Origin of the sequence: Asticcacaulis aquihabitans, from assembly GCF_032490435.1 — a bacterium.
In the GTDB taxonomy this organism is placed as follows: domain Bacteria; phylum Pseudomonadota; class Alphaproteobacteria; order Caulobacterales; family Caulobacteraceae; genus Asticcacaulis.
Window position 1 is genome coordinate 624,592 of record NZ_JAVGWM010000001.1, and the last position, 229,730, is coordinate 854,321.

The 229,730-nt window shown below is 59.3% G+C and carries 208 protein-coding genes, 1 tRNA gene and 1 riboswitch (3 of these 210 cut by a window edge); of the genes, 102 read left to right on the forward strand and 107 right to left on the reverse strand.

Annotation, left to right across the window (positions count from 1 at the left end):
* Both ispH and rnhA read left to right on the forward strand, forming a co-directional pair.
* Nucleotides 1-523: the 3' portion of a 4-hydroxy-3-methylbut-2-enyl diphosphate reductase gene (gene ispH / locus RCJ00_RS03090; RefSeq protein ID WP_316221082.1), read on the forward strand. The gene continues 431 nt to the left of window position 1, outside the view; only the last 523 of its 954 coding nucleotides appear in the window; the start codon falls outside the window, past its left edge; it ends in the stop codon at nucleotides 521-523.
* A complete protein-coding gene (rnhA, locus tag RCJ00_RS03095) occupies nucleotides 523-981 on the forward strand; it encodes a ribonuclease HI (protein WP_316220211.1) in 459 nt (152 codons plus the stop codon). Before ispH ends, rnhA begins: the two co-directional genes overlap by 1 nt.
* A gap of 4 nt (nucleotides 982-985) precedes the next feature.
* On the opposite strand, the gene RCJ00_RS03100 is transcribed toward rnhA, so the two are convergent.
* Together RCJ00_RS03100 and RCJ00_RS03105 are read right to left on the reverse strand one after the other, a co-directional pair.
* On the reverse strand, nucleotides 986-1,312 hold the full coding sequence (locus RCJ00_RS03100; RefSeq protein WP_316220212.1) for a TFIIB-type zinc ribbon-containing protein: 327 nt from the start codon (nucleotides 1,310-1,312) through the stop codon (nucleotides 986-988).
* Nucleotides 1,313-1,396: 84 nt separating this feature from the next.
* A complete protein-coding gene (locus tag RCJ00_RS03105) occupies nucleotides 1,397-1,924 on the reverse strand; it encodes a gamma carbonic anhydrase family protein (protein WP_316220213.1) in 528 nt (175 codons plus the stop codon).
* Nucleotides 1,925-2,258: 334 nt separating this feature from the next.
* Here RCJ00_RS03105 and RCJ00_RS03110 point away from each other — a divergent pair, with 334 nt between their 5' ends.
* Complete coding sequence (locus tag RCJ00_RS03110; RefSeq protein ID WP_316220214.1) at nucleotides 2,259-3,041, forward strand: PhoH family protein; 783 nt, start codon at nucleotides 2,259-2,261, stop codon at nucleotides 3,039-3,041.
* 126 nt (nucleotides 3,042-3,167) lie between these two features.
* Here the strand turns inward: RCJ00_RS03110 and RCJ00_RS03115 are convergent, their stop codons facing one another.
* From RCJ00_RS03115 to RCJ00_RS03130, 4 genes are all read right to left on the reverse strand, one after another.
* Complete coding sequence (locus RCJ00_RS03115; RefSeq protein ID WP_316220215.1) at nucleotides 3,168-6,119, reverse strand: TonB-dependent receptor plug domain-containing protein; 2,952 nt, start codon at nucleotides 6,117-6,119, stop codon at nucleotides 3,168-3,170.
* A gap of 208 nt (nucleotides 6,120-6,327) precedes the next feature.
* Nucleotides 6,328-8,361 (reverse strand): alpha/beta hydrolase family protein, encoded by a 2,034-nt coding sequence (locus tag RCJ00_RS03120; RefSeq protein ID WP_316220216.1) that lies wholly within the window; start codon nucleotides 8,359-8,361, stop codon nucleotides 6,328-6,330.
* Nucleotides 8,362-8,522: 161 nt separating this feature from the next.
* A complete protein-coding gene (locus RCJ00_RS03125; protein WP_316220217.1) occupies nucleotides 8,523-10,154 on the reverse strand; it encodes an alpha-amylase family glycosyl hydrolase in 1,632 nt (543 codons plus the stop codon).
* A 71-nt stretch (nucleotides 10,155-10,225) separates the two neighbouring features.
* Nucleotides 10,226-10,600: a hypothetical protein gene (locus RCJ00_RS03130; RefSeq protein WP_316220218.1), complete on the reverse strand. Its 375-nt coding sequence runs from the start codon at nucleotides 10,598-10,600 to the stop codon at nucleotides 10,226-10,228.
* A gap of 211 nt (nucleotides 10,601-10,811) precedes the next feature.
* Between RCJ00_RS03130 and RCJ00_RS03135 the strand changes: the two genes are divergently transcribed.
* On the forward strand, nucleotides 10,812-11,276 hold the full coding sequence (locus RCJ00_RS03135) for a hemerythrin domain-containing protein (RefSeq protein WP_316220219.1): 465 nt from the start codon (nucleotides 10,812-10,814) through the stop codon (nucleotides 11,274-11,276).
* Here the strand turns inward: RCJ00_RS03135 and RCJ00_RS03140 are convergent, their stop codons facing one another.
* The 3 genes from RCJ00_RS03140 to RCJ00_RS03150 form a co-directional block, all read right to left on the reverse strand.
* Nucleotides 11,277-11,501 (reverse strand): tetracycline resistance protein, encoded by a 225-nt coding sequence (locus RCJ00_RS03140; RefSeq protein ID WP_316220220.1) that lies wholly within the window; start codon nucleotides 11,499-11,501, stop codon nucleotides 11,277-11,279. It lies immediately after the preceding gene.
* Nucleotides 11,502-11,559: 58 nt separating this feature from the next.
* On the reverse strand, nucleotides 11,560-12,885 hold the full coding sequence (gene cytX, locus RCJ00_RS03145; RefSeq protein WP_316220221.1) for a putative hydroxymethylpyrimidine transporter CytX: 1,326 nt from the start codon (nucleotides 12,883-12,885) through the stop codon (nucleotides 11,560-11,562).
* Between the two features lie 253 nt (nucleotides 12,886-13,138).
* Complete coding sequence (locus RCJ00_RS03150) at nucleotides 13,139-13,981, reverse strand: TIGR00266 family protein (RefSeq protein ID WP_316220222.1); 843 nt, start codon at nucleotides 13,979-13,981, stop codon at nucleotides 13,139-13,141.
* A 149-nt stretch (nucleotides 13,982-14,130) separates the two neighbouring features.
* Nucleotides 14,131-14,252: riboswitch (TPP riboswitch) on the forward strand.
* A gap of 87 nt (nucleotides 14,253-14,339) precedes the next feature.
* Here RCJ00_RS03150 and thiC point away from each other — a divergent pair.
* Nucleotides 14,340-16,190 (forward strand): phosphomethylpyrimidine synthase ThiC, encoded by a 1,851-nt coding sequence (gene thiC / locus RCJ00_RS03155; protein ID WP_316220223.1) that lies wholly within the window; start codon nucleotides 14,340-14,342, stop codon nucleotides 16,188-16,190.
* Between the two features lie 233 nt (nucleotides 16,191-16,423).
* On the forward strand, nucleotides 16,424-16,567 hold the full coding sequence (locus tag RCJ00_RS03160) for a hypothetical protein (protein WP_155913694.1): 144 nt from the start codon (nucleotides 16,424-16,426) through the stop codon (nucleotides 16,565-16,567).
* A 281-nt stretch (nucleotides 16,568-16,848) separates the two neighbouring features.
* Here RCJ00_RS03160 and RCJ00_RS03165 read toward each other — a convergent pair whose 3' ends face one another.
* The 4 genes from RCJ00_RS03165 to RCJ00_RS03180 all read right to left on the reverse strand — a co-directional run bounded on the left by RCJ00_RS03165 (nucleotide 16,849) and on the right by RCJ00_RS03180 (nucleotide 23,636).
* A complete protein-coding gene (locus RCJ00_RS03165; RefSeq protein WP_316220224.1) occupies nucleotides 16,849-19,908 on the reverse strand; it encodes a TonB-dependent receptor in 3,060 nt (1,019 codons plus the stop codon).
* Between the two features lie 434 nt (nucleotides 19,909-20,342).
* Nucleotides 20,343-22,433 (reverse strand): catalase, encoded by a 2,091-nt coding sequence (locus RCJ00_RS03170; RefSeq protein ID WP_316220225.1) that lies wholly within the window; start codon nucleotides 22,431-22,433, stop codon nucleotides 20,343-20,345.
* Between the two features lie 101 nt (nucleotides 22,434-22,534).
* Nucleotides 22,535-22,744 (reverse strand): hypothetical protein, encoded by a 210-nt coding sequence (locus tag RCJ00_RS03175; protein ID WP_316220226.1) that lies wholly within the window; start codon nucleotides 22,742-22,744, stop codon nucleotides 22,535-22,537.
* A 130-nt stretch (nucleotides 22,745-22,874) separates the two neighbouring features.
* The gene (locus RCJ00_RS03180) at nucleotides 22,875-23,636 is read right to left on the reverse strand and encodes a M12 family metallopeptidase (RefSeq protein WP_316220227.1); all 762 of its coding nucleotides are present in this window, start codon (nucleotides 23,634-23,636) and stop codon (nucleotides 22,875-22,877) included.
* Between the two features lie 76 nt (nucleotides 23,637-23,712).
* Between RCJ00_RS03180 and RCJ00_RS03185 the strand changes: the two genes are divergently transcribed.
* The gene (locus RCJ00_RS03185) at nucleotides 23,713-24,237 is read left to right on the forward strand and encodes a polyhydroxyalkanoate granule-associated phasin (RefSeq protein ID WP_316220228.1); all 525 of its coding nucleotides are present in this window, start codon (nucleotides 23,713-23,715) and stop codon (nucleotides 24,235-24,237) included.
* Here the strand turns inward: RCJ00_RS03185 and RCJ00_RS03190 are convergent.
* From RCJ00_RS03190 to RCJ00_RS03210, 5 genes are all read right to left on the reverse strand, one after another.
* On the reverse strand, nucleotides 24,234-25,505 hold the full coding sequence (locus RCJ00_RS03190) for a DUF3422 domain-containing protein (protein WP_316220229.1): 1,272 nt from the start codon (nucleotides 25,503-25,505) through the stop codon (nucleotides 24,234-24,236). The two genes, RCJ00_RS03185 and RCJ00_RS03190, sit on opposite strands and share 4 nt — an antisense overlap.
* Before the next feature lie 86 nt (nucleotides 25,506-25,591).
* Nucleotides 25,592-28,141: a glycosyl hydrolase 115 family protein gene (locus RCJ00_RS03195; protein ID WP_316220230.1), complete on the reverse strand. Its 2,550-nt coding sequence runs from the start codon at nucleotides 28,139-28,141 to the stop codon at nucleotides 25,592-25,594.
* Nucleotides 28,138-29,142, reverse strand: coding sequence for a cupin-like domain-containing protein (locus tag RCJ00_RS03200; protein WP_316220231.1), 1,005 nt, complete (start codon nucleotides 29,140-29,142; stop codon nucleotides 28,138-28,140). Before RCJ00_RS03200 ends, RCJ00_RS03195 begins: the two co-directional genes overlap by 4 nt.
* Nucleotides 29,142-29,945, reverse strand: coding sequence for a GDSL-type esterase/lipase family protein (locus RCJ00_RS03205; RefSeq protein ID WP_316220233.1), 804 nt, complete (start codon nucleotides 29,943-29,945; stop codon nucleotides 29,142-29,144). The genes RCJ00_RS03200 and RCJ00_RS03205 overlap by 1 nt, the downstream gene beginning before the upstream one ends.
* Before the next feature lie 127 nt (nucleotides 29,946-30,072).
* Nucleotides 30,073-32,478, reverse strand: coding sequence for a glycoside hydrolase family 3 N-terminal domain-containing protein (locus tag RCJ00_RS03210; RefSeq protein ID WP_316220235.1), 2,406 nt, complete (start codon nucleotides 32,476-32,478; stop codon nucleotides 30,073-30,075).
* Nucleotides 32,479-32,606: 128 nt separating this feature from the next.
* Between RCJ00_RS03210 and RCJ00_RS03215 the strand changes: the two genes are divergently transcribed.
* Both RCJ00_RS03215 and RCJ00_RS03220 read left to right on the forward strand, forming a co-directional pair.
* Nucleotides 32,607-33,716, forward strand: coding sequence for an endo-1,4-beta-xylanase (locus RCJ00_RS03215; protein ID WP_316220236.1), 1,110 nt, complete (start codon nucleotides 32,607-32,609; stop codon nucleotides 33,714-33,716).
* A gap of 10 nt (nucleotides 33,717-33,726) precedes the next feature.
* Nucleotides 33,727-35,454: a glycoside hydrolase family 43 protein gene (locus RCJ00_RS03220; RefSeq protein WP_316220237.1), complete on the forward strand. Its 1,728-nt coding sequence runs from the start codon at nucleotides 33,727-33,729 to the stop codon at nucleotides 35,452-35,454.
* A 20-nt stretch (nucleotides 35,455-35,474) separates the two neighbouring features.
* Here RCJ00_RS03220 and RCJ00_RS03225 read toward each other — a convergent pair whose 3' ends face one another.
* The 3 genes from RCJ00_RS03225 to RCJ00_RS03235 form a co-directional block, all read right to left on the reverse strand.
* Nucleotides 35,475-36,128 (reverse strand): glutathione S-transferase family protein, encoded by a 654-nt coding sequence (locus RCJ00_RS03225; protein WP_316220238.1) that lies wholly within the window; start codon nucleotides 36,126-36,128, stop codon nucleotides 35,475-35,477.
* Between the two features lie 33 nt (nucleotides 36,129-36,161).
* Entirely contained in the window at nucleotides 36,162-38,306 is a 2,145-nt protein-coding gene (locus tag RCJ00_RS03230) for a WD40/YVTN/BNR-like repeat-containing protein (protein ID WP_316220239.1), read from the reverse strand.
* A 66-nt stretch (nucleotides 38,307-38,372) separates the two neighbouring features.
* The gene (locus RCJ00_RS03235) at nucleotides 38,373-38,708 is read right to left on the reverse strand and encodes a metalloregulator ArsR/SmtB family transcription factor (protein WP_316220240.1); all 336 of its coding nucleotides are present in this window, start codon (nucleotides 38,706-38,708) and stop codon (nucleotides 38,373-38,375) included.
* 312 nt (nucleotides 38,709-39,020) lie between these two features.
* Between RCJ00_RS03235 and RCJ00_RS03240 the strand changes: the two genes are divergently transcribed.
* Entirely contained in the window at nucleotides 39,021-39,341 is a 321-nt protein-coding gene (locus RCJ00_RS03240) for a rhodanese-like domain-containing protein (protein WP_316220241.1), read from the forward strand.
* A gap of 6 nt (nucleotides 39,342-39,347) precedes the next feature.
* Here RCJ00_RS03240 and RCJ00_RS03245 read toward each other — a convergent pair whose 3' ends face one another.
* The 5 genes from RCJ00_RS03245 to RCJ00_RS03265 all read right to left on the reverse strand — a co-directional run bounded on the left by RCJ00_RS03245 (nucleotide 39,348) and on the right by RCJ00_RS03265 (nucleotide 43,342).
* Complete coding sequence (locus tag RCJ00_RS03245; protein ID WP_316220242.1) at nucleotides 39,348-39,611, reverse strand: hypothetical protein; 264 nt, start codon at nucleotides 39,609-39,611, stop codon at nucleotides 39,348-39,350.
* A 109-nt stretch (nucleotides 39,612-39,720) separates the two neighbouring features.
* On the reverse strand, nucleotides 39,721-40,848 hold the full coding sequence (locus RCJ00_RS03250; RefSeq protein WP_316220244.1) for an ABC transporter permease: 1,128 nt from the start codon (nucleotides 40,846-40,848) through the stop codon (nucleotides 39,721-39,723).
* Between the two features lies 1 nt (nucleotide 40,849).
* The gene (locus tag RCJ00_RS03255; protein ID WP_316220245.1) at nucleotides 40,850-41,785 is read right to left on the reverse strand and encodes an ABC transporter ATP-binding protein; all 936 of its coding nucleotides are present in this window, start codon (nucleotides 41,783-41,785) and stop codon (nucleotides 40,850-40,852) included.
* Nucleotides 41,782-42,717: an HlyD family secretion protein gene (locus RCJ00_RS03260; RefSeq protein WP_316220247.1), complete on the reverse strand. Its 936-nt coding sequence runs from the start codon at nucleotides 42,715-42,717 to the stop codon at nucleotides 41,782-41,784. The genes RCJ00_RS03255 and RCJ00_RS03260 overlap by 4 nt, the downstream gene beginning before the upstream one ends.
* Entirely contained in the window at nucleotides 42,707-43,342 is a 636-nt protein-coding gene (locus RCJ00_RS03265) for a TetR/AcrR family transcriptional regulator (protein WP_316220248.1), read from the reverse strand. The genes RCJ00_RS03260 and RCJ00_RS03265 overlap by 11 nt, the downstream gene beginning before the upstream one ends.
* Before the next feature lie 181 nt (nucleotides 43,343-43,523).
* Here RCJ00_RS03265 and RCJ00_RS03270 point away from each other — a divergent pair, with 181 nt between their 5' ends.
* The 3 genes from RCJ00_RS03270 (at nucleotide 43,524) to RCJ00_RS03280 (ending at nucleotide 46,296) form a co-directional block, all read left to right on the forward strand.
* Nucleotides 43,524-44,246 carry a hypothetical protein gene (locus RCJ00_RS03270; protein ID WP_316220249.1) on the forward strand — a complete coding sequence of 241 codons (723 nt, stop codon included), beginning with the start codon at nucleotides 43,524-43,526 and terminating at the stop codon, nucleotides 44,244-44,246.
* A 131-nt stretch (nucleotides 44,247-44,377) separates the two neighbouring features.
* The gene (locus tag RCJ00_RS03275) at nucleotides 44,378-45,688 is read left to right on the forward strand and encodes a M48 family metalloprotease (RefSeq protein WP_316220250.1); all 1,311 of its coding nucleotides are present in this window, start codon (nucleotides 44,378-44,380) and stop codon (nucleotides 45,686-45,688) included.
* Nucleotides 45,685-46,296 (forward strand): hypothetical protein, encoded by a 612-nt coding sequence (locus RCJ00_RS03280; protein ID WP_316220251.1) that lies wholly within the window; start codon nucleotides 45,685-45,687, stop codon nucleotides 46,294-46,296. Before RCJ00_RS03275 ends, RCJ00_RS03280 begins: the two co-directional genes overlap by 4 nt.
* Nucleotides 46,297-46,390: 94 nt before the next feature.
* On the opposite strand, the gene RCJ00_RS03285 is transcribed toward RCJ00_RS03280, so the two are convergent.
* Complete coding sequence (locus tag RCJ00_RS03285; RefSeq protein ID WP_316220252.1) at nucleotides 46,391-47,587, reverse strand: acyltransferase family protein; 1,197 nt, start codon at nucleotides 47,585-47,587, stop codon at nucleotides 46,391-46,393.
* A gap of 209 nt (nucleotides 47,588-47,796) precedes the next feature.
* Between RCJ00_RS03285 and RCJ00_RS03290 the strand changes: the two genes are divergently transcribed.
* From RCJ00_RS03290 to RCJ00_RS03300, 3 genes are all read left to right on the forward strand, one after another.
* Nucleotides 47,797-48,183, forward strand: coding sequence for a hypothetical protein (locus RCJ00_RS03290; protein WP_316220253.1), 387 nt, complete (start codon nucleotides 47,797-47,799; stop codon nucleotides 48,181-48,183).
* The gene (relB, locus tag RCJ00_RS03295) at nucleotides 48,183-48,392 is read left to right on the forward strand and encodes a type II toxin-antitoxin system RelB family anti-toxin (RefSeq protein WP_316220254.1); all 210 of its coding nucleotides are present in this window, start codon (nucleotides 48,183-48,185) and stop codon (nucleotides 48,390-48,392) included. The genes RCJ00_RS03290 and relB overlap by 1 nt, the downstream gene beginning before the upstream one ends.
* A 105-nt stretch (nucleotides 48,393-48,497) precedes the next feature.
* Nucleotides 48,498-49,415 (forward strand): alpha/beta fold hydrolase, encoded by a 918-nt coding sequence (locus RCJ00_RS03300; RefSeq protein WP_316220255.1) that lies wholly within the window; start codon nucleotides 48,498-48,500, stop codon nucleotides 49,413-49,415.
* Between the two features lie 55 nt (nucleotides 49,416-49,470).
* On the opposite strand, the gene RCJ00_RS03305 is transcribed toward RCJ00_RS03300, so the two are convergent.
* On the reverse strand, nucleotides 49,471-49,914 hold the full coding sequence (locus RCJ00_RS03305) for a GNAT family N-acetyltransferase (RefSeq protein ID WP_316220256.1): 444 nt from the start codon (nucleotides 49,912-49,914) through the stop codon (nucleotides 49,471-49,473).
* A 173-nt stretch (nucleotides 49,915-50,087) separates the two neighbouring features.
* Between RCJ00_RS03305 and RCJ00_RS03310 the strand changes: the two genes are divergently transcribed.
* Nucleotides 50,088-51,575: a catalase gene (locus RCJ00_RS03310; RefSeq protein ID WP_316220257.1), complete on the forward strand. Its 1,488-nt coding sequence runs from the start codon at nucleotides 50,088-50,090 to the stop codon at nucleotides 51,573-51,575.
* A gap of 49 nt (nucleotides 51,576-51,624) precedes the next feature.
* Here the strand turns inward: RCJ00_RS03310 and RCJ00_RS03315 are convergent, their stop codons facing one another.
* Nucleotides 51,625-51,861 carry an alkylphosphonate utilization protein gene (locus RCJ00_RS03315; protein ID WP_023458741.1) on the reverse strand — a complete coding sequence of 79 codons (237 nt, stop codon included), beginning with the start codon at nucleotides 51,859-51,861 and terminating at the stop codon, nucleotides 51,625-51,627.
* A 75-nt stretch (nucleotides 51,862-51,936) separates the two neighbouring features.
* A complete protein-coding gene (locus RCJ00_RS03320; RefSeq protein WP_316220258.1) occupies nucleotides 51,937-52,416 on the reverse strand; it encodes a hypothetical protein in 480 nt (159 codons plus the stop codon).
* 186 nt (nucleotides 52,417-52,602) lie between these two features.
* Between RCJ00_RS03320 and RCJ00_RS03325 the strand changes: the two genes are divergently transcribed.
* The 4 genes from RCJ00_RS03325 (at nucleotide 52,603) to RCJ00_RS03340 (ending at nucleotide 55,140) form a co-directional block, all read left to right on the forward strand.
* A complete protein-coding gene (locus tag RCJ00_RS03325) occupies nucleotides 52,603-53,037 on the forward strand; it encodes a GNAT family N-acetyltransferase (RefSeq protein WP_316220259.1) in 435 nt (144 codons plus the stop codon).
* 66 nt (nucleotides 53,038-53,103) lie between these two features.
* A tRNA-Leu gene (locus RCJ00_RS03330) sits at nucleotides 53,104-53,188 on the forward strand.
* 393 nt (nucleotides 53,189-53,581) lie between these two features.
* Nucleotides 53,582-54,169, forward strand: a complete 588-nt coding sequence (locus RCJ00_RS03335; RefSeq protein ID WP_316220260.1) for an exonuclease domain-containing protein — start codon at nucleotides 53,582-53,584, stop codon at nucleotides 54,167-54,169.
* Nucleotides 54,170-54,228: 59 nt separating this feature from the next.
* On the forward strand, nucleotides 54,229-55,140 hold the full coding sequence (locus RCJ00_RS03340) for a nucleotidyltransferase domain-containing protein (RefSeq protein ID WP_316220261.1): 912 nt from the start codon (nucleotides 54,229-54,231) through the stop codon (nucleotides 55,138-55,140).
* Nucleotides 55,141-55,249: 109 nt separating this feature from the next.
* Here RCJ00_RS03340 and RCJ00_RS03345 read toward each other — a convergent pair whose 3' ends face one another.
* From RCJ00_RS03345 to RCJ00_RS03360, 5 genes are all read right to left on the reverse strand, one after another.
* Nucleotides 55,250-55,633: a hypothetical protein gene (locus tag RCJ00_RS03345; RefSeq protein WP_316220262.1), complete on the reverse strand. Its 384-nt coding sequence runs from the start codon at nucleotides 55,631-55,633 to the stop codon at nucleotides 55,250-55,252.
* 66 nt (nucleotides 55,634-55,699) lie between these two features.
* Complete coding sequence (locus RCJ00_RS03350; RefSeq protein WP_316220264.1) at nucleotides 55,700-57,304, reverse strand: oleate hydratase; 1,605 nt, start codon at nucleotides 57,302-57,304, stop codon at nucleotides 55,700-55,702.
* Nucleotides 57,305-57,532: 228 nt separating this feature from the next.
* Nucleotides 57,533-57,904, reverse strand: a complete 372-nt coding sequence (locus RCJ00_RS03355) for a hypothetical protein (RefSeq protein ID WP_316220265.1) — start codon at nucleotides 57,902-57,904, stop codon at nucleotides 57,533-57,535.
* 174 nt (nucleotides 57,905-58,078) lie between these two features.
* Nucleotides 58,079-58,378, reverse strand: a complete 300-nt coding sequence (locus RCJ00_RS20685) for a DUF6289 family protein (protein WP_524524936.1) — start codon at nucleotides 58,376-58,378, stop codon at nucleotides 58,079-58,081.
* A 235-nt stretch (nucleotides 58,379-58,613) separates the two neighbouring features.
* Nucleotides 58,614-59,168: a hypothetical protein gene (locus RCJ00_RS03360; RefSeq protein WP_316220266.1), complete on the reverse strand. Its 555-nt coding sequence runs from the start codon at nucleotides 59,166-59,168 to the stop codon at nucleotides 58,614-58,616.
* A 492-nt stretch (nucleotides 59,169-59,660) separates the two neighbouring features.
* Here RCJ00_RS03360 and RCJ00_RS03365 point away from each other — a divergent pair, with 492 nt between their 5' ends.
* The gene (locus RCJ00_RS03365) at nucleotides 59,661-60,245 is read left to right on the forward strand and encodes an RHS repeat domain-containing protein (protein WP_316220267.1); all 585 of its coding nucleotides are present in this window, start codon (nucleotides 59,661-59,663) and stop codon (nucleotides 60,243-60,245) included.
* A 46-nt stretch (nucleotides 60,246-60,291) separates the two neighbouring features.
* Here the strand turns inward: RCJ00_RS03365 and RCJ00_RS03370 are convergent, their stop codons facing one another.
* The 8 genes from RCJ00_RS03370 to RCJ00_RS03405 form a co-directional block, all read right to left on the reverse strand.
* Nucleotides 60,292-60,438, reverse strand: coding sequence for a hypothetical protein (locus tag RCJ00_RS03370; RefSeq protein WP_316220269.1), 147 nt, complete (start codon nucleotides 60,436-60,438; stop codon nucleotides 60,292-60,294).
* Nucleotides 60,439-60,503: 65 nt separating this feature from the next.
* Entirely contained in the window at nucleotides 60,504-62,228 is a 1,725-nt protein-coding gene (locus tag RCJ00_RS03375) for a cation:proton antiporter domain-containing protein (protein ID WP_316220270.1), read from the reverse strand.
* Nucleotides 62,229-62,420: 192 nt separating this feature from the next.
* Entirely contained in the window at nucleotides 62,421-65,912 is a 3,492-nt protein-coding gene (locus RCJ00_RS03380) for a malectin domain-containing carbohydrate-binding protein (protein ID WP_316220271.1), read from the reverse strand.
* A 108-nt stretch (nucleotides 65,913-66,020) separates the two neighbouring features.
* On the reverse strand, nucleotides 66,021-67,292 hold the full coding sequence (gene manD, locus RCJ00_RS03385; protein WP_316220272.1) for a D-mannonate dehydratase ManD: 1,272 nt from the start codon (nucleotides 67,290-67,292) through the stop codon (nucleotides 66,021-66,023).
* A gap of 127 nt (nucleotides 67,293-67,419) precedes the next feature.
* Entirely contained in the window at nucleotides 67,420-68,196 is a 777-nt protein-coding gene (locus RCJ00_RS03390; RefSeq protein ID WP_316220273.1) for a FadR/GntR family transcriptional regulator, read from the reverse strand.
* A 90-nt stretch (nucleotides 68,197-68,286) separates the two neighbouring features.
* Complete coding sequence (locus tag RCJ00_RS03395) at nucleotides 68,287-69,600, reverse strand: glucuronyl esterase domain-containing protein (RefSeq protein WP_316220274.1); 1,314 nt, start codon at nucleotides 69,598-69,600, stop codon at nucleotides 68,287-68,289.
* 97 nt (nucleotides 69,601-69,697) lie between these two features.
* Nucleotides 69,698-72,406, reverse strand: coding sequence for a TonB-dependent receptor (locus tag RCJ00_RS03400; protein WP_316220275.1), 2,709 nt, complete (start codon nucleotides 72,404-72,406; stop codon nucleotides 69,698-69,700).
* A 152-nt stretch (nucleotides 72,407-72,558) separates the two neighbouring features.
* A complete protein-coding gene (locus RCJ00_RS03405; protein WP_316220276.1) occupies nucleotides 72,559-74,904 on the reverse strand; it encodes a glycoside hydrolase family 95 protein in 2,346 nt (781 codons plus the stop codon).
* 476 nt (nucleotides 74,905-75,380) lie between these two features.
* On the opposite strand from RCJ00_RS03405, the gene RCJ00_RS03410 reads away from it, so the two are divergent.
* Together RCJ00_RS03410 and mprF are read left to right on the forward strand one after the other, a co-directional pair.
* On the forward strand, nucleotides 75,381-75,938 hold the full coding sequence (locus tag RCJ00_RS03410) for an NADPH-dependent FMN reductase (RefSeq protein WP_316220277.1): 558 nt from the start codon (nucleotides 75,381-75,383) through the stop codon (nucleotides 75,936-75,938).
* Between the two features lie 222 nt (nucleotides 75,939-76,160).
* Nucleotides 76,161-78,746 carry a bifunctional lysylphosphatidylglycerol flippase/synthetase MprF gene (gene mprF / locus RCJ00_RS03415; RefSeq protein WP_316220278.1) on the forward strand — a complete coding sequence of 862 codons (2,586 nt, stop codon included), beginning with the start codon at nucleotides 76,161-76,163 and terminating at the stop codon, nucleotides 78,744-78,746.
* A 20-nt stretch (nucleotides 78,747-78,766) separates the two neighbouring features.
* Here the strand turns inward: mprF and RCJ00_RS03420 are convergent, their stop codons facing one another.
* Nucleotides 78,767-79,522, reverse strand: coding sequence for an AcvB/VirJ family lysyl-phosphatidylglycerol hydrolase (locus tag RCJ00_RS03420; protein ID WP_316220279.1), 756 nt, complete (start codon nucleotides 79,520-79,522; stop codon nucleotides 78,767-78,769).
* A gap of 219 nt (nucleotides 79,523-79,741) precedes the next feature.
* On the opposite strand from RCJ00_RS03420, the gene RCJ00_RS03425 reads away from it, so the two are divergent.
* A complete protein-coding gene (locus RCJ00_RS03425) occupies nucleotides 79,742-79,984 on the forward strand; it encodes a PilZ domain-containing protein (protein WP_316220280.1) in 243 nt (80 codons plus the stop codon).
* A 48-nt stretch (nucleotides 79,985-80,032) separates the two neighbouring features.
* On the opposite strand, the gene RCJ00_RS03430 is transcribed toward RCJ00_RS03425, so the two are convergent.
* The gene (locus tag RCJ00_RS03430; RefSeq protein WP_316220281.1) at nucleotides 80,033-80,425 is read right to left on the reverse strand and encodes a helix-turn-helix domain-containing protein; all 393 of its coding nucleotides are present in this window, start codon (nucleotides 80,423-80,425) and stop codon (nucleotides 80,033-80,035) included.
* 128 nt (nucleotides 80,426-80,553) lie between these two features.
* Between RCJ00_RS03430 and RCJ00_RS03435 the strand changes: the two genes are divergently transcribed.
* The 6 genes from RCJ00_RS03435 (at nucleotide 80,554) to RCJ00_RS03460 (ending at nucleotide 85,073) form a co-directional block, all read left to right on the forward strand.
* Nucleotides 80,554-81,186, forward strand: a complete 633-nt coding sequence (locus RCJ00_RS03435) for a hypothetical protein (protein WP_316220282.1) — start codon at nucleotides 80,554-80,556, stop codon at nucleotides 81,184-81,186.
* Nucleotides 81,183-81,515: a transcriptional regulator gene (locus RCJ00_RS03440; protein WP_023458717.1), complete on the forward strand. Its 333-nt coding sequence runs from the start codon at nucleotides 81,183-81,185 to the stop codon at nucleotides 81,513-81,515. The genes RCJ00_RS03435 and RCJ00_RS03440 overlap by 4 nt, the downstream gene beginning before the upstream one ends.
* A gap of 365 nt (nucleotides 81,516-81,880) precedes the next feature.
* A complete protein-coding gene (locus tag RCJ00_RS03445; RefSeq protein ID WP_316220284.1) occupies nucleotides 81,881-82,747 on the forward strand; it encodes a TOMM precursor leader peptide-binding protein in 867 nt (288 codons plus the stop codon).
* On the forward strand, nucleotides 82,744-84,042 hold the full coding sequence (locus RCJ00_RS03450; RefSeq protein ID WP_316220285.1) for a SagD/YcaO family ATP-dependent cyclodehydratase: 1,299 nt from the start codon (nucleotides 82,744-82,746) through the stop codon (nucleotides 84,040-84,042). The genes RCJ00_RS03445 and RCJ00_RS03450 overlap by 4 nt, the downstream gene beginning before the upstream one ends.
* Nucleotides 84,039-84,872 (forward strand): SagB/ThcOx family dehydrogenase, encoded by an 834-nt coding sequence (locus RCJ00_RS03455; RefSeq protein ID WP_316220286.1) that lies wholly within the window; start codon nucleotides 84,039-84,041, stop codon nucleotides 84,870-84,872. Before RCJ00_RS03450 ends, RCJ00_RS03455 begins: the two co-directional genes overlap by 4 nt.
* A 21-nt stretch (nucleotides 84,873-84,893) precedes the next feature.
* The gene (locus RCJ00_RS03460; protein ID WP_316220288.1) at nucleotides 84,894-85,073 is read left to right on the forward strand and encodes a hypothetical protein; all 180 of its coding nucleotides are present in this window, start codon (nucleotides 84,894-84,896) and stop codon (nucleotides 85,071-85,073) included.
* A 12-nt stretch (nucleotides 85,074-85,085) separates the two neighbouring features.
* On the opposite strand, the gene RCJ00_RS03465 is transcribed toward RCJ00_RS03460, so the two are convergent.
* Entirely contained in the window at nucleotides 85,086-85,265 is a 180-nt protein-coding gene (locus RCJ00_RS03465; RefSeq protein WP_316220289.1) for a hypothetical protein, read from the reverse strand.
* Between the two features lie 266 nt (nucleotides 85,266-85,531).
* On the opposite strand from RCJ00_RS03465, the gene RCJ00_RS03470 reads away from it, so the two are divergent.
* Complete coding sequence (locus RCJ00_RS03470; RefSeq protein WP_316220291.1) at nucleotides 85,532-85,765, forward strand: hypothetical protein; 234 nt, start codon at nucleotides 85,532-85,534, stop codon at nucleotides 85,763-85,765.
* 88 nt (nucleotides 85,766-85,853) lie between these two features.
* Complete coding sequence (locus RCJ00_RS03475) at nucleotides 85,854-87,821, forward strand: alpha/beta hydrolase family protein (protein WP_316220292.1); 1,968 nt, start codon at nucleotides 85,854-85,856, stop codon at nucleotides 87,819-87,821.
* Between the two features lie 46 nt (nucleotides 87,822-87,867).
* Here RCJ00_RS03475 and RCJ00_RS03480 read toward each other — a convergent pair whose 3' ends face one another.
* Nucleotides 87,868-88,254, reverse strand: coding sequence for a response regulator (locus RCJ00_RS03480; protein WP_316220293.1), 387 nt, complete (start codon nucleotides 88,252-88,254; stop codon nucleotides 87,868-87,870).
* A gap of 266 nt (nucleotides 88,255-88,520) precedes the next feature.
* On the reverse strand, nucleotides 88,521-91,589 hold the full coding sequence (locus tag RCJ00_RS03485; RefSeq protein ID WP_316220294.1) for a TonB-dependent receptor: 3,069 nt from the start codon (nucleotides 91,587-91,589) through the stop codon (nucleotides 88,521-88,523).
* Between the two features lie 627 nt (nucleotides 91,590-92,216).
* On the opposite strand from RCJ00_RS03485, the gene RCJ00_RS03490 reads away from it, so the two are divergent.
* Entirely contained in the window at nucleotides 92,217-92,534 is a 318-nt protein-coding gene (locus RCJ00_RS03490; protein ID WP_316220296.1) for a hypothetical protein, read from the forward strand.
* Nucleotides 92,535-92,548: 14 nt separating this feature from the next.
* Here the strand turns inward: RCJ00_RS03490 and RCJ00_RS03495 are convergent, their stop codons facing one another.
* From RCJ00_RS03495 to RCJ00_RS03525, 7 genes are all read right to left on the reverse strand, one after another.
* On the reverse strand, nucleotides 92,549-92,851 hold the full coding sequence (locus RCJ00_RS03495; protein WP_316220297.1) for a hypothetical protein: 303 nt from the start codon (nucleotides 92,849-92,851) through the stop codon (nucleotides 92,549-92,551).
* Between the two features lie 24 nt (nucleotides 92,852-92,875).
* Nucleotides 92,876-93,322, reverse strand: coding sequence for a D-Ala-D-Ala carboxypeptidase family metallohydrolase (locus tag RCJ00_RS03500; protein WP_316220298.1), 447 nt, complete (start codon nucleotides 93,320-93,322; stop codon nucleotides 92,876-92,878).
* Nucleotides 93,319-93,624, reverse strand: coding sequence for a hypothetical protein (locus RCJ00_RS03505; protein WP_316220299.1), 306 nt, complete (start codon nucleotides 93,622-93,624; stop codon nucleotides 93,319-93,321). The genes RCJ00_RS03500 and RCJ00_RS03505 overlap by 4 nt, the downstream gene beginning before the upstream one ends.
* Before the next feature lie 282 nt (nucleotides 93,625-93,906).
* Nucleotides 93,907-95,013 (reverse strand): acyltransferase family protein, encoded by a 1,107-nt coding sequence (locus RCJ00_RS03510; RefSeq protein ID WP_316220300.1) that lies wholly within the window; start codon nucleotides 95,011-95,013, stop codon nucleotides 93,907-93,909.
* Between the two features lie 43 nt (nucleotides 95,014-95,056).
* Complete coding sequence (locus tag RCJ00_RS03515; protein WP_316220301.1) at nucleotides 95,057-95,863, reverse strand: hypothetical protein; 807 nt, start codon at nucleotides 95,861-95,863, stop codon at nucleotides 95,057-95,059.
* Nucleotides 95,864-95,928: 65 nt separating this feature from the next.
* Nucleotides 95,929-98,070 carry a LamG domain-containing protein gene (locus RCJ00_RS03520; protein WP_316220302.1) on the reverse strand — a complete coding sequence of 714 codons (2,142 nt, stop codon included), beginning with the start codon at nucleotides 98,068-98,070 and terminating at the stop codon, nucleotides 95,929-95,931.
* A complete protein-coding gene (locus tag RCJ00_RS03525; RefSeq protein WP_316220303.1) occupies nucleotides 98,067-98,606 on the reverse strand; it encodes a hypothetical protein in 540 nt (179 codons plus the stop codon). The genes RCJ00_RS03520 and RCJ00_RS03525 overlap by 4 nt, the downstream gene beginning before the upstream one ends.
* A 626-nt stretch (nucleotides 98,607-99,232) precedes the next feature.
* Here RCJ00_RS03525 and RCJ00_RS03530 point away from each other — a divergent pair.
* Nucleotides 99,233-99,682 carry a hypothetical protein gene (locus tag RCJ00_RS03530; RefSeq protein ID WP_316220304.1) on the forward strand — a complete coding sequence of 150 codons (450 nt, stop codon included), beginning with the start codon at nucleotides 99,233-99,235 and terminating at the stop codon, nucleotides 99,680-99,682.
* Nucleotides 99,679-99,981, forward strand: a complete 303-nt coding sequence (locus tag RCJ00_RS03535; RefSeq protein WP_316220305.1) for a winged helix-turn-helix domain-containing protein — start codon at nucleotides 99,679-99,681, stop codon at nucleotides 99,979-99,981. Before RCJ00_RS03530 ends, RCJ00_RS03535 begins: the two co-directional genes overlap by 4 nt.
* A 15-nt stretch (nucleotides 99,982-99,996) precedes the next feature.
* Here RCJ00_RS03535 and RCJ00_RS03540 read toward each other — a convergent pair whose 3' ends face one another.
* On the reverse strand, nucleotides 99,997-100,557 hold the full coding sequence (locus RCJ00_RS03540) for a TetR family transcriptional regulator (RefSeq protein ID WP_316220306.1): 561 nt from the start codon (nucleotides 100,555-100,557) through the stop codon (nucleotides 99,997-99,999).
* A gap of 103 nt (nucleotides 100,558-100,660) precedes the next feature.
* Between RCJ00_RS03540 and RCJ00_RS03545 the strand changes: the two genes are divergently transcribed.
* The gene (locus RCJ00_RS03545; protein WP_316220307.1) at nucleotides 100,661-101,023 is read left to right on the forward strand and encodes a VOC family protein; all 363 of its coding nucleotides are present in this window, start codon (nucleotides 100,661-100,663) and stop codon (nucleotides 101,021-101,023) included.
* A gap of 70 nt (nucleotides 101,024-101,093) precedes the next feature.
* Here RCJ00_RS03545 and RCJ00_RS03550 read toward each other — a convergent pair whose 3' ends face one another.
* From RCJ00_RS03550 to RCJ00_RS03570, 5 genes are all read right to left on the reverse strand, one after another.
* Nucleotides 101,094-101,471, reverse strand: coding sequence for a hypothetical protein (locus RCJ00_RS03550; RefSeq protein ID WP_316220308.1), 378 nt, complete (start codon nucleotides 101,469-101,471; stop codon nucleotides 101,094-101,096).
* 24 nt (nucleotides 101,472-101,495) lie between these two features.
* On the reverse strand, nucleotides 101,496-103,229 hold the full coding sequence (locus RCJ00_RS03555; protein ID WP_316220309.1) for a Na+/H+ antiporter: 1,734 nt from the start codon (nucleotides 103,227-103,229) through the stop codon (nucleotides 101,496-101,498).
* A complete protein-coding gene (locus RCJ00_RS03560) occupies nucleotides 103,201-103,575 on the reverse strand; it encodes a hypothetical protein (protein ID WP_316220310.1) in 375 nt (124 codons plus the stop codon). Before RCJ00_RS03560 ends, RCJ00_RS03555 begins: the two co-directional genes overlap by 29 nt.
* A 9-nt stretch (nucleotides 103,576-103,584) precedes the next feature.
* Nucleotides 103,585-105,252 carry a S41 family peptidase gene (locus RCJ00_RS03565; protein WP_316220311.1) on the reverse strand — a complete coding sequence of 556 codons (1,668 nt, stop codon included), beginning with the start codon at nucleotides 105,250-105,252 and terminating at the stop codon, nucleotides 103,585-103,587.
* 153 nt (nucleotides 105,253-105,405) lie between these two features.
* Nucleotides 105,406-107,025 carry a DUF5597 domain-containing protein gene (locus RCJ00_RS03570; protein WP_316220313.1) on the reverse strand — a complete coding sequence of 540 codons (1,620 nt, stop codon included), beginning with the start codon at nucleotides 107,023-107,025 and terminating at the stop codon, nucleotides 105,406-105,408.
* 338 nt (nucleotides 107,026-107,363) lie between these two features.
* Here RCJ00_RS03570 and RCJ00_RS03575 point away from each other — a divergent pair, with 338 nt between their 5' ends.
* Nucleotides 107,364-108,593, forward strand: coding sequence for a hypothetical protein (locus RCJ00_RS03575; RefSeq protein ID WP_316220315.1), 1,230 nt, complete (start codon nucleotides 107,364-107,366; stop codon nucleotides 108,591-108,593).
* Nucleotides 108,594-108,600: 7 nt separating this feature from the next.
* On the opposite strand, the gene RCJ00_RS20640 is transcribed toward RCJ00_RS03575, so the two are convergent.
* Nucleotides 108,601-108,996 (reverse strand): ribonuclease E inhibitor RraB, encoded by a 396-nt coding sequence (locus tag RCJ00_RS20640; RefSeq protein ID WP_411267518.1) that lies wholly within the window; start codon nucleotides 108,994-108,996, stop codon nucleotides 108,601-108,603.
* An 87-nt stretch (nucleotides 108,997-109,083) separates the two neighbouring features.
* Between RCJ00_RS20640 and RCJ00_RS03580 the strand changes: the two genes are divergently transcribed.
* The 3 genes from RCJ00_RS03580 to RCJ00_RS03590 all read left to right on the forward strand — a co-directional run bounded on the left by RCJ00_RS03580 (nucleotide 109,084) and on the right by RCJ00_RS03590 (nucleotide 112,030).
* Nucleotides 109,084-110,649, forward strand: a complete 1,566-nt coding sequence (locus tag RCJ00_RS03580) for an alpha/beta hydrolase (protein WP_316220316.1) — start codon at nucleotides 109,084-109,086, stop codon at nucleotides 110,647-110,649.
* Between the two features lie 41 nt (nucleotides 110,650-110,690).
* A complete protein-coding gene (locus tag RCJ00_RS03585) occupies nucleotides 110,691-111,260 on the forward strand; it encodes a GNAT family N-acetyltransferase (RefSeq protein WP_316220317.1) in 570 nt (189 codons plus the stop codon).
* A gap of 212 nt (nucleotides 111,261-111,472) precedes the next feature.
* Nucleotides 111,473-112,030, forward strand: coding sequence for a hypothetical protein (locus RCJ00_RS03590; protein ID WP_316220318.1), 558 nt, complete (start codon nucleotides 111,473-111,475; stop codon nucleotides 112,028-112,030).
* Nucleotides 112,031-112,080: 50 nt separating this feature from the next.
* Here RCJ00_RS03590 and RCJ00_RS03595 read toward each other — a convergent pair whose 3' ends face one another.
* Both RCJ00_RS03595 and RCJ00_RS03600 read right to left on the reverse strand, forming a co-directional pair.
* The gene (locus tag RCJ00_RS03595) at nucleotides 112,081-112,824 is read right to left on the reverse strand and encodes a hypothetical protein (protein WP_316220319.1); all 744 of its coding nucleotides are present in this window, start codon (nucleotides 112,822-112,824) and stop codon (nucleotides 112,081-112,083) included.
* Between the two features lie 95 nt (nucleotides 112,825-112,919).
* On the reverse strand, nucleotides 112,920-114,275 hold the full coding sequence (locus RCJ00_RS03600; protein WP_316220321.1) for a protoglobin domain-containing protein: 1,356 nt from the start codon (nucleotides 114,273-114,275) through the stop codon (nucleotides 112,920-112,922).
* 167 nt (nucleotides 114,276-114,442) lie between these two features.
* Between RCJ00_RS03600 and RCJ00_RS03605 the strand changes: the two genes are divergently transcribed.
* The 6 genes from RCJ00_RS03605 (at nucleotide 114,443) to RCJ00_RS03630 (ending at nucleotide 120,733) form a co-directional block, all read left to right on the forward strand.
* Nucleotides 114,443-116,386, forward strand: a complete 1,944-nt coding sequence (locus tag RCJ00_RS03605; RefSeq protein WP_316220322.1) for a glycoside hydrolase — start codon at nucleotides 114,443-114,445, stop codon at nucleotides 116,384-116,386.
* Nucleotides 116,387-116,455: 69 nt separating this feature from the next.
* Nucleotides 116,456-117,226: a hypothetical protein gene (locus RCJ00_RS03610; protein ID WP_316220323.1), complete on the forward strand. Its 771-nt coding sequence runs from the start codon at nucleotides 116,456-116,458 to the stop codon at nucleotides 117,224-117,226.
* 24 nt (nucleotides 117,227-117,250) lie between these two features.
* Nucleotides 117,251-117,652: a hypothetical protein gene (locus tag RCJ00_RS03615; protein ID WP_316220324.1), complete on the forward strand. Its 402-nt coding sequence runs from the start codon at nucleotides 117,251-117,253 to the stop codon at nucleotides 117,650-117,652.
* A gap of 216 nt (nucleotides 117,653-117,868) precedes the next feature.
* The gene (locus RCJ00_RS03620; RefSeq protein ID WP_316220325.1) at nucleotides 117,869-118,297 is read left to right on the forward strand and encodes a hypothetical protein; all 429 of its coding nucleotides are present in this window, start codon (nucleotides 117,869-117,871) and stop codon (nucleotides 118,295-118,297) included.
* 274 nt (nucleotides 118,298-118,571) lie between these two features.
* Nucleotides 118,572-119,468: a LysR substrate-binding domain-containing protein gene (locus RCJ00_RS03625; protein WP_316220327.1), complete on the forward strand. Its 897-nt coding sequence runs from the start codon at nucleotides 118,572-118,574 to the stop codon at nucleotides 119,466-119,468.
* Between the two features lie 137 nt (nucleotides 119,469-119,605).
* On the forward strand, nucleotides 119,606-120,733 hold the full coding sequence (locus RCJ00_RS03630; RefSeq protein ID WP_316220328.1) for a lipoprotein N-acyltransferase Lnb domain-containing protein: 1,128 nt from the start codon (nucleotides 119,606-119,608) through the stop codon (nucleotides 120,731-120,733).
* Nucleotides 120,734-120,738: 5 nt separating this feature from the next.
* On the opposite strand, the gene RCJ00_RS03635 is transcribed toward RCJ00_RS03630, so the two are convergent.
* Entirely contained in the window at nucleotides 120,739-121,134 is a 396-nt protein-coding gene (locus RCJ00_RS03635) for a response regulator (RefSeq protein WP_316220329.1), read from the reverse strand.
* Nucleotides 121,135-121,268: 134 nt separating this feature from the next.
* The gene (locus tag RCJ00_RS03640; protein WP_316220330.1) at nucleotides 121,269-121,544 is read right to left on the reverse strand and encodes a hypothetical protein; all 276 of its coding nucleotides are present in this window, start codon (nucleotides 121,542-121,544) and stop codon (nucleotides 121,269-121,271) included.
* Nucleotides 121,545-122,568: 1,024 nt separating this feature from the next.
* Here RCJ00_RS03640 and RCJ00_RS03645 point away from each other — a divergent pair.
* Nucleotides 122,569-125,838, forward strand: coding sequence for a TonB-dependent receptor (locus RCJ00_RS03645; RefSeq protein ID WP_316220331.1), 3,270 nt, complete (start codon nucleotides 122,569-122,571; stop codon nucleotides 125,836-125,838).
* Nucleotides 125,839-126,082: 244 nt separating this feature from the next.
* Nucleotides 126,083-127,426 carry a chloride channel protein gene (locus tag RCJ00_RS03650; protein WP_316220332.1) on the forward strand — a complete coding sequence of 448 codons (1,344 nt, stop codon included), beginning with the start codon at nucleotides 126,083-126,085 and terminating at the stop codon, nucleotides 127,424-127,426.
* Nucleotides 127,427-127,445: 19 nt separating this feature from the next.
* Here RCJ00_RS03650 and RCJ00_RS03655 read toward each other — a convergent pair whose 3' ends face one another.
* From RCJ00_RS03655 to RCJ00_RS03670, 4 genes are all read right to left on the reverse strand, one after another.
* On the reverse strand, nucleotides 127,446-127,775 hold the full coding sequence (locus RCJ00_RS03655; RefSeq protein WP_316220333.1) for a hypothetical protein: 330 nt from the start codon (nucleotides 127,773-127,775) through the stop codon (nucleotides 127,446-127,448).
* 140 nt (nucleotides 127,776-127,915) lie between these two features.
* Nucleotides 127,916-128,407, reverse strand: coding sequence for a MarR family winged helix-turn-helix transcriptional regulator (locus RCJ00_RS03660; protein WP_316220334.1), 492 nt, complete (start codon nucleotides 128,405-128,407; stop codon nucleotides 127,916-127,918).
* A 102-nt stretch (nucleotides 128,408-128,509) separates the two neighbouring features.
* A complete protein-coding gene (locus tag RCJ00_RS03665) occupies nucleotides 128,510-129,274 on the reverse strand; it encodes a response regulator (RefSeq protein WP_316220335.1) in 765 nt (254 codons plus the stop codon).
* A 158-nt stretch (nucleotides 129,275-129,432) separates the two neighbouring features.
* Complete coding sequence (locus tag RCJ00_RS03670) at nucleotides 129,433-130,014, reverse strand: EF-hand domain-containing protein (RefSeq protein WP_316220336.1); 582 nt, start codon at nucleotides 130,012-130,014, stop codon at nucleotides 129,433-129,435.
* Between the two features lie 390 nt (nucleotides 130,015-130,404).
* On the opposite strand from RCJ00_RS03670, the gene RCJ00_RS03675 reads away from it, so the two are divergent.
* Nucleotides 130,405-130,836 (forward strand): GreA/GreB family elongation factor, encoded by a 432-nt coding sequence (locus RCJ00_RS03675; RefSeq protein ID WP_316220337.1) that lies wholly within the window; start codon nucleotides 130,405-130,407, stop codon nucleotides 130,834-130,836.
* A 1-nt stretch (nucleotide 130,837) separates the two neighbouring features.
* Nucleotides 130,838-131,275: a GreA/GreB family elongation factor gene (locus RCJ00_RS03680; protein WP_316220338.1), complete on the forward strand. Its 438-nt coding sequence runs from the start codon at nucleotides 130,838-130,840 to the stop codon at nucleotides 131,273-131,275.
* A 22-nt stretch (nucleotides 131,276-131,297) separates the two neighbouring features.
* Here RCJ00_RS03680 and RCJ00_RS03685 read toward each other — a convergent pair whose 3' ends face one another.
* Complete coding sequence (locus tag RCJ00_RS03685; RefSeq protein WP_316220339.1) at nucleotides 131,298-132,164, reverse strand: nickel/cobalt efflux transporter; 867 nt, start codon at nucleotides 132,162-132,164, stop codon at nucleotides 131,298-131,300.
* 3 nt (nucleotides 132,165-132,167) lie between these two features.
* A complete protein-coding gene (locus RCJ00_RS03690) occupies nucleotides 132,168-132,458 on the reverse strand; it encodes a metal/formaldehyde-sensitive transcriptional repressor (protein ID WP_316220340.1) in 291 nt (96 codons plus the stop codon).
* Nucleotides 132,459-132,528: 70 nt separating this feature from the next.
* On the opposite strand from RCJ00_RS03690, the gene RCJ00_RS03695 reads away from it, so the two are divergent.
* The 7 genes from RCJ00_RS03695 (at nucleotide 132,529) to RCJ00_RS03725 (ending at nucleotide 139,171) form a co-directional block, all read left to right on the forward strand.
* On the forward strand, nucleotides 132,529-132,864 hold the full coding sequence (locus tag RCJ00_RS03695) for an ArsR/SmtB family transcription factor (RefSeq protein WP_316220341.1): 336 nt from the start codon (nucleotides 132,529-132,531) through the stop codon (nucleotides 132,862-132,864).
* Complete coding sequence (locus tag RCJ00_RS03700) at nucleotides 132,864-133,568, forward strand: aquaporin (RefSeq protein ID WP_316220342.1); 705 nt, start codon at nucleotides 132,864-132,866, stop codon at nucleotides 133,566-133,568. The genes RCJ00_RS03695 and RCJ00_RS03700 overlap by 1 nt, the downstream gene beginning before the upstream one ends.
* Nucleotides 133,565-133,987, forward strand: coding sequence for an arsenate reductase (glutaredoxin) (arsC, locus tag RCJ00_RS03705; protein ID WP_316220343.1), 423 nt, complete (start codon nucleotides 133,565-133,567; stop codon nucleotides 133,985-133,987). Before RCJ00_RS03700 ends, arsC begins: the two co-directional genes overlap by 4 nt.
* 314 nt (nucleotides 133,988-134,301) lie before the next feature.
* Nucleotides 134,302-135,981, forward strand: a complete 1,680-nt coding sequence (locus tag RCJ00_RS03710; protein ID WP_316220345.1) for a methyl-accepting chemotaxis protein — start codon at nucleotides 134,302-134,304, stop codon at nucleotides 135,979-135,981.
* Nucleotides 135,982-136,191: 210 nt separating this feature from the next.
* Nucleotides 136,192-137,073: an MBL fold metallo-hydrolase gene (locus RCJ00_RS03715; protein WP_316220346.1), complete on the forward strand. Its 882-nt coding sequence runs from the start codon at nucleotides 136,192-136,194 to the stop codon at nucleotides 137,071-137,073.
* Between the two features lie 258 nt (nucleotides 137,074-137,331).
* Complete coding sequence (rpiB, locus tag RCJ00_RS03720) at nucleotides 137,332-137,781, forward strand: ribose 5-phosphate isomerase B (protein WP_316220348.1); 450 nt, start codon at nucleotides 137,332-137,334, stop codon at nucleotides 137,779-137,781.
* Nucleotides 137,782-137,995: 214 nt separating this feature from the next.
* Nucleotides 137,996-139,171, forward strand: a complete 1,176-nt coding sequence (locus RCJ00_RS03725; protein WP_316220349.1) for a winged helix-turn-helix domain-containing protein — start codon at nucleotides 137,996-137,998, stop codon at nucleotides 139,169-139,171.
* On the opposite strand, the gene bchE is transcribed toward RCJ00_RS03725, so the two are convergent.
* The 4 genes from bchE to RCJ00_RS03745 form a co-directional block, all read right to left on the reverse strand.
* The gene (bchE, locus tag RCJ00_RS03730; RefSeq protein ID WP_316220351.1) at nucleotides 139,168-140,790 is read right to left on the reverse strand and encodes a magnesium-protoporphyrin IX monomethyl ester anaerobic oxidative cyclase; all 1,623 of its coding nucleotides are present in this window, start codon (nucleotides 140,788-140,790) and stop codon (nucleotides 139,168-139,170) included. The two genes, RCJ00_RS03725 and bchE, sit on opposite strands and share 4 nt — an antisense overlap.
* Before the next feature lie 22 nt (nucleotides 140,791-140,812).
* Nucleotides 140,813-141,088, reverse strand: coding sequence for a hypothetical protein (locus RCJ00_RS03735; protein ID WP_316220352.1), 276 nt, complete (start codon nucleotides 141,086-141,088; stop codon nucleotides 140,813-140,815).
* A 234-nt stretch (nucleotides 141,089-141,322) separates the two neighbouring features.
* Nucleotides 141,323-141,751, reverse strand: coding sequence for a DUF1493 family protein (locus tag RCJ00_RS03740; RefSeq protein WP_316220354.1), 429 nt, complete (start codon nucleotides 141,749-141,751; stop codon nucleotides 141,323-141,325).
* 98 nt (nucleotides 141,752-141,849) lie between these two features.
* The gene (locus RCJ00_RS03745; RefSeq protein WP_316220356.1) at nucleotides 141,850-143,181 is read right to left on the reverse strand and encodes a winged helix-turn-helix domain-containing protein; all 1,332 of its coding nucleotides are present in this window, start codon (nucleotides 143,179-143,181) and stop codon (nucleotides 141,850-141,852) included.
* A 143-nt stretch (nucleotides 143,182-143,324) separates the two neighbouring features.
* On the opposite strand from RCJ00_RS03745, the gene RCJ00_RS03750 reads away from it, so the two are divergent.
* The gene (locus RCJ00_RS03750) at nucleotides 143,325-143,981 is read left to right on the forward strand and encodes a DUF998 domain-containing protein (RefSeq protein ID WP_316220358.1); all 657 of its coding nucleotides are present in this window, start codon (nucleotides 143,325-143,327) and stop codon (nucleotides 143,979-143,981) included.
* Between the two features lie 2 nt (nucleotides 143,982-143,983).
* Here RCJ00_RS03750 and RCJ00_RS03755 read toward each other — a convergent pair whose 3' ends face one another.
* Nucleotides 143,984-144,979: a magnesium transporter CorA family protein gene (locus RCJ00_RS03755; protein ID WP_316220359.1), complete on the reverse strand. Its 996-nt coding sequence runs from the start codon at nucleotides 144,977-144,979 to the stop codon at nucleotides 143,984-143,986.
* 248 nt (nucleotides 144,980-145,227) lie between these two features.
* On the opposite strand from RCJ00_RS03755, the gene RCJ00_RS03760 reads away from it, so the two are divergent.
* Nucleotides 145,228-147,561 (forward strand): hypothetical protein, encoded by a 2,334-nt coding sequence (locus RCJ00_RS03760; RefSeq protein WP_316220360.1) that lies wholly within the window; start codon nucleotides 145,228-145,230, stop codon nucleotides 147,559-147,561.
* 132 nt (nucleotides 147,562-147,693) lie between these two features.
* Here the strand turns inward: RCJ00_RS03760 and RCJ00_RS03765 are convergent, their stop codons facing one another.
* Complete coding sequence (locus tag RCJ00_RS03765; RefSeq protein WP_316220361.1) at nucleotides 147,694-149,658, reverse strand: winged helix-turn-helix domain-containing protein; 1,965 nt, start codon at nucleotides 149,656-149,658, stop codon at nucleotides 147,694-147,696.
* A 145-nt stretch (nucleotides 149,659-149,803) separates the two neighbouring features.
* On the opposite strand from RCJ00_RS03765, the gene RCJ00_RS03770 reads away from it, so the two are divergent.
* Nucleotides 149,804-150,538 carry a hypothetical protein gene (locus RCJ00_RS03770; protein WP_316220362.1) on the forward strand — a complete coding sequence of 245 codons (735 nt, stop codon included), beginning with the start codon at nucleotides 149,804-149,806 and terminating at the stop codon, nucleotides 150,536-150,538.
* 292 nt (nucleotides 150,539-150,830) lie between these two features.
* Entirely contained in the window at nucleotides 150,831-153,068 is a 2,238-nt protein-coding gene (locus RCJ00_RS03775) for a TonB-dependent receptor (RefSeq protein WP_316220363.1), read from the forward strand.
* 103 nt (nucleotides 153,069-153,171) lie between these two features.
* Here RCJ00_RS03775 and RCJ00_RS03780 read toward each other — a convergent pair whose 3' ends face one another.
* The 3 genes from RCJ00_RS03780 to RCJ00_RS03790 are packed head-to-tail and all read right to left on the reverse strand — an operon-like array spanning nucleotide 153,172 to nucleotide 155,251.
* Nucleotides 153,172-153,807 (reverse strand): hypothetical protein, encoded by a 636-nt coding sequence (locus RCJ00_RS03780; RefSeq protein WP_316220364.1) that lies wholly within the window; start codon nucleotides 153,805-153,807, stop codon nucleotides 153,172-153,174.
* Nucleotides 153,807-154,184 carry an STAS-like domain-containing protein gene (locus RCJ00_RS03785; RefSeq protein WP_316220365.1) on the reverse strand — a complete coding sequence of 126 codons (378 nt, stop codon included), beginning with the start codon at nucleotides 154,182-154,184 and terminating at the stop codon, nucleotides 153,807-153,809. Before RCJ00_RS03785 ends, RCJ00_RS03780 begins: the two co-directional genes overlap by 1 nt.
* Entirely contained in the window at nucleotides 154,184-155,251 is a 1,068-nt protein-coding gene (locus RCJ00_RS03790; RefSeq protein WP_316220366.1) for a hypothetical protein, read from the reverse strand. The genes RCJ00_RS03785 and RCJ00_RS03790 overlap by 1 nt, the downstream gene beginning before the upstream one ends.
* Before the next feature lie 520 nt (nucleotides 155,252-155,771).
* Between RCJ00_RS03790 and RCJ00_RS03795 the strand changes: the two genes are divergently transcribed.
* The 3 genes from RCJ00_RS03795 (at nucleotide 155,772) to RCJ00_RS03805 (ending at nucleotide 159,622) form a co-directional block, all read left to right on the forward strand.
* Nucleotides 155,772-157,352 (forward strand): carboxylesterase/lipase family protein, encoded by a 1,581-nt coding sequence (locus RCJ00_RS03795; protein WP_316220367.1) that lies wholly within the window; start codon nucleotides 155,772-155,774, stop codon nucleotides 157,350-157,352.
* Between the two features lie 122 nt (nucleotides 157,353-157,474).
* Nucleotides 157,475-158,752 carry a hypothetical protein gene (locus RCJ00_RS03800; protein ID WP_316220368.1) on the forward strand — a complete coding sequence of 426 codons (1,278 nt, stop codon included), beginning with the start codon at nucleotides 157,475-157,477 and terminating at the stop codon, nucleotides 158,750-158,752.
* 57 nt (nucleotides 158,753-158,809) lie between these two features.
* Nucleotides 158,810-159,622 carry a DUF3658 domain-containing protein gene (locus RCJ00_RS03805; protein WP_316220369.1) on the forward strand — a complete coding sequence of 271 codons (813 nt, stop codon included), beginning with the start codon at nucleotides 158,810-158,812 and terminating at the stop codon, nucleotides 159,620-159,622.
* Between the two features lie 34 nt (nucleotides 159,623-159,656).
* On the opposite strand, the gene RCJ00_RS03810 is transcribed toward RCJ00_RS03805, so the two are convergent.
* Nucleotides 159,657-160,859: an acyltransferase family protein gene (locus RCJ00_RS03810; RefSeq protein ID WP_411267519.1), complete on the reverse strand. Its 1,203-nt coding sequence runs from the start codon at nucleotides 160,857-160,859 to the stop codon at nucleotides 159,657-159,659.
* 104 nt (nucleotides 160,860-160,963) lie between these two features.
* Nucleotides 160,964-161,377, reverse strand: coding sequence for an RrF2 family transcriptional regulator (locus tag RCJ00_RS03815; protein WP_316220371.1), 414 nt, complete (start codon nucleotides 161,375-161,377; stop codon nucleotides 160,964-160,966).
* 127 nt (nucleotides 161,378-161,504) lie between these two features.
* Here RCJ00_RS03815 and RCJ00_RS03820 point away from each other — a divergent pair, with 127 nt between their 5' ends.
* The 6 genes from RCJ00_RS03820 (at nucleotide 161,505) to RCJ00_RS03845 (ending at nucleotide 172,718) form a co-directional block, all read left to right on the forward strand.
* Nucleotides 161,505-162,428, forward strand: coding sequence for an NAD(P)/FAD-dependent oxidoreductase (locus tag RCJ00_RS03820; RefSeq protein ID WP_316220372.1), 924 nt, complete (start codon nucleotides 161,505-161,507; stop codon nucleotides 162,426-162,428).
* A gap of 226 nt (nucleotides 162,429-162,654) precedes the next feature.
* Nucleotides 162,655-165,201, forward strand: coding sequence for a DEAD/DEAH box helicase family protein (locus RCJ00_RS03825; RefSeq protein WP_316220373.1), 2,547 nt, complete (start codon nucleotides 162,655-162,657; stop codon nucleotides 165,199-165,201).
* 32 nt (nucleotides 165,202-165,233) lie between these two features.
* Nucleotides 165,234-167,828 (forward strand): N-6 DNA methylase, encoded by a 2,595-nt coding sequence (locus RCJ00_RS03830; RefSeq protein ID WP_316220374.1) that lies wholly within the window; start codon nucleotides 165,234-165,236, stop codon nucleotides 167,826-167,828.
* A gap of 13 nt (nucleotides 167,829-167,841) precedes the next feature.
* Complete coding sequence (locus RCJ00_RS03835; protein ID WP_316220375.1) at nucleotides 167,842-168,885, forward strand: DUF8606 domain-containing protein; 1,044 nt, start codon at nucleotides 167,842-167,844, stop codon at nucleotides 168,883-168,885.
* A 151-nt stretch (nucleotides 168,886-169,036) separates the two neighbouring features.
* A complete protein-coding gene (locus tag RCJ00_RS03840; RefSeq protein WP_316220376.1) occupies nucleotides 169,037-171,883 on the forward strand; it encodes a YncE family protein in 2,847 nt (948 codons plus the stop codon).
* Nucleotides 171,884-171,962: 79 nt separating this feature from the next.
* A complete protein-coding gene (locus tag RCJ00_RS03845; protein WP_316220378.1) occupies nucleotides 171,963-172,718 on the forward strand; it encodes a tetratricopeptide repeat protein in 756 nt (251 codons plus the stop codon).
* Nucleotides 172,719-172,760: 42 nt separating this feature from the next.
* Here the strand turns inward: RCJ00_RS03845 and RCJ00_RS03850 are convergent, their stop codons facing one another.
* Complete coding sequence (locus RCJ00_RS03850) at nucleotides 172,761-174,593, reverse strand: phospholipase D-like domain-containing protein (RefSeq protein WP_316220379.1); 1,833 nt, start codon at nucleotides 174,591-174,593, stop codon at nucleotides 172,761-172,763.
* 328 nt (nucleotides 174,594-174,921) lie between these two features.
* Between RCJ00_RS03850 and RCJ00_RS03855 the strand changes: the two genes are divergently transcribed.
* From RCJ00_RS03855 to RCJ00_RS03865, 3 genes are all read left to right on the forward strand, one after another.
* A complete protein-coding gene (locus RCJ00_RS03855) occupies nucleotides 174,922-175,959 on the forward strand; it encodes a bifunctional nicotinamide-nucleotide adenylyltransferase/Nudix hydroxylase (protein ID WP_316220380.1) in 1,038 nt (345 codons plus the stop codon).
* A gap of 66 nt (nucleotides 175,960-176,025) precedes the next feature.
* Entirely contained in the window at nucleotides 176,026-177,507 is a 1,482-nt protein-coding gene (locus tag RCJ00_RS03860; protein WP_316220381.1) for a nicotinate phosphoribosyltransferase, read from the forward strand.
* Nucleotides 177,508-177,583: 76 nt separating this feature from the next.
* On the forward strand, nucleotides 177,584-177,970 hold the full coding sequence (locus RCJ00_RS03865) for a hypothetical protein (protein ID WP_316220382.1): 387 nt from the start codon (nucleotides 177,584-177,586) through the stop codon (nucleotides 177,968-177,970).
* Between the two features lie 30 nt (nucleotides 177,971-178,000).
* On the opposite strand, the gene RCJ00_RS03870 is transcribed toward RCJ00_RS03865, so the two are convergent.
* Entirely contained in the window at nucleotides 178,001-178,882 is an 882-nt protein-coding gene (locus tag RCJ00_RS03870; RefSeq protein WP_316220383.1) for a LysR family transcriptional regulator, read from the reverse strand.
* Nucleotides 178,883-179,029: 147 nt separating this feature from the next.
* Between RCJ00_RS03870 and RCJ00_RS03875 the strand changes: the two genes are divergently transcribed.
* The gene (locus RCJ00_RS03875) at nucleotides 179,030-179,962 is read left to right on the forward strand and encodes an alpha/beta hydrolase (protein ID WP_316220384.1); all 933 of its coding nucleotides are present in this window, start codon (nucleotides 179,030-179,032) and stop codon (nucleotides 179,960-179,962) included.
* A 46-nt stretch (nucleotides 179,963-180,008) separates the two neighbouring features.
* Nucleotides 180,009-180,392, forward strand: coding sequence for a hypothetical protein (locus RCJ00_RS03880; protein ID WP_316220385.1), 384 nt, complete (start codon nucleotides 180,009-180,011; stop codon nucleotides 180,390-180,392).
* A 49-nt stretch (nucleotides 180,393-180,441) separates the two neighbouring features.
* On the opposite strand, the gene RCJ00_RS03885 is transcribed toward RCJ00_RS03880, so the two are convergent.
* Nucleotides 180,442-182,949, reverse strand: coding sequence for a glycoside hydrolase family 95 protein (locus RCJ00_RS03885; RefSeq protein ID WP_316220386.1), 2,508 nt, complete (start codon nucleotides 182,947-182,949; stop codon nucleotides 180,442-180,444).
* Nucleotides 182,950-183,151: 202 nt separating this feature from the next.
* On the opposite strand from RCJ00_RS03885, the gene RCJ00_RS03890 reads away from it, so the two are divergent.
* Complete coding sequence (locus tag RCJ00_RS03890) at nucleotides 183,152-183,352, forward strand: hypothetical protein (protein ID WP_316220387.1); 201 nt, start codon at nucleotides 183,152-183,154, stop codon at nucleotides 183,350-183,352.
* Between the two features lie 8 nt (nucleotides 183,353-183,360).
* Here the strand turns inward: RCJ00_RS03890 and RCJ00_RS03895 are convergent, their stop codons facing one another.
* Together RCJ00_RS03895 and RCJ00_RS03900 are read right to left on the reverse strand one after the other, a co-directional pair.
* The gene (locus RCJ00_RS03895; RefSeq protein ID WP_316220389.1) at nucleotides 183,361-183,804 is read right to left on the reverse strand and encodes a hypothetical protein; all 444 of its coding nucleotides are present in this window, start codon (nucleotides 183,802-183,804) and stop codon (nucleotides 183,361-183,363) included.
* A gap of 17 nt (nucleotides 183,805-183,821) precedes the next feature.
* A complete protein-coding gene (locus RCJ00_RS03900) occupies nucleotides 183,822-184,892 on the reverse strand; it encodes a hypothetical protein (RefSeq protein WP_316220390.1) in 1,071 nt (356 codons plus the stop codon).
* A gap of 165 nt (nucleotides 184,893-185,057) precedes the next feature.
* Here RCJ00_RS03900 and RCJ00_RS03905 point away from each other — a divergent pair, with 165 nt between their 5' ends.
* The 8 genes from RCJ00_RS03905 (at nucleotide 185,058) to RCJ00_RS03940 (ending at nucleotide 194,179) form a co-directional block, all read left to right on the forward strand.
* A complete protein-coding gene (locus tag RCJ00_RS03905) occupies nucleotides 185,058-187,211 on the forward strand; it encodes a sensor histidine kinase (RefSeq protein ID WP_316220391.1) in 2,154 nt (717 codons plus the stop codon).
* Nucleotides 187,208-187,855 (forward strand): response regulator, encoded by a 648-nt coding sequence (locus tag RCJ00_RS03910; protein ID WP_316220393.1) that lies wholly within the window; start codon nucleotides 187,208-187,210, stop codon nucleotides 187,853-187,855. Before RCJ00_RS03905 ends, RCJ00_RS03910 begins: the two co-directional genes overlap by 4 nt.
* 203 nt (nucleotides 187,856-188,058) lie before the next feature.
* Nucleotides 188,059-189,612, forward strand: coding sequence for an ArnT family glycosyltransferase (locus RCJ00_RS03915; RefSeq protein WP_316220394.1), 1,554 nt, complete (start codon nucleotides 188,059-188,061; stop codon nucleotides 189,610-189,612).
* Nucleotides 189,613-189,693: 81 nt separating this feature from the next.
* Nucleotides 189,694-190,101 (forward strand): GntR family transcriptional regulator, encoded by a 408-nt coding sequence (locus tag RCJ00_RS03920; RefSeq protein WP_316220395.1) that lies wholly within the window; start codon nucleotides 189,694-189,696, stop codon nucleotides 190,099-190,101.
* On the forward strand, nucleotides 190,098-190,985 hold the full coding sequence (locus RCJ00_RS03925) for an ABC transporter ATP-binding protein (RefSeq protein WP_316220396.1): 888 nt from the start codon (nucleotides 190,098-190,100) through the stop codon (nucleotides 190,983-190,985). Before RCJ00_RS03920 ends, RCJ00_RS03925 begins: the two co-directional genes overlap by 4 nt.
* Nucleotides 190,982-192,346 (forward strand): hypothetical protein, encoded by a 1,365-nt coding sequence (locus RCJ00_RS03930; protein ID WP_316220397.1) that lies wholly within the window; start codon nucleotides 190,982-190,984, stop codon nucleotides 192,344-192,346. Before RCJ00_RS03925 ends, RCJ00_RS03930 begins: the two co-directional genes overlap by 4 nt.
* 112 nt (nucleotides 192,347-192,458) lie before the next feature.
* Nucleotides 192,459-193,499, forward strand: a complete 1,041-nt coding sequence (locus RCJ00_RS03935) for a hypothetical protein (protein WP_316220399.1) — start codon at nucleotides 192,459-192,461, stop codon at nucleotides 193,497-193,499.
* Nucleotides 193,500-193,603: 104 nt separating this feature from the next.
* Nucleotides 193,604-194,179, forward strand: a complete 576-nt coding sequence (locus RCJ00_RS03940) for a hypothetical protein (RefSeq protein WP_316220400.1) — start codon at nucleotides 193,604-193,606, stop codon at nucleotides 194,177-194,179.
* A gap of 61 nt (nucleotides 194,180-194,240) precedes the next feature.
* On the opposite strand, the gene RCJ00_RS03945 is transcribed toward RCJ00_RS03940, so the two are convergent.
* The 7 genes from RCJ00_RS03945 to RCJ00_RS03975 form a co-directional block, all read right to left on the reverse strand.
* Nucleotides 194,241-194,846 (reverse strand): anthrone oxygenase family protein, encoded by a 606-nt coding sequence (locus RCJ00_RS03945; protein ID WP_316220401.1) that lies wholly within the window; start codon nucleotides 194,844-194,846, stop codon nucleotides 194,241-194,243.
* A 109-nt stretch (nucleotides 194,847-194,955) separates the two neighbouring features.
* On the reverse strand, nucleotides 194,956-195,279 hold the full coding sequence (locus RCJ00_RS03950; RefSeq protein ID WP_316220402.1) for a low molecular weight protein tyrosine phosphatase family protein: 324 nt from the start codon (nucleotides 195,277-195,279) through the stop codon (nucleotides 194,956-194,958).
* A gap of 67 nt (nucleotides 195,280-195,346) precedes the next feature.
* Complete coding sequence (locus RCJ00_RS03955; protein WP_316220403.1) at nucleotides 195,347-196,039, reverse strand: hypothetical protein; 693 nt, start codon at nucleotides 196,037-196,039, stop codon at nucleotides 195,347-195,349.
* A 137-nt stretch (nucleotides 196,040-196,176) separates the two neighbouring features.
* Nucleotides 196,177-196,683 carry a DUF805 domain-containing protein gene (locus tag RCJ00_RS03960; protein WP_316220404.1) on the reverse strand — a complete coding sequence of 169 codons (507 nt, stop codon included), beginning with the start codon at nucleotides 196,681-196,683 and terminating at the stop codon, nucleotides 196,177-196,179.
* 32 nt (nucleotides 196,684-196,715) lie between these two features.
* On the reverse strand, nucleotides 196,716-197,177 hold the full coding sequence (locus RCJ00_RS03965; RefSeq protein ID WP_316220405.1) for a hypothetical protein: 462 nt from the start codon (nucleotides 197,175-197,177) through the stop codon (nucleotides 196,716-196,718).
* Nucleotides 197,178-197,202: 25 nt separating this feature from the next.
* Entirely contained in the window at nucleotides 197,203-197,541 is a 339-nt protein-coding gene (locus RCJ00_RS03970; protein ID WP_316220406.1) for a DUF6968 family protein, read from the reverse strand.
* A gap of 59 nt (nucleotides 197,542-197,600) precedes the next feature.
* The gene (locus RCJ00_RS03975; RefSeq protein WP_316220407.1) at nucleotides 197,601-198,014 is read right to left on the reverse strand and encodes a hypothetical protein; all 414 of its coding nucleotides are present in this window, start codon (nucleotides 198,012-198,014) and stop codon (nucleotides 197,601-197,603) included.
* A gap of 340 nt (nucleotides 198,015-198,354) precedes the next feature.
* On the opposite strand from RCJ00_RS03975, the gene RCJ00_RS03980 reads away from it, so the two are divergent.
* The 6 genes from RCJ00_RS03980 to RCJ00_RS04005 all read left to right on the forward strand — a co-directional run bounded on the left by RCJ00_RS03980 (nucleotide 198,355) and on the right by RCJ00_RS04005 (nucleotide 206,789).
* The gene (locus RCJ00_RS03980; protein ID WP_316220408.1) at nucleotides 198,355-200,085 is read left to right on the forward strand and encodes a CHASE2 domain-containing protein; all 1,731 of its coding nucleotides are present in this window, start codon (nucleotides 198,355-198,357) and stop codon (nucleotides 200,083-200,085) included.
* Nucleotides 200,082-200,483, forward strand: a complete 402-nt coding sequence (locus tag RCJ00_RS03985) for a hypothetical protein (protein WP_316220409.1) — start codon at nucleotides 200,082-200,084, stop codon at nucleotides 200,481-200,483. The genes RCJ00_RS03980 and RCJ00_RS03985 overlap by 4 nt, the downstream gene beginning before the upstream one ends.
* 4 nt (nucleotides 200,484-200,487) lie before the next feature.
* Nucleotides 200,488-202,416, forward strand: coding sequence for a M48 family metalloprotease (locus tag RCJ00_RS03990; protein ID WP_316220410.1), 1,929 nt, complete (start codon nucleotides 200,488-200,490; stop codon nucleotides 202,414-202,416).
* Nucleotides 202,417-202,836: 420 nt separating this feature from the next.
* Nucleotides 202,837-203,946, forward strand: a complete 1,110-nt coding sequence (locus tag RCJ00_RS03995; RefSeq protein ID WP_316220411.1) for an RNA ligase RtcB family protein — start codon at nucleotides 202,837-202,839, stop codon at nucleotides 203,944-203,946.
* Nucleotides 203,943-204,569 carry a peptide chain release factor H gene (gene prfH / locus RCJ00_RS04000; protein WP_316220412.1) on the forward strand — a complete coding sequence of 209 codons (627 nt, stop codon included), beginning with the start codon at nucleotides 203,943-203,945 and terminating at the stop codon, nucleotides 204,567-204,569. Before RCJ00_RS03995 ends, prfH begins: the two co-directional genes overlap by 4 nt.
* A 186-nt stretch (nucleotides 204,570-204,755) precedes the next feature.
* Nucleotides 204,756-206,789 carry an alpha/beta hydrolase domain-containing protein gene (locus tag RCJ00_RS04005; RefSeq protein ID WP_316220413.1) on the forward strand — a complete coding sequence of 678 codons (2,034 nt, stop codon included), beginning with the start codon at nucleotides 204,756-204,758 and terminating at the stop codon, nucleotides 206,787-206,789.
* Nucleotides 206,790-207,004: 215 nt separating this feature from the next.
* Here the strand turns inward: RCJ00_RS04005 and RCJ00_RS04010 are convergent, their stop codons facing one another.
* Both RCJ00_RS04010 and RCJ00_RS04015 read right to left on the reverse strand, forming a co-directional pair.
* Nucleotides 207,005-208,771 carry a serine hydrolase domain-containing protein gene (locus RCJ00_RS04010; protein ID WP_316220414.1) on the reverse strand — a complete coding sequence of 589 codons (1,767 nt, stop codon included), beginning with the start codon at nucleotides 208,769-208,771 and terminating at the stop codon, nucleotides 207,005-207,007.
* Nucleotides 208,772-209,001: 230 nt separating this feature from the next.
* On the reverse strand, nucleotides 209,002-209,829 hold the full coding sequence (locus RCJ00_RS04015) for an AraC family transcriptional regulator (protein WP_316220415.1): 828 nt from the start codon (nucleotides 209,827-209,829) through the stop codon (nucleotides 209,002-209,004).
* Between the two features lie 148 nt (nucleotides 209,830-209,977).
* On the opposite strand from RCJ00_RS04015, the gene RCJ00_RS04020 reads away from it, so the two are divergent.
* The 3 genes from RCJ00_RS04020 (at nucleotide 209,978) to RCJ00_RS04030 (ending at nucleotide 213,078) form a co-directional block, all read left to right on the forward strand.
* Entirely contained in the window at nucleotides 209,978-210,727 is a 750-nt protein-coding gene (locus RCJ00_RS04020; protein ID WP_316220417.1) for a siderophore-interacting protein, read from the forward strand.
* A gap of 141 nt (nucleotides 210,728-210,868) precedes the next feature.
* Nucleotides 210,869-211,780, forward strand: a complete 912-nt coding sequence (locus RCJ00_RS04025; protein WP_316220418.1) for a metallophosphoesterase — start codon at nucleotides 210,869-210,871, stop codon at nucleotides 211,778-211,780.
* 743 nt (nucleotides 211,781-212,523) lie between these two features.
* Complete coding sequence (locus RCJ00_RS04030; protein WP_316220419.1) at nucleotides 212,524-213,078, forward strand: DUF4760 domain-containing protein; 555 nt, start codon at nucleotides 212,524-212,526, stop codon at nucleotides 213,076-213,078.
* A gap of 99 nt (nucleotides 213,079-213,177) precedes the next feature.
* Here RCJ00_RS04030 and RCJ00_RS04035 read toward each other — a convergent pair whose 3' ends face one another.
* From RCJ00_RS04035 to RCJ00_RS04050, 4 genes are all read right to left on the reverse strand, one after another.
* A complete protein-coding gene (locus RCJ00_RS04035) occupies nucleotides 213,178-213,531 on the reverse strand; it encodes a hypothetical protein (RefSeq protein ID WP_316220420.1) in 354 nt (117 codons plus the stop codon).
* A gap of 21 nt (nucleotides 213,532-213,552) precedes the next feature.
* Nucleotides 213,553-214,629, reverse strand: a complete 1,077-nt coding sequence (locus RCJ00_RS04040; protein WP_316220421.1) for a hypothetical protein — start codon at nucleotides 214,627-214,629, stop codon at nucleotides 213,553-213,555.
* Nucleotides 214,630-214,768: 139 nt separating this feature from the next.
* Nucleotides 214,769-216,160 (reverse strand): erythromycin esterase family protein, encoded by a 1,392-nt coding sequence (locus RCJ00_RS04045; protein WP_316220422.1) that lies wholly within the window; start codon nucleotides 216,158-216,160, stop codon nucleotides 214,769-214,771.
* Between the two features lie 92 nt (nucleotides 216,161-216,252).
* On the reverse strand, nucleotides 216,253-216,435 hold the full coding sequence (locus RCJ00_RS04050) for a hypothetical protein (protein WP_316220423.1): 183 nt from the start codon (nucleotides 216,433-216,435) through the stop codon (nucleotides 216,253-216,255).
* Nucleotides 216,436-216,696: 261 nt separating this feature from the next.
* Between RCJ00_RS04050 and RCJ00_RS04055 the strand changes: the two genes are divergently transcribed.
* Nucleotides 216,697-218,169 (forward strand): DUF1593 domain-containing protein, encoded by a 1,473-nt coding sequence (locus RCJ00_RS04055; RefSeq protein WP_316220424.1) that lies wholly within the window; start codon nucleotides 216,697-216,699, stop codon nucleotides 218,167-218,169.
* Nucleotides 218,170-218,193: 24 nt separating this feature from the next.
* On the opposite strand, the gene RCJ00_RS04060 is transcribed toward RCJ00_RS04055, so the two are convergent.
* Nucleotides 218,194-219,240: an alpha/beta fold hydrolase gene (locus tag RCJ00_RS04060; RefSeq protein WP_316220425.1), complete on the reverse strand. Its 1,047-nt coding sequence runs from the start codon at nucleotides 219,238-219,240 to the stop codon at nucleotides 218,194-218,196.
* Between the two features lie 88 nt (nucleotides 219,241-219,328).
* A complete protein-coding gene (locus RCJ00_RS04065) occupies nucleotides 219,329-220,390 on the reverse strand; it encodes an AraC family transcriptional regulator (protein ID WP_316220426.1) in 1,062 nt (353 codons plus the stop codon).
* 249 nt (nucleotides 220,391-220,639) lie between these two features.
* On the opposite strand from RCJ00_RS04065, the gene RCJ00_RS04070 reads away from it, so the two are divergent.
* Nucleotides 220,640-222,295, forward strand: a complete 1,656-nt coding sequence (locus RCJ00_RS04070; protein ID WP_316220428.1) for a DUF6438 domain-containing protein — start codon at nucleotides 220,640-220,642, stop codon at nucleotides 222,293-222,295.
* A 17-nt stretch (nucleotides 222,296-222,312) separates the two neighbouring features.
* Here RCJ00_RS04070 and RCJ00_RS04075 read toward each other — a convergent pair whose 3' ends face one another.
* Nucleotides 222,313-222,855, reverse strand: coding sequence for a hypothetical protein (locus tag RCJ00_RS04075; RefSeq protein WP_316220430.1), 543 nt, complete (start codon nucleotides 222,853-222,855; stop codon nucleotides 222,313-222,315).
* 223 nt (nucleotides 222,856-223,078) lie between these two features.
* On the opposite strand from RCJ00_RS04075, the gene RCJ00_RS04080 reads away from it, so the two are divergent.
* The 6 genes from RCJ00_RS04080 (at nucleotide 223,079) to RCJ00_RS04105 (ending at nucleotide 228,114) form a co-directional block, all read left to right on the forward strand.
* A complete protein-coding gene (locus RCJ00_RS04080; RefSeq protein ID WP_316220431.1) occupies nucleotides 223,079-223,642 on the forward strand; it encodes a DUF3828 domain-containing protein in 564 nt (187 codons plus the stop codon).
* A gap of 199 nt (nucleotides 223,643-223,841) precedes the next feature.
* Complete coding sequence (locus RCJ00_RS04085) at nucleotides 223,842-225,659, forward strand: hypothetical protein (protein WP_316220433.1); 1,818 nt, start codon at nucleotides 223,842-223,844, stop codon at nucleotides 225,657-225,659.
* Between the two features lie 630 nt (nucleotides 225,660-226,289).
* Nucleotides 226,290-226,604 (forward strand): autorepressor SdpR family transcription factor, encoded by a 315-nt coding sequence (locus tag RCJ00_RS04090; protein ID WP_316220434.1) that lies wholly within the window; start codon nucleotides 226,290-226,292, stop codon nucleotides 226,602-226,604.
* Nucleotides 226,601-227,227 (forward strand): SdpI family protein, encoded by a 627-nt coding sequence (locus RCJ00_RS04095; protein ID WP_316220435.1) that lies wholly within the window; start codon nucleotides 226,601-226,603, stop codon nucleotides 227,225-227,227. Before RCJ00_RS04090 ends, RCJ00_RS04095 begins: the two co-directional genes overlap by 4 nt.
* Before the next feature lie 98 nt (nucleotides 227,228-227,325).
* Nucleotides 227,326-227,679 (forward strand): VOC family protein, encoded by a 354-nt coding sequence (locus RCJ00_RS04100; protein WP_316220437.1) that lies wholly within the window; start codon nucleotides 227,326-227,328, stop codon nucleotides 227,677-227,679.
* 108 nt (nucleotides 227,680-227,787) lie between these two features.
* A complete protein-coding gene (locus RCJ00_RS04105) occupies nucleotides 227,788-228,114 on the forward strand; it encodes a hypothetical protein (RefSeq protein ID WP_316220438.1) in 327 nt (108 codons plus the stop codon).
* Between the two features lie 544 nt (nucleotides 228,115-228,658).
* Here RCJ00_RS04105 and RCJ00_RS04110 read toward each other — a convergent pair.
* A complete protein-coding gene (locus RCJ00_RS04110; RefSeq protein ID WP_316220439.1) occupies nucleotides 228,659-229,330 on the reverse strand; it encodes a hypothetical protein in 672 nt (223 codons plus the stop codon).
* Nucleotides 229,327-229,730, reverse strand: the 3' portion of a protein-coding gene (locus RCJ00_RS04115) for a hypothetical protein (protein WP_316220440.1). It continues 13 nt past the right edge of the window; the window shows 404 of its 417 coding nt (coding positions 14-417); its start codon lies off the right edge, out of view; its stop codon occupies nucleotides 229,327-229,329. Before RCJ00_RS04115 ends, RCJ00_RS04110 begins: the two co-directional genes overlap by 4 nt.
* On the reverse strand, nucleotides 229,706-229,730 hold the 3' end of the coding sequence (locus RCJ00_RS04120) for a DUF1376 domain-containing protein (protein ID WP_316220442.1). 872 nt of this gene lie beyond the right edge of the window; the window shows 25 of its 897 coding nt (coding positions 873-897); its start codon lies off the right edge, out of view; it ends in the stop codon at nucleotides 229,706-229,708. The genes RCJ00_RS04115 and RCJ00_RS04120 overlap by 38 nt, the downstream gene beginning before the upstream one ends.

Consider the following 229,730-nt stretch of genomic DNA (forward strand, 5'->3'; position numbering starts at 1 on the left):
ACCGGGCACGGTCAAGCTGATCGAAACGGTCGAACAGGCGCGCCAGTTCGTTCCGGTCGACCCGGAAAACCTGGCCTTCGTCACCCAGACCACCCTGTCGGTCGATGACACGGCCGAAATCGTCAGCGCCTTGCAGGCTCGTTTTCCGGCTATCAAGGTGCCGCATAAGGAAGATATCTGCTACGCGACCACCAACCGTCAGGACGCGGTCAAGCAGGTCTCCGGCGATTGCGATCTGGTGCTGGTCATCGGCTCAGCCAAGTCATCCAATTCGCAGCGCCTGGTCGAGGTCGCCCTGCGCGCCGGGGCCAAGGCCGCCTACCTGGTCGATGATGCCTCGTTCGTCGATTGGACGTGGTTCGAAAATGTCAGGACGTTGGGCATATCGGCGGGCGCATCGGCGCCGGAAAACCTGATCGAGGGGTTGGTGGCGGCCGTGTCGGCGCGCTTCGACGCCGAGGTGATCGAAAGCAATGGCGTGCGTGAAACCGTGACGTTCAAGCTGCCGAAAGCCGTTGCCTGATGAGCGGGACGCCACGCGCGCACGTGACGCTTTATACTGACGGCGCGTGCAAGGGAAATCCCGGCCCGGGCGGCTGGGGTTGTATCCTGATGTCGGGTCTGCACGAAAAGGAATTGTACGGCTACGAGCCGTCAACGACCAATAACCGCATGGAATTGATGGCAGCCATTGCCGGGCTGGAAGCGCTCAAAAAGCCGTGCGATGTGAAGCTCTATATCGACAGCCAGTATGTGCTCAAAGGCATGACCGAATGGATTCGCGGCTGGAAGGCGCGCGGATGGAAAACCGCCGACAAGAAGCCGGTCAAGAATGACGACCTGTGGATACGTCTGGATGCCGCGTGCCAACCGCACAAAATCAAATGGATTTGGGTGAAGGGCCACGCGGGCAATGAAATGAATGAGCGCGCCGACCAGTTGGCCAACAAGGGCATAGCCGAAGCCCGCCAGCGCGCTTAGGGCCTCAATCGCCGAAGTCGAAAATATCCGACAGGTCGAAGCCTTTCTTTTTCTTCTTGCGACCGTATTTGTCATACTGATCACGCGATTCATAGCGGCGCTCGTCGTCATCGTCATGATCGCGGCGATAGGTTTGCTGCGACTGCGGGCGGGGCTGGAGTGGTGGCGGCAACGGAATTTCCTTGGAGTCCTGCGTCAGGGAGATCAGTTTTTCCAGTTCGCCGCGGTCCAGCCACACACCCTGGCATTGCGTGCAGACGTCGATCAATATGCCTTCGCGAATGACTTCACGAAAGGCACCCTTGCAGACGGGACAGATCAAGGCGGACATGGCAGCTCCTCAGATGGTGATACCTGTCCGAGATTGGGTTTTTGTCCCAATGATCAAGAGCGATAACAGAAATGTCAGATTCAGCTACAAAGGTTTCAAGTCGCGTTTGAACCGGCGCCAGTTGCGGACATAGTGTGCGGCCGATTGTTTCAGCTTGCCGATCTGTTCCGGTGTCAGTTCGCGAACCACCCGCGCCGGCGCGCCTAGTAGTAGAACGCCATCCGGATAGACCTTGCCTTCCGGTACCACGGCGCCCGCACCGACGATGCTGTCGCGCCCGATTGTGGCGCGGCCCAGGATGACGGCGCCAATGCCGATTAGCGAATTGTCGCCGATGGTGCAGCTATGGATCATCGCCTTGTGGCCGACCGTCACATCGTTGCCGATATGCAGGGGCAGACCGTCGTCGGAATGCAGAACCGCACCGTCCTGGATATTGGTTCGGGAGCCTATGGTTATGGGATCGTTGTCGCCGCGGATGACCGCATTAAACCAGACACTGGCGTCATCGCCCAGGGTCACGTCGCCCATGACGTCCGCGGATGGGGCAATCCAGAAACGGCCCTCTTCCGGCAGAACCGGTTGATTGTCTCCCAGCTTGTATATTGCCATGGCAGGATCTCCGTACGGCTTCTTTATGACGCTTCTGCGAAATTGTCACCAATGGCTCATTCATTAAGTTCTCGCTAACCATCTGAGCCGAATCTAGATAGCGTCAGAGACGGGGAATCACTTCCCCAAATCTGACTGAACATAAGGTTTCAGCCTTAGAGGTAGATGTGGCAATTCGAGTAGCGTTCTCGTCCCTTGCTTCCCCTCCACCGCCCATTTTCGGCGATGGCGCCTCTCTTGTCTGTCGCCGAATTTCCTCCCCAATCCTGTATCGTTTACCCGAAGGCGAGCCGTTCATGGCGTCGCCTTTTTTCATGCCTCAAAGGAGACACCCATGACCAAGCGATCCGCCAAGCGTTTCATGCGCGAGGGAACCCTGGATGCCGAACAATATCAGCCAGACGCCAAGGTGCGCCGGTTGAATGTTCATGTCGGCGGTGGCTGGTCTCCGATGAACGGGAATGGCAGTCATGCCAATGAGGACCGCGACCAGAGCTATGTGAAAACCATAAAGCCGAAGTCGGAAGGTCAAGCCGCCTTGATGTCGGCCATTGACGAGAAAAATCTGGTATTGGCGCTTGGGCCGGCGGGTACGGGCAAGACCTATCTCGCCATCGCCAAGGCTGTGGAAGCACTGGAGGCCGGCAAGGTCGGCCGGATCGTTTTGTCGCGACCCGCGGTCGAAGCCGGTGAGTCGATCGGCTTCTTGCCCGGCGACATGGAAGACAAGTTGGCGCCGTATCTGCGCCCGCTGTACGACGCCCTCACCGACCGCCTCAGCATGAAGCGCGTCAAGGCGTTGATGCAGGAAGGGCTGATCGAAATTGCACCGGTCGGCTATATGCGCGGCCGCACACTCAATAATGCCTTCGTGGTCATCGACGAAGCGCAGAACTGCACCTATACCCAGCTCAAGATGTTGCTGACGCGCCTGGGCTGGAATTCGACTATGATCGTCACCGGCGATCCGGCACAGTCCGACCTGCTACCCGGCATTTCCGGTCTGGCAGACGTGGCGAACCGGTTCGAAGCGGTCGAAACCATCAAGGTGGTGCGCCTCAAGGACACCGATATCGTTCGCCATCCGTTGGTGGCGCAGATGCTTGGCGTTCTGTAGCGCCTGACCTATATAAAAGGAAACGGCCGGATCACTCCGGCCGTTTTTTTGTGCCCGCGCATATCCAGCGCGAAATAAAAAGTGGCGAGGTTGCCCTCGCCGCTTTCCGTTTATATGTCCTCGGACTTAGAAGTCCTTGGACACGTTCAGGTAGAACTGACGGCCGATAATGCCGGTCAGATATTGGCTCGAGAACGGATAGTTGCCCAGACGGGCAGCCGAACCGGCATAGATACCGGAGCCGATAACTGGCGGCTTCTTATCAGCGATATTGTTGATGCCGCCAATGATTTCGAACTGCTTGCCACGGTAACGCAGCGACAGGTCATGGGTCACGAACGGCGGCACCGAGGCCTTGTAGGTGTAGGTGCCAGCAGCATTGCCGCCGGTTTCACCATAGAAGCCCAGATTCGAGGCCGCGCCGGTGTAGTTGACGGTCCAAGCCGCCGTCCAATCCTTGTGGCGGAACTTAGTTTGAACGTCGCCAACCCAATTAGGCTGACCGATAGTCCCTTGGTAGTCGATGATAGACGAACCGGGATAAGACTGCGATTTGTAGTACTTGTACCAGCTGAACTGCGCATCGGACGACAGACGACCGAAGTTAAATTCATGCTCGTAACCGACTGTGTAGTCTATGCCCGCAGTAACCTCAGTCGGTATGTTGCGGTAGCTGGCATCGATATCAGTGATGAAGTGAGTTGTCGGGTTACGTTTAAACAAATCGCAGAAACCTGGCTCCGAACGGAATTCAGGGCGAGCATAACAGGCGCCAACAACAGAGCTACCGCTTGAGGTGATCTGGTTGCTGATCTTCGTTTTCCAGAAATCAATAGCGAGCTTGAATCCTGTGTTCGGCGGCGTAACGACGAAACCGAGCGTCGTGGCGTAGGAGGTTTCCGGCTCGAGGTACTTGCCGCCACCCGTGGTAACTTTAGCGGACGGACCGTTTCCAGTGTAGTTAGAGGGAATACCGTCGGCGGCGCAGTTGGCACGGATAGTGGCGTTAGTCTTGAACTCCCCGTCAGGCCCTAACAAACCATAATTGATACATGGATCAACGTTCGTCTGGCCCAGATAGCCGGTCTGATTGTTCAGATATAGCTCGTATAGGGCCGGGGCGCGGAAGGACGTGCAGGCGGTGCCGCGAATACGGAAGATGTTATCTACAGCCCAATTGAAGCCCGCCTTATAGGTGGTGGCATCACCAACGGAGTCATAGCTGCTGTAACGACCCGACAGGCTGAGGGTGAGATCTTCGAAAAGGAACTTGCCACGGACGACCGGGACTTCCAGTTCGCCGTAGACTTCCGACAGGCGATCGGAGCCCTTGGTGATGCCCGAAGACGTGCGGTTATAAGAATTCCCCGCGCGGGATAGTTCACCCGGCACGTCATTGATCTTGTCTTCGCGGAAACTAATGCCGAAGGCGCCACCCAGGGCACCGGCCGGCAGTTGCATGATGTCACCCGTCAGGGTGGCTTCAGCGGTCAGCTGCGAATAGTCGGTTTTGCCGTGATCAACTGTGAAGTAATAGGCTTCTTCGGCCGGGCTCAGACGGCCCGTCGTTTGCGACGTTACCGAGAACAGATTGAGCGGCACGCAGCCGGCAGGCGCGCCAGCGCCACATTCGGGTATATCCACGAACGCGTTCTGATCGAAGCCTGTACCCCAGTTGACACGGTCCGCGTAGACGGCGGTGTTGTCATATTTGCCAACGCTCTTCGAATAGGACACGTATGCATCCCAGTTCCAGGTCTTCAGCGTACCGCGTATACCACCGAGGACACGGCCCAGATCGACCTTCTGCGATGAATCAACCTCATAGATGCTGACCGGCTGGGCGTACAGCCCATGTGGCCCGATGCCGTAGAGTGCCTGTTCCGCCGGCGTGAATTGCGACGGCAGGATGTTGACCGAAGAGAAGGATGAATAATAGGGGAACAATTGTGCGAAATCGCGTTGTGACGACTTGCGTTCACCGAACATCAGTTCGGTGTATAATTCGGCACCACCCAGCCAATCCGGACGATACTGGCCCTGAGCGAACAACGATGCGCGCTTTACGGGCGAAATCGCCGTTCCATTGAGCGCCGCGTCGGGATTGTAATCTGCACGTGCAACGTCATTTACTGAATAGTTGGCCAGCGGACCGCTGGTGTGCCCCGGAGAATAGTAATAGTAGTCGTTAGTGATATTGTCGATAATTGCGCCACCCCAAACCCCGGAAGAGGAGTAGCATTTGTAATCGCCGGTGCGCGGATCGATCCGATCATTGCGCGAACCATCTGAGGTCTTGTAACGGAGCAGTTGCGGACAGGCCAGGCCGTCGCGTTGCTTGTACGTCAGCGCCTGTTGATCGTAATACTCGCCGGAGATCAGGAAGCTGCCCTTGTCGAGCGTCTTGCCGTACATGGCCGAAACGGATGAGCTATCGCCGCCGTCCTTTTCGGACTTCAGGCCGGAAGCTTCGATATGGAAGCCGTCGAAGTTCTTGGTGGTGATGATGTTGACGACACCGGCAACGGCGTCGGACCCGTAGATCGACGACGCGCCATCCTTCAGGATTTCGTAGCGAGCGACCAGCGATTGCGGGATGAAGTTCAGGTCGACGGGACCGACCGTACCGGAAACACCAGCCGGCGGCATGCGACGGCCGTTGATCAGAACCAGAGTGCGCTGAGCGCCCAAGCCACGAAGCGACAGGGTGTTGATACCCGCGCCACCGTCAACGACATAGCCGGTGAAGGTGTTGTTGATCTGGCCGGAACCGGCGGCGATGGATGAGCTTTGCAGCACCTGAGCCGCATCGATCATGCCGGCCATGGTGGACTTTTCAGCGGTGATAACCTGAACCGGGGCCGCCGAGGTGAACTCAGTGCGGCGAATGCGTGAGCCGGTAACAACGATTTCCGTTGTTTTGTCGGTCGCTGTCGTATCCGTCGGCGTGGCAGTGGTCGGCGGCGTGGTGGTTGTGGCGGTTGTGTCTTGCGCGAAGGCGGGCAGACCAAAGGCCAAGCTTGTCAGGATAGTACCCGCCAGCAGAACCTTGCGAGTAGAAATTGTCGATTTCGACATCTAGTGTCTCCAAATGAATACGCGGCCATCCCCCCGGACAAAAGTGACACTATGCCGACACAAATTCGACGCAATAGCGAAACGGTTTCATTTGAAAGATCATCTGTATGTGTGATTACTTTGTCGCACTTGCGAATGACGAAGGCCCCGCAATTGCTTGCGGAGCCCTTGTTTCATTACAAAATATTCATGTAACACGGTTACCACATCACTTGATCAAGCCGCATTTCGGCGACTTCAGATAGTCCTCCATAAGGCCGAGCGATTCCTCCTGCCATTCGGTATGCCATGGCAGGGTGTGCCACATTCCCTTGATCTCGTGGTACTCGACATCCTTCCCCGCCGCCTTCATAGCAGCGTAGAACATACGCGAGTGCTCGGTGTCGGCCTGGCGGTCGTGATCGCCATGGTAAAGCATGATGGGGATATTGGCCTTATCGACATTCTTAAGCGGGTCCATGCCATCAACGGTCTTGCCCTGGATGTCGCGCTGGATATGACTGTCGCCCCATAGATTGCCGATGCGTTGCAGGCTGGAAACGCCCGCCCCAGCGATGGCGCATTTATAAGGGCTGTTCGGCCGCACACTGGCCGCGATGGCCGCGAAGCCGCCATAGGAATAGCCCATGATGGCCAGGCGCTTGGGATCGGCAACGCCTTTAGCAACCAGATAAGCGGCTGCGTCGTCATTGTCGTCCGACATCTTCTTGCCCCACTCCTTGTCGCCCGCCTTCCAAAGCTTATCGCCCCAGCCTTCTGAACCGCGATACTGCGGCTGGATGACGGCGATGCCGCGAGTGGCGAAGAATTGCGGCCAGCCGGCCCCATCCCAGCCAAATTCGTCACGGGCCCAGGGGCCGCCATGCGGCATCACGATCAAGGGCACCGGCCCCTGTTCGGCGGTCCAGCCGGGCGGATAGGTAATGAAGGCCGGAATTTCCAGACCGTCACGCGCCTTATAGGTCACGAATTCCCCCTTGCCGAGGGTCTTTGGGTCGATCCAGGGCTTAGCCGCACCCAGCGGCTGAAGCTTACCGTCCTTGTAGAGGTAATATTGCGGCGGCAGATCCGGGGCTTCGACTTCCACCACGGCTATGTCATAGGTATCGCGGTTTATTGTCAAATATACATTTTTGCCTGGAAAACTGGCCTGAATGGACTTTTGTGCTGCCGCCCACTTTTCATCAAGATAGCTGCTCGTCGGCGCCGGACCGCTCACGTGCACGGAGAAAATTTCCGTCTTCTTGGCGGCCCGATCGATGCGGAAACCGACATTGTTGATGTCGTAGCGGTCACTGGCAAACAAGGGCTCCTTCGAGAAGCTCTGCGCCTTGATGTCGTAATCATAAATGGCGGCATGGTCGCCATTGAGGTTGGAGGCCACAACCAATTGATTTGGATCTGTGTCAAAACCCAGGATGGAAACCAGCTTGCGATCCTTGACCATGTAGCTGAGCGGCGGCTGATATACCCATTGGCCCGTCGCCTTGTCCTTGATGTAGACCTTGTACCAGAACTCGCCGTTCACGGTGTCCAGTTGTTCCTTGATCAGCGGTTCGCCGGTCGCCAGATCGACACCGGCGGCGACGTAGTTGAACTCAGTCGACCCCAGTGCCACGGTGCGCGTCTTGCCCGTCTTGGTATCCAGTTCAAAGATTTTCTGGGCGCCGTCATCCGGATCGACGGTTTGCATCAGCACCTTGGTGTCGTCATAGAGATTGCGATTGAAGATGCTGGCGGAAACGCCGCGGTCCATGGCATCCCGCATATCCTTGTTCAGCGTGCCGGTAATACGGAACGGCTCTTCGATCTTCTTACCTTCAAGATCGGAATAGTAGACCTTGCGGATGAAGGTAGGCTTTCCATCATAGCCGGTGATCGGCTGTTCGGTCAGGAAGTAGATCTTGTCGTTTGAGAAGAACTCCACCGCGTCAATGCGCTGGGTCTTAGATGGAATCCAGATCGGCGTCTTCGACAGGTCGGACGTGTCCCAGATCGAAATGACCGGCCATTGCTGGCCCTTAACGGCGATCAGGGCGGCGATGTGCTTGCCGTCCGGAGAAATGGTCACGCCGGTCATGGCATCGTATTGAGCCAGGTCGGCAATCGACACGGGCTTTGCGGGCGGCGTGTAGGCGGCGCTGGCCTGACCGGCCATAGCGCCCAGACCGAGCGCGACGCCGAACGCCACGGCGGCTGCGGATTTCAAAAGTTTCGTGGAAAGGGTGGACGACCTGCGCATGCTACGGCACTCCAGTGAACAGATTTTGAGGGAGAATTGACCCTCCCCTGACAGGCCGTCAACCTGAATGTGGCAAATTCGTGTAAGAAATTGCAACTGTTACCAATTTTTAATTTTGGCTACCCCCCTGCGCCGCAAGGCGAACAGTGTTATGACGGCTCTTATTTGACCGGCGTGAGAACGTAAGTTGTGCGGGCCGGCACGATGACGGTCAGCTTGCCCGATTGGCTGGTCAGCGGTTCGGGAGCTGGGTCGCCGGTCACCCGGAGCGACTGCACGAACGTCCCCTGCCCCACCGACACCGTGAGCGATTGTGGTCGGTCCGACAGGTTGACAAGCACCGCTGCTTGATCGTCAGCATTGGTGCGGGTGAAAACCAGCGCCGGATCGCCGGCCTTGGACTGGACGTCCAGCCGGCCCGTTCCGAAAACCGGATGATTGCGGCGCAAGGTATAGAGCGCACGGTAATATTCCAGTATGGACGACGGGTCACCCGTCTCGATGGCGACATTCTGGCTGGCGACGTTAATCGCAACGTCGCGATATGGCGTGCCGGTCGTGAAGCCGGCCGTGCGGGGATATCCCGTCCAACTCATGGGGGAGCGGAGGCCCGGATCGTTATGCGCGCCGCCATTGCTCATCCCGATCTCTTCGCCATAGTAGGAAAACGGAGTGGTGGAGGCCAGGATGGAAATCGCCGCCGACAGTCGGTAGCCGGCGAAACCGTTGATGCCGAACTGGTTGGTCAGACGGTCTCCGACATAGGCATCATGGCTTTGCAGGGCCAGCGGCATTACAGCTTCATTGGGATTGCCAAGCTGGCGGATCAACGGCGCCTGCACGACGCCCGTCTTGGCGCTTTCGACAATTGACTGCTGTACGCCATAGGCAAACGCGCTACAGGCATGGACGTACATGTCCGCGCCTTCCGACGCCTCGCAAATCATGTAGCGGTTGTCGTATTCGTCCAGGGTCTGGCGAAGCTTGGCGACAATGCCGGGATTGGCGGGGTTATTGAAATAGCTTTTCTTGCCATCCTCGATCAGCATGGTGACGGCGTCGAGCCGGAAACCATCGACGCCCTTGTTCATCCAAAAGCGCATCGTGTCCTGAAGATAGGCGATGACCTTCGGATTTTTCAGGTTCCAGTCGGGCATGCTGTCGGAAAAGACGGCGTAATATTGGCCGACACCACCGGGAACGGTTTTCGCCACCGGCTTCCATGGATCGGTCCAGTAGGCGCCGCTTACGCCAGCCATCGTCTTGTCGTACCAGCCCGGATTCTTGTCGGCGAAGACGTACCAGTCGCGGTACGGACTTGTTCGCGACCGGGCGGCGTCCTGAAAGACGGCGCTTCCACTGCCCGAATGGTTAATAACAAAATCGATGATGACGCCTATGCCGCGTTTATGCGCTTCCGCAATGAAGCGTTCGAAGTCAGCCATGGTGCCGTAGGCGGGCTCGACGGCGCGATAATCGTTGACGGCGTAGCCGTGGTCACCGTCCTGGCTCGGCATCATCGGCATCAACCAGATGCCCGTGACGCCGAGAGATTGCAGATAGTCGAGCTGCGAGGTCAGGCCATTGAAGTCGCCGACGCCATCGCCGTCACTGTCCTTATAGGACCGGACGAAGATTTCCATAAAGGCGGCAGTCTTGTTCCAGTCCTTGGGCAAGGCGCTGGCCTTGTGTTCGGCGGCGACCGGCGACACGTCGATCTGGGCATGGGCGTTGCCCGCCAGAAGGGCGAGCACAGAGACGGCGACGCCGAGCGCCATTCGCGTAAAAGACATGATCAACTCCCTGTTTTTCAGCAGGGTGACAGGTCATATCCACCTTGGGAAGTTGAATACGTATGCGCGGCCTATCGTTCCATAATGCGGACATCGCGCCAGTTGGGCTGGAACGACCAGATCTTGGCGCCATGCGCCGCGATAACGATGCGGCGATCGCCGCGCCATCCGACCGAAATATCCGCGGGCCTGTCGGGGTGGCCATCATCGAAGGTGGCGACCGCCCTGCCGCCCTTCATCAGGCCTTCGGTTCGGCGCAACACGACTTCCTTGACGGCGGATGAGCCGACACAGGTCTTGGCGACAATATCGACGGTATACCGGCCCGTTGGCGAGGCAATGGTTTTCAGATGCTCTTCGTGACAGAGGCCCAAACGGTTGCAATCCGTGAGGCTGAGGGTAAGCCCTGCGGTCAATGTAATCAGGCAAGACGTGCGTACGCCCATGGCCCGGCAATGCTCCCTGCGCGATTCGATAATCGCCTTGCCATCACCATACACCTGAAGGATTAAAACTTTCCACAGGTCCAATTTTACACAGACTGGGGATAAGGTGGCATCCATCTGAATTTACAGACTCTTTATGCGGTGCGTTTGGTCCCTCATATTATCCCTATGTGGATAAGGCGTATTTTGGCTGGGAATAAGGAGCGCAGCCATGGACATCTACACCTATATCATCCGCGACCACCGTAAGGTCGCCGGTCTGATGGAAGAGCTTATGGCTATCCGTCTCCCCACCGTGCGTCAGACTCTCTTCGACCAGATAAAAGCCGAACTAATTCTGCATAATGACAGTGAGGAACGCACCTTCTACGCCGCCCTGGAGCACGCCACCCAGACCCAGGACATGAACAACAGGCTGGAGGCCGCCGAGCACGAGCATCATGAAATCAAGGCGATTTTACACGTCATGAGCCGCCTGTCGATTTCCAGCGAAGAGTGGATGGAAAAGTTCGGCGAATTGAAATTTGCCATCGAACACCATGTCGCCAAGGAAGAAGGCGAAGTTTTCGTCCGCGCGAAGGACATCATCTCACCGCTGGATGCCCACCGGCTGGCCTTGCAGATGGACGCGCTGAAGCAGCAGTTGCGCGCCAATCTCCACGCGACGGCGGACTGATCACCGGTAATTGGCCCTTTTCAGCACCACCGGAAGCGCCAGCAGATAGAGCCCTGCGCCCAGGATCCAGACAAGCCCGGGGAGACGATCTCTGGATAAGAAATAGATATTCAGGATCAGGATAGGACCGATAATTGCGGCAAGGCTTTGCAGGCTGGCAAGGACGCCTTGCAACTGTCCCTGACGATCTTCGGACACCTGTTTGCTGATAACGGCTGTCAGCACGCTTGGTCCCATGCCGCCAAAGCCATCGCGCTAGGAACACCGTAAGGCGAATAGCGCCTCAAGAGGCCTCCGGCAGACGTGGCTGGACGCGGAACAGAGACAACACCCAATAGACGACTGCCGCGGCGAAAAAGGCCGGCAGGGTCGCGCCAAGCGCGGGCATGCGCGCCAGCACCATGTAATAGGTGGCGATCCCAATTACCCATGCGGCAAAGGCGATCAGGTTCAGACCGAACGTAAAGCCATATATGCCTTTCGGGCTACGGATTTGAGCCACCTCTACCTGTCGCTTGCGGATCAGAAAATGGTCGACCAGCAGCACACCGTACAGCGGCGTAAACACCGATCCAATGGCGTAAAGGAACGTCATGAAGCCCGACATGGGCACGAAGAGGGCGATCGCCGTGCAGACGAGGCCGAACAGGATCGCCAGATGCTTGATCCGGAAATGCAGCAGCGATCCCAATGACGTGGCGGCCGAGAAGATATCGGCAAAGATGTTGTCCGTCTCGTCGATCAGGATGAACAACAGGGCAAGCCCGCCGCCAGTCATGGCCAGAGCAGACAAAAGCATGTTGTCTGGATTGTAGGCGGCGCTCACCGCATAGGCGGCGCCAAGCGCGAAAAACCAGATATTGGCGATGGCGTAACCGGCGGCGCTACCGCGAAACATGCCCTTGGCGCTTTTGCCGAAGCGGGCATAGTCGGCGATCAACGGCAACCACGACAAGGGCATGGCGATGACCAGGTCGATGCCTCCGCCGAATGACAGCGAGCCATCGCCCTTGCGCGCCAGGGCGGCGGTCAGGTCAGGGCCCGAAATCAGAGTGAAGCTAAGCCAGGCCGCACCGGCCAGCAGCAGCCATATGCCGTAGCTGCGCAGGAAGCGGCGAATGAAGCTCAATGGCCCCATTATGGCCAGTGCTGTGGCCGCCGCGCCGAACAGCAGCGTCCACACGACCGGCGCGCCAAAATGGAAGGTTTTCTGCGACAGGGTGTTGGCCGCATCACGCATGGCGATGATTTCGAACGCGCCCCAGCCGACGAGCTGCACAATATTGAGCACCGCCGCCACCGAGGCACCGCGTACGCCCAGGGTCGGGCGCAGCGCGGCCATGGTGGCCAGGCCGGTATCCGCACCGATCACCCCGGCCAGGCCCAGCAGCACAGCGCCAGCGCACGAGCCTATAGCGATAGCCGCCAGGGCTTCGACAAGCGACAGGCCGGGGATGAGCGCCGCCCCGGCCTGAAGCACCAGCAGGCCAATGCCGAGCGAAAACCACAGGGAAAAGGCATCCAGCGCCGACAGCTTGCGCTTGTTGGCCGGCACGGGGACCAGCGGATCATAGGCTTCCTGGTCGGAAATCGGCAGATTATCGGACATGCACCCACGCTTGTGGAATCGGGGAAACCGTCATCCTTAGCAGAGCGTCGTCTTTACGCAAGAAACCACACCGGGTGCGCGGATGGCCTTTATACAAACGTCATGACCGTCAACTCATGACGTTTTGGCCATGATGTTGGCCATGACGTTTTATAAGGGCGACCGCCCGCCGCCGCCGATGCGGCGAGCCATGCGGCATTTGAGCTAAAAAAGGCGAATACCAATGAAGCGGTTCTACACCGCGCATCAGGTATTAGCCGCGTCCGCCGATCAGATCACCCAGCCCGCCGAGGATGGAGCCTTCGCCGCGCGACGGCCCGCCGCCGCCGATCGCCGCACCAATGCGCCCAGCCAGACGCGCGAACGGCAGGGATTGTATCCACACCTTGCCCGGCCCGGTCAGCTGCGCGAAGAAGACCCCTTCCCCGCCAAAGATCATCGACTTGACGCCGCCCGCCTGGATCAGGTCGAAATCGACCGTATCGGTAAAGGCCGCCACGCAGCCCGTATCGACATGCAGCTGTTCGCCCGCCTTCAGTTCGCGTTCGATGACCATGCCGCCGAATTGAACGAAGACCCAACCGTCGCCTTCGAGCTTCTGCATGATGAACCCTTCGCCGCCGAACAGCCCGGTCATGATGCGCTTTTGAAAGGCGATACCGAGTGATACGCCCTTGGCCGCCGCCAGAAAGGCGTCCTTCTGACAGATCAGACGGCCGCCGACCTGATCGAGCTTGATCGGGATGATCGCACCCGGCACCGGCGCGGCAAAGGCGACCCGCGCCTTGCCCTGGCCATTGTGCGTGAACACCGTGGTGAACAGGCTTTCGCCGGTGACGAGACGTTTGCCTGCGCCGAGCAGTGCCCCCATGAAACCACCACCTTGTTGGCCGGAACCGTCACCGAAGACGGTGGTCATGCCGACCGATGCATCCTTCCACACCATGGCGCCGGCTTCCGCGATGGCACTCTCGCCCGGGTCGAGTTCGATCTCGAGGAACTGCAATTCCTGGCCCTTGATGTCGAAATCGATATCGTCCGCGATGCCCGACTTGGCATGATGATGGGTTACGGGAACGGATGGGGTGCCGAACATGGGAGTCCTCTCAATGGTTGGGACCTTAGACTTGGGGATTGCGAAGACGATGTTGAAGGGGATTACACAGATTTAAGGTAGATCGCGACCTCAGACCTCGGGCGCGCACTAAACATCTTGACGCCCCCGCCTGGTCCCCTATGCTCCGCCGCAGTTCACCGGAGTGTCCGCAAGCCTATGCGGGCTGAGACTGGAGGCTTGATGCCGCCTCCTAAAACCGCCGAACCTGATCCGGGTCATGCCGGCGAAGGGAGATGGATACGCGACGGCCCTTGCCAATCGGATAGCCGATAAGCCCGGAGCCACGAGCGCCCGCAATCTACGCGCATGATCCTTCTGAATTTGGAAGGATTTTACAATGAACAAACCCGTTGTCGCCAAGGCGATCAAGGTCGAGAATTCCCCCATTCCCGGCTCGCATAAGGTCTATCAGTCAGGCACGCTGTTTCCCGACATCAAGGTGCCGTTCCGCGAGGTCTGCGTCCACCACACCGCACGTGAAGCCCCGCTCACCATCTACGATTCGTCGGGCCCCTATACGGATGAGGCCTTCACACCGGACATTGCCCGGGGGCTGCCGCGTCTGCGCGAACAGTGGATCGTCGATCGCGGCGATGTCGAATATATCGAGGCGCGCGAGGTCAAGCCGGAAGACAATGGCAATGTCTCCGAAGGCAAGCTGGCGCCGCAATTCCCGAATCTCCCCAAGGTGCTGCGCGCCCGCGACGGCAAATCCGTCACCCAGTTCGAATATGCCCGCCGCGGCATCATCACACCGGAAATGGAATATATCGCCATCCGCGAAAACCTGCGCCGCGCCGCCGACGCAGACGTCATTCGCGACGGCGAGGATTTCGGCGCCTCAATCCCGGACTATATCACGCCGGAATTCGTTCGTGACGAAGTGGCGCGCGGCCGCGCCATCATCCCCGCCAACATCAACCACCCCGAAGTCGAACCGATGATCATCGGCCGTAACTTCCTGGTCAAGATCAACGCCAATATCGGCAATTCGGCCGTGACCTCCTCGATGGAAGAAGAGGTCGAAAAGATGGTGTGGGCCATCCGCTGGGGCGCCGACAATGTCATGGATCTGTCGACAGGCCGCAACATTCACAACATCCGCGAATGGATCATCCGCAATTCGCCCGCCCCCATCGGCACGGTGCCGATCTATCAGGCGCTGGAAAAGGTAAATGGCGTGGCCGAGGACCTGACCTGGGAGGTGTATCGCGACACCCTTATCGAACAGGCTCAGCAGGGTGTGGACTATTTCACGATCCATGCCGGCGTGCGCCTGGCCTACATCCATCTGACCGCCAAACGCGTCACCGGCATCGTGTCGCGTGGCGGATCGATCATGGCAAAGTGGTGCCTGGCCCACCATAAGGAAAACTTCCTCTACACCCATTTCGAAGAGATCTGCGACATCATGCGCGCCTATGATGTGTCGTTCTCGCTGGGCGACGGCTTGCGTCCAGGCTCAATCGCCGACGCGAACGACGCGGCCCAGTTCGCTGAACTCGACACCCTGGGCGAATTGACCCGGATCGCCTGGGCCAAGGGCTGCCAGGTCATGATCGAAGGCCCCGGCCACGTGCCGATGCACAAGATCAAGGCCAATATGGATAAGCAACTCAAGACCTGCGGCGAAGCGCCCTTCTATACGCTTGGGCCACTGACGACCGATATCGCGCCGGGTTACGATCACATCACTTCGGCCATCGGTGCGGCCATGATCGGCTGGTACGGCACGGCCATGCTGTGCTATGTCACCCCAAAGGAGCACCTTGGCCTGCCCGACCGTAAGGACGTCAAGGACGGCGTCATCGCCTACAAGATCGCCGCCCATGCCGCCGACCTGGCCAAGGGACATCCTGGCGCACGCATGTGGGACGACGCCATGAGCCGCGCCCGCTTCGAATTCCGCTGGGAGGACCAGTTCAATCTGGGGCTCGATCCGGAAACGGCCCGCGCCTTCCACGACGAGACCTTGCCCAAGGAAGCGCATAAGACGGCGCATTTCTGTTCCATGTGCGGGCCGAAGTTCTGCTCGATGAAGATCAGCCAGGAGGTACGCGAATTCGCCGCCGGCCTGACCGACAATGAGCGGGCCGATATTGAAAACAGCCATATCCAGTCGGGCATGAGCGAGATGTCGCAGAAGTTCAAGGCCTTGGGGTCCGAGATCGACGTCCCGGCCGAATAGAGCGCCTGGCGTAACAATGGTCGCAGTTGAAGCGCAGGCACAAAACGCCTGCGCTTTTTTCATGTGCGCTACGGCGGGTACAAAATGTTTCCATTGCAACTTGTAAAGCGAAAGAATTTCGCCTATATAGGGAAGGTCAGTCGTGACAGGGCGCGTGTTTTCAACCGCTGCCGGACTGATTCTATCCCTACATAAAAAAGGACTGCGCGGGTCAAACCGCCAGCAGACATACAATGCAAAACCAAAACAAAATCCTGAACTATCCCGTGCGTCCTGACCTGCGCGTCATTTCGGCCAGGGCCGCGCGCACGGTTAAGACCACGCTCGGCTTCAGCCCGCGTGAATTGCGCCGCCTTGTCGCCGACATGATCGACTGACCCCTTCTGCGGCAGGTCATCAGGACGACACGGCGGACGCCGACATCTACGAGACACGCGCAGAATGGACATCCGGATGACGGGCCCTAGGGCTTGTCTGTCCGTCATGAGATAAAAAAACACCCCGCCCTTTTCAAGGGCGGGGTGTTCCTGGTTTTGGGAAGGGCGCGCCAACACCCTCCCCCGTTTTCATCCGGCCTGCGGCAACCCGGAGAGGAAAGCCAAACCGGACAAAAGGGGTGGTGGCCGGGCGAATGCAGGCCTCGCCCGGCGGTCGGCGCTTAGTAGGTCAGGTCAAAGCCCAGACGCATATAGCGCGGTGTGTTGTAATACGACGGCAATCCGTAGTTCGGGTCGAGATTATCCGGGTTCCCGTAATCACGATCCAATTCGTATTCGGCATAGCGTCCGACGACGGCATGCTGGTCGAACAGGTTGAAGATATCCGCACGCAGGACCAGATTCCCGCCCATGGCGTACTTCTCAGGCACGGTATAGCGCATGGATACGTCGAGGGTCTTGAGCCAATCGCCCTTCAACCCCTTGCCTTGCGGCGCCGGCTTGCCACCACAATAGTGCGTCAGAGCTTCGCCGTAGCCGTAGGCATAGTCGTCGGTCGGGTGAACGCCCAAGCAGCCGATATGAACCGGCGACTGGACGAGCACATTGGCGCCGACCATGAAGTTGCTGTTGATCGCGTAAGAGCCCCAAAGCTTTAAGGTATGAGTACGGTCGTTCGGCAGCAGGCCCGTGGCGTAGTCTTCGAAGCCGGGCGAGTCGAAGGCGATCGTCGAGCCGGCATCGGTCTGCGCTTGCAGGCCGGAATCGGATTTCACCGTGCCTTCATAATTCCCGTAGGATTTCGACCAGGTATAGGACCCTTGCAGGCCCCACTTGCCGTCGAAGGCGCGCTTGAAGTCGAACACCAGCGCCTGATATTCACGCTTGGGATTGTGGAAATGTCCCAGTTGGTCGGCCGTCAACGTGATCGTCCGTTGCTCGGTTTCGCCGGCCAGAGGCTGCTTCAGCTTGATCGTCACGTCGTGATCGCCAACATTCCACACATAGTAAGAATTGGAGATGGTCCCGTCGGTGTAGGTCGAGCTGTTGAGGCCATTGGCGTCCAGATAGGTAATGATCGCATTCTGGAAGTCGGAATCTTCGGACACGCGCTTCAGCTCACGGTTGGTGTAGCTGAGGCCAAGGCTCCACAGATCGTTGACACGATAGGTGGTGCCGAGAACGATTTCGTCTTCCTTGGTTGCCTTAAGTCCTTTCGCGGTCTTGGAGTCCGCGCCTTCCTGGGTACCATTCCCCAGGACGTAACAGCCTGCGAAGCCGGCCTGCGCCGTCGAAAGGCCTGGTGCGCTGGTGATGTTTGAGGTCGGGCACGGCGCATCCCCGAGTTCGGCAAACTGTTCGCCAACCGCTTGCGGCAAGCCGGTCGTCGGATCGAGTACGAAACCACCCGCCGGCGCCTTGAAGGCCGCATAGTAGTACAGGTCCTTGCCGCGATAGCCGAGGTTCATGGCCGGAGGGATAAAGTTTGTACCGTACGATCCATAGACCTTCCACTGCCCCTCACCCGTCGGGTCCCAGGAGAAACCAAGACGCGGCGCAATGTTGTTCTTGAGGTCAAGATAGGTCTGACCCGACAAATTATTCTGCTTGAAGTCGTCGTTACGGACACCGATCTGCAGGTTCAGGTTCGGGGTAACGTCCCACGAGTCCTGTAGGTAGTAGGACTGGTTTTCGGCCGAAACATTGCCGCCGAGGTTTTCGTAGATGACGCGCAGATAGTCACCAACGCTACTTGATTTACGGAAGTTATACTGAACCGGCACAGCACCGGTCAGGTAGTCCTGCTTCAGCATGCTGTTTTCTTCGTGGTCGATACCGAAGCGCACGTGGTGACGGCCAATCAGGTCGAAGCGTACGTCGCCGTCAGCGCGCCAGAACTTGCGCTCGACATTGTCGATCGAGACGGCGGTGTTCTTTTGCGCTGAAATCGTTGGGTTTGTGCCGTCGGTGCGACGATCCTTGACGCCATAGCTTGTCGTGTCGGTCGGGATAATATTGTCCCGCGTCTTCATGTCGCCGACGGCAACAGACACGGTGAACCAGTCGGTGACGTTGCCGGTATATTTGGCAACCCAGTTTTCGCCGCCCAGGGCTTCGGTCGAATAGCCGTTCGGAGCGCCTATAACTTCGCTGCTATCATCGAAGTCCCACTTGTTGATCTTGTCGGTACGGCGCGTGTTCCAATAGGTGAGTTCGAGGTGCTGGGTCGGCGTGATGTAACCGTCCAGCTTCAGGCCATAAAAGGGATCGGTATTCTTGGTCTTCTGATAGTAGCCAGCTTCGGTATTGGCCAGTGTCGTGTAGGTGTCGCTGGCTTGATACATACCGTAGGCGAACAGGTGATCCTTGATGATCGCGCCGCCGGCCTCGACGGACAAGGAATTGTCCTGGGCCGTGGCGAACTTGCCGTTACGGTTATAGGCGCTGGCCTGCTCGGAGCGCAGATCGGACGGCTGGTAGTTGCCATGGACGGCAAACATGAACTCGTTCGAGCCCGACTTGGTCGTGGCGTTGACGACACCACCCGTGGCGCGGCCGAATTCAGCGGCATAACCGCCGGTCTTGACTTCGATGGTCTTGTAAAAATCGAACGGAACATCGGCGCCGCCGACATAGGTGTCGGGGTTGGTGACATTAAGGCCGTTGATATAGTAGGCGTTTTCAGCGACCGAGCCACCGCCGAACGAGGCAACGTCGCCGAAGCCGGGATTGCCCTTTGTAACGGTCGGCGCCAGCATGGTCACGGCCGTCAGGTTGCGTGCGATCGGTTGTTGCGACATCAAGGTATCGAGATCGACCGTCAAACCAGTCGTCGTCTTGGTGAAGTCCTGGCGTACGCGCTTGGCCTTGACCACGACGGTCTGGACAGCGCCGGTCGCCTGAAGCGAGGCTTCGAGGCGGACTTCCTGCGAAATCACGACGCTGACACTCGTCTGGTAATTGTCGTAGCCGCTGGCCGAAACGACGATGTCGTAATTGCCGGGTGCCAGACCGCTGGCCGAAAAGCCGCCGGACGCGTTGGAGGTCAGGTTACGGGCCTGGCCTTGCGCGGTATTGGTCAGGGTGACGGTGGCGCCCGATACGGGCTTACCGTCCGCATCGGTGACGGTGCCGGTCAGGGCGCCTGAGGTGTAGTCCTGGGCAACGGCCGTGGCCGGCGCAAGGGTCGCAATTGTGGCGAGGAAGGCTGGCGCGGCCATAAGGGCCGAGCAGATGGTCGTCGTCGCCATCAGCGTGCGACGGGCAGTTCCTTTTTTCAATTTCGTCTCCGGGTTTGCAATTTATAGGCGTATGCCAGCCTGTACCCCGCAAGCGGCAAGTCTCAAATGTCACAACTGTGTGACAAAGTATAGCTAAATAACGACATTTTAGTCGCAAATTTGACCAATTTGGCGATACATTACGAAAATTTAATCCGGAACAACGCTATTTGGCCGAATTTTATTTCTACGTTTGGACTCTATCGGAAAAAAATTACCAATTTGTAATGCGCCAACCTATACGTCCGGTTGATTGCGCGTACAGAAATCGACTCAAATACTGAGTCGAACACTGTTATCGACCCAGAGTCAGTTTCTTTTAAGACAAACCCGGCCACAGTTACTTTAGTAACTTAAATATCTACATAAAAAATGAGGGTATAGCCGCGATTACTGAGTGATCGGGAGTGCTGGGCACTCCCGCCACAGGGGATTTACGCCAAGGTCCGCACCGTCGGTTCACGGTCGAAATAGCGACGGACCGCAGCCTTCGCTAGCGCGTCGACCGCCACGACGCCGGCATCGGGCACGACGCCGGCCTTGTAGAGCAAGGGCTGTGCTTCGGGCGTGTGACCGATGGCCTTTAAGTGGCCGAAGGCATTCATGACAAACTCGACCGCCGCTCCGTCTTTTAACAACATCAGCGTGCCGCTGTCCGACAGCAGTATGGCGACCGCGTCGAAAATCTGCGACGGCGCGCCAGCCAATTGTGCGTCAGCCTTGACGGTAGAACCGTCGCTCAAGGTGACACCGCCGACCTTAGGCGCAACGATAACAGCCTTGCCCCCCTCGCCTTCTATATCGGCGATCAGCGTCTTGAGCGCCGCTGCGTCCGAACCGTCGGCGATCAGTATGCCCACCTGACGGCCTTTCAGGGTTTCAAGCATCTTCTTCTGAATGCTGAGCGCTGGCGACGGCGACATGTCGATGGGCTTTTTAGCCGCCGGATTGGCGGCAGGCAGATCTATGCCCAAACCGTCAGCGACACGTTTGGCCAGATCCTCATCGACATTGCGCAGATTGGCCACCGTTCGGGTCTGGACCGCCGCCACGCCAACCTTGGACAGTTCGAACGTGAAGGCCGACGCAATGTGGGCGCGTTCGTTGTCGGTTTGCGACTGCCAGAACAGGCGTGCCTGGCTGTAGTGGTCGGCAAACAGTTCGGCGCGAATACGCAGCTTCGGCCCCTGCTCGTCGCGGTCGGCGCGGCCCTGAAATGACGTGAAACCGGTCATCGGGCATTCACGCGGCCCGCCCACTTCGCCATTGTCGGCCAGGGAGTTAGGCTCGTAATTGGCGCGCCCCTTCGGTACAGTCATCTGAAACTGACCGTCGCGCTGGAAGTTCATAACCGGACATTTGGGTGCATTGATCGGCAACTGGTGGAAGTTGGCTGTGCCCAGACGGGATTTTTGCGTGTCGAGGTAGCTGAACAAACGACCTTGCAGCAGCGGGTCATTGGAGAAATCGATACCGGGCACGATGTTGGCCGGGCAGAAGGCGACCTGTTCAGTTTCGGCAAAGAAGTTGTCGGGATTGCGGTCCAGCACCATCCGGCCGACGATACGCAGCGGCAAAACCTCTTCCGGAATGAGTTTGGTTGCGTCCAGCACATCATAGGGCTGCGCGTCCGCAAAGGCCTGATCGAATACCTGCACGCCCAATTCCCATTCGGGGAAATTGCCGGTATCGATGGCTTCATAGAGATCGCGGCGATGATAGTCGTTGTCGGCAGCCTGGAGCTTAAGCGCCTCGTCCCACACGGTCGACTGAAGACCGAGCTTCGGCCGCCAGTGGAACTTGACGAAGCTTTCACGGCCTTCGGCATTCACCATGACGAAAGTGTGGATGCCGAAGCCTTCCATCATGCGCAGGCTCCGCGGCAGGGTGCGATCGGACATGGCCCACAGCAGCATGTGCGTGGTTTCCGGCATCAATGACGCAAAGTCCCAGAAGGTGTCGTGCGCCGACCCGGCTTGCGGGTAGGCCTTGTCCGCCTCCATCTTCACCGAATGGATAAGGTCGGGAAACTTGATGGCATCCTGGATGAAGAAGACTGGAATATTGTTGCCGACCAGGTCCCAGTTGCCGACCTTTGTGTAGAATTTGACCGCAAAGCCGCGCACATCGCGCGGGGTATCGACACTGCCCGCTCCGCCCGCGACAGTCGAGAACCGCACGAAGACCGGCGTCTTTTCACCGGCGCGCTGAAACAGGTCAGCCGTTGTTATGTCGCTGAGCGGATCGGTGACTTCGAAATAGCCATGCGCGCCGGATCCCCGGGCATGAACAATGCGTTCGGGGATACGTTCGTGGTCGAAGTGGAATATCTTTTCGCGCAGCACGAAGTCTTCCAGCAAGGCCGGGCCGCGCGCACCGGATTTCAGGCTGTTTTGATTATCAGAGACACGAATGCCCTGATTTGTGGTCAGGTGCGCGTCGTCGCCACCCGTTTCCTTACCGCCGTGATGCACCTGCTGATGCGTTTCGCCGCCGTTGCCGGATGTCGTGTCGAACCTGTCCATATTGTGTCGCCTTCCTGAATGCAGGCGCTACTTGGCGGTTTCGTCAGTAAGTACGCAATCAGGATGCCCGGAGAGGTCGTAAGGAGACGGTAAGCGTCCGGTCAGCCCGCCCGGCTGCGGCCACGCATCTGCGGATGCATGATGACGAGCACGCGCGGCGCCTGCGGATTGGTCGGCAGAGGATTACAATTTTCGTCGTACAGGTGTTCGCCGATGATAAAGAGGCGCGGCTTCAGCTTCTTCTGGATCACCAGTTCCGGACGCGGACGGCCTTCCAGCTCAACCCAGCAGCAATCGTAAAGTTTACTCATGACGGTACTCACCCCGCGCGACGTTTCGTCGTCCGCACCGGTCTCTATTACCCGCCTTCTGGTGAGTGTCCGCAGCCCAACCTGCGTTCAGTATTTGTTCGCAGAGCCGCCGTCGTGTCAACGGGAAAAATCACCGCGACGGCGCTAAACCCTGGAACCGCCTGACGATGGCGGCATCATCGCGCGCGATGGCGCATTTTTGCCCGACCGTCCGGCAACGGGCCGGTCTGGCCGCAAACTGCGGCAGGCAGGCCTTGAGCGCTGCCTTTCCTTTGGCGGTCAGGGTGAAGATGCGCGACCAGCGGGCGTCCTCACGATGACGCGGCGCCTGATTGGCCAGGTAATGCATGTCGGAACAGGGATCGTAGGGCGACAACATCTGGACCTTAAGCGTCGGAAAGGCATTGCGAACGTCACGGCAGACAGCGCTGAGCGACAGACCGCACCGATCGAGATAGGTTTTCAAAAACGGTGACAGGGTGAGGTATTCATCGCGATCCGGCCGCTGATGTTCGTGTATCAGGCCGAGAACATGACCGAATTCGTGTAAAACCGAACCGTATGACGCCTTGGCTTCGATCTGGATTTGGTTGAACGCAGGCAAATGCCCCAGCGTCGCATTGGTAGCATCGACGCTGCCGACGATATACAGGCTGTCCAGGCGCTTTTTGTCGTGAACGAAACGCACGCCTGTTTCCGTGGACCATTCGTCCATGGCGCGGCAAGCCTTGGCGGCGGATGTCGCGACAGACCAGGTCCGCCATCCTGTGCAATTCGCGCCCTTGGCACCGGCGCGTTTTAGGAGAGCGGGATCGAAATGATAGGGCACGACCGCATCCGACCACGGTTTCGTACCGTCCTGCACGGCGGCGGCGCAGGAAATGCCGGGCAACAGAACCGCCGCCAAACACAGCCCAACCCAAGAGTGGCTATTCCGTCTTCCGATTGTAGGATTGCCGCCCCTTCGCATGGCTTTCTTATACGGCAAGGCGCTTAGTGCCACCATGGCAAAATCCTCCCTGTTCAATCCCTTCGCCCTCTGGGTCGATCTCGGCATGCAAACTGCCGGCATGATGCTGGCCTCGGCGGAGGTCATCACCCACCGAACCTCGCGCATGGCGCAATCCAGTTGGCCGCCCAACGCCAAAGATACGGCGGAGTTCACCCTGATGGGCGCCGAAAAGGTCGATGCGGCCATGGAGTCGCTGCAATCCGTGGCCCTGTCCATGATAACCCTGAACCCATTGATGAGCACGCGGGTATGGCGTCAAATATCGGCGGTTCAGTCAGACCTGTTCAGCCTGGCCACCAGTGTCTCACTGCCCCAGGCCATGGCGCGCAACGCCAAGCTGAGCCGGTCCCTGAGCCGAGCGGCGAACAGCGCGACGGGCTTGTCTGACCGTACCGCCACCGCGGCGTTGAAAGCCCTGCAACCGATCCGCTCGCGCGCCATGGCGAATGCCAAGCGATTGGGTACGGCACCCAAGCCTTAATCCTCGCCGTGGCCGATCGATTTTTTGCGGTGGGTGATGAACAGCCACGCCGCTGTCAGGATGACCAAAATGATCGGTCCGTAAAGCAGATGGGACAGATGCGGGTCGACGAGCGGATCGATGATGTATTTGACCAAGCTGAAGATGTAATAGCTGACGGCGAAGACGGACAGCCCCTCGACCAGGGCCGACAGCTTCATTTGCAGCTTGGAGCGCACATTCATGCTTTTGAGCAGCCCCTGGTTCTGAACCTCCAGCGATATGGAAATGCGCGCCCTCAAGAGGTCGCTGACGCGGCCGATGCGGGCCGAAATATCATCCAGCCGGCGTGACGCCGCCTCGCACGTCCGCATGGCCGGTTGCAGGCGGCGTTCGATGAATTCCTGCATGGTGGAAAAGCCCGCGACGCGGCTTTCGCGTAAGGACACCAGACGGTCCGCCGTCAGACGCGCATAGGCTTCGGTGGCGCCCTGCCGGAACCGCACGGCATTGACGCGTTGTTCGACCTCCGCCGACAACGCCATCAGGCGCTCCAGCAAGTCTTCCTGCGATGCGCTCTGGCTGGCCATGTCCGAGGTCAACGCCGCCAGACGGTCTTCCGCGCCCTTCAGCCACGTCATCAATTCGCGCGCCACCGGAAAGCCCAGCAGGGCCAGCTTGCGGTAATGGCCGATCTCGATCAGGGTTTGTAACAGGCGCGAGGCCTCGTCGTTTTCCAGCCCCTTGTCCTGGACGTAGATGCGCCCTGCCCCCAGCTTGTCTTCCTTGGCGTGCATGCGGAAGTCGCTCCAGATGCGCGCCGCGCCGTCGAACACGTCGCAACAGACCGCCTGGGTCAGATCGATCACCGTCTGTAACTGCGCTTCCTTGGGCTCGTAAGGCAGGACGGAAATCTCGACGCTGCGAAAAACCCAGCCGGGTGCCGCGTCAAGCCAGTCGAACTCGGCCATGCGGATCTTGCCAAAGCCGAGCGTTTTCTTGACATCGGCCGACAGGGAAATATCCGTGTCGTATTTCAGCCAGGTCGAAAATTCGCCGTGGCGCTCCCAGATTGCACCGCCGGTGTCGCCGATGCGCGCCAGCCGCGACCGATCGCCTGCCCCCGGATCGAGGTGGTCGATCCAGGCGCTTTCCGCCGCGCGCTCGGCCTCGGTCACCAGATATACCCAACTGCGCACCGCGACGGGCGTGCGGTATATCGGCAAGGTGCGTTCATGCATGAGGTCACTGAGGGAGCGCCTCAGATCATGGTCGTTGGGAGAGGTCATTTAAAGCCGTGGCATTATGATTATAGGGCTGAGCATAGCAAGGTTCTCTGACCTTGCGTCATCACGTCTGACGTCAAATTACTTCGTTATCGGGTTTCCGGCGGCCCCAGATACGACGTTTTCTGGTCGCCGGTATCAAGCACCAGCCGTTCCAGCACCACATTGCCGTCCATGCGGAAGACCTTGATCGTATGGTCGCCCGACTTGAGGCCTGTGAACGGCGCGGACAGGATGACGATATTGTCCTTTACCGCCTGGCTCCACTGCGGTGTATCGGGCTTGAGGTTGAAACTTAGAGTCTGCGCCGGCCCGTCATCTATGGCCACCGCGACGCGCAAACCGCCGGCATTACGCGTGTCGAAGGTCGGGGCGAGATAGAGATGAAGCGTCGCATCGGCCGTCTTCTGCAGGGTGATATCGTATTCCAGCCGAACCGACCGGTCCGTCGTCGCAGCCGCTGTCTGTGGCAGGGATATGACGGACGACTGGGTGCGGCCCAGATTGGGAATGACCTGCCAACGCACGCCGTCCGCTTCGGTTTTGCGCGCGAAATGTTCCGCCTCAATGGCAATCTGCCCGTCAATTTCGGCAAAGCGCCCGTCAGATGAGGACCTCAGGCGGGAGGTAAATCGGTCACGCCCTTCGGGGCGGACGACCCGAACGCCGGGTTTGACCGTCAGGCGGCTGACAGGCGGTATGACCCGGGCGTCCGGCTGCTGCCAGTTGTCGTAACCCGTATGCACCTGGCTCATCATCCGATCCCACTTGCCACCCGCCAAGGCGTGATAGGCATCGACCAGGGCGCCGTCCTTTCGGAAAGCCGCTTCGGCGGCATCGGCTTCAACATTGGCCCAGGGTTCGCCCTTTGCCGCATAGCGGTGATTTTCAGCGACATGGAGATACAGAGAATAAAGGTTGGCACTGGCAACGACCGGATATTCAACCAACTGATAATAGGCATTTTTCGCATCGGCCGGTAGGGTGCCTGAAAGGGCTTCGGTTCGGTCGGCCAGCCTCCCGTAGTCTAATTCCATATCCGATAGTGACGGCAGGTCGAACACGGAGGCATCGATCAGTTCCGGCTTCTTGCGCGCATTATACTGGCTGTAACGCGTCAGGATGTCGCCGATGTCCGCCGCATGGTCCGGCCCGAACTGTTGCGCGGCCCACCGAGCGGGATAGGCCTTTAGCGCTTCCGGCGTCATGGCTTCGGGGTTCCAGGCCATGTCCATGAAGAAGCTCAAGGGAAATTCCATCGGCTTGATATCGCCGACATTGACGATCCACAGGCGGTTGGCCCCGGAGGCGTAGGCCAGGTCCATCTGCTGCCAGGTCTTTTCGATCTGGTTGGTGTTGACCCACTTATAGTTACGCGGCACGCCGACATAGTCGAAATGGTAATAGACGCCATATCCCCCTGCCCGCGTCTCACCCGTTTTTTCTCCGGTCAGGCGCGGCAGGCGGCGGATTTGGCCCCAGTTGTCGTCGGAGAACAGCAGGGTCACATCATCCGGCACCTGCATGCCGTGATCGTAATAGTCCTGCACCTCCTTGTAGAGCGCCCAGACCTGCGGTGTTTGCGCGGCCGGCTTTCCCGTCACATCGGCAATGATACGGCGCTGATCGGCAACAATGGTTTCCAGAAGCTGCGTCGCGGTGCCTTCGGTCATGGGCTCGTCGCCATCACCGCGCATCCCCAGGGTCACGACATTTTCAAAGCCGCCCGTGTGCATGCGTTCGATGCCGCCGCGCCAGAAGGCGCGCAGATTGTCGCCATTTTGCGTGTAATCCCATTTGCCGCCGGTAATGCCGGTTTCGGGATGACGATGCCATTCTTCCTGGGCGCGGGTCATGGGTTCATGGTGCGACGTCCCCATGATGATGCCATAGGCTTGCGCTGTCTTCAGGTTTTCAGGATCGTCATCGGCGAAGGCCTTGCCCCACATGGCCGGCCAGAGATAATTGCCTTTCAGCCGCAGGTTCAGTTCGAAGACGTGGCCGTAAAGCTCGTGATTGATGCCGCCGAATTTTTGGCGCGCCCAGCCACCGAAGGCCGGTTCTTCGTCATTGATGAAAAAGCCGCGATACCGGACCTTGGGCGCGTCGCTGCGCGTGCCCGTCGTCACGTAAAGATTGTCTTTGTGCACCACCGGCACATCGGCCCACCAATACCAGGGCGAGACGCCCATTCGGGCGGAAATGTCATAGGTCCCGTAAATGGTCCCGCGCGGGTCGGCGCCGGCGATGACCAGAAGCCGCCCGCCCGCCTTACTCGCAATCACCGTCTGGGAATAGGCTTCCCACTTGCCCGCGATCGCTGCCGTATCGATGCCCAGTTGCGCCACGGCTTTTGAATGGCCCAACTCCCCGATGATCACGATATCGCCGCCGCCCGTCAGGTCATGAACGATGTCGGCCTTGCGCCCGGACACGCGTTCCAGATCGGCGGCAAAGTCGGCGGCCACCCGGCGCACAGGCGCGGCGGCATCGGCATCGACATAGACCTTGGCCGGCTGTCCATCCCGGATCAGGGCGAACCCGTCACCGGTCCCTTCACATACCGCCACGGCCCCTTCGCAGGCCAGGGCGCGCACCGGCATAATCATCAGGAGGGCCGAAATAAGCCAAGGCTTCATAGTCGTAAACTCCCCTTGATCAAGGCGCGTAACTTGTCGCGAACGGCCTGAGTCATCCGGCCGAAGCCATGCTTGCCGCTATCCGGCAGGTGCGCCACCGCTTCATCCGGCGCATCGAAGACATAGCGGTCGAGAATATGCCGCCACACCTGTTTCTGGGCCGGTGGCAGGTCGCGCAAGGTCAGGATGGCGGCATAGAGGGCGGTATTCGGCGACAACCAGTCGCTGCCTGCGTCGTTCCACCAGTAATTGACCAGAATATTGAAGCCTTCGCGCGATTGGACATGGTGCCACCAGGCATAGGGCACAAATACAGCGTCACCCGGTTCCAGGTCGCCCTGCAAACCGGCTTCCAGGGCGTCTTTCAGACGCGGGAACCGTTCAAAATCTGGGTCTTCGAGGGACGCCATGCTGACCGGCACACCGCCAGGCGCGAAGTCGAAGGGACCAGGATAGAGGTTATCGATCTGATCGGGCGGAAACAGCGTGAAACGCCGGCGCCCCGCCACCAGGCAGGCGATATTGTGCGACGGGTCGAAATGGGTCTGGGTCCGGACACGATTACCGATCCACATGCGCGGCCCGAAGGAGGTATCCAGCAGGGACAGGCGGTTTTCGTCTTCAAAGCCCGGCATATACTCGCTGAGGATCACCGACTGGGCGTAGATGGTGACGAAATCCTCACGCTCGCGATTTTCGACCAGCCAGTCGAACAAGGCCGCCAGCGGCCGGGTGTCGGTCGTGAAATTATAGCCGTTGACCTCGTCGTTATAGAAGAAGCGCCCCTTGAAAAGCGGCGGCAGGACCGAGACGGGCACGGCCTTGCCGGGGGTCGCGAAGGCTTTCAGATAGTCGCGAACGGCCGCATCGGATTGGCGCGCCCGCGCGACGGCGGGCCAGTCATTGACCAGCCCCTTCATGATGACCGGTTGCCCCGCCGGCAGGATATCGGCGTCGAACCGCGCGCGGTCGATGCCGGTCACGACCGGGATTGGGCGCATCAGGACGCAAGCGCGGCGGCGATGGCCGCCTGGGTATAGGGCGCCATCGCGGCATAGGCGATGCTGTTGGGGTGCACGCCGTCATTGCCGAAATCGGGCCGCAGGGCGCCGGCTTCTGTCGCCAGGGCCGGCCAGTAATCGACATAGGTATAGCCCTGGGCCGAACAGACCGATTTGATCCAGTTGTTGAGCGCCACAAATTTCTCATGTGGATTGCCGACTTCCGGGCGCCACGGGAAATGATCGGCGGGCGGCACCGATGCCATGATGACCTTGATGCCATAGATGGTCGCCAGATTGGCCATGGCCTGAAGGTTATTGGTCGTGGCCACCGGATCGTAGGGGTCCTGGTTCTGGGCCACATCGTTGGTGCCGGCCATGATGTGGACGGCCTTGGGGCGCAGGGCGACGACATCGGCCATGAAACGCACTAGCATCTGTCCGGTCACCTGACCGCCGATGCCGCGGCCGATCAGGCCGTTATCGGCGTAGAAGGTGCCCGACTGCCCCGGCCAGCCGTCGGTGATGGAATCGCCCATCATCACCACCTTGCGTGCACTGTCCGGCAATTTCATCGCATCGGCGTTGGCAAGACGGTAACGGCGCATCTGGGCCCAATCCTGTCCGACCGGCTGCACCGTCAGGGTCGCCGGGTCCTTGTAATCCTGCAAGGCGGCCTGGACCGCCTGGGCTTCATATGTGTCCTGCCCCTTGTTCTGGGCCGCCGCCGCGCTGGCCAGGGTCATGGCCGCCCCGCCCGCCAAAGCGCCGGTCAACAGGTGGCGCCGCTTGATATCCGTCATAAATGCCTCTGTCCAAAAATGGTCCCCTCTCCCTTCCCGAGCGGGAGAGGGGTGAGATGAGGGACGCTCCGCCTGCGCGGCGCCCCTCACCTGGTCCGGCAAAGGTCCGGAATGTCCGGACAGCGCCTTAGGCTACGGTGAGAGTCGCCGTCTTCAGATCGACACTATTCGGTCCTGCGGAAATCGTAAAGGTGCCCGGTTCGACGACGCGCTGCATGTCCATATTGTAGAATTGCAGGTCCGCCGGCGTCAGGTCGAACGTCACCGTACGGCTTTCACCCGGATTGAGGGTGATGCGGCTGAAGCGTTTCAGTTCCTTGACCGGGCGGGTGACCGAAGAGAAGTCGTCGCGAATATAGAGCTGAACCACCTCGTCGCCCTTGACCGCGCCGGTATTGCGCACGTCGATGGAGACAGTGACACCATCCGACACACCGATCGTCGCCTTGGACAGACGGGGCGCCGAAATATCGAAGGTGGTGTAGCTCAGGCCGTAGCCGAAGGGGAACAAGGGCGAGGTTTCGCCATCGATATAGCCACGACGCGCGGTCGGCTTGTGATTATAAAAGATGGGCAGCTGGCCGACAGTGCGGGCAATCGACACCGGCAGCTTGCCGCCCGGATTGGCGCGTCCGAACAGGATATCGGCGGCAGCCCAGCCGGTTTCCTGGCCCATGTACCAGCCTTCGACCAAGGCATCGGCCTTTTCGTTGAGCAGGTTGACCGACAGCGGGCGGCCATTGAGCAGGAAGACGACCGTCGGCTTTTTCAAGGCGAAGATGGCGGCAGCCAGATCGTTCTGACGCCCCATCAGGTCGAGCGAGTCACGGTCACCCATGTGATTGTCCGCCCAGGCTTCACGTGAGGTCTGTTCGTTATCGCCCAGAACCATGACGATGGTGTCGGCGGCCTTGGCGGCTTCGACGGCGTCAGCAATCAGCTTGTCATTGACGGCATCGGGCGTGAAGTTGATGACATCCTGGCCCCAGATGCGCTGTTCGGTAATACGGACGCCTTCGCTATAAGCGACGTCGAAGCCCTGCGCCTTGCCTTCGGCCTGAAGACCGTCGAGGATGGACACGACATGACGCGGCTTGTCGGAATAGCCGCCGATGGGCGTATCCTTGGCGTGGGTGCCGAGCACCAGCAGCTTGCCGACCTTCTTGGCGTTGAGTGGCAGCAGGCCAGTATTCTTCAACAGCACCACCGAACGTGTGGCCGCTTCGCGCGCCAGGGCGACGGCGTCTGGGGTGGCGGTCAGGCTGTCGGCTTTCTTGGCGTCGACATAGGGGTTTTCAAACAGGCCGGACTGCACCTTGATTTCCAGGATGCGGCGCACGACGACTGTAATTTCGTCTTCTGAAATGCGCCCCGCCTTCACCAGGTCGATCAAGGTGCCATAGGTCTGATTGTCCGGGGTTTCGATATCGACCCCGGCCTTGAAGGCACGATAGGCGGCTTCGGTCACATTGGGCACCAGTTTGTGCCGGGTGATCATTTCGTTGATGGCGAAATAGTCGGAGACGGTGACGCCCTTGAAGCCCCACTCCCCACGCAGGATAGTGGTGAGGAGCCATTTGTTGGCATGGGACGGCACGCCATCGATTTCGTTATAGGACGGCATGACCGCGCGGATATTGGTTTCCTTGACGATCTTTTCGAATGGCGGGAAAAAGTCTTCGCGCAGGGTGCGTTCCGACACCTCGGCCGGACCGACATTGGTGCCGTTTTCGGGCTGGCCGTGGCCAGTCATGTGCTTCAGGGTGGCGAACACCTTGTCCTTGGCCAGCGGCAGGGTCTTGCCCTGGAAACCGATGACGGCCGCCTTGCCCATCTCGCCGCACAGGTACGGGTCTTCGCCATAGGTTTCCTCGATGCGGCCCCAACGCGGCTCACGCGCCACATCGACGACCGGCGCCAAGGCCAGATTAGCGCCGCGGGCGCGCATTTCACGGGCGGCGACCGAGAAAATCTTTTCCGCCAGGGCCGGATCGAAGGACGAGGCCAGGCCGATCGCCTGCGGGAAGGAGGTCGCATCCTTGGCGACATAGCCGTGCAGCGATTCTTCGTGCATGATCATGGGGATGCCGAGGCGGGTTTGTTCGACCGCCCACTTCTGCATGGCATTGACGTGGGTGGCGGTTTCAAAGGCGTTGCGGTTGCCCATGGCGCCCGAATCACCGGCGCCGGTTGTCGTCGCCAGCCCCTGCTGGTCGGATGGACGCGCCACCATGCCCAGGCCATTCGGATAGACGGCGGAGGCCTTTGACGGATTGAACTTGCCGTCCGGGTCCTGGATGTCGCCCTTCTTTTGCCAGACGCACAGCATCTGCGCGACTTTTTCTTCCAGGGTCATCCGCCCAAGCAGGTCTTCGACACGTGCGTCAACGGACAGCGTCGGGTCCTTGTACGGCAGCTTTTCGGCTTTTTTCTTGCTGGCGGCCAATGCGCCCGAAGCGGTGGCGGCGGATAGAGCGAGCGTGGAGGCGCCGAACAGACGGCGCGTCAGGACCGGAGCGGTGATCTTCGTCATGGGGTATCCCTGCTGTGTTTTTTGTTAGACGTCATGAGTGCCGGGATTGGTGCCCCCCTGCGCTTGACGCCGCAATTGAAGAATGACACTGTTAGCGGTAACAAAGAAAAATTCAACAGGGAAATGTCATGAATCAAAATCTCACCCGCCGCGCGGCCCTGGCCGCCGGTGCTACAACCGGCGCGGTTGCCGCCCTTCCCGCCTTTGCCAGCACAGACGCGGCACTCAAGGATCTGGCTGCGGCAAAGGGGATTCGTTACGGCACGGCGGTGGGCATGAATGCGTTCTCCGACCCGAAAGTGCGCGACCTGATCCTGCGTGAATGCAACATCATCGTACCGGAAAACGAGTTGAAGATGTATGTCACGCACAACAAAAACGCGACCGACTACAATTTCAAACCGGCCGATGAATTATTGGCGTGGGCGCAGGCCAACCACATCGCCATGCGCGGACACAACCTGTTCTGGGCGCGCGACGAATTTACGCCGAACTGGCTGAAGACCTACGATTTCGGTCCCAAGCCGAAGGTCGCCGCTGAAAAGCTGCTCCGCGACTATATCGCCACCGTCGCCGATCATTATGGCGACCGCCTGACCTCATGGGACGTGGTCAACGAAACCATCGACCCGAAGACGGGCGAGGTCCGCGAAAATGCCTTTTCGCGCGTGCTGGGCATGGACACGATGCGTATCGCCTTCGAAGCGACGCGCGAGCATCTGCCAAAGACGCAGCTTGTCTATAACGACTATATGAGCTGGGAAGCCGGCAATGAAAACCACCGCAAGGGTGTGCTGACGCTGCTGCGCTGGTTCCGTGACAACAAGGTGCCGATCGATGCCCTGGGTGTGCAATCGCACATCGGCAACGGCTACGATCTTCTGGGCGGTCAGGTCAACCAATGGAAAGACTTCCTCGACGCCACGGTGGCGCTCGACCTCGACCTGCTTATCACCGAATTCGATGTCGATGACCAGACCATCCCGACGGGCGACATCGAACAGCGCGACGCCATTGTCGCCACGGTCGGCCGCATCTATCTCGACCAGATGCTGAGCTACAAGCAGACAAAGGACGTGCTGTTCTGGGGCATGCCGGACCAGTACAACTGGTTGCAGGGGTTCACCCCGCGCGCCGATAAGCTGCCGTTGCGCCCCACGCCTTACGACGATCAGTTCCGCCCCAAGCCCCTGCGCGAAGCCATCGCCCAGGCCTTCCGTCACGCCCCAGCCCGGTAGGACATCAGACATGAAAATCGCCATCACCCTCGCTGCGCTTAGGCTATCTGCGCTCAGGCTATCTGCGTTCAGTCTGGCCGCCGCTCTGTCGGCCTGCGCCACCCTGCCCGCGTCCGGTCCCCTCCCCACACCCAAGGCGGGACAGGCCGTGTTTTCGGATATCCGTCTCGACAGCCAGCGCCCCGGCCTGGCCAAGCCGACGACACCGCAATACGAAAACCCGATCCTGCCCGGCTATTACCCCGACCCGTCGATCACGCGGGTTGGCGACGACTATTACCTGGTCAATTCCAGCTTTGCCTACTATCCCGGCATTCCGGTCTTCCACTCGCGCGACCTGGTCAACTGGACTCAGATCGGCAACGCCATCGACCGGCCCGGCATGCTGGATTTTTCCGGCCTGGCGACATCGCGCGGTGTGTTCGCCCCCGACATCACCCACCATGGCGACACCTTCTACATCCTCAACACCTGCGTCGACTGCAAGGGCAACTTCCTGATCACCGCCAAATCCGCCGCGGGTCCATGGAGTGATCCGATATGGCTGCCGTTCGGCGGTATCGACCCGAGCCTGTTCTGGGACGACGATGGCCGCGCCTGGATCGTCTATAATGACGCCCCGGAAGGCACGCCGCTTTATGACGGCCATCGCGCCATCTGGTTGCAGGAATTCGATCCTAAGACCAATACCCTCACGGGGCCGCGCCGTGTGGTGGTCAATGGCGGAGTCGATATTTCGAAAAAACCGGTGTGGATCGAAGGCCCGCACATCTACAAGACGGGCGGCCATTATTATCTGATGGCGGCCGAAGGCGGAACCAGCGTAAACCACAGCGAGGTCATCCTGCGCGCCGACAGCGTGACCGGGCCCTACCTGCCCTGGAGCGGCAATCCGATCCTGACGCAGCGCGACCTCGACCCGGCGCGCCCCGCACCTATCACCTCAGCGGGTCATGCCGATCTGGTCCAGACGCAAAACGGCGACTGGTACGCCGTCTTCCTGGCGACACAGCCCTATACGGGCGACCTCTACAATACCGGCCGCGAAACCTTTCTGTTGCCCGTCACATGGACCGATGGCTGGCCGGTGATCCTGCCGCATGGCCAGGCGATACCGCGGACGGTGGATTGGCCTAAACTGCCCGCCCAGACACCGGAAACTAAAACCGAGACGCACTACACGCGCTTCTCGCACCACTATGGCTACAGCTATTCCGTCCAGGCACCGCTGGACTGGCTTCAGATCCGCACGCCGAAGACGCCGTTCCTGGAGGTCTTCGACACCGCGACGGTCGGGTTGACCGCCTTGCCCGAAGCCATAGGCGACCTGTCGTCGCATCCAGCCTTTATTGGCCTGCGCCAGCGGCACAACGAGGCGACCTTCCGCACCATGCTTAGCTATACGCCCCAGGCCGAAGGCGACCGCGCGGGCATACTGGCCATGCAGAACGACAATTTTTTCCTGTTCTTCGGCATTACCTTGCGCGACGGTCAGAAACGGCTGGAAGTGACCCGCCGGGCTGGGCCGACCGATCCACGCGACGGCGTGGTGGTGGCATCGATCCCCGCTCCCGCCGGTAGGGTCGCCCTGACGGCGGACTTCAAGGATGGCAAGGCCGTCTTCCGTACGGGTGATACAGTCGTTGCGACCGATGTAGATGCGACCAATCTTTCGACCGCCAAGGCCGGCGGCTTTGTCGGCACGGTGATCGGACTATATGCGTTCGGGGCGAAATAAGCACGCTTCGCCTTGCCGGATCAGGTCCCCGGCATGACGCGGGTGTTGACGGCCAGTTGCGCGGCGAAGGCCCTCATATAGGCCGGTCGCGCTTCACCCCGGCGAACATAGGCGGCCAGGTTCGGAAATTCGTCCAATATGCCCGAGGTTTTCAGCCTGAGCAGTACCGACACCATCAAGAGATCGCCGGCGCTGAACCCGCCATCGAGCCATTCGGCATCGCCCAAATGGGCAACCAGGGGCCTCAACCGGTCGCGTACGCGATCAGCAACCAGGGGCAATCGTTCGGCGGACCAGGACCGGTCTTTTTCGAACAGCTTGGCCGTGGAATATTCGAGAATGGGCGGCTCCACGGTATTGAGGGCGGCAAACATCCACGCAATGGCGCGTGCCCGCGCATGGGTGTCCTCAGGCAGCAGACCCAGATGATGCTGCGCGATGTGCAACACAATCGCGCCGGTTTCGAACAGGACCAGATCACCCTCCTCATAGGTCGGTATCTGGCCGAAGGGATGAAGCACCAGATGCGCCGGCGCCTTCATATCCTGGAACGAAACCAGGCGCACATCGTAAGGCTGCTCCACCTCTTCGAGCGCCCAACGGACACGCGTGTCGCGCGCCAATCCCCGGCCTCCGTCGGGTGAACGTTCAAACGCCGTAATAACGATAGTCATGGGGAAGCTCCTCTTCTGGCCGCTCTCGCTGGTCTAATCCCGTTTCCCGACAATGATGCCCCGGCCGTCCGGCGCAATATAGAGGGTGCCATATTCACGCGGATCGCCGGCGATGGCGCGCATCTGACCGAAGCGGTGCGCGTCGTCATTGATGCGTTCCCAAGTCGCACCGGTGTCGTCTGAGCGCCACAGACCTTCGACACCGCCGACCACGCCCCACAGGAAGACCGCCGGATAAGCATGGCCGGGCGCCGCCTTGCCGAACGTGACCTGCCAAGCCGTGTCGACACCCGCCACCTTGGCCGGTTGCCCATCGACGCTGTGGTACAGCCCCGACGACACGGCCAGCCACAGGTCACCGGTACGTTCAGGCACGGCGCGCAATTGTAAGACCCAACCCGGCTTTTCCAAAGTGAACAAAGCGGTGAAGGTCCGGCCGCCATTGTGCGATACGCGCGCAACGCCGGATGCCCGGTCGTAGACGTAAAAGACGGCATCGTTCACCGTGTCGGCGATGGCTTCCTGGCCGCGTTCGGGTTTGGGCCAGCCTTGCGACAGGGTCCAGGTCTGGCCCATGTCGTGGGAAAAATAGGCGCCCTCACCTTCCGGCACCCAAACCAGGGCCGTACCTTCGGCCGAAATCGCGATCTTGCCCGCGCGGTGCTTTTCCCAATCGCGCGTCGCAATGGGCGGCGGCGCGGACGGCAGGGGCGTCCAGGTGTGCGCACCATCATGCGAAATGAAGCCGCGCGCCGCCTCGAAATCGACGCTGCGCACAATCAGGTTGGGCTTTTTCGCCGCGAAAGCCACCGACTGGTTGGTCTTGTTGGTCGGGGTGAACAGGCCGTCCTGGGGCGTGCGCGTCAGGTCGGTGAAGGCGGAGCCGCCGACATCGCCCGCCGCCATGAGAACACGCGGCCCTTGCGGCGGGCTTTCCAGCCCGAGGATGACGGTCTCTTCCAAATTGTCGTTGCGGAAGGCGAAATCCGTGGTCTTGGCGCCGAAATTATCGGCCACCCACACGCCGTAGCCGGTGCCGTAGATCAACTCCTTCGGATTGAAGGGATTGATCTTCACCGCGTCGAGCCAATGGCCCATATGGTTGCGCGCCCCCGCGTCCTTGTCCGATCCGCCCATATAGGCCTTCAGCCACGCATGGTCCCCCAGGTCGTGCCGGGCCGTATCGCCGACCGCGCGCCAGGTCGCCCCGCCGTCGTGGCTGACATAGATGTCGTCATGGGTGGCGTAGCGGCATGAGGTCGAGACAACCAAGGTGCCATCGGGCGACAGGTCGAGCCCGGAATAGCCGAACGACGTGGCTGCGTCCGGCTTTTGCGGAGTGATGTCGGTCCAGGCATCGCCGTTCAGCTTGAAGACCGCACCGTCCGTAACGCCCCATGGCCCCAGCCCATCGGCGAAGGTAATAAAGGCCGTGCCGTCGGCGGCGACCGCCATCTGATGCGGGATCAGCTTTGGCGAACCGGGAACGCGCACAAACGTCTTGCCGCCATCGAGGGAGCGGTAAAGCCCGTCGCCGGTTTCACCCGAACCCACATAGATCGCGCCACCGGCCATCCGCACCACGCTAACCGATTTCGGCGTATAGCTGGCCACGCGGGCAAAGGTCACGCCCCGGTCATGGCTGACCCACAGGCCATCGCGGTTGGTGCCCAGCCACAGCGTATTGCTGTCGGCCGGATCGACCTGTAACCGTTCGCCCGTGCCACGGCCCATGGCATTGCCGCCGAGCTTGACGCCCGCCAGCCGGGTGATGGCCCAGGTCGCGCCGCGATCGTCAGAGCGGATGACGGCGCCGTCTGGAACCCGGTCGTTGAGGTAAAGCCCGCAGGTGGCATAGAGGCGGTCTGGATATTGTGGGTCGACCGCCATGGTCATGGTGCCAAAGCAGTCCCAGTCGGCCTTGCCGAAACCGTCCATCAACGGCATCCAGCGTTTTCCCGCATAGTCGTAGCGATACATGCCGCCGACATCGGTGCGGGCGTACAGGATGCCGGGTTGTTTCGGATGATAGAGGAAGCCGTCGACAAAGCCGCCGCCGTGAAAGGGAATGGTTTTCCAGCTGTACGATTCGGCCTGCGCGCTTACGCCCCCCGCCAAGAGACACACTCCGCCCAGCAGCCCCGCCCAAATAGCTTTGCCAATTGACTTGCCTGGCATGTATCTCTCCCGCGATTATTAATTGGCGCCATGTTAGCGCTATCTACGGGCAGGCAAAGCAAAAAATCAGGCTTCGGAGGCGTCCGGGGCTGTCGCGCGGGCTTCACTTTCGCGCCGCAGCGGCTTGCGCGTCGGGCAAACCTCCTGAAGGTAACCATCAAGCGCATTGACGATATGGGTTTCGACTATGCTGTAGTGAATATATTTGCCCACCTTTACGCCGGTGATCAGTCCGGCATTTTCCAGTATGCCGAGGTGTTTGGACAGGGAGGGCTTGGTCATATCGAAGCGGTCGGCGATTTCACCGGCGGTCATCGTCGCCTTCGACAGATAGGCCAGTATCTTCAGTCGGGGTTCGGACGCCATGGCGGCGAAAATCTTGGCGGCCTGGACGGTACGCATACTGTGACGCCTTTCGGGGCAAAACGATTAGCTTGTCAGCTAAACGTAGGCAGTTGGGCGCGAAAGTCAATCCGCGATCACAGCCTATACAAGCGTCATGACTTTTCACTCGTGACGCTTGGCAAGGCCGCCAGGCCGTCCAAACTTTGGCCGCCCGAGCTTATGCGAGGAGCCATGCGGCGCTTGAGCTGAACCAAAACTTATAACAACGCAGCGGTGCTAAACCGCGCACGTTGGGATAAGTCCGCTTGTGCTTCCCTCCGGCGCCTTGAGATGGCATAGAGGCGAACTCGCTTCGTGAAAGGTCCAGACATGTCCACTCCCATCGAAAATCTGACGCCCGAACAGGTCAATGCCGCGCTGGACGCCGGTGAAATCCTGCTGGTTGACGTGCGCGAACCGCATGAATTCGCCGCTGAACGTATTGCAGGGGCGGTGAACTATCCGCTCTCGACCCTCGACCCGGCGAACCTGCCGTCCGAGGCGGGCAAAACGGTCGTGTTGTCGTGCGCCGGCGGCGTGCGTTCGGTGACAGCGGCCAATGCCTGCCAGGCGGCGGGCATCGATATCCATCACCACCTGGCCGGTGGCCTGCGCGCCTGGGTTATGGCAGGCCTGCCGACCGAACGGTAAGGCTGGTCAGGCCCACCGGCGTATTAGTGGCCTGTCCTGCAAGACGACCGGCGTGAACACGCCGAACGAGACGCTGCCGCCGCAATGGAAATCGGCGCAACTGAAGGCCCATTCGATGAGGTCGAGATACATGGCGCCGACCCGCGCTTCGTTGACCAGTTGCCGCACGCCCTCCTCGCGCTGGCGGCCGCACTTATCGCAGGTGATCAGGATGCGCGTCTCCTGCGGCAGGTCGCGCAACTGCGTTTCACAAAACCAGGACGTGGACATGGGCGGCCTTCCTCAGAACTACATGTTCTTATTTTGTTCTCATTACTAGTGAGAGTCAAGGCGGGCCGCGACACACCTGTGGACGAGTAAAAAGTCGTGACGCTTGGTATTAATCCAAGGTGGAGCGATAGCGCAGCATGGCCACCGTCATGGCCGCGACGATAAAGACCAGCATTGGCCAGATATTCGGCCACAGGGCATGGAAGTCCGCGCCTTTCAGCATCACTCCGCGCACGACCCGCAGAAAATGAGTCAGCGGGAATATCTGCCCGATGTCCTGCGCCCAGGCGGGCATGCCGCGAAACGGGAACATGAAACCCGATAGCAGTATGGACGGCAGGAAGAAGAAGAAGGTCATCTGCATGGCCTGCATCTGAGACCGCGCGATGGTAGAAAAGGTGAAGCCGACCGCCAGATTGGCGATAATGAACAGCCCCACACCCAAGGCCATGATCCACGGCGAGCCAACAAACGGGACATGGAAGATGTAATAGGCCGCCAGAAGCACGATCCCGGTCTGGATCAGGCCGACCCCGACATAGGGAATGATCTTCCCCGCCATCACCTCCCAGGGGCGGGCGGGCATGGCCAGCAGGTTTTCCATGTTGCCGCGTTCGGTTTCGCGCGTCATGGCGATGGAGGTGATCATGATCATGGTCATGGTCAGAATGACCCCCAGCAGCCCGGGGACGATATTGTACTGGGAAATGCCTTCCGGGTTGTACATGCGGTGGATGACGATATCGACGGGCGGCGGTCCCTGGCCCAGGCCGGCCCATTCGCCCTTCAGGTCCTGCTTCAGGGCGGAGGTGGCGATCTGGTCCAGCATGGCGACGGCATTGCTGGCCGCCGACGGATCTGAGGCGTCCGCTTCAATGAGCAATTGCGGCCGGTCGCCGCGCAACATGGCGCGGGTAAAGCCGGCGGGCACGGTGACGACAAAGGCGGCGTCCCCCGATTGCAAGGCGCGGGTTGCCGCTTCGGCCGTACTGACCTGACCCGTAATGTCGAAATAGGTGGAATTTTGCAGCCCGGCCGTCAGCGACCGGACGATGGCCGAATTGTCTTCGAGGTATAACAGGGTCGGCAGGTGGCGCGGATCGGAATTGATGGCGAAACCGAACAGGGCCAGTTGCACCACCGGCACGACGATCATCATGCCGAAGGTCAGGCGGTCCCGCCGCATCTGAATGAATTCCTTGGTCAGGATGGCGAGGATACGACGCAGCCAGTTCATGTCAGGCCCTCACACTGTTGTCTTTAGACTGTCCCATCAGGTGGATGAAGACATCCTCGAGATTTGGCCGTTCCTGGCGCCAGGTAATGCCTGCCACCGCATGACGGGCAACTATGTCGCGCAAGCCCGCCAGGTCGCCGCCGCTCACGTGCAGCGCATTGCCGAAATAGGCGACGTGGTCCGCGCCCGCCTCACCGCGCAAGTTCTCCATCAGGTCGCGTACACCTGCCCCTTCGGCGATGAAGGTATAGAGGCCCGACTGCGTAATTATATCTTCGACCCGCCCTTGGGCCATCAGCTTGCCGTAGGCGATATAGACGATCTGGTCGCAGCGCTCGGCTTCGTCCATGTAGTGGGTGGAGACCAGCACGGTCAGCCCCTGGGACGACAGGCGGTGAATCTGATCCCAGAAATCGCGCCGCGCCTGGGGATCGACACCGGCGGTCGGCTCATCCAGCATCAGCATCTTCGGGCTATGCAGGGTGCAAGCGGCCAGGGCCAGACGCTGCTTCCAGCCGCCGGACAGGGTGCCCGCCAATTGTTTGGCGCGTGACGCCAGACCCAGGGTCTCGAGCGCCTGGTCTACCACCTGATTGCGGTTTTTCAGGCCGTACAGGTTGGCGACGAATTCGAGGTTTTCGCGGATGGACAGGTCTTCCCAATAGGAAAACTTCTGCGTCATGTAGCCGACATTGTTCTTGATCTGACGGCTCTGCTTGAGGATGTCGTAACCGAGGCAGGTCCCCTCGCCCGCATCGGGCCGCAACAGGCCGCACAACATGCGGATCGTCGTCGTCTTGCCTGAGCCGTTGGGGCCGAGAAAGCCCCAGACCTGGCCGCGCGGCATGGCGATATCGACGGCATCCACGACCTTGAGCTTGCCGAAGCTCTTGGTCAGTCCACGCACATCGATGGCAAGCGCCGCATCCGCCGTCACAGCCGTACATCCACGGGTTGGCCGGCATGGAGCGCGTTAGGGCTTTCGGGCGTGGCCTCGATCAGGAACATCAGCTTCTGGCGTTCGCGCACGCTATATATGACCGGCGGGGTGAATTCAGCGGACGGCGAGATGAAGCGCACCTTGCCCGTTTGCCCCTTGCATCCATCGCAGGAAATCCGCACCGAACCGCCGACGCGGAATTTCGCCAGATCGGATTGCGGTACGTAGAAGCGCACGAATTCACGACCTTGCGGACGTACGGTCAAGACCGCCGATCCCGCCGCGACAAATTCACCGGGTTCGCGCAGGCGTTCATCGACCAGTCCGGTCAGGCGCGCCTTCACGTCGCGGTCATCGACCGTATATTTCGCCCCCGCGACGTCGGCGCTGGCCGCTGCCGCCTGAGCCTGGGCGGCGCGTTGCTGATCCACGCGCGACGCCAGGCGTTTTTCTTCGATCTGGCGGTCGATATTGGCCAGTTGTGCCCGCGCCGATTTGGTGGCCGCGCGCAGACTGTCCATCTGGGTCGCCGAGACGTAGCCCTTGGGCTCCAGCTGGGCGTAGCGCGCTTCGTTGGCAAGGGCCAGGTCAAGCTGCGACTGGGCCTGAAAGCGCTGGGCCGTCAGGGGCGCGATATCGGCGTCACGCGCGCCCTTGGCCAGATCCGCCGCCTGGGCCTGGGCCGAGGTGGCGCGGTTTTCGGCCCCGGCCAGAGCGTATTGCGCCGCCGTCGCATCCAGCCGGAATAGGGGCTGACCGTCGCGCACCGTATCGCCGCGATCGACATCGACCGCCGACAGCCACCCCGATTGCGGGGCGGCAATGCTGACCGTCTGGCTTTCGACATAGCCGCCATAGCTATTGTCCGGTGTTTGCTGGCATCCCAGCAGGACGAGGAAAGTCCCCAAAAGCAGAGATTTACGCACCATGATTAAGTCCCCTCAGAAAGACCTGGACGTGGGTTTGCAGGTAGGGCAGCGGCGGAAACGGTGCGGCGTCCGTCCGCGAAAAAACGAGCGACCACATAAGCGACTTCAACAGGGGCGCAATGAACAGATGCGCCGCCATTTCGCCGGTGATGCCGCTGATTTCGCCGCGGTCGAGCGCGCGCTGAAACAAAGTGGTCAAGGCATCGATCATCTTGCCCACCACTTCGCGGCGGTAAAAGGCGGCCAGATCGGGGAAGCGCCCGGCTTCGGCGATCAGCAATTTGGGATAGACGGGGAGCTTACCAGCCTCGATCGCCGCTGCCGCCATTTCAACAATACGCATCAGCGCCGGTTCGATAGGACCGTCATAGCCCTTGAGAAAAAGCGAGGCTGCGGCGACGCGCGGGGCAATATCGCGCATGACCAAGGCTTCGAACAAGGCCTGCTTGGTCGGGTAATAGAGGTAGACCGTCCCCTTCGATACCCGCGCATTGCGCGCCACGTCCTCCATGCGCGCACCTTCGAAACCGTGCCGTGAAAACTCGTCCAGGGCCGCATTGAGAATATCGGCCTGGCGGACTTCCGGCGATTCACGGCGGCGGGACGGGGTAACGGGTTCGGACATTAGGCAACCTTATAGTACTGACCAGTCAGTACTATAAGCGGTAATCGCCTTGTCCACAAGGGGCAGTCAAGGTTGTGAAACAATCTTCTTGTCGAAATACGCGCACCGCGATATGAAAAAGCAGAATCGCTCTTGCGCACCGTCGAGATCCGCGGGCCGCACCGATTTGATGGGGGAATTTATGAAACGTACCTTGACCACCGGCGCGCTTGCGCTTGCTTTTTTGTGCGTCGGCATGACCGTTGCCGTTCCGGCCGCTCACGCCGGTCCGATTGACCGCATCCAATCCGTGAAGATGGAAAAGCCGGCCGAAGGCACACCGATATTGCTGATCCAGCCTGAGGTATCGCTGTCTCTTCTGACAGCGGCCGGCGGTCAGGAGCCGAAGGAAGAGTGGTCGCGTGACGCGCGCAAACATCTGGCATCCGCGCTGACCGGCCTATTGACGACGCGCAAATATAAGGTCTCCACGGTCGATATCCAGAGCTACGAAGACCCCGAAGCGGTGCAATTGCTCAAGCTCAACGAAGCTGTCAGCAACTCGATCACCTATAACATCACACCCGGCCTTATCATGCCGACCAAGCCGACCTTTGACTGGACGCTGGGTGATGGCATCAAAGCCTTGATGCCTGCCGACGGCACGTCACCGTCCTACGTCATGTTCGTAGACGCCAAAGGCACCTATTCCAGTGGTGGCCGGGCCGCCATGATGGTCGGCATGGCCGCCTTGGGTGTCGCAATGCCTATGGGCGGTCAGGTGATCCAAATGACACTGGTCGACATGAATACCGGCAAGGTCGTCTGGTACAGTAATGTCGCAGTGCCTCCCGGGATAGATATCCGTGAAGCCGCCGGCGCGCAGGTCTGGATGAATGAACTCGCCAAGAAGATGCCGCTGTGACACGCGCCATGCCGCTCGCACGGACACGCCGAAAAGGCCGAATTGCGTGGCGCTCGTCGATAGCCCTACCCATGACTTTGGCGATCGCTCTTACGCCTTGCCTGTATTCACAGGCTCGGGCGGGCGAAAGCGTGGCCGCCGCCACGCCCGGGGATGCAGAGCTGGATGCGCTGGACCGCAAGCCAAACCAGACTCCGGCCTCGGATACCTTGGAAGGCGGCATCTGGGCCGAAGTCGCAAAGGCTGAACATGCCGCCAAAACCTCCGGCGAACGCAATGCTGACCCCGCGCTCAACAGCTATGTGCGCGGCGTCCTTAGCCGCGTCGCCGGTCCCTATGATGGCGACGTCCGCCTTTACGTTATGGACCGCCCCTTTTTCAACGCCAGCATGACACCGACGGGCTATACCGAAGTCTGGACCGGCCTGATGCTGCGGTGCGAGACAGAGGATGAACTGGCCGGTGTCCTCGGCCACGAAACAGCGCATTTTCGTCACTCGCACGGCCTCAAGCAATTCGAGGCGACCCGGACCGGCCAGAATGTCGCGCTCGCCGCCACCCTGGTCATCGCCACCGTTTCGGTCGGGGCAACCGCCAATGCCAATTCCTATTCGGCAATGCGCAGCATCAACGATATCACGCGCGGACTGATCGATCTGACCTATCTGGGCACGGTTTCCGCCCTGATGAGCTATTCGCGCGAGCGCGAAAGCGAAGCCGACGCCTACGGACTAAGCTATGCCCGCAAGGCGGGCTATTTCACGGGAAGCGCCGCCGATCTGTGGTACGAAATCCAGGACGAAACAGCCGCCTCCGATTATGAACGGGTTCGCCGCATGGGCGGGCGGGCGACGATTTTCGATAGCCATCCCGTTGAAGCCGACCGCATTGCGGCCGCTAAGGCGCGCGACGCAGAACTCAATGGCGGCAAACCGTCAGTTAGAACAGCGGAGGAGCAAAAGGCCGCCCGCCTGGCCTATCGCGACCACATCCGCACCTATCTCGGTGCGTGGCTCAAGGACGATCTGCGTCGCCAGGACTATGGCCAGACGCTGTATCTGGTCAACCGCCTGAGCGTCGATGGCCAGGACATGGGCCTGCTCAATTTCTACAAGGGCGAGGCCTTCCGATTACGCAACGGCCGCCGCGCCGGCGGGTTGCCGACGGACATGGACAATGCCGTCCTGGCCTACAAGGCCGCCCTGACCTTTCCCGACGCACCCGTGGAAACCTGGCGCCAATTGGGGGATGTCCATCGTCACCAATTCGACTTTCTAGGGGCAATTGACGCATTCAAACACTATCTGGCGCTGGCGCCCAATGCCGAAGATGCCTGGATGGTGCAGGATCAGGTCGATACCCTGTCCAAGGATCTGATGCTGCCTGCCGCTACCGCCGAGCCGAAATCCGGCGCTGAACTGAAATCTGGGGGAACCAAATGACCATGAAAACCGTGCTCAAACTCGGCGCCGCGACGGCCGCCGCTGCTGTCCTTTTGACGGGCTGCGCCTCCGGACCGCCCCTGGTGCCGGCCGGCAAGATGTCGGTCGCCAGCAAATATAGCGTGACGCTGGACCGCAATTGGGCAGATGTCAGCAAGCTGTTCTTCCGGCGCGCGCCCAAGGTGCGCATCCTGTCCATCGATGGGGTGTTGCTGAACCGGCTCTATGTCTCGGACGGACTGACCTTCGTCGATCCGTTGATGGTGAACGCCATGCGCGGCGACACCAAGAACAGCCCCGCGCCGCGCGGCAAGCTCAACATGTCCTTATCCGAACAGATGGAATTCGTCTCATCGTCCCTGGCCACCATGGACTACCTCAAGGTCGAGACCAGCAATCCGAAGCCGGTGACGATCAGCGGCGCCAAGGGCGTGCGTTTTGAATTCACTGCGCGTACGGCCGAAGGGCTCAATCTGCACGGACTGGCCCAGGCGGTGTCTGACAAGGGATTGAACTACTATATCGTCTACATCGCGCCGGAAGAGCACTATTACGCTGCCAACCTGAAAAACGTCGTGGCGACCATGGATTCGGCCAATCTGCCGTAACGGCGAACTGACGCTCCTCTTTTACAATCTGCCCTTTAGTCCGAAACGTGTAGTGCACGTTTCGGACCTCAGCAGAGTGCGCCCACCGCCGAAGCTATACCTTGAGGAATATCTTCTTGAGATAGAAGGGCAGCACGAACAGCCAGCAGACAATCAGGATGAACAGGGCGTAGGCAAACGACATGGCGTAGGGATCGGGTATGAGGCGCGTCAGGAAGACGATCATGTGATGCGTCCATCCGGTCACGCCCATAAATACAGAGAACAGCCAGCCGAAGACATAGGCCAGGATGGCATTGGTGCCGAACACGCGAATAGGCATGGCCCATTTGGTGTGTCCCATCTTGTCCATGATCAGCATCAGTACGGACAAAATGATCATAGCCAGGCCGCTGGTCAGCAGGGCAAAGGACGGGGTCCACAGCTTCTTGATTATAGGCACCTGGCCATCCATGGCCAGGGCGCAGATGACCAGCGCCAATCCGGCAACCAGGGTGCCGCCGACGGCGCGGGCCGGCGTCTGCTTCTGGATGAACAGGCCGATCAGGATACCGGCCAGGATGTTGAAGATGGCAGGGAAGGTCGACAGCAGGCCTTCGGGGTCATAGACCACCTGCCCTTTCTCATTGGTGCCGCCCTGATAGATGTGGTGGATACCCGGAATGATGCGGTCGATATAGGATGACCAAGCGCCTTCCGGATCGAAGCGGTTGACGCCATAGCCGGGCACCGGGACAAACTTCACCAGCAGCACGTAACCGACAAGCAGTCCGAACGCCCATATGGCCAAAGGCCGGGGATGCAACACCAGCTTGCCGCCCGCTGCGTGACTGTGGATCAGGACCAGCCCGGCCGCCAAGGCATAACACAGGCCGATGCGTTGCAAGACGCCTGGAAAACGCCACATGGCGAAGTTGAAGTCCGGAAGCAGGTTCAGGAATAGGCCAAGCGCAATCAGTATGGCGGCCCGCCGGACGATATGCACCGCCATCTGAGCCTTGCCGCCGTCTTCCATACGCCGCCCCATCGACAAGGTCATGGAAATGCCGACGCAGACCATGAAGCCCGGAAAGACCAGATCGGTCATGGTGAAGCCGTGCCATTCGGCGTGGTCGAACGGCGCCCAGATATGCGACCAATCCCCGGCATTGTTGGCCAGCAACATGCCGATAATGAATAGCCCACGCAGGATATCGAGCGCTTCGAAACGCGTCTTGCCCGGCGCCTGAGACGCGGTTCGCTTTACGGCCGGTTTTTCCTTTTTTTCGAATTTCAGAATATCGGCAGCCATGCGCATCCCCTGTTGGTTTTCTATACGGCAACACTGTCATAGACGAAGAGGCTTGCCAAGATGAAAGTGGCGTTGTCCAGGTAATACCCAATGAAGTACCAATTAAAATGTCACGTTAACTTGACAGTTTTTCAGAATGTAAGGTTGACATTACACGTCGCCGATGTAAGGTAAGCCTTACATTACCCCTCCACCCCATGGATGCCCGCATGTCGTCTCGTTCTCCCGCCGCCCAATATACCATAGGCATGAGTGTCTGGATGGTCCTGTATATGGCCGCCATTATCTTCAATGGCATCTTCTTCCGCCGCTATACCGCCGAAGGCCCCCTGCTCTACGGGCTGGCCGTCATGCCCGCCCTGCCGATCGGCGGCACCATCCTGACCATGTTGCGCTATATCGAAAAGAGCGATGAATTCATTCGTGCCCAGATCACGCGCCGGTTCATCCTGGCCACCGGCATCACGCTGTTTATCTGCACGGCTTATGGCTTTATGGAAAACTATGCCGGGCTCCAGCATTTCGACCTCTACTATGTCTACATGCTTTTCTGGGCGGCGTTCGGCGTCATCAGCCTTATCCTTAGGGGGCGCTGATGAAACAAATCCTGCGTGAATTGCGTACCGAGATGGGCCTGACCCAGGCCGATCTTGCCACCCGACTGGGCGTCTCCCGCCAGGCCGTCATCGCCCTGGAAACCGACAAGCATTCGCCGTCGCTCGATCTCGCCTACAAGATTTCGGGCGTGTTCGACCGGCCGGTCGAAGAGATTTTCGAAAACCCGTACCGCCCGCCCCAAAGCTAAGCCTGCCCGTCAATACGATTCTCAACCCCGGCGTCTGCTTGCAGACCGCCTTAGCGCCCCCTTGCCTGCCGATCCCCCCTCATTTTCGTTCAAAGGAAACTTCCTATGTTCAATCGCTTTTGCGGCTCTTTTCATCGCCGTGGCATTTTCAACCGGCCTATGGCCTTGATCGCTATCATCGTCGGGATTGTCGCCGCCATATCGGCGGGCCATTCCCGCGCCGCCACGCCCTATCCCGACGCCGCCCACGCCCGTTTCACGGTCGAGGTCAGTGGGACAGGCCCCGATGTCATTCTCATTCCCGGGCTGGGCTCTTCAGGCGCCACGTGGGATGGCACGGTGGCGCATTTCAAAGGGCATTACCGCCTGCATGTGCTCACTCTGGCCGGGTTCGCCGGTGTGCCCGCCGGGGCCAATGGCGATGGCGAGGTCCTGACGCCGTCCGTTGCGGCGATTGACGCCTATATCAAGGCCAACCACCTCAATAAGCCCGTTGTGGTCGGCCATTCGCTGGGCGGGCTGATGTCGTTGATGCTGGCCAAGGCGCACCCGGAAGACGCCGGCCGGATCGTCATCGTCGATGCCCTGCCCTATGTCGGCGTCATCTTCAATCCCATGGCCACGGTCGATATGGTCAAGCCCCAGGCCACCGTCATGCGCGACACCTTGATCGCCGCATCGGCCGACGGCTTCAAAGCGCAACAGACCGCCGGCGCCGCCCGCCTGGTCACCGCGCCGGACAATCAGGCGCGCGTGCTGGATTGGTCCGTGACCTCTGACCGCCGCGTCTTCGCCCAGGCGCTGTACGAAGACCTGATCATCGACCTGCGGCCCGACCTGAAGGCTATCGCCACCCCCGCCACGGTGATCTTCGCCAGCGATGACGGCGCCGAAGCGATCTATAAGGCCAACTATGCCGGCAAGACCGACGTCACCTTTACCGGCATCGCCAAGGCGCGCCACTTCGTCATGCTGGACCAGCCGGACGCCTTTTACGTGGCTCTGGACGGGGCATTGAAGTAAATAAAAAGCCTGGGAAGTAAGTAAAAGGCCTCGGACGGCGGTCCGGGGCTTTTGGCTAATCCAATATCCGGCGGTAAACGAGGAAGTCTGTCTTTTCCGCCAGCGTGTTGTATAGAGCCTGCGCCGTCGTATTGGCAAAGTCCGTATTCCAGTACAGCCGTTCCGCACCCTGTGTGCGGGCGATATCGGACACCGCTTCGATGAGCGCGCGCCCCACGCCCTTGCCGCGCGCCCGTTCATCGACGTAGAGGTCTTCGAGGTAACAATAGGTCGTGCGCGCCCAGGTCGACCGATGAAAGACCAGGGTGACGAAGCCCAGGGTCACGCCGTCTTCGCGCGCCAGCAATAGCTGCATGGGTTCTTCCGGGTCGAGGCAGCGCGCGAAGGTAAGGTCGCTGATCTCATCCGGCAGGGGATGGTTATAGAAGGTCAGATAGGCTTGCCATAAGGGCCACCACGCCGCCTTATCCGCCTGAGTGGCCTGTTCGATCTGCATCATGGTCATCCTTCCCGCCATTGGTTCTCGCGCCTGGCGGGTTTTAGACCGCGCGCCATAAGCCGCGCAACACCATAGATTTTCGTTATACCAAAAACAAATAGTATCGATTTCATTTATGCGGAGAAACCCGGCACAACTGTCCTCATCAACTGAGCCTATCTGAGGAGATCGCCATGTCTGACGCAAAATGCCCGTTTCACCAAACCACCACCGCTGGCGCGCCGATCGCCGATAATCAGAATTCGTTGACCGCCGGAGCGCGCGGTCCGATTCTGATGCAGGACTACCAGTTGCTCGAAAAGTTGGCGCACCAGAACCGCGAACGCATCCCCGAACGCGTGGTGCACGCCAAGGGTTGGGGCGCGCACGGCACATTCACCGTCACCCACGACATCACGCAATATACCCGCGCCAAGATATTTGGCGAAGTCGGCAAGGTGACGCCGCTCATCACGCGTTTTTCGACCGTCGCCGGTGAATTGGGCGCAGCAGACGCCGAACGCGACGTGCGCGGTTTTTCGGTGAAGTTCTATACCGAGGAAGGCAATTGGGATCTGGTCGGCAACAATACGCCGGTCTTCTTCATCCGCGACCCGTACAAATTTCCGGACTTCATCCATACCCAGAAGCGCCATCCGAAAACCCATCTGCGCTCGGCGACAGCCATGTGGGACTATTGGTCGCTGAGCCCCGAAGCGCTGCATCAGGTGACGATCCTGATGTCGGACCGTGGTCTGCCGATTTCGCCCATGCACATGAACGGATACGGATCGCACACCTATAGCTTCATCAATGCCGACAGCGAACGTTTCTGGGTCAAGTTCCATTTCAAGACGCGTCAGGGCAAGGTCAATTACACCAACGCCCAGGCAGCGGACATCATCGGCCAGAGCCGAGAAAGCTATCAGGAGGCTTTGTTCGGCGCGATAGAGGCTGGCCGCTATCCGAAATGGGACCTGTTCGTCCAGATCATGCCCGAACTGGAAGCGGAAACGACGCCGTATAATCCGTTCGACCTCACCAAGGTCTGGCCGCACGGCGATTATCCGCTCATCCCGGTTGGCGTGATGGAGTTGAACCGCAACCCCGACAACTATTTCAACGAGGTGGAGCAAGCGGCGTATTCGCCCTCCAACATCGTGCCGGGAATCGGCTTTTCGCCGGATCGCGTGCTTCAGGCCCGTATCTTTTCCTATGCCGACGCGCACCGCTACCGTCTGGGCACCCACTACGAAGCCCTGCCGGTCAATGCGCCGAAATGCCCGGTCAACCACTATCATGCCGATGGGCAGATGCGGTTCTTCGATAATTTCAAGAACCCCGACGCCTATTACGAACCCAACAGCATGGGCGGTCCGACCCAGGCGCCGGAATACCGCGAACCGCCGCTGCGGATTTCGGGCGATGCCGACCGGTATAACCACCGCGAGGGCAATGACGACTACACCCAGGCCGGCAATCTGTTCCGGCTGTTCGACGCCGGCCAGCAACGCCGGACCTGCGAAAACATCGCGGGATCTATGAAGGGCGTGCCGGAACATATCATCGAGCGGGCCCTCGCCCACTTCGACCGGATCGACCCGGCCTACGGCGCCGGCATCCGCGCGGCGCTCAGCCACGGCGGCGATGCCGAGGTCCAGGCCACCCGCGACCTGTCGTAAACAAAAACCCCGCCTCGTGACAACGGGGCGGGGTTTAAGCTACTGGCGATTAAGCCTTCTTGACGAATTCGGTTCGCAGCACCAGGCCCTTGACCTTATCGGCATTGCATTCGATTTCGGCTTCGTCATAGGTCAGGCGGATATTCTTGATCAGGGTGCCGCGTTTCAGGGTCACGCCGCCGCTGCCCTTGACCTTAAGATCCTTGATCAAGGTGACGCTGTCGCCATCATGCAACTGCGTACCGTTGGAATCTTTTACAATCAGCTCATCTTCGTCGTTCGCCATCGGGCCCTCACTGGATCAGGGCCGCGAAATGCCGCCCCGGATGGCAAAGCCCCTACGACATGTGGGGCTTCTTGACTAGCCCTTGCAATAGCCTTCGTTGGCCGCAACGACCAGGCAATCGGTTTTTTCCGCCAGCCACTTCATGCCGGTGGCCGCGCCATTGCCCTTATGGATGACCAGGGGCGCGCCGTCGCGGGTGATATGGATGCCGTCGCCTTCCAGGGTGCCTTTGAAGGTGCGCGGCCCGTCGAGGTTTTGGATGACGACCTCATATTCGCTGCCCGCCGGAGTACCAGATGGGGTAATGGTGAGCGATGTGCCTTCCGGCCCGGTCCATTTGCCGACATAGCCAGTGGCATCGAAGCTCGACATCGCGCTGGACACAGCGTGTTGCGCAGCTTCGGCGGCGGTGATCGACATGGCGGCCGATTCGGACGACTGAGACGACGCCACTTCGTCCGAACTTGGCTTCGGCGTACAGGCGGCCAGCAGGGTGGATGCGGCCAACGCCATGCCGACGCTGCCTAAGGCAACGGTCTTGCCGAACGATCTCATTCAGTCTCTCCTAAGACGATATTCGATTTCGAGATTTAGGAAGGACGATCTCATGAAACCATGTCCGGCCTAAGGCTTTTTTATAAACATCTAATCAGAAATTCTGACAGGCGTGTGTCTGTCGGGTCTCGGCTTGTCTAGTGGCCAGGCCGTCGCTAAAAGGGCGCGACAGTCAGGAAAAAGCCCATGCCCCTCCGCGTTCGCCCCATTGCCCACGGCTCAGCCGATTACGCCGCCGCCGTCAATTTGCGGCGCGCCATCCTGCGCACGCCGCTCGGCCTGGACTTCACCTCGGCGCAATTGGCCGCCGAAGCAGGCGATACCCATCTGGGCGCCTTTGACGACGACGATCTGGTGGGCACGGTTCTGATCGCGCCCTATGATGACACGACGGTCAAGCTGCGCCAGATGGCGGTGGATGACGATCAGCAGGGCAAGGGCATAGGCGCGCAGCTTTTGAGCGCGGCCGAAGACGCCGCCCGCGCCGCTGGCAAAACCCGCATCACGCTGGCCGCCCGCCTAACGGCGCAAGCCTTCTATGAACGGCACGGCTACGCCGCAGAGGGCGATGTCTTCGACGAAGTCACCCTTCCCCACATAAGCATGCACAAGTCTCTCTGATTTTAGGCGTTTTTTCGGCTTGCACGGTGCGGCAAAAGCCATTATCAACCCGGCTCTTCCTCAGTTGCCCCTGTGGTGGAATTGGTAGACGCGCCGGATTCAAAATCCGGTTCCGAGAGGAGTGTCGGTTCGAGTCCGACCGGGGGCACCAGAATTTTTTCCAATATTAGAATATGCTATAAAGGCGAATAAAATAAGGGACTTAATGCTTCTTGAAAGTCTTCAGTTCGCACGTAGTTAAACTCCGTATTGGAATTATGTCCCTCAAGAAACTATTCGCATTGACCTTCGACAATATCATAATAAATCGATTTGCTGTTTTCCCCCTGCATTTTGCCCAACGATCAGATATTTACCAAGTTAAATGCGGATTTCCCAGCGTGGCTTGTGCTCAAAAAAAAATCTACGCTACCATTGAATGAAATGCTCCGTGACCGGGTTGCTTGACCGTACTGGACATGTCAAAACCCTCCGGAAACCGTTGAGTGTGAGGCCGTGACGAAGCAGCATTGCCCGACAGATGAAAGCGAAACAGGCGACCAGTATGGGTGATAATGTTGATGTCTATTTCTCTGCGGACATCGAGACAGATGGCCCCATTCCGGGGCCGTTTTCCATGCTATCATTTGGCTTAGTTTACGCAGGTCGCTTCGATGGAAAACGTTTCGAACGTCCCGATAATTACAGTTCATCTATCTATCGAGAGCTTGCGCCAATTTCAGATCAGTTTGAAGACGACGCTCTGAAAATAAATGGTTTGAACCGAGATGAGCTTGTGGTCACCGGAATCTCGCCGGAACGGGCAATGCTTGATGCGTATCAATGGGTCCACCAAATTGCAGACGGCGGGAATCCAGTCTTTGTGGCCTATCCGCTGAGTTTCGATTGGTCGTGGATGTACTGGTATTTCGTGAGGTTCTGTTCGCTGGGAACTCCGTTTGGGCATTCGAGCTGTTTCGATATTAAAACTGCAATCGCGTTGAAACTTGGGAGGCCCGTGTCAGTTTCGGGAAAATCAAATCTTCCTAAAAGGTTGCGAGCTGTTCACGCTCATACTCACAACGCACTTGATGATGCTATTGAACAGGCTGAAATATTTGCAAATATTTTCGAATGGGGGCGGCAAAGTTGAATTATCTGGACGAACGGCGTCAAAGAACACTTGGTATAATCAATCAATTGGAACAACGCTTGTCGTCCGTCGAAAAGATGGTGCGCGGAAAGGCATGTGTCTACGCGACCGGTTCTTTTGGAAGGCTCGAAGCAGGATCACAAAGTGATCTTGATCTGTTTATTGTCTCAAAAGTAAAAAAGCAGAAGCCCGCAGCAGTTAATGCGCTATCAAATCTCGACACTATACTGGTGAAGGCCGAACTGATAAACGCAGTTCGCGATCTGAATTTGCCGGACTTCGATGGCGATGGAAAATTCCTTGAATGTCATTCTACATTTGATTTTTTAAATCATTTAGGCGGGCAGGAAGACGACTATCGGAATATTCTGACTGGTCGGCTTCTTATGTTTATGGAGGGCAGGCCGTTAATCGGCGCAAAGGTCTTTGATTTTGTGATCGACCAGGTTCTTGAAGAATATTTTCGGGATTTTTCTGACCACTCTGACGGGTTCATTCCCGCTTTCCTATGCAACGATATACTAAGGCTTTGGCGTACTTTCTGCGTAAATTACGAGTTCGCACGCAGACGGAAGCAAAAGAAGGCCAAGGTAAAAAATTTCAAACTTAAACATAGCCGAATGCTGACTTGCTATTCGGCTATTTGCTTTCTCCTGTCTCGATATCAGAAAAATGGAACCGTTACGATTTCTGACGCCAAAGAAATGGTATATTTGACTCCATTAGATAGGATCGAAAGTGTCTCGCAATCTCAAAATTCCACCCACATCACATCAATAAAGCAGGAATTGTTTGCGGGATATGCCGATTTCCTCAAGTTGACTGATAAGCCTGAAGATGAGCTCGTTCTATATTTTGAGGACAATTATGATGAGCTTTCAAAAAATTCGTACCTCTTCGGCGACCAAATGCGTAATTTAATCTATAGCGTGGGAACAAACTCGAAGTTTATGCGCCTCTTGGTTGTATAATGACGGTGCTCTGGGCTGTTTTTTCGTCCGGGTTGTAGAAAGATGACCTCGCCGCACTATTGAGGCGACGTCGGTATTAACGCCGCCCCCCCCCCGCCCCGATAAGCGCTTAGGACGCGGCGGGCGGGGATTGCGCCTCCCGCTCATGCTCGGCAAAATAACGGCGGGCGAAGGCGACCAATTGGGCATCGGTCGGATGATCGACCGTTTCCCAGCCGACAACCCGCTTGGCGACCGCAGCGTGGTGCTTTTCGATATTTCGCCGGAAGTCGGCCTGGGCCATGTGCGACCCGACAACCAGTATTTCGGCTATACCGTTGAGCGCATTGCAGACTTCCGTGAAAAATTCATGCTCGGTCCGCACCTCGCTATTATGCTGGCGGGTATGGAGGGTCTTTTCGAATACGGTCTCGATTTCGACCTGCTTGGCATCGAATTGCAGGATTTTTGCGGTGTGATGATCGATGAGCAGTACGGCATGGAAAAATGACATCGTGATAGCTCCTTGAGAGGATAGCTCCTGGGGGGGGGTAGCTCGTGAAAATGAGAGCGGACGCGATCAGGCCAAAGCCTTGAACACCGCCTGTATGTCGACCGTGAGTGAATTGTCGTGACGATTTATAGGGACGACCGGACGCTGGATATCGAGCAGTTGGTAGACGGCGATCATAGCCGCCCGCACGGAATATTCGACCGTGAAGACCACGTCGTCGGCCACCTCTACGAACTGACTGACGAAGGCCAGGTTGTGCGAGGCTTCAGGCACCGGCAAAGGCCGATCCGTGCGCGACCGCGGCATGAACATACTGGTGATATAGGGCATCCGGCACGGAATACAATTGGCTGACTGCACGATATGCGGGTCAAAATTGAGATGGCCGCACAGCTCTTGCAGAATATCAAAGCCCGTACAGTCCGACATCGGCTTGGCGACGAAATTACCGATACGGTCCGGATGCAGGCCATAGCCCCAGAAGACCTGCACACCTGCGGGCTGATCGACGAAATGCGGTTGGTGCGCCAGAACGATCGACATCAGCCAATTGGAGTCCTTGAACGTCACCAGGCCACCGGTACCGGCTTCATTGCCCGAAAATTTCTGCATGGCGTCAAAGAAGGCCGTGTCGGGCAAGGTCACCGTAAAGGACAACCAATAGCTTTCGGGGATGCTTGAGTTAAAGACCGATGGCACGCCGAATTCCGGCCGTCCCTCGGCGAGGGTTTCCCATAGCGCCCAGCTGTGGCTTGCGGCCTTGCCCAGCTTTTCCGGCGCCTGGGTCATGGAGCCAAAGCTTGAGGCGTCGGTCATGGAGCCGTTTTGCAAGATGACCAGATCGATAGTGCGGACGGATATGGCTTCCGGCTTGCCGTCACGCGTAGCTTTGATGGCGGTGACGATGTGCTTGCCGTTTTCTTGCGTGAGTTCCAGATCGTTGACCTGGCAATGGCTTTGAAACTGGACGCCCTGCGCCTTCAGCCAGCGCACCAGAGGGCGGACCAGGGAGTCATTCTGATTGTAGACCGTGCGTTTGACGCCGGCCAGGGTTTCGATGCGGGTGAATTCCAGCATGAAACGATGCAGATAGCGCTTGAATTCGACGGCGCTGTGCCAGGGCTGGAAGGCAAAGGTCGTCTGCCACATGTACCAGAATGGCGTCTCCAGAAAGCCTGGGGACAGCCAGTCGGTAATACAGCTGGTGCCCAATTCTTCTTCGGAGGCTTCGAAGATTTTCACCAGTTCGAGGCGATCCTGCATCGAAAACCCCATGGATTTGACATCCAGGATGTGGCGGCTCTTATCGACCAGACGCGCCATGGCATGGGATCTGTGCTTTTCGTTGAAGGCCACGGTCTCCTGATACACCGTCGTGGCCGGGTCATTGAGCGACGGTATTCCCTTGAACAGGTCCCAGGTGCATTCGTAGTTGTCGGTCGTCAGCATGCGCCCGCCCCGCAGGCGGTAGCCATCTGCCGGAATGCCGGCGCCGTCCAGGCTGCCGCCTACGACCGGCAGGGCCTCATAGATGGTGATATGGCTGCCTTGCAGATTACCGTCGCGGATCATGAAGGCGGCCGCCGCCAATGACCCAATGCCGCCACCAATCAGGTGGGCGCGACGATCGGACCGGGATGAAGAGAATGCGTTTGCTACCGAGGTGTCCATGTGCGGACCCTTTCTGTAAGACCATCCAATGACGAAAGGACGCCACGGATCAAAAGACGAGCGAGCAAAATGGCCGCCTCAGACACGGAGGTGCGGCGCAATTTTACCGTCCGGATAATGGACCCGTCGGTTGTCTATCGGTTTGACTTTGGTCAAATCGCGGCAATCTGCCGCTGGCAGGCGGGGGAACTATCTGTCGTTTGAGCTAAGACGGTCTGGCGCCTCCGCCTACCCCTCCAACATAGCCGTCAACTCGGCCATCAGCCTCTCGATCGCCACGGCGAATGTGTCCGCGCCGGCAAGGGCGCCGGTTTGCAGGTTGAGATCAACGCCGGCGAAGTCCTTGGTGACGTAGTTGTCCCCCGCCAGCCATTTGAGCGTGCTCAGGGTCTGCGTAAATTCGTAGGTGTCCTTGGCGTTTGGCTCGCGCTCTGCCAAGGCGGCGGTGATGACGTTGATATTGTTCAGACGCGCCGTGATCGTGCCTTTGGCGCAGGCAATGCCCGAGCGGCCTTCGGGCACGTCATAGCCGGCCATCGCATCGCGCATGGCCTGCATGAGGCCTGCGAACGCCTCGACATTTTCCTTGTTAAGTGACATGACGCGCTCCCGTCAGAGCGGTCTAAGCTGAATCGCCGCAGCGAAACAGTCACGGCGTGACGATACCCACAGCGAAAAGGCCGTGTGCTCTAAGCGAGGTTATTGCTCATTCACGCGCCGGATGCCAGGCAAGCTTCGTAGACTTGGCTATACAATGGGTTCAGCTTGGCAATTCTACCAAAGCCTTGTCCCACCTTCCCCTAAAGGGTCATCCGGGCAGATTACCGGATCATTGCAAGCTGGATCACAATTGCCCCACTGATATTTATAATATTCAGTTACAGATCCGCCAGATGAATGGCTTCCGCTACAATTAAGATTAAAGTACCCGACTTGTGTTGAATAGGTTGAATCGGAATAATACTGTATATAATGCGCCTGACTAGGCGCAGCCAGAACATCGCCCGCGATTGTCAATCCCAAGGAAAAGACGACACCCGCTGCTATCACGATTTTAGACAACTTCGTTTTCATAACACTGCCCTCAGCCAGATAAATATAACGAACGCAATGAAATTAAAATATACGCAGATACCTTTAAACACCTATGGTTGTTTTGCCATTCACGATTTCGTTAGAGGCGCCAACTTTAGGTTGGAGAAATGGCCTCTAAATTCGCTTAGGCTTGCTAAACCACTGCTCGACACTCTGCTGGTGTAGTTGTGGTGCCCAGCACAAAGCCGGAAATATATTCCGCAGATGGCAGCACTCAATACAGCCGGGCGGTATGGGGACCGAACCGGGCTATGTCACCGGACCGGTCTGGGAGCAGCCCGGCATCGTCGAGATAGTCTTCGATCCATTCGTCCGTTGATTTGTGTTCGACATCGTAGGTGGTGATGACGCTCACCGCGCCGCCCGCCGTGCCGGTATCGAGACCCGATCGGGTATAGCCGGAGGTGACGACCAGATGCGTCAGCGTGGCCGAACGGCGTACAATGTCCTGAAGAATATGCGCTAGCGACACCGCTTCGGCGTCGAGGTCGAGCCGGATGCTGTCGGCGTCGGCGGGCGCCGCCGCGATCAGGCGGGCGACAACGCCGTTCAGGACGCTGTCGCGACCCCGGCTGGCGTCGAGGGCACCGACCGCATCCTTGAGAAACAGGTCGAACCGCGTCGTCAGGTCGTCATAGGCACACAGGTGCAGGCGCTTTCGGCGGGTACGGCTGTCCATCACCTCCCCCAGCACCAGCCGTTCCAGCGGCGTCACCGCCTCCAACGGTATGGCGGGCTGAACGATGGTGTAGCTATATGCGCCGATCATGACCTTTACTCCTAAGTGTATCGCGCCCTGTTCCCGTTTGCCTTAAGCTTAGGTGGCAAGTGTAACCCATGCACTAGGTTTCAGGCAAAGCACGTTACCTGAAAAATACTCACGAAGGTGTCATAGCGGTCGTTACCAATACACGCATCAGTGGGCAGGCACGACCGAAGTATAGAAGCGTTTCAGGACGTGGCCCAATATGTTCTTGGCCAGTTCTTCTTGTGCAGAAAAGACCGGGCTGCTGGGGCACGGCATGGAGTTTGTCGGTGAAGCGTGCCCCAAAGCTAAGGATTAATCGAAGTACGAAACTGAACACAGTGGCGAATTCTCAATCGATATCAGTTCATTAGATCGCTCAAAAACTGCCTCTAACAGGTTCATCCATATGTGCTTAAAATCAATCATAAGTCGATTTTCGCACAATCCTGAGCATGCTCCTCTGTTGACTCCTCCTATCAAATATTACCATTAATGGGATAAGGGAGGAATCTTATGGGCTCAAATGTTTTGCTGAATCGGCGGTTCGTGGTCGCCAGTGCTTTAGCAGCGTCGATTTTGCCTCGGGTGGCGATGGCTGATGTATACCATAAATACGTCTACGATGCCCTGGGCCGTGTCGGTGGCGTATTGTACCCAAATGGCACGTCTATATTTTACACATATGATTCTGCCGGAAACAGAACATCCAAACGTAGTGGAACGGGCATAACCGATAGTGGGTTTGATCCGGATTTTTACAGGATATACTATACGGATATTTATAGCGCCAACATAGATCCCTATGTGCACTTTCAAAACGGCGGATGGAGCGAGCGCCGGCGAGCGAGCGCCTACTTTGACACCAATTGGTATTTGAACACCTATCCTGACATTGCGGCCGCCAACATCAATCCACTGGACCACTATAGTAGTTCGGGATGGCGGGAGGGCCGTAACCCGTCTCCATATTTCAATACCACTCTGTATCTCCAGAACTATCCTGACATTGCCGCTGCGAACATTAACCCGTATCTTCACTTTATCAGATATGGCATTTATGAGGGACGCTCATCGTTCGGATCACCGCTTGCCTTCTGATAAAGTCATCCACGTCCGGAACTCATAAGGCACTACGCTCCGATTATCAGTACAGTCGCGCCGAGTTCGGGTCGAAATCCGCCTCGTGAAATCGCACCGGGCGGTCCTGCAACAAGCCTGCCTCATCGAGATAGTCGTCAGTCAGGTCCGCCGTGAATTTGTGCTGAACGTTATAGGACGTGATGACGCTCACCAAGCCGCCCGCCGTGCCGGCGTCGAACCCCGATCGGGTATAACCGGAGATGACGGCCAGATGCTTCAGTGGACAGGCACGACCGAAGTATCGAAGCGTTTCAGGATATGGCCCAATATGTTCTTGGCCAGTTCTTCTTCGCCAAAAAACACTTCGCCCATGTTTTCGCGGCGCAGGAAGTCCATCTCGTCCTGGCTGTGGGTGCGCAGAACGATCTCGATGCCGGGATTGAGGCGGCGCGCGGTATCGACCATCTGGCTAATGTCGATCAGGTCGGGCGTGGCGACGACCAGCATGGCGGCGGTGGCGATGTGCGCCTGGACTAGCACGTCCGGCTGAACGGCATTGCCGAAGACGGCCGCCTTACCGTCCTTGCGCAGTTCCTCCACCCGTTCGCGGTTTTCTTCGACCACGACATAGGCGATGCCCTGCGCGTCAAGCGAGGCGGTCAGGCGTTTGCCGACACGGCCGAAACCGATCACCACCACCTGGCCGCTTAGGTATTTGTCCGCTGTCGTTTCCGGCAGGGCGGACAGCACGTCATCCCGGCGCTCATGCTTGCGCGCCAGGACTGAATGTTTGAGCACCCACGCCGTGGCGGGCGTAATGGCTTTGAACACGAACGGATTGAGCGCGATGGAAATCAACGCCCCGGCCAGGATCAGGTTCATGCCTTCCTGCGGCAGGATGCCCAGGCTGACGCCCAGCCCGCCCAGGATGAAGGAAAATTCGCCGATTTGGGCCAGGCCCGCCGCCACGGTTAAGGCGGTGTTGAGCGGATAGCGCAGGATAAGGGTAAGGGCAGCGGCGGCTATGCCCTTGCCCAATATGATGATCGCGACGACAGCCAGCACTTCCAGCGGCTTTTCGACCAGCACCATCGGGTTGAACAACATGCCGACCGACACGAAGAAGAGCACCGAAAAGGCGTCGCGCAGCGGCAGTGATTCTTCGGCGGCACGATGACTGAACTTCGATTCTCGCATGACCATGCCAGCGAAGAAGGCCCCGAGCGCAAACGACACGCTGAACAGTTCGGAGGCGCACCACGCAATGGTGATCGCCGCGGCAATAACGGCCAGGGTGAACAGTTCGCGCGTGCCGGTACGGGCGACCTGAAGCAATATCCACGGCAGGACGCGCCGCCCGACCAGCAGCATGAGCGCGATAAAGGCACCGACGCTGAGCAAGGTCTTGCCGATTTCCACCCAGATATTGCCAGTAAAGGCAGCGTGCGCCCCGGCGGCGGCGTTGGTGCCCAGAAGCTGGCCCAGGGGCGGCAGCAGAACCAGGACCAGCACGGTCACCAGATCTTCGACCACCAACCAGCCGACGGCGATGCGGCCGTTCATGCTGTCGATTGCCTTACGCGCCTCCAGCGCCTTGAGCAGCACGACGGTCGAGGCGCAGGACAGCGAAATGCCGAAAACCAGCCCGGCCCCCAGATTCCAGCCCCACCCCCATATGGCCAGCGCCATGCCCAGCACAGTGGCCAGCGACATCTGCACCACCGCCCCGGGCAAGGCGATGCGGCGCACCGACATCAGATCGGCGATAGAGAAATGCAGGCCCACGCCGAACATCAGCAGCATGACGCCGATTTCCGAAAGCTGTGAGGCGATGTTTGTATCGGCAACAAAACCAGGCGTCGCCGGTCCGATGAGAATACCGGCGAATAGATAACCGATCAGTGCCGGCAATTTGATTTTTTCGGCGATAAAGCCGAACACCAGCGCCAATCCAAAACCGGTCGCTAACGTAGTTATGAGGGATATATTATGATGGTCCATTGGCCGCCTTTAGAGTTTGACACAGAAAAGGCCCACGATATGGCGACTATACAGCGCACCTGTCGCGGATTAGCTTTACCTTCCGGGCGTAAGACTAAGCTGTCAACCCAATGCGGACGATTTTCTCTTCACAAATCTGTTTGGCGGCATGGGAAAGCGGCGTGGGTTCATCGCCAACGCCGCCCTGCCCGCTTACTGCATCCGCAAGGAATCCACGACCACGCCCGCCTCGGTTGTCAGGGTCAGGGCATAGGTTCCGGCATTGACCAGGGTCGGTGTCTCGATGGTGGCTTCCAGCCAGACACCTGTTTCCCCCGCCTTGAACGTCACCGGCATATCGGCGGCGACAATGCCGCTTTCGTCGGTCAGGGTCAGGTGGCCGGTCGTCGCCCCTTGATAGCGAAACTTGAAGCTGTGGCGCGCAGCCGCGCCGTAGCTGACGGTCCAGGTGACGGTCCCGCCCGGTTGGATATCGACATAGCCGGGGCCGCCATAGCCTTTCAGGCTCGACCCGATCACCGCTTTGTCGAGCTTGGCAGTTTCGGCTTCGAACAGGCCGACCGTCTTGACGAAGGTAAAGACGCCCGGCGCGTAGGGTGACGGCAGATGGCGGCGGACCAGTAATGGTCCGGATGCCGGTGCGGCGACGGTTTCGCCGGCGCCAAAGCGGCGCGTGGCGAAGCGGACGGCGCCACCGCCCTCGCCGACCCACAAGGCGGTCAGGTCGGTATCGGCCCATCCGGCGGGCGCGGTCTGGCCATCGCGCAAGGGCATATAGACGTCGGAATCGACGCGGGTTCGGAAACCTGTCAGCGTCCAGTCACTGTCGAGCAAATCTACCGGCAAGCTGCTCCAGGTCAGGTTGGCAACGCCGACAGCCTCCCCGTTGTCGAGGAAGCCGCGCGCACCGGAGGCGGCGATCAGATCGGTGCCGTCGCTGTCAGCCCCGGCATAGGTCCCCCCGGCGCGCGGTGAGGCCTGGCGGATGGCGATGGCGGAAATGACGGCTTGACCGGCAGCGACGCGCGGAAAGCTGATGACGATGCGGCCATCGGACGAGGCCTTGACCACCTTTTTCAGCGCGCGCTCGAACCCGGCCTCGCGGTAAATATCGACATCCTTAAGCACCGTCTTGCCATTAACGGCGACGTCGAACAACCGCCAACCGGTGGCGTCGATACCCGTGCGGCCATACCACGGCTCCACGAAATAGAGCTCGATCTCATAGTTGCCTTTCGGGGCGGCGAAACTGTAGCTCAGGCGGTCGCGGCCAAAACGGTAGGTACCAAACAACGCCTGCTCAGACGTGCCTTCGACCGCATCGTAATGGACGCGGCGGCTGCCAAGCGCCGGATCGAGATCGGGGTAGTCGTCGGCCCAACTGGTCCAGCCCCATTTGGCGCCAGCGCTCAGGTGACGGTCGCCCAGCCAGAGCTGGCCGTCACGATCACGCAGGTCGGGCCCGCCGGCATTGACGCGATAGAGGTAGGCCGCACCGGGCTTGCCCTTGGTGATGTCGCTGAGGTCCTTGACGCGCGACGCCAGATCGGGCGCCGGCGGCAGGTGGTTAAGCGTAACGACATCGCGCGCCATGGCCTTGCCGCCGATCCGGCAGGTCGCCGACAGGGCGTTGTAGCGAATATCGACCTTGTCCCAGGTAAAGGGCACGCCGTCGGCCGGTTTCGGCCGGACACCGAGCGATACCCGGCCCGTCACGTCGTTGAACAGTTCAACGCTGTCGCAGTTGGAAAACACGTTTATCCCAGATTTGACGCCCGGTTCGGTCCAGCGGTCCGGCCAGGTATGCGAAACGATGTAGACGACCGGGGTTTGCGATGCCGGTACGGTCTTGGCCCGCAGCATGTAATAGGCGTCAAGCGGTTCACCCCACAGCGTCATCAGCCCTTTGTTATTGGCCGGTCCGATATGTTCGAGCGGACGGATGCCGTCGAAAATCTGGGTGCCGTCGACGCGCATGGGGCGGCCAGGGTTTTCGTGCGTGGTCAAGAGCCAGACGAAATCACCGACAACGCGGTCCTTAACCGACAGCGCCAGCCGCGCCTTGGTTTCCAGGATATGCGTCATGGTGCTTTCGTCATAGACCGCCGTGGCAGGATAAGGCCGTTCCGAATGCAGGCCGAGCGAGCGCCAGGCGCCGTATTCGCCGACCAGCCCCTGTTTTTTCAGTTCATCGCCATATTTTTCCGGATCGCCACCATAGGTGCCCGACCAGTTTTGCGGCACGTTCCAATCCGCGCCCTTGCCGCCGTTGCAGGTGACGATCAGCCGTTCGACCGAGGCCGTCGGATCGAGATCGCGGATGACGGCCATGGCTTCGGCCACGAAGGCTTCCGGCAGGGTGCTTTCGTTTTGCAGCCCCCACAGGAAGTTGGCCGGATTGTTGCGCCGTTCGCGCACCCAGTCACCCAGCAGGGCCAGGAAGTTGGCGCGGAATTCCGGCGTGTCGTTCCAGTTGTGCGCGCTGAATTGCGGCCACCACATCAGGCCGTCCTGCGCCAGTTGCTCGCCATAGCGCAGATTATGAGGATAGTGGGCATCGCGGAAGGCGTTGAAGCCGCCGGCCTTGACCTGGGCGATGCGGGCGCGGATCTGTTCGGGCGAAAAGGCTTGAGAGTCGCCGAGCAGATGTTCGTATTCCGCCGTACCGTGAATAAAGAATGGCGCGCCGTTGATCATCAGTTGTCGCGTGCCGTCGGCATTCGTGGCGATTTCGAGATGACGGATGCCATATGCGGTTTCGGACCGGTCGATGACCTGGCCGTTTTCGATCAGGCGGGCGCGCAGGGTGTAGAGATACGGATCGGCGGGCGACCACAGGTGCGGACGCAGGATGGCGGGAAACACTTGGTCGACGCGCGCCTTCGCCCCGGCGGCCAATTCGGTGTCGCGCGTCACAGTGGCGACGACCTTGCCATCGCTGTCTACCAGTTCATCGACCAGTTGAAAGCGGCGCGTGGTGGCGGTGAGATTTTCAAGTTCGCTGCGGACATTGAGTGTGGCGCTATCGGCCGTGACGGTCGCCTTGGTGCCCCAGGCATAGAGGCCGAACGGCTGAATGCGCAGGCCGGATTTGACGATGACGTGGACAGGCCGGAAAATACCGAAGGGCTGCGAGCCTTCGGCAAAGCCGTTCATCGGGCTGTCGTCGCCCGCTGCCCACGGCAGGTCGCGGATACCGGCGGGATTGTCAACGCGCACGGCCAGCAGGTTGCGGCCCGGACGCGCCGCCGCCGTGACATCGAGGGTGAAGCTGGTCATGCCGCCGCCGTGCCGGCCCACCGGTTTGCCGTTCAGCCAGATGGTGGCGTAGCTGTTGACGCCTTCGAACATCAGGAAGACGTGTTCACCGGCGGCGCGGACGGGAATGTCTATGGTTTTGCGATACCAGGCCGTACCATGGCGGCTGCCGTTGACCACTTGGCGGGCATAGGTATAGCCCTGCCAGTTGTGCGGCACCGCGACGGCGGTCCATGCCGCGTCGCTGAATTCCGGCGCTTGATAGGCAGCGTCCGCGCCGTTCGTTTTGCCGGATGCGTCGGCTTCGAACAGCGCCGAGCGCCAGGGACCGGTGATTTCCTGCTCAGACGGTTTGGCCGCCACGGGCGCGGCGACGATGAGCAGAAGGGTGATGCACAGACGTGACAACAAGCGAGCAAGCGACATGACGTCCCTGACCTTTCAAAAGCGTTTGCCTTGCCCGTTTTGTGGCGCGGCGCGGATACATGCCCGCGCCGTCACCTGTCTTATCGTTTAACAGCCTTGTCGTTTACCCTACCAGTTCCACATCGATCCGTCCTGAAGACGGGCGATGGGCAGTTGCTTGGGTTCATACGGATATTTCGCCGCCAGGGCTTCGTCGATATCGACGCCGTGCCCCGGCGTGTCGCCGACATGCAGATAGCCGTCCTTGAAGCTGTAGTCGTGCGGGAACACCTCGTCCGTTTCCGGCGTGTGGCGCATATATTCCTGAATGCCGAAATTGGGCACCCAGGTATCGAAATGCAGGGCCGCCCCCATGCAGACGGGCGACAGGTCGGTGGCGCCGTGGCTGCCGGTGCGCACCTGATACATCGACGCCAGGTCGGCGATGCGCCGCAGGTGGGTAATGCCGCCGGCATGCACCACCGTGGTGCGGATATAATCTATCAGCTGGTTCTGGATCAGGTCTTTGCAGTCCCAGATGGTGTTGAAAATTTCACCGACGGCCAGCGGCGTCGTGGTGTGTTGGCGGATCAGGCGGAAGGCCTCCTGATTTTCAGCCGGGGTCGAATCTTCCATCCAGAACAGGCGATAGGGCTCCAGGTCCTTACCCAGGCGACCCGCCTCGATCGGCGTCAGGCGATGGTGCACGTCGTGCAGCAGTTCGATGCCGAAGCCGTGGGTGTCGCGCAGCCTTTCGAACAACTTCGGTGCATAGCTGAGATAGGCGGTCGTGTTCCACAGGGTTTCGGTCGGCAAGGTGCCGTCGGCGGGTTCGTAATACATGTCGCCGCGCCCGACGCCGTAGGCGCCCTTGACGCCGGGAATGCCCGACTGGGCGCGGATGGCGCGATAGCCCATCTCCTTGTAGCGGCCGACTTCATCGACCGTGTGTTCGATATCCGCACCATTGGCATGGCCATAGACCAGAACGCCATCGCGCGACCTTCCGCCGAGCAGTTGATAGAGCGGCATGCCCGCCAGCTTGGCCTTGATGTCCCACAGCGCCGTATCGACCGCGGCAATGGCCGTCATGGTCACCGGCCCACGCCGCCAATAGGCGCCGCGATAGAGATATTGCCAGATGTCTTCGATGCGCTGGGCGTCCTTGCCGATCAGGGTCGGTATGACGTGCTCTTCGAGATAGGCGACGACGGACTTTTCCCGCCCGTTGAGGGTCGCATCACCAATGCCGTAGACACCCTGATCGGTCTCGATCTTGAGGGTGACGAAATTTCGCCCCGGACAGGTGACGATGACGCGGGCCGAACGGATGATGGCGGCGCCACGATGAGCGGGTGCCGTCGGTGCGGCGGAAGGGGACAGGAGGTCTTTAGTTTGCATGAATTGAACTTTTAGGGCGTTTAGGTTATTATTGGTCAGATGAATTTATCAGACCAATATACAGAACTGGTCGGGTGAAACAAGGCAGCATCGGCGGAAAGGCGGTTTTTCCCTTCGCAATGGACGCTCAGCCGACCGCGCGGGATATGGCCAAGCCCGCCCGCCCCCGCAGCCGGGCTGTTTCGTCGCGCACCCGATTGATAGCATCCATTTCGGTCACGACCAGCAGGTTTTCGATGACCCGGCCCAAATGGTCGCGCATGGCGTTGCGTGCCGCATCCGGGTCGCGGGCGGAAATGGCGTCGAGAATGGCACGGTGATCATCGATCAGCGGCTTGACGCCCGCCGAACGTGAGCGGCGCAGCATTTCCATGGCCAGAGGCGAGCGTTCGCGCACGTCCCAAAGGGTTTTCACCACCAGAACCAGGGCGTCGTTTTGCGTGGCGCGGGCAATGCCCAGATGGAATTCACGGTCGGCGGCCTCATCGTGCGTCAGGGTTTCGCCCTCGGCATTTTCGGCGATCATGCGGGTCAGAACGTCTTCCAGTTCGGCCAGATCGGCGTCCGAGGCGGCGCTGGCCGCCAGCGCCGCCGTCTCGCCCTCCACCACCCGGCGGGCCGCCGTCAATTCAAAGGCGCCGATATCCAGCTCACTGGTGGCGATGCCACCGGCCGGCGCGGCGGTGACGTAGACGCCCGAACCGCGCCGCGCGGCGACCAGGCCCAAAATTTCCATGCCGATCATGGCTTCGCGAATCGTCAGGCGGCTGACCTGGAAGCGTTCGACCAGAACCCGTTCCGGCGGCAGGCGATCGCCTTCGCGGAAGCGTCCTTCGGCGATATCCGCCTGAAGCGCCGCGATGATGTTCTGATAAAGCTTCTGATTGTCCGCTGGGATTGACATGACTGCTTCGCCCTACCCTTACTATCGGCGTCTACCGATCCAAAATATATCACCAAATATATCAGATGACTGTCTCTAATGCAGTCCGCTTCATTTTACAATTCGGGTTACAATTTTGGCGTGAAGGTGGGTGTCGGCAAAACGCAGATATTGGCTCCAGTCATAGTCGGTGATGGCATGTGGGCCGGTGCGGATGTGAAAACCGATGATCGAATGAACCGGCGTGTCGGCGGGCGGCATGACGGAAACGCCTAACCCTTGCGTGCCCAACAGGCGGTAGACCGGATCGGCCGCCTGCGCCGCCAGGAATTGCCCCGTCGTGTCACCCCATAGGTCGTCGCTTGCCGTGGCGATATAGACCGGACGCGGCGCGACCAGGGCGATCAGTTCATGGGCGTCTACCGGCAGGTCGTTTTCACGCGACGCGAAGGTTTTGAAGCGCGGCGCGAACCAATAGGTATTCATGACCCGGATGCTTTCGCCGAAATTACGTCGGTACAGCTTGGCCCCGCCCGCGCCGGAATCGTTGGCCACCACCATGGCGAACCGCGTGTCGCGCGCGCCGGCCCACAGGGCCGCCTTGCCGTAGCGCGAATGGCCGATGGCGATAATGCGATGGGCATCGACCTGACGATCGGTGGCCAGATAGTCGTAGACCCGGCTCATGCCCCACGCCCAGGTGGCGATAGCGCCCCAGTGGTTGGGGGCCGAGGACTGGGTGCCATAGAAGGGGTGGACGCTTTCAGCGATCATGTTGTCGCTGTCGGGGTAGAGATCGCCCGGCGCGAAGGTGGCCACGCCGTATCCCGCCGCCAGGATTTTCGCCAGCGGCCATTCAGCGGCGTCCTGCCCGCGTGAGGCGGCCGTGGCGTGGTGCTTGACGATCCCGGGAGATTGGTAATCGGTCAGCCAGGTCGTGGTGATGTCGATGGCCGGATCGTCGCTGATGGCCTGATTGCCGTGAAAATTGAGGCCGACAAACACGGGGGCGGCCTTCACGCCATTGGGCAGGTAGATGAGCACATGCATCTGCGGCCCCTGCGTGTCGCCGTTCAGATAAAGCGTGACCTGCTTGCGCGTGGCGGTGCCGCCTAATGCCTTCGCATCGGTGTCGGTCACGACGGAGCGCATCTGTTTCGGCGGTGGCGGTGCGACGCCGAAAATCGTGTCTTCGAACAGGGCCACCAATTCCGGGCGGCGCTCGGCCTGCCACATCCGGGCCGAGGTGACCGGGCGGCCATCGCGCATGACCCGCGGATCGGGCAGGACATGGCCCCCGGCCAGCGCTTCGTCGAAATTGCCGTCCAGTCCTTTTGGGGGCGCCGTTTGGGCAGCAACAGCAGCAGCACCGGCACAGGCCATAAGGACATATAGGGCAAGCGCGCCGTACCAGCGGATGGCCATAATCGTCCTTTCAATTCACGGGCAATGGCATACCCAATGCGGGCCCTCTCCCACTGGGTGGAAAGAGAGCCCGCACCGTACGCCACCGGATAAGCCTTTAGTAGGCGTAGTGGAAGCCGATTTCGAAGCTGTGGTCGAGTTGGTTGGCCAGGGTCGGCAACAGCGGCGCGCTATAGTCGCCCGAGGCATTGGTCACGGTCGCAAGCGGCGACGGACCGTAGTACTGATGCTGGAACGCCTTGGTCAGGTTGACGGCGTCGAACTTGATCGACATGCGCTCATTCAGCTTGTAGGTCGCCGAAAAATCGAGCGATTCCAACGGCGCCACCATTAGCGGACGATTGAAGCTGTCACCTGAGGTGGTCTGGATATACTTGTCACGCCAGTTGTACGACAGGTGCATCGACACCGGGCCTTTTTCATAGATGCCGGTCACGTTATAGCTGTTCTTGGACAACTGCTCGGCCGCGGCCGTGTAGCTTTGGCCCAGGACCGACAGGGCGCTGTCGACATAGGTGTAGTTGGCCTGGACGCCCAGCCCGGACCAATAGCCCGGCAGGAAGTCGAAGAATTGCTGGTAGCTGACTTCGTAGCCCTTGATATCGCCGGTGCCGGCATTGCGCGGACGGCTGATCTGGTACGACGTGCCGTTGATCTCCTCGGTCACCGCAAACTTCTGGATGAAGCCCGTCACATTCTTCTGGAACAGCGACAGGGCCAGCATGTTCGAGCCGCCGAAATAGTATTCCAGCGAAGCGTCGTACTGGTCGGCCTTGACCGGTTCGAGCGCCGGATTGCCGCCGCTGCCGGTGCCGTTGTTGTTGAGCACCAGGGCCGGCGACAGGTTGCCGAATTCCGGACGCGAGATCGCCTTGGAATAGGCCAGGCGCAGGAACAGGTCCTCGGTGAAGCGGGCGCGAACATTGAGGCTCGGCAACAAGTTGTCATACGGCTTGCCGCCCGAGACGGCGGTGTAGTACTTGCCGTCGCTGTCCTTGATCGCGTTCGGCGTCGTGGCCGTGGCGACCTGATAGACATGGTTGACGCCGTCGGTGTGAACTTGGCGCACGCCAATATTGCCGTCGATCGGCACCGGCAGGCTGTCGAAGGCGAACATGGCTTCGAGATAGGCGCCGGTTATCTTTTCATTGTAATTGTAGGCGTTGTTGAGCGGATAGGCCTGATCGTTGGGCGAAACGCCGACCAGAACGCGTGTGTCGCGCATCTGGGCCAGGATGTCGCGCTTTACCGTGATCCACTGGTTCAGCGAGCTGTTCTTGCCATCGAACAGGTCGTTCGGCGTCAACTCCGTCACGGCCGACAACGGCACACGAATGCTGGAATTGGACGGCGAGAAGGACACGCTGTAGACATTGTTGTTGGCGATGTGCTCGGAATAGTACAGACCGCCTAGAACCGCCGTCAGCGGTCCCTTGTCGAAGTCGTAACGGACATCGATCTTGGCGACGGTTTCCTTGCCATTGGTGCGCTGGCCCAGGTCGCTATAGCTGGCATAGGCGAAATTGGCCGGGTTGGTGGCGTCGAAGCCATTCAGGTTGATGTCCGGCTGATCGCCCGACAGACCGATCGTCGCCTTAGGGGCGCGCCCCTGCAGGACGATGGAGCGGCTGTAGAACGGACCGGCGCTGCGCTGGAACGACAGCTCGGCGCCGACGGTCAGATGATCGTGGTGATATTTGCCGCCGAACGCCGCATTGTAATTGTTGTACGGGTTGTCCGAAAAGCCTTGTTGAACCTGAACGATCGGGTTGGTGAACGTCGCGGTATCGACGATGTTGGTGCCGGGCTTGAGCGTAATGGGGCCCGCGATGGCGCCGTCGGCGGCGGCATATTTCACGGTCAGCACCTTGGTCGAGGAATGGCCGCCGGAATAGGTCCACAACAGGTCGGTATAGAGGGTCAGGTCGTCGTTCGGACGCCATTGCATCGACGAATAGAGCGCGCCGCGGCGGCGTTCGCCGCGCTCATACTGCGCCTTGGCATTGGTCGGAATCTGGATGATATCGGCGCCGTTGGCACTGTTGACATGGCCGTCGCCGTTCAGGTCGTACAAGTCGTTACGATTGACATAGGCATTGGTGCCGGTCTGGTAGCCGCCGGAATCGATCTGTTCATACTGGAACCCGAGCAGGGCGCCGAATTCGCCGTGCGAGGTCTGCCAGCGGTTGGACACGATGCCGGACAGGCGCGGCGTCACTTCGTCATGGATGTCGCTGTAATTGGCCGCCACCGTGGCGGAAGCGCGGAAGCCCTTGAAATCAAACGGGCGCGCGGCGTGGATATTGATCAGGCCGCCCAACCCGCCTTCGATCTGGTCGGCGGTCGCGGTCTTATAGACATCGACACCGGACAGGATGTCGGCCGAAAAATCGAGCAGCGTGGCGGAGCGGTTGGCATTGGTGAACAGCAGGCGACCATTGAGGGTCGTCATGACCTGCTTCAGGCCGTGGACGACATAGGCATTGCCTTCGCCGCGCGTATTGCGGGCAATCTGGACGCCCGGAATGCGTTGCAGGGTTTCGGCGATATTGGTGTCGGGCAGCTTGCCGATATCTTCGGCGACAATGGAATCGACAATCTGGGCCGACTTGCGCTTGATATCGGTCGCGCTCTGGAAGCTTTTGCGCAGGCCTGTGACGACGACGACGGTATCTTCCCCCGCCGCAGCCTGTTCAGGTGCGGCCTGTTCGGCTGGAGCAGCGTCCTGAGCAAAGGCCGGGCCGGTCGCCAGGAGGAGCACGGCCAGGCACGCGCCTGAGGTCATCAAACTGTTTTTGATCGTCATCTATTCATCCCTTTTTTCGTGACCGTAAGCCGGCCCTGTGTCTGTTCGCGGCGATTTCTTTGTCGAACCACCGTCAGTTCATCCCTGTACAGTTGTCAGACACCTTAGTCAAATAATTTGTATGATGGGTTATGTATGATCTTTATAGGCGATCAGACGAAGTCCGCAGGCCCGAGCGATAAAGCCCCGCCGGCCACAAGCTTAACCTGGGCGCGGCGTCGGCCCGCCGTCACGGTCCGTCGTCCGGAGAAACGGCTGCGCAGCCGCGCCGTTTTCAACTGTCCGCCGGACCAGGTAATGTCGATATCCGCACCACCGCGCAGGCGCAGCCCCCTCACCTCGCCGTCCGGCCACGCCGACGGCAGGGCCGGCAAGAGATGGATGGTGTCGCCCCGGCTCTGGACCAGCATTTCGATGATACCGCGCACGCCGCCGAAATTGCCGTCGATCTGGAATGGCGGATGGGCGTCGAACATATTCGGATAGGTCCGGTCGGGTCCGAGCAGGTCTTTCAGAATCGTGTGGGCGTGGTCGCCGTCGCGCAGATGCGCCCACAGGTTCAGCCGCCAGCCGAGCCCCCAGCCGGTGGCACCGTCACCACGCGTTTCTAGCGAGACCCGCGCCGCGCGGGCCAGATCCGGCGTGTCATCGAGATTGATCTGCTGGCTGGGGAACAGGCCGTAGAGATGGGACACGTGGCGATGGTGGATATCCTGGGCCCCGGCGTCCCAATCGGCCTGCCATTCCTGAAGCTGGCCCTGGGCGCCGATCCGGTCGGGCGGCAGGCGGCCGCGCATCGTCATGAGTTCACCGCGCAAGGCCTTGTCGCGCTTGAGGATTTCGGCGGCGCGTGCGGTTTGGGCGAACAGGTCACGCAAAAGCTGGTTGTCCAGCGCCGGGCCCGCACACAGGGTGCTGCCGCGGCCATGGTTGTTTTCAGGTGACAGGGACGGATTGGTCACCATGAAGCCAGTATTGGGATCGCGAACCAGCGTATCGAGGAAGAACAGAGACGCATCGCGCATCAGCGGATAGACCCGATCCAGAAAGGCGGTGTCGCGCGTATAGTCGTAATGGTCCCACAGATGGGTGCACAGCCACGCCCCGCCCGTTGGCCAAAGCCCCGTCTGCATATGATCGACCGGGCCCGAAGCCCGCCACAGGTCGGTGTTGTGATGCGCCACCCAGCCCCGCGCGCCGTACATCTCCCGCGCGGTTCGTGCCCCCGATTGCGCCAGTTCTCCGATCATGGCGACCAGCGGTTCGATGCATTCGCCCAGATTGGCGGCATCGACCGGCCAGTAGTTCATTTCGGTATTGATGTTGATGGTGAACTTACTGCCCCAGGGCGGGGTGTTGCTGTCGTTCCACAGGCCTTGCAAATTGGCCGGTTCGCTGTCGCGCGACGAGGCGATCAGCAGGTAGCGGCCGAATTGGAAATAGAGCGCGGCCAGGGAGGGATCGTCGCTGTCCGCGACGTGGTCGATCCGGTTGGCAGTGGTCTGGGCGGCGCGCTTGCCGGCGGGCAAGGTCAGGGAGACGCGGTCGAACAGGGCGCGGTGATCGGCCGTGTGGGCGGCCAGCAAGGCGTTGATATCCTTGCCTTGCGCAGCGGCCAGATGGCTTTTGGTTAGGGTTGCGGGATCGCCCGTGACATCGGTCGGGCTGCGGTAGCTGGTCGCCATGGCCACACGGATGCACACAGATGATGCGCCGCGCACTTCGAGCTGCGGCCCGTTGGCGCGCACGGTGCCCCCCTCGGCGACGATCTGGGCCCGCGCCTGGAAGGTCAGTTGCCCGGCTATGCCGCGATCGGCATTGTTGACGCCGGACAGGACGAGCGTGTCGCCTTCGGGCGCGATATCGCTGCGCAATCCCGACGAAAAGGCGACATCGACAGCAATCGGGCCGCCTTCGGCGCGCAGGGAAATGACCAGGACATTGTCCGGATGCGAGGCGATGATTTCGCGGACATAGCGCACACCACCGGAACTGAAACTGACGCGGCTGATGGCATCGCCGATGTCCAGCTCCCGCCGATAGTCGCTGGCCGAGGTTTCGTCGATGTCATGAAAGTCGAGCCACAGATCGCCCAGGCACTGGTACGCCATTTCGCGCATGGGAATCGACTGAACGTGCGCCTCGGCATAGGCTTCCGCCTCGGCAAAACGGCCGTCGAAGATCATCTGGCGGATGATGGGCAAGGCGTCACGGGCCGCCGGGTTGACATTACTGTATGGCCCGCCGGACCACAGCCGGTCTTCGTTGAGTTGCAGGTGTTCGCGCTTGATGCCGCCAAACACCATGGCCCCCAGGCGGCCGTTGCCGACGGGGTTGGCTTCGACCCAGCGCGTGGCGGGCTTGTCATACCATAGCAGGGTCGTTGAGCCAGGCGTCGCCGCATTGGGTGTGGCGGCAAGACTCAGCGCCGGCGTGACGGCGGCCGCCAGGAGGCTTCCAATGCCTGCTTCCAGCAGGGCGCGACGCGTCATAATCATGCGTGTTTCCTTGTTTCCACCGTGGCGGTTGGCGCCATCGCTTATAAAACATCTGATGTATTATGTTTTGTGGCACAGGATATCGCCATCAGCAAGCAGACAAATTCAAGCCTTTATGGGCCAAATGTCGCGCCCTTACCCGGAGCCGGACACCACCACCCACGCACGAGCGCCAGAAAAGGCCAGTTTTCGGATTGAAATTTAGACATTACGCTGATATTAGTCTGATAGCTTTTGCGTAATTGTCAGCTATCTCCCTGATGCTGACCGGTGCCCGAAGCGAACTTCCTTACCTGGCCCCCGCTTTTCGAAGCGGGGGCTTTTTTACGGATTGCCTTAGACAATTTTATATATATGGAACCGGTGCCTCCGTGATCGCTGCACCCGTCAGGCATTTTATATTAAGCGTTTATTGGATTTCACCACCATAGGCGAAGGTCGCTAGGCGAGAGAAAATCTGGGTGAGAGGAAAAGACGTGAAGATCCTTGCCATTTCCGGCAGTTTAAGAGCCGCCTCAATCAACTCAGCCTTGTTGCGTACGGTTCGCCAGTTGGCCCCTGCTGGAATCGAAATTGATCTGTTCCAAGGTCTGGGTGAATTGCCATTATTCAATCCTGACCTCGAAGCAAATATACCGGCAACTGTCGAAGACTTTCAGCGTAAAGTCGCAGCCGCAGATGCCCTACTCATAGCAAGTCCTGAGTACGCCCACGGCGTCACAGGGAGCATCAAGAACGCGCTGGATTGGCTTGTCAGCTATGAGCCATTTGTGTCTAAGACCGTTGTCGTCCTCAACGCGTCGGCGCGCGCTCAACATGCGGACGCGTCGCTCCGGGAGACGCTTAGGACAATGTCCGCAAATATCATCGAATCTGCTTCCGTATGCATTCCATTGTTAGGCAAGGACGTGGATGAGTACGGTATGATCCGTTCGCAATCATCTGCCGAAGCGATTGTGAAAATGCTCGCAAATTTGAACGAGGCTATGACGCTGCTGCAAACTTCGGAGCAAGCGGTCTTTCCATTGAGGTAGCCATGTCTATTAACCGCAGGATGAACCATCGATCATAGTACCGGCCCCGCCCAACCGTTGCGGTTAAGGTAAAGGACAGGGTGAAACGTACACGAAAATATCGTCACCTGGAGGTATCCAATTCACCGATATGCTCATACTGTCTTCTATCTATAGTTTTGAATCGATCAAATTATTCGCGCGAACGGACATGGCGTAAAACCACGCCCTATTGAGGATAAGATGGCGGAAATAGCTGACACTATGCAGACCGAAGTGCCGGAACATCACGGCCGTTGGCCGAAATGGATACCCGGCCTGATCGGGTGCGTGCTGTTTGCGCTCGCCGCCTATTTCATCGCACGTGAGGTCCGCAACATCCACTGGCGCGATGTCGAAGCGGCCGTATCCGGCACGTCGCCATGGAATTTCGCCCTCGCCATAGCCGCCCTGTCTGCGGGGCTGCTGGCGGCCTCCACCTTTGACAGCCTGTCCATGGCCGGCCTGGGCAAGCCCGCGCCGTGGCGGACGACATGGCTGACCTCCATCACGGCGTTCATCCTTGGCAATACCGGTGGACTGGGCATCGCATTGGCCGGCGGCGCCCGCTACCGTGCCTATAGTGGCCTGGGGTTCAGCGCATCCGATATCATGATGGTCAGCGCGGTTACGGCGGTCTGCGGCATATTCGGCGGCTTCGGCCTGCTGGGCCTCAATGTCGCCAATAGCCTGTCCGACGAGGTTATGGCCATTCACATGCCGCACATTGTCGGGGTGATCATATCCCTGGTCGGCGTGCAGGTGCTGGCGCTGTACCTCCTGACGCCGCGCGTCGGTCCCCTGTCCCGCTTCCTGCCCTCGCGTCCCGTCCGTGCCGGGCAGATCGTGGCCAGCACATGGGAATGGACCGCCGCCGCGACCGTTCTTTACGCCTTCCTGCCCGATGAGACGCGCGGCAGCCTGCTGCATCTGCTACCGGTCTTCGCACTGGCGGGGCTGCTCGGTGCGGTCAGCGGCCTGCCGGGCGGGGTCGGCCCATTCGATGCGGTGATATTGGCGACTTTAAGCCGCCGCATGGGCAGCGCCGAGGTCGTCAGCGCCCTGCTGCTCTACCGCCTGACCTATGTGCTTTTGCCCATAGCGGCCGTCGCCGCCGTGGAGTCGGTGAAGCTGCTGCGTCCGCACCGCAAGGCGATCAACGATACCGCCCGCGTCGGCACCGAGGCCTGGCTGGCCCTGGCGCCGATCGTATTCGGCGTGCTGACCTTCGCGTCGGGCCTCATCATGCTGGCGTCCGTCGTCACGCCCGACGCGGCGGAGCGGCTGAAGCTGCTGTCCGTCTTCGTACCGGCGGGCCTGGTCGAGATCTCGCACTTTATTGCCAGCCTGACCGGGGTCGCCCTGCTCTTCCTCGGTGTCGGCGTCCACAGCCGCATGAAACGCGCCTATGTCGCGACGCTTGTCGTCCTGATCGTCGCGGCATTCGCCACCCTGGCCAAGGGGCTGAACTACGAAGAGGCGGTCATACTGCTGGGCGTGGCGGGCCTGATGTATCTCAGCCGCGACGCCTTTTATCGCCAGACGAAGCTTCGCGCAGGCCCTCTGTCGCCCGCCACCATATTGGCCATATTCAGCGCGGTGGCGGCGGCCGCATGGCTTGGCTTCTTCGCGCACAAACATGTCGCCTATAGTCAGGAACTGTGGTGGACCTTCCTCACCGACCAGACCGCGCCACGCTTTCTGCGCGCCCTGGTTGGCATCAGCGCTCTGGCACTCATCGTGCTGGTCTGGCGGCTGACCAATCCGGAGCCGGAACCGGCGGCGCGACCAACGGAGGCCGACCTGGCCCACGCCGACAGGGTCTGGCAAAGGGCCGAAGGCGCATCGACGGACGGCAATCTGGCCTTTCTCGGCGACAAATCGCTGCTGTTCAGCGAAAGCGGTGACAGCTTCATTCAATATATGTCGCGTGGCGCCACCTGGGTCACCATGGGCGAGCCGGTCGGAAAGCGCAGCGAATTCAAGGCCATGATCTGGGCGTTCCGGGAACTGTGCGACCGCCATGGCGCCAAGCCCGTGTTTTACGCTGTCCGGCGTGAAACCATTCCCGATTTTGTCGATTGCGGGCTGGTGGCGTCCAAGATCGGGGAAAACGCCTTGGTCGATCTGCGCGATTTCAACCTGAACGGGGCCAGCCGCGCGTCGCTGCGCCACGCCTTCAACCGCGGCAACCGCGACGGGCTGGTGTTCGAGATCATTCCCGCAGACGCCTTCGCGACGGTGAGCGCGGAATTGCGCGCCGTATCTGATTCGTGGCTCAGCTTTCACCACGGCAGCGAAAAAGGCTTCAGTCTCGGCCGTTTCGATGAGGCCTATCTTGCCCGGTTTCCAACGGCGGTTCTCAAACGCGAGGGCCGCATCGTCGCCTTCTCCAACCTGTGGAGCACGCCTGACCATCGCATCCTGTCTATCGACCTGATGCGTTACGACGCCCATGCGCCGAAAAACGCCATGGACTTCCTGTTCATCAATCTCATGCTGTGGGGAAAGGAGAATGGCTACGCCGATTTCGACCTCGGCATGGCGCCCCTGGCTGGGCTGGAAAACCATCATCTGGCCCGCAGCATCAACCAACTCGGCACCTTTATCTTCAATCGCGGCGAGGACCTGTACGGCTTTCAGGGCTTACGTGCGTTCAAGGAAAAGTTTAGCCCGCGTTGGGAAGGCAGCTATATCGCCGCGCCGACAGGCTGGCTGCTGGTCCCTGCCCTGGCCGACGCCGCCCTGTTATCGAGCGGCGGCGTACGTGGCTTGTTGAAGATGGCCTGAACTAGGCCAGGGATTGCGTTTCAGGCCTTGGGCGGCGGGGCTTTTTGCGTCACCTGCTCGATAAAGGGCAGCAGACGCCGCGCCACCTCGGCGGCATCGTGATTGAAGGCGTGATTGCCCGGCAATTCCATCACCACCGACCCGGCGGCAGCGGGGGTCAGGCAGCTTGTGTCGCCTTTTTCCTCGCTGCTGTAGACGCAGACGAGCTTGTTGCGCGGAATACGTGCCAGTTCGGGTTCGACCGGGATATTGCCGGGATCGAGTCCCGCGCGCTCGGCCAAAGTCACCTGGAGCTGGATTTCCTTGGATACGGCCAGCAGGATCACCCCCGCCACCGTTTTCTGGTCGGCGATGCCCAGCCGGTCATAGGCGATCGGCAAGACATCCGCGCCGTAGGACCAGCCGAGCAGAACCACCTTATTCACGCCATTGGCCTGGGTGTGCTGGTCGATCATGGCCGACAACTGCCGCGCCACTTCGGCATCCGTGCGCTGGGTGCTGAACCAGACATTGGTATCGAAGCCGATGACGTCATAGCCGAGCGCGGCGAACTGCTTGCCCAACTGGACATCCAGATCGCTGTGCCACCCGCCGTCGCCGCTCCAGATCAGGATCAAGGTGTCCGACGTACGATTGGCGCTCACCGGAATAACCGCCTGGGACTCGGCAAGGGCGGCCTGAACGGGAACAATGGCCGCCAGTGGCGCGAGGGCCAGGCACGCGCCCATCACCAGCGGCTTCAAACCGATCCGCGCTGAAAACCGCTTGAGTGTCATGACAATCCTCCTCGACCGCCAACACGTGACGTGGTTGCTTGGCTTGGCGCGTCGCAACCCAGCATGTCATATTTCGCGCCTCGGGCAAGTGGCCATGCGGCAGGGCGAAATAATTTTGCAAATACGGCTCGTCGATAACTTGCGGGAAACCATAACGGCGTAAACTGACAACAGTAATCGCGTATTTGGAGGGCTTTCCGAAAGGAAGGTCTTTTTGTAATGGAAGACAGACGCTCGCAAATGCGTCAGCGCACCCTCAAAGGCGCGCGCATCGTTTTCAACAGCGGACATTCGACGATCAGCTGTCTGGTCCGCAATCTGTCGGCAACCGGCGCCCTGATAAAGCTCAGCAGCCCCATGGGTATGCCCGACGATGTCGAACTGCATTTCGACGATGGTCAGCACTATAGCTGCCACATCGTCAGGCGCGCCATAGATCAGATCGGCGTCACGTTTAAGTAAGCTCGCCTCTACGGCGCGACCGCCAACCGCCTACACCGCATTCACGGCTTAGTCGTCCGCCAGAGCGCGCACGAGATCCAGCAGGCGGCGACGCGTTTTACCGCCAACTATGCGCGGAAAGGTAGACGCCAGTTCGATGCCTTCCGACGTCGACAGAAAAACGGATGCCGACTGTTCCGACGCATCGGCACCCGCGTCCATGTCCGCCGCATCCCCAGCGTATCCATCAAAGAAATAGGCGACCGGCACGCGGAGCGTCTTGGCGACATCGTACAGTTTCGACGCGCTGATCCGGTTATTGCCTTTTTCGTATTTCTGCACCTGCTGGAAGGTCAGTCCTATGGCCTCCGCCAAGGCTGTTTGTGACAAGCCCAGGAATTTACGCCGGTTGCGCACCCGTCCACCGACGTGAGCATCAACAGGATCGACAGATTTGGGCATGTGTTTTCCTCCAGTCTCTCTTAAAGACGAAAATCGGTTCACAAGCAACCGTTTGCAGCGTTACGCCCGGGTGGTCAATTATTCCGTAATATGCATAACTGTCGGGCAACCAATGCCGGAGTTTCCCCATGCCGTCCAATGATCCGCTAAGCGGCCTCCTCCCCATGCCGACGGAAGACGAGCTGCTGTTCATGAGCGATGAGCTCGAAGAACTGCGCAGTATCATCCAGCGCAATGAAGCCGTGATCATTGCCGGTGCGCCGGTGATGGCGTGGTGGGGTGTCTGCAACAGCCTGGCCGGGCTGTGGAATTTCTTCGAGCAGATGGGTTACCTGCCGTCGGTACCGGTCGCGCCGTTCAATGCCATGGCTGGCTATGGTGGCACCTTGCTGATGGTCATGCTGATGGGCACCTCAAAGACGTTCAAGCTGGAGGGCCAGGCCATAGTGACCGCGTGGTTGGCCGTTGCTTTGGCGATTCCTTTGCTGGTCATCGGGTGCTACGCGCGCGGCGTCACCGACCTGCCGCTGATTTCGGGCCTGCAATGCACCCTGCTCATGATCGCGACCGCCGTCACCGCCATGGGCAGCCGCAGGCGGTGGCTGCTTTGGGTCGCCGCCGGATGGGCGATATGCGCCGGCGTCATGTTGTTCGCCATAACCGAGTTCTGGAGGCCGATGCTATTTTCAGTGGCGTGTCTGGTATTATTGACCGCACCGGGTATATACTTGTTTCTCTCGTCACGACGGACCCTGATATGAGCATTGAAGACCCGCACAGCCTGAACGAAGTGGTTCATGGACGGACGCGTCTGAAGGTCCTGGCCACCCTGTCGAACGTCGCAGCGATGGACTTCGTTACCCTGCGCGACCAGCTCAACATTTCCGATGGGGCCTTGTCGCTGGCGGTCAAGAAACTGCATGAGTTCGATTTGGTCAAGCTGTCGAAGAGCCATGAGATGGGCCGCAGCAAGACAACGATCAGTATTTCACCCAAGGGCCAGAAAGAACTGGACGTGTATATCACTCAGCTGCAATCCATAATTGGCATCATTCCACCAAAGCCTGGCGCCTCAAAGCGCAGCGCCTAATTTTTTTTACCCATATGAATCAAACCTATTTTTAAATTTAAGGTATAATAACACAGGTATACTTTTAACTTGTAAGTTATTACGCTTGAAAAGTGAATCAGAGTCTGTAGCATTCGTGTGCCGCACCTATGGCGGCTTTTCCACCGGAGACACGAAATGGCATTCTTCGAAATCCTTTCCGAACCCACCGACCTTCCGGACCTGCTGCTGTCCGGCCCCGAAATGTGCTGCTGCTGCTTAATTTAGAGCGCTTTCCGAAAATGCGACGCACGCGTCGGATAAAAAGGCTTTTGAAAGCAATAAATTAGAGTGCCGACCTGATGCCGTCAGATCGGAACACGTTCTAGCAATCGGAGGGAGACGTCATGTCAGAAGGCACGCTTCATATTGACCCCGCTGTCGATGTTGTTGTTCAGGAAAACGGCATTGTCCGCTTCCTGACGCCGCATGGCGATCTCCCCCTCTCCGATCCCTTCGGCCTGGTCCGGCGCGTCACCGACCAATGTCGCCAGGGCGTGACGGACGACGCCCTCGCCGACGCTAGCCACAGCGACGCGGAAAAAGCGGCCGTCACCGACCTGGTCCGCGTTTTGACCGACCGGCGGGTTCTGACCCGCGAGCCAGCGCCATCGCAGATGAATACCCCGCCGCATACGGATGTTCTGGCCGATTGGCTGCGTCATTACGGCGGCGCGGCCGAAACGATCCTGCCCGCCATCTATATCGACGGAGCGGGCGTGCTGGCGACGCGACTGCGGGAAAAGCTGGCGCTGAATGGCTTCCCGGCGGCGGACAGCGCGGACGGCGCCGGATGCCATGTCGCCGTTTCCGATACGGCCGACCTCGACCGTCTGCGCAGCGCCAACGCCACCGCCAGCACCGCAAAGCGTCCGTTTCTGCCCGTGTGGCTTGACCGATCCTGCGTCAACTGGGGACCTATGTCCCTGCCCGGCGCGACGGGATGCCTGGAATGTCGCTACCATCGCGAACAGGCGGCCGCTCGCTCCACCACCCCCACACTGACCACCGCAGGCCGCCGGCTGTCGGCCAGCCTAAGCCTGGCTGATCTGGCGGCGGTCATGGCCAGCGCCGAAATCCTGCGCTGGGCCCTGGGCGCACATATCGACACCGATGTCGGCATGGCCTGGCGGTTCGACATCCTGACCGCCGACCTGTCCGGTAGCCGGGTGTCCCGCCTTCCCCGTTGCCCCAGTTGCGGGATCGCAACATGAGCCTCAGGCACGCCATACGGGGGTTGTCGCGCGAACTGTTGGGCGTGATCGACCAATCGCTTAACCCCCGCCAGGGGCTGATCAACAGTCTGGTCGAGGAGCCGCTGGCGCCAGGCGAAGGCGGCGGGCTGGTCCTTATGCACGCACTGGTCTCGCCGCCCACCTATTATCGCGGCAATGCGCCGACGACACTGAAGACCACGGAACGCGGCACGGGAGCCGCCTTTTCGCGCGAAAGCGCCTGCTGGGCGGCGATAGGTGAAGCCTTGGAACGCTATGCTGCCTCGATCTACTGGGATGATCAGGTCCAGTTCGCCACCGCCAACGAATTGGGTGACACAGCGATCAACCTGCGCCGCCTGATCCATGTCGGCCGCGCGGAAGTCCGCCTCTTCAATCCGGGGGTCCGCCGCGGCTGGGTCAAGGGACGCGACATGGTATCATCCCGCCCCATCCTGGTGCCGGCGGCGCTCACCTATCTCGGCTATGCCCGCCGGGACGAAGATGAAAGCATCGGCCAGAATGACTCCACCGGCCTGGCCTGCGGCAGCAGCTTCGAAGGGGCATGCCTGAGCGCCCTGTGCGAAGTGATCGAACGCGACGTTTTCGCATCGAATTGGTTGTTGTGCCGCAAGGCGCCGCGCCTGCTCGTCACCGGGGCGATAGAGCGGCTGGACGTGCCGGTTCAGGTCGCGCTGCGCAACAGACGTCTGACTGTACGCCTCTACTATCTGGCGCAGGCCTTCGGTGTGCACGTTGTCGTCAGCGTGGTCCAGAACGCCGATGGCCGGGGCGTCGTGGCCGCCGCCGCCTCCCCCTTCATTCTGCGCGCCGTCGAAAAAGCCGTCACCGAAGGCCTGCACAGTTGGACGTCGGGCAACCGGAACGCCGGCAAACGCAAGCTCAACAGTGCCGCCGACATCAGATCAACGACCGATCACCTGCTCTATTACCTGGATCCCGACCGGTTTCAGGTGGTCAACCGACTCTTCTCCTCCGAGGAAACCGTGTCGCTGGTTAACCTCCTGAGCGCCGAAAAAGGTCATGTCACATCGGGCGACATCGCCGCCGCCATGGGACAGTCCGGCTTCAACCCCGCCGCCGTCGATCTGACCACGGTCGATATCGCCAACCTCAACATGCATGTGGTGCGGGTCCTCGCCCCCGGTCTGCAGCCGCTTGTGTTTGGTCCGGCCTGCACCCTGGCGCCCGATGCGCGCCGCCTCAACGAATGGCGCACGCAATGGGGCCTGACCGGCCACGACACCAACCCCGATCCGCATCCGTTTCCGTGACCGCCCCGCCCAACACCATGTCCAGCGCTATTTCCTTCCATCATCCGTCTTTCGATCCCGACGCCGAGGTCTGCGAAGCGCTGGAAACCGCGCATGAGCTGACGCGCTTTCATCGCGCCACCATGCCACGACGCGCGCGCAAGATCGCCCGCTTCCTTCAAGACCCGGCCTGCCTGAGGGCCGCTACCACGTTGCGCAGCCCGACTGCCGCGGATATCCTTATCGCCTTGCCTGAGACGGTCCTGCCCGACACAAGCCTGGCCGCCGCGTTACAGAACCGGTGCTCGGCGCGGCGCGAGGCCCTGACGGGCGGTCCGGATCTGGCGCAATTGTCAACGGTCCTGCACATGGCGGTCCGCGCCAACCGCATCGTCACGCCCGCCGTGGCCCCGGACGCGGCGTTTCACCACCGCCCCTATCCATCGGCCGGCGCGCTTTATCCGTGCGAACTGTATGTCATTCGGCCGGATGCGCCGCCCTACCGCTACGACGCGCGCCGTCATTGCCTGGTCGACTACGGCCAGCCCGTGCGCCCGTTTGCGTCGGTTGAGACCGGGCCTTCGGGCCTGCCGGAACCGTGCGTCCTGATCATCACGGCCGAACTGGCGCGGGCCACGGGCAAGTATGGCGGGCGCGGCTATCGCTTCGCTGCGCTGGAGGCGGGGCACCTCAGCCAGAACCTGCTCCTGGCCGCCGCCGCCGTAGGGCTGCCGGCACTCGGCTACGGCTCTTACTTCGACGCGGAGCTCGAGGATTTGCTGGGCGTTGACCCGTTAGGGGAACCGGTCATGGCCGTCATCCTTTTGGGTGGCAACACGAATATCAATTGAATAACTTTAGTGGAGGGTAGAGTGAAAACGGAAGAAAAGGCCGATCGCACGATCATCGAAATGCTGGATCACACCATCAAGCTGGCGGAGGACGACAAGCGTTTCGCGCTGGCGGAAATCGTGCTGAATGCGCGCGACGAATGCCTGCGGCTATATGTGGCCCGCCATATGGCGGAGACAGGGAATAAGGGCGCGGCCTAAGTGCGCCCTCCGTCAGGATCGCGAGGCGGCGTGTCCACCGGCGCGACTGCGGGCCAGAAACAGCGCCAGATCGATGGCCGGCTCCAGTCGATCGGACGTATCGGCGTGCAATAACATCTGCTCCACCAGGGTGGGCAGGCCATCGATGCGGGTATCGAAGCGATTCTGGGACGGGGATTTCGGGGACGCCATCGGGACTCTCGACTATTGTAGACCCATCGAGTTAGGCCGAGGTCGCGCAAGATCGGAATGTCGGAACGGCAAGTCTTCGGCAAAAATCCGATAAGTCTGGATCAGCGGGTTAAGGCCCGGGGATCTAAGTAAAATGATCACCACGGCAGGCGTGAATGGCAACGTCACCACTCTCTATAGACAAGGTGGTCGGCGGTTTTGCATATTGCCAGAGGTCACGGCGCATGAAGTCAACACTATGGCTTTCAATTTATAGGTGCAGTTGAATGGAAAAGGCCGTTTTGGCATATTTTCGCAGCGTCCCCTTGCCGGTTATTATTGTCCCATCGATCTTGATTTTGATGGGATTGGTTTTCGTTTTTATGCCCAACACGACCCAATTCCTGTTTCCATTGGGCCTTCAAGGAAGAGCCTGCCGGATATTCAGTTGGTTTTTCTTGATTTTCAGTTCGGCATTCTTGATTTTAGCACTCGTGTTTGCGCTCAAAAATGTCATGTGATGCGCGCTTTTAAGAATGCCTCCAACCACTCCCGCACAAAGCGGACTCGGTCATAGATCGTGGAGATTAGGTGCTGAGGGGGCATTTCATGACATCCGAACTCGACCGGCGCGGACTGCTGCGCCTTTCCGCCGCTGTGGCGACCACAGGCCTGCTGCCGGCTATATCTGCCCGCGCCGATGATCTGGCACCGCTACCGCCGGTCGAGGCCTATGCCGCCCCGCCCCTGGTCGATCAGATCGCCGTATCCCCGGATGGCAAGCGCATCGCCATGATCAGCCAGAGTGGCGACGATAAGGTGCTGATCCATTTCACCATCGCCGAAAATAAACCCAACTATATCGGTATCGGCCCGGCCAAGATCCGCGACCTGTTCTGGGGCGATAATGAGCATGTGGTTATTACGAACTCGCGCACCACGATCATCAAGGAATTTGTCGGCTACAAGCAGGAATTCTTTTTCGTTCGAAGCGTGAATCTCAAAACGCGCGATGTCTTAACGCTGTTTTCAAAGGAGGACGGCTTTTACGACATCGTCGTCGGAGGGGCGCAGCGCATAAAGGTTGATGGAGAATACCGGGTCGCGGCGTCAGGCTATCGCATGGGTCCACCGAACCTGTGCCTGTTCAGTTTCGCGCCGGACAAGCCGCGCGGGCACCTGGTCATGGAAGGCACCAACGACACCCAAAACTTCGTGCTGACGCCCGACGGCTTTCCGATTGCCTACGCGACATTCAATAACATCAGCAAGGCATGGCGCCTGTATTACAACACGGGCATTCCCGGAAAAACCAACCGCTTTACCTGCATATACGAAACGGTCGAGCCGTTGAATATGCCCGTTCTTGAAGGTCTCGGGCGGGATGGTCAGTCTGTCGTCGTCTATTTCAGCAAGGACGAACTAAAGGGAGAATATCACGAGATCGGCGCGGATGGCGTGCTTCAGCCGGCGCTTGAGGTCGGCGACGCGAAATCGACCAATCTGCTGTTCCATCCGACGACCGGACGGCTGATCGGATATTCCCATTCGGATGACTGGATCACCTATACCTATTTCGATCCGCTGATGAAAAAGCTGACCGCCCTGCTCCCGCAGGTCATGGGGCAAAAATCCCGCATTCGCTTTGCCGGCTTCGCCGAAGATCCGCGCCAGATGATCCTTTACGGCGAAAGCGCCACGGACGCCGGCACCTACTATTTCGTCGATGCCACGACCGGACACGTCTCCGTTCTGGCGCGCAACTACACGCACCTGCCACCGGAATGGCTAAGTGAGAAACAGCCTATCGCCTACAAGGCGGCCGATGGTTTGGACATTCATGGCTATCTGACCCTGCCGCCGCGCAAGGTCGCAAAAAGCCTTCCGCTCGTCGTCCTGCCGCATGGCGGACCGGAAGCGCGCGATTATGGTGGTTTTGATTGGCAATCCCAAGTATTGGCGTCACGCGGCTACGCCGTGTTGCAACCCAATTTCCGCGGCTCCAGCGGCTATGGCAGCGCATTTGCCGAGGCGGGCTACGGTGAATGGGGCAAAAAGATGCAGACAGACCTCAGCGACGGTGTGCGTCATCTGGTGAAGCTCGGTCTTGTCGATCCCAAACGTGTGGCGATCCTCGGCGCATCCTATGGCGGTTACGCGGCCCTGGCCGGCGCCACGCTCGACCCCGGCATATACAATTGCGCGGTTTCTATCGCGGGCGTTTCGGATGCCCGAAGCCTGATCGATTTCGAAGTCAGCAATAGCGCGGGCTTCGACAGCCCCAGGGTGTTGGCGCTGAAGCAATATCTGGGTGACGCGAAATTCTATAACGATATCTCCCCGGCCCGCCAGGCCGATAAGGCCTACTGCCCGATCCTTCTGGTCCACGGCACGGACGATACCGTGGTACCGATCAGCCAAAGCCGGAAGATGGAAAGTGCACTGAAGGCAGCGGGCAAGCCGGTGGAATTCGTCACATACAAGGGCCAAGACCATTGGGAAACCGTCGGCTCAGCCCGCATAGATATGATGAAGGCGGCCCTGGCATTTCTGGAAAAATACAACCCGGCAGGATAAGGCCGCAGGTTGCGGCGTCCACTCGCGCTCGACGCCTGTCACTCACTTACCCTTGCTCTATCTCCGCCAGCTTCTCTTCCAGGTTTGAAATCAAAAACGGTTTCAGCAGAACGCCGCTCATCCCGGCGCGTTCGCACAACACCCGCGTGCCCGTATCGGTATGCCCCGTCATCCCCAGAATGGGCGTACAAACCTCGCCGGCCGCCTGTTCAGCATCGCGGATGGTCCGAGCGGCCGCCAACCCATCCATTTCGGGCATTTCTATATCCATGAGGATGCAACGATAGCGCTGCGTCGTCGCCCGTTCACAGGCAATACGGCCATTTTCGACACATTCGGCGGCGTAGCCCAATACGTCAAGCATCGACTGCACCATGAGCAGCGCATCCGGATTATCATCCGCGACCAAAATCACTTCTGACGTTTGCCTCACCACAGACTCATGCAACCTCGGAGGGGTGAGCATGACGCCGAAATCCGAAAATGAACAGCCGGTTTTCGCGGCGTCCCTCCCCCACAAGGTCACGTTTTGGTGTACCCCCACGGATGTAAACGCTGCGCCAACGCCATTAAAAATGCCCCGCGACCGGAGCCACGGGGCACAGGGTGGACAGGGTGCGCCAACACCCTGCCCGTTTTTCGTCCGGCCTGCGGCAACCCGGAGAAGGAAGCCCAACCGGACGGAACGCCTGACCGGCCCTAGTAGGACAGGTCGAAGCCGAGGCGGAGATAACGGGGACTGTTATACGCCGTCGCCTTACCGTAGTTGGGATCGACCACTGTGTGGGTCACGTCATAGTCGTAGACGACGTAACGCGTCACGACCGTGTGCTGGTTGAAGAGGTTGAAGATATCGGCCCGCAGAATCAATTTTCCGCCCAGGCTGAATTGAGACGGCACGGTATAGCGTAGCGACACGTCGATATTGCGTGTCCAGTTCGTCGTCAGGCTGGTGCCCGCGGGCACCCCGACGCCGCCGCAATAGTGCGATACCTGGTTGTAACCGGCAGCGTAGGCATCGTCGACATTGTAGCCAAGGCAGGACAGATGTTCCGGCGACTGGATCAACAGATTGGCCCCCACCAACAACTCCGGCGTCACCGCATAGGAGCCGAAAACCTTCAGGGTATGTTCGCGACTGTTGCCCAGCAGGCCCGTGCCATAGTTTTCCATGCCGGGGGAATCCCAGGCATAGGTGGCGCCGGCGTCGGTCTGGACCGTATTGCCGTATTCGGTCACCGTGCCGTTGTAATTGCCGTACAGGCGCGACCAGGTATAGGATCCTTGCAGGCCCCATTTGCCATCGAAGGCGCGCTTGAAGTCAAAGGTCAGAGCCTTGTATTCACGCTTGGCGTTTTTGTAATGGCCCAATTGATCGGCCGTAAGGGTGATGACGCGCGCTTCGCTTTCACCGGGCAGAATGTTCTTCAAACGGATGGTCACGTCATGGTCGCCGACATTCCAGACATAGTAGCTGGAGCCGCCCACCCATTGCGAACTATCAAGGCCTGCCGCATTCAGGTAGGAGATGATGGCGTCGTTGAAATCCGAATCTTCCGAGACATTCTTGACATTGCGATAGACCGCCGTCACGCCGCCACTCCACAGGTCGTTGAAACGGTATTTGGCGCCAAGGGTGACTTCGTTGGATTGGGTCGCCTTGAGCCCGATGGAGGTCTTGGACGTGGCGCCTTCCTGCTGGCCATTGCCGTAGACGACGCAGGCCGCGGTGCCGGCGGCGGCATTCGTGCTGTTGAAACCGGGCGCGGACGACAGGGTCGAGGTCGGGCACGGCGAGGTATAGCTGGACGACAATACCACAGGATTACCAACCGAAGCCGGCAAACCGGTCGTCGAGTCGATTACCCACCCGCCGGTTGGGGCGGAGAAGTATTCGGCATAGTAGAGGTCCTTGCCGCGGAAGCCGAGATTCATGGCAGGCGGGATATAGTTGGTGCCGTAGGAACCGAAGACCTTCCACTTGCCGTCACCGGTCGGATCCCATGAGAAGCCCAGCCGCGGTGCGACATTGTTCTTCAGGTCCATATATTGTTCACCGGACAGGTTGAACTGCTTGAAGTTATCGTCGCGCACGCCGATCTGCAGATTGAAGGTGGGCGTGACATCCCACGAATCCTGCAGGTACATCGCCTGATTTTCCGAGCTGACATTACCGCCCAGGTTTTCATAGACAACGCGCAGATAGGTCACGCCGCCGACATTGCGGTACTGATACTGAACTGGATCGGTGCCGGTCAGCTTGGTGGTCTTCAGCTCTGAATTCTTTTCATTATCGATGCCGAAGCGGATGTGGTGATGGCCCCAGGCATCGAAACGCACGTCGCCATCCATGCGCCAGAATTTGCGCTCGCTTTCCTGCGTATTGTAGCTGGACGACGCCTGTTGCGAAATAACGGTGGCCGTGCCGGAGCGGTAGTCGACGACATAATAGCCAGACGTGTCAGCCGGTTTGACATTGGTGCGATCCTGGCTGTCGCCGACCGCGGCGGAAATACTGAACCAGTCGGTGACCTTGCCGTTATAGTTCAGAACCCAGTTCTTACCGCCGTATTCGGTTTCCGTATAGCCTGACTTAGACCCGATCGTCTGGGTCGAATCCGTATAAGTATACAGAGTCGATTTATCGACGTTGCTGGTATCGAAATAGGTCAGCGACAGATGCTGGGTCGGCGTGATGTAGGCATCAAGCTTGCCGCCGAAGAACGGATCAGTGTTCTTCGTGTCCGTATATTTCTTGGTGTAGATGCCGGCGGTCGTCTTTTCATAATCATTCGCCTGATATAGACCGTAGAAGAACAGGCGATCCTTCAGGATCGGGCCGCTGACCTCGACGCTGGCCGAGTTGTTGGTCAGAGTGCTGTACTTACCGCGATAGGCGTAGGTGTCGGCCTGTTCGCTGCTGAGGTCCGACGGCTGGTAGTTGCCGTGCAGGGCGAACTTGAACTCATTCGTGCCGGATTTGGTCGTGGCGTTGACGACGCCGCCCGTGGCGCGCCCGAATTCGGCCGCATAGCCCGAGGTCTGGATGTCGACGGTTTTATAGAAATCGAATGGCACCTTGGCCGAGCCGACATAGGTGTCGGGGTTGGTGATGTTCAGCCCGTCGATATAGTAGGCGTTTTCAGCCACCGAGCTGCCGCCGATCGACGGCACATCGCCGAAGTTCGGATTGCCTTGCGTCACGGTGGGCGCCAGCATGGCTACGGCGGTAATGCTGCGGGCGATGGGTTGTTGCGAGGTCAGGGTGTCGAGATCAACGGTCAGACCGCTGGTCGTCTTGGTGAAATCCTGGCGGACCCGTTTGCCCTTGACGACGACCGTTTGCGCCCCGCCGGTAACCTGAAGTGCCGCTTCGAAGCGGACTTCCTGAGCGATAACGACGGTGAAGCTGCTGGTATAATCGTCATATCCGTCGGCCGTGACCGCGATATTATAGTCGCCCGGCGCCAGGCCCGTAGCCGAAAACGTGCCGGCCGCGCTGGACGTCAAGGTGCGTGTCTGCCCCTGGGCTTTCGACGTCAAGGTGATGGTGGCGCCGGCGACGGGGCCATTCTTGCCTTTGACACTTCCGATCACCGCACCGGACGTATAGTCTTGAGCCTGCGCGGCATGTGGCGCCAGACTGACGGCCGTGACGAGGCCAAATGTGACCAACGCAGCGGGCGCCGCAAGCCCGCTCAGGACGGCGCCACACAGTGTGGTGGTCGCCATCAGCCCGGATTTCGGGCCAGTCTTCGATCGTTTCATATACTGTCTCTCCTAACGCGTCAGAGCCCTGAATGAGGCGATGGCCTGACCGTCCGGAGACAAGGTTAGCGGAACGACCCGCAACATCGTCAATGAGACATTACAGAAAATTTAATCTCAAACGAAACCTGTTATAATAAAGTGACATATGTTTCATATATAAAGCAAATTATACACATTTTCGTCAAATACATATTAATGTAACTCTGTTCCAATACGCGCTCGAAACATAGACAGTATTTCAAACAAATTATCAGATGTCAGAATTTACATAATTTCTATATTAATTGTCGAAAATGATACATTGCATCGATAATGAAACACCTCAGCCATAGCTACCCTTTGCCCGTGGGCGAGCGGAATCGGCGCTTCCCCCCCCCCGACCAATTCCATATCACGATGCCCAAATTCAGCAGGTCCTGTCCCTTAACTCGTTATTTGAAACAATATGACCGCATTCACGGTAATCACGCGCGCCTCCAAATCACCGTCTCATCTATCCCCAATAAACGGTAACGCTATCCTTGACTCCACCACCATAAAAGGAACAAAATAAGAACACGCCGGAAGGTCGCGCCAGAAATTCGCGCGAAAATTCGCGCGAAAATTCGCAGAGGAGATATCAGAATGACCACTGCCCCGATACACGCCGAAACACCCGCGGAACGCATATTCCCCCGACTTATGGCCGACCTGAATACCGCCACTGGACGGGGTATTCGCAGCTTGACGCTGTATCTGGCCGAAGCGGATTTCCGGCTCCTGTGCGAACGTGTCGGTCAGTCGCCGGACGCTTGGCGCCAGCAAAGGCTGGAACTGACAGACGGCGTACCGATCGTCATAAAGCCGCTCATGTTAAAAAGCGTTTTCATTGGCATCGACCGGAACGGCTATACCGCCCCCTTCCCCATCACCAGCGACGAAGCCTTTTCCCGCCAGGCTTAGAGCGTCAGGCCAAATCAGGCCTTGTCCATTTTCTGGTCCAGCTTGTCGAACACCCGCTCCAGCTTCTGACTAAGGCTGGCGCCCAACTGATCAATCTTGGCGTCGGTATGACGGCGGTATTCCTCGACCTGGGCCTGGGTGGCTTCATCAAAGCGCGCCAGAGCAGCCGTGGCGGTATTCAGCCGGTCGCTCAGATTGGCGATCTTTTCATTGGCCAGGTTGATCCGGCCTTCCTGACGCACCGCCCATATAACCGCGGCGGCAATGGTCAGAAGCCACGTCATGACCAGACCGAACGCATCGGCATCAAGCGCCATGACGCACTCTCCTTTGACACGGCATCAGGCGTGAAGCCCCGTGTCGTAGGTGGTAGGCTTGCCCGGCCGGAAACGGGCGGTCAGGGTCTGCATGCGCTGGCGCGGATCGAAACTGAGATGGACCCACGTCCCTTCGTGGATCAGTTGATCATAGCGGATACCGCTGTCGCGAATGGCTTCGGCGACGCGCAGCGGACTGCCAAAATCGGGGCTGGTGAAATCGACCGCATAACCTTGCGTATGGGCGGAACTGTCCGCCCCGCCGACGATGCGGTTAAGTTCCGGACCGCGATACCCGCTGGATACGAATATTGGCCGCCCCAGCAACCGCCGCACGGCATCCAGGCTGACCGCCGTGCTTTTCAACCGGTTGACGATTGCCGGCGGCGGCACATTGCTGATCGACCGACGCACCGCCGTGTCGGAATGAATCAATTCGTCCAGCGTGAAATAGTGAGCGCTCCACGTCATGGCTTGGTGTCCTCTTGGGTTGGTGTGGTGGATTCCAATGTCGCCGACAGGGTGGCGCGCCCGGCGCCGGCCTGGGCGGTCTGGAAATTGCCTTGCGAACTGCCCTGCCCCTGAGACGCGCCCCACCGGAAGCCGGCATAGCCGCCGACAATGGTGCCGAGCAACGTTCCAAGCAGACTGGCAATAATGGGCAAATTGTTTTGCGGCGGATCGAAGAACATCAGCGATCCGACCCCGCTGCCGATGATCAGCATGGCGCCGATGACGACAATGGCGTCTAGCGTGTCATAGGTACGGTTCATGGGAGACTTTCAGGCATAAAAAAGCCGCCCGGTGAAGGGCGGCGGTTGAAAATGGGATTTGGTCATGGCTGGAGATGCAATACTGTCAGATAGAGCTGGCAAGGAGCCAATAATCCAAAAGCACTTAAACGCCTCGATACGGAAACTAGTTAGGCAACATCTCAAGAACTTGGCTTGGCCGCTACCACGACATTTATCGTCAGAGGCTAAGACCAAGCAACCACCTAACGTCATGCAGTTGTAAACCTCGCACTGACTTGGGCCGCCTTACAGGCCGCTACGTCAACTTGTGGATTTGTTCAAGCCTAGCCACCTGCCCTTAATGAACGCTTTCACTTTTTCGGTATTCGCTTCGGTCGTCATCGAGAAAACGTACCCGTACAGACCTGCCAGAACAGGGACCCCGAAAACCAGTAGCCAACTGGACCAACTTGCCGCCATGCGGTGTTCGGGTACAATGAAGTTCAGCACAAACACAATCAATGGAAAGTGCACGGCATACAACGAATACGATGAAGACGCACCAAACCGAGCAACAGGTACCAACACCTTGGCAACGTTCAGTTTCGCGGCCAATGCGCAATAGAGAGCGAGAGCAAAAGAAATGCCAACCAACGAATTGGCAATGATTTTATGCTCGTCCAAAAGGTTGGCAACGCCCAGACTTATCACGAAAATGATCAGGCTTCCAAATACGTGAAGACTTGAGATTTTAAGGCTTAGCGCCTTCCTTTCAGCAAAGTAGTAAACCACGCCTCCGAGCAGCCAGATACCAAAAAGATGCAAGCCTGGAATGACGGCCAATAGTGCCAGTGTAGGAACTATCAGGTGGATTTTTTTTGACTTCCAAGCCAGCCAAAGCGCCGGGAAATACACATAATACCAGAACTCACAAGTTAGGCTCCAAAGTGCGCCATTCGATCCGAAGGTCTTCACCAGCCAACCCTGCAGAAAAATAACATTACCAAGGAAGGTTAATGGATCAAGAGACTGACTTACGGGTCGAGTTATAGAAACCGCACCCTGTATGCCATTGTAAAGCGCAGACGGAAAATACCTATCTCCGATGAAGTCAATTGCTCCCCCCAAAACCAGCGCAGGCAACAATACAACCCAAAGCCTGGACAACCTCGCCAGCATATAGTCGCCCCAAGAAAAGGCCTCTGCAGACCTGGTCACGCTACGAATGATCCAGAACCCCGAGATTACAAAAAACACGACAACTGCGTTTTCGCCCTGCGTAGTCGCCAAGCTAAGAACGCGATTGACAATCCCGGCAGATAGTGGTCGATCAATCACAATCTGCTGAATATGCGATATGACGACCGCAAAAGCCGCGATCGTTCGGACAATATCAATGAAGTCATATTTTGACTGGGTGTGCTGCATTCACCCAGTCTGATTTGAACATATGAAAATTCTACTTACGTTGTTACGCGACCTTAAGAATTGCCGCTGGGGTTGCAGCGCCGTAACGTGTGCTGACCCCGCCGAATGTTGCTGGCAAGCCTCCGCTATAGGTTTGGCTAGCGGTCTGAACATAGCCCGAGGGAGCAGAGCCAGAGACATACAGAACATTGTAAGCAGAGCCTGCGCCTATTAGATACGCCGTCTCCACGTATCCATTGCCAATCCCCCGTATTCCGGGCGCCCCATCAAATAGCGTGACCGCCCAATAGACACCGGCAACCAAAGTCTGGTTCGACGAAAGCGCGACTTCAACAGCGTCTGCCGTTATTCCCGTATTAAATGCCGTAGGCGCCTCGAACAATTTATTTCCTGGCTTTCCGGCGTTGTCCGAGTAGATACCGACTAGGCCATGCGTGGAAGCTACACCGCTTGAGACTGAAAGAACCAGAGCCGCGATGGTCATATCTTTTTCGATAAGAACCGGCGATGCATATAACGTGTTTGCGGCCACTGTGTATGCAGTGTCCTGACGAACCGTGCGAAGTGCCGGGTAATAGTAGCCGGAGACGTACCCGTGTCTCCTGTTGGGAAACGTCCCACCACTTGACCCAATGCAAGGATCATCAAAAGAGGCTACGCCACCAGTGACGCCGACATCTTTAGAGGCCGCGCTTCCTAGTGCTGGCTTGCCGGAAAGATCGGCATAAACCCCACTAAACAAGGTGGGTTTACCACTTAAGTCCGCGTAGTTCCCGCCGAAAAGTGTTGGTTTATTGTTAAGGTCGGCGTAGGAGCCAGACTTCGCTACCGGTTTAAGTGAGGCGTCCAATGCCCCCCCCTGCCGCCTGAATGTCTGCGCTGTTGAGTACGCGTGGTTCGACCATGATGTTCTCCTTAAGTATACTGTGGCGTGACGCTCATATTTCTGAGGTAAAGGCCCTGCCCCTTAATGCCGATACCGCGCGTATAGGAGTTAGAAGTGACACCTGACACAATGGCGGTTTGGCCGGCCGCAATGCTTTGCTGTTTTACGACTTCGTCGTATTGCTGGAACAGGATGCAATTAATAGCAGCACCGGTTGGGTTATAGACCTCGACTGACTGTATCCAGGCGTCATATGGAGTGGACACGACACCGGCATTCCAGTTGCAGCGGTAAGTCGCATTGTCATTGACTTTGCGGTAACCATCAGCCTGATCGGTAAATGTACCGCCCGTCCAAGGGGGCACGACGAAGTTGGCCTGATCAGCCTTCAACTGCTCCGGCCTTGGGCCTTCAGGTCGGTCCTGAATGGTCAACTTGAGCAGCTTTGCAACGGTAGAGCCAGAGGCCGTATCCGTCGCTCGGACTAGAATTTCATAGACGTTATCTGTGTTGGCGTCGATTGGCGCTTCGAAGTTAAGGGCATCACGCGTAAGCAGACCGCCGGAGGTCAATGAGAATAGTGCGTTATCCGCACCGCCGCTTTCCAATGCCCAGGTACAGGTTGAATTCGCGGCAAGTTGATACGACACAGCGCGGTCTTCGCCCATAGCCAGAGTCGCTGACGTCGTGATTTTGGGCGGAAACATAGATGCAGCCGGGTCAGGCGTCTTCTTGCCGTTGGCCCACGGCTTAGCGTCCGTTTGATCGAGCAATGTCACCTGAGAAAGCGGGTAGTAACGGTAGCCATACACAAGCATATCGCCGCTGCCTTGGTCATAGGCCTCGTCCACGGTCGGGGTGGCTACAGCCACATCCAAAACCGGATGAAATAGCTTGGTATCTGTTGTCTTCGGCGGCTTCAGAATATGTTGGAACTGGCAGATTTCGATGCCATCAATGAAGATCGTGATATAATCAGCACCCACATGACATTGGCTTTTGTGGATCTCGCGGTTCAGATTGATGCCCGCATCGAAGCCCATGTACTTGAGCAAGGTGCCCATGCCCTTGGCAAGTTTACGATCCCCGCCAAACGGTCCCGCATGAAGCGTCGTAGACGTTTGCTGAGCCGTATCCCATGCGCCATAAACGCCGTTGAAATGCTCAAAAACGTCAATTTCCGGTGGCCAAACGGTGGCATGGGTTGTTGGATTTACTCCCATCATCCAGTGCGCAGACCAGGCATACGTGCGGTCAGGAGAGACGAATTCCAATTCCCACACGCCCGTTTCATTGCACAGCGCGTCGATAGTCTGTCCCGAAAGCCAGGAGCCCTGATACTGCCAGAAATTTGTCGTCGAATTACCCGACATGTCGATTTGGTTTTTCGGCGCGCCCGAATACCTCTTGGTATGCATACGAACATAAGGGCGCCCAGCACTGTCGGTGCCTTTAATGTGTGCGTCCGTGCCCGGATAGGTCACTTCGTTGGCGTACAGGCCCTTTTCATTGGCGTTCGCGGGACCATCACCATATTGCAGACTCGTGCGCCAGCAGGCGCCAACACTCGGCTTAACGCCAAGACGCGACCAAGCGAAATTTGCCATATCTTCGTCATAGGACGGCGCACCCAATTGGAGTTTGAGCGGTCTACGGTGGAATGGCAACGTACCGGGAAGGACGTTAGGCACTGACGGGACATCCACAACGTTTACGAAGAAAGCATTGCCCGCTTCAGCCCCAACAAAGCCCGAAGAACCCAAAGTTCCAGCGACTGAAACTTGGAACTTCCAACCAGTGATGCTGTTAGCATTGGTACCTGCTAACGGGATAGAAACATAGCAATCAAGATCGTCACCAGGATTCCACATCGCCATGTACGGAAGCGTCGATTGCAGTAAATTGTAATTAAAACCAACCTGGGGTCCATTAGCGATTCTGAAGAACAGGCGCACAGTACGCCAAGGCTGCCGATCAAGAGTGAACTTGATATGCGCATACGTCGTACCAGGGGCGATTTCCGTTTGACTGATGATCACATTGGGATCGACCGCGATATCCCAAGGGTAGCTGGGTGGGGTGACAATCGGGTCAACGATCTGAAGAACTTCATTCAGCCGGGCTCGAATCGAGCCGAAGGTTTCACCATTGCCAAAACGTGCAATTGTCATGCGTCGTCACTCCATAGTTGAGTATCGTCCCAAATGGACAGGTCATTCCAGCCGCTGGTAACCGGCGGCAATTCGTAAATCAGCGGTGCATTATCAGTTGGCGCCCGCAATGGAGCAAAATCCAGTGGCCCGAGTAAGGCGTTGAGGACAGGTGCCTCGATGTAGAAAATCGGCAGTGGATCACGCAATTGACCCGCCACATCCATATATGCCCCCGGCACAATGCGCGCCCCAACTGGATCGCGCGGCAAACCGCCGGCATCAACATAGACACCGGAAACAATATTGACGCCTATAGCTCCGGTTTTGGCGTCCGAAAAAAACCATGATGCCAACGGCGTCGCGTTTATCCGTGCTGCCACCCCGTCCATCGCCAGCTGCGCCGTGGCGGTCTGACCGGCATCGCTCATAATGTCGTAAAGGGTGGCAATCGCCGCCTCGCCATGGCCCGCAGCAACAGCCCGCACGTCGCCCAGAGACGCATCGCCCGATCCAGTGCTGAGCCCAGCGTTGTTTCGCTTTACGCCCCTGGCCATGGTGTTTGCATTTCCGTTAAATCAGGTGGGCTGGTAGCCTGAAGAGCAATAAAAAGCCCGCGCCAATCACGGCTGCGGGCTGTTCTTTTCAATGTGTGGGCGTTCATCTCCGACCCTGCATATTTGTCTCATTTTTCGAACGTTCCGTCAATCGAAAAATAGAACATACCGTGAACTTTTTTCAATCCACCTATACCGCCCCACCTGTGGGGCGGGGGATCGACGCGCGCCAGCGCGTTGGTGGTGGGGGCCTTAAGGCCGCAACCACTCGCCCTGCTTCAGCATGAATACATCAATAGCATCGATCCGTTCGACGCGGATTTACCGTCCCGGATAACCAAGGACGTGCGTTAGCCCCGCCCCCGCACCATGCTTAATACGGCCAAGGAGATACCGCACCCAATGACAAGTCCCCGATGTGCCTCCCCCCCCAACCCTGCCGAATACCGCGCGGTGCATCCGCTTCCGGTCCGACCTGATCAACCTCGACCATACGACCGAAGCGTCGCGGCCTGACCGCTAACCGGGTCTCATGGCGAAGTCCATCCCCACTTTCCAAAACGGAAACTTACCACTTGACAATATGGAAAGTCACTATACTTTCCAAACTGGAAAGTGAGCCCGCCATGCCCGAACACCCCACCTCCCCCGAAGATGCCCTGCGTGCCATCCAAACCGCCCGTGTCGCCGCAGCCGACGCGTTTTCCCGCCATAGCTGGCGCTATGACCTGGTCTACGCGCTCCTAGCCGCCAGCATGGTGGCAAGTGAAGCCCTGCCTAATGGGATAAGCCTTCTGGGCATCGGTATCTGCGTGCTGTGCCTTGGCTGGCTGGCGCGCGCATGGGCCGGTCAGCACGGCATGTGGATCCGCCCCCTGACGCCGAAAAAGGCACGCTGGGTCGCCATCGGCATTGCCGCCTGTATCGCACTGCTGATGCTGGTATCCGTCGCCGCCACACGAAACGGACACGCCGATTTCGCCCTCATGCTGGCGCCCGCCGGCTTCGTCATCGCCCTGGCCGGATCACGCCTGTGGCGGCACGTCCATCGCCGCGAAATGACGCCCGTCCCATGATGCAAAGCCCCATATTCGACCCGGTCATCCACCCTCCCGGACGGTTACAGATCTGCGCCATCCTGTCATCGGTCGATACGGCCGAATTCGCCACCCTGCGCGATACCATCAGCGTTTCCGATTCCGTGATGTCGAAACATATCAGGCTGCTGGAAGACGCAGGCTACGTCGCCATTCGCAAAACCGCGCGCGACGGCCGCTCCCGAACATGGCTATCCCTGACCTCTGCTGGCCGCACCGCCTTCGCCGCCCACGTCGCCGAGCTGAATCGCCTGGCGGCCTCCGCACCCCTCACCTGACAGGTAGAAGGCCCCTCACGCCACATCCATCATCGCCCCGACCAGACCGCGACTCGTCCGATGCAAGGCCTCGGCCATAACCGTTTGCGACATGGCGACCTGCCCCAGAATCCACGGCGTCAGCAAAGCCAGTTGCGCGGCGGCAACCTGCGCCGCCAGCAACCCCAGCGGAAGCGCCACCGGACCGCTTGTTTCCGCCAGCCGCACCAATCGCCCTTCGATATGCCGAGTCAGCACTGCCAACATGACGTCTCGCGCCGGCAAGTGAAACAGCATCCGCGCCAGCGCCTGCCTATCGCGAAAATGCCGTAACCACATCCCCAGATGGCTCGGCACATCGCGCGCCCCGATCACGGACGCCAGAGCGGCCATCGGCTCAGCCAGACTATCGCTCAGCAGGTCGGACTTGGTGCGAAAATGCTCATACAGCGTCGAACGCCCCACATTGGCGCGCGCCGCCACGGCGGCAACGGTCACCGCCGGATAGTTGCGTTCGAACACCAATTCGATAAAGGCCTTACGGATCGCCTGACGCGTCTTGCCCTGGCGGCGATCTAACGGTTCCTCAGCAGACATATACGCCCTTTTGTCCAGTATTGGACAAATACCATACCGTGTTTGGAGGCACGGCGCATCCCCTTTGCTACTGTCCGCCAACCACCACGCCAAAGAGCCCCTCATGCCCGCCATACTTGACCAGCGCCCCTTCCTGGCGACACAGAATTTCCGCCGCTCAATCGACTTTTACACCCGCCTGGGCTGGACCTCCGTCTATCAGGACGCCGACCTGGCCCTGATGGAACTGGGCGCTTCCCATCTGTTCCTGCAAAACGCCTTCGTCGAAACCTGGGCCCACAACACCATGCTCCACCTGATCGTCGATGACGCTCAGGCCTGGTACGAAACCGCCCTTCGGGTAAAAACCGAAGGCGGCTTCGACGAAGTGAAGGTCAGCCCGCCGCGCCGCGAAGCCTATGGCGCCTTAGCCACCCACGTCATCGACCCGGCGGGTATCCTGCTCTTTTTCGCCCAAATGGACTAGGCGGACTAAAACCCAGTCGCCCCACTCAGCGCCAAGCGAAAAGAAACGAACGGGGCCTGCTCGCCACACATCACGTCCAGCCGACGGCCCGCTCGAACGTGTTATTCACCTTATGCCTGACTTGCTCCAGCCCTATCGGATCGTAAGCTATAGCTTTCAAATTGCGGTCTGTGATGGAGACATTTTCCGCCACAAGGCGATAGGAAACGCCTGCCCCCGTGCGGCCAGCTTTTTCCTCGATGAGCCTATCCGTCCGCTTCAGCACAAAGGTCACGGCATCCATTAAGGCGCCCCTTGCAACGGTTTGGTACCATTCCATGTTTTGCGGCGCTTCCATATTCCGGGAGGTCAAAACCAACCGGACCGCGCGCCGGTCGTCGGCCAGCCAAACAAGAACATGGCTGTCCGAGTAAACCTGCACCAAAGAGCAGCCGAATTCGGCTTCCAACTCCGCCTGTATCAACACGCCATCCTACCCGCTCGTCAACCGGGCTTCCAGCAGATCAGCCTCCCGCACCAGCTTGCGCATCGTCTCATCGGATAGGGCGCGCGACCGGCTGAGGCTATAAAACGTCTCCCGCTCAGCCCGAATCCCGGTCAGCCGCAGCCGCCGCTCCGCCTCCTCCAACCGCTTGAGCCGCGCCCCTTCTGCCCCGCTCAGATGCTGGCCGTCGATCCGCCGGCGATACAGATCGACCACCCGCACCCCGGCCTCGCCATAAAGCTCGCCTTCGCGTCCGCCAACCGCCATTGCCTTCTGGAAATGCTCTATGGCTGCAATGGCGGCCTCGGCGGCGGCGGCCCGCGCCGCATCCTCCTCGGCCTGGGCCTGCGGTTCCGGCGGCAATTCCAGCCCCTTCAGCAGGAACGGCAACCCCACACTGGCCAGCACCAGCGACACCACAATCACCGCCGCCGACAGGAATATGACCAAGTTGCGCACCGGAAACGCCGTCCCATCGGGCAGCAGGAACGGAATAGTCAAAACACCGGCCAAGGTAATAGCCCCGCGCACCCCGGCCAGGGACGTCGCCGCGACAAGCCTCAGGCTGGGTCGCCGCACAGCCACCCCCTTGCGCGCCGCCCGGAACAGCGTGAATCGCAACGCCACCCACACCCACACAAACCGCAACGCAATCAGCGCCAAATTGATGGCGACGACATAGCCAACCAACCATAACGGATCGCTATGCCCGGTCAGCCGCACCACATTGGCCGCCCGCGCCGCAATGCTCGGTAACTGCTCGCCCAGCAAGACGAAGATAATGCCATTGGCCGTATATTGGATTGTGTCCCACACCGCGTTTCGCCGCACACGCGTTTCAGCCATGACCTGCCCGGTCTGCTCGGCATAGCTCATGGTGATGCCCGCCGCCACCGCCGCCAGAATGCCCGAACAATGCGCCTCTTCGGCCAGCAGATAGGCCCCGAACGGGATAAGCAGGCTGATAACCACCTGCGCTCCGGTATCTTCACCGATGCGGCGCGAAATCATCCCCTTGACCCGCGTAATGACCCAGGTAACGGCCACCCCGATGCCGATCCCGCCCGCCGCCACCCACAGGAAGGTGCCGAACGCATCGACCAGCGAAAAACTGCCCGTCAGCACGGCTGCGACCGCGAACCGCATGCACACCAGGCCGGACGCGTCGTTAAGCAGCGCCTCCCCTTCTAGAATATGCATCAACCGCTTGGGGATAGGCACGCGCGTCGCAATCGCCGATACCGCAATCGGGTCGGTCGGCGACAAAATGGCGGCCAAGGCGAACGCCACGCCCAACGGCATTTCCGGAATCATCCACCGGATCAGCAGCCCCACGCCCAGCACAGTCATCACGACAAGCCCAAGCGCCAGCTGCAGGATCGTCCCCTTGTCGCGGAACAACCCCTCCTTGGGGATCTTCCACCCGTCGTAAAACAGCAGCGGTGGCAGGAACAAAAGGAAGAAAACGTCGGGCTTTAGATCGACCGCCGCTCCGGTCGTCACCGCGATAAGCGCCCCCAGACCGATCTGGACCAAAGGCGTCGGCACCGACACCGGCGACAGCCGCGACAACCATCCGCTGGCCACAACCGCGACCATCAGAAACAAGGACAGAGTTACGCTTTCCATGCCGAATCTATAGCCCGCGCCGCGCCGGGCAAGCAACCACGAAAAGCCAAGCACGAAGGCTGTTTTACCGTCCTGTTGGCGTACAGGCGACACCGCTAAGATCATAGGCCGCCTGCGTATCGCGCCGCACCGCGCGGCACGTACCGCCGGCTTTCACGATATCGAACAAGACCGGCATGGCCATCGAATGGGTTTCATAAGGTCCCGGCGGCGGCGGCAAAACGCTCACCGTCTGCGTCTGCGCCGACGCACCGGGCCCCAGCTCGACATGCGCCCGCCGCAAAGCCTTGGCCAGAACCGCCGTCACCGCCGCCCGCGTTTGCGCATCGTCCATATTGACCGTCGCCGGCTCAGACGACCCGGCGGCCGCCACGCTCTGGCACCCGCCCATAAGCGCACCCGCAATCGCCACAGCAATAACTGGCAATGACCGGTTCACTGGCGCCCCCTACCGTATGTGGGTCATGTCGCGATTGGTTTCCATGATAAAGCGTACCGGCGGAGACAAGGCGGGCGAAGACACCCGTGTCCCGCTCGTGCTGGCGCCCGATTTCGCCACTATGGTCGACACCGCCGGACAGGTGCCCGCCGTACCGTACCCTAAGGCCGCACTCAAAAGCCCTTCGGCGCTGTCGCCTAATTCGCGGCTGTAATCGTCCGCCACCGCGCAGCCCGGCACCTTGACGCCGTTGACTTCGGTGGAGTTGGCCGGCACGAACCCGTCAGCATAGTCGCCGAACCCGATATCGTTCACGCCCTGGAACTGAATGCTGTAATAGGTCGTTCCGCAATTGTCCTGCGGGTAGAAACCATACGGCTTGCCGCACGTCTTGCTGCCGATCTGGATCACCTGCACGCCCGCCCCGCGCAAACCGTTGATGACGGCCTCGCTGGCGCTGCACGTCGATCCGGTTGTCAGCACGAATACCCGCCCGAGGTTAAGTGTGGGCAGCGCCGTCCCCGCCGTCACGCTGAACCCCTGCCCGCTGTTATAGAAAGGCACCGGCGAATTGGTCTCGCCCGTCACCGGATTGCGCGTCCCCGCGGCAGCGTTGAAACTCAGCCGCTCGAACGTCCGCCCGGTGGTGCGCGTATTGCCCGCCACCATGTAGCCAAGCTCCGACGCGACGGCCAAAAGCCCCCCGCCATTATAGCGCAGATCAAGCACCAGATCGCTCACATTGGCGTCGCGCAAGGTCGAAATCGCGGACACCAGATCGCTTTCGCTCGAATACGGGCTGAACGTGTTGAACAGGATATAGCCCACCTTGTTCCCCGACCCGTCGGTCAGCACTTTCGTCCGGTTGACCGGCTTGGACACCAGGTTCTGCGACGTCAGCGTAATGGTCCGCGTAACCGAACTGCCCGGATCGCGCACAACAAAGGTATTGGTGGTCCCCGCCGTCGGCGGGAAAAGCCCCTGGTTCAACTGATCGACCTGCGCCTGCGTCGTCCCGCCATTGACCAGGTCTATCCCGTTGACGCTCAATATCTGCGTCCCGCGGATAAGGTTTTTCTGGCCGCCAACCACATTGTCCGCCGGCGTGCCGGGGTCGGTAAAGGCCACGCGCACATCGCGCGGCACCGTGCCGGAAATGACGGTGAAGGTCGCGCCATAACTGGCGGTCGCCGCCGAATTACGCTGTGCCAGGTAATCCGCCGTCGGCTGGCTGAAATGGAAATTGTCCTTGTCCTTGCCCGAAGCCGTCTTGGCCTGGGTCTTCAATATCCCGAAATAATCGAGGACCGCACCGGGCAGGCCGGGGTCCGTATCGTAGACTTCGGTGTTCCATAGATAGGTCTCGTGCGTCCACGACCGCAACCAGTTCTTTTCGTCGCTCAGCGTCCCCGCCTTGTCGGTGAAGGCATTGCCCTCGCTGTCAACGCCCGATCGCGGGCTCTGGCACTTGTCCTTGAACTGGCTGGCCGCCTGAAACACCCCGGAAATCCAGCCCGACGCGCTGCCGCCCGAACCGCCACCACCGCCGCCGGAACTCCCGCCCGAAGACGGAACGGACGTCCCCCCGCCACCGCCGCCACCGCATGACACCAGCATCGCCGTAGCGACCACGAGCGCGAGCGCCCCCGCGATATTTTTGAACCCTGTTTTCATCATAAACCGAAGATGATCACGATTATCCGTCGCCCGCAAGAGGGGCGTTATCACACCGCACCCGGATCGCGATTATTTTTGTTTGCTCGGCAAGACCGCCGGCAGCGCAAGACTTGCGTCACTCTTTATTTTCGCCTGTCCGCCCTAAGCGGCCTGTCATTGATAGTGATATAAAACAACGCGCTGAGTGGCAAAACGGTCGAAAGGTAGCCGCACGTGACGCCCCGCATAGCTGTCGTCGCCATTTAGTCGTCTTGTCGAAGCCCAGATTCCGTTGAGGTATTCCCCCTCGTCTATGGCTTCAATTCCGTCAGACCCGTGTCCATCGGCCGGCGCGAACGTAAAGGTCACGCCACGCCCCGCCACAAGATATGTGTCCGGCCCCAACATTAAGACCATCGCCCCGCGATTTTCCGGCTCATGCTCTTCCTGCGGCGTCCAGGGATCTACAAAATGGGCGGTAATCACGTGCTTTCCCATAGTCATTTTCTGGGACGATAAATCCGGCTTGCCGTCAAAAGATATAACGGGCCTAAAGCCGGCGATTTTGTCCGTGCCTTGCCGCTCCGTAATGAGGGGAGCAATGCCGTCGATCATGCCATAAAGCGCGCCTATCTCCTTGGCACCTGCATCGTCGACATTGTCGATGGCAAAGGGGCTGTAGCCGATCGCCTCGTAAGCGCCAAACGCCACCAGAGCGTTCGCTGGCCCGTCTTTTGCCCCTGCCCAATTGGCTTCAGGAACGAAAAGGGCGTTTATCCGCTTGTAGCGCGCTGCCCAATCCGTGAAATTCAAAGCGTAAATGTCCGGCGTCAGAAGATCGACTGACGGTGCGTTCTTGCGCCATATCTGAGCAACATCCGGCAGGGGCGCGCCGGACGGATAATCCTGCCCCGCTCTGGCATCCGGTCTCGGTAGCGATGCGTTGACATAAAGCGGCAGCGGATAGTTGCGTTTCCCGGCGCGGGCAACATCTTCAATGTATTTGGAAAAACCGTCCGCCATGAAAGCCGAAGCGGCAAGATCGCCGTAGACAGACGTCCAGTCTCCTCCGGCATCGGGTGACTTGCCGGGAACCGACTTGTTCCACGCGCTTTCTGCCTCCTTTGAGTAGTCACGCGCGTCCGGCACCATTCCAAGTTCATTTTCTACCTGCACCATAATACAGGTCCGCGCCGTGTCTGAGACGGCGAGATGTGCCATTAAGGCCGCGAATGCGCGGGCATCCGCATCGGCATTGGCTTGCGAGAAGGGAGTAAGCAGTTCCAAAGCGCGTCCATCCTGTGTGCGCGCCCGCGGAAAGCGGATATAGTCGCGCTTAACCCACGCCGGTACGTAAGACGATTGGCTGTTTTTCCAACTGCCAAACCACAATATGACGATGCGGAGGTCAGCGGCGCGGGCATCAGCCAGAAGCCCATCAACAAGCCTAAAATCAAACTGGCCCTCATTCGGCTCGATCAACTCCCAACTGACGGGCATGAGTACCGTATTCAGGTGCATGGCACGCAACCGCTCCCAGCGCGGCGCCATGAACGCCCGGCTGCCAGAGCTGGAATTGCTGATCTCACCGCCCAGAATCAAAAAGGGCTTGCCGTCTACGATCAGTTGACGTCCGTTAAACGACGGAATCGCCGGCTGCGCATGTGCTGCGCTTATGGAACCCCAAACCCCCTCAATGGCAACCATCGCCAGTAAAAGGCTGACCGCGAAGCCAATCCGTCGCAAGGCGCCTCGACGGTCGACTCTCACCGCGCTATTTTGATTTATTGTCAATCGTCGCTCCCTTTAACGCCAAATCGTTTGCGCCCCTTGCTTATGTCTGGGCTTATGTCTGGCGCAAGAAACGTTACGCGAGCAACATAGTCATCGCGCCAGGCTTTGATTGATTATTTGCATATATGAAAGATGTTCTCAAACAAGAAAGTGGCGCCCTGGCCGATTGCGTCGCGCCAGCGAACGCTGGCGGATCGTATCTTAGGCCGTCGCCGTCAACCGCCTCCCCTTCCCGTAAATTCCCGTCATAGCTACGACTAAAAATGGCCAAACATTACGGTTGCACTGGTGTGCATCTCTGACATCACTATAGCCGCCGACAACCTGGAGGGCGGGGAATGCGCGTCTACTTTTGGATTCTGTGCCTGATGCTGGCCGCCGCACCGCGACCGTCTGCGGCGCAATCGGCCGAACCAAGCCACCACGTCACTTGCGCAGGCCGCCACGCCGCCTGGCAGTCCGGATTCGACCCGCAGCCCGGCGCTGACCTGAGCGGTAAAATAATATCGCTGCCACCGGGCACACAAACCCATATCTTCACCTGCCGCGTCGGCGCTCACATGGTCGTCATGAAATATGCCAATATGGGCTCGCCCCAGTACCACTGCGGCGGCACCACCGATGGATGGATCAACGTCTGGGTTGACGGCACGCCGGTGGTGACCCGGCGTCAATGGGGCGACTATGACAATTGCATGGGGGGCGAAGATGAGGCGAACGCCCACATCGTCAACCGCATTCTGATCAACAATCGCCTCCGCATTACCCTTTGCGAACAGATCGCGGAATATTCCCGAGACAAGCCATTTGCCCCCTCCGAACGCGTGCCCGGCCAAACCGTACGCATGGTCACGTCCGGCGGCAAAACAACCTATATCCGCTCAACCGCGCAACACTGTGTGCTCACGCCTATCACAATTGACCCAAGGGCAGCGCCCGTGAGGATGAAACGCACGCCGCCCGGTCTTCGGCTTGCGCTCAGCCGTGCGCCTGTCTGTACCGCCATCGGTCGGCATCTCGTCTATTTCCCCGATGCGCGCGGCCGCGACCGAAGCCTGTGGGCGTACCGCTTCCGGCCGGTCGAAGACTATGTGCCATCGCCACGCGATTTAGGTCAGGATGGCGGACTCGGCGAAAAAGTCTTCTCTCTAGACATCGACAATGACGGCGTCCCCGATCACCTGATCCGCCACATCTTCGTCAGTGACACCGTCCCCAACCAATATAGTTGGATCAGCGGTAAAACCGGAAAACGCCACGACATCACCGGCAAAGGCCTCGACGACTCGCAATTCTACGCCATGCCCGGGAATTGGCCGAACCCGGTCCTGAGCACGTTGCATTTCATCCGTTGGCACGGCCAAACCTACCTGTATGTGACCATGGTCGACCAACAGGACGCCTTGCCAGGCACGCTTGCAGCCTATGAACGAGGGGTCGGCGCTGCCTCAGGAACCGCCTTTTCCGGCCGCGGCATATCCCGGCGAATTTTCGCGATAAAATCTGACGGAAGCGCCGTCAATCTCTGCAACTGGACCCCGCGCAAACGACCGGAAGAGTTCTTGTAGCAAAAGCCTACCGCCTGATTGATCCAGGTTGTGACGCATTCGGGTTCCATAATATCCCCCAGCTCTCGCATATTCCGCCAAATGCGGCACATATCTGAGTGAGGTCGGCCTGCGTTTTCATCACGAAGTCATAGGTAAGAAGCGACCGCACTTGAACCCGCACGTAACCTTCCTCCACCGACACGGTTGCCGAAGGGAACGCGTTGGCCAAAACCGCCATTATTGAGGCGTCGGGCGGCCACCTTTCGAAATCGATATTGAAGTCGATTGCAACCTCACGGTCGAAGGTGAATCCGCCCCGTTGAAGGCGTCTCATGACATCGCCATCGGCGTCGTTTGGCCAATCTATTGTGCTCCCCCAACCTCTTTGTGACCCTATACTACCTGATAGCAGGCAAACCACCTAAAATTCCAGGAGCACTTCAAACAAACATTGCATCGGGCGTCCGCTTTTGCTTTCCTTCACGGACCAAAAAGTGGAGGGGTTCTGATGCGCTCGATGATCGCTGCAACCGTGCTGGCCGGCACTCTGGCGCTTACGCCTCAGGCCTATGCCGAGGTCCAGTTCAAGGTCGAGGTGCCCGCCACGGCCGGTGCGCCGCAAAGCGGCCGTCTGCTGATCTTCGCCACCAAGGCCAAGCCGGGAGAGCCCGCACCGACCGAGGTCGACACCTCCCCCTTCGAACCCACCGGCACGGCCATCGCCGCGCGCGAGATCAACGCCGCCGCACCGGGTCAGACGGTCGTGGTCGATGCCGACACCGACGCCTTTCCCTCGGCCTTTTCCGACCTCCCGCCGGGTCAATACTATGTTCAGGCCGTGCTCGATCGCAATCACGACTATAATTACGGCGGGCGCGGCGCGGGTGACCGGGTCTCGCCCGTGGTCACGGCCAATCTGCCCGGCGATGCGCCGGTCCTCACCCTCAGCGACCTTGTGCCCGAACGCAGCGAGGAAGACAGGCTGAAACGACTACCGCCCGATCAGGCCCAGGCCCTGCGCGCCGGCCTGGCCAGCGTCCATGCGGTCGATTTCATCAGCCCCGCCCTGTCGGCTTTCCGCGGCACACCCACCCATATTCGCGGCTGGGTCGCCCTGCCGCCCGGCTACCCGAAGGCGGGCCAGACCTATCCGACGGTCTATACGACCAGCGGCTTCGGCGCGACCCTGGCCAGCCAGAAGTCCACCGCCGCCCGCATGACGACCATGATGGCGTCGGGCGACATGCCGCCAATGATCTGGGTCTTCCTCGACCAGAGCCTGCCGACCGGTGCACACGAATTCGCCGACTCGGTCAATAACGGCCCTTGGGGCACCGCCCTGACCACTGAATTGATCCCTTGGATCGAAACCCAGTACGCAATGGATGCCAAACCGTCCTCGCGCTTCCTGACCGGCCATTCGTCCGGCGGCTGGACCAGCCTGTGGTTACAGGTGCGCTATCCGACCGTATTCGGTGGCACATGGCCGACCTCACCCGACTCCAGCGACTTCTCCGACTTCACCAATGCCGATCTCTACCGTCCCGACGCCAATGTTTATACCGATGCGGATGGCAAGCCCGTGCCTCTGGTGCGCGACCACGGCAAAGTATTGGCGACGTTCAAGGATTTCGCACGGCTGGAACAGGCACTCGGTCCCTACGGCGGTCAGATGGCTTCGTTCGACTGGGTGTTCTCGCCCAAGGGCGCGGATGGCAAGCCGGTACCCATGTTCGACCGTGCCACGGGCAAGGTCGATCCGGCCGTCGCCGCCTACTGGCGTGCACATTGGGACATTGCCCAGATCCTCGCGCGCGACTGGCCACGCCTGAAACCCGATCTCGACGGCAAGATCCATCTCTATGTCGGCACGGCGGACACCTTCTATCTTGACGGCGCAGCGCACAAACTCAAGGCGGTGTTCGACGGTCTGGGCGCGCACGAAGACTTCACCTTCGTACCGGACAAGACCCATTTCGATCTCTATGCCAACGGCAATGACCGCACGGCCCTGCTGAAAACCATTGCCTGGCAGATGTATCTCACCGCCCGTCCAAACGCGAAGCGCCCCTGACGCGTCCTCGATGGAGCGCCTAACGCCTTAAGCCCCTTTCAATGCCATTTACTATTCCCCTTCCGCCGACGCCGGTGCTCGAAACGCAGCGCCTGATTTTGCGGCCGCTGCGTCTCGAAGACGCGCCCTGGGTGCAGACCCATTTCGCCCATTGGGACATTGTGCGGCATCTGCTGGCAAAGGTGCCCTGGCCCTATCCGGAGGATGGCGCGGAAACGAACATCCGCGACTGCCTCGACAGGCGTAATCGCGGCGAAGCCCTATACTGGGCCCTGACGTTCAAAGGCGGCAATGACGAACTCATTGGGCGGATCGATCTGCGTCCCGATAACGGCGACAAAGAGATGCGCGGCTTTTGGCTGGCAAGAGAGCATTGGGGCCAGGGACTGATGACCGAAGCCGCCGAGGCGGTCACCGCTTATGCCTTCACCACATTGAATTGGCCGCACATCTACGTCACCAATGCCAGCACAAACCTGGGTTCGCACCGCATAAAGGAAAAGCAGGGCTTCGAACTCGTAGATACGGTAGCCGGAGCGTTCGTCGAAGGCGCCGCGACAAAGGCGGTCTGGATTCTAACGGCGGACAGGTGGCGCAAAGCTCACCCATAGCCAGTCTCCACCCAGCCGGTTACGGCTTATCCACAACGGCAGCCTGACACTCTGTACAACTGTCGGCCAATTGGCCTGAAATGCAAATACACTATGGGATAAACGCGCTTAGGTTGATAGTTGGTAAAAAGAGTTTAGTATGCCGGTTATGGGATACCTGTCGGGCATCCTTTTAAAGCTGGATTTTGAGCCGTTCATTTTGGGGGAAAACGATGGTTGTAAATAGTCGCGCCTGGCCGATAGCCGTCTTAGCATTTACCATGGTGAGCAGCCATGCCTATGCATTTTCAGAGCAGTCTTATCTTTATGATGCGCTAGGGCGCGTAATCCTGAGCTCATCATCAAACGGTTCGCAAAACGGCTACGCTTACGACGCTGCCGGGAACCGCACCGTTGTCAACAAAACATCGTGGTCAACACCGACGGCACCGGATTCGCTGCAACCCGGTCAGGCCTTGATGGTCAATACGCAACTGACCTCAGGCAATGGTCGATACGTCTTAGCCCTACAAAGGGACGGTAATTTAGTCATCTACGGGCAAAGCGGCGCCCTCTGGACCGCCAATACATGGTCGCATCCATCGGCGGTCTTAGTTATGCAAGGGGACGGCAATCTCGTAATTTACGGGCCTGTAGGCGAAGTCATATGGAATTCGGGAACTTATGGTCATCCTGGCGCAGCCCTCTATATGCAAGGAGACGGCAATTTGGTCATTTACGACCAGGGTGGGCCCATTTGGACTTCCGGCACGGCCTGCGGAATATGCTAACCTAAGCGTGATTAGAAATCGCGACATTAAAGGTATCACGCGCCCGCCCGCTACGGCTTATCCGCAACGGCGGCCTGACACTCGTTATCGCTATCGCGGTCGCGCATCTGGGTGACCCAGACGGGTTCGATATAGCGCCCACCATCGCGGAAGCCCGGTGCGCACCCTTCAGGCGTGTCGGCATTGGCGCGGCCTCGGCCGGTCATGTCAAGCGACAGGCCAAACGATTGCGACGTGCCCCCGCGCCGGGCCATACGATAACCGTCACGCCCGTATCCGCCATAGCCATACCCGCCATAACCGTAACCGTCATAGCCGTATCCGTAATAGCCACCGTTCTTGCCGTAATCGGTTTGGCTGACAGCTATGCCCAAAAGCCCGGTTTCACCGACCGGAATGACCGAAGTGACATAGGCGCTGCGGTATCCGCCCGTGCCGATGCTGACGCCCGCCGATCCGTGAATCTGGCTGAGGCCCGTCTTGTCGCCGTTCGGCACGCGGGCGCCCGATGACGTGCCCGAAGAATTGACAGCGTCCGCACCGCTGCGGTCAATACGTGGCGCGGCCGCCAAGCGGGCGATAACCTGATCCTGCGTGCTGGCGGGTTTTGCGGTGGTGGCAGCCTTGGCATCGGCGTCCGCCTTGGCTTTCGCCACCTCGGCTTCGGTCGGCAACTTGGCCGGGCGGGAAGCGGCCACAACCACCTCATCGTCAGCCGCCATGGCTGCGTCAAACGACGCACCGCCGATAACGGCCGTTACGGCAAACGCGAGCGCGATACGGGATACAGACATGAACACACCTCCGACGCGACACCCTGAACCGCATCTGCAACCAAATTATGGCCGGAATGTATCTTAGGGGCCAAGTGGCCTATCGCGCAAGTCGCCTATCGGGCAGACCGGGCACTTTCGATAAGCCGCGTCACCTCGCTGCCCAACCGGTCCGCCTGTGTCCCCAGCGTTCCCGATGCATTGAGCACGAAGCGCGACGCGTTCGATGTTTCCTGCGCCGCCTGCGACACGCCGGTGATATTGCGCGTCACGTCGCCTGCGCCGGTCGCCACCTGCTGGATATTGACCGATATTTCCTGCGTCGCGCCGCTCTGTTCCTGCACCGCCCCGGCTATGGCCGCGCACACCTGGCTAAGCGAAGATATGATGGCGCTGATCTCATTGATCGCATCGACCGCTTCCGACGTCGATTTCTGGATCCCGGTGATCTGGGCGCTGATGGTCTGGGTCGCTCGGCTGGTTTCGTTGGCCAACGACTTGACCTCCGTGGCCACCACGGCAAAGCCCTTGCCCTGCTCGCCTGCCCGCGCCGCCTCAATGGTGGCATTAAGTGCCAACAGATTGGTCTGGCCGGCAATATTGTTGATGATATTGACCACTTCGCCGACATTCTGCGCCGCCCCGGTCAGCTCCTGCATCCGCGAAGACGTGCGCTCGGCATTCTGGGTCGCCGTGCCGGCAATCTGCATGGCGTCGTTCACCTGACGCGAAATTTCCGAAATCGATGCCACCAGCTCTTCCGCCGCCGCCGCGACTGTCTGGGCATTGACCGAAGCTTCTTCCGACGCCGCCGACACCGCCATGGACTGGCTGCTCACCTGGGTCGATATGCTCGACAACCCGGTCGCCGTTTCATTAAGCCCCTTGGCACTGCCCGACACTTCGGCCAGGATCGACGATACCGACCCTTCGAAACCAACGATCTGCTCGATGATCTGGTTGCGCTGACGCCGCCCGGCATCCAGATAGACGGCGATGGCATAGTCCATGTCCATCAATGTCGCCCGCGTTACCGCCTGCTGCAACCGAAGCGTCTCCTCGGTGGTCGATTTACCAAACATACCCTTGGGCGCGCGACGCGCGATGCTGGCCAGTAGGGAATTGAGCAGGAAGTTATAGCCGCCGATATACCATTTAGGCTCAAGCCCGATGCGGTTATGCACTTCACCGATGGTCGTAACCGAGGCCACGTAGGCGTCGTCGAAATGACCGGTTAACAGCACGCCCCAATGCTCGATCTGCTTCTGCTTGGCGTGCTCCATGTGACGGCGATCGCGGAAGAACCGGCGCGCATCCTCAAACCGTTCGACATGATCATAGAAGCTGTTGAGCGCATCCGGCAGCAGACTGAGGATATAGGTACGATGATCACGCAAGGTTTGGCGGACGTCATCGCCGATAGCGTGAAAAGCGCGGCGTTCGGACGCAGCGTCCATCTGTGTGTGTGTCATGCGTAGCTCCAACCATATCAGGCGCCCAAACGCCTGCCCCGTTTTGCGACAGAGTGCGTCTCTTTTGTAAATTTACTCTTAAACGCGAATTTCGGCGTGTTCGCCTTTGAATACCGACGACTATAAGTCGAATAGCGTTAACAGATTTCCCGTGGTATCGTGCGACCATGCGCCACATCGTCAAAAAACCGCTAAGCCTTGCCCTGTCACTGTGCGGCCTAACCTTGTGCGGTATGGTTGTGGCGCCCTCTGGCGCAATCGCTGCGTCCCCCATTACGCTGCAAAGCGGCACCGCCACCTATTCGGTCGATCCGGCCACTCTGCAAATCGACGCCCACCCAAAAGGGAAGGGGCCGAACAATGATTCGGTCGTCGCCGTCATGCCGCCCCTGCACGCCGCCGAATCGGCCACCCCCGAACGGGACGGCGCGGGCTGGCGCTGGACCGATGCCGAAGGCCGCCTGATCACCCTGTCCACCGAAGGCGACGCCCTGCGCCTGACCGTTACCGTCACGGGCAATACCCGCCTCGTCTGGCCTCTGCCCGCCGCCACCGACGGCACCTGGCTGATCCCCGATGGCGAAGGCATGGCCTATCGCGCCGACGATCCATTCTGGCGCGCCGCGTACAAAACCCAGCGCTGCCTGGGCGGCACCACCCTCCTCTCCTTTCCGGCCTGGAGCTATCTCACCCGCACGCGCACCGTCACCTACGCGCTGGGCGACGGTCTTGCCTCAAAACTGTGCCTGCTCGACGCGGACGGCTTGCAAACGCGCCTCAGCCACGACTTCTCCGACGGCGCCGGCACGCTGGAGCTCCTGTTCACCCTCGGCGCCCCCGACCCCCTGGCCCCGGCGCATTTCTACCGCCAGCTGATGATCGATCGCCATCAACACACGACCTTCGCCGACAAGGCCGTGCCCGATCTGCCCCGCCTGTTCGGCGCGCCCCAAGCCTATGTCTGGGGCGATGGCCGCGACCTGGCCTTTCTCGACGACCTGAAAACCCTCGGCATCGACCGCATTGTCCTGAGCTACGACCAGAACCCGCGCGAAAACAAGCAACTGGTCGGCCCTGCCTACCTGAAACGGGCAGCGGCCATGGGCTATCTGGCCGGCCCTTACGACGCCTTCGACAACGGCCAGCCGCCCGCCACCGCCGATGCGCCGTCTGCCATCTGGAGCGACGATCTCTATCCGTCCGGCTGCATCATTACCGCCGATGGCAAGCCAAAGGTCGGTTTCGCCAATCGCGGCTGCTACATGTCCAGCGAAGCCATCGCCCGCCACCCCGGCCCGTCGGTGCCCGGTGCGCGCTACGCCGGCCATATCGCCGACGGCGCAAATCAGGTCTTTATCGATGTCGATGCCTTCGGCGACTTCTTCGCCGATTTCAGCCCCGATCACCCCATGACCCAGGCCCAGGACCGCGCCCACCGCCTGACGCGCCTGAAGCAAGGTATCGACACCTATCACCTGGTGCTCGGCTCCGAAAACGTCACCGCCTGGAGCAGCGGCGTCGCCCACTATTCACACGGCACCGCCCAAACCCACGCCATCGCCATTTGGCCGCTACTCAGTGACAAACGCTTCGGCGGCTGGTGGCCCGGCGAACGCCCGCCCCTCTTCTTCACCCCCTTTACCCCAACCGCCGACGAAGCCCATTCCCTGTTCGGCCCCGCCAACCGCCTGCCCCTGTTCGAAGCCGTCTTTCACGACAGCGTGGTCGCCGCCGATCGCTGGGAATTCGGCCTGATGAAGGTCAAGGGCGAAGAACGCCACCGCTTCGCCCGCGCCCTGCTCTACGGCACGCCCACCATGTGGAATCTCGACCGGCGCGAACTGGCGCGCGTCGCCCCGTGGCTCAAGGCAGCCGAGGATGACTTCCGCACCGCCCATGGCGTCGGAACGCCCGTCGCCTTGACCGGTTTCGACTGGCTGACACCCGACCGGCTGGTGCAACAAACCACCTATGCCGACGGCCGCGTCCTCACCGCCAATTTCGGCGACACGCCCTGGCAAGGCCTGGCCCCGGACTGCGTGCGCGTGGCGCGACCGAAAACCCCGCCCATCGACCTGTGCCCGCCCGCCGATCCGCCCGCATTTAAATAGTTCCCTTTTTCACCGCCCCTATCTATGGTTTCTGCGGGAAACAGGGGAAACAGCCCCGGGGGAAACACCATGAAAACAGCCTTAGCCTGCGTCGCCCTGGCGCTACTCTCCGCTCCGGCCTGGGCTGACGACGCTTCCGGCGAGCCAGCGGTGGACCGCGCTGCCGCTCTGAACCTGGGGCCAAAACTTACCGGCGAAATCGAAGCCGCCCTAAGCCGCCCGCTCACCGACCTCTACCGGGCGGCCGAAGGCGGCGCGGTGCATGACAAATGGATCTATGCCCTGGCCTTGTCCGCCGACCGCCACACCCTCGATCCCCTGCCCGCCAATCAACGCGACCTGTACCTGAACTATAGCCAACGCGTCGACACGGCACGGACCGCCTATCAGAAAAAGCACAAGAAGGCCGACACATCGACCATGCCCATGGACGCCTTCGTCACTCCGACCGACCAGGAGGTCTTCGCCGTCCGTCTCGTCGATCATATCAACAATCCGGCGGTCTGGCTGACGCCGGTGCGCGCCGCGCCGGCGGACGTAGCGCCCGAGGTCCTGACCCAAAGCCTGCGCTGCATCGAGATAGTGAAATCACGCGTCGAAGGTGACGACATGATGGAACAACTCCTCGGCGCCGCGCTCACCACGGGCGACAAGGGTGATGCAACATCGGCCAAGGACTTCACCAGCCTTACTGCGGCCCTGAAAGGCACAGAAAAATCCGACATAGATCTTGATGACGAAGCCCTGTGCGGCGGCACGGAAGCCTATGAACGCGACCGTGCCCTGATGAAAGCCATCTACACGCCGAAATTTCACATCACCGTGTCGAAGAAGAAATAGCCCGCAAAGCCGAATTGAAATCTTATGTCCACACTGTGCCCTCTGCTGAAACAGCACGAGGTACGGATGTCGGCCATACGCCTTGAAACAGATATCGCAACGGCCAAGAGCAGCGGAAGATCCGTCGATGCCCTCGACATCCTGATCGCCCGCGTCGCCGCTGGCGAACGGCTGGCCCTGACCGGGATTTATCACCTCATGGCGGGCAAGATGATGGCACTTCTGCTGGACGTCACCCAAGACCGCGCCGCCGCCGAAGGCGTCATAGCGGCCATCTTCGTGGCGATCTGGCGACGGGCAGAAGACTTCCATACCTTTCCGGGCACAGCGTCTGACTGGCTGTTTTCGATCCTGCGCGACGAAGCCGTCACCGCATTGGGGTCGCTCGACGCCCTGTTGCCGCCGCACCCGCGGCTAAGGCACTGATGTTCGTTTTCGACCGGCTCCGAGCTTATTATTCGCGAAAACTGCGATTAACATCACAACAAAAACCGCCGCGCGCACCGCGTAACAATGCGACAACTGATTGATAAAAGGATATTTTTATTTAATCAGGAATCATCTGGTACGCGACTAAAAAAGGACGTATACTGACGATTATACGCCATTGTACATGGCTTGATTACCAAGAGGTTTTAAAAAATGAGCGACAAGAAAAAGAACGAGCCCAAAGGCCTCAAGAAGGGCGCGAAGAAGATCGCCGTCTATGATGCGCTCAAAGAGGGCGCGGCGAAGGGCCTGACCGGTGACGCCCTGTACGCCCATGTGCAAGCCGCCTGCCCTGAGGCTGGCAACAAGGTCATCGTCAAGGCGGCCTTCCTGACGCTAAGCGACCCGGCCATTACCGATAGGGCCGCTCTGGACACCCTCTATGATCTGGCGATCAAACATCGTCTGGTGGAAGAGCCCGCACCAGAAATACCCGACTCTGAAAAGCCAGAGCCGGAAGTTACCCCCTCTAAGGCTGCCAAGACTAAGGCTACCAAGGTTAAGCCTACCAAGATTGCCAAGGTTAAGCCTGCCAAGGCTGAGGTTGCAGTGAAGAAGCCGGGTAAAAAAGCCGCGAAGTAGGCCGCCCGTGTCAGGACGGCAAAAAGCCAGATTCAGGCCGTCGGGACCTAGGGTGCCGTCGGCCATGGTCGTGGGAGCGTAGGTCGTGACTATCCCCGTCTCGCCCCTTTTGCCTCTGACTATCTCCTCTGCGACGTCATGATGAGAATAACGTCCACTAAGGTCTCGATTATCTTTGCCCACATGCTGAACACTCCTTTGGCCCCATTATTCTCGCCTTGCCGGGTTTGCTCAAACGCGTTAATGGTTCCGTTCGCATGACTTGAGGTTATGGATGAAACGCGGGCGACTGCCTTTGACGGCCTTACGGAGCTTTGAAGCCGCAGGCCGCCTACACAGCTTTACGGCCGCGGCTGACGAACTCTGCGTGTCCCAGGCGGCCATCAGTCGCCAGATCCGCGACCTCGAATCTGAATTGGGCCACGCCCTGTTTGAGCGCCGCCACAGAGCGGTTATTTTAACGGACCAGGGCGTTAAGCTCCTGTCCGTTTTGACCCAGTCTTTCGACAATATCGATGCGACCCTCCGGACGTTGCGCAGCGACCGGGCGTCACCGCTTGTGCGCATATCCGTGGAACCCTCGTTTGCGGCATGCTGGCTTATCCCGCATTTGCCAGAATTTCAGCGCGATCACCCTGACATTGATCTGGTCGTCGATTCAGACCCGCGGCTGGTCCAGTTTCGCGCCCAGGACGCTGACATCGCCATTCGCTACAGTCGCGCGCGGCACGCCTGGCCCCGCACAGAAAGCCGGCGGCTCGCTAACGTCGATATGATCCCGGTGATGACGCCCGCCTTGCACGACCGCGATGGCCACACTTCCAATCCGGCCGACCTGCTCCGCTACGTTTTGCTCCATGAGGAAAACAGAGATGGCTGGGCGCAATGGTTCAGTTCGGCGGGCATGGAGTTGCCCGCAACCACCCGTGGCCCCGTATTGCCCGACGGCGGCCTTGTGCTTCAGGCGGCCCTGCGGGGCCAAGGCATCGCGCTTATCGACCGCATACTCGTCGCCGATGAAATCGCGGCAGGACGCCTGATTCAGGTGTCCGACCTATCCCTGCCCTACGGGGCTTACTTTATTGTGGCGCGCAATTTCAATCGCCTGAGCGAACCCGCAAAACAGCTAACCCAATGGCTAACTGATCGCGTCATTCGCACGAAAATATAAGCTCTGCCGCTCGCCGCACTGAATGTCTGGTGTGTGTATAACAACAAAGGGATGCGCTTTATTGATTTACGCGTCATGTGATAGACCTCAGACGCTAGATTTTAACACCACTGCGATTTGGGAAAGGGCCCGCGCCTGTGCCGCTACATGTCAGGTCACAACCGGCGGGGCTACGCATCGCCCGCCTGGTGGGCCGGTCCGTCCTTAACATCACCGCTATCCTCCTCGCCCTCTATTTCGGCCTGGCCATCTTCTACTGGCTCAGCTGGCCTGTGTGGCTGCGTCAGGTGGGTGCGGTGCTTTTTCCCGCCATCATAGGCCTGCTGTGGTTCGTCCCTATCCACAGGTTCTGGCCTACCCAAAGAGTCTGGCCTATCCAAAGGGTCTGGCCTATCCAAGGGGTCTGGCCCAAATTCGGCCCCCTTCGCCAGCCCGCTGACCGCCGTTTGGCGCAACGTTGCGTGGCGGCGCTTCTTCTGGCTGTCATCGCCACTGCCTACATGACAAAAACACCCGTCGAACAGGACTGGGTGCCGCTGATGGGCCGCCACGCCACGGCCAACATAGACGGTGATATCGTCACCCTATCCAACTACCGCGACGCCTTGCACCGCACAGGTCAGCCGTCGATACCGGCGTGGACGACGGCGCGCTTCGACCTATCGCAACTGGATGGGGCCGATCTCGTCATCCAGCCCTTCGGCACATCGAAGGCAACCGCGCATATCCTTCTATCGTTCCATTTCGCCGACGGCCGCCACATCGTCGTGTCGATGAAATCGCGCCAGGCGCAGGGCAAATCCTTTGATGCCGTCGCGGGCTTCTTCCGCCACGACCAGCTTTACCCCGAACTGGCGACGGAACGCGACCTGTTCTGGGAACGCCTGTCGCGTACGCCGCCGGACAATCTCCAGATCTACCCGATCCGCCAGAGCCCGGAGACATTACGCGCCTATTTCCGCCGCATCTTAGCCTTCACCAACGACATCAGCACCCAGCCGAAATTCTATTCCACCCTGGACGAAAGCTGCATGACCGCTTTCATCAATTTGGCGCCGGAAAGCTTCGCCTCGGTGCCGGTCTATGATGTGCGCCGCTGGATACCCGGCTATTCGCTCAGCCTGTTTCAACAACTGGGCCTGGTGGACAATAGCCGGTCTGCCGCCGAACTCGAACGCCTGCACACACTACGGACCGGCCTGCGCCCGCCGTCCGACTTTCCATCGGACGCGGCCTGGAGCGCCTACATCCGCTCCGAACAATAAGCACCCTATTGCGCCGTCTTTGAAATAAGCCCCAGCAGTTCATCCAAATCGATCGGTTTGACCAGATGATAATCGAAGCCCTGCTCGGTAGTTTTCTGCCGCAATTCGCGGTCGCCCCATCCCGTTTGGGCAATGACAAGCGTATGGCGGTGGGCCGGATTGGCACGCAGATGCCGACACGCCTCGATACCGTCCATGATCGGCATACCCAAATCCATAAGCACGATATCGGGATCGAAATCATCGGCCAGCTTAACCGCCGCCTTTCCGTCGTGACAGGTGCGCACGTCATAGCCGTACATCTCCATGGCCCAACTCAGGGTCAGCGCCGATGGCTCGTTGTCGTCGACGACAAGAACGCGAAGTGGACCGTCATGAGAAACTGGAGCGTGAGAGGTCATGTTCATTCTGCACCTGTATCGGCGGCATTTTCATTGCCGTCCAGATAGCCCTGCCTCCGCTTCCCCAGCGCGGAAAAGATCGTAGCCGAAGACAGTTAATAGGCCGCTAACCATAAGCGGGCCGGCATATAAAATCAGGTAGCGGACGAGCGTTCAAGGACGGTAGCTTCACCTTGGCGTCGGTCCAGCTTACGCGCCTTCATCCGCTTGACCAGGGACATAACGGCAACCGCCGCCAGACCAACGGTGGCGACCGCGCTAAGACCGGGTGCCACGCGACGAACGGCAGGATGTTTCAAGACCGCTGCGGCCGCAACGATACGGGGCGACGGCAGGGTACCTGTCAAAACATGCGCGGCCGGCAAGATGTTCAGCACCCGCGACGCGCGCGATACAATTGACTTGGCCATACGGAGATCCTTTATAGATGTGTGTCGTCTTACAATACGGCGTTCGCCATAAGGAACGGATGCGGGACCGGCCGAACCGCATCAAGATCAGGTAGCGTTCCGCTTGCTCTCGCTGTCTGGTAGCGATATCAGTTACCCAACGACACGCTCAGGCAGGACGACAGCCTGGGCCAACTCGCCACCCTGACGCCTGTGAAATAAGCGAGGCCATAGCCAACCAGGTCATAGACTCATAATGGCGCGCCACTCGAATTCGGATAGATCATATAGACCGATTTCGAGCTTTAACCGGAGTAGCAGCGATCCGAGACGGCTACTTTCCGGACAAAGCGCACTGACCGTCCTTAACCTGGAAATGGAAGCGCTGCGCCATTCCCGGTGTCATGTAGCCGATTGGGCAATGTACGGGCGATCGGTTTAGGAAGCTCACCGTAATAGCCCCTTCACCTTCGCATCGATTTGGAAAAGTGCCGGGAAACTTTTCCTCCACCCGCTTAAGCTGGCTCTTTTGGCCGCACAACACAAGCTCCGCCGATACGGCTCCGACGGCATCAACGTCAAAAAGTGTTTGTCGTTCGATCACACCCTGCGACCAGCAACGGAATTAAAAGGAAGCCTGCTCTCATCTGGCCTTAATAGCATAAATACGCGCACCAGTATCTGCCATAACCATGTGAAGGCCGCGGCCCTTGCGCCATGGTGATCCGCCTCTGGTCCAGTCGCGACCATTTTCGATAGAACCAACTTAAAACCAATTAACAACATTCTGTTTTTACAGAGAAAATATGTCTATCTTTTTACCTGTAAAGGTATTTTTATGGCTAAATTGCGACATAAATACAATAATTATGTAAAATTGCGACCAGGGGTGACGGAATTCATCCGCATTGAGATGGACATATGACAACTTTGCGCATGTATTGGTATGCACCAATTTATGCGTTGGTTACGTTGGGGGCCGTTTTCGGGCTGAACGTATTGCCATAACCGTCGCGTCTCATAGGCGCCAACAGGAAGGACCAAGATGATCATCCGTCAATTTGGACATACGCGAAAATCACTGATGACAGGCGCCTGCCTGACCGCGGTGGCCGCACTGGCCATCGGTTTCACACCGGCCCGGGCGCAAGACGCCGCCGCCAATGCTGCTCCGGCGGATTCCACCGAAGTCGTCGTCACCGGCGTGCGCAAATCGCTGAAATCCGCCCAGCAGATCAAGCGCAACGCCGACACGGTCGTCGATTCGATCACCTCCGAAGACATCGGCTCTTTCCCGGACAAGTCGGTCGCCGAAGCCCTGCAACGCGTCGCCGGTATCACCGTCGTGCGCTTCAACGGCACGGACGACACCTCGCACTTCTCCGCCGAACCCTCCGGCGTCCTGGTGCGCGGCCTGATGCAAGTCCGCTCCGAATTCAACGGCCGCGACACCTTCTCGGCCAATTCCTCGCGCGGTCTGTCGTGGGGCGACGTCTCACCGGAACTGATGGCTGGCGTCGATACGTACAAGAATCAGACTGCCGACCTGATCGAAGGCGGCATCGCCGGCTCGATCAACCTGCGCACCCGTCTGCCCTTCGACAGCAAGAGCCGCCTCCTCGTCGTCAACGCCAGCACCAACTATGGCGACCTGGCCAAGAAGGAAGGCTACGACGTCTCCGCCATCTGGTCCGACCGCTGGTCCACGGATCTGGGCGAATTCGGCGTCATGGCCAACTTCGCCGTGTCGCAGGTCTATACCGGCTCGCAAGGCATCCAATACGATCGCATGGGCATATTCGACGTGCCGTCGGTCTTCGGCCCCGGCCTGAAATACATTCCGTCCGTCGTCTACAACCGCGAAAACGTCTATGACCGCAACCGCAAGGGCGTCGCTCTGGCGGCGCAATGGCGCTCCAATGACGGCTCCCTGCTGCTGACCGCGCAATATAACCGTTCCCAATACCGCAATTCGTGGCAGGAATACGCCATTTCCGGCTCGGCCTTCAGCGTCTACGGCTTGCCGACCAGCTATGTCGAAACCAATCCCGACGTGGTTAAGCCCGCCAACGGCTCCGCCCCCTTCACCTTCGATGGCAATGGCAATTTCCTGACCGGCCAGATGTCGACCCTGATCGGCTACCTGGCCGATGACGACGCCGCATCGGCCACCAATGTCGCCTCGATCGCACCGGGCGTTCCCTTGCTGGCCACCTGTCACTCCTGGTCGGGCTGCGCCACCGGTGCCGATGCCCGCCGCGGCGCCCAGATCCAGTCCGCCTCCAACTACCTGAAAAACAACGAATATACCGAAGACGTGTCGGTGAACCTGAAATGGGACATTTCCGACACCATGCGCGCCAGCTTCGACGTTCAGCACGTGAAGTCCGAGGTGGCAAACTTCAACGCCAACGTCAACATGAACACCTACGGCAACATGTATCTGGACACGACCGGCAAATATCCGGTCATGACCCTGACCGATACCAACGTGCCCTATGTCAACCTGGCGACGGGCGGTTTCACTAACGCGCATAACTACAACTACTATTCCGCCTCCGATCACGCCGAAGAATCGTCGGGCACCGAAACCGCCGCCCGCGCCGATTTCGAATGGGCGCTGAACGGCACGTGGCTCGACACCCTGAAGGTTGGCGCACGCTATGCCGACCGCGACCAAACCGTCCGCTGGGGCGCCTATAACTGGGCCAACATCACCTCGACCTGGGGCGCTCAGTCTGCGGTCTACAATGCCGACCTGCCCATCTACGGCACGAACGCCTACCAGACCCACACCTTCAACAGCGATTTCTTCCGTGGCAATGTGATGGACAACCAGTCCTTCGTCTTTTTCAACATGGATCACCTGAAATCGTCGGCGGCCCTGGGCGACAATCTCGGCAACAACGGCACGACCCGCAGCTTCAGCGGTTTCTACCCGGTCTGTTCGAATGCCGGCTACCGTGCGGGCGAAATCTCGAGCGGTGACTTTGGCTGCTACACCGCGCCGGAAATCCACCCGACCTCGGAAAAGACCAAGGCCGCCTACGCCATGCTGAAATTCGGCGGGCATGACGCCACCCTGTTCGGCTTCGGCGTATCGGGTAATATCGGCGTACGCTACGTCGAAACCCGCAACGAATCCGTTGGGGGCATCCTGCTGCCGCAACCGTTCAGCGCCACCTATACCGCGGCGGAGTTGCAATGTACCCGAACCGTCAATACCTCCGACCCGCAGCATCCCTACAATAGCTGGACGCCCGGCTGCGTGATCTCGGCAAGCGATCTCGCCTTCAACAACAATGCCTATATCGAAAGCACCGCCAAGGCGACGCACCACAATGTCCTGCCCAGCTTCAACATCAAGTTCGACCTGAACGACGAATGGGTGCTGCGCTTCGCCGCCTCCAAGGCCATGTCGCGTCCGGACCTGGGCTACATGAAAAACTACGCCTCCATTGCCCGTCAGGGATCTCCCGTCGCCACCAACGCGACTGATCCGCGCATCGTCTATGACAGCAACGGCCTGGCCGTCGGTTATAACTTCAGCTACCAAAGCAATGCCGCCAATCCGTACCTGAAACCGATGACGGCCGATCAGTTCGACCTCTCCATCGAACACTATTTTGCCAGCGTCGGTTCCTTCACCTTCACCGGCTTCAGCAAAAAGTTCTACGACTATATCCAGTACGGCAGCTACGACTTGACCCTGACCAACAATGGCGTCACCAAGACGGTAAAGGTCAACGGCCCGGTCAATGGCGACGGCGCGGCCATCAAGGGCTTCGAAGTGGCCTATCAACGCTTCTTCGACTTCCTGCCGGGACCGTTCAACGGTCTGGGTATCCAGGCGAACTACACCCACGTCGTCAATAACGGGATCACCAATACCAACCTGATTTCGGAATCGGCGGACGGCGGCACCAATACGGGCGGCGGCGGCCTCAGCCAGGCGTCAGATTCGATCAATCCCCACGCCCTGGAAGGCATTTCCAAGGATTCGTACAACCTGATCTTCATGTACGAAAAGCCGAAGTTCTCGGCGCGCCTGGCCTATAACTGGCGCTCGCGCTTCCTGGTCACCTCGGTCGACTGCTGTATCGGCTTCCCGATCTGGCAGGACGCCGCCGGCTATCTCGACGGCTCGCTGAAATACCGCATCAATGACCGCGTCGAACTCAGCCTCGAAGGGTCAAACCTGCTCGATACGGACACCGTCCTGAAACAGCAGGTCGATCAGAACGGCACCCTGGCCCCCAACGCCTGGTTCAAGAACGACCGTCGCATCCAGGCGGGCGTACAGATGAAGTTCTAATGTGCTGAAGATCTAATGCGCATTTCCAAACGTGAAATCCACGGTTCGGATAAAAAGCGCATAAAGACAAAGGACGAATGCGCCGATCTGACCCCGTCAGATCGGCGTTTCTATTCGAACCCTACCCGCCCGTAACAGCAAAGGGAAAAATGTGAACCCGGCTCAGCCGATTTTTAACCACCTCCCGCACGATTAATTGTAAGGGTCCCCTTGCAAATTAATACTCAATGACCGTGGAAGTGATATGCCAAAAGATCTCCGTCGCCTCAGGCCTGTGTTTTCGCGCTGGATGAGCTTGCGACACTGGCGGTCGCAGGTCGTATTCTGGATTGGCGGCCTGCTTGTCGGTGTGGTCGCGGTTCTGGTCGCCAAGGCCGCAGACGGCGCGCAGGCCCTCTTTCACCTGGGCGTTGCGAAGGTGGGATGGTTGCCCCTGGTGATCACCCCGGCCGGCTTCGCGCTCAGCGCCTTTGCCGCCCGCCGCTGGTTCCCCGGCTCTCAGGGCAGCGGCATCCCGCAAGTCATCGCCGCCACAGAAATCGTCCGGCATAACCCCAAAGGCCTCGACCGCCTGGTGTCATTACGTGTCGTACTCGGAAAGACGGCGCTCCTGTTCCTGGGCTTACTGACGGGCGCCTCGATCGGCCGTGAAGGCCCGACGGTGCAGATCGGCGCGGCGCTCATGCGCATGACCGGCCGCATCGGCGGCATTGTCAGCAACGAATCGGCGCTCCTCTTGGCCGGTGGTGCCGCCGGCGTCGCCGCCGCCTTCAATACCCCTCTGGCGGGCATTGTCTTTGCCATAGAGGAACTGGGCAAGTCCTTCGAGCAGAAGACATCCGGCACCGTGATTTTTACCGTGATGCTGGCTGGCATTGCCTCGCTCGGCATGGTCGGAGACTACGTATATTTCGGCCATTCGGATGCCACGCTTCAACCGCTCCCCGACACCCTGGCCGTTCTCGTCTGCGGTCTGGGCGGCGGGGCGTTGGGGGGCCTGTTCGCCCGCATCCTGGTGTTTTGTAATAAAGGCCTGGGCCGGGTCATGAATGGCTTTTTCGAGCGCCGCCGGATATTGTTCGCCGCCTTGTGCGGCCTGTCGGTGGCCCTAATCGGCCTGGTGAGCGGCACCGATATATTCGGCACCGGCTATTCCGAGGCGCACGCCCTGCTCGTCGGGACCGGCACCGCTTCTCCCCTGTTTGGCGTTCTCAAATGGCTGTCCACTCTGCTGTCGAGCGCCAGCGGCATCCCCGGCGGCCTGTTCGCGCCGTCCCTGGCGACGGGGGCCGGACTCGGCGCCGACATGCACTGGCTGATCCCCGTCGCCCCGTTGGGTACAATGGTGCTGCTCGGGATGGTCGCCTATTTTTCAGGGGTCGTTCAATCGCCGCTGACCTCCTTCGTCATCGTCATGGAAATGACCAACAGCCACAACATGGTCATCCCGCTCATCGCGGCTAGTGTCCTGGCCTACAGCGTCTCCCGGCTGATCTGTCCCCGGCCGCTGTATCACAGCCTGTCGCAAACCTTTATCAACCAGGAACGCCGAACGCGCCGAAGCGAGGCCGTAGCTGCCCGTACCTGACCCGCCTGGACGCCGCCTTTCACAGCGATGTCTGCGACCATGTGGCCGCCACCCCCGCGCCGATACCGATCGCGCCCATGATGAACGCGAAGCTGATAAACGACCACGCTTTCAGCCAGACCAGATAGAGGGGGCTGTGGCCGGGCGCCTGACGAAAGGCCTGCACAAAGGCACGGATTTCCTTGCCCGACACATAGCTTCTCGCCACGAAGACAACGCGCTTTGGGACGCCGATTTGCGCACAATGTCGGCTCAGAGACCCGTCCATAAGGTAGGCGATCAGCAAAAATGGAAAATAGGTCCCGATCAGGAAAAGGAGAAGCCCTCTTAAATTGGCAATCGAAGACATGGATATATCCAGGCGGCAGGCCCAGTGAAGGGCAATAATACAAGGGCGCCCATGTATTTCGCCATTATTCCAGCCAAGTCAAGCCAGCGTAGCCATTTGTTTGAGCGGCAAACCGCCGAAATACCTAAGTCACGCCGCCGTCAGGCCAGGGGTGGCCCAGACGCGTCCGGAAACGACTCTTCCATCAGCATACCGGCGGGTTGGTCATCGAGTCCGGCCGCATGGATCAGATTATCGAGTCCCATGACGAGGCTATCGAGCGACTGGCTGTCCAGTGAGCGAAGCGCCTTGGTAAGGATTTCCTGTATGGTTGCAACCGGTCGGGTCGCCGCCGCCCTGCCCGCCTCCGTGACATGCAACTCCCGCCTGCGTCCATCCGTGGCCGAAGTCTTGCGGACAAGAAATGCCTTGGCCTCCAGCCGGCCAACCACCTCGGACACCGTACTTTGATGCGTGAGACTTTGTGCGGCAAGATCGTTGATCGACACGCCGTCGTTTTCGCTCACATAGCGCAGGATAAAGAGCTGAGCGGTTGTGAGACCTGAAGCGCGCTCGCATTGTGCGGACGACAGACGCGCGGCCTGGACAATACGTCTGATGGCGTCCAGCGCTCTTTGGGGTCTGTCATCCATGTCACGACTCGCTGTCAGAAGATCGGCTGGACCTGAAAATCCGTAACGGGGGCACGACGCCCTCAGGTCGCAAAGCCATAAACATCCTAAGCCATAGAGTCTCTACGCCATCAGATCAATGACCGTATGCATCAGTTCATGCGGTTGAAACGGCTTGCGGATTTCGGCATCGGCCCCGGCGCGCACAGCGGCCGATGTCGCCCGTTCCGACGTCACCCGCTCACCCAGCCCTGCCGACATGGCCAGCACCCGCACCTTGGGCCAGGCGCCCTTGATGATCTTGATACCTTCCAATCCCCCCATGCCGGGCATGAAGATATCCGACACCACCAGATCGAGATGCGCGATGTCGGGATTGGCCAGGGCCTCCTCCATCGACTTCGCCGTGCTGACGCGATAGCCGTTGTCGGCCAATATTTGAGAGGTCAGGTGCGATACAACCGGGCTGTCATCGACCACCAGGGCATGATTGCGTTTGCGCCCCTCGGTCGCATTATCGTAGGCCGCCTGGACAATGGCGCGCAACTGCTTGGGCGTGAACGGCTTACGCAGGACGTAATCGACATTGGCGCGGCGCGCGGCGCGCAACGTCTCATCTATCGCTTCGTCGCGGCTGCCGGCCGTCATCACCGCGATCGTGGCGTCCAGCGCCAGATCGCGGATCGCCTGAAGGTGCCCAAGCGTGTTTTCCTCGCCCAGGAAGATATCGACGAAGATCAGCGACGGGCGCTGGCGCACCAGCACACTCAACGCCTCTTCAAGCGTCTTGGCCGTCACATAGGTCCAATCCTCGCTCTGGACCATCTTGCCGATGATCTGTGACTGAGTGTGACTGTCTTCAATAATTAGCGCCAGGCCGTCCGCCATAAGATACTCCCCGTACAACTCTATTCCATAGGTACGGCAGCCAGCCTAACGCATCGGGGTTAACATAGAATATCGCCGTTATACAAAAACGCACTGCCGCCTGAGAACGGATCCCCACCCCGTCTCAGGTCTTCAGTCCCGTGGCCTAATGTCTCGGGCTATTTCGACGTCCGCATGCTCATGCCGATCATCATTTCCTGGCGCGACAACATACCGTCCGAATTGGCATCGGCCGTCATAAACATGGCCTTTGACGCGGCCTCTGCCTCAACCGTGCTGACCAGGCCATCCTTATTGGTATCGGCCTGCGCCATCTTGCGAGACACCATTATCTTGATCCGGGCCGGATCAACCGTCATGCCGGTGGCCGCGTGGTCGGCGGTCGCGGCAACGGTCATTTCGTCTGCGGATAATTGTCCATCCGCATTGGTGTCGGCGGCGACGAACATGGACTTGGTAGCGGCGGCGCGCTCATCCATGCTGACCATACCGTCACCATTTGTGTCCATCATCTTCATATTCGCCTCGACCATCGCCCCGCCGCCCGTCATCGGCATACCTGTCATGGGTGTCGCCATCTTGGGCATGTCAAGCTTGGGTGCGCCAACCATAGGCGCGCCAGCCACGGGAGCGCCAGCCATATGCGCATCAGATTGCGCCGCACTTCCGGTCGTCTGGGCAAAGGCGGGCGCGGCGGCGCAAACGCCGAGCACGCATAGGGTTACGAGCGTCGTTTTCATGACATATCCTGTTGTTGGGTAATGCGGTCCGGCGAAAAAGGCCCGGCGCCCCCAAACCATAGACCGGCGAACATCAGCATTCGATACGGAGTGCATCCACACCCCTGACATGCCCGCTCCCTTGACAGCCCCGTCACCGGCATTACACTGCGCGCCATGGATATTCGCGCACGTCTGACACTCGTGAATTGGCTTAAGGGAAATCCCGTCACGGGATCATAGCCCGAAGTCCGGCCGCGCGCCTTCCGGATTTCGGGATGGCGCGATACGCTGACACCGTTCCGGTCCCCGGAAGCCCGGCCATCGCCAATCCGGCGCACATCACCCCAAACATCCTTTCGCCGCCGGGCGCGTTTTGCGCCCGCTCCGGCCCGTGCGCGAGTCCCTGCCATGTTCCCGATCCAGACCCAGAAAACAAAAACGACCCAATCTAAACCGACCCGCCCGCCCGATATCGTCATCGGCGACAGCGATTTCGCCACCCTGACCGCCCTTGCCGAAAGCGCCGGCGGACCGCTGGCCGACGCCGCCGATCAGTTGCTCACCGAACTGGACCGCGCCCTCCGCGTGCCTGACCATGCCCTGCCCGAAGATCGCGTGCGCCTGTACGATTGGATAGCGTTCCAGACCGGCGACGGCGCAGCGCGGCGCGTGCAACTGGTCCGCCCGGAAGACGCCGATATTGCCGAGGGCCGTGTCTCGGTCCTTACCCCGGTCGGTGCAGCCCTGATTGGCCTGGCGCCCGGAAAGCCAATCGCTTTCGCCACGCCGGGCGGAGGCCTACAAACCCTGACCGTCCTCACGACAGCGCGGGGGGAATGATATGCACACGCCCGCCCCGCTCCTGCTTACGCCGCGCGATCACCACGCGCTCGAACACCTGGTCCGCACCGGCACGGAGCAGGATGACGCCTTGGCCCGCGCCCTGGCGCGCAAGCTGTCCCAGGTCCGCATCGTCAGCCCCGACACCATGCCCGCCGACATCGTGACGCTCGATACCCGTCTGGCGTTTGAAATCGACGGCCTGCATGTCCACGAACGGACCCTGGTCCTGCCTCAGGACTATGTGCCCGACGGGCGCTGCATCTCGGTTGCCGCCCTGCGCGGCCTGGCCTTGCTCGGCCTGAAGGCCGGCCAGAGCGTGGCCGTCAGCCATGGTGGGCGCATCGAACGATTGCGGCTGATGGATGTCCTCTACCAACCCGAAGCCGAACGGCATGTCCCGCAAACCGCTTGCGACCGCGCTGCAAACGATGGTTAGGCAATGACGGATAGGCGATGGCCTACTTCATAATCCCCTGCAAACCGCTCCACCCGACATAGAACGCCACCAGCGAAATCAACGCGCCCGACAGGTACGGCGCAGCATTGGCCAGGCGTCCAAACCCCTTGAACCGCTTTGAGATGTGACGCACGCTCAAGGCCGCCAACACACCCGACGCCACCATGGTCAGGGCCAGGCCGATGCTGAAACACAGGACCAAGGTCGCTCCCAGCGCGATCCGCTTCAGTTGCAGACACAGCAAAAGCACCGTGATCGACGCAGGACACGGGATCAGCCCGCCGGTCAGTCCGAAGACGATGATCTGGGGCGTCGTCACGGTCTGACCGGCGAAACGGCGCGTAATGTCCGCGGCATGGGCCTGCTCGTGGGCGTCCGCATAGGCGGGATCGTGGTCATGCTCATGGTGATCATGATCATGATGGTGGTCGTGGTGGTGATCGTGCCCGTGATCATGATCATGATCGTGGTCATGATGATCGTGAGGGTGATGCCCATGATCATGACCCTGATCGCCGCCTCGCCGATAGGACCAGGTGCGCCAGATCATCCACAACGCGACCCCCAGCATCACCACAGCCGACGCCACCTGAAAATAGGGCTCGGCCACATTGGCGTCCCACCTCTGACCCAGCCACAGCCCGCCCAGCGCGATCAACCACACGATCAGCGTATGCGACACCGTCGCCGACAGCCCCAGCAACACCGCCTGCCCCACTGTACCGCGCACGGCGACAATAAAGGCCGCCATCATCGTCTTGGAATGGCCGGGCTCAAGCCCGTGCAACGCCCCCAAAAGGATGGCGGACGGAATGAACAGCCACGCGTTGGCCGCCCCTTGCTGAAGCAGGTGCGCGAAATCGGTCATGGTCTATTTCTTGACATAGGTATGGATGATTTCGACCAGGGCTTCCTGGGCGTCGGCATCGAGTGCGCCGGGGAATTTTTGGGCGTCGACCAGATGGTAGCGAATATGGTGCTCGACCACCTCGCCCATCAATCCGGACACGGACCCGCGCACCCCGGCGATCAGGTGCATGATCTTTTCGCTCTCGGCCTCGGCCTCAAAGGCGCGCTCTATGGCCTCGACCTGGCCCCGGATGCGACGCACCCGCGCCAGCATCTTTTCTTTTTCGCGATCGGCATGTGACATGCGACTCATATAGGATACCCCCCTATCTTATGTCAACGATCGACTTGCACCCGGAAAATGAATCGACTAATCATGATATATGGATAAAAAAGACGCTCTCGCCGCCTTCGATGCCCTCAGCCAGGAAACCCGGCTCGACGCCCTGCGCCTGCTGATTCAGGCGGGCCCGGACGGTGTTGCCGCGGGCGACGTATCCGACCGGCTCGGCGTCAAACAGAACACCATGTCGGCCAATCTGAAAATCCTGACCCAGGCGGGCCTGATCGACAGCCGCCGCGATGGCCGCACCATCCGCTACGTTGCCCGCTTCGACGCCATCCAGGCCGTGATCCTGTTCCTGATGGACGATTGCTGCGGCGGCCGTCCCGATCTGTGTCAGCCGGTATTCGACCGCCTTAACCGAGCGTGCTGCTGATGACCGCGCCCACACACCACCTTCGCCGCCCCCTCACCCGCCGTCTGGCCGTCGAACTGACCGGAACGGCCCTGCTGCTGGCCACGGTGGTGGGCTCCGGCATCATGGCTGAGCACCTGGCGGGCGGCAATGTCGCCATCGCGCTGCTGGGCAATACCCTGGCCACAGGCGCCATGCTGGTCGTGCTGATCACCGCCTTCGGCCCGATGTCCGGCGCCCATTTCAATCCGGTGGTGTCGCTGGTCTTCGCCCTCAAAGGGGAAATTACGCCTCTGACCGCCATGGCCTATACGGTGGCTCAGATCATAGGTGCGGTGCTGGGTGTTTGGCTGGCCCACGCCATGTTCGGCCTCGATATCGCGCAAACCTCGCATAAGGTCCGCACCGGCCCGGCCCAGTGGCTGTCGGAAGGCGTCGCCACCTTCGGCCTGATCCTGACCATACTGGCCGTCCGTCAGGCGCGCGCCGACGCGGTGGCCGTGATGGTCGGGCTGTACATCACCGCCGCCTACTGGTTCACCGCCTCGACCTCTTTCGCCAATCCCGCCGTCACCCTGGCGCGCAGCCTGAGCGACACCTTCGCCGGTATCCGCCCCCAGGACGCGCCGCTCTTCATCCTGGCCCAGATCGCCGGCGCCCTCGCGGCCCTGGCCGTCTGCCACTGGCTGCTGCAACCGCCTGCCCCGGAAAGCATATCTTCATGACCGTCACCATCTATCATAATCCCGATTGCGGCACGTCGCGCAACGTCCTGGCCGTCATCGAAGCCGCCGGTTACACACCGACCGTCATCGAATACCTGCAAACCGGTTGGCAACGTGAACCCCTGCTGGCCCTGTTGGCGGCGGCCGGCCTGACCCCGCGTGAGGCTTTGCGCGAAACCAAGTCCCCGGCGCGTGAGCTGGGCCTGCTCGAACCGGGCGTGAGCGACGACACCCTGATCGACGCCATGTTGCAACACCCCGTGCTGGTCAATCGCCCCATCGTCGTCACCGAAAAAGGCACGCGCCTGTGCCGCCCCTCCGAAACCGTGCTCGACCTGCTCGACCGCTGGCCCGCCGGCCCCTTCGCCAAGGAAGACGGCAGCCTGATGATCGACGCCACCGGCCACCGCGTCGGCTGAAGCTACCGCCGCCTCTGTAAAAACACCTCGCCATTACAATAATACCGCGCTCATGTGACCCGATTACACATAAGTATTACTTAAACCGCGCCTTATTTACCATATTTACCCCGCATTTCGCGCCTATTGTAGTATTTATAAAGAATACATATGCCGTAACAATTGCATATGGTGAGGCAACTTACCGCATACGGAAACATTTTGACCTCGATTCATACTCTGTAAAGGGCATTTACATATAGTCTTTTTTAGATACTAAAGTAATATTACCCTGCGCTACACACGCGTGTAGAGGTTGTGGAGGGGCGTTCACAATGACATTTTCCTTAAGAAACATGCTGCTGGCCGTTGTCGGTGTTCTCACCCTGCTGCTGTGCGCCGAAGGTTGGCTGGCCGCCGCCAAGGTCGGGGATATCAACAACAATGTGCTCCAGATGTCGGACAACTGGTTGCCGTCCGTACGGCTGACCAACGCCATGAATACCGACGCGGCGGACATGCGCGTCACCGAAGGTGCGCACATCATGTCCACCCAGGAAAAGGACATGACGGCCGCCGAAGGCGACTTCGCCGCCGCGATGAAGGATTTGAAGACCCATCAGGCCGCCTATGAGCCCTTGATCTCGTCGGACGAAGAACGCCGCACCTACGAACATTTCAAAGGCGAACTGGCCCAATATATGGACCAACACCAAAAGCTGTTCATCCTGTCGCGCGGCAACCAAAACGAAGAGGCCGCCAACCTGTTCCGCGGCCCGCTGAAGCAAACCTTCGAAGGCATGTCGGCCGATCTGGAAAAGCTGGTCGCCATCAATCAGGACGGCGCCAACGCCGAACGCACCCGCGCCGCTCACGAATACAGCCAGACCCGCATCACCATTCTGGGCCTCGTTGCCCTGGCCCTTGCCATGGCGGGGGTCGGCGCCTGGGTCGTGATGAGCAAGGTGATCAAGCCGCTGAACGGTGTCACCCGCGCCATGGAATCGGTCTCCGTCGGCCGCCTGGACACCGACGTGCCGTATGAAGCGGCGAAAAACGAAGTCGGCGTCCTGGCTCGCACCCTGGCCATCTTCCGTAATGGCTTGCGCGACGCCGAGACCCTGCGCGTTCAGACCGCTGCCCAGAAGGAACAGGCTGAAGCCGACCGCCGCGCCGCCATGCTGCGCCTGGCCGATGAATTCGAAAAATCCGTCGGCACCATTGTGAACCTGGTCTCCAGCGCCGCTACGGAAATGCAGGCCTCCGCCACGCAACTGTCCGCCACCGCCCAGGAAACCTCCGCCCAGTCGGTCGCCGTCTCGGCCGCCGCCGAAGAAGCCGGCGCCAATGTCACCTCGGTCGCCTCCGCCGCCGAAGAGCTGGGGGCCTCGGTCAGCGAAATCAGTCGCCAGGTCGATACCTCCGCCAGCGTCTCTGCGTCCGCCGCGCACGATGCCGATGCCGCCGTCCAGATCGTCGGCGAACTGAACGACGTCGCCGCCTCCATCGGCGACGTGGTCGATATGATCGCCGGATTGGCCAGCCAGACAAACCTGCTGGCGCTCAACGCCACCATCGAATCCGCCCGGGCAGGCGAAGCGGGGCGCGGCTTCGCCGTCGTCGCCAGCGAGGTCAAGCAATTGGCCGCCCAGACCGCCCGCGCCACCACCGACATATCGGCCAAGATCGCCCAGATCCAGGAAGCGACCGGAAAGGCCGCCGGCGCCATCCAGAACATCACCGGCACCATACAGCATATCAACACCAACAATGCGACGATTGCCAGTTCGGTTGAGCAGCAGTCCGAAGCGACGCGCGAGATCATCCAGGCCGTCACCCAGGCGTCCATGGGCACCCAGGAAGTGACCTCCAACATCGTCGTGGTGGCTCAGGCGGCCGAACAAACCGGCGAAGCGGCCGCCCAGGTGCTCAGCGCCTCCGGCGAACTGGCCGAGCACGCTCAACATCTTCACCAGGAAATGGACCGGTTCCTGGCCACAGTCCGCGCGGCTTAATCCCCCCACCCCTCAAAGCCGCGCCGGCGGGCGCGCACCCCTCCATGCGCGCCCGCCCCTCTCTTCTTTCCAGCCTTCTGATTTCCCAGCTTCTGGCCCCCGCGCACCCTTGTGAGCGGGCGCGAACAGCCCCATATCGCGGTTTTACAAAACTTGCGTCATCTTGCCGCCGCGCTGTTTCGCGCCGACTTTTCTCATAGGGGCTACCTCATGCTGAAACACACCCTCGCCGCCTGCTCATTCTTGGTTCTGGCGCACGCCACCGCTGCCCTGGCCGCCGATCCCGCCGCACCGGAACCCGCCGCAAAAGCGTTCAAGATCGGCACGCTCGATGCCGTCTCCCTGCACGACGCGCAATTCACCCCGCCCAATGACGGCAAGGTGTTCGGCGCCGATGTCGGGGCCGAAGCCGTCGCCAAGGTGCTTAAGGCCGCCGGCGCGCCGACCGACAAAATCACGCTCAGCGTCGATGCCCTGCTGGTCAAAACCGGCGCCCAGGTCGTCCTGATCGACACCGGCGTCGGCGGCGCCTTGCAAGGCAGCCTGCTCAAGGGCGGCTTTACCCCCGACGCCGTCACCGACATCCTGATCACCCACGCCCACCCGGACCATATCGGCGGGCTCCTGACGTCTGATGGCAAGCTGGCCTTCCCCAACGCCATGATCCGCCTGTCGAGCGCCGAATGGGCCTGGCTGCAAGCCAAGCCGGACCAGACCAAGCTGGTCGCCGCCATCTCCAGCCACGTCAAGACCTTCGAACCGGGCGACATCGTTGCCCCCGGCATTACCGCCATAGCGATCAAGGGCCACACCCCCGGCCACGTCGGCTATGAAATCGTGTCGGGTAAGGACCGCCTGCTCGATATCGGCGACACGGCCCATAGCGCGATCATCTCCCTGGCCGAGCCGCAATGGCTGCAAGGCTACGATACCGACGAAACGGTCGGCCGCGACACCCGCGAAGCCATGCTGGCCAAATGGGCGGCCAGCCAGGAACGCCTGTTCTCGCCGCACTTCCCCTATCCCGGCGTCGGCACGGTGGTGAAATCCGGCGATCACTACGCCTGGAAGCCGTCCCTCTCCGCGAAGTAAAACAAAAAAGCCAGCCCCACCTCCACTTGTACCTCCCCACCTATGGTGGGGAGGGGGACCGCGCCCGTAGGGCGGGGTGGTGGGGTATCTTTCTCATACCAATGAGCGCGGTGTAGAACCGCTTCATTGGTATTTGCTTTTTCGGCTCAAACGCCGCATGGCTCGCCGCATAAGCGGCGGCGGGCAGTCACCCTTGCCAAACGTCATGAGTCGAAGGCATGACGTTTGGTATTACCGCCCCCACGGAAAACCGTCGCGATGACCGCTACCGACCGCATAGTCCTTTCAAGCGATCACTCGGCTATTGCGCTGAGACAGTCGATTGCCAGCCACGTCAAAGCACACGGCTGGGAGGTCGTCGATATCGGCCCGACCTCGCCCGACAGCACCGACTACCCCGAACACGGCATCGCCGCCGCCCAGCGTGTGGCGTCCGGCGAATTCCGGTTTGGGATTATCCTGTGCGGCACCGGGCAAGGCATCATGATGGCAGCCAATAAGGTCAAAGGCATCCGCTGCGGCGTGTGCGCCGACACCTTCTCCGCCCGCATGATCCGCCAGCATAACGATGCCAACATGCTGTCAATCGGCGCCCGCGTAGCTGGCGAAGCCCTGGCCCTCGATATCGTCGATGCCTTCCTGAACGCCGATTTCGAAGGCGGCCGTCACGCCCGACGCGTGGACATGATCAAAGCCGCCGAGCTTTAGCAACGGGCATAGTTACGCCCTCGCTTCTGGGATCAAATCGTCATTAATGTGCCCACGGACGATCTTTGAGTACAGACTGTTTTAACCCGCCTGACCGCGATAATGATTGGCGTGCCCTCGCCATACGTTTCAGTTTAAAGTTAGGATCAACGTCGCGCATTGAAACGCCGGACGGATGAGGTAGATTGCGCGCACACTTGTGGAGCGGGAAAAGATGGTTGTCGGTACAATGCGTGCCTCAGAAGACGCTACCCAAAAACCTGTCGGCCAAGGTCCCGCACAACTGCCACGAGGTCCGCTCTATCGTTTTGATCGCTTTGCTTTGGATCCACACAATCGACAACTTAAGCGGGACGACCAAGCCATTGAGTTAAATCCGCGATATCTGGATGCGCTCGTCCTCCTGGTAGAACAGCCCAATGCGCTTATTTCCAAAGAACGTTTTCTAGCCGAGGCATGGCGCGGCGTACCCGTCACGGATGAAGCTTTGACGCAATGCATTAAAACCCTTCGCCGGCACCTGGGTGATGAGGCGGCGAACCCACGTTTCATTGAAACTGTATTTAAGCACGGATATCGATTTATTGCACCGGTTGAAGTCTTCACCGTTTCCCCCGCGCGCCCGCCCGCTAGTCTGGAGCATGAGCCCCGGTTCGCCAATACTGTGGCATCGTTGCCGGACAGGTTTGCATTGTTTCGACTGGGAATTGCGGGCACAATGGGCGGCAGCCTGGCAGGCCTGATCGGAGGCCTCATCTATGGATTTGCGGCGGCATCACAAGACGTCGCGCCCCAGACCGGCGGCCTTTCGGTAATGCTGGTTGTCCTGTGCCTTACCTTTGCGCTGGCGACTATCGGCGGATCCGGCGTCAGTTGGGGCATTGCCGCGATTAACGCCTTCGTCGACGAGAGATCATTATGGAATGTCATCGGTGGCGCGGTTGGCGGATTTATCATCGGCGCTATGGTGAAGCTGATTGGGCTGGACGCATTTAACCTGCTTTTTGGACGTTCGCCCGGTCATATCACTGGCGGCCCAGAGGGTGCGTGTCTCGGCGCCGCCGTTGGGCTGGGCGTCTGGGTAAACTCCCAACTCAAAGCGCGCGCCTTGGGTGCAATGGCAAAACGTCGGCTCGCCGTTGTGGCGTTGGTCGGCATGACTATCGGCGCACTTATTCCCCTTGCCGGCGGGATATTATTGAGCGGCAGCCTGGTTTCTCTCGACCAGCATTTCCCAAATTCCCGTTTACGTCTCGATACTCTCTGGCTTTTTCTCGGCGAAAACCATTTCGGTCCGCTAACGCAGTCCGTCACTGGCGCTTTGGAGGGCGGATTGTTTGCCACCTGCGTCGTAGGCGCCATGTCTCTTTGCCGGCGCTACTGGCGTTAGCCGTTCGCCTGCGACCTGGACGTCCGGTCTAATAGCGTAGTCACATGACTCAGTTTGCGCCGCGCTGGCCGCGACAACGCCTCCTCGCTGGCCTCCAGGCTTGCTCCCCAAAACGCTTTCACGCTTGGCCCAGTCTTCAGACGTTTGTCCCTGAATAGAAACCCGAAAACCTCATGGAACCACACACGCCGTCCCATCTGGTAATACCAGCGTTGAGCATGGCGGACTCTCGCGTCCGGCAAGGTCAAAAGGCGCAGCAAGGCTCTGGGCCGCATCTGCATGATGATTTCTATCGCCTTCACCCAAAGGAAAACTCGCCACGGCGGCACATGACGTGTCGCTAGCACTTGATGCTTATAGTCCCACTTAGATTGGTCTGTTTGGATCACCTCGCGGTCCTGCGCCAATGAAAAGAACGGTGTCCAACGGTGCGGCGTGACATAGAGACTTTGAATTTGGTCTGGGTCATAAGCCAAAAGCTGCCGCAACTGCCGCCAGTAATGACTGTCCTTTTCCTCCTCAAACCCGACGACCCAGGTCGCCATGGAAAGGATGCCGTGCTGGCGCAAAAGCCGGATAGCTTCGCGGTCGGTTGTGGTCGAGCCGCCTTTTCGTATCTTTTGCAAAACAGTTTCGTCTGTGTTTTCCATGCCCATTAAAAAGCGTTCGACACCGGCTTTCTTGTAGAGGTGTAAAAAATCGCGGTCGCGAACAATATCATCGGCCCGCGTCGAACCAACCAGAGTGACGCACACCTGTTCAGCAATAAGCGCCTCAAGGAACCGTTTCCACATCTTCGGCGACGAGGTTGGGTTTTCATCGGCGAAGTTGAAGACTTGGATATCGTGCTCCCGATGCAGGCGGGCGATTTCCGCAGCGAACCGCTCTGGATTGCGGTGGCGCCACTGCGTCCAGAAACCGCGTTGACCACAATAGTTGCACGGATGCGGACATCCTCTGGAAAACTGAACAACAACAGCCCTTTTCTTCCCCCAGTAGGAATAGTTGGCGAAGTTGATGAGCTCCCAACCAATGCGCCAGGCGTCTAAATCAGCCAGCATGTCGCGCGCTTGGGTTTTTACGGGCATACCCTTTTCGCGGTATGCGATACCTCTGACCGCGGAGAGCGGATCGCTTGCCGACAGAGCCCGCACCAGTTCGCGGCAAGTTTCCTCCCCTTCACCACAGACAATATAATCGAATTCGGGCCCGTCATTTAGAATGTCTTCCCAGTGATAGGTAGGAAATACTCCGCCATAAATGATGCGAAGCGCCGGCAGCAACGCTTTGGCCTTTAAGGCAATTTCCCTCGCATTCGGATGAGCGGAGGTTGACCCCGAGTGGCCCAATAGCAAGAGTTCGGGCGCGTGCTCAGCTATACGCAAGGCAATCTGATCCAACGACATCGGACCGAACTCGCCGTCTATGAGAGCAACATCATGTCCGTCGTCGATCAAAGGGCCGCCAATGGACAGCAGGCCGAGGGGCGGTAGATGATCATCAGGAATTCGGCTTCCAATTGCCGGATGCGGCGGATTGACAATCAAAATACGCACAGGACGCACCTGCCCTTTAGGCGCCGCGTCATATTCAGCCCTAAGAACGGCAGCGCCTCCCATGCGCCCGCCACTGATTTGAGGTCTAGTCAATGGCCGCCCCCCACAGGGTAGCTACCGCACCGACGACGATAAGCGCGAATACAATGCGGATCACTGGGGCGCGCACCCGCCAGGCGAATAGCTCGATCAGAGCGCCGCCACCGATCAGCAGAACACCGGCGAAAAGAAAATCCGACGCCGTCCAATTAACCTCTGCCGTGAACTGCATTGCAATAACAGGCGCAATCAAAACGGCTACCACGCCTAACCACCCCAAGGCACGCAGGCCGTGCCACAACCGATTTATCGACTCTTTCATGCGCGCTCTCCATTGCGTTCAAACGCCCGGAACTTGGCGTGAGACCGGATGAAAATCATGAGCGAGTCATAATCATTTGATGAATTCGACCGTCGGCCCAGTGTCTTAATGCTGACATTGGGCAAGCGAGGTGGCTGAAATCTACGGTCAAAGCCGCCGAGCTTTAGCGCCGATACCTTTGAGACAGTCAGTGGTGCCTTTGCCGGGAAAGGCTTACCCACCCTCACCTCGAACTCAGTGCAATACAAACTTTAGGATCAGTCCAAGCCCCACAAGGGCGAGCGGAAAAAGGCACACGACTTGGCTGATCAAAATGTCCCACCGGCGTTTTGGCAGCGCATGGACAGGATAAGTAATCGGCCAATGTTTCTCCAACTGCGCTTTTCTTAGTAGACTTACGGAAATGGGAATAGGCGTCACTCTTCGGTTTGGCGGCTTGAAAAACAAGGCCCCGGGGTTCCAGCATTCTTCTCTAGTATGAAAATACCAGAGATAGCCACCGACATCGACGTCGAAACGTTGGCCAAATTCGACTATGAACTCGTCAGCATCATCGCCATAAATATCAAGCGCCTTAAACAAATCGGCGTCTTCCGGTGGCATGTCCGTCACATCGACGAACCGCTTGATAAATGCGCGTATCGAGGAAGTGTCGTCGTCCATCTGCCGAGTCAACCACACGCCTGTTGCGGAAACAAGCCAGCCTGTCTGGCTACGGTCGGAATTTTTGCACCCGTAGCCACTCGCTCAGATACCAGCCTTTAACTTTGCAGCCTCTGAACCAGGCCGGCAAACCTTGGTTCGCTGTAAAGTTCTCGAAACGCCGGATCAACACCGAGCGCGCAAATAGGTTGCGCCCGCTCTTCCATCGCAATATCCAGCCAATCCAGCGACAAGGCAGGCTTTCGCTGGGCGGCGTAAACGGTGGCCAGGTCATAGGCGGAAACATATCCGGTCTGTCTTGAGGCCAGCAATGCGTCCAGCATCGCTTCGGATTCCTCGTGCCTTCCGGCCAAGGCCAAGGCAGCCGGCTCATCAGCCGCACTGCCAATGGAGGTTTCCTTTCTGAGCCGAAAATGGTCCAGAGCCTTGTCAGGCTGACCAAGTCTCAGCCAACAGCGCCCCAGCAGCGAACGCGCATGGGCAAAGTCGTGGATCTCAATTGTCGCCTCAAGCAGATCAGCCGCCTCCTGGTAACGCCCGGCATAGTAGAGGATCATGCCGATGTTTGCGCGGATGTTGGCCGCAAGCGGTTGAAGATCGAGAGCGCGATGCATCCAGATCAGGGCCTCATCAAATTGTCCCGCCGACATGGCGAGCAAGGCGATGTGGTGATGAGCCATTGCCGAACGTTCATCGCGCATCAAGGCGCGGCGCAGGTGGAGGTCAGCACGGCTGCGATCAAGCTCAAACATCGCCGCGATATGCCCCAACTGCAAATGCCCCTCGGCCAAGCCGTCACATAATTCGACGGCCGTCAAAGCTGCCTCCCGGGCTCTAGGGAAGACCTTGAGCGGCGCGGCCAATCCAAACACACCCAAAAGGACATTGGCATTCGCAATACTGGCGTGCGCCAGAGCAAACGCAGGATCGAGCCGACAGGCGGCCTCCAGCTTTTCTAGCGCGAGTAAGATCGTGTGACCGCCAGGGCGCGAAAGCAACGAGCAGGCGGAAACGTACAACTGGTTCGCGTCCAGGTTGGCGCTCAATCTGTCGGGATGAGCCTCCTTGGCAATGCTCGGCGTGTTCACCTGTGCGACAAAACGGTAGCCACGCCCCGGTTCAGTGACAATATAGCGCCGCCCTTTTGGCGTATCACCTAGCGCTTTACGGATCGTGGAAATACATCGTGCCAGGCTGTTTTCCTCGACGGAAATGCCGTTCCAAACGACACGAAACAATTCGGCCTTGGGCACTAAAATCCCAGGGCGAGAGACGAGATAATGCAGGGCCTCGAACGGCCGACCCGTTATTGCCACAGTATCGCCGGTTGGTGTTCGCATAAGGCGGCGTCGATACGGGTCAAGCGTGAACGGCCCAAATGCAATGGTCTTGTCGGGGCTGGAAGGGTCAAAAATTTCAGGACTTTTCATACCCGCTCCCGCAAAATGGCTTTATGACTAGATTGGCGAACATGTCGGCTGTTGAAAAAGTATTGCCTACGGGCACGCCCCCCTGACGCCGGCGGCGCGGACATCGAAAGCTTGCGATCTTACACACTTCCGGGGATATCACCATGTCGAACCAAACGCTAATTCCTGACGCGCCGGATCGAAACGCAGCCATTGCCGCCACGGTATCCTTGTTCCTCTTCAGCTACTTCAGCATTGCATTGATTGCCCTGCACTTTATTCGACCTGACTACACGCCCATCGATCATATGATCAGTGACTACGCCGTCGGCCGCGCCGGCTGGCTAATGACCACGGCGTTTGTTGCGCTCGGATTCGGATGCCTCAGCTTATCTCTGGGACTATGGCGAGCGGGTCCGAAAAAGGTGTCCGCGACCATAGGGCGGCTGCTTCTGATCCTCGCCTTTTTGGGCCTCATGGTCACCGCCGTGTTCCCTACGGACCTGGAAACGGCCAAAGACACGCTGCATGGCACCATCCATACCGCGAGCTTTCTGGTGAACATCGTCAGCATCTCGGTGGCGGCCTTGACCTTGAGCTTGAGTTTTGGCGCGGACCCCAGATGGAAAAGCATACGCCTCCCATCGCTCCTCATTGTCGTCGCCTTGGTCGGTGCGTTCGTGGTTCAATATCTGACGCTTCATCGCGGCGCGCCCTACGGGTTTACCAATCGCGCCTTCGTCCTTGTCGTCATGAGCTGGCTATTTTTCGTTGCCTTTTGCCTTAAAAAGATCGCAGACGGCAAGCGGCCCCAAACATAGGCTTACAGCCACTTCTTATACCTGAAGTATACCCACGGCAGCACGGCGAAGAGCAACATGACAGCGATCGCGAAGACATAGCCGTACTTCCAGTGCAACTCCGGCATATCGGCGAAGTTCATTCCGTAAAACCCCACGACCAGAGACGGCGGCAGGAAGATCAGCGCCACCACCGACAGGATCTTGCCGATCAGGTTCTGTTCGACATTGATCATGCCCAGCGCGCTTTCCAGCTGGAAATTGATCTTGTCGTTAAGGAAGGCCGATTGGTCCGACAGGCTGCGCGAATCCTTGATCAGCCGCTCGGCGTCGTGTCCGATGACGGCATTGTTGGGGTCGTGGTCGTCCTTGAAATAGGTCAGCAGCCGCACCAGGCTGTACGTGCTCTCGTGGATCTTGGAGTTCAGATCGGCGGTGAAACCCAGTTCCTTAAGCACATTGCGCATGACCAGCGACGGATTGCCCCGCTGGCCGTCGAACGCTGCCTCTCCGAAGATGCGCCGCGACAGCCCGTCCAGCCCCCGGATCACCCGATCGTGGTCGCCGGCGACGCGCGTGATGATCTCCTCCACCAACCCTTCCATGACATCGGCGCTGGTGGCGTAACGCTTCGGATTGAGCAGCAGGTCTTCCTGAAATTTCAGGAACGGTTTCGGGTCTATGTCACGGATCGTAATTAGAAAATCCGGCGTCAGGATAAAGGTGACCGGACTGGTCTTCGGGATACAGCCATCGGTCACATCATCGAGCACGGCGCCCATCATGTACGACGTGCCGTCGCGCGTATACATGCGCCCCAGCGCGTTATTGCGCCACATTTCCTCGCGGCTCGGCAAGGCGATATTCAGCGTCTGCGGCAGAAGACGAAGCTCGTCGGCGGTCGGCTGATACAGGTCGATCCACACCGGTTCGTCCGGCACGGTGTGCGTCGGGTCCAACTGGGTTTCGGCGATCTTTGGCGCCCCGGGCGCCCCCGTGAGGTAAAATACGCTAATCATCGCCACTCCCCGGACTGACTTTTCTCCACCATAAGCCGCGGCGATAACTAAAGCTTTAAACACCCCTATGTGTTGGGGTGATTTTGCGCCCCAAACCGACCTTAGCTTAGGCCCAATACGACCAATGCGACTAACCAGCCTTTGTCCTGCCCCCTGCCACCTGCCCGGCTTACCCCGGTGGTGGGCCGTCCTTGGCACTGGTATACCGGCCAGGTTGTGATAAGCTGCCGCCAAATGGGGGGATCATCATGTTTCGTAGCCTGGGCCTGGCCCTGCTTCTCACGCTCGCTGCCGGCTCGACCACAGCCGCTGAAATCACACCCAAAGCCTGGAAGACGTTCGTCGATGAATCCTGGTCGCAATATGGCGACAAGAAAGCGCTCGATTTCGAGGACCAGCTATATGAGGCTGCGACCGAGACCAAGTCTCAGGCGGCAGCCATCGCCGAGTTTGCCCGCCGCATGAACCTGACGCCGGCTCAGGCAGAGGCCTATGCCGAACTGCTTGTCGGAAAGGTCAGCTACTTCCATGCCTGTGATGGAAAGTGTCCCCTCGCACCCGACGCCCCCCTTATCGAGCAGGCAAGGCGAACCGCCATGGCGGAACCGACCGGCACACTCCTTTTCGATGTGGCACGCGATGCGGACGATCGTGAGGATGCGGCTGCGGTCATTCGTCTGGTGCGGGAACATGCCGCCGCCTTGTCAATCTTCGTCAGACTATATGATTACGGTCACAAACAAGCCTATCTGTTAGCCGTGCTTTTGGCCGTATCCGACAATCCATCCGTACCGCCACCATCGATTGACCTTGGTTTTTCCGGCACGCCCGATGAAATGAGTGGCGGGGTGGCGGCCATTCTGGAATTGACAGAGGCACGACTGGCGGACAAACCGAATGCCCAGGCGTGGCGCGTAGCGATTGCCAGATATGCGCTGGACCAGCTATTGTGGCTTGGGTTCGACCACGATGCCGCCGAAAAATACCTGGGCTATCCCGAAGCCCTGCGGCAACAATTATGGCTTGATACGGCTAACGCCAACCAGACGTGCCAGCACGTCTATGCCGATCCTTTCGTCAACCGGCTGGCGGCGGCGCTCTGGCTGTCAGATCATCGGGACGACGCCCGCGCCCTTCTCGCCCGCACGGGGGCATCGGACACCGGCATGATGCATGACCTGTTCGAACACAATCGCTCCGATGTCGCGTTATTTGATCTCTACATCGGCGGCCTGCCCAAACCCGAGACGCCGGAAAAGCGATCGCCGTGTGACAGCATCCCCAGTCTGGCTGGCGATGGCTGGCTGTTCGCGCAGGCCCAGGCGTCACCGGCTATCCGGCGCCTCGTTCATGATCGTCTCGCCGGGGCCGGGTACGCCGATATGGCGCAATGGCTTGCCAACCAGGTCCCTTATGCGGACGGCGCCAGTGAACCCGCCATCCTCCCTCGGTTAGCTGATCTGGTTCCGGCAGACATCAAGAGTTGTCAGGATGCATGGGCGACACGCATCGCCGCCGCGCGCCCAACAACGACCCCTAAACCGCTTGGTGGCCAGCTTCATGTCTCCGGCGCCGCGTTTAGCCCGCATTGGACAGAAGCGCCCCTGCCTGCCGGCGTGAAAGCATGGAACAGCGCGGAAAAACAACCGTCCCTCCCGAAAGGCCTTAAACTGCCCATCCCGGCCGACAGCGTTCTGCGTTACGAGGCCACCGGCAAGGATGCGGCCGTCATCTACGCGTCATCACAATACGACATGGCGGGAGAAGTCGGCGCTTCGGGCCTCTGGCTGGTGCTGCGGCGCGACGGGACCTGGCAGCCGCCCCTGTACCTCGGTCTGCAAACCTATTTTCCATATGTTGTCACTCCGGGATCGCACCTGCCCCTGCTCAACGGCGATCACCTGAACCTGGAAGTCCAGATACGGGAAATTGATCCGAAAACGATCCGGTTCCCGCCGGTAGCCACAGGTTACGCCCGCCAGGCAGATGGCCTCTATCTCGATATTCCCCTCGCAGACCTGCGCAAGGACAGCGACAATGACGGTTTGACCGATATCGAGGAAGCGCGCCTGGGGCTTAAGCCGGATGCCGTCGACAGCGACGGCGATGGCCTGCCGGATGGCATTGACGCGCTACCCCTTACGGCTTTCAACCCGAAAACAGACCCACGCGACAGCGCCGTCGCCAAATTGGTCCTTGAACGGCTGGTCGGACATGATACCGCCGCCTTGATCGTGGCCCCCCATCCCGAGGCCAATAGCGACAACGTCATACTCGAAGCCTTGGGCAAGTCACCGCCCCACGAACGGCGCAATACACTCATCCTGGTATCGGATATCGATCTGTTTTCAGGCATTACTCAGGCGCCTTTCCGGTTGATCGTCTATTCGTCTAAGGACCTTGAACGCCTGGACCGAAAAGCGCCCTTCTATCCACCTGAATTGACACAAGTTTTTCGTTCGCTTGACGGAAACGACTATTATGTCAACTGGTCGGCGCAATGGGTGGGCGGCGCTTTCCGCATCCACTGTGAAAAAGATAAATGCCAGATCAGCCAAACCCTGAGCGATTGGATCACCTGATCCGCTAATGGACCGCCCCTGGCGAAAGCCGGCGCATCGTCATTGTTTCGAGATTTGCCACGGCGCGCCGCCACCTTGCGTCCCTGACGGTCATGGAACCCTCCGAGCCCTCGAGATGGGCACGCCCGCCGGTCACCAACCCCAGCCGCTGCCTTTGCGTCGCTTGATCAACGCGACGATCTGCGGTGAGCGTCGCCATATGGACCTGTACTCAGCGCGTCGGGTCACATCACGCGGCATGGGCGACGCCCCGTAGGGCAAGGCCCAGGGAAGATAGAGTGACGATTGCTCGACAGCCCGGCTGAGACAGGCAATGGCCTTGTCCGCCTGGCCGGTATGGCCGTATTCGACACCCAGCACAAACAGCCTGTCGCCATAGCTTTTGCCAAACCCGTCAGACGCCAGTTTGGGCGTGTCGAGGACCGTCATCTCACCGTCCAGTATGGCGTGAAACGCCGCAGCCCTGCCGTCTAGCGCGTCTGCCGCGAGGTCAATCCGGTGCAGAAAATCGGCGACCCCGCCCGTGGGACCGTCACGCCACAAATCATGGCGGATATGATGGCTGAGCTGACGCAGCGCCTTCGGATCCTCCTGCGCCAGGAGCATGAGATAGTATTCACGCACCGCAAAGACATTCCCCCGGTCCTGATCGATCAAGCGGGTGTATATCCGGGCTGCCTCCGCTTTTCGCCCCGCGCAGTGCATAAGCCGTGGCACCGCCAGTTGCCGCCAGATATCGTCCGGCGCCAGCGCGGCGGCCAGACGCGCCAATTTCAGCCCCTCGCCGCACCGGTTCATCAAACCCAGGTAGTAGCTATACCAAAGCGTGCCGTCGCGCGAATTGGGATCGATCGCCACGGCTCTAACCAATAGCCGTTCGCTGTCGTCCCACCTTTGGCGATCCATCATATCGCGCCCCGCCGCGGCCAGCACATCCGGGTTGTCCGGATCGGCGGTGACGGCCCGTGTCAAATAACTCAGCGCACGCTGCTGACGGTCGGCAAACTGCGTCTGGCTTTCCCCTGAGCGGGGATAGAGCGGCAGGGCATCCACCTCATATTTAAGCATCAACGCCCCGGCCGATTGGGGATCGACGGCCAGAGCCCGCGTCGCGGCGGCGTCCACTTCAGCCATCAATCGCTCAAACCGCGGCCAGTCCCGATTGTGCCGGGCCTCATGCGCCTGGGACAAGGCGCGCTGCCCTTCACTGATCCGCGTCGCCACCTCGGCCGGAGGCGGGTCTCCGGCGGATTTCGGCCCCGCCACGCGCTCCCCCAACACGACGGCCAGATAGCGCGCGGTGGCCGCCACCGCACGGTCTGATGCGCTGGGGTCCGTCATCAGGGCCTGATCGAAGCGGGCGCTCCACACCTGGGTGTGGGAACGCGTATCGCTGAGCGTCAGTTCGATCACCGGCACGGCCGGCGTCCCGCCAATATAGCCTGACAAGCTATAGTCCGCCTCTGCGCCCCCATTGGACGGGGCAACCAGTTTAAGCCCCCGCATCTGCGACAGGGTGTGCGCCAGCGCCGACCTCAGTCTTTCCGGCGGCAGCGCGGCCGGCGTATCGGCGCGAATATCGGTAATGGCGAGGCTGAAGCCGTTTTGAACAAACAGGTGTTGTGAGGCGGCCCACCAAATGGCAAGCCCCAGCAGAAGCGCAAGCACTCCGCCCGCGCCGTAAAGCCAAAGCCTGCGCCAATGAGGCCTGTCCGGGGTCGGCTTCGGCGGCTCCGCCTCTGTCATCTTTTCCGGCGTCTCTTGCGGCATCGCCACCGGCGCCAGGATTTCGAGACGGTACCCCACCTTTCGCACCGTGCGAATGTGGAACTCACCGGTGTCCCGGCCCAGTTGGCGCAGGCGCGACAAGACACGATTTATGGCGTCTTCGCTGATGGCCCGGCTGTCCCAGCACGCATCGACCATTTCACCGCGCGAAACGACCTGGCCCGGGCGCGCCCCGAGCAGGGCCAGGACGCGCATAACCTGGGGCTCAATGACCCAGGCCTCCGCGCCACGGACGACTTCGCACGCCGCCGGCTTAATCCGCAATCGGCCGATGTTCAGATCGTTCAGGTGCGCGAGCGGGCTGGACATAGGTGTGGCGCGGCTTTCTCCGTGAAGGACTCAAACCTAACAGGCTTTCCCGCGCGAGAAAATCAGGTTTCCGTCAGGTTCAGGTCCTGTTTTCGGCCGAAGACTCCGGGTCATACCCCTTCATGACCCACACGGAGCCTGTTCAATGTCACCATCGCCCCTAAGCCTGCCCGCATCCGGCAGCCCCGCCGCCCATGACCGCCGGTTTTTCCTCGGCATGGCCATCCTGATCATGATCACCGTCGTCATCGGCTTCGGACTGAACGCCGCGCGGTACCATTTCAATGTCAGTACCTTACCGGTCCATGTGCATGTCCATGCGGCGATATTCGCAAGTTGGGTCATTCTCTATGTCGTGCAAAACGCCCTTGTGGTGGCGGACAATATCGCCCTGCACCGCAGGCTCGGCATCTTCGGCGCGTGCCTGGCCGCGGTCATGACCGGCTACGGGCTCTTTACCACCATAGCCTGCCTTCAGCGCGGCGCCGTGCCGCCCTTCTTTCCGCCCAGCGTCTTTCTGCTTGTTGACGGACTGGCCGTGCTCGTCTTCCTGGGCCTTGTCACCGCCGCCATCGCGCTTCGCGGTTCGCCGGCCTGGCATAAGCGGCTGATGCTCGGCGCCACCATATTGGTGATATCGCCCGCCTTTGGGCGCATCCTGCCCATGCCGCTGCTTGGCGCCCTGGCGCCATGGGCGGTGTTTGGTTGCATGATCCTCTACGTCGCCTTCGGCATGGCCTATGACCTCAGACACAGCAAACGGGTCCATCCGGCCTATCTGGTGGTGATCCTGGTCCTGACCGCGCTCCAACTCGCCATTGGCGTGCTGGCTTTCTCGCCTCCCGTTCTCCGCCTGACTCAGAGCCTTATCGGGGGTTGAGGGGCAGGATCATTTGGCGCGACCGCGCCCAATAAGACACCGAATGTCCTGACGGCGTTAAACGGCATTTCCCCTCCCGTCTGATGATACCGCCATAGGATGAACGAAAATGCGCCGATTTACACCCATAATTGCGCAGCACTCACTCGCGAAAGGTTGCCTTACCCAAGCCAACCTGTGTACCCTATGGTGACAGCATACCAAAGAGCGATGGCGTGATCGGGCCACCGCATGCCCCCGGTTGGCGAAGGCCGCCGGTTTTCGAAATCGATCGAAATCTGAGGGGGCCATCGTGAAATCATCTGTGCGTATCCTATTGGCTGTGACGTGTCTCAGCTCCGGGTTTGCGCTGCGGGCGACGGCCCAATCCCAAACGCCGGATTCCCAAACGCCGGAATCCCAGACGCCTGATCCCCAAACGGCCCCTGCCGAAACCACTGACGAGTCGGCAACCAAGCCGCCCCCGGACTCCACGACCGTCACCGTGACCGGCAAGAAAAAGGCCCCCAACGACCGTGAGGTCTATGACGTCACCAAGAACGTGGATGCCCAAACCGGCACGGCGGCCGACGCCCTCAATAAAATCCCCGGCGTCAATGTCGATCCCGCGGGCAAGGTCACCTATCACGGGCGCAATGTCGTCGTCTATTTGAACGGCCGCCCCTCGCTGATGTTGTCCGGTGACAATCGCGCCCTGGCATTGAAGTCCATGCCGTCGGCCTATATCACCACGATCGAGGTCATCTCCAATCCGGGTTCGCAATTTTCCTCCGGCGATGGCGCGCCGATCATCAATATCAATACCCAGCGCAACATGCCCGCCGGCCTGTTTGGCGCCGTTAGCGCTACATTCAACTCACCGAAAGGGAACTTTGAGGCGGGGTTTCTGGCGATAACCAAGGGCAAATGGAGCCTGACGCTCACGCCCAGCTACTCCAACGCCAGCGACACCTACCGGTCCAGTGCGCAAATCACGGCGTTCGACACGCTCACCGCCCCTCCCCAATCCTCGACCTCAACCAGCGAAGGCCGCAACCGATACAGCGGACCGTTCCTGTCCGCCAACCTGCAATATGACGCCGGGCCTAATGATGTCCTGGCGGCGGCCGTCAATTACAACCGCACGCCTTCGGAAACGACCAATGTGTCGCAATCGACCACCATCGGGACGAACGGCCAGATCATCAACCGCTTCGACCAGACGGACCGGGGCCACTTCTCCATCGAAAGCCAAGGCCTATCGCTCAACTACACCCACTACGGCAAAAAGCCCGACGAAACGCTTAAGATCGACGCAAGCGTGGCGCGAAACGCGTGGCAAAGCGAGTCCCGCAGCGCCAACACCTATCTGATCTCGACCATCCCGGCCAATGTCGGCACGCGGATACAGACGAACAGCCGGGATGAAGATCGGCGCAAGACCACCCTCCGCACCGAATACAATACCCCCGTCGGCGACGATCAACTGACCGTGGGCGGAGAGATCGATATCGACGACAATACCCGCAACAGCCAGGTTCTCGGCCCTGGCGCCGACGATGCCAGCCTGGTCATCAACCCGTTGCTGACCAACGCCTTCCGCTCCCATCAGGTGGTGTCGGCCTTTTACACAACGTTCCAGCGCGAACTCACGCCCCGTTGGACCGTACTGGTCGGCGTGCGCTGCGAAGCGCTATCTCTCACCACCAACGACTTGACCTATCGCACCGAAGGCAAGGTGACCTATACCCGCCTGAACCCCAGCCTCTACGCCACCTACGTCATTTCACCGACGCAAAAGCTGCGCTTCAACTACACCCATCGCCAGCAACGCCCGGAACCCGCCGATCTCAATCCGCATATCGTCTACTCGTCGGATACCTCCGTCGAAGCCGGCAATCCGGACCTGAAACCGCAGGAAAACGACGCGATCGAGGCGCGCTACGAATTCAACGGAAAGACGCTGAACTACGCCGTCCAAAGCTTCTGGCGCCGCGACACCCGGACCATTTCAACCATTTCGCAGATCATTCCCGACCCGCAGGGCCTGGGCAATATCGTCATGCAAACCATGCGCGTAAACTGGCGCCAACAAAATGCCTTCGGTCTTGCCACCACCCTCAGCAAACAGGTCAGCAAAGCCTTGACCCTGACTGCCGACGCCAGCCTAACCCATAATGAGTTGCGCAACCCCCAGATCGACGGCGTCCGGTCGGGCACGTCGACGGACGGCAGTCTGTCCATTCAATATAACTTCCCTAAGGGCGATCGCTTTTCCGCGACGTACAAGATGATTGGCAAATCGTTCAGTAGCCAGGGCTACACCACTGGCTCGGGCCAGGCGAACCTCGATTACAGTCACAAACTGACGCCGAATATCGATCTGGACGTCTCGGTCAACGACCTCTTCCGCCAAACCCGCACAGTAACGGTGATCGACACCCCGCTCCTGCAAACCCGCTTCGTCAGCAGCCGCCAATCCCCGACCTTCATGATCAGCCTGAGCCGGCAATTCTCGCGCTTTGCCCCGATGCCCAAAAAGGAAAATTAGAAGCTAATACCGGGCCTTGCCGATGCGGCTACCCGATAAAGCTCTGCGAAAGCAGCCTAAAGCATTGGACAACTGAGTCCTACGCCGGCTAATGTTTTTCCGCTCAGGACGACTTTCGCTTCGCAAAGCGGATGGCCATAACTTGGCCTAGTCGCCTAAGAATTGTTCTCGTTTTCAATCGTTCCCGTATGCCCTTTTGAACTAGGGCAACATATACCGCAGCATCGAATTGCACCTTACGCGCCCTCTCAACGGCCTGTTGCCCATTACGCTCCAAAAAATCACCCCCGCTCAACGAGATATAGAAATCTTCTCTCGCGACCTTTAGGTCTGCGAGGTCCGCATCGGGGATTTCCTTATCGAGCATAGCCTCCAGATTAATTAGATATTGCTGGATGCCGATTATCTTGGCCTCAAGATGTTGGCCCTGGATTTTCAACGCCTTAGCTTTTTCTGACGCATTGCCAGGGAGTACACTCTGCATAGGCAGGCACCAATATTCCGACGAATAGTTGCCCGCGACCGTGATGCTGTCGCAGTACTTGTTCCAGATATTCGTGGAGTTGTCCGACCTCGCTTTAAGGTATGTCAAAACGAAGTTCGACAAAAACCCCAGCGAAGCGCCAAGAAGCGCTGTGAGAAAGACGATAATTAAGCCAGACGTATGGCTACCTCCAAATGACACATCACTCGTTATCGAGACGATATGCCTGGAAGTATCTCCCCCATTTAAATCCATTATTCGTTTTCGGCCGTCTCAATAAACCGGCGCGCCAAATCGCTATAGGTTTGGAAGCGACCCGAATTTGCAGTGATTTTCAGCACATTGTTCAGATCTGCCTTCGCGAAGTGGTCCACACGCACCAAACCGCCAAACGCCTCTTCCAGGAATGAGACCGGATAACCGGCAACGCCATCCAAGACGACATTGACGTAACCGTGTCCTGATAGCGCCGATTTCAGGTGTGGCACTAGCAGTTTCTCACGGAATTCCTCGCCGGAAAACGGCCCCGTCACCTTCTTGCGGCCACCAGGCGTGCGGGAGTAATCCTCGGCAATCTTGATGTAAGAAGCCGGACCGTTAACTTCGGGGGTTTCAGCAATTGCGTTTGACATCAATACGACACCTCCCATTCGATCAAAGTTCCGCCAAGTTCGACATCGTGACTGAGATCCTTGTCGCTCTTAACCTTGTCCTTTTTATGGAAGCGGTACTCGCCGGATCGGCTTAGTATGCGCAGCGACCCACCCCGACACTTTTCGATGAATGCCTTCATACGCGGCAACCCCTTCCCATGATACGACTTCCCTGTCGACGTAACCGCTACTTTCATTGCAGTCCTGATTACCAATCCATCTTTGGTTCGATCGGACACTTCGTATCTCGTTCCAAAAAACCTACTAACCAATCTCTGCAACAGCCTATCAGCGAGATAGTAATTTTGCCATGTGGGAAGTCGCACAGGAATCGACACCCCTTGATCATAAATTACCACGGTTAATTTTCTTTCGTCGGCATTCACAGCTGCCGTCATCCACCACGCCTTGGCGTGCGTAAAGGCCCAGACGGCATTGTCGGGATAGGCGTGCGTGGCGACGTTGTCCATGGCTTCAACCAAAACATCATACACCTCTGAACGTAATTCGTCACTAAAATCTATTTGACTAACAATACCCGCAATCTCGCCGTTGAGCTCGTCGGCCTCGGCACCAATGACGCTCTTTGCCGATCGAAGGGGCAAGATCGCTGTCGTCCCAACATTTACGAGCGGCTTCTTGCTCTTGCTGGTTATTTTCAAAATATCCAGCAAGCCGATTTGCCTCAAACTTTCAATAACCTCCGGCTTCCAGCGGTGAATGTCGATCGCGGTACTCGATGTTTGACCAAGGTAATGGAGCCGGTGGAACTCGGATGCAAGGGCTAGCGCGGCCGATGGACCTATTCTCTCCGTGGTCGACATATCGATCCACTTGATCTTACTCGGCCTCAGCTTTAGCCGACCTTTCCTTGTCGCCTTATAGGCCTTTTCATTCATCTCCCTAATTTTGGCTAGCATGGCCACCGTTTCCCCATAATTCTCATGGAGACAAAAGATGGCTGGCATTTTGAGAGATGCCGAAGCCATCCTAAAGGACCCCTTATTCTCGGAACTCGCCGTCAATGTGCAGGTCGGGTTGACCATTCCATTTCTCCGCTTCACGCTTGCTTTCCAGCGCGCCCGAGCCATGCTACGAAGCCGCGCTATCCTTTGCGCACGTCGTCTGTATTCGAAGGTAAGTAGCTTCATTTCCTGCCGTATTTTTTTGCCCTATTGATTGAGGCATCTCCTCCAGCTACCGCAAGTTGCTCAAAATAATCAAGTTGTAAATTTCCAAAGCGCAAGAATTATTATCCGCTGCGTGCTGGCTTGCACGCAGCAAGATACACCTGCCTCAGGTCACTTCTCAGTAGTGTAAACCACTAACTCGGCCTAGCGTATTTGCCCGCTTGAGCCATCATGATCGCAAACCCAGACATGGCCTAAAGGCCATCAGCCGCAGAGGTCGCCGTCATGCCCCATCATCCAACCACCCTCCATGTAACAAATTTACAGTCCCATTGCCCCCGCATCTCATGTTACCATCTCCCCATAGGTCTGCACTATAAGACGACTGAAGCCGGTAAGGTCTACGGACGCGGCTCGAACAGGGAAGGATGACGGTATGCGCGCACGCTTTGGGTTGGTCTTGCTGCTTGGGTTTGTGGCCACGATGGCGAACGCGGCGGTCGATCCGGTCGTGTCGACCGAGGCCGGCAAGTTGCAAGGCGTGAAAGACGCCACCGCCCCGTCTGTCCAGGTCTTTCGCGGCGTCCCCTTTGCCGCGCCCCCGGTCGGGAATTTGCGCTGGCAGGAGCCGCAACCCGTCGCGCCTTGGGCGGGCGTGCGACCGGCGACGGACTTCGGCCCGCGCTGTATGCAACAACCGCTCTATTCGGACATGATGTTCCGCTCGCCGCCCCCCAGCGAAGATTGCCTCTATCTGAACGTCTGGACACCGGCGCACCTCGACGGCAAGCCCAAAGGCAAATTGCCCGTCCTGGTCTATATCTATGGCGGCGGCTTCATGGCCGGCGACAGCTCCGAAAAACGCTATGACGGAGCGGCTTTGGCCAAGCGCGGCATCGTTGTGGTCACGGTCAATTATCGGCTCGGCGTGTTTGGCTTCTTGTCTCATCCCGAACTCAGCGCCGCGTCGCCGCACCATGCTTCGGGCAATTACGGCTTGCTGGATCAGGCCTCGGCCCTCGCCTGGGTGAAACGCAACATCGCCGCCTTTGGCGGAGATCCGGACCGCATAACCATCGGCGGTGAGTCCGCGGGCTCAATGTCGGTCAGCACCCTGATGGCGTCGCCCCTGTCGCGGGATAAGATCGCCGGCGCCATAGGTGAAAGCGGGGCCATCATGCAAAAATGGGCGCCCACACCGCAGGCCGAAGCCGAAAAGGCGGGCGCCGCCTTTGCCGCCACCCTCAAGGCCCCGACCCTGGCCGAGCTGCGCGCCCTTCCGGCGGAGACCTTATTGGCCGCGCAAGGCAAGGCCGAAGGGACGCGGTTCGACGTGGTGATCGACGGCTATTTCCTGACCGAAGCGCCCGAAGTGACGTTCAAAAATGGCCAGGCCGCCCATGTCCCGCTTCTGGTCGGCTCGAACTCTCAGGAAGCCGGCGGGGCGGCCATCCTTGGCGACGGCCCGGCCACGGTGGCCAATTATCGCGCCGGTCTCAAACGCGCGCTGGGCGATAAGGCGGATACGGTCTTCGCCCTCTATCCGGCCACGACGGATGCCGAGGTGTTACCGGCGGCCACAGCGGTGGCGGGCGACGATTTCCTCGGCCTGCCGACCTGGAAATGGTTCGACCTGCAACGCCAAACGGGCGCGCCGACCTACTACTATTACTATAGCCGTGTCCGCCCGCGCTTTGTCACGGATACCTCGAACAGCCCGCCGCAATGGGGCGCCGTCCACAGCGCCGAAATCGAATATGCGCTGGGCAATCTGGACGTCAATCCGCTGTACGCCTGGACCAAAGACGATCGGAAAGTGTCGTCGATCATGAGCGGCTATTTTGCCAACTTCATCAAAACCGGCAACCCCAATGGCGCCGGCCTGCCCGTCTGGGTCAAGGCCTCAACCGATGCCGATAAGATTCAGCGCCAGGTCATCGACGTCAAAACCTTCAGCGCCCCCTTCCCCGAACAACGCCGCTATCAGGCAGTCGAGCCGATCCTATATATGCATTGATGGGGTGACTGGAGGCGCAGATTAAAGCTAGAGCTTTGACAAAAGGGGGGGGCAGGACGGTGTTAAAATGGCTTTTGGGTTTAGCCCTTGGTGTCGTGGCATTGGGCGCGATAGTGCTTTATATGCCCAACATCTTGCCGACGCCGGTTCATGTGGAACGGGAGGTTCTACTTAGCGCGGCGCCGTTTATTCAACCCTCGCAGATCGATTGGGGCTTTCTCAAGCTCAGATCGGGTCAACGGGGCATGGACGCCCTAACCGATATCGAGCGGCACAGTCCCAAGTCCATCATGCGCCAAACCTCGGTGGCGGTACAGTATCAGTGGTATGAAAAGGGTCACCAGTTCGACTGCAATGGTGCGCATTTCTGTAAAGTTCCAGCGCCCCTTTTGCATGAAACGCGGCTTGATGAGTTGCGGTTGCCGACGGATGGCATGATGGTGCCGCGCGACCTCAAACCGGGTCAAGCTATTCCTGAAAACTTCTGGGATAGCCACCGGTTCCGGATACGCTGCCTTTTTCCCCCGAAGAACTGGGCCTATCAAACGACCGAGTGCCGTCTGCGAATGGTCGATTTGGACAATGACGGCAAGGAAGAGGTTATCCTTGAGCAGGTCAGCTTTGGCACAATGCAAGTCTACCTGCATCCCATCGTTCGGGAACACTGGGAAATCTACAAACAAGAAGGCGGCGAATGGCGTCGGCGCGAACGCCTGCGCTTTTGCGTAGTCGACCAAGCGGCGTCGCACAATGCACGCGCAACCGTAACGCATTTAACGCTGGACACTCTGTGGTTCGATGGCACACCGGTCAATTTCTTCGACAACGAATGCATGCAGGATGGTGACGTTGACCGTCCCGACGCCGGGCTGAACGCAGCCGCCAAAATGGCTGGAAAGATGGGCCAGGTTCACGTTATCGCTTCAGGAGGCAGGCAAATTCCCGCCAGCTTGATCCGGGCTCTGGCCAACCGGACAGTTGTTCAGCCCTCGCAAGAACTCCCGCCCGAAGTGCCTGTGCCGGGCGGCGTGTTGGGGGCGCCTTTCACAACCGAGCCCAGATTCAAGGGCCTTCCTCCTTGTTTTGTTGCCAATGATCCAAAGGGCTGCGTCGCCGTTGTCGCTGATATCGACCATGACGGCGCCGACGACGTCATGATCATCGACAAGCCCGTTCAGCACGGCACTGTCGACTATCGCCTGATTACGCTGCTGATGGTGAAGGATGGCCGCTGGCAAGTCATCGCCAACCATGCCGCCTGCTCCGACGACAGGCCGGAAATCGCCGATGCTGAGGTGGCGCTAAAGCCGTCAGCGTGGCAACCGATTTTGTTTGCTGGACGCCTATACGTGCCATCTGCTGACTCGGACAAATGCCAATACCACTATTCTATGATCTAACCTCGACCACCGACTGGCTTGCCCTGTTCACGCTGACACGACGCATTAAGGACTCTAATGACTAGCACACCCCTTCATGTCGTTTTCTCCTCATCGGCGGCTGTCTCTCTGCGTGACGGCCTGGCTATGGTCGGACGTGAAGACGAGGTGATCGGCCTTCAGGACAATTTATCTCAAGGGCCAATCGATGGCGATGACCTAAACGCGCGGCTCGACGCAATCGAGGACTTGCTGGAAATCGACATCGACGAAGAGGATCGTGCGGAGATTGAGCGCTTCTGGCGGATATCTCTCGACAACACGCGCCCGCGCATTGTGTGGCTCTCCCGATGGTCGAGCGCGGAATATTGTGGGTTTCTGGAATGGCGTCGGCGTAACGGCGACGCCCCTTTTCAATTGGTCGACGTGACGGATACGGCTCTTCCCGACCTCAGTACGCCGGGCATTTTCTACGCGGTACAATGTGTGTCTCTCGTCACCGACAAGCGCTTTGCTGAAAACGCTTTGTGGGATCGCGCCGTCACCCCGGATCAGCGCACCTTGTCGAAGTGGCTGGACCTGTGGGACCGCTTGAGACGCGAAAATGCCCCTTTGCGGGTTTTGACGCCGGACGGTCTGGTTTCCGCGCAGATGGACTATTTCGACGCCGATCTGCTGAAGCATGCGACAACGAATTGGGACTTTGATCGCACCCTGGTCGGCAAGGTGATGGGCGATATGATGTTTGACACCTTCCGGGACGGTGGTGGGGTTTTCCAGTGCGGCGATCTCGTCCTCTTTGCCCGGGTGCGCGCCCTGGTGCAGCAAGGTGTGCTTGAGGGGCTTGGTGACCCTTATGAACGGGAGTTCAAGGTACGCTTACGGGCCTGACCGTCCTGTCGCCTGACGCTCACCCCACCCGCCCCTACAAACGCAGGAAAATAGACCGGCGATAGAGCGGCCAGGCGATGGCCGTAATCAGAACCAGCACGGCCATCGCGCAGGCAAGCGACGCAAGATAGGGATCGGAAATGAAGCCAAGCGCAAATGTGTTCGCCTGGCCCTGAATCGATGACCTGTGGTCGCCGCTGCCGAACAGCGGGAAGGTATAGACCATGCCCAGCACGATCGACAAGGTGAAGACCAGAATGGCATTGGCGCCCAGCACCTTCAACGGCGTCAAAACACGCTCCGCCACCTGAAACCTCAGACCCCACAGCAACCCCGCCAAGGCAACCGCAGAAACCCCGCTGCTCAAAAGCGCAAAGCTGCTGGTCCACAGGCGCTTATTGATAACAAACACCGGATCGAGCAACAGGCCCGCCACGAACAGGACGACCCCGGCCACCCCGATATACACGGCCGCCTTTTGCGGAAAGCGCCGCAATACATACCCGGCCAGCACGCCCAGCAAGGTATTCACCGCGGCCGGAAAGGTCGATAAAAGGCCTTCCGGATCGTAGGTGACCGGCCCGGCCCATACCGCCGACCCTTGCGGCCACAGGTGCGCCGGCGTAAATATCTGGCGGTCGATATAGGCAGGCAAACTACGAAGCTCATCCAGATGCCCCGCGCCATAGCCGGGCACGGGGATAAATGTCACGGCCGCCCAGTACAAAACCAGGATCGACAGGGCGGCAATGCCGATGGCCACGGGGTTCAGCTCCCGCCGTCCGTCAGCCTGCGTGCGCCCCGTGAAGACGATCAGGACGGCGGCCAGCAGATAACACAGCGCGATGCGTTGCGGCACGCCCGGAATACGGATGTTCTCCAACCCGGCCTTGCCCGGGAACCACGCCCCGGCACCAATGGCGGCGACATAGAGCCATGCCAAAATGAGCCCCAGGACAACCAAGGCAAGGACGCGCCGCGCCACCCGGAACCAAAACCGCTGACGCTCATCCGTCGTGGTAAGCGCACGCGGAAACGACAGGCCCATGGCCATGCCCACGGCGAACAGGAAGGTCGGAAACACCATATCGGCCAGCGTCCAGCCGTTCCAGGCGGCGTGCAAAAGCATCGGATAGGTCTTGTTCCAATCCCCCGGACTGGTCACCACCACCATGCCCGCAACGGCAAGTCCGCGCAGCACGTCCAACGCCACAAACCTCGGCGGGCTCACATCCATCTCATCCCCCATGCGTTATTTTGCCATGCGTTATTTTGCCAGAGGATGACACGCCCGCGCCCGGCGGTAAATATCGGCGGGAGCGGTACCAGAGGGACCTGTGACTATCTGACCAACCCCTTGGCGATATCGGCCAAGGTGACCTGCGCGAACCGGCGTCGCAAAAGCATCTCGGCCTCGTCGAAGACGCCGGTAAGCGTCGCATTCACCGCCTGCTCGATAAGGCACCCCGGCATGTCGTAAGCCGGCCCAACGGCAAAAATCGATGGCTCGCCGACGGCGCTGTAGATATCGAGCAGCGTAAGCTGATCCAGCGGCCGCGCCAGCCGCCAGCCGCCGCCATGCCCCTTCTCCGACACGACAAACCCCGCATCGCGCAGGCCCGCCATGGTGCGGCGGATCACGACGGAATTTGCATCGAGCATCTGCGCGATCACCTCGGACGTCATGGCGCCATCCTGTTTATCCATGTGGATTAACACGTGCAGCATGCGCGAAAGCCGACCGTCCTGCCTCATACCTGAAATCCCTTCTTAAACCCGCGCCCCGATATAGCACGAACGCATCACGATACAAATGAAGTATCATGACTATTGACTCCACCCATTCACGACACTTATGTTGTTACGAAATAAGGAGACGGTTATGACCGACACGATTTACGACGCCATTATCATCGGCGGCAGCTACGCCGGGCTGTCGGCTGCGCTGCAACTCGGTCGCGCCCGAAGGCAGGTCCTCATCATCGACGAAGGGCTGAGGCGAAATCGCTTTGCCGCACATTCCCACGGCTTCCTCACTCAGGACGGCGTCGATCCGGCCGCCATCGCCGCAAACGCCCGGGCTCAGGTCATGACATATCCAACGGTGCGGTGGCTGTCCGGCCGAGCCGAAACGGCCCAGCCCCTCCCCGCCGACACACGGACCAAGGCATGGTTCAAAGTGACGGTCGCGGACACGCTATACCTGTCAAAAACGCTCATCCTGGCGGTTGGCCTGAGGGACATTCTGCCCGCCATAGACGGCCTGGCGGAACGCTGGGGCAAAAGCGTGTTCCACTGCCCCTACTGCCATGGCTACGAACTGAACCAGGGCCGGATCGGCGTGATCGCCGGATCGGAGCTGTCCATGCACCATGCCCTCATGCTGCCGGATTGGGGCCCGACGACGCTCCTCATCAATGACGCCTTCGAACCGACCAAGGATCAGCTGGCCTCTCTGGCCGCCCGTGGCGTCACGGTTGAACGCAGCCCCGTGCAAGCGGTCACAGGTCATGCGGATGTGCAACTTGCCGATGGCCGAACCCTGTCGGTCTCAGGATTGTTCGCCCTCGCCCCCTTTGAGGTCGCCAGCGCCATCCCGCACCAGCTTGGCCTCGACCTCGACCAAGGGCCGCTTGGCGCCGTCATCAAGACCGACCCCATGAAGGAAACCAGCCTGCCGGGGGTCTTTGCCTGCGGCGATGCCGCGCGCGCCATGGCCTCCGTGGCCCTGGCGGTCGGAGATGGAAATCTGGCGGGCACCAGCGCACACAGATTCCTCCTGTCGGAAGCTATCTCCCATGGCTAGGTTTGGCGGGGGCAGACACACCTGCGCCGGGCGACTTATGAAGACAAGGCGTAATTGGAACTCGTTGCTTTTCCGTTGTTCCTTGCGCGAAAATGACACGTCGCGATAGACCTATTTTTATACCGAACGATTTCAATGCCATCGGCAACTATGACGTAGCAGAATAGGTAATGGTTGTGCTTTAAAGGATGTGTACAACGACTCGTTGTCAAATTGGGGATCAGCATTGTCATTACGCAAGGAAGCAACGGCGAGGATCAAGATCAACCGGCTGCTGGAAGCGGCGGGCTGGCGGTTTTTCGATGATAAGAACGGCCCTGCGAACATCGTCCTGGAACCGAATGTCAAACTGAAGCCTGAGCATATCGCAAACCTCGGCGAGGACTTCGAAAAGAGCGCGAAAGGATTCATCGATTTCTTGTTGCTGGACAAGGACGGCAAGCCGCTGATCGTCCTCGAAGCGAAATCCGAAGACAAAGATCCTCGCATTGGTAAGGAGCAGGCCCGCAGATATGCCCGCTCTCAGAATGCCCGCTTCATCATCTTGAGCAACGGAAACATCCACTATCTTTGGGACCTTAACCAGGGCAACCCAACCGTCATCTCGGCCTTTCCGAGCCCGGATGGGATTAGAAACCATTACGCATTCGAACCGAACCCTGAGCGTCTCTTTGCCGAAAAAGTTGAGCGCGACTTCATCGTTTTGACCCAGATGCCCGGCTACACCAGCGAGGCGGCTTGGAAGAACGAAGCGGAACGTGCAGCCTTCGTCGAAAAACAAAAGCTGCGCTTCCTTCGCCCCTACCAGGAACGGGCGATCCAGGAGATTCAGAAGGCCGCCAAGCAAGGCGCAACACGGTTTCTGTTTGAGATGGCAACCGGCACAGGCAAGACTCTGACATCTGCGGCGGTCATCAAGCTTTTTCTCAAGACAGCAAACGCCAAACGCGTGCTTTTTCTCGTCGATAGGCTTGAGCTGGAAACTCAGGCGGACAAGGCCTTCAAGGCCTATCTGAAAAACGACTGCACCTCCATCATCTACAAGGAACAGCGCGACGACTGGCGGCAGGCTGATATCGTTGTAACCACGGTGCAAAGCCTGCTGTTCAACGACAAATACCGCCGCCTGTTTTCACCGACGGATTTCGATCTTGTCATCTCGGATGAAGCACACCGCTCGATCGGTGGAAACGCCCGCGCGGTGTTCGAATACTTCATCGGCTACAAGCTGGGCCTGACCGCCACGCCAAAGGACTATCTCAGGCCGTCGAAGACGGCAAAATACGCCGAGCGTGACCCCCGAGAGGCCGAGCGCCGCATGATGCTCGACACCTACCGGACGTTTGGCTGCGAGTCCGGTGACCCCACTTTCCGCTATTCCTTGCTGGATGGCGTGAAGGAAGGGTTCCTGATCAACCCTTACGTCGTCGACGCCCGAACGAGCGTCACGACACAGCTCTTGTCAGACGAGGGCTTCACCATTGAGACGACAGCGGAAGATGGTACCGAGATCAAGGAAGCTTTCGGCGGCCGCGATTTCGAGAAGCGGTTCTTCGCCGAGGCCACCAACCAGGCCCTCTGCCGAACGCTTCTGGAACACGGAATGCGGGACCCGATTTCCGGCGAGTTTGGTAAGGCCATCGCCTTCGTCGTCAGCCAGAACCATGCCGTCAAGATCACGCAGATCCTGAACGAACTGGCCGATCAATTATGGCCTGGGCGCTACCAATCCGATTTCGCGATGCAGGTGACAAGCGAGGTGCCCGCCTCGCAGCAGATGACGATCAATTTCGCGAACAACAATCTCGGCGGCCATAGTGGCTTTGTCGAAAACTACCGCACCAGCAAAGCCCGCGTCTGCGTCACCGTCGGCATGATGACCACGGGCTATGACTGCCCCGACATTCTGAACCTTGCGCTCATGCGGCCGATCTTCTCGCCGTCGGATTTCGTCCAGATGAAGGGGCGCGGAACCCGAAAGCACAACTTCTCGGAAGAGGTTTTCGATCCCGCGCTGAAGACGGCGCGCGGCGACGTGCAAAAGGTTGCGTTTCGCCTGTTTGACTTCTTTGCCAACTGCGAATTTTTCGAAGAAAAGTTCGACTACGATAAGGCGCTGGCTTTGCCAAAGCCTGCCGTTATGCCCCTATCCAGTGGTGGCGATGAGGGTTGGACCATTGCCTCCAAACCCATCACTTACGAATTTATGGAACCCGACCAGGTCGTTTACCAGTTTGAAGAACAGATCGGGTTGGACGGCATGCGGGTCGACCGCGAACTATTCCAGAAGTTCGAGCAAACGGCCCGCTCCGATTCCAGACTTGCCGAACTGGTGGAGCAGCGGGACTGGGATGCCGTCACGCGCCACGTCGTCGAAGAGATGTTCGAAAAGCCCAGCGAGTATTTCAACCTGGAAAAACTGCGCCGCGCCGCCGGTGTAGATCGCCGCATCTCGGTGCGGGAACTGATCGAAAAGGCGTTTGGCTTCATTCCGAAGTTCAAGAGCAAAAGCGAGTTGATCGACGACGAGTTTCAGAAATTCCTGCTGGATCAGAAGCCGGAAGACGCCGATCGCATCCGCGAAATGCGCTACTTTTTCGAAGCCTATATCCGTGACGCCAGGCTTCGCGCCCTGATCGACGCTGGCCATTTTGCCGATTTGAACGTAAACCCCGGCTTCACCATGGCCGACCTTGGCCAGGTACCAGAATCATGGCGCAAGGGCATTCCGAACTATATCAAGGACTATGTGTCCCTGAACCCGTTCCTGTGAAGCCTAACCTGTGCCTGTAACGAAAGAACACCATGCTCGACACTGACACCAAACGACGGATCGATACCTGCCGCGATATCCTTGTCGGCAAGGTGCCCGATCCGAAAAGCCAGGTCGAACAGATCACCGTTGCGCTGATTTACAAGTTCATGGACGACATGGACCTTCAGTCCGAGGCCTTCGGCGGTGAGCGTAAGTTCTTCACCAAAGACTATGAACGCTACCGCTGGGCGCGGCTGGTTGCCCCCGGCGTCAGCGGACAGGACATGCTGAACACCTATTCCGAAGCCCTGACCAAGATGGTGGAAAACGATGGGCTTCCGCCGCTGTTTAGACAGATCTTCCGCAACGCCTATCTGCCCTACCGCGATCCCGAAACGCTGCGCGCCTTCCTGCGCGAAATCAACACCTTCACCTATGATCACAGCGAAAAGCTGGGCGATGCCTTCGAATATCTCCTCTCGGTTCTGGGCAGCCAGGGCGATGCGGGCCAGTTCCGCACCCCGCGCCACATCATTGACTTCATGGTCGAAATCATCAACCCGCAGAAGCACGAGGTCATCCTGGACCCCGCCTGCGGCACCGCGGGCTTCCTGATCTCTGCCTACAAACATATCCTCAAGCAAAACACCTCCAACCTGACCAACGGCGATGGCGTGATCGAAGGACAGGATGCGGCGGAACTGGCGCTGGAAAGCCCGCTGCGGTTTTCGGGTGATCGGCTGACACAGGAAGACCGCACCCGCCTGGCGCGCAATATCAAAGGCTATGACATCTCGCCCGACATGGTGCGGTTGTCCTTGGTGAACCTCTACCTGCACGGCTTTGCCGATCCGAAGGTCGAGGAATACGACACCTTGACCAGCGACGATAAATGGACCGAAACGGCCGATGTCATCCTCGCCAACCCGCCCTTCATGTCGCCGAAGGGCGGGATCAAGCCGCACACCCGTTTTCAGGTGCAGTCAAAACGCAGCGAAGTGCTATTTGTCGATTACATCGCCGAACACCTGACGCCCAATGGGCGCGCCGCCATCGTCGTGCCTGAGGGGATCATCTTCCAGAGCCAGAACGCCTATGTGGCCCTGCGCAAGATGCTGGTCGAAAACCACCTCGCCGCCGTCATCTCTCTGCCTGCGGGCGTATTCAACCCCTATTCCGGTGTGAAGACCTCGATCCTGATCCTTGACCGCGCGGCGGCCAAGGCGAGTAAGCACGTCGCCTTCTTCAAGATCGAAAATGACGGCTTCGCCCTTGGCGCACAGCGCAAGGCTGTGAAAGGGTCACAACTGGAGCAGGTCAAGGCCGAGCTTGGGGTGTGGCTGCAGGTCGCGCGGACTGGTGGCGGCGAAGAGTTGGAAAGCAACCGCGGTAGCGCAATCGAACGAAAGAAGCTGGCCGAGGATGGTGACTACAACCTCAGTGCGGAGCGCTATCAAAAAAAGGCGTCTGTGCAGAGGGTGTGGCCAATGATCGTCTTGGGCGAGCTTACCAAACGCCTCAGCGGAGGAACTCCGTCGAAGACCAACGAAGGATTTTGGGACGGTGACATCCCTTGGGTTTCGCCAAAGGACATGAAAGTCGATCTAATAGTCGACACTGAAGATCATGTTTCGAAGAAGGCAATCGATAACAGCGCAACGTCACTCGTTTCTGCCGGGACAATTCTTTGCGTCGTGCGCTCAGGCATACTCCAGCACACTTTCCCCGTGGCACTCACCTCTCGGGATATGTGTTTCAACCAAGACCTTATCGCTTTGATTCCTGACGAAGCGAAACTATCCAACAAGTTCCTGTTCTGGAACCTCAAGTCACGCGGCAAAGAAATCTTAGCTGAAGGGATCAAACCCGGTGTCACTGTCCAGAGCTTTCACTCTGGCTTCTTTCAAAAACTCGAAATTCCCCTCCCGCCGCTTGAGGTGCAGCGTGAGATCGTGGCCGAGGTCGAGGGCTATCAGCGCATCATCGACGGTGCCCGCGCCGTCATCGACAACTATCGTCCCCACATCCCGGTTGATCCTGAGTGGCCGGTGGCGACGCTTGGCGATGCTGCTAAAACTATAATGACTGGTCCTTTCGGCACTTCGCTAAAAGAAAGCGACTACGCGCCAGAAGGCGTTCCAGTCGTGAACCCTAAGAATATTGTATCTGGCCTAGTGGAGATTGCGGGCATCAAGCGCGTAGAAATCAAGACAATCGAGCGTTTGAAGGAGTTTACAGTTAATTCTGGCGAAGTAATCATCGGACGGCGCGGTGAAATGGGCCGTTGCGCTGTTATCAAGCAGGAGATGGAGGGTTGGTTATGTGGAACTGGATGCTTCGTCATTCGCCCCGCCCCCCATTGCTCGCCAGAATTCATCGCAATGCAAATTTCATCTCCTAGGGGCAAACAATATCTCGATGAAAATGCGGTCGGCGTAACGATGAAGAATCTCAACCAGTCCGTGTTGTCAGGGATGCCTTTCGTGATGCCAGACATTGAAACTCAGAAGGCCATCGTCGCCGAGATCGAAGCTGAGCAAGCTGTCGTCAACGGAAATCGCGACCTAATCGCCCGCTTCGAGAAAAAGATCGACGCTGCCATCGCTCGCGTCTGGGGAGAGGCCAAGAGTGAGGTTACCGCATGATTGAAGAGGCCGCATGACATCCCTTTACACCATAGCCGATGGCAAGCTTCGCCCCGCCGTGCGCCGCGCATTGAGCCGGGAAAGCCTGATCGAGGATTGGGTCGCGGCCGATCCGTCGCTACTCGGCCTGGATGCGCTGGTGATCGGCCGCCAGGTGCCGACGGACCACGGCAAATTCATCGACCTTCTGGCGATGGATGCAACGGGCGGGCTGGTTATAATTGAACTGAAGAAAGACCGCACCCCGCGCGAAATCGTGGCGCAGGTGCTTGACTACGCTTCCTGGGTGCGCACGCTTACGACGCCACAGATTTATGAACGGGCCGAACGGTATCTGCGGATGCGCCTGGGCACTGCGTTCCGGGAAAAGTTCGGCGAAGCCATCCCCGAACAGCTCAACGGCAGCCATTCCATGCTGATAGTGGCAAGCGAGCTCGATCCGGCGTCGCGGCGGATCGTCGAATATCTGTCGGAAGAGCACGGCGTGGCCATCAACACCGTATTTTTCAATGTCTTCGAAGCCAATGGTCAGGAATGGCTAACGACCGATTTCCTTCTCGATCAGGAAGAGGTGGAAGAGCGTTCAGAGCGCAAGGTTCGCCCGCCTTGGTCCGGCTATTATTTCGTCAATGCCGGTCTTGGCGAGCACCGCGCCTGGACGGACATGAAGCGCTACGGCTTCGTGAGTGCCGGCGGCGGCGAGTTCTACAGCAAGCGCCTCAGGCAACTGGCCGTCGGCGACGAAGTCTTCGTTTTCGACAAGGGCAAGGGCTATATCGGTTACGGCACGGTCACCAGCGAAGCGCAGCTCGCCTCGGATTTCATGACGCCGGACGGCCCGCTGTTCGACCAGCCGCTTACCGAACCCAGAATGAAGCGCCTTGGTGAACCGGCTGACAGAGCGGAATATGCTGTGGGCGTCGAATGGCGCAAAACGGTCGAGCCGTCTCAGGCCAAGTGGTTCAAAGGCGCCTTCGCCAACCAGAACATAGTCTGCAAGCTAAGGGATCAGGCGACTGTCGATTTTCTTATTGCCGAATTTGCGGTCTCGGACTGAGCTCCCATCTGGCTCACAGGTGCGCCGAAATGGAGAGTACTGATTTGCTCTTCTTCGATAGTTAATTCACCTCCTCCGCCCCCTGTCATATAAGCTTCGCCAATCTGCGCCAAAGACGGAGCCTATCGTCATGTCTTCGGAGGTCACGCTCATGATCAGGTCCTTTATGCCCGCCCTGGCGACCCTGGCCGTTTTGGCGGCAGGCGCGGCCTGCGCCGAGGCCCAGCGCCCCTTGCCGACCGGTCAGACCGTAACGCCTCTGGCGGCGAAGGCGGCTGTCTTTTCGCCGCTGCGCACCGGGATCGGGCCGCATTCGGACTATGTCGCCGACGGGGCCGCCGCCATGCGCATCAGCCCGGACGGACGGCACATGCTAATCCTGACCAGCGGCTATAACCGCTATAACGGGCCGGATGGCGAATTGCTCAAAGACCAATCCGGGCAATATATCTTTGTCTATGACCTGACCGTCAAAGGCGCCGTGCACCGCCAGACGCTTGAAATCCCCAATGCCTTTTACGGCGTGGCCTGGCGGCCGGATAGCCTGGGCTTCTACATCTCGGGCGGTGTCGATGACGCGGTCTACCGCTTTGTGCGCGGAAAGCGCGGCTACCACCAGACGGGTAAGCCCATCGCGCTGGGGCACAGTGCGGGCAATGGCATAGACGTCAAGCCGCAGTCCGCGGGCGTGGCGGTCAGCCCCGATGGCCGACACCTGCTCGTCGCCAACTATTACAACGACTCGGTGAGCCTAATCGACCTGGCCACGGCGAAGGTGACGGAACAAGACCTGCGGCCCGGTAAGATCGATCCCGGCCAGCGCGGCGTTGCCGGCGGTGAATACCCGTTCGATGTCGTCTGGCGCGATGCGCGCCACGCCTATGTCAGCGCCGCCCGTGACCGCGAAATCATTGCGCTCGATATCGACGGCGGCGCCATCCGTGTCACGCGCCGCCTGGCCGTCGCGGGGGAGCCGACCACGCTGCTCATCGACCCCGTCCGCCATCGCCTCTACGCCACCGAAGACAATGCCGACAAACTGGCCGTCATCGATACATCTGACGATCGCCTGCTCCAGGAGGCGGCCATGGGCTTTCCTGAGCAAATGCCCGAGCAGATGCCAGAGCAGGTTGCCGCCGGGGATTTAGGAAAAGGCGTCAATCCCAATGCGCTGGCCCTGCTGCCGGATGGCCAGCTTCTGGTGACCTTTGGCGGCATCAACGCCGTGGCCATGGTCGATACCTCCGGCGCCAGCGCCCGCGTCGAAGGCCTTATCCCGACGGGCTGGTACCCGAGCGCCGTCGCCACGCGCCGGGGCCGCCTCTTCGTCGCCAACCGCAAAAGCCCCCCGGGGCCTAACCCTCAGGGGTGCCAGCCCAAGGTCGCGGTCGAGCGCGCCCAACCGACGGCGTGCGGCGCGTCAAACCAATACATCTTCCAGCTTGAAAAGGCGGGCCTCCTCCAGGCGCCCCTGCCGCGTCCCGCCGAACTGGCCAACCTGACGCTCAAGGTAGCGGAAAATACCGGCCTTGATAAGCATGCCGAACGGGCGCGCGGCGATGCGGTCATGGCGCAGATCCACCAACGCATTTGGCATGTTGTCTTCATCATCAAGGAAAACCGCACCTACGATCAGGTCCTGGGAGATCTGGAAACCGGCAACGGCGATCCGCGCCTGGCTATTTTGGGGGAACGCCTGACGCCCAATCATCACGCCCTGGCCCGCCAGTTCGTCAATTTCGACAACTTCATGGACTCAGGCGAACAATCGAGCACCGGCTGGTCGTGGTCCACGGCGGCGCGCACCACCGACATCCTGGAAAAGACCGCGCCGGTCAACTATGCCGGCCGGGGTCTGGCTTACGAGTCAGAGGGCACGTCGCGGAACCTCAACACCTCCCTCCCCGCCAAGGCGCGGCACGCGGCCAACCCGAAGGCCAGCGACGATGATGACCTGCTGCCCGGGCCTTTGGCCATCACGTCGCCGGATGCCAAGGACGACGACCTGCCGGGTCAGGGCTTTCTGTGGAATGCGGCGCTGCGTGCGGGGCTATCCCTGCGCAATTACGGCTTTGCCAATGACATGCCCTATGACGCGGACGAACCCGGTGCGGCGCCGCTGGCCCGCCATGCCTTTGCCGACAAGGCGACGGTTTTCACCGCCGATGACCGTGCGCTGGCGGGCTTAAGCGATCCCTATTATCGCGGCTTCGACCAGAAATTCCCCGACTACTGGAACGTGCAAGAATGGATGCGCGAATTCGCCGAGCAAGAGGCCGATCAGTCCGTGCCGGCCCTGACCCTGCTGCGCATCAGCCATGACCATTTCGGCGATTTCGACACGGCGATTGACGGTGTGAACACGGTCGAAACCGAGATGGCCGACAATGACTATGCGCTGGGGCTCGTCATCGAACGCATCGCCCACAGCACCGTCAAGGACAGCACACTAGTCTTCGTCATCGAAGACGACGCTCAGAACGGCGCCGATCACGTCAGCGCCCGCCGCAGCATCGCCTATATCGTCGGCCCCTATGTACGCCAGCACGCGCTTGTGTCCGCGCCCTACACCACGATCAATATGTTGCGCACAATCGAGGGCGTTCTAGGCCTCAAACCCATGGGTCTGAACGATGCCCTGGCCGTGCCGATGGCCGACGCGTTCGACCTTCGGCAGAAAGACTGGACCTACACGGCTCATGCGTCGCTGGTACTCAAATCGACCGCCTTGCCCATTCCCCCGCAAGCCTTCGTGGCGGCCACTGTGGCCCAGACCTGCCCCCTCCGCACGGCGGCCTATTGGGCCCAGGCGATGAAAGGCCAGAACTTCGAAGTCGAAGATCACCTCGACACCACCGCTTTTAACGCCGCCCTTTGGACCGGCCTGGCCGGCGCCACGGAAACACCCGCCCGCGACGGCAAGGACCTCAGTCAGGCCCGCACCGTCCTCCTGCAACGCCCAGAGATGCAACCGCCCTGCCCCTCCGGTTCCCTGTGACAATCAGCCGAGCCGAGTGACAACCCCAATTTTTCTGATAGATTTGGTAGGCAGACATCCAGTGCCACAAGGGGGGAACATGCGTAAACGATTTGCCATGCTGATGGTTACCATGCCGCTGGTTAGCACGTTGCTGGCCGTCGCGGCGTGCCTGTTCGCCCCGCTTTCAGCGCACGCCGACATTGCCCCGGAGGTGCGGGCGAGCGCCGAAGCCGGAGATGCGGAAAGCCAGCTCAGGTTGGGGCTTGCACTGCTTTATGGCACCGACGGTCTGGCGATGGATCAGGACGCCGGGATCACCTGGCTAAAAAAATCAGCGGCTCAGGGGAATGGCGACGCGCAGTTCTATCTCGGCGACATGTCTTCCGACCAAGCGGACAAATTCAGATGGTTCGAGTTGTCGGCTAAGCAAGGCAATCCCCTGGGCCAATTCGGGCTTGCGGAGCAACTGATCTTCATCACGGCCGCCATGACGCGTTACTACCCCGACGCCGTCGAGGGATTGGATCTGTTGCAGAAGTCCGCCGCACAAGATAACCCCCAGGCTGCGTATCTTCTCGGCGACATCTATTCTCAGAACCTCCCGTCTCCTGCCATTCAGATAGCCAAACTGGACGTTGCAAAGGCACGCGAATGGTACGCAAAGGCGCTCGCATTGGGTTGGCCGGAAGCGCAAGACCGGATCGACGCTCTGAAAGGCAAGGCAAACAGCGACTTCGAACCGAAGGACGATATCGAAACCGTCTGGTCTGAAAGCCCGACCCTCCATGAACTCAGCCGCCAACGCGCCGAAGTGGTCAAAGCCATGCGCGAGGGCCGTTCGTCGGCACAATGACGTGGGCGACGCCCCGCCGGTTTCGCATTATGCGACCGGCGGCTATCTCACAAACAGTTCGCGATCCTTGCAATGCATGTCGTGAGGGTCGAAAAACTTATGCGCCCACGCGTCCGTGGTCCCCAGGAACCAGCCGGCCGCAACCGCCGCCTGCTGCTTGATCGCCGGCGCGGCGGCTGTGGCCGGGTGGCTTTGTGACTTCGGTCCCTTTGCCACGCCGTTCAGAAAATTAAAGTGATCGACCAGGCCGAGCGCCTCGATGGCGAAGACCGTCGCGACATCCGCATCTCGAATGGCGAGCAGATTATCGCCATTGACCTCTTCCCCCTTGAGCGCCAGATTCGACGATCCGCAGTAAACGGTGGGGTCTGAACCGTTGAAGCCACAGACGACGAATTTATGGTGGATTTGATGGCCGACGCCGCTGATGTTGCGAACCTGGTTGAACGGCGGCGGTAGCTGGGTATTCACCGGCTTTCCGGTCACGAGAACGCCGCCTACCTGACCAGCGCGATACAGATAGATGCCGTCGAGGTTGTCGGAAATGCCAAAGCTGAACAATGACTGGCTGTCGTGCAGGGCCGCCAAGGCTTTGTAAACGGGGTTGTCCGGCCCACCATCCAACTCCATGACCGCGAAGAGCACGCTGCCTGAGCCATCCTGTTCTTTCGCCTCGGCTTCGACCCGCGACACCAGGTCGGTGAGATATTGCAGGGCGTGCGTATCGTCATGCGGAGAAAATGTAATCGCGGTCGCAGGAAGGCTTGCCTTTGCGAAGGCGAAACGCTGGGTCGCGAACTTCGATTTGGCGAAGGCCGCCGCATGCACGTCGATGTCCCAGGATTCCTGAAAAACGTCGGCATAGGTCTTCGCGACATCCGGGTCGGTATATTGCAGGACGTGGTTTGAGTTCACATACATGCCCGTAACCGAAAAGTTCGTCGATCCGGTCAGAACCTTGATGGGCGTGTCATCGTGATAGACGACGAAGACCTTGTCATGGGCGTACCGCGTAAAATGCCCACGTTTGATTTGCCCTGCGCCGGCGACGCCTTTGAACAGCGCTTCGAACTCATCTTCGGGCTTGGGCTTGTCGGTGCTGTGGTGAAGCGTCGCATTGTCCAGAATGACCCGCGTCCGTTTTGCCGTGGCGGGATCGAGGAGAAGGGTAATCAAGTCGGGTTCGTTGAGATCGTAGGCGAACATGTCAAGTCTCAGGCGCGCATCCGCCTTGACCTCGTTTAGAAGATCGAAAATCAGCTTGCGTGCCGTCCAGCCGGACCACTCATATTGCTGGGCGTAAGTGAATTGCTCGCCCTGGGCGTTGGCGCCACAGACCTGCGACGTGTCGAACTGAAGCGGCGCATCCTTTGGGCGGATAAGCGCGTTCAGCCCAAAATGCCGCGTGAAAGCCTGCGATTGCGTAAAGCCGCGCGTGAAGCCAATGGCAAGGCTACCCTTTACGAACGGTGCAATGTCAATGGCCACCGTCGCGGTTTGACCGGCGTCGAGCGGCAACATCGCGCCGCGGGCGTCAAAATAGCGCGGCGTGACCGCGTAGGTGTAGGGGCCGAAGCTCGGCTCAAGGCCTTGGTGTGCGGAACCCGGCACATGCACCCAGCGGAATTTATGGATAGGCGCATTGATGGTGGAAAATGCGGATTCTTTTGGGTCTTGCGCGTGATGGCCTGGTGTTTCGAAACGCAAGTCGTTTAACAGGTAATAGGGCGCTTGACCGGGCGGGGTGACCTGTATCGTGAAGCCTGCCAGATTGTCCCGGGACGCTTCGGAGGTGAGATCGAACGCAAGTAACGTTTTCGCATCACCTTGGTAGGCGACCAGCACAGTCGCACCGTTTGTTGCACGCTTGTCCAACTTGTCCTCCTGAATTTGACGGGATCCGAACTCCACTGATAGCTCTAGGTTTGGTGTAGGCCATTAACCTATTCAGGTAGCGTTTATATAACAATCTAGAATTGAAAAATTATCCCGATCGCGGCAAATGTGCCGCATAGTCGCCGTGACAGCCACAAATCTCCGCACACACCGGGCTGTACCGCATGAGCCGTCGGTCTGGCTATCGGCGCCGATCTTATCTTTGCAAAGCCCTTCGTCAGCGCGCCCGATTGACAGGCGCTGAATTTGGTGGAATCATACCTGTGCCTGGGCGGACCAGGCGTCACATTCGCAATGAGGGAGCCTCATGCACTACGATTTCATCGCCTTTATCGGGCGGTTCGAACCTTTTCATAATGGCCATCTGTCTGTCGTTCAACGCGCGCTGCAAACCTGCGACCGCCTCATCGTCCTGATCGGCTCGTCGCAATCGGCCCGCTCGACCCGCAATCCGTTTTCCTCTGCCGAACGGGAAGTTATGCTGCGCGCGGCCTTGGGCAGGGATGCGGATCGCGTCATCGTCCGGCATATTCCCGACCATCTCTATAACGAAGGCGCCTGGCAGGCAGACGTCCAGCGCAACGTTTCCGACGCCGTAACATCCGCCGGCAAGACCTTGGCGGACGCGCGTATCGGCCTGATCGGGCATGAAAAGGACGAAAGCTCCTGGTATCTGCACGCCTTCCCGCAATGGGACCTGATCGACGTTGCCTTTGCGTCCGGCCTGTCGGCAACGGAATTGCGCGAACATCTCTTTTCCCAGGACGACGGCGCTTTGCGCCTGGTCGAAGCCAATGTCCCCACGCCCGTCTTCGAAACCCTGCTGGCCTTCCGTAAGACAAAGACCTTCGCGCAACTGGCTGAGGAATTCAGGCACATAAGCGACTACAAGGCGGCCTGGGCGGCGGCCCCCTATCCGCCCACCTTCACCACGGTCGATGCGGTGGTCGTCCACTCGGGCCATGTTCTGCTGGTCAAGCGCGGGGCTCAGCCTGGCAAGGGGTTGTGGGCCTTGCCCGGAGGCTTCGTCAACCAGCAAGAGACGCTCCTGACCGCTGCCCTTCGCGAGCTCAAGGAAGAAACGCGGATCAAACTGCCCCTCCCCGTATTGCGCGGCAGCCTCAAAGGCCAGCGCGTGTTCGACGAACCGGACCGCTCGCAACGCGGCCGCACCATAACCCACGCGTTTTATTTCGAGTTTCCAAGCGGCGACCTGCCCCAGGTGCGCGGCGCCGATGATGCCGCCCGCGCCCGCTGGGTGTCTTTAGCCGAAGCGCGGCAGATGCGCGAATTGCTGTTCGAAGATCATTACTTCATCATCGAACACTTTATCGGCGCCGCCTAAACGCACCAAATTTCATCCCCGGGGATAGACCCCAAAACGGATAACCGACCTGAAGGAGCTTCAGTCATGACGACCAACCCGATCCTCAATACCGACAGTTACAAGACCAGCCATTTCCTCCAATACCCGCCCGCGACCGAACAGGTCTTTTCCTATGTCGAAGCCCGCGGCGGCGCCTACGAAAAGGCGCTGTTCTTCGGACTCCAGGCCATATTGAAAGCGGAGTTCTCCAGGCCCGTCACCAAGGCCGATATCGACGAGGCCGAAGAGATTCTGGTCCCGCACGGCCTGCCGTTTCACCGCACGGGCTGGGAGCTGTTGATCGATCGCCACGGCGGCCACCTGCCCTTGGAAATTCGCGCCCAGCCGGAAGGCACGATTGCCCCGCTTCGCCTGCCCATGATGACCGTGGTCAATACCGATCCGGACTTCTTCTGGCTGACCAGCTATGTCGAAACGGCCTTGCTGCGCGTATGGTACCCAATCACGGTCGCGACCATAAGTAACGGTGTCCGCCAATTGATCCGCAAGCACCTGATCGCGACGTCCGATACGCCCGATGCCGAACTGCCCTTCAAACTGCACGACTTCGGCGCGCGCGGCGTCTCTTCTGACCAATCCGCCGCGCTCGGTGGCATGGCGCACCTGACCAACTTCCAGGGCACGGATACACTGACGGCCCTGGTTGCCGCCCGCCGTTTCTACAACACGCCGCTTGCCGGATTTTCCATCCCCGCCGCCGAACACTCAACCATCACCAGTTGGGAACGTCCGAATGAAGCGGCCGCCTACGCCAATATGATCCGGCAATTCGGCAAGCCCGGCGCGGTGTTCGCCGTCGTGTCGGATTCCTACGATCTGTTTCACGCCGTCGAGCACATGTGGGGCGAAAGTCTGCGCCAGCAGGTGATAGACAGCGGCGCCACCCTGGTGGTGCGCCCGGACAGCGGCGATCCCGTCGAGGTGGTGGCGAAAACAGTCGGCCTGCTGGCGGAAAAGTTCGGCACCGACACCAACACCAAAGGCTATCGCGTCCTGAAAAACGTCCGCGTCATTCAGGGCGACGGCGTCAATCCGGGCAGCATCGAAGCGATCCTCAACCGGCTGACGGCGGAAGGCTTCAGCGCCTCGAATATCGCCTTTGGCATGGGCGGCGCCCTGCTGCAAAAGTGCGACCGCGACACCCTGCAATTTGCCTACAAGGCGTCGGCCGCCAAGGTGGGCGGGGTCTGGCGCGACGTCTACAAGGATCCGATCACCGATGCCGGCAAACGCTCAAAGCGCGGCCTGCTCGGACTGGCTGCCGACAACGGCGCGTTTCGGACCGTAGCCGTGAGAGATGGCGACTTCCAGCCCGTGGACGGCGGACGGAATGCGCTTGAGACCGTGTGGCGCAATGGCGAACTGCTGCGCGACGATAGCTTAAGCGACTTCCAGCCCGTGGACGGCGGACGGAATGCGCTTGAGACCGTGTGGCGCAATGGCGAACTGCTGCGCGACGATAGCTTAAGCGACATCCGCGCCCGCGTCGCTGCCTTCGACGCCTGAGGGGGGCGTGTAGACCTTTAGCAAGTGGAAACGCATTTTTGCGATTTTAAACGCGTCGGCTGATTGGGAGGTTAAAATGGCGACGGTAATCCGACTCAGGACAGATGTGTTCGACGTGAGCCAAGAGCCTGAAAATCCGATCAATCCAATCGGCGGCGCCTCTGTGTTGGCTTGGCTAAAGACCGAACTACATAACCATCATGCTATTGAAACTTCGGATCCTGAGCCAGAGGATTGGGGATGGTATATCTATGCCAGCATACACGGGCATCGATATATGATCGGCGCCTCGACTGATTTGTCCGACCCGGATCATGAATGGGTTTTGCAAGTTCATAAAAACCGCAATCTGGTGCAAAAACTTTTGGGAAAAGGTGTGATGACTGCGCAAGACCCAGCCGTAGTCATGATATCTGACATCATCTCGGCCAATAACGCTTTTCGCAACATCTCAGTCGAGTAGCTCGCGGGGCCGACCTGAAAGATCGCCAAACTAGAACGCAGCCGTAAAAGCCTTCTTCGGGAAGGTCGCCTCAAGGACATCGAGAAACGCCCTTACCTTCGCGCCGATAAGACGACGTGAACTTTGCAGCGCCCAGATTTCAACAGGTGGCCCCGCCCGGGTTCCCCAATAGGCGACGCGACCGGCATCTATATCGTTGCCCACCAGAAGGGACGGCAACAGAGCGGCGCCAGCCCCCGCCAGGACGGCTTCCCTGACCATCAGCAAAGAGGACAAGCGCAGCACCGGACTCGGGGTGAGAACCCTCTCTCCGTCCGCTGTCTCGATGGGCCAGGTCTCGCCGGCGGGGGCCGCAGACAGGACCACGGCCTGGACATCCCCTATGCCGTCGTGGGGCATGGGCATAGTTACGGGCGCCACGACGACGCGGCGATCGTGAAGGAAGCATCTGCCTATGAGACGTTCATCGGGAGACGGATTGATGCGTATGACAAGGTCATACCCATCTTCTATCGGATCGACCTTGCGATCCTCGGCGACGATCTCAAGCTGGACCTCAGGGTAGGCCATGGCAAATCGCGCCCCAATGCGCCCGAACGCCACATGCGCCAACACAACGGGCGCACTGACGCGCAGCCGGCCTCGCGGTGTGGCCGCCCCCAGGACGACCGCTTCACCGGCTTCGGCGACCTGCGACAACAGCCCATCGGTACGCTCATAAAGCGTCCGCCCCTCCTCCGTCAGGCGCAGGGACTGCGATCCACGGTCTATCAACCGGACCCCAAGGCTTCGCTCAAGTTCGGCAACCCGACGCGACAGGGTGGCCTTTGGGCGGCCCGAGACGCGACCCGCCTTACCAAAGCCACCATGCGCGGCCACAAGGTTAAAATAGGACAGGGCTTCGAGGTCCATTCTGCTGTTCCGTATATGAGACACCTAATCTCAACTTTGGCATCTTCATAGCAAATTTGAAACTGCTATCTTGTGGCTAGAGACACTCAGGTCGCTTAGCCCTCCCAAGGCCTCCGCGTCGCCCTCACCTCTTTCAGGAGAAACACCATGTCATCCTCCACTGAAATCTTTCATTCGCTCGACAACAAAGACGCTGGCATCGTCGAGGCGATGCGGCAAGCACTGGCGCCCATCAAAGGGACGATCAATAGCCCCGCCGCGCGCGGTCTGTTTGACGAGGTCATGGAGCACACGCCGGATGCGCCAGGCATTACCTACGAAGCCGGAACGGTCGGTGGCGTGTCCGGCATCTGGTGCCTGCCGCCCGATAAGCGCCCCGGCAGCTTTCTGCTCTATTGCCATGGCGGCGCCTACGTCCTGGGTTCGGCCCACGCCTTCCGTCACCTCGCTGGCCAGATCGCCGCGCGGACCCGGACGGCGACCTTTGTGCCGGATTATCGCCTGGCGCCGGAGCACCCGCACCCCGCCGCGGTGATCGACGCGGCCGCCGTCTATCGCGGTCTTTGCGACCTGGCGCCAAAGTCGATCGCGATTGCCGGTGACTCGGCGGGCGGTGGCCTGGCGCTGACGCTTCTGGCCCTGATGCAGGCGGAAGCCGCTGAGGGTAAGGTTTTGGCGCCGATCGCCGGTGTGGCGATGTCGCCCTGGACCGACCTGGCGCTCACCGGAGCCAGCATGACCGAGCGGGCCGAAGCAGATCCGTTACTGACCCGGGACATGCTAAGCCGGACGGCGGCCCTGTATCTCAACGGTCAGTCCGCAGATATGGAAACGGCGTCGCCCCTGTATGGCCGCCTGGCTGACCTGCCGCCGATCCACATCCACGTCGGCGAATATGAAATTCTGCTCGACGATGCCCGCCGCTATGCCCATCGCGCACAGGCCGCAGGGTCGGATGTGCGCCTGAATGTCTGGCAAGGCATGGCCCACGTCTTCCCGGCCAATATTGGAACCCTGGCCGCGTCTGAAAAGGCGCTTGATCTGATCGGCCAATTCCTGGCTGCCAAATTCGACCGCTAAATCGCCACCCAACAGCACAACCCCCACCCGAATTAGGAGACTCACCATGACCAATGTACTCTTTGTCGGCCAGAAGCCCGACACCGTCGACTTTTCCGACCCCGCCCTGCCACCGGGCTTCGATGCCGCCAAGATACAGGCGGGGATCGATCTCGCGGGCGTCCGTATCGCGGAAAAAGGCTGGCACGGCGACATCTGCATGATCTCGCCCGACGATGCCGGGATTGAGATGTTGACCTCGCAACTCGCCACGACCACCTATGACTGCGTGATCATAGGCGGGGGCTTAAGGATGCCGCCGAAGAGTCTGCTATTGTTCGAGGCCGTTGTGAACGCCCTGCACACAGGCGCGCCGGGTGCGGCGATTGCCTTCAACACCCGTCCTGAAGATACAGCAGACGCCGCGTCACGGTGGATCAAGGGAAACTAGGCCAAGGCCTCCGCACCGCCGGACTTCAGAGTTCCGTCATTCACGGTTCTCAACTACTGCCGAAGATGAGATCTATGGTGTCGTCCGCCGAACCGTCAAACCGAAACATGTCTGCATCAAACTGAACGGATACCTTTCGGCCGGCTGCGGTCGCCGAAACCAGGCGGCATCCTGTGGGCAGGCGAACCGACGTCACGCCCGCATATGCCAAATGGAGTCGCGCGCTTTGCACCCGGTTGTCTTGCCAGATTTGATCGACGGTGATCCCGCCCCTCGCCCGAAGCCCGCGAACCTCTCCGCTATGCCAGGCTGGCGGAAGGGCGGGCAGCAGCGCGATTGCGCCTTGATGGCTCTGCAACAGCATCTCCGCAATCGCCGCGGTCATCCCGAAGTTTCCGTCGATCTGGAAGATCGGCCCCGTGGGCGCCGGATGCGTATCGAACAGATTATCGAGCGTACTGTCTCTGAAGAACAGATCGACCGAATGCCCTGACCGCACGCCATCCCCGGCACGCGCCCAGATGGCCGTCGCCCATGCGCGGCTCCACCCCGTCGCGGCCCCGCCGTTTGCTTCACGCCGCAGCATCGACGTGGTGGCCGCCTGCGCCAGGTGCCGGGTGCCCGGCTGTGCCATCTCGTCTCCCGGATAAAAGGCATAGAGATGGGAGATGTGGCGGTGACCGGGTTCGGTCTCTTCGAAATCCTGGGACCATTCCTGCAATTGACCGAGATGGCCAATACGATAGGGTTCCAGTTGCGCCATCAAAGACCGCAGCCGTTGCGCAAAGTCGGCATCCGTACCCAGCCGATCTGCCGCCTGGATACAATTGGCGAAGATTTCACGCGTAAGCGCCAGGTCCATGGTGCAGCCGGCGCTGACCCCGGCGGCCTTGCCATCCGGCGCAAGAAACCGGTTTTCAGGAGAGATGGAAGGGGCGGTCGTCAAATAGTCGCGCCCCGAATCCTTGACCAGCCAGGCGGCACAAAACTCAGCGCAACCGCGCATCAACGGATAGGCTGTCTGGCGTAGAAACGCGATGTCGCCACTAAAGGCGTAGTGCTGCCAGAGATGCTGAGCAAGCCACGGTCCGCCCATCGGCCAGTTCGCCCAGAACGGATCGCCGGTCGTTTCCCCCACCGGATTGGCCATCGCCCAAATGTCGCTGTTGTGATGCAGGCACCAACCAGGTATCCCATAATAATCGCGGGCGACCCTCCGGCCATTTTCCGCAACATGCCCGATCCAGTCGAGCAAAGGGCGGTGACAATCGGACAGATTGGTAACTTCCGCCGGCCAATAGTTCATCTGAACATTAATATTGGTGGTGTAGTTGCTGCTCCACGGCGGACGCAATTTGGCGTTCCATATGCCCTGCAAATTCGCGGGCTGTGTGCCCGGACGCGAACTGGCGATCAGAAGATAGCGACCGAAATGGAACAACAGGGCCGCGAGGCCCGGATCGGTGTGAGCCGCATTGGCTTCACGCCGTGCCGCCGTCGGGCCAGATGTGGCGTCCGTGTCCAGCCGGAGGGCAGACCGGCGATACAGGCTTTGGTGGTCGGCGGTATGGCGGGACAAAAGATCGGTAAAGGGCCTCTTGCAGGCCGCCGAAAGGGTCTTGATAGCGTGCGCCTCGATCACCGAAACCGGCAGATCCGGCATCAGATTGAAGCTTCGAAAACCCGTCGTCGCCGCGATCCGCAGGACGACCTCGCGGGCGCCGCGGACGCAGATCATCCCCTTTTGCGAAAAAAACTCGCCCCCGTCTGATTCAACGTCAACGGCCGCCACAAATGCCATGCCCTTGCCTATGGCATCGTCATAAACGATGGGCTCCGCGACATTTTGATAGTCCGGAGCGCAAGTCGCCGGCGCCTTGCCACGCAACACAAGCCGGTGCCCCTTTGCGCTCACTTCGGCCCGGAGTTGCGTGTCGAGCGTCGCATCAAATGACAGCGTGCCGCCCGTGGCTGACAATCGCACGACAACCACCTGATCGGGATGGGAGGCAAACACCTCACGGCGATACTGTGTCCGCCCCATGACATAGCTTGTCACCGCAACCGCTTGGTCAAGCGCCAGCTCACGCCGGTAGTCCGTCACGGTCTCGGGGTGCGGCATTGAGAGTTTTAAATCGGCCAAGGGGGCATAGCTTTGGCTGTACGGCCCCTGCATCCGCTTCGCCAGCTGATCCGCCTTGTGATAATCGCCGGCAAAAACGGCTTCGCGGACAGCGGCCAGTGTCGATATGGCGTCGGGATTGCTGTTCTCGGTCGGGTAGCCTGACCAGAGGGTATCTTCGTTGAGCGAGATAACCTCCTCCACGATTCCGCCGCGCACCATGGCGCCCAACCGGCCATTGCCGACCGGCAAACCATCGACCCAGCGTTCGGCAGGCGCATCAAACCAGAGGGAATGCGGACTGTCTGCGCCTGCCGCCATGGCGCGTAAAGGCAAGGCCGCCAATGCTCCAGCCAGGGTGCCAGCCAGCGCTCCGGCGGCAGAGGTCACCATCCCCGTTTGCAACACGCGTCGTCGCGTCCAATTCCCAGACATCGGTCCTCTTCTCCGTCGCATTTAATGCGTGAGTCACGCCCGTGCGCATGACAAACAACCCACATATGAAAACAAATTCCACAGGTAGCAATACATTAAATGCTAAGTGAGCGGGCATGGCGACAACGGTTGTGGGGTGCCGGTCATCCCCGTTGTTCGCGGACCGTTATGACATCTTCCGTGACGAACTTTACTTCGTCGTATGCGGGATTCATCCGGCGTTATCCACCGAAACCACATGATGGCGTTTGACCGCATCACCGGGATCGAAATTTTCGACAACAGCGCGGCGCGCCTCTACACCCACCCCGAGCTAAAAATCAGCCGCAACTACCGCATTGCTGGCGCGCTACAGACCCTAAGCACGGTCGGAGAAGTAGACTTTGCGGTGGCTGGCTTCTAGCACATACGTCATCCGCTCGTATTCTTTTCCGGCGTCATTACGGTATCGAATTCGGTCAGTATTTGCGTAAGGGTGTCGAAGCACTTTTTCTTGCCCTCCTCGACCGTTGCCGTGGCCGGCAGGTCGATGAGCGACCGCCAGCACTCTGCCTTTCCGTCACATAGATAGCCGGACGAGGACACTGCATCCTCCTCGGCCTCTTTGACGTCATTGTCGTCACCGCCCATGATGCCGATATCGATACGGAACAGGACCTTGAAGCCTTCGTAGAATTTTGGCTCCAGGATCGGTTTGCAAGTTTCGTTGATCAGTAGGCCCGTCGCGATCAATTCGTACGCGTAGTCAAGCGTGTCGTCTTCAGCGCTTTCGGCGGGTTGTGATGGTGTCTGCGCGTTGGCTGCGGTTGCCCACAGCGCCGCGGATACGGCGATGACGGATAGTATGCGTTTCATTGGTCTCCAATCCCTGGTTATAGGCCTGATTTGAGCCGGGCGACCGCGGCGGCGGATACGCCTTTCAAGGCGCCGGTCACATCGGATTGCCACACCTGCGGATCGACCTCGACGGCGAAGGACTTGGTCTTGCTCATACCGGTACCGGCCAGGAACCCGATAGCGTTACCTATCGCCTCCCCCCGCTTCTGGCCCGCTGTGCTGTTTTCGTCGGTCGACCGGATTGCGGCGCTGTCGAGGACAAGCGGTGCCTGCAATTCCAGCCGCATGCGGCTCTGGGGATCGATCATGGTCGCCTTTGCCGCCGGTGTTATCAGGAACACCTGGGTGGCGACGGGTTTGATGACCAGGCCGAATTCAGCCGCGGTTTTGGCGGTGCGGGAAAAGACGCGCAGCCCCTTGCGATCGCTGGCGGACAAGGTGGCGAAATCGACCACGGCACGGAATCCCACGACCGCCGCCCCGGACTGCGTCATGAGCTCGGCTTCCCGACGGATAATCTGAGTATTGCCGATGGCCGTCATCGAGCCGCCACCGGCCAGTTCCGGCAACATGGTCGGCAGAAAATAGAAGTTCATTCCGGTGGGGGCATAAAAGAGCGAGTTCACCCCGTTCATGCCTTTGACGCTCTGTCCCGACGGCTTCGATGCGTTCATTATCTCGTTATAGGCCTCAAAGCTGCGCGCCTGTTCGGGTGAAACGACCTCCAACCCGGCTTTCTTCAAATCGGATACGAAGCTGGCATAGACCTCGTCCGTGATCGCCTGCATCTGGTCCGGCGTTGGTCCTTCCAGATGCACCGATGTTTTCGAATGCGCGCCGCCACCGGCTGTGGCATTGGCCTGCGCGTCCTGAACAAACTGTATCTGGAAAAAGGGAATGATGACGGTTTTCAGCCCCTTGGCGCCCCCCGGTTGATTGACCCAAAACAAGGTATCCGCATCTGCCTCGTGCGCGGCATGGGGATCGAATGTCATCGGTGCCTGAATGCTGGCGGTCTTCTCGCCACCGAGCGCAAGGGCGGGCTGCCCCGTACCCACGGCGCCCAAAACCACGGCGAGACTAAGGGCCGAAAAAAATGTGTTCATGGCTGGACGCTCCGCATGTCAATGCGCCACGACTGTGGCGGTTTTTCCGGACGCTATGCGCGACATTCCTGCCCGTCACCCTCTGAACAGGGGGGATGACCAAAATAAAATCCAATGTTATCTCTGTATCCAGGGGGCCGGGTGACCAATCACATCGTTAACTTAGTGAAGAGACTTGACGGCGCCGGCACTTGGAAATACGCGCTGATCCTGACGATTGCCGGTTTAGCGATCGTGTTCAGCATACTTGCCGCGCTTCAGGGAAAAACCTTTGACGGCGCTTACCGCCAAGGGGACCGGCTTTACGTGACAGGCCCGGACGGCGCACCTGCGGTCGTTCTGGCCTTGAGGCGACCGGACCAGGCGGTGCCGTTCCGGCTGGAGCGCTCGGATATCGTGGCCCAGGTTGACGGTGCCGAAACCTATGCCGCCTTCGACCGATACATCCAACGGCAGGGTCAACTCGTCGAAACGCTGAGCGGCCGGTCGGTCAGGGTGACAAGTGTCGTTGCCGGCACGTCGGTCGAGCTCGAAAAAGCCGTTACAGGTCTCAAACTGTCCGGCTTCAGCTACAGCTTCTGGGTATCGCTTTTGGTCGGCGTTACGGCCTTCCTCATCGGCGGCTGGGTCTGGGCGCTGAAACCCGGCGACGTTACGACCCGCACCCTGGCCGTCAACGGTTTCGGCATGCTGCTGGCCGCGGCATCCTCGGGCCCGCTGTATGCCTGGCCGGTCGCGTTGTCTCCTCAGATGATCGTCGCCAGCACGGCGCTCAACCACCTGGCCACCGTCATTTTCGGCATGACCCTTATCGGTCTGTTCCTGCAATTTCCGCAGCGTCTTGTGAGCCGCCGGCAATTCTGGCTTTGCATGGCGACAGGGATACCGGTGTTCGTACTCGACCAGTTGCGTCTGCTTGGCGGCCCCATCGGCATCCTCGCCTACTGCTTTATCGTTATCGCGCTGGTGATTATCCTGATCGGCGTCCAGTTTTATCTGTCGCGCGCGTCTCCTGGCGCGCGGGCGGCCCTGATCTGGCTTGGACTGGCGGTTATGGCGGGCGGCGGGTCGTGGGGCGTTATCGTCATGGCCTATCTGGTGCAGGGCCAGTTTCACAACATGCCGGAAAGCCTGACCTTTCTCAGCTTCTTGCTCCTGTACGGCGGCGTGGCGCTCGGGGTTGCCCGCTTCCGATTATTTGAGGTCGGCGACTGGGCCTTTCGCATATTCTTCTTCGTGGTGGCGGCTGGCCTGTTCATAGGGCTGGACGCCGGTCTGGTCTATCTGGTCGGACTTGCCAAACCGTCGGCGGTTGCCCTGTCTCTTTTGCTGATTGCCTTTGTATATCTGCCTGTCCGCGAAAAACTGTGGCGCCATTTTGTACGGGTATCGGCTCTGAACGAAAGCGAACGGCTTGCCGGTGCGCTTGACATGGCCTTCACAATAGAGCCGGCGGAGCGTCAGGCCCGGTGGCACGCCCTGCTCCACACCCTGTTCTCCCCGATGTCGATCGAAATCCTGGCGGCCGATGTGGCGCAAACGCGGCTTGAGGCGGAAGGCCTTCATATGTGCGTGCCCGGCCTGAACCACATGCCACCTCTGCGCCTGTCCTACCCGCATTCGGGACGAGGCCTGTTTTCACCACGCGACACCCGCTTGGTAGACCAACTGATCCGCCTGTCCGCAGAGGCCGCGATGGGGCTTCAGGCATATGAACGTGGCGCCGCCGAACAACGGCAACGGCTGGCGCAGGATCTGCACGACGATGTCGGCGCGAAACTTGTATCGGGACTGACAGTGGCGGATGATCGGGTACGGCCTTACATTTATGGCGCGCTCAATGATATCCGGGAAATCGCCACAGCTCTTGTTACCGAGGGTGCGCCGCTCGATCGCGTCCTGGCCGATATCAGGCATGAAACCGCGCGACGTCTCGATGTCGCAGGAATAGAGCTTGACTGGCCGCTATGGCCAGAAGAGGCCCCCTACCTTCTATTGTCCGCGCGCCAGAAAAAAGGGCTGACCTCCACCGTGCGTGAACTTGTCACCAATATCATCAAACACGCGCGCGCCACTCAGGTTACGGTTCGGATAGCCCTAGATGCATCCGGCGTTACAGGAGAGGTCGGCAATAACGGTCAGGCCTTTCCAGAGGCGGTGACAGATGGAATCTGGAACGGCCATGGGCTTAAGAATATCAGCGATCGGCTGGGTCAGCTTAACGGCGAGGTTCGGTTCCGCAACCGCGCCGAGGGTGTGGTTACGACCTTCCGATTTCCCTTGCAATCACCCGTGTTGACTATGGAAAAGCCGAGATGACAAACCAGGATCTGTGCCTGCTGGTCGAAGATCAGCCCCCGAACCAGATTCGCATGACCGAAGCCTTGAAGACCGCATTTGAAAATGTCCGGGTCGAGGTGACCGGCAGCCTTAAGGAGGCCCGGCAATGGCTGGCCGGCGCCTCGCCTGGCGCATTTACGCTGGCGGTCGTCGACCTGGGTCTTCCCGACGGATCCGGCGTCGATATCATCGCCGAAATCAGCACGGCCTTTCCCCAGGTCATCACCGTCGTTTCCAGCATTTATGACGACGATGGGCACCTGTTTGAAGCCTTGTCCGCCGGGGCCCGCGGCTACCTGCTCAAAACCCAGGAGCCGGAAATGATTGTGCACTATTTGCGGCGTATCGAGCAGGGTGAGCCGCCCCTGTCGCCCTCAATTGCGCTTCGGTTGTTAAGTCATTTCCGGACGCATCTGCGCCCGTCCAGCGAGGTTGCGCTTACAGGCCGCGAAACCGAAACCTTGGCGCTCCTGGCCCGGGGCCTGACCATTGCCGAAGTCGCGCGTCATCTTATGCTCAGCCCGCCCACCGTTGCCGGTTATGTGAAGACGATTTACCAGAAGCTGAATATTTCCTCACGGGCCGAAGCCACACTGCAGGCGGTAAAGCGTGGATTGGCGTAACGCGTTCGGGTCCTGCGTCACGCCCCGCGCTTGTCCCGCCATACCCGCCACTCGTCCCTGGACGGTTGCCACTCATCCCCGTTCGTCCCAGTCCTGCTGCCAGTAATGGCTTTGGGCTGGTCAGCTGAAAACGCAGATGGCAAGCAGGCCAAGCCTTAAGGAGACTGTTCTTTAAGGAGACTGGGCTTTAAGGAGACTGGGCCATGACACTGGAAATGACGTCGACACCGTCACGGGCGAAAATCGATTATGTGGCCGCCGGATTGGCCGCGGTGGCCTTTTGCCTGCATGCGGCGTTCGCGGGCCGTTACGACATCTTCCGGGACGAACTGTACTTCATCGTATGCGGGCAACATCCGGCCTTCGGCTATGCAGACCAGCCGCCGCTTGTGCCCCTGCTGTCTGCCGGACTCTATGCCTTGGGCCACAGCGTCTGGATGCTGCGACTTCCGGCGACCCTGGCTGCGGGCGCCCTGGCATGGATCGCGGCGCGCGCGGCGCGGTCCATGGGCGGCGACGCGGTCGCGGCGACCGGAGCGGCGATCTGCGTCACCATCGCCCCCTTGTTGATGGGAATGGCCGCCACCTTTAACACCACCGCCCTCGATCCCTTAGCCTGGACCTTGATCACGCTCTGTCTGGTTCATGCCGCCAGAACCGGCCCAAGAACCGGTGATGGCCGCGCCTTATGGCTATGCGGCCTGATCGCGGGCATCGACCTGGAAATCAAATATTCGCTGGTCCTGTGGTGTGTCTGCCTCGCCGTGGGATTACTGGCAACACCGGAACGCAAACTTCTGTTCCGAAAGGACATGTGGATCGGCATCGCGATGGCGGCCGTCATCGCCGTGCCGTCCGTAATTTGGCAAGCCCTGCACGGGTTTCCTTTCCTCGAACTGGCCGCCGCAGCCAAGGCAAAGAACGCCGAAACGCCCCCTGTGGCCTTCGTGCTCAATCAAATCCTGATCATGAGCCCCTTGCTGGCGCCAGTCTGGCTATCCGGTCTTGTCGGGCCCTTTGTTATCCACCGCCTGCGTGTCATGCGCTTTGTGCCCATCGCCTTTGTCGTTTTTGCGGTCTTCGTCATGGTGAGCCACGGCAAGGACTACTATCTGGCGGCGGCCTACCCCGTCCTGTTCATTACGGGCGCCGTGTCGATCGCCCATTGGGTCAAGCCGGTTGCCGGCCGCATCGCCCTGGCGGGATGGGTTGTCGCGGCCATCGCCTTTTCGGCTTGGATATCACCCCTGGCCCTACCGGTCCTTACGGTGCCAGAGCTGAAAACCTTTATCGAACACTTCCCCTTAAAGCCGCAACAGCAGGAAAAAAGCTTCGCGGGCACGCTCCTGCCCCAGGTCTTTGCCGACCAGTTAGGCTGGCGCGATTTCACCGATCAGGTCGGAACGGCCTGGAACCAGATCCCCGCCAGCGAACGCGCCAAAACGGCCATCAAGGTCGATAATTATGGCGAAGCCGCCGCCCTCGACATTTACGGCAAGCCCTACGGTCTGCCGCCTACGCTCAGCGGCCACAACCAGTATTATTTCTGGGGCCTGCGCGGTCAGCATCCGGTCCACCTACTGGTCGTGCAAAACCATCCGGAGCGGCTATATCCTTATTGCCAGAAGACGACCATCTACCGCACCACCTTCTCACCTGACGCGATGCACAGCGAAAACGGCAAGATCATCGCCTGGTGCCAGGGCCTTAAGGTCGATCTGGCCACCGCCTGGCCAGAGCTGAAGCATATGGACTAAACCCGTTGCTATATCGGTGGTCGCCCGACCGCGCAATAAACAGCCCTTGCCGCATCTGTGTATATACAATATACACACTATATGACCCAGTCCGGCTTCGACATCAGGTTTGGCCCCATCTCCCACGCGTCGGAAGGCGCGCTTTACGAGCAGATCGTGCTGGCGGTGAAGCGTGAGGTCGCTGCGGGGCGGCTCAAACCCGGAGAGGCGCTGCCGTCCCTGCGCGTGCTGGCCGGCGACCTGATGGTCAGCCTGATTACCGTCAAACGGGCCTACGAAGAACTGGAACGCGATGGCATCATTTACCTGCGCCAAGGCCTGGGCGCCTTTGTGACCGACGCGGGCCTGCGCCAGGTGCGTCAGGAAAAGGCCGAAGCCGCCACGGCGGCTTTGCGGGCGGCCGTACAATATGCCCGCGCCGCCGACCTGTCGGACACGGATATTCAAGCCCTATTACAGCGGATTATTGATCAGGGGGATCAGGCATGACCACGACGCCAGCGATTGAACTTAGCGACCTGTACTGCAAATCGGGCACATTCGCGTTGGGACCGATCAACACAACCGTTCCCCGTGGCTGCGTACTGGCCTTGATAGGCCCCAATGGCGCAGGCAAGACCACCCTGCTCGACCTCATCATGGGACTGGGGCGGCCAAACCGAGGCCATATCCAAATCCTGGGCCTAAGCCAGCCCGTCGATGAGGTCGCCATCAAGGCCAGGGTCGCCTACGTCAACCCGGACCTCAATTTTAACGTCTGGGGGACCGTCGGCCGCGCCATCGATTTCATTCGCGGCTTCTACCCGGACTGGGACGCCGAACGGTGCGACCGCCTGCTTAAGGCCTTCGAACTGAAACGCACCGACAAGATCCACACCCTGTCGTTTGGCGGGCGTATCAAGCTATCTCTGATTATGGCCTTGTCGCGCGCCGCCGATATCCTCCTCCTCGACGAACCGACCGTGGGTCTCGACGTCAATGCGCGACGCATACTGTTTCATGAGATTCTCGAGATCGTAAAAAATGAGAGCCGCACCGTCGTCATCTCGTCGCATCAACTGGACGATCTTGAGCGGCTGGCGGACCGATGCGCTATTCTGATCGGGGGGCAACTGATCGCCATGGCGCCCATGGATGGCCTGCTGGATCGCTACCGCCAGATCGATGGCCTGATCGAAGGCCGCGCACCCACTATCGAAGGCGTCCGCGTCCTCGCCCGACAAGACAACCGCGTCCGGCTGCTCATCGACCGCAGCCTGTGCCTCGACGATGCGCTCACCGGCTGGAACCTGCAGGTCGTCGCCGACATACCCATGACGCTCGAAGATTTGTTCGTGGCGCTTGCCGCCCACACGCCAGAGGTCGCCGCATGATGTCGCCCAATGTGCGCCGGCTGGTGCTCGATCTCTCCCCCCGGCTTCAGGTCGGGATTGGCCTGATGCTCTGGATCATCTCTGGCCTTATGGCGGCCCTGTGGATGCAAGGAAACATGTCGCCCAACTTCTTTATGATTTTTATGACCTGGTCCTTCACCCTAGGCGTCACTCAAAAAGCCAGCACATGGCGCATCTTGCCGGTGTCGGCAAAGGATTTGGGACAGGCGCAATGGTGGTGTCTGTGGGGGCTGCCTTTCCTGGCCGTCCTTATTACCGTCGGCATTGCCGCCTCTGTTGGCGCAGGCTTCGGCTGGTTGGGCGTAAGCGGGGTGGATATCTGCGTTTACGCCGGCGCCGAACTGACCTTGGTTTTTTTGATGGGGGCGATCCTGCCGGTAACACGCGTTTTGAGTTCAACCTTCGGACCGTCAGGCGCCACCACCGGCACGATCGTTTTCATCGTGACCATTTTGAGCCTGGCGTTCCGCTGGACCGGCGTTGTGGCCTTTTCCACCCTCCGACCTGAGATACTGGCCGGCACGGCCCTCTCCGTCACCTTGGCGGCGGTCGCGTACGGACTGAGCGCGCGCCTCCCGCTTGCGTTACCCAATACCCGGCGATTAAAGGCGCAGAAATCACCGGCGCCAGACCGCTCGGCTGACGCCACTAAATCCGCGACCGGCTGGAACGCCTTATTTAGGCTTGCCTTGAAAGTCGCCATGACTGTGTTGCTCATCTCGGCGGTAGTCGCTATCGCGATCGTCTTGGCCTGCGGTGTCACGCCATTGGGCGAGACCTTTGACGCCCAAGACATTCTTCAATACGTCCCACTCGTCGGAACCCTTACCGCCATCGGATATGTGCCCTTCTTGTCGCAGCGCGTACTGGCCGGATTGCCGCTCTCCGCCCTGCAACGGACGCTGATGCTCCACCTGATGTCCGTGACTACCCAATTCCCGGTGTTTGGCGCGATGATGATTGTAACGGCAATCATGAATCCCTACGCGGTGAACGTGACGTGGGTAATCGCCCGGTGCGTTTTTGTCCTGACGGCCCTGTCGTTTGCCGCCGCCATGATTCCCGTGGCGCTCAGATTTGGCCAGAAAAACGTCCTTTGGTTCTACGGCCTTGCCGCAACGCCTGGAGCGTTCGGGATGGTCGCGCTGAATAGCCTGGACGCGGGGGAACCGACCTGGCTAGGGATCGATATGGCCTATGTGCCGACTCTTCTCACCCTGACTGTCCTGGCGATTTACGGGCTCGGCGTGATCTGGACCTATCTGGAACTGGCCTTTGGCCGCGCGGCCTACCGCCACCAGCCCTTGGCGCCGACGGCGTGGCGAGGCAGCGGATCGTAACGCCCAGACCCTATGAGTATTCTCTGGACGCGGTGCGCGATATTCCTTTGACAAGGCGGCGTTTGGTGGTGTGAACTCGTTTCATCTGTTTGCAATTCGGGAGGGGAAAACCATGACGGCTATCGCGAAAACAATTGCGTTTGCGCTGACGGCGATGGCGCTTGGGTCAGGTCAGATCGCCGTCGCCCAGATAGTGCCCCAGACACCGACCCAGGCACCGACCCAGCCCCAGACGCCTGTGACGGCGACGAAGACCGCGACCCTCGACGTGCACGATATCGCCGGCGACTTCCTGACCTTCTGGGATGCGACCCAGGACAAACCGATGCCGGAACGCGTGGCGATCTTCAAACGTGACGTAGCGTCGAAATTCCCCAGCTTCTACGGTATCGACCGCTTCGGCGGCAAGGCGACCTGGGCGTTCCGCGACGGCACGATCGAGACGTCTATCACGGCGTTCGGCCCTATCCGCGACGCCTACGCCGCCAAGGTCGCGGCCATCGCCAAAGATCTGCCGCGCAATACCGAGGTCTTCATGCAGGCCTTCCCCGATTTTCATCCGGATAGCCCGGTGTGGATTCTCCATTCGCTCGGCGAAATGGATGGCGGCACGCGTGAGATCGACGGCAAATCGGTCCTGGTCTTCGGCGTCGATGGCATGGTGAAATACCACAATGCCAACGTCCATGACGAATCCGCCTTCTTCCACCATGAGCTGTTCCACATCTACCACCAGCCCCGCCTCGGCCCCTGCGCGGAGACCTGGTGTTCCCTGTGGCGCGAAGGCCTGGCGGTCTATGTGTCGTCGAAACTCGATCCCACTGCCAACGAAGACGAACTTCTGCTGATCCTGCCGGACAACATGGCGGCGGCGACGCGTGCCAAACTGCTGCCGTCCCTGCTGGCCCTGAAGGCGGTTATGATGACGCAGGATCAGGCGGCCTATGCCGACCTGTTCCAGTTCGGCGGCCCCAAGGTGTCGGACCTGCCGCAACGCCGCGGCTATTATCTCGGCTTCCTGGTGGCGCAAGAGCTGGGGCAAACCTATGACCTGCATACCCTGGCCAATATGCCCGCCGCCCAGGTCCAGCCCCTCGTCGCCAAGGCGGTCGATCAGTTGATCGCCCGGGCCAGCCACCAGACCGGCGGATAGGGATATAGATCGCCCTCCCCCCTCACCCTTTCGCGCAAAACCCGCACTTGGCTTGACCGACGATTTCCGGTGTGCACAAGTCTCACAACCGTGGGGGTTGAGCGATGCAGGATTGGCCTTTTACCGCCTTTTTTAAGCTGGCGACGTCAAATGAAGGTAAGGCAGTGTTCTTCTGGCTGTCGTGCGCCTTCCTCTTGGCCCTGGCTGTCCCAGTTGCATTTATCTTGCGCAAAACTCGACATTCCTTGGTACTTAGAGAGCCGTTTTTTTGCACCTGGCTATGGCTCATCTCAATTTTTTCTGGGGCGCAATACGGATTCATCGGCATTTTACAGGGGGATTTAGCCAAGGATTTTGTTCCGTGGATCGGCTTGATCCTGGGGTTTAGCTTGCCGGCGGGTGTTCTTCTGGTTGCCGGCTTGCAAAAGCGTGTCTTGGTCACCGAGGATCAAATCATCGTTTTTTACTTACTGAGACAACATATGCGTATCCAATGGAAGGACGTGACATCGATAAGACGATCCAACAATTCTGTTCAGATCGTCTGCTCCAGAGGAAACAAAGAATTCAGACTGGCCTCTATAAATTTGAGCTGGGCTAACGTCGTTGAATTCTTAAATTTAGCCCAATTAAAAGGTATAAATCTATTCGGCTTTGAAATGGCCAGCAACAATCCGTAGTGGCAGGCTCTGAAATGGTTTGTTGCTTTAGCAAAACTCCAAATCGTGCTTCGGTATTCGGTCAAATATTACTGACGAAGTAGATGACGAACGCCACCGCCAGCGCGACAAACACGCCCAGGGCAAGCTTTACCCAAAGCGGATCGCGCGGGGCGGATTTTTCGGGAAACGGCAGGCCAAAGGCGCGCAACGACGCCAGCAAAGACACGGCGGCAACCGCAATTCGCCCCCAATCCAGCCACACCCATTGCCGGCCCAGGGCTACAACGTCGGCGGCGCTTAAGTTTGGCACGCGTTCGGGGTGGTGGGCAAAGTACCACAAGGACGCATTCATCGGCCAGAACACAACAACGGTAAACACCAAGGCCGCGAAGATGCCCAGGGCGGGCACAACCAGATACACGCGGTAGCGCCACGGGGTTCGCCATCCCGATATCGTGGCCCCGAAATTGCTGATCAGAAGCAGCGCCGATACCGGTATGAAAAAGCTTCCCGTATCGATCGGGAAATCCTTGCCATAGGGCAGGTAACGCAGCGAGTCCGGCACGGCATGGTTCCACGCCCCGGCCAGGACCACCGTATCAAAGACCTTGGCCCCCAGAAGGAAGCCACCCCCGATGACCGACACCCAAAGGAATAGGCGCGTAAGGCGATGGCTTAAAGTCATATCCTGGTCCTCGTTCGGTTTGATGTGCGTGGGTCGCCCGCAAAGAAACAGCGCGCGAACATATGTACACCCGTTATTCGAATTTGCCTCGGTTATTTGCGCCTCCCGCTTATCGCAGGTGCGGCGTCACACGCGCTTTCAGGAGGGTAATGAGTTCCGGCTGCATGTATTCGAAGTCATCTGGGATGTTCAGGCAGATGACGCGCGCAGATTTCAGGTACGCCCTATATGTCTGGCTCAGTTTGCTGCGGTGGGCCTTTTCCATGACAAAAACTAGGTCAATGTCTTCGAAATGCTCGGGCGACAAGGGATCGACGGCGTCATTGTTCAAACCGGCTGAGCGGGCCTCGACATTTGGATACTGGGAAAACACCTGCTCCGCGGTGGGAGAGCGTAACCGGTTTGCCGAACAGATAAACAATAGTCTTTGCATCCGATCACGCTAACCCACAGGGCCGACGGCGACAAGGTAGGCGAAGGCGTGCCAATTTCTCCTAAAATCAGCGACTGCCGACATTTCGAGGCGGATAGATGATGTCCTCGCTTTTTTCAGGGTCAAATCCGCGACACTGCTTACCCGCGACAGGCGATCCCAGGCAGTAGTCCGCATACCCCTCATCAAAGCGGCAATTGTTGTCATCCACCGCCTCTCCAATGCCCTCTATTCTGGGGTCATCAGAGAATATGTAAGTATAAAAGCGACGGCCATTAACAGTCCCGCAGACGGCGTCATAGCCTTTGAACATGGCAATGTTAGAGGAAACGGATTTAACTTTGGCGGTCAAATTGACTTTAGTCGTATGAAAAGGCGGACAAAATTGACCCGTTTGCCCCATGCTGTCAGATACCAATTGCAAAGCGTCAGGCCGATTTGCAAACCGGCTCGCAATCTTCTCGTCAGCTATATATTTAACCACTTCCTCACACATATCATAACGCATAAGCGCATAGGCATAATGCCTTTTGTAGACGAACCCGCCGGCATCAGCCATCTTCTTTAGCAACAACAGGTGATCAGCCTGGCTAAGCTTTTTTGAGTTGTAATTTATATACATAAACATCTCATCGTAATATTTTACATTGCCCTTCAAAAACTCACTTTTTAAAAATTCAGGCGAATGATTTACATGTTTTCTCTGCGCAGACAGAATAATATAGCCACCTAAAATGGCGAGACTGATCACGGCGATCACAGCCACCGCATATAATCTGATATCTCGCCTCATCATCATTAGGTTGAGCCCCCATCGCCCGCTTCAGTATATCTCAGTTCCGGGTGACCAGACTCAGATCATCATTGCTGGGGCCGAATGGACTGCTCACCAGCGCGTTATTGCGCCGGACTTGCCGATGCAACGGCGCGACCACGCGGTTTGGCCAAGCCCACGGACAAGGCCCAGAAAAACGATAAGGGTCCGGGCAAACCCGTCAAAGGGCCAATACCAAAGAGAAACGTAAACGCTTCGAAGCCATCAGCATCCCCACAGTTATCAAACCCAGTAAGCTGACATTCTGCTCGCGCGTCAATGGCGGCAGGCGCCAGGTAAAGGGCCACAACAGTCATTACGGTATAAACCGCCAGCAAAAAAAGCACATGAGCCCATAGCATTCCGGCGTCCCTCAGCCTGCGGACATACATGGACACCTGCTGCACCAGCACAGGCAAACGGAAAGGCAGGATCACCAGTGTCGCCGTCAGCACCCCCTCATCCCCATCTATCCTAAGCCAGATACTCGCAAGACAAATGGAGATGACAAAAAGCACCAACCAGTTGAGCCAGAAGGCTTTTCGATTAAGCCGGCTTTTCAGGCTGAAAAGATGTAAAATTGACTGCATGGCCCCCATCATCGCGCGCTGTCGTATATATCTCAGTTTCGGGTGACCATACTCAGATCGTCATTGCTGGGGCCGAATGGACTGCTCACCAGCGCGTTGAGAATCGCATGGCCAAAAAAGAAGATGATCCCGATTGCGACCATCGCCCCCAGGATTTGGAAAGCCAGGAGGGGTAAATGAGCCGGGGTAAAACGGCCCCGGCTAAAGGCATTCTCCCCATAGGCCCTGTAGGCGATTAATATACCCACCATCAGAATGCACCAGAGTGGAATATACAGATGCGACGCCGTCGACTGCATGGCGTTAAAGTAAGTCAAACGGCCATGTTCGATATACCCATAGATGAAGTCGCCCCGCGGTGTTCGGGGTCCGCTGACTTGCCATTTGTCAACGAAGTGGGAAAGTGCGAACCAACTGGCTACAGCGCCACCGCTAATCAATCCCCCAACGGCAACCAAAAACCGGTTCGGTGCTGTCTCAGATCTCGCCGTCATCGTCCCCCCTCATGTCCCGGCAAGGCTAGCCGTCTACGCCTTTTGGGTCGGAGACTTGATGCTCCAGGCCATAAAAAGCGGGCAAACCCAGATCACCCTCTTTGGTCGCGTCTTTCCAGTGCAAACCCTGATCGCGGTTATTCCTAATCCCGCTCAGCAGCATTTCAATGGTTTTCATGGCATTAAACAAGGCCTCCAATGGGTCTAAACCGGGCGCCCGCCGAATATTTTCGTCGCCAATTTTAAACCAACAAAACATGGGCACACTTGACTCATCTGGCGCCCAAATCTTGACAGGCAACTCCCGCCCGTCTCCGTAATGGTACGTCCTTATAAAGGTTGGCACTTCTAATATATCTTCCACTGTCTACCTCCCGAAAACCAAGATTGCTGCATAAGACTAACCGCCATCGAGAAGGCGAATTAGCTGTCCTCACGCTTGGGCGTCTGAACGGTCGCAAGCAGGAGGGCAGCCGGGAGTGAGGCGATTTCGATCACGCCCAATAGCAGCCAGTCGCCATCCAAATATGCGTGAGGGCTCAGAATGCCAACGATCGTCAACATCAATCCCGCTAAACCTGCCCGGGAACGCATCCTGACCTTCCCGCCAATCCACCGCGTCAACTTAACAATGCCAGCCGTCAGCCCAAACCCAACACCGACAGCAACCGGACTTAATACAATTAAGGCCGCCGCGTTGATGCCATTTAAGCCGCTAAGGCCCGGCGTTTCTTCGAGGGCGATAAACGCCAGGGGTGGCAGAGCGCAGGACAGCCACCGTCCCTTCAAATAGACCGACGACTGAAAGAATGACCGAGCCGTCGGTTGTTGGGGCATGGCGACTCCGAAAGATAAACGTGAGTTGGAATATTAGTCCGGCATTAAAGGCAAGATTCAGGGCGAGATGGCCGATCCGGTCAATCGACACGCCAATCACATGTTCAATACGCTGGCCTTAAGGATGACGCCCTCCGCCCAGACGGAAATTTTAAGCGCGTGCATTCGTAAATGATAGTGAAAAAATAGTTAATCCCTGGGTTGCATAGCCTCAAAATCTGCCTTACGCCTGTAATATCACCGTTACATTTTGTGGCGTTTGAGGAGCGTATCGACGTTTAGATTTTAATGCACGCGGCAACGCCCGGGGGGTTTGGGGGTGTATCTACGTATCTTAATTGTGAGCCTGCTCACCGCCTTGTCGGCTTTTGCCATATCCAAGCTGGATCTGTTCAGCCTCGACAGCGCCTCCGACGCCGTAAGCGATGCGGTCATCCAACGCATTATGGCCCCAGCCTATGGACACAGCGGACGCGGCCAGGCGCTCGTGTCGGTCATTACAATCGACGACACCAATGTGGCCAACCTCCACAAAGACATGGAGGTTCAGGATTGGCCGCCTTCCTATACCGACTACGCCAATATCATCGCGCGGATACGCGACGCGGCGGGTGATGGGGAGGCCAATAGGCCGCGCGCGATTTTCCTCGATTTTACCTTCTTCGGCGACCTGCGCGACCTCTCTCAGGAGTCTCAGTCGGCCTGTTCGGCGGTTCTGGCCGAAGGCGCCCCCTACCGCAGCGAACAGGCCGCAGAGTGCGGCCATTGGGCCCTGCTGCAGGAAATCGAGATCAGCACCCAGGCCGACAAATGGCGCCATCTGCCGGCCTGCCACGCCAGCGATTTCGCCAAACTGGCCTGCATCGTCAAAACGGGCGGCACGCCGGTCATGGTGGGCCGGCCGGCAAAAGACATGTCCCCCATGACGACTGAGCTTCAGGCCAAACTGGCCGAACGCACCGTTGTCGCCGACGTCACCTTCGATAAAGGCGCCTACCCTATGCCGACCCTGGAAGGCGATTTACGCTCACCACAGCTGTCGGACCTGAGTCCGGCCGCGGCGCTCTATGCCGCTTATTGCCTGGCGCCCGCTTCGGCGTGCGAGCCTTTTAACGCGGTCGCCGGCGCCAGCCCCCTGGACCTGGAAACCGGCGCAACCCCCGCGACCTGGCCGCAAGACTTTTCCCGTCCTCTCAGTATCGTGTGGGGTGCGCGCCCGGCACCGGGACAATCCCACCTGAACACGCGCTACAACAACCGGTTTACCTGTACCGTGCCGGAAATAGGGTTGCCGATTTTGGGATATGTCGATCGGATCGTCCGGTCGGTGCTTAATATCGATCCGTCGCAGCCCGACTGTTACTATAGCCGCAGCTACCCCTATCATGCGCTGAACCTGCTCACGCCGGAACAGGCCAAGGACCTACTGAAGGACAGGCTTGTGATCATCGGCCCCAACTTCACGCGCGGGTCCGACCTGCACGACAGCCCCCTCAAAGGAGCCGTTCCGGGCGCATTTATCCACGCGATGGCGCTCGACAACCTCATTGAATATGGCAAACACTACCGCAAGGTCGCCGTGCCCGTGTTGGACGGCGGCAAAATCCTGGAAACCGGCCTTCTGTTCTGTCTTCTGGTCCTGGGCCATTGGGGCGCCCTGCGCCGCCACCATCTGGACGAGGCATCGCCGGAGGGTGAGGCGCCGCTGGCGGCGGCCCTGCGGCTCTATGGCGTTCTCCTCGGCATCAGCCTGCTTCTGATCATTACCGTCGTCGCCATCGGCATCTGGGGGCTGCGTGAGGAGCCCATCAACTGGCTCGGCGTCGGCGCCACGGCGCTAACCTTAGGATTGCTGCAACGCCAGCAACCCGTGGGCGAAGACATGTTGCGCCTTCTCGACCGGGGACCGTTCGGCAGCCACCTCGCCTCAGATTTACGCCGCCTGCGCGCCTGGTTCGACATCGAAAGCGGCGTGCGTGCCGCGCGGGCCGAAGCCGCCTGCCCTAGCCCCCCTATTCCCACTACCCCGCCTATCCCCCCCTCCCCCCAAGCCAAGGAGCCGACACAATGAAAGCCCATTTCCTGTTCCTCGCCGCCATGCTCTCCCTGGGGGCAGCCACAGCATCCGCGCAAGCCGCTCTGGCCGCCGATTCACCGCCCCACATCGCCGGTTTCACCATGGTGGAAACCAAACTCTACGATGCGGATGGAAAGTTCATCGAACGGCGTAAAACCAGCCTGCTGCCGAAACCGCCGCTACAGATCGTGGATGCGAAGCCAGAACTGAATATGGTGGCGTTCATGTTAGACGGAAAGCGTGTTTACGTCTTGGAAGGCCAGGTGGAAATCCCGGGCATTGCCTGCCCGGAAACAACCGTTTTGGCCTGGATTCCGCCCGGTCGCTCGAACGGGGCTGAGAACGCCGGGTCGGGCGAAGGCCGCATCGGTTGCGTCCTGAAGTCGAACTGACCCCATGCGCACACCTGTCTTTTTGCCCTTTCTTCCGCCCCTGATCCTCGGCGGCCTTCTGCTGCCCGCAAGCGCGCTGACCGCTCCCAAAACGGCGGCCAAACCGGTTGCGGCCGCGCCTGCCGTTGTCGCCGCCCCGGTCCGCCCGCCTGCGGACTGGTCGGACTATGGCTGTCAGACCCAGAAAGCCGGGCTCATGGGCTCGCTGAAGAACGCCGGCAGCGCCACGATGAAGCAGATTAAGAAGGTCGCCGGCAAGTACACGGTCAATGGCGCCAATGGCAAATATGTGTGTCAGGTCTCAGCCCGTAAAATCGACCCCGGGGCGCTGAAGGACCCCACCACGCGCAATACCTTCAGCGCGACCAGCCGGGGCGAATATCAGGATCGCCAGCTCGATTTACCGCTGGTGACCGCCCAGTTGCAGACCATAGTCGATGCCATTGCCGCCCAATGGCCCGGCGTGAAACCGGAACAGGTCAAGGTGCGGATTGTCGGCACGAACGTCTATCAGGCCGAAGCCCTGCCCGATAACTCAATCAAGGTGCATCTGGGCCTCCTCGTTCAGGCCAAAAGCGAAAGCGAGATCGCCTTCATCCTGGCGCACGAATACGCCCATATCGCCTTAGGCCACCTCAATCGCAACGACAGCCTCCAGGCGCAGAACGCCCTGATCAGTGCGCTGTCGGACGGCTATTATTACGGCACCAAGCTGTCCCAGGCGCGCTGGAACGAAATCAGCAACCAGTTTGTCATCAAGGACCAGGCCGCGATTACCGATGCCCGGCTTGAAGCCGCCGATCGCAGTCAACAACTCCGGCTCGTCCTCGATGTCCTGGTCACGCCGGTCTGGAAACGCAGCCAGGAAGATGAGGCCGACACCCTGGGCTACGACCTGGCCACCCGCGCCGGCTACAATGTCGCCGGTACCGTCGGTGTGGCGTTTCAGACCATGGCCCAGTCCGAAGGACAACAAAAAAGCCTGAGCGAAAAGATCAAAACCGATCTGGAAACCAGCCTTGCGACGGCGACCGAAACCCAAGCCAAGGCGGCGGCGGCGCTGATCGCCGAAGGCAAGCTCAATGAGACGGCGCTGAAAAGCGAAACCGACAAGACCTGGGCAAGCTTTAACCACGATGCGCGTCAGCGCGTAACCACCTCCCTCAAAGGCGTTCTGACCCGCACCCACAGATTGCCCGAAGAGCGCGCGGTCGGCCTGGACGCATATGCCACGGCAGCCTACGGCGACGGCGATGCCGTTTCAGCGGTCACGCCTTGGCTGGGCACCTTGCGCAAATCCGCAGAATATTCAGACGGCGCCGCCGTCGTGGCGGCGGTCGATGCGGCGTCCGCGGCGCGCGCCGAGAACAATCTGGCTGAGGCCAAAAAATACATCGCCAAGGCCGAAGCGACCAGCTTTCGCAACACCCCCATGGTGCTGAACGAACGGGCACGCATTCTCAAACGCGAGAAGAAATATGCCGAGGCCGACGCCAAGTTCCGCGCCGCCCATCTGCTCCCCGGCCAATCGGTTGAGGCCTTCCAGGATCACGTGGACCTGCTTCTGATCATGCGCCGCTGGGCCGATGCGGAAACGCAGGCAAACGCCGCCGTTGCCCGGTTCGGCGACAAGAAACCGTTTCTCCCCGCCTATGTCTCCGTCCGGTTCGCCACCGGCAAGCAGGACGAAGCCGTCCGCACCCTGGTCGATTGCGTGTCCACCGAAAACCCGGAACTCAAGCAAGCCTGCATCAACAGCGCCCCGCATCCCGACGATGCCGCCTTCAAACGCCTTACGCCCGCCAACCAGGAAAGCATCATCCTGGCCCGCGGCAAGGTCAACGATCAAAAGTCCGTCGACCGCGCCCATAATATGCTCACGACCTTCCTGACACGGGCAGATACAGCCAATAAGGACACGACACCGGATTGAATTGGCCACGCGTGGCTATCTGGCTGCGGGCGCACGGCAATGCGGATATAGTCAACCCACTCAAGGCAGGTTAGCGGAGGCAACGACCAAGGCGGGTCCAGAGCATATAATACCAAATCGGGTTGATTTCTGCGGCACAATCTCTTATGAGGCCGGATAGCCAGTCCCGGCGTGTCCCTGAATTCGGAAAGGAGAAAATCATGCGAGCAACGTTCCTCAATCTCGAAATCGATTTCCCTATCCATACGCTTCAGGAACAGATTGCATGGGCAATTTCCTGTCGGGCGCAAACGCACGCCTGACCCTATTTAGCCGCGCACTGAGCGCTGCTTCTTTTCACTCTTCTAACTATCGACACATGGATGGCCGCCGCGCCTTCCACTCAACTGACGTGCGCCACGCACGGACGGGAGGCCACGCATGAAAACATGTTGTGAACTCACCCTGATTGGGCATGACCCGGCGCGTTTCGATCCCATAGCCCTGGATCAGCTCGATGCCACGGCCCGTCTTGACGGCATGGGCCGGGTCGTCGGCCTGCCCGACCTCCATGCCGGCAACGGTATCGCCGTGGGCGCGGCCTTCTGGTCACCCGACCGCATATGGCCGCACCTGGTCGGCAGCGATATCGGCTGCGGGATGGCGCTGTGGGAAACCAGCCTGGCGGTGCGCAAGTTCCGCGTGGGTCAGGTGGAACGCAAGCTCCATGGCCTAGACGATCCCTGGGACGGATCGGTCGAAGACGCCCTGGCCGCGGCGGGCCTGCCTATCGACCTGGCCAGCCCGGGTCTCGGCACGATCGGCGGCGGCAACCACTTCGTCGAGTTTCAGCGCATCGAGGACATCCATGCGCCGGAACGGTTTGTGGCCCTCAATCTCAGCGACGACCGTGTCTGGATGATGGTTCATAGCGGGTCGCGCGGCTTGGGCCAGGCGATCCTCCAGGCACAGATGGCCATGACCGGCAAGCTGGGCCTGCTGGCCACCCGCCCCGAAGCCAAGGCGTACCTGCTGCGGCACGATCAGGCCGTGGCGTGGGCCGTCGTGAACCGAACCATAATCGCGGAACGGTTCCTGAACGCCATCGGTCTGTCCGGCCGCCGCTGTCTCGACATCGTCCACAACAGCGTGACCGAACACCGCACGGGCTGGCTCCACCGCAAGGGGGCGGCGCCGGCCGATCGCGGCCTCATCGTCATCCCCGGATCGAGAGGCGATTTCAGCTATCTGGCCGAACCCGTGCTGGACGGCGGAGATAAGGCGCTGTTTTCACTGGCCCACGGCGCCGGGCGAAAATGGAGCCGTAACGACGCCCATGCCCGCCTGTCGCGTCGCTTCCGGGTGGCCGACTTGCAGCGCACAAAGCTGTCCAGCCATGTCATCTGCGAAGACCGCCGCCTCATCTACGAGGAAGCTCCGGAGGCTTACAAGGATATAGCCGGCGTCATCGCCGATCTTGAGGACGCAGGCCTTATCCGTGTCATCGCCCGGCTCCGGCCGTTGCTCAGCTACAAAACGAGGGCCCAATGACGGACATCATTCTGCATCTAACCTCCGGCAAGGGCCCGGAAGAGTGCCGGTGGGTGGTGGCCCGCCTGGCCCAGGCCTTCACGCGCGAAGGGGCCAAGCAAGGATTGACCTGCGAGGTTCTGGAGGCAGAGGACGACCTGCCGACCTCTCTGCTGTTGCGGGTGAGCGGTGATGAGGCCCAGGCGTTTGCTAACGACCGAATGGGCACCATCCTGTGGGTGGGCGACAGCCCCTTTCGCCCGGGGCACAAACGGCGCAACTGGTTCGTGGGGGTGGCGCCTGCGCCCTCCCCCGACACCGTGCCCGATTTGCGCGAAGACGACATTGCGTTTCAAACCATGCGGGCCAGTGGCCCGGGCGGACAGCATGTCAACAAGACCGACAGCGCCGTTCGGGCGACCCACCGCCCTACCGGCCTGGTCGTGACGGCGCAGCAACAGCGATCCCAGCACGCAAACCGCAAACTGGCGACGCTGAAACTCGCCATACTGCTCGAAGACCGCCGCGCCGGGGCCCGCAAGGAAGCGCAGCTTGAACAGTGGTCAGCCCACCAGAACCTGGAACGCGGCAACCCGGTGCGCACCTATACCGGCCCGCTTTTCCAACTCAAGCGCGCCAAATAGCGTGCCAGCTGTCGTGGGACGCACCACCGCCCGCGACAGCCGGTTAGCGCCCGTTGCGGTCATCTGTGTTTCAAGGAAACGCGCGCAAAGCAGACTAGAAGTTGTTTGAATTTAAAAGTTAAAGCTGCATTTTCAAAGCCCTTATTTGATGGTAGCGTAACGCCGTTTTCACATAGAGGGACACCTATGCGCGCCATCACCTGCCTGTTGCTGTCTGTAGCCGCGCTTGTCGGATCTGTGCAGATCGCATCGGCCGAAGTGACCCGCGTCGATATCACCGAGCAGCGCCCGTGGCTGGAAGGCAAAGTACTGGGCAATACGGGTACCTACGAACTGCTGCGCGGCAGGGTGCATTACCAGGTAGACCCTAACGGCCCGGACGGCCGCCGTATCGCCGATGTCGCCCTGGCACCGCGCAATGCCAGCGGCATGGTCGAATTTTCCGGGCCGTTCCTGCTGCTGCGGCCGGCCGATCCGTCGAAGTCCAACGGCGCCACGGTCATCGAAGTCGCCAATCGCGGCGTGACGCAGATGAATTATACCTTCTTCGAATCGGACGGTTTCGATCTTCTTAAAAAAACCGATCTGGCATTCAGGACCACGCAGATCTTCGACCATGGCTATACCCTGGCCTGGGTTGGCTGGCAGGCGGATTTGCCGGCGGATCAGTTCGGCCTGAGCGTGCCTACTGGCACCGGCCAGGGTGCGGTGCGTCTGGTGCTGTTGCCGGAGGACCTCAAGGATGGCGAACTGTCGCTGAACGGCAATAACAATTATTGCGCTGCCGACGTTGTGCAAAAAGGCGCCACACTGCGCCCGCTGAAGAGCCTGAACACGCATGGCCGCGCGCTGCCGCGATCCAGCTTCGCCTTCGCCCACAGTAAGGGCGGAAAGCTGACGCCCGACGCCTGTACGCTGCATGTAAAGACTCCGCTGGCTAAAAACACCCTGTATGAACTGGTTTATCAGGGCGCACCGGCGCCGGTGATCGGTCTGGGCCTGGCGGCGGTGCGGGATTTTGGCGATCATCTGAAAGGCCGAGGCGTCGCCTCCGCCCTGAACGCGCGTCCACAAGCCGCCAGCGCATTGATCGCCTTCGGTTATTCGCAAAGCGCGCGGTTCCTACGCGACTATCTCTATCGCGGTTTCAACGCCGATAAGACCGGCCTACGGGTCTTCGACGGCATGCTGATTTCCGGCGCGGGCGCCGGTCGCGGCAGCTTCGACCATCGCTATGCTATGCCAGGCGAAGCAGGCAATTCGGTCCTCAGTATCCTACGCCCGGTCGATCTGTATCCGTTCGCGGAAACCGCCGCGCCGGATATCGACGGTACGGGTAATGCCTCAGCGCTGGATGCCACGCGGGCACAGGGCACGATGCCGAAAATCATGCACACGATGAGTTCGACCGAGTACTGGGCCCGCATCGGATCGCTGCTGACCGTCAGCCCGGACGGCAAACGCGAACTGCCACTCGACCCGTCTTCGCGGCTCTATTACTTTCCGTCCAGCGTCCATAACCCCAGTCCGGTGCGCGACCCCGAAGAAGTAAAAGCCATGGCGCCGTTCGGCTCCAACCTAAACTATGACAATTTCAACGCGTTGAATGCCCTGCTAGACGACTTGATGATGTGGATACGTGATGGCGTTGAGCCACCGCCTTCGGTCTATCCGCACCTCGGCAGCACGCTGGTGCCGGCAACGGAACTGATGTTCCCGGCGCTGAAAGGCGTCAAGGTGCCGGCGGCGCCACCCCCCGTCTGGCAGCTCGATTTCGGCCCCGCTTACGCCAGCCACGGCATCATCGCCAATGAACCGCCAAAGACGGGGCGGCAATATCTGCTGCTGGTGCCGCAGGTTGATGCCGATGGCAATGAACTAGGCGGTTACAAAGGCATCTTCGCGGCCGTACCGCTCGGCACCTATACCGCCTGGTACACGCCCCCCGAAGCTTATCAGCCGTTCGGCCTGCTGGCCGAATTACACGGCGGCTTCCTGCCCTTCGCCAAAACGAAAGCCGAGCGTGAGGCGACCGGCGATCCGCGCCTGTCGATAGCGGAACGCTATGGCGACAAGGCGGGCTACCAGGCAAAGGTCAAAGCGGCCCTTGACATGGCCATCGCCGATCGCATGCTCGCGACCTATGACCGCGACGACCTCTATGATTTCGCAATGAAGGCATGGGAGAAATATGCAGAGCTTCCTCCGCCTGAGAAGTAGGCTGCCCGGAATCGTACCGGAGCCATACTGCTAACGGTTTTGGCGGTGGACGCCTTTTGGTTCGAGCCCGAAAGCCTTACGGTCTATAGGCTCGACGTTCAGACACCCTATTGGCCCCAAAGCACCGCCCCTATACGCGCCGTATTTCTCACGGACCTCCACTTTGATCTGCTGCATATGACACCGGCACGCGTTCGCTGGATCGTGCAGCGGGCCTAATTATCCACGATGTCGTAATCTGTCAGCAGCCCGTCAGCTGTTACATAAACCAGCAGGTTTCCCGTCAGCTTGTCCATGTTCATTCGATAATAAAGGACTCGGCTAACCTCGGCGCCATGCCGTTCGATCCCACGGCCGACGACATTTTCTTCAGCCAGAAAAGTACATGCGCGCATGCCGGCAAAATCCGCGGTTCCAGCCCCTGAATCCGTCTTCATCCCAGGCGCGATGCCGGGATCGTCTGCAACGGCCTTTCCACCCTGTACTATCGCGATGAGCGCGGCTTCTATCCGCTGGCTTCGCTTAGGGTCCGGATCGGGTTGCAGCTTAAGCGCATCAAAAAGAGGCCCGATGCGGGGTATGGTGCGTTCGCTTCCATCATCCTGCCGCACCACCAAACCGGTCACCTCTCCTGCCGGAGTCTTGACGACGGTGAGTTGAATGCCCTCCTCTGCCTGCCAGAACGCGGTTGTGGAAACCGGCACGTAGTCATCGGCCTCGCCGACTGGCAACTGCCCCAGCAGCACGCCTTTTCCGGGCGTCAGTGTCAGCATAAAGCCTCGCCAATATTCATATCGTCCAGCGGCCGAGGCCATGACGGTCTTATCCACGTACACACGGGCGGGCTGCCCGCCCTGAATGGCCGGCCGGATGGCCGGAATATAGAGGCGCGCCACGCCTGTCGCTATGCGCAGGGGATTGGAGAGACCGCTTTGGTTGGTGAGCACGATGATCGTCAGGCGATCGTCGACAAAGCGGGAAATATTGCCGACAAATCCATCCATGGCCCCCGTGTGGTAAAGGCGGGCGTGCCCCTTGACGGAAGAGAGTTCCCAGCCAAAGCCATAGGCCGTAACCGTGCCATCGGCCACGGTCGTCGGTGTCCACATGGCTTTGCGGCTGGCGGCGTTGAGAATCCTGTCGGTATAGAGGGAGGCGTCCCACTTCGCCAGATCCATAACGGTCGACATGAGTGAAGCCGATCCGTAGTAACGCGTTGGGCTGACCTGGGGCTCGCACTTTTGCAGGCTGTTATGGTCCCACAGGTAGGCTTGCGCCCGATTGGCAATGATCGCACGCCGGTCGTTGACTCGGGTGGAGGTCATACGCAGAGGCCCAAAAATGCGCTGCTGAAGGAACTCCGCGTAAGAGACGCCACTGACCTTCTCGATGATAATCGCAAGCAGGTCGTAATCGAGATTGCCGTATCTGTATTTTGTCCCTGGCGGTGAAAGCAAGGACAGCGCCTTCGCCGATGTGATCAGATCATCTTTCGTATAATCTGCAAAAAATGTCTTCTCCGTCGCGGGGAGACCTTCGAGTGGCAGGCCAGACGTATGGGTCAGCAGGTGTCTAACCGTGATGGCGTTCCACGTCTGCGGCGCACCGTCGATATATTTGCCAATGATGTCGTCCAGGCCAAGCTTGTTGTCCTGCGCGAGAATGAGGATGGCGGCCGAGGTGAATTGTTTGGACATCGAGCCGATCTGATAGACCGTCTGCACGCCCGCCGGCACGTTCCATTCAAGATCGGCGTATCCATACCCCTTGATCGCAATAGGCTTGCCGTCTTTGACAATCGCCAGAGACAGGCCGGGAATATGTTCCCTGTCCATGCGCAGCCGAATGTAGGCATCCAGGGCGTCAGCAGGCGCCGTCACGCTTTTGAGCGGGTTTGCGGCCCACGATCGCGCCGGAGCGCAAACGGCTGCCATTGCCGCCAAGCCGCATAAAACATTACGGCGATCATAGGGTTCAGCCATCCTAAGTCTCCATCTATGGAGACCTACGAATACCTTCGTTGATAAAATTACAAATGAATAAACGGTAATCCTCTGGGGGAGCCAGGCGAGGCCGGCTCTGTCACATCGCACCGAGTTGTCGGCCTAAGCGTAAGTTCTTGTCTCGTAGCAATATCCCCAAAGTTGACAGCCGAACTCCGGCTCCTAAAAAACATCATAAGCCGATATTGGCGTAGCCCCGAATGGACGACCTACTGAAGGCCCACATCTGGATCAGGTTGCCCCTTCAAATTCGTCATGTAGCGACCCGGCGGAACCCCAAGGGTCTTACGGAACATGGTGATAAAGCTGGCGGCGCTGTCATAACCGAGCTCATAGGCGACCTGCTGGATCGAGACGCCATCAGCCATCTTTTGCAAGGCGTGTACGATGCAGAGCTGCTGACGCCAGCGCCCGAAGGTCATGCCGGTCTCCTTTACCAGAAGACGCGCGAAGGTACGTTCGCCGATGCCTGAATACCTTGCCCAGGTCTCCATTGTTCCGCGATCGGCCGGATCGGCCAGCATCATTTCCGCGACCATGCGCAGGCGACTATCCTGGGGCATGGGTAAATGCAGGCTTCCCACCTTCGCCGCGGCGATTTCGTCCAGCAACAGCGTAAACAGGTGCGTTTCCGCGCCGCCTTCGGGATAAAGTAAAGGAAAACTGGCCGCCCTTATGAGCAGTTCACGCATCAAAGGCGTGACAGACACCGTGCACGCGGCGGTGGGCAGATGACGCGTGATAGAGGGGTCCAGGAAGACATTGTAGCCTTCGATACATCCCGATGCCTTGAGCGCATGCATGGCATCACCGGGTATCCAGAACGCCGACTGGGGCGGGACGAGCCACAGGCCGCTATCGACTTCGCACATGAGGACCCCGCTTAGCAGCAAAAGCAATTGCGCCTTGCGATGGGAATGCCGGTGCAACTCCACCCCTGTGGTCAATCCCGTCACGCCGAAAGCAATAATCGGTCGCGGCACCTCATCCGGCTCAATCCACGCCTCTTTTACATTCAGGTCTGTCAGGATCGGCATGAGCCACCTTTTGCTTTTTGGCAGGATTTCAAAATTCTTTGTCAGAATTACGCGATGACGACAATTGTTTTTACGGTAAAAAGGTCAGGTGCCCCCAAAAGCTTTCCGATCGACCGCGCGTGTGTCGATATTTTACAGGCAGACAGACATGACAGAGACAGCCTTCGCGCCAGATATGCCCATGCCCCGGCCGCCGGGCCTGATCGATCGTACCCTTCGGCATTTGCTTATGCGGCCTGCCCGCGTGGGCGCCATTACAACCCTTTCGCCGCGTTTTCGGCTGCTTGAACTCGAAGGCGCAGCCCTTCAGGGTGTTGTCTGGACGCCGGGTCAGAAGATCCAGGTCGCCATGAACGCGAACTTCAGCGCCCGCACCTACACCCCGATATCATGGGACGCAGACATCGGAACAACCCGCATACTCGTTTATTCTCACGGGCTTGGCCCCGGCGCCTGCTGGGCCGAAGAACGGCGTGAAGGTGATACGTGCCACTTTTTCGGCCCCCGCCCCTCACTGGACATCGCCAATATCCCGACGCCGGTTGTGGTGTTCGGCGACGAGACATCGTTCGGCCTGGCGGCAGCCACACGCACCGCCTTGCGGAACACGGCATACCGCTACGTGTTGGAGACATCGGACCTCCATCAATCGCGATCGGTGCTGGCCTCCATCGGCCTTGCGGACGCAAACCTCATCGGACGCCGCGGCGACAATGCGCATCTGGCAGCCATTGAAACCGAGCTCATTCGGTCTATCGAAAGTGGTGCCCATTTTGTCCTGACGGGCAAAGCCACCTCGATCCAACATTTCCACCGCACCCTGAAGCGGCTGGGCGTCAGGCCAGCCCACATAAAAACCAAAGCCTACTGGGCGCCCGGTAAGGTCGGCCTGGACTAGCGGGCACCGCTACGGCAACCCGTGCGTACGTGCACCGGATAGTGTAGCGAAGGGGAATGTGGTCAGACGTTGAAAGCGGCCGGTGAATCGTCCACTGTCCGCCGCACGACCTATGGCTCAAAAGGAAATGATTTGGTTCGCGTGCGTAAACTGAAGGCAGGCCGATGGATGTTGGCGCTTGGCGCCATACTGCTGGCGGTTTTGGCGGCGAACGCGTTCTGGTTCGAGCCGGAAAGCCTGACGGTCGATAGGTTCGACGTGCAGACGCCCTATTGGCCCCAAAGCACCGCCCCTATACGCGCCGTATTTCTCACCGACCTCCACATTGATCCGCTGCACATGACCCCGGCACGCGTTCGCAGCATCGTGCGGCGGGTAAACGCCTTGCATCCGGACATCGTGCTGTTGGGGGGCGATTATGTCGGTACCGACTGGCTGACGGTGCACCGAATGCGCCAGCTTTGGGCGCGTTCCAAGGCGGACACGGCGCGCGAACATGACGGATTTCAGGCACTGAGCCGTCTGTCGGCGCCGCTGGGCGTCTACGGGGTGCTGGGAAATCATGACTGTTGGTGGAGCTGTGACGAAGCGGCGCGTCAACTTAACGCGGCCGGCGTGCATGTTTTGATCAATCAGTCGGCACGCGTCCAGAGACACGACGGCGATCTGTGGTTGGCGGGCCTGGCAAACCAGACAACAGACCATCCGGACTTCGCAAAAGCGATGAACGGGGTGCCTAAGGGCGCCGCCTTGATAACGCTCATCCACGAACCGGATCCCTTTGCGAACCATCCTGAGGCCAAGCTGATGCTGGCCGGGCATACGCATGCCGGTCAGGTGCGATTTCCGTGGATTGGCGCGCCGATCCGAAATTCACGCTATTTGGAAGAAACGGCCAAGGGGTGGCTTACCCGCGGTGACCGCATTCTCATTGTCTCGCGCGGCTTAGGAGAGAGCGGCCTGCCCGTGCGTTTCGGCGCCCCGCCGCAGATAATGGTGCTAAATATTCACGCCGGAAAAGCAGCAGCGGTCTCCATGCTTGGGCGGTCCTGATCTGGCGTCTGGGACATATTCATCAAACCTGGCACACGCATCTACGCGAACATGGGGCGCGCCTTCAATTTCGTGCAGGGCGACTACCCGATGCGTCGCATCAAGCATTTGGTAGAATATTGGAGGCCAGGCGTGTCCACTAACAACGCCGAGTTTTTTTCTCAGTGATGCACAGAGCAGAGCAGGGAATCTATCACCACATCGCCGGGCGACATTTCTAGGCCTACTTGAACGAGGTCGCGTGGCGGCACGACCGGTGGCGGGTAGATACGAAGACGGCTTTTTGAGGATTTGTGCAGGCAAGTTGTGAGTTCCTTGACAGGTCGAAGAGGGTGTGAGAATGTCCCCGTAACCGGCGGGCACAAGACAGGAATCCTGATGTCCGCCTAACAAAAATTGAGCAAAAAGCCATGATGCTCCACATTGGCAATCAGCTTTCTTGTGTCTAACAATTAGTTCCCTATATAGGGTATAATGAACCGACTCTTCAGGGGATATTAATCCGTTGACGTGTAAGGTGTTGAGAGTGGCATTAATCGTTCAATAACAACGGACGAGAAATGTTTTTGTTAAGAGGATGTGAAGTTATGACTATGTCCACTAAGTGTGAAGGTTGGGGCGGCCTAACCTAATTAAGCAACTTGATACGTACTCGCCCCATTAGGCGTGACGTAATACAACCTAAAGAATTTTATGGCAGACTATCTTTTAGAAGGTAGTCTGCTTTTATTTTTGGAGGTTGGGTGCTCACTTCATTAAATGATACTGTCCATTCCTACATTCCGGTATCGGAAGTAGATGCCGTGGTTATTACGGCTATAATAGCTGGACTCATAGCCATATGGGGGGTGTTCAATCAGTGGGCGATTACGCGACGACAACTGACTTTTCAGCATATATCCAATAAAGATTCGGATCGAGATATGATCCAAGCGCGAAAGCGTTTTATAGAATTAGCAAAAAAGCCTCATGGCCTAGCAAAATGGGCAGACCCGTCACATGAAGCATCTGAAGAGATTGAATCTATTCGATTAGTTTTAAATGATTACGAACTGACAGCTATAGGATGCCAGCTAAAAATAATCGATTACGTTCTAATTGAAAGAAATGAACGATCAGCAATTATTAAATATTGGTTCCATGCGGCTCCATTTGTTTATGCACTGAGGGCACGTTTAGGGAACAGTACCATTTATCATGAATTTGAAGAGCTGGCGAGAAGTATGACTGATATAACGCTTCCTCATAGGAGTTTTGGTTTAGACCACATATTTAAATGGGCACGTCGTCGCCGCTAGTCTAATACACCGTTTCCAAAGCCCTTCCCGCCCCGCCGCCGCGTGCTGGAACGGCTCAAGTCCGGCCGCAGGCAAGGCCAGCCACGGGCGGCAATCGCCTCAAAACGCGTTACAGACCGGATAGGCAAATTTCAGCACGTTGACGGCCTCGATCGCGAACACGATAAAGGCAATCGCCGACAGGCTCAGCCCGAGCCGGGTTCGGTTACGCCAAGAAAATCTGGCCGCAATGAGCAACCAAATGAACATCACGGCGAATAAGGCCGCATAAAAGACCGCGGGCTGTTCGTGAGCCAATTTGAGGGTGAGATGATGCGGGTGAAGGCTGTTTTGAATGACGCACACAAAGGTCATCCCGGAGGCGGCCAGGAAGCCGGTCACCGTCAGGGCGACGCCTTTGACGATCAGCCATATCGGATTGGCGGGTCGCTTTCCATTCGGTTCAGAAGACATAGGTACGTAAGAGGCTCACTGTTAATGGGGACGCGAAATAAGCATCGGCGTCGCCCCACCCACGGCCGCGCGCCTATTGATCGACGTCATAACCAACACCATGCCTTGCCGATCGAAATTCAGCCAAAACGGCGCGATTTTGGTGAATTTCGGAAGCGGCTCCACGACGGCCGTTCCGTCACCCTGCACATGATAGAGCCCGTCCATGCCGATGGCCAGCACGTCCTTGCCATCGACGGCCAGTCCATAGAAGGCCACCGTTGAATAGCCTTCACCGGAAGGATCACGAACCGAGGCGTCCTTATTACCGCCAAAACCGTCATCGTCATTCTTAAAATAGACCCGCCGGATGTCGCCGTCGCACACCTCGACGACACGCCCATGCGGCGCCATGTGGATCAGACCGATAGAGGCGACAACGCAGTCCGCATGCCATGGAGACGGCACCAATCCATTGACCGGATCACAGTCCGTATTTAGCGGGCCGACACAAAGGCTATCCCCGCCACCGTCTTTTTCTATTCGCTTTACGGCGCCGCTTACCCGGTCAATGCTTTGCAAGCCGCCACCCCATTCGCCCTTATTATACCCGACATAAAGCGTATGAGGCGTAGCCAGGACGGTCGCGATGCCAAAACCGGTCTTACCCACCAATCCGATGCCGGCGATCTTCCCGCCGGTCACGGTGAGCAACCGGTCATGGGTAAGGATGGTGACACCACCGCCATCGCATACCATTGCCATTGGCTCCGGAGGCACCGCCTCTCCCGGCTTAGGCTGCTCTACCGGTATGGCCGTATCATCAACCCACTGTCCGCCTTCGCGATGACGCAGTTGCCATCTGTCATAGGGGTAATCTTCTTTCTGAACCAGCACGCGCACCTGTCCGTCGGCGACGCACATATCAAGGACGTTGGCCCCCGCATATTCAAACCGCGGCGCGGTGTCCTTTTCGGCGACGCTGAACATCTGGCCGCTATCGGACAATAGCCAGGCCCGGTCCTCGCTCCATACGGCGCGCTTAAGGAAGGTTTCGTCACTGGCATAGAGCTGCCCCGCCGCCCCGCACCCCAGCGCCACCACGAGCGCGAAAATCAATCTACGGATATTATACCCCCCGAGCGTTTCCCAGACCCAAGCTGGGTGTACGTCACCTGCATCACGCTTTCAACCCTTGAGAGTGCCCGCTGACACAGCCTAATGTCGCCCCGCACCCCCAACACGCGCGCGTCACAGACTATTGCGCGAGCGATTTTGCCTCGGGCAGACGCCTGGCCGGGGTGATGTGGCGGAACCAGATCATGACGTCAAACCCCTTGTCGAACGGCATCGCCTTATCGGCCGGAGGCGCGGCATCTTTTTGCCAGTCTTCGGGCTTCACGGCCCATCCGGCCCATCCGTAATTATAATCGGACAGCACCCACCGGTTTAATGCCGGCGTCTTCGGCCGGAGGGTAAGGTCGATCCAGGCCGCGTCGCCGGGCAAGGCCGCCAACAACCGGCCGATGTCCCGGGGGCCATCGTTGGGAACGGACACCACGCTTTCCGGCGCAGCCGAACTGGGACGCTCGCCATTGCGTTCGGCGACCGTCATGATGCGGCCGGTCGTGAAGGTCGCGCCAAGAACCGTATAGGCATCGCCCAAACGCCCTTTCAGTTCGCGGCCGAGTGTCGAATAGCCGGATTTCACATAGCTGTCGGGCAGCCAGTTCATGACGTGACCCGCATGGGCCCAGATAACCGCTTTGTCGGCGGGGTCCAGCCGCGCCATCAGATTTTGCGCCATGAACACATCGCGCCGCGCGAAATAACCGTCGGTGACGAATTCCGTCGCGCTGTCCTTGCCTTCGCGTTCAAATTGGTGAAGGCACTGCCAGGCGATATCCGCCGCATACAGGGCTTCGGCGTAGGCGGGATCGCCGCTCCATTCCGCGTGCCGGACGGCGATGGCCTCTTTCAGGGTTTGAGCGCCGGTTTGAACCGCCGCGATGTCCGCCGTGGTGTGCGCCTGAATCCAGGTGAAGGCGTGCGGCCACGGCTGGCCTGGCGAAGGCAGCAGCGACGCGAACGGGGCCGCCAGTCGATCCGCCAGGCGTGCGTCATGCTTGCGCACAAAATCCAGCGCAAAGGCCGCATCGCGGGCGGCATCCTGATTATCGATGCCGATGATCCGAACCGGGCGGGTCGCAACCTGGTTCCACGCCCGCAGCCAGACCAGCAAGCCCGCGAACTCCTCATCGCGGCCGGCGCGGAAAAAGCTGGTAGACCGCATGAGGGTCATCGGGTCCCCCACCCCTGTGCGGATATAGGTGTCGAAGTCGCGCGCCGCGTCGCGGTTGGCTTCCAGGACAACGACCGTTACGCCCTGCGCCCTCACAAGCTGCTTTATCAAATTGGCCTTGAACAGTTGATCTTCGTGGCCGCCGTGCGTCGCTTCGCCAAGCCCAATGACACGTCCCGCCGAAAGCCGTTCGGCAATCGGCGCCAGGTCCTCGGCCGATGCGTCGGCGCCGCTTAAGGCATGACCGCTGACTTTGAACCAGGCAACCGCGGCCGCTTCGTCCTCCGGAGTCGGCGTGGGCGATGCGGCAACGGTTACGGTGGCGATTAGGGCAAACAACAGTGACATAGGCCCCTCCATGGCGAGACTGTCGCTTAACCGGCCGAAGGGGTCAAGATGGGCGAGCCCGTGCGAAAAGCGGGGCCGTTACGCAACCCGAGCTATTTCTTGAAACCGGCCGCAAGGGCGTTCAAAGGCGGCTTGATCAACTCTGGTAAAACTATGCAACCGAAACCGACGACAATGACATTATTGTTCATATCGCCAATCGACAGATGCTTGAAGGCGAACAGCGAGCCAAGAAATATTGCGTAGAGCAATATCTGTTTAACAATGGGAGTCATGTCTTGATCCACCAAGAACGTGCGTCATTTCGATTGCACAGGGTCAATATCAATAGTCGGTTACGGGTTACAAAAGCGGTCCCGGATCGGAACCTGTTCTAGTTCACCCGCACCACGCTTTCAACCCTGGAGAGAGCCGGCCGTCTCTTGTGCGGCCGGGGCGGACAGGCCCTATTGCCGGTTCTAACGATCCCTGCAATAGTCCGAGGAATAGAAACGCCATGATACACATGACCGGCGAAAAAGCTTGGGGGACATCCGATGAAAGCACTCATACTGTCCGTCACCTTGGCGCTCGCCGGCGCGGCCAGTCTTCAGGCGGCCTGCCTTCCGGCATTGGCGGCACCGGCGCCCAGCCTGTCCTCGGACGACGCCCGGCACCGCGTTATCATTCTCAGCGACATCGAGAACGAGCCGGACGACAGCGAGTCGATGGTGCGCCTCCTGCTCTATTCCAACCAGCTCGATATCGAAGCCCTGATCGCTACGACCTCCGTCCACATGAAGACGCGGGTCGCACCCGAAACCATGCAGGCCATCATTGCTGCCTACGGAAAGGTTCAGCCCAACCTGCTCAAGCATGAAAAGGGCTTTCCCGACGCCAAAACCCTCTCGGCGCGCGTGACGCAAGGCCTGCCGGTTTACGGCATGGCGGGGGTTGGCGACGGGAAGGATTCCGCCGGCTCCGCGCGCATTATCGCCTTGCTCGACAATCCCGATCCCCGCCCGATCTATGTCTCGGTGTGGGGCGGCGCCAACGTCCTGGCCCAGGCGCTCTACAAGATAAAGCAGACGCGCAGCCCGGCCGAAACCGCGCGCCTGATCGCCAAACTGCGCGTCTATACCATCTCCGACCAGGACGACACCGGCATCTGGATGCGAAAGACCTTCCCGGACCTGTTTTACATCGTAAGCCCGGGCGGCTACGGCAACGCGACCTGGAGCGGGATCATGTGGGTCGAACCCGGCCAGGACAATAGCGAGATCAGCAATGCCTGGCTGGCCGAACACATTCAGCAGGGCCACGGTCCGCTGGGCGCCCTGTATCCGGACGTGGCCTACGGCATGGAAGGCGACACGCCGTCCTTCCTGTCGCTCATTCCGAACGGGCTGAACGCGCCGGAACACCCGGATTGGGGCGGATGGGGCGGCCGCTATAGGCTGTATACGCCCGACCGGGCCAATACCGATCTGACCGGCTTCAACGGCGGCATGCCGATCGAACAGGAGCCGCGGCCCATCTGGACCAATGCCGTGGACGATTACACGCCGACCCTGGCCAATCCGTTTGGCCGCACAACCAAGGCCTCAGAGAAGACAGCGACCGGCTACCGAATAACGGTCTGGCGCTGGCGTAAGGAATTCCAGAACGACTTTGCCGCGCGCATGGACTGGACCACCAAACCCTATGCCGAAGCCAATCATCCCCCTGTCGCCCGGCTGGGTCATGCAGACCACCTCACCGTCAAGTCCGGCGAGCGGTTCGCCCTGAGCGCAAAGGGCAGCAGCGATCCGGACGGAGACAGCCTCAGCTATCAGTGGTTCCACTACCCGGAAATCGGCGACTGGAAGACCCCGATCCCGATCGCCAGCGCGGACAATATCTACGCCGTCTGGGTCGTCGCGCCAAAGGTCACCGAACCGAAGACGGCGCACTTCATCCTGAAGGTAACGGACAAAGGCACGCCGCCCCTTACCCGCTACAAACGGGTCATCGTCACCATCACGCCCTGAGGGCCAACCCGAGTTGACGGAAAATCACTCGGCCAGTGGCCGTATCCTCTCGTTCAGTACGTCACGCTGAGCATCCAGCATGACCTGATTGGGATCATGCCCCGTACGCGGCAATAGAATGAACGCCTTTTGCGGCGCTTGGAGTGTGTCGAAGTAGGCACGCGAAATCTTAGGCAGGGTCAGGTAGTCCGCCTCCCCCTGCAACAGGAAGATCGGCACGTCGAATTGCGTCCCCAGCGCCGGCAGATCGACCCGCGAATACATACCGTCGCCTTTCAACCCGACGAACTGAAGGTAGGAATAGTCCTCGCCCGCGGTATAATCCGCCTCGGCCTGAGGCGTTGCATATTCCGGGGCCGGCTGCCACCAATCTTTCGGCGCCGGATCGGTCGCCTGGTTTTCGTATTTGCGGTCGATGCGCCGCATGATGCCGAAATTGCGCGGATCGGTCCACGGCGGCGCACCCAGCGCTTCCAGCCTGGCCGCGCTATCCAGATCGCCAGCCTCACGTGCCTTGTCGAGCAGCAGATTATAGGTGGCGGTCGAGTTGTCGCGGTAGTTGACGATTTGCGACCAGCCGAGATAGGCGGTGAACAAGTCCGGCCTGGCTTTGATCATTCGCACGGCGATGATCGAGCTCCAGGAACCACCCATGACGATGACCTTACGCTTGCCAAGCCGCCGCGTGAGATATTCCGTCAGTTCTATCCCGTCCTTGGTGATCTGCTCAAAGGTCAGCGGCGTGTCGTCCGACGGCCGGTTCTTGCCATAGGTCATGCCGGCGCCGCGCTGATCCCACTGGACCATCGTGTAGTCTGTTTCGAAAGCGCCATACATGCGGTCGGCGAATAGGCTCATTGGATTGCCCGGACCGCCATGCACCAGCAGGACCACCGGATTATCGCAATGGTCGCCGTTGATGGTCACCCACTGGGGGATGCCGCCGATCTGGACAAAGCCCTTTTCATGCACCGCCTCTTTCGGTGAGGCGCAGGCGTCTGGCACCTGAGCCTGAACCAGACCGGCGGACAGCAGAAAAACGCCACAGACGGCGAGCGCGCGAAAGACCATAGGACACCCCGTATTTCGGAAATCAAACAAGAGCCCATTCGCTAGATCGATCCGGCAGCCATTTCGACTGGATACGCGAAGTCGAACCTTATTTCGCCTGCATCCGCCGATATTCGGACGGCGTACGGCCGATACGCCGCCTGAACGCCGTATTGAACGAGGACTTGGAATTGAAGCCGACGTCGTAAAGGACATCCAATATCGACATACCGGCGCGGGTTGGGTCGCTCAGGAGCTCCGCCGCCCGATCGATGCGATGGGCATTGATGAACTCAAAAAAACTCTGCCCCAAGCCGCTGTTTATCAGCACGGACAGGTCGCGCGCCGGCATGGACATCTGCCGCGCCAGCTTTTTGAGACTGAGATTGGGATCAGTGAAGGGCGCCGTGCGTCGCATGTGATCGAGAAGCCGGTCAATATCGGCCGACATCTCGGAAGACGGCGCGCGGACCTGGCGGGGCGTCTCGACCTTGGCGTCGACACGCCGAAACAGGTCAGGCTGATAAAGCGCCTGGGCGGCGATCCAGATCGTCACGATAAGGGCGATCAGGGGGACCCCGACCGTCATTACCGGCGCGAACGGAACGGACATCATACCCGCGACGCCTTTGATCAGGCCGAAGCTATGCGCGATCAGCGAGACCCAGCAGAGGTGAGCCAGCCAAACCGAAGTCCGGGTGGACGCGTCGGAGAAATTGTCCCGATAAATCGTATTGAACCGCCTAAGAACAAGAAAAGCGGCCGCGATATAGATATAATACTGGACATGTAGTGCCACCAGAACGGCCGGCACCGCTGACGCACCGGCAAGAAGCAGCACGCCCGCAACGACGACGGCAGGGGCCGCATGCCACAGATAGCCTGGACGCAGCCTGAAACTGGAAAAAGCCGCCGCCGTGACATAGAGCCACAGAACAGGCATCTGGAGAAAGGTGAGGCCTAGCCTAAGCGATGAGACAATGGCGGATTCAGATGCGTCCCCCCAGGACGTCCACCCACTCGCATCCACAGCGGCAAGGAACAAAAAGGCTGCGAACAAGCGATTGGCGCGTGTCAGCGGCGACGGAACAGTGGCAAAGAAAATCGCCAGCAGCACAAGCAGGACGACGCAGACGCTGCCAATAATCGTCAAGCCTTGCTGGTATTCCATGACGCAATCTTACCCCTACGCGAAACGACTTACCGCTCTCGCTTATAAATGTCGAGTTTCACGCGCTCGCCCCGCCCGCCTTTACCGCTTGCCCTGCCCCGACCTTGTGCGCCTTAAGGCGGACATTTCAACGCATATCCTGTGAGATGCCCGAAAGCAGACGACATCTATGCGCCTCTAGCGAACGACCAAACAGGTTGCGCCGTACAGGCGCAAACTGTAGCCTTCCCTCAGGAATAGGGGGACACGATGGTCGCGCATAGCTTTCGACACCTGATTTCAACAGCGCTTGGACTCTGCGGCATTGCCGTTATACCTGCTACGGCGACGGCATCTATCCCTCATCAATGTTCCGACGACGATCTAAAGGGCGCGGCCTACGTCAGTGGCGTTGATTTTAAAATCGACGACGATACGGCACTGCCATTTGATGCTGCCGTTTTAGAATACCCCTACGGCAGTTTGAACGTCTATGGCTTTCAAACGACCTTTGTCATTGGCACAGACGGGAAAGTCGAATGTGCGTCGATTAAGCCGGCCTACCAATCCACAGGCCCGGCAATCAACCCGGTGAGGTCGAATTTTCTGAAACAGCTCGGTGATTGGAAGATTACGCCTTACAGTGTTGACGGTAAGCCTGTGCGGGTAGTCGGCCAATTGTCTGTTGACGAAGTCGAACGCCCGCAGCGCCACATCCCCAAGCCGGACGGCGATCCTGCGCTCGTCACCATCACTCAGGACTCCGTTCCCGATTTTGCCTCCTATAGTCCCTATCACGTCGAACTGCATGGCGACGGGACAGCGATCTACATGTCGCGAGAACGGAACGATCCCCTCGGCCCGCAAACATATCACGTCGATGCACAGGCCGTACAAGACCTGATTAAGAAGGCCGAAGAGATCGACTACTGGTCGCTGCGCGATACCTACCGCTCAATCAATACATTCGGGGATCGGCTAAGCTATGATCGTGTGAATATAACGATCGGAGGACAGACCAAATCCCTCACCGACCAAAACGGCAAAGGGGCGGGCCTCAGTTCTCAGGCTGGCGAATTTTTCTGGCATGTCATGGCCGCGGCCAATATTGATTTCTGGCAGTCGCCGACCCACGCCACTTTGGCGCAGTTGAAAGCCAACGGCTATGATTTCACCACGGAATTGGCGGAACGGCTTTTGTTGCAGATGGTGCAGAACCCGCGCGTCAAAGAAGAGACGATTTTCGAACTGATCGCATTAGGGGCGCCGCTCTATAGCGCCAACGACGTCAATCCGTTGATTGAGGTCGCCTTGCGTAGCGGCAGAACAGAACTCGCAAAGCATCTCATCGCCCAAAATGCGCTCTTGACCGATGGCAAACCCGACCAGGACAAGATCAACCGGTCATTCTACGCCGCTGTGGAATCCTGCAATGTTGAGGCTATAGACCTCATCTTACCCTACACGCCCGATTCAACCTATACTGACGATTATATGGAGGAAGACAAAAAGGTCTCCGTCATCAGACTGTTGGGCGGCGGTAATGGCTACCTTAAGGACTGTGTCGCTGCGGCAAAAAAGCTCATCGGCCTTGGATATGACGCAGGCGCGGCAGCCGCCGACGGCTCAACGCTTTTACACAGCGTGGGATTAGACATCGATCTGGCGGTGTTGCTGATCGATAACGGCGCCGACGTCAATGCGGTTGATACGGATGGTTGGTCACCCCTTGCTAAATCGTTCGACGAAGATGTGTCGCTGCTTTTGTTGGCGCACGGCGCCGACCCGCGCGCGAAATTGGCGGCGCGCGCCCTGCGCTTCAACATCAAAAACAATCACTGGGCCAAGGTCGAGACCTGGCTGATTGAGCACGGTTATCAGGACGTGCTCACTGCCCAAAGTGAGGACGAAGACGGGGATAAGTGACCGTAGCCTGGTTGGCGTTACAGGGTGTGCTCTTTGCCGAGGCAGTGAAACTTCGTCCAGAACCGCGATTTATTGACTTGCTGAGGCAAATCTTCTGGGCGCAAGACACTTGGAATTTCGGCACCCCAACGATTTTTTTCAATGTCCACATACGTGACCTTAAACACCGCGCGGCATTCCATATCCCAAGTCAGAAATTGCAAGAATGCAACCTGCGACGGGTTGGTTACACTCTTACAGAACGATTCAGACTTAGTCGTCTCCGCACACGACCACGAGGCCCCGAACTGCGCCCGCGTGACAGTTCCCAGATGGGTTCTGAATGAGAGGGCAGCTTCGCTATCGACGGCCTGCTTGTAAAACGTGAATGTCGCTTGCCCTGCTTCGACATCGATCGTCTCTTTCGCAGATATATCGACCCGTTGAAATTGATCCGATCCGGCTATGACACACACCTGATCAGCCAATAGCCGACAGTTAGGCCGCTTCGTGACAGCAGGCATGCACCCCGTCAGACCAAACGCGACGACCAAACCGAAAAAAGTTTGCCCCCACTTCATTGCCAGCCCCCAGTGTTTCCAGGACCGGCGCGGTTTATAGCGCGTATCAGGTCCAAACTTGCTTTACGTTACCGGCATCACGCTTTCAACCCTGGGGGGGGGGGGGAGCCAGCTCCTCTTGTGCGCCCAAAGCAGTCCTATTATGACTTGGACATGATCAGGTCGGGGCTTAGAGGATATGGCCGAGCGGCTACTCTCAAGGCGGGAGAAACGGATGTATCGGATGAAGCGTTATATCCCAGTGATCGCCGGGAGCGTGATCCTGTTAGGAGTCGCCGCCGCAATAACGTGGCCTTTTGAGAAGCCCGTCTCATATTCGGTTACACTGCCGCCGCCTGATGGCTACAAACCTGGGGCCGCGGCCTTCCTGGACAGTCTATATGCCCACTACAATGGTAAGGATCAAGATTTCTCCCCGCTTGGTGACCAAGCGTCCAAATGGTTCGATCCCGACCTGGTGGATTTGATGAAAATCGACGGCACTGGTCCTGAGGTTGGCGCACTTGATAGCGACCCCGTCTGCGATTGCCAAGATTATGGCCGACTGTCAGCGCAGGTAACTGTACTGACAGCGGACCACGCCCACGCACGAGCAATCGTAGTTGTAACTGAAACCGATCCACAGTTTGATGTCGAAGGTCGCAAACCGAGAACCTTCACCTACGATCTGATCGATGTAAATCACCAGTGGCGCATTCACGACATCGCGACCCCGTCTACCGCGAGTCTTAGACAATTGCTTTTAAACCAGCATCAGATACCCGCCGCCGACGCGAGCAAAGCTTAATATACGGCTAAGTGACCGTACGCCTGTTCTGCGTTACAGGGTGTACTACTTGCCGAGGCAGTTAAACTTCGTCCAGAATCGCGATTTATTGACTTGCTGAAGCAAGTCTTCTGGGTGCGTCACTTTCAGCCTGGCTGTTAGGATGCAGCCAAACGCTGGCACTCAACCGAATATTAAATTTCGCGCTGTAGTAGAACCTATGGCCATATTTCACCGCTTTATCCAGCTAATTGCTGTGTCATCGATTATCATCGGTATGACCGCGTGCTCCAGTCCTCTTGATAATCCGCGAAGGTCTGAGCTGCAAAACATGGCGCGTGAGGCTTCTGCCAAAGATATGCTTTTACAGGGCAAGGTCGACCTTAGCCTTCCGGCGTTTCTGGAGATTGACATCGACGGGACAGGCCGGAATCGCGTGCGCCTGCCCGCCTGCGGTGGCTATTGCCTGCGCCTGCTTTACTCCAACGAAGCCAAGACGGTCATTTCAGGTTTTGCAGTCCCCGCGCCGCCGCTGGACTGCGCCCCTTTGGTGGAAGCCAGACGAAACCTTCGCGCCGGCAAGATCAAAGAGCTCAATTTTACACCCGAAGAAAGTGAGCAAGACGCCGCTTGCGAATATATAGACAAATTTTTAGCGGGTGTGACCGACGCGGACCGGCCGCTAATTTGGCGACCTGATCCTAACGCTGCCCAGCGATACCTCGTTTGGGCGCGCGCCTACCATATAGAAAAGCGCAAATCTTGCCCGGGCACAGCGCACACCGATACTTTGAGAAGCTTTTACAGTGGGAGTGAAAACACCGGCGCGAATGCTGACGAGGCCGCCGACAAGAATATCGCTGCGGGTCTATGCTTGATAGAAACACCCGTCAAATTGGATGCCAGCAGTGCCATTTTTCTGTTCAGTTCTGAAAACAAAAGCATAGACGATAAAAAATCACCGATGCGTGATACGCGTTTTTCTTCAAATCAGCTAACTGTCTATGGCGCCGCTTCAATGGGACGCCCCGTGATTTACCGGCACACAATATCTGAGTACTCTTACCTTCCCGTACTGGCGCCTAGCGAGAGCTTTGACAGCGCAACCTTTTTCGTTTCATCGGTTAGCGAACCCGTCAGGCTGGTGGATCACGTCCGTAGCGATATCGGCCTAAAATTGTCAGACGTGCCCCCCGCCCAGGTCGATTACAGAGAAGCGGTGAAAAATGCTCTGGACAATCGCGATCTTGATTTCATGAGTCCGAACTGGAACGTCGTCAGAGAGTATCTGGTAGCGCTCAAGGCCAAAGGACCCAATACCCTCGGACGCAGTGACGCGCAATTAATCGCACGGCTGATCGCCGATCGCCGCGTCACCATTCAATTACGGGGCTTGGAAGACATTATCAAAAACAACCCTCAGGCTGGGCCTGTGCTGGTTCGTCCCCTTCTTACGGTTTTGAACGCATCGTCTCCTGAAGCGGATAAGTTGAGCGATTCTGAAGAGCGCAAGATGATTTCGGAAAGAGGTGACGAGCACAGAGAGTTGTACAATGCAGGCGGCATCAAGCTTGATCACGTTGCTGACGGAATAGCCGCGTTGGATGACAATGCCATAAGGACGCAACTACCTCTCTACCGCCAGTTAGTTGGTAATCAACAGCACATTCGTAGTCATGCAAGCATCGTCGAGCACCTAAATCTGTTGCCATCGGCAGAAAGTCTGCCAATCCTTAGAAATCTAATTACACCGCTACCCGCCGCAAGGACGGACCGGTCTTTTGAAGGCTACGGGCGTCTATCAGCCCTAAGGGCCGCCTGTCGAATGGGTGACGACGCAGCGCCCTTGGTGCCGGAGGTGGTCAGATTTCTTAAGAGCACATATGAACCGGGGAATGTCGGCGAACACTACGCGGACGCGGATATTGCCTGGGCTATCCTGGCGCATTTCCACCAGTCTGACGCTCTCGCGGCACAATTACAGCCTGGTAAGCCCGATAAGGCGCTTATGGCTTCACGATCCCTCAACTGCCACTGAGGCTGTATCGGCAGCCCAGCGGCAATGTTTCGTAAAGGGCGAGACCGGTCCTAGGGAAGGCCGATAAAATTCAGCCGAAATCGTTATGCGTGGCGTCGCCCAAACCAAAGCTAACGGTTGGATATACAAGTGTCCGCCTTGCTGGCAGATCAGCTCACCTACTCATAGGTAAAGGGTGCGTCTTGGGCTTCAGATCATAGATGCTTAGTATTCAAATTGATCAATGAATTTATAAGGTATGAAAATGTGCAATATTTCGCCTGACGTTTTTGCATTACCTCTTATTTCGGCATTTTTTCTTATTATAGGAGCCCTGCTGGCCTTCTATCCTAAAGGGGCAAGGGTGTTTTATTCTCGTGGAACACAAGATCCGTCGAGCAAATTTTTTAGGTGGCTATTCTTTGCGGGAACTCTAGCGATATTTATCTTTGTTGCTGTAACGACTGTTCCAGACATTTTAGCTTCGTGCGTTAATGCACCTATAAACGGCCCGGCAGGACCTCAATCACGACATCAGCCGATGATTGGACCCGATGATAGAGGTGTCCAGCGGAGCGAAGTTTGACGCCCTTGGCATTATGTCCCCCTACACCGCTTGACTCTATTTCGATGTTTAGCTAAATACAAATCATGAGCCTCGTTTTCAAAGCCCTTTCCGATCCGACCCGCCGCCGTGTGCTGGAGCTGCTCAAGTCCGGCCCGATGAGCGCCGGTGAGTTGGCCGGTCATTTCACCGTGGCCAAGCCGACCCTGTCCGCCCATTTCGCCGTCCTGCGCGAAGCCCGCCTGATCACCTCCGAAAAGAGCGGCAATTCCGTCATCTACCAGATCCAGATGTCGGTGCTGGAAGAAGCCCTGCTCGGCTTCGCCCAGGCCTTCGGCTGGCAACTGAACGCATCCGACACGCCTACCCCCGAAACCCCAATAAAGGCGCCCCGCCCATGAGCCCGATCCCTTCCGCCGACACCGCCGTGTGCCACCCTCTCGTGAAGCCCCTCACCCTTGCCTCCGCCCTCGTAGGCCTAACCGTCCTGGGCGTCGGGATCGCCAGCAAGCTCGGAGTCATTGACGCCGACATGGCCAAACGCATCTGCGGCATCGCCTTTGGCGTCCTGCTTGTGGTGCTCGGCAACTTCCTGCCCAAGGTCGCCCGCCCCATCGGCGCCGATGCCGATCCGCGCCCGATCCGCGCCGCTGAGCGGTTGGCCGGATGGTTGTTCGTCCTGGGCGGGCTGGCCTATATCGCCGCCTGGGTTTTCGTGCCCCCCGGCCTGAACCTTATGGCGTCGTCCGTCGTCGGACTGGGCGTCTTCGCGGCGGCTTCGGCGGTGTGGCTCACCCTGGCGGGCCTGCCCCGTCATCGCCCAATGGTCGGCAATCCGCGCGCCTATGCCGCCCGCCGCGGCATGTTCGTCATGCTGCACGCCGTCTTCTGGGCCTTCGCCATGTTCCTGGCCGCCGGTCTGTGGGCCCAGCCGGTCGTGACCTACATGACCATCGGTTTCGTGGCGGCCAATGGCGTGCTGCTGAGCTGCCTGCGCCGTCCGCGCCACCCCCAACAAGCCTGAACCAGACGCCTGAATCAGCAGCCTGAAACCTTTTGATGGACAGCCGTCTCCAGCCCGCATAAGCTTCCCTTAGGACAGACCTGCGCAGGACCCCAATCATGCCCGTAACCGGTATAGGCGGCTTCTTCTTTCGCTCAGACGATCCGGCCCCGCTTTCGGCCTGGTATCAAACGCACCTGGGCATCACCGCCGGCTATTCCGGCTGGAAACAATCGGCCGGGACGACCATCTTCGCCCCCTTCCCCAAGGCTTCGGACTATTTCCCGGCGGACAAGAGCTTCATGCTCAACCTGCGGGTCGATGATATCGACGCCCTGATCGCCTCCCTTACGGCGGCGGGGATCGCGGTCACCACCAATCCCGAATGGGATACGCCGGAAACCGGCCGCTTCGCCCGCCTCTATGACCCCGAAGGCAACGCCATCGAGCTTTGGCAACCGCCAGAAGACTAAATCTCCTACGCGGTCATGACGCGCGCCTCCTTGCTATAAGAAAGAACTTTACAAAATAAAGCTCTTTATGTAGAACCTAATCATTGCATTGGACAGGGAGAGATCGTCATGCGTAACGGAGCCATTATCCTGAGTGTTTTCGCCGCCATATGGGCGATCATGGGGCTGCATATAGCCGGTCAACCGCAGTGGGCGCAGGCCGTGCCGCTGGTCCTGTCGGTTGCGCTGATCCTCCTGGCCATCACGGGGAACCGCCATGTGCCGCCCCGCTCGCCGGAAGACGGCAAGCGCGTCGGCCGCTATCGTTGCATACCAAAGGTACGCGATTGTTGTACTGCAAGTCAAATTCAGCCGATAGCGGTTCAGATGCTTTTTGGCACAGTGCTGATGGACGCCGCGTACCTACGCACCTTTCCGCGGTTGATGAAGTCATAACCGGCAATGGCTTCTGCGGTGATATCTTTCACCGCGCCATTTTTGTTTCACACAGGGCACTGCGACCTAATTCCATCAGTTCGCTTGCTGCAATTTTCCGCTCCCGTCCTTGACAAAGATAATCATACCATTCCATCTCTTTTCCTTACCCTTGCTCGGTGAGAGATGATTTATGAAAAATAGATCCACAAAACTACTAAATATATACGGTAAATTCTCTGGCCATCAACACGCTGAACAAGTATAAATATCTATTTATTTGTTGCGCATCTCCTTTATACCATCGAGAAGCTTATTGAATAAAGGAATAGGGTTCATCTCAACACTTATAAGTGTGCCGCAGGAGGCATCAGGACAAGAGTAAGCAATTGCCTGCCGATCCTTTCCATTTAATGCTACTGTGATATTAGTCGCACTGACGATGGAAAGTGACTTTCTACAAGACGGACATTTCATAGGGCTTCTCCAACGGTTAAATTTAACCGTTTGAAATCACCACATTTCCCGTTAAAATTGTCCTAATCCACAAATGTCTTGTGCCCCTTCACGCCGCCTCGTACACCTCCCGCACGGCCTTGCGGGCGCGGGGGATGGCGTCGATAAGCTCTTCGCACATCACCTGAAACCGCACGGTCTGTTTGGCCGGGTCAGCCACCGCCAGTTCGCGTTCGACCAGGGTGCGCCAATCGGGCGGGCGGTCGTCTTCGACCAGAGCCCGCGCAAAGGCTTCGGCCAATTGCCGCGACCTGGCCGTCAGCCGCTCCGCCACCGCTTCCAGCAGACGCACATAGAACCGGTGGCGGTCTTCGTGGCTCCAGCCCGCGTCCGGATCGGCGGGCGCGATGCGGCCTTCTTCCGGTGGCCCGTCGAGCCGGTGCGCCGCGGCATAGATGCCGAGCCAATCCATGCCCGCATGGCCTTCGTCCCGGCCGATCGTGCCGCGCGTCACCAATACGGTGAAGGGATTGGCCCGCCACACCCCGCGCGGTTTGCCCGCCGCGTCGCGCGTCATCCGCGTGCCGACATGGCGTTTGTAATCGTACAGCCCGCCGTCGCCATTGAGGCCCCAGTTTTCGACCTTTCGCCCTTCCACAGCCTGAACCAAGGCCCGGTCGGCGGCGCGCGCCTGCTGGGCGGCGTCGATCGTGGCGCGGCGGGCGCGCATCTCTTCCGGCGACAACAGGGTGATACGCGCCTTCTTGTTTCGTTTCTTCATCGGGAACACCTTTCCGTTTCCGTGGCGGCCAAAAACCGCGCCGCCTTGCGGGCCAGGGCGCGGCGATAGCCGCCGATTTCTTCGCACAGCCCCAGCACGTCGCCCGGCTGAGGCACAAAGGCCGCCTTGGGCCCATTGAGCCAGCGTTGCGCGGCGGCGTGCAACACATCGGCCGGCCATCCGCCCAGGCTGTGCCGCCATTGCGCCACCACCATGGTCTTGACCTGCTCGCCGCGCCGTTCGAACCCTTCGTACATGACCAAAAGCCCGAAGATGATCCGCCCGATTTCCGCCTCCGTCGCCGCCGTTTCGGCCAGGATCAGCGCTTGCGCGTCGGCGGTCAGCCCCGCCCGGCTGTCGGCGTCGGCCAGCATCTCAGTCAGGCTCAGCCGCGCCAGGG

Excerpts from the sequence above, each read along its gene's own strand:
- rnhA (WP_316220211.1), top strand. The coding sequence starts at position 523 with ATGAGCGGGACGCCACGCGCGCACGTGACGCTTTATACTGACGGCGCG.
- RCJ00_RS03100 (WP_316220212.1), bottom strand. The coding sequence starts at position 1,312 with ATGTCCGCCTTGATCTGTCCCGTCTGCAAGGGTGCCTTTCGTGAAGTC.
- RCJ00_RS03105 (WP_316220213.1), bottom strand. The coding sequence starts at position 1,924 with ATGGCAATATACAAGCTGGGAGACAATCAACCGGTTCTGCCGGAAGAG.
- RCJ00_RS03110 (WP_316220214.1), top strand. The coding sequence starts at position 2,259 with ATGACCAAGCGATCCGCCAAGCGTTTCATGCGCGAGGGAACCCTGGAT.
- RCJ00_RS03115 (WP_316220215.1), bottom strand. The coding sequence starts at position 6,119 with ATGTCGAAATCGACAATTTCTACTCGCAAGGTTCTGCTGGCGGGTACT.
- RCJ00_RS03120 (WP_316220216.1), bottom strand. The coding sequence starts at position 8,361 with ATGCGCAGGTCGTCCACCCTTTCCACGAAACTTTTGAAATCCGCAGCC.
- RCJ00_RS03125 (WP_316220217.1), bottom strand. The coding sequence starts at position 10,154 with ATGTCTTTTACGCGAATGGCGCTCGGCGTCGCCGTCTCTGTGCTCGCC.
- RCJ00_RS03130 (WP_316220218.1), bottom strand. The coding sequence starts at position 10,600 with ATGGGCGTACGCACGTCTTGCCTGATTACATTGACCGCAGGGCTTACC.
- RCJ00_RS03135 (WP_316220219.1), top strand. The coding sequence starts at position 10,812 with ATGGACATCTACACCTATATCATCCGCGACCACCGTAAGGTCGCCGGT.
- cytX (WP_316220221.1), bottom strand. The coding sequence starts at position 12,885 with ATGTCCGATAATCTGCCGATTTCCGACCAGGAAGCCTATGATCCGCTG.
- RCJ00_RS03150 (WP_316220222.1), bottom strand. The coding sequence starts at position 13,981 with ATGTTCGGCACCCCATCCGTTCCCGTAACCCATCATCATGCCAAGTCG.
- thiC (WP_316220223.1), top strand. The coding sequence starts at position 14,340 with ATGAACAAACCCGTTGTCGCCAAGGCGATCAAGGTCGAGAATTCCCCC.
- RCJ00_RS03160 (WP_155913694.1), top strand. The coding sequence starts at position 16,424 with ATGCAAAACCAAAACAAAATCCTGAACTATCCCGTGCGTCCTGACCTG.
- RCJ00_RS03170 (WP_316220225.1), bottom strand. The coding sequence starts at position 22,433 with ATGGACAGGTTCGACACGACATCCGGCAACGGCGGCGAAACGCATCAG.
- RCJ00_RS03175 (WP_316220226.1), bottom strand. The coding sequence starts at position 22,744 with ATGAGTAAACTTTACGATTGCTGCTGGGTTGAGCTGGAAGGCCGTCCG.
- RCJ00_RS03185 (WP_316220228.1), top strand. The coding sequence starts at position 23,713 with ATGGCTTTCTTATACGGCAAGGCGCTTAGTGCCACCATGGCAAAATCC.
- RCJ00_RS03190 (WP_316220229.1), bottom strand. The coding sequence starts at position 25,505 with ATGACCTCTCCCAACGACCATGATCTGAGGCGCTCCCTCAGTGACCTC.
- RCJ00_RS03195 (WP_316220230.1), bottom strand. The coding sequence starts at position 28,141 with ATGAAGCCTTGGCTTATTTCGGCCCTCCTGATGATTATGCCGGTGCGC.
- RCJ00_RS03200 (WP_316220231.1), bottom strand. The coding sequence starts at position 29,142 with ATGCGCCCAATCCCGGTCGTGACCGGCATCGACCGCGCGCGGTTCGAC.
- RCJ00_RS03205 (WP_316220233.1), bottom strand. The coding sequence starts at position 29,945 with ATGACGGATATCAAGCGGCGCCACCTGTTGACCGGCGCTTTGGCGGGC.
- RCJ00_RS03210 (WP_316220235.1), bottom strand. The coding sequence starts at position 32,478 with ATGACGAAGATCACCGCTCCGGTCCTGACGCGCCGTCTGTTCGGCGCC.
- RCJ00_RS03215 (WP_316220236.1), top strand. The coding sequence starts at position 32,607 with ATGAATCAAAATCTCACCCGCCGCGCGGCCCTGGCCGCCGGTGCTACA.
- RCJ00_RS03220 (WP_316220237.1), top strand. The coding sequence starts at position 33,727 with ATGAAAATCGCCATCACCCTCGCTGCGCTTAGGCTATCTGCGCTCAGG.
- RCJ00_RS03225 (WP_316220238.1), bottom strand. The coding sequence starts at position 36,128 with ATGACTATCGTTATTACGGCGTTTGAACGTTCACCCGACGGAGGCCGG.
- RCJ00_RS03230 (WP_316220239.1), bottom strand. The coding sequence starts at position 38,306 with ATGCCAGGCAAGTCAATTGGCAAAGCTATTTGGGCGGGGCTGCTGGGC.
- RCJ00_RS03235 (WP_316220240.1), bottom strand. The coding sequence starts at position 38,708 with ATGCGTACCGTCCAGGCCGCCAAGATTTTCGCCGCCATGGCGTCCGAA.
- RCJ00_RS03240 (WP_316220241.1), top strand. The coding sequence starts at position 39,021 with ATGTCCACTCCCATCGAAAATCTGACGCCCGAACAGGTCAATGCCGCG.
- RCJ00_RS03245 (WP_316220242.1), bottom strand. The coding sequence starts at position 39,611 with ATGTCCACGTCCTGGTTTTGTGAAACGCAGTTGCGCGACCTGCCGCAG.
- RCJ00_RS03250 (WP_316220244.1), bottom strand. The coding sequence starts at position 40,848 with ATGAACTGGCTGCGTCGTATCCTCGCCATCCTGACCAAGGAATTCATT.
- RCJ00_RS03260 (WP_316220247.1), bottom strand. The coding sequence starts at position 42,717 with ATGGTGCGTAAATCTCTGCTTTTGGGGACTTTCCTCGTCCTGCTGGGA.
- RCJ00_RS03265 (WP_316220248.1), bottom strand. The coding sequence starts at position 43,342 with ATGTCCGAACCCGTTACCCCGTCCCGCCGCCGTGAATCGCCGGAAGTC.
- RCJ00_RS03270 (WP_316220249.1), top strand. The coding sequence starts at position 43,524 with ATGAAACGTACCTTGACCACCGGCGCGCTTGCGCTTGCTTTTTTGTGC.
- RCJ00_RS03280 (WP_316220251.1), top strand. The coding sequence starts at position 45,685 with ATGACCATGAAAACCGTGCTCAAACTCGGCGCCGCGACGGCCGCCGCT.
- RCJ00_RS03285 (WP_316220252.1), bottom strand. The coding sequence starts at position 47,587 with ATGGCTGCCGATATTCTGAAATTCGAAAAAAAGGAAAAACCGGCCGTA.
- RCJ00_RS03290 (WP_316220253.1), top strand. The coding sequence starts at position 47,797 with ATGTCGTCTCGTTCTCCCGCCGCCCAATATACCATAGGCATGAGTGTC.
- relB (WP_316220254.1), top strand. The coding sequence starts at position 48,183 with ATGAAACAAATCCTGCGTGAATTGCGTACCGAGATGGGCCTGACCCAG.
- RCJ00_RS03300 (WP_316220255.1), top strand. The coding sequence starts at position 48,498 with ATGTTCAATCGCTTTTGCGGCTCTTTTCATCGCCGTGGCATTTTCAAC.
- RCJ00_RS03305 (WP_316220256.1), bottom strand. The coding sequence starts at position 49,914 with ATGATGCAGATCGAACAGGCCACTCAGGCGGATAAGGCGGCGTGGTGG.
- RCJ00_RS03310 (WP_316220257.1), top strand. The coding sequence starts at position 50,088 with ATGTCTGACGCAAAATGCCCGTTTCACCAAACCACCACCGCTGGCGCG.
- RCJ00_RS03315 (WP_023458741.1), bottom strand. The coding sequence starts at position 51,861 with ATGGCGAACGACGAAGATGAGCTGATTGTAAAAGATTCCAACGGTACG.
- RCJ00_RS03320 (WP_316220258.1), bottom strand. The coding sequence starts at position 52,416 with ATGAGATCGTTCGGCAAGACCGTTGCCTTAGGCAGCGTCGGCATGGCG.
- RCJ00_RS03325 (WP_316220259.1), top strand. The coding sequence starts at position 52,603 with ATGCCCCTCCGCGTTCGCCCCATTGCCCACGGCTCAGCCGATTACGCC.
- RCJ00_RS03335 (WP_316220260.1), top strand. The coding sequence starts at position 53,582 with ATGGGTGATAATGTTGATGTCTATTTCTCTGCGGACATCGAGACAGAT.
- RCJ00_RS03345 (WP_316220262.1), bottom strand. The coding sequence starts at position 55,633 with ATGTCATTTTTCCATGCCGTACTGCTCATCGATCATCACACCGCAAAA.
- RCJ00_RS03350 (WP_316220264.1), bottom strand. The coding sequence starts at position 57,304 with ATGGACACCTCGGTAGCAAACGCATTCTCTTCATCCCGGTCCGATCGT.
- RCJ00_RS03355 (WP_316220265.1), bottom strand. The coding sequence starts at position 57,904 with ATGTCACTTAACAAGGAAAATGTCGAGGCGTTCGCAGGCCTCATGCAG.
- RCJ00_RS20685 (WP_524524936.1), bottom strand. The coding sequence starts at position 58,378 with ATGAAAACGAAGTTGTCTAAAATCGTGATAGCAGCGGGTGTCGTCTTT.
- RCJ00_RS03360 (WP_316220266.1), bottom strand. The coding sequence starts at position 59,168 with ATGATCGGCGCATATAGCTACACCATCGTTCAGCCCGCCATACCGTTG.
- RCJ00_RS03365 (WP_316220267.1), top strand. The coding sequence starts at position 59,661 with ATGGGCTCAAATGTTTTGCTGAATCGGCGGTTCGTGGTCGCCAGTGCT.
- RCJ00_RS03375 (WP_316220270.1), bottom strand. The coding sequence starts at position 62,228 with ATGGACCATCATAATATATCCCTCATAACTACGTTAGCGACCGGTTTT.
- RCJ00_RS03380 (WP_316220271.1), bottom strand. The coding sequence starts at position 65,912 with ATGTCGCTTGCTCGCTTGTTGTCACGTCTGTGCATCACCCTTCTGCTC.
- manD (WP_316220272.1), bottom strand. The coding sequence starts at position 67,292 with ATGCAAACTAAAGACCTCCTGTCCCCTTCCGCCGCACCGACGGCACCC.
- RCJ00_RS03390 (WP_316220273.1), bottom strand. The coding sequence starts at position 68,196 with ATGTCAATCCCAGCGGACAATCAGAAGCTTTATCAGAACATCATCGCG.
- RCJ00_RS03395 (WP_316220274.1), bottom strand. The coding sequence starts at position 69,600 with ATGGCCATCCGCTGGTACGGCGCGCTTGCCCTATATGTCCTTATGGCC.
- RCJ00_RS03400 (WP_316220275.1), bottom strand. The coding sequence starts at position 72,406 with ATGACGATCAAAAACAGTTTGATGACCTCAGGCGCGTGCCTGGCCGTG.
- RCJ00_RS03405 (WP_316220276.1), bottom strand. The coding sequence starts at position 74,904 with ATGATTATGACGCGTCGCGCCCTGCTGGAAGCAGGCATTGGAAGCCTC.
- mprF (WP_316220278.1), top strand. The coding sequence starts at position 76,161 with ATGGCGGAAATAGCTGACACTATGCAGACCGAAGTGCCGGAACATCAC.
- RCJ00_RS03420 (WP_316220279.1), bottom strand. The coding sequence starts at position 79,522 with ATGACACTCAAGCGGTTTTCAGCGCGGATCGGTTTGAAGCCGCTGGTG.
- RCJ00_RS03425 (WP_316220280.1), top strand. The coding sequence starts at position 79,742 with ATGGAAGACAGACGCTCGCAAATGCGTCAGCGCACCCTCAAAGGCGCG.
- RCJ00_RS03430 (WP_316220281.1), bottom strand. The coding sequence starts at position 80,425 with ATGCCCAAATCTGTCGATCCTGTTGATGCTCACGTCGGTGGACGGGTG.
- RCJ00_RS03435 (WP_316220282.1), top strand. The coding sequence starts at position 80,554 with ATGCCGTCCAATGATCCGCTAAGCGGCCTCCTCCCCATGCCGACGGAA.
- RCJ00_RS03440 (WP_023458717.1), top strand. The coding sequence starts at position 81,183 with ATGAGCATTGAAGACCCGCACAGCCTGAACGAAGTGGTTCATGGACGG.
- RCJ00_RS03445 (WP_316220284.1), top strand. The coding sequence starts at position 81,881 with ATGTCAGAAGGCACGCTTCATATTGACCCCGCTGTCGATGTTGTTGTT.
- RCJ00_RS03450 (WP_316220285.1), top strand. The coding sequence starts at position 82,744 with ATGAGCCTCAGGCACGCCATACGGGGGTTGTCGCGCGAACTGTTGGGC.
- RCJ00_RS03465 (WP_316220289.1), bottom strand. The coding sequence starts at position 85,265 with ATGGCGTCCCCGAAATCCCCGTCCCAGAATCGCTTCGATACCCGCATC.
- RCJ00_RS03470 (WP_316220291.1), top strand. The coding sequence starts at position 85,532 with ATGGAAAAGGCCGTTTTGGCATATTTTCGCAGCGTCCCCTTGCCGGTT.
- RCJ00_RS03475 (WP_316220292.1), top strand. The coding sequence starts at position 85,854 with ATGACATCCGAACTCGACCGGCGCGGACTGCTGCGCCTTTCCGCCGCT.
- RCJ00_RS03485 (WP_316220294.1), bottom strand. The coding sequence starts at position 91,589 with ATGAAACGATCGAAGACTGGCCCGAAATCCGGGCTGATGGCGACCACC.
- RCJ00_RS03490 (WP_316220296.1), top strand. The coding sequence starts at position 92,217 with ATGACCACTGCCCCGATACACGCCGAAACACCCGCGGAACGCATATTC.
- RCJ00_RS03495 (WP_316220297.1), bottom strand. The coding sequence starts at position 92,851 with ATGGCGCTTGATGCCGATGCGTTCGGTCTGGTCATGACGTGGCTTCTG.
- RCJ00_RS03500 (WP_316220298.1), bottom strand. The coding sequence starts at position 93,322 with ATGACGTGGAGCGCTCACTATTTCACGCTGGACGAATTGATTCATTCC.
- RCJ00_RS03505 (WP_316220299.1), bottom strand. The coding sequence starts at position 93,624 with ATGAACCGTACCTATGACACGCTAGACGCCATTGTCGTCATCGGCGCC.
- RCJ00_RS03510 (WP_316220300.1), bottom strand. The coding sequence starts at position 95,013 with ATGCAGCACACCCAGTCAAAATATGACTTCATTGATATTGTCCGAACG.
- RCJ00_RS03520 (WP_316220302.1), bottom strand. The coding sequence starts at position 98,070 with ATGACAATTGCACGTTTTGGCAATGGTGAAACCTTCGGCTCGATTCGA.
- RCJ00_RS03525 (WP_316220303.1), bottom strand. The coding sequence starts at position 98,606 with ATGGCCAGGGGCGTAAAGCGAAACAACGCTGGGCTCAGCACTGGATCG.
- RCJ00_RS03530 (WP_316220304.1), top strand. The coding sequence starts at position 99,233 with ATGCCCGAACACCCCACCTCCCCCGAAGATGCCCTGCGTGCCATCCAA.
- RCJ00_RS03535 (WP_316220305.1), top strand. The coding sequence starts at position 99,679 with ATGATGCAAAGCCCCATATTCGACCCGGTCATCCACCCTCCCGGACGG.
- RCJ00_RS03540 (WP_316220306.1), bottom strand. The coding sequence starts at position 100,557 with ATGTCTGCTGAGGAACCGTTAGATCGCCGCCAGGGCAAGACGCGTCAG.
- RCJ00_RS03545 (WP_316220307.1), top strand. The coding sequence starts at position 100,661 with ATGCCCGCCATACTTGACCAGCGCCCCTTCCTGGCGACACAGAATTTC.
- RCJ00_RS03565 (WP_316220311.1), bottom strand. The coding sequence starts at position 105,252 with ATGATGAAAACAGGGTTCAAAAATATCGCGGGGGCGCTCGCGCTCGTG.
- RCJ00_RS03575 (WP_316220315.1), top strand. The coding sequence starts at position 107,364 with ATGCGCGTCTACTTTTGGATTCTGTGCCTGATGCTGGCCGCCGCACCG.
- RCJ00_RS03580 (WP_316220316.1), top strand. The coding sequence starts at position 109,084 with ATGCGCTCGATGATCGCTGCAACCGTGCTGGCCGGCACTCTGGCGCTT.
- RCJ00_RS03585 (WP_316220317.1), top strand. The coding sequence starts at position 110,691 with ATGCCATTTACTATTCCCCTTCCGCCGACGCCGGTGCTCGAAACGCAG.
- RCJ00_RS03590 (WP_316220318.1), top strand. The coding sequence starts at position 111,473 with ATGGTTGTAAATAGTCGCGCCTGGCCGATAGCCGTCTTAGCATTTACC.
- RCJ00_RS03595 (WP_316220319.1), bottom strand. The coding sequence starts at position 112,824 with ATGTCTGTATCCCGTATCGCGCTCGCGTTTGCCGTAACGGCCGTTATC.
- RCJ00_RS03600 (WP_316220321.1), bottom strand. The coding sequence starts at position 114,275 with ATGACACACACACAGATGGACGCTGCGTCCGAACGCCGCGCTTTTCAC.
- RCJ00_RS03605 (WP_316220322.1), top strand. The coding sequence starts at position 114,443 with ATGCGCCACATCGTCAAAAAACCGCTAAGCCTTGCCCTGTCACTGTGC.
- RCJ00_RS03610 (WP_316220323.1), top strand. The coding sequence starts at position 116,456 with ATGAAAACAGCCTTAGCCTGCGTCGCCCTGGCGCTACTCTCCGCTCCG.
- RCJ00_RS03615 (WP_316220324.1), top strand. The coding sequence starts at position 117,251 with ATGTCCACACTGTGCCCTCTGCTGAAACAGCACGAGGTACGGATGTCG.
- RCJ00_RS03620 (WP_316220325.1), top strand. The coding sequence starts at position 117,869 with ATGAGCGACAAGAAAAAGAACGAGCCCAAAGGCCTCAAGAAGGGCGCG.
- RCJ00_RS03625 (WP_316220327.1), top strand. The coding sequence starts at position 118,572 with ATGAAACGCGGGCGACTGCCTTTGACGGCCTTACGGAGCTTTGAAGCC.
- RCJ00_RS03635 (WP_316220329.1), bottom strand. The coding sequence starts at position 121,134 with ATGACCTCTCACGCTCCAGTTTCTCATGACGGTCCACTTCGCGTTCTT.
- RCJ00_RS03640 (WP_316220330.1), bottom strand. The coding sequence starts at position 121,544 with ATGGCCAAGTCAATTGTATCGCGCGCGTCGCGGGTGCTGAACATCTTG.
- RCJ00_RS03645 (WP_316220331.1), top strand. The coding sequence starts at position 122,569 with ATGATCATCCGTCAATTTGGACATACGCGAAAATCACTGATGACAGGC.
- RCJ00_RS03650 (WP_316220332.1), top strand. The coding sequence starts at position 126,083 with ATGCCAAAAGATCTCCGTCGCCTCAGGCCTGTGTTTTCGCGCTGGATG.
- RCJ00_RS03655 (WP_316220333.1), bottom strand. The coding sequence starts at position 127,775 with ATGTCTTCGATTGCCAATTTAAGAGGGCTTCTCCTTTTCCTGATCGGG.
- RCJ00_RS03660 (WP_316220334.1), bottom strand. The coding sequence starts at position 128,407 with ATGGATGACAGACCCCAAAGAGCGCTGGACGCCATCAGACGTATTGTC.
- RCJ00_RS03665 (WP_316220335.1), bottom strand. The coding sequence starts at position 129,274 with ATGGCGGACGGCCTGGCGCTAATTATTGAAGACAGTCACACTCAGTCA.
- RCJ00_RS03670 (WP_316220336.1), bottom strand. The coding sequence starts at position 130,014 with ATGAAAACGACGCTCGTAACCCTATGCGTGCTCGGCGTTTGCGCCGCC.
- RCJ00_RS03675 (WP_316220337.1), top strand. The coding sequence starts at position 130,405 with ATGTTCCCGATCCAGACCCAGAAAACAAAAACGACCCAATCTAAACCG.
- RCJ00_RS03680 (WP_316220338.1), top strand. The coding sequence starts at position 130,838 with ATGCACACGCCCGCCCCGCTCCTGCTTACGCCGCGCGATCACCACGCG.
- RCJ00_RS03685 (WP_316220339.1), bottom strand. The coding sequence starts at position 132,164 with ATGACCGATTTCGCGCACCTGCTTCAGCAAGGGGCGGCCAACGCGTGG.
- RCJ00_RS03690 (WP_316220340.1), bottom strand. The coding sequence starts at position 132,458 with ATGAGTCGCATGTCACATGCCGATCGCGAAAAAGAAAAGATGCTGGCG.
- RCJ00_RS03695 (WP_316220341.1), top strand. The coding sequence starts at position 132,529 with ATGGATAAAAAAGACGCTCTCGCCGCCTTCGATGCCCTCAGCCAGGAA.
- RCJ00_RS03700 (WP_316220342.1), top strand. The coding sequence starts at position 132,864 with ATGACCGCGCCCACACACCACCTTCGCCGCCCCCTCACCCGCCGTCTG.
- arsC (WP_316220343.1), top strand. The coding sequence starts at position 133,565 with ATGACCGTCACCATCTATCATAATCCCGATTGCGGCACGTCGCGCAAC.
- RCJ00_RS03710 (WP_316220345.1), top strand. The coding sequence starts at position 134,302 with ATGACATTTTCCTTAAGAAACATGCTGCTGGCCGTTGTCGGTGTTCTC.
- RCJ00_RS03715 (WP_316220346.1), top strand. The coding sequence starts at position 136,192 with ATGCTGAAACACACCCTCGCCGCCTGCTCATTCTTGGTTCTGGCGCAC.
- rpiB (WP_316220348.1), top strand. The coding sequence starts at position 137,332 with ATGACCGCTACCGACCGCATAGTCCTTTCAAGCGATCACTCGGCTATT.
- RCJ00_RS03725 (WP_316220349.1), top strand. The coding sequence starts at position 137,996 with ATGGTTGTCGGTACAATGCGTGCCTCAGAAGACGCTACCCAAAAACCT.
- bchE (WP_316220351.1), bottom strand. The coding sequence starts at position 140,790 with ATGGGAGGCGCTGCCGTTCTTAGGGCTGAATATGACGCGGCGCCTAAA.
- RCJ00_RS03735 (WP_316220352.1), bottom strand. The coding sequence starts at position 141,088 with ATGAAAGAGTCGATAAATCGGTTGTGGCACGGCCTGCGTGCCTTGGGG.
- RCJ00_RS03740 (WP_316220354.1), bottom strand. The coding sequence starts at position 141,751 with ATGGACGACGACACTTCCTCGATACGCGCATTTATCAAGCGGTTCGTC.
- RCJ00_RS03745 (WP_316220356.1), bottom strand. The coding sequence starts at position 143,181 with ATGAAAAGTCCTGAAATTTTTGACCCTTCCAGCCCCGACAAGACCATT.
- RCJ00_RS03750 (WP_316220358.1), top strand. The coding sequence starts at position 143,325 with ATGTCGAACCAAACGCTAATTCCTGACGCGCCGGATCGAAACGCAGCC.
- RCJ00_RS03755 (WP_316220359.1), bottom strand. The coding sequence starts at position 144,979 with ATGATTAGCGTATTTTACCTCACGGGGGCGCCCGGGGCGCCAAAGATC.
- RCJ00_RS03760 (WP_316220360.1), top strand. The coding sequence starts at position 145,228 with ATGTTTCGTAGCCTGGGCCTGGCCCTGCTTCTCACGCTCGCTGCCGGC.
- RCJ00_RS03765 (WP_316220361.1), bottom strand. The coding sequence starts at position 149,658 with ATGTCCAGCCCGCTCGCGCACCTGAACGATCTGAACATCGGCCGATTG.
- RCJ00_RS03770 (WP_316220362.1), top strand. The coding sequence starts at position 149,804 with ATGTCACCATCGCCCCTAAGCCTGCCCGCATCCGGCAGCCCCGCCGCC.
- RCJ00_RS03780 (WP_316220364.1), bottom strand. The coding sequence starts at position 153,807 with ATGGATTTAAATGGGGGAGATACTTCCAGGCATATCGTCTCGATAACG.
- RCJ00_RS03785 (WP_316220365.1), bottom strand. The coding sequence starts at position 154,184 with ATGTCAAACGCAATTGCTGAAACCCCCGAAGTTAACGGTCCGGCTTCT.
- RCJ00_RS03790 (WP_316220366.1), bottom strand. The coding sequence starts at position 155,251 with ATGGTCAACCCGACCTGCACATTGACGGCGAGTTCCGAGAATAAGGGG.
- RCJ00_RS03795 (WP_316220367.1), top strand. The coding sequence starts at position 155,772 with ATGCGCGCACGCTTTGGGTTGGTCTTGCTGCTTGGGTTTGTGGCCACG.
- RCJ00_RS03800 (WP_316220368.1), top strand. The coding sequence starts at position 157,475 with ATGCCCAACATCTTGCCGACGCCGGTTCATGTGGAACGGGAGGTTCTA.
- RCJ00_RS03805 (WP_316220369.1), top strand. The coding sequence starts at position 158,810 with ATGACTAGCACACCCCTTCATGTCGTTTTCTCCTCATCGGCGGCTGTC.
- RCJ00_RS03810 (WP_411267519.1), bottom strand. The coding sequence starts at position 160,859 with ATGGATGTGAGCCCGCCGAGGTTTGTGGCGTTGGACGTGCTGCGCGGA.
- RCJ00_RS03815 (WP_316220371.1), bottom strand. The coding sequence starts at position 161,377 with ATGAGGCAGGACGGTCGGCTTTCGCGCATGCTGCACGTGTTAATCCAC.
- RCJ00_RS03820 (WP_316220372.1), top strand. The coding sequence starts at position 161,505 with ATGACCGACACGATTTACGACGCCATTATCATCGGCGGCAGCTACGCC.
- RCJ00_RS03830 (WP_316220374.1), top strand. The coding sequence starts at position 165,234 with ATGCTCGACACTGACACCAAACGACGGATCGATACCTGCCGCGATATC.
- RCJ00_RS03835 (WP_316220375.1), top strand. The coding sequence starts at position 167,842 with ATGACATCCCTTTACACCATAGCCGATGGCAAGCTTCGCCCCGCCGTG.
- RCJ00_RS03840 (WP_316220376.1), top strand. The coding sequence starts at position 169,037 with ATGATCAGGTCCTTTATGCCCGCCCTGGCGACCCTGGCCGTTTTGGCG.
- RCJ00_RS03845 (WP_316220378.1), top strand. The coding sequence starts at position 171,963 with ATGCGTAAACGATTTGCCATGCTGATGGTTACCATGCCGCTGGTTAGC.
- RCJ00_RS03855 (WP_316220380.1), top strand. The coding sequence starts at position 174,922 with ATGCACTACGATTTCATCGCCTTTATCGGGCGGTTCGAACCTTTTCAT.
- RCJ00_RS03860 (WP_316220381.1), top strand. The coding sequence starts at position 176,026 with ATGACGACCAACCCGATCCTCAATACCGACAGTTACAAGACCAGCCAT.
- RCJ00_RS03865 (WP_316220382.1), top strand. The coding sequence starts at position 177,584 with ATGGCGACGGTAATCCGACTCAGGACAGATGTGTTCGACGTGAGCCAA.
- RCJ00_RS03870 (WP_316220383.1), bottom strand. The coding sequence starts at position 178,882 with ATGGACCTCGAAGCCCTGTCCTATTTTAACCTTGTGGCCGCGCATGGT.
- RCJ00_RS03875 (WP_316220384.1), top strand. The coding sequence starts at position 179,030 with ATGTCATCCTCCACTGAAATCTTTCATTCGCTCGACAACAAAGACGCT.
- RCJ00_RS03880 (WP_316220385.1), top strand. The coding sequence starts at position 180,009 with ATGACCAATGTACTCTTTGTCGGCCAGAAGCCCGACACCGTCGACTTT.
- RCJ00_RS03885 (WP_316220386.1), bottom strand. The coding sequence starts at position 182,949 with ATGTCTGGGAATTGGACGCGACGACGCGTGTTGCAAACGGGGATGGTG.
- RCJ00_RS03890 (WP_316220387.1), top strand. The coding sequence starts at position 183,152 with ATGCGGGATTCATCCGGCGTTATCCACCGAAACCACATGATGGCGTTT.
- RCJ00_RS03895 (WP_316220389.1), bottom strand. The coding sequence starts at position 183,804 with ATGAAACGCATACTATCCGTCATCGCCGTATCCGCGGCGCTGTGGGCA.
- RCJ00_RS03900 (WP_316220390.1), bottom strand. The coding sequence starts at position 184,892 with ATGAACACATTTTTTTCGGCCCTTAGTCTCGCCGTGGTTTTGGGCGCC.
- RCJ00_RS03910 (WP_316220393.1), top strand. The coding sequence starts at position 187,208 with ATGACAAACCAGGATCTGTGCCTGCTGGTCGAAGATCAGCCCCCGAAC.
- RCJ00_RS03915 (WP_316220394.1), top strand. The coding sequence starts at position 188,059 with ATGACACTGGAAATGACGTCGACACCGTCACGGGCGAAAATCGATTAT.
- RCJ00_RS03920 (WP_316220395.1), top strand. The coding sequence starts at position 189,694 with ATGACCCAGTCCGGCTTCGACATCAGGTTTGGCCCCATCTCCCACGCG.
- RCJ00_RS03925 (WP_316220396.1), top strand. The coding sequence starts at position 190,098 with ATGACCACGACGCCAGCGATTGAACTTAGCGACCTGTACTGCAAATCG.
- RCJ00_RS03930 (WP_316220397.1), top strand. The coding sequence starts at position 190,982 with ATGATGTCGCCCAATGTGCGCCGGCTGGTGCTCGATCTCTCCCCCCGG.
- RCJ00_RS03935 (WP_316220399.1), top strand. The coding sequence starts at position 192,459 with ATGACGGCTATCGCGAAAACAATTGCGTTTGCGCTGACGGCGATGGCG.
- RCJ00_RS03940 (WP_316220400.1), top strand. The coding sequence starts at position 193,604 with ATGCAGGATTGGCCTTTTACCGCCTTTTTTAAGCTGGCGACGTCAAAT.
- RCJ00_RS03945 (WP_316220401.1), bottom strand. The coding sequence starts at position 194,846 with ATGACTTTAAGCCATCGCCTTACGCGCCTATTCCTTTGGGTGTCGGTC.
- RCJ00_RS03950 (WP_316220402.1), bottom strand. The coding sequence starts at position 195,279 with ATGCAAAGACTATTGTTTATCTGTTCGGCAAACCGGTTACGCTCTCCC.
- RCJ00_RS03960 (WP_316220404.1), bottom strand. The coding sequence starts at position 196,683 with ATGCAGTCAATTTTACATCTTTTCAGCCTGAAAAGCCGGCTTAATCGA.
- RCJ00_RS03965 (WP_316220405.1), bottom strand. The coding sequence starts at position 197,177 with ATGACGGCGAGATCTGAGACAGCACCGAACCGGTTTTTGGTTGCCGTT.
- RCJ00_RS03975 (WP_316220407.1), bottom strand. The coding sequence starts at position 198,014 with ATGCCCCAACAACCGACGGCTCGGTCATTCTTTCAGTCGTCGGTCTAT.
- RCJ00_RS03985 (WP_316220409.1), top strand. The coding sequence starts at position 200,082 with ATGAAAGCCCATTTCCTGTTCCTCGCCGCCATGCTCTCCCTGGGGGCA.
- RCJ00_RS03990 (WP_316220410.1), top strand. The coding sequence starts at position 200,488 with ATGCGCACACCTGTCTTTTTGCCCTTTCTTCCGCCCCTGATCCTCGGC.
- RCJ00_RS03995 (WP_316220411.1), top strand. The coding sequence starts at position 202,837 with ATGAAAACATGTTGTGAACTCACCCTGATTGGGCATGACCCGGCGCGT.
- prfH (WP_316220412.1), top strand. The coding sequence starts at position 203,943 with ATGACGGACATCATTCTGCATCTAACCTCCGGCAAGGGCCCGGAAGAG.
- RCJ00_RS04005 (WP_316220413.1), top strand. The coding sequence starts at position 204,756 with ATGCGCGCCATCACCTGCCTGTTGCTGTCTGTAGCCGCGCTTGTCGGA.
- RCJ00_RS04010 (WP_316220414.1), bottom strand. The coding sequence starts at position 208,771 with ATGGCTGAACCCTATGATCGCCGTAATGTTTTATGCGGCTTGGCGGCA.
- RCJ00_RS04015 (WP_316220415.1), bottom strand. The coding sequence starts at position 209,829 with ATGCCGATCCTGACAGACCTGAATGTAAAAGAGGCGTGGATTGAGCCG.
- RCJ00_RS04020 (WP_316220417.1), top strand. The coding sequence starts at position 209,978 with ATGACAGAGACAGCCTTCGCGCCAGATATGCCCATGCCCCGGCCGCCG.
- RCJ00_RS04035 (WP_316220420.1), bottom strand. The coding sequence starts at position 213,531 with ATGTCTTCTGAACCGAATGGAAAGCGACCCGCCAATCCGATATGGCTG.
- RCJ00_RS04045 (WP_316220422.1), bottom strand. The coding sequence starts at position 216,160 with ATGTCACTGTTGTTTGCCCTAATCGCCACCGTAACCGTTGCCGCATCG.
- RCJ00_RS04050 (WP_316220423.1), bottom strand. The coding sequence starts at position 216,435 with ATGACTCCCATTGTTAAACAGATATTGCTCTACGCAATATTTCTTGGC.
- RCJ00_RS04055 (WP_316220424.1), top strand. The coding sequence starts at position 216,697 with ATGAAAGCACTCATACTGTCCGTCACCTTGGCGCTCGCCGGCGCGGCC.
- RCJ00_RS04060 (WP_316220425.1), bottom strand. The coding sequence starts at position 219,240 with ATGGTCTTTCGCGCGCTCGCCGTCTGTGGCGTTTTTCTGCTGTCCGCC.
- RCJ00_RS04065 (WP_316220426.1), bottom strand. The coding sequence starts at position 220,390 with ATGGAATACCAGCAAGGCTTGACGATTATTGGCAGCGTCTGCGTCGTC.
- RCJ00_RS04070 (WP_316220428.1), top strand. The coding sequence starts at position 220,640 with ATGGTCGCGCATAGCTTTCGACACCTGATTTCAACAGCGCTTGGACTC.
- RCJ00_RS04075 (WP_316220430.1), bottom strand. The coding sequence starts at position 222,855 with ATGAAGTGGGGGCAAACTTTTTTCGGTTTGGTCGTCGCGTTTGGTCTG.
- RCJ00_RS04080 (WP_316220431.1), top strand. The coding sequence starts at position 223,079 with ATGAAGCGTTATATCCCAGTGATCGCCGGGAGCGTGATCCTGTTAGGA.
- RCJ00_RS04085 (WP_316220433.1), top strand. The coding sequence starts at position 223,842 with ATGGCCATATTTCACCGCTTTATCCAGCTAATTGCTGTGTCATCGATT.
- RCJ00_RS04090 (WP_316220434.1), top strand. The coding sequence starts at position 226,290 with ATGAGCCTCGTTTTCAAAGCCCTTTCCGATCCGACCCGCCGCCGTGTG.
- RCJ00_RS04095 (WP_316220435.1), top strand. The coding sequence starts at position 226,601 with ATGAGCCCGATCCCTTCCGCCGACACCGCCGTGTGCCACCCTCTCGTG.
- RCJ00_RS04100 (WP_316220437.1), top strand. The coding sequence starts at position 227,326 with ATGCCCGTAACCGGTATAGGCGGCTTCTTCTTTCGCTCAGACGATCCG.
- RCJ00_RS04105 (WP_316220438.1), top strand. The coding sequence starts at position 227,788 with ATGCGTAACGGAGCCATTATCCTGAGTGTTTTCGCCGCCATATGGGCG.
- RCJ00_RS04110 (WP_316220439.1), bottom strand. The coding sequence starts at position 229,330 with ATGAAGAAACGAAACAAGAAGGCGCGTATCACCCTGTTGTCGCCGGAA.